This window comes from Streptomyces sp. NPDC054757, from assembly GCF_053612185.1.
Genome location: NZ_JBSHBW010000004.1, coordinates 164,183 through 373,886, shown reverse-complemented (window position 1 = coordinate 373,886; position 209,704 = coordinate 164,183). Strand labels below are relative to the sequence as shown.

197 protein-coding genes, 3 pseudogenes and 1 riboswitch (1 of these 201 only partly in view) are annotated in these 209,704 nt (G+C 71.4%); of the genes and pseudogenes, 103 read left to right on the top strand and 97 right to left on the bottom strand.

Annotation, left to right across the window (positions count from 1 at the left end):
• Positions 1-241: 241 nt before the first annotated feature.
• From ACWGKJ_RS08740 to pdxH, 3 genes are all read right to left on the bottom strand, one after another.
• Positions 242-658, bottom strand: a complete 417-nt coding sequence (locus tag ACWGKJ_RS08740; protein WP_385034126.1) for a hypothetical protein — start codon at positions 656-658, stop codon at positions 242-244.
• A 190-nt stretch (positions 659-848) separates the two neighbouring features.
• On the bottom strand, positions 849-2,384 hold the full coding sequence (locus ACWGKJ_RS08735; RefSeq protein WP_385034129.1) for a PAS domain-containing protein: 1,536 nt from the start codon (positions 2,382-2,384) through the stop codon (positions 849-851).
• Positions 2,385-2,885: 501 nt separating this feature from the next.
• Positions 2,886-3,524 carry a pyridoxamine 5'-phosphate oxidase gene (gene pdxH / locus ACWGKJ_RS08730; protein WP_385034216.1) on the bottom strand — a complete coding sequence of 213 codons (639 nt, stop codon included), beginning with the start codon at positions 3,522-3,524 and terminating at the stop codon, positions 2,886-2,888.
• Between the two features lie 492 nt (positions 3,525-4,016).
• On the opposite strand from pdxH, the gene ACWGKJ_RS08725 reads away from it, so the two are divergent.
• Complete coding sequence (locus ACWGKJ_RS08725; protein ID WP_385022359.1) at positions 4,017-5,141, top strand: citrate synthase 2; 1,125 nt, start codon at positions 4,017-4,019, stop codon at positions 5,139-5,141.
• A gap of 81 nt (positions 5,142-5,222) precedes the next feature.
• On the opposite strand, the gene ACWGKJ_RS08720 is transcribed toward ACWGKJ_RS08725, so the two are convergent.
• Both ACWGKJ_RS08720 and ACWGKJ_RS08715 read right to left on the bottom strand, forming a co-directional pair.
• Positions 5,223-5,624, bottom strand: coding sequence for a VOC family protein (locus ACWGKJ_RS08720; protein ID WP_385022362.1), 402 nt, complete (start codon positions 5,622-5,624; stop codon positions 5,223-5,225).
• A gap of 47 nt (positions 5,625-5,671) precedes the next feature.
• Positions 5,672-5,908 (bottom strand): hypothetical protein, encoded by a 237-nt coding sequence (locus tag ACWGKJ_RS08715; protein WP_385022365.1) that lies wholly within the window; start codon positions 5,906-5,908, stop codon positions 5,672-5,674.
• 899 nt (positions 5,909-6,807) lie between these two features.
• On the opposite strand from ACWGKJ_RS08715, the pseudogene ACWGKJ_RS08710 reads away from it, so the two are divergent.
• The 3 genes and pseudogenes from ACWGKJ_RS08710 to ACWGKJ_RS08700 form a co-directional block, all read left to right on the top strand.
• Positions 6,808-7,081, top strand: a pseudogene (locus tag ACWGKJ_RS08710) (IS5/IS1182 family transposase); the annotation flags it as partial.
• A 308-nt stretch (positions 7,082-7,389) separates the two neighbouring features.
• Positions 7,390-9,612, top strand: a complete 2,223-nt coding sequence (locus ACWGKJ_RS08705) for a hypothetical protein (RefSeq protein WP_385022368.1) — start codon at positions 7,390-7,392, stop codon at positions 9,610-9,612.
• Entirely contained in the window at positions 9,609-10,850 is a 1,242-nt protein-coding gene (locus ACWGKJ_RS08700; RefSeq protein WP_385022371.1) for a S53 family peptidase, read from the top strand. Before ACWGKJ_RS08705 ends, ACWGKJ_RS08700 begins: the two co-directional genes overlap by 4 nt.
• A 114-nt stretch (positions 10,851-10,964) precedes the next feature.
• Here ACWGKJ_RS08700 and ACWGKJ_RS08695 read toward each other — a convergent pair whose 3' ends face one another.
• Positions 10,965-11,168, bottom strand: coding sequence for a hypothetical protein (locus ACWGKJ_RS08695; RefSeq protein WP_385022373.1), 204 nt, complete (start codon positions 11,166-11,168; stop codon positions 10,965-10,967).
• A 254-nt stretch (positions 11,169-11,422) separates the two neighbouring features.
• On the opposite strand from ACWGKJ_RS08695, the gene ACWGKJ_RS08690 reads away from it, so the two are divergent.
• A complete protein-coding gene (locus tag ACWGKJ_RS08690; RefSeq protein ID WP_385022376.1) occupies positions 11,423-11,635 on the top strand; it encodes a DUF397 domain-containing protein in 213 nt (70 codons plus the stop codon).
• 271 nt (positions 11,636-11,906) lie between these two features.
• Here ACWGKJ_RS08690 and ACWGKJ_RS08685 read toward each other — a convergent pair whose 3' ends face one another.
• From ACWGKJ_RS08685 to ACWGKJ_RS08645, 9 genes are all read right to left on the bottom strand, one after another.
• The gene (locus ACWGKJ_RS08685; protein ID WP_385022379.1) at positions 11,907-12,662 is read right to left on the bottom strand and encodes a TetR/AcrR family transcriptional regulator; all 756 of its coding nucleotides are present in this window, start codon (positions 12,660-12,662) and stop codon (positions 11,907-11,909) included.
• Entirely contained in the window at positions 12,650-13,402 is a 753-nt protein-coding gene (locus ACWGKJ_RS08680) for an enoyl-CoA hydratase family protein (RefSeq protein ID WP_385022382.1), read from the bottom strand. Before ACWGKJ_RS08680 ends, ACWGKJ_RS08685 begins: the two co-directional genes overlap by 13 nt.
• A complete protein-coding gene (locus tag ACWGKJ_RS08675) occupies positions 13,399-14,997 on the bottom strand; it encodes a 4-coumarate--CoA ligase family protein (protein ID WP_385022545.1) in 1,599 nt (532 codons plus the stop codon). The genes ACWGKJ_RS08680 and ACWGKJ_RS08675 overlap by 4 nt, the downstream gene beginning before the upstream one ends.
• A 118-nt stretch (positions 14,998-15,115) precedes the next feature.
• On the bottom strand, positions 15,116-16,357 hold the full coding sequence (locus tag ACWGKJ_RS08670) for an acyl-CoA dehydrogenase family protein (protein WP_385022385.1): 1,242 nt from the start codon (positions 16,355-16,357) through the stop codon (positions 15,116-15,118).
• Positions 16,354-18,477: an acetyl/propionyl/methylcrotonyl-CoA carboxylase subunit alpha gene (locus tag ACWGKJ_RS08665; RefSeq protein WP_385022388.1), complete on the bottom strand. Its 2,124-nt coding sequence runs from the start codon at positions 18,475-18,477 to the stop codon at positions 16,354-16,356. The genes ACWGKJ_RS08670 and ACWGKJ_RS08665 overlap by 4 nt, the downstream gene beginning before the upstream one ends.
• 97 nt (positions 18,478-18,574) lie before the next feature.
• Positions 18,575-20,176 carry an acyl-CoA carboxylase subunit beta gene (locus ACWGKJ_RS08660; RefSeq protein ID WP_385022391.1) on the bottom strand — a complete coding sequence of 534 codons (1,602 nt, stop codon included), beginning with the start codon at positions 20,174-20,176 and terminating at the stop codon, positions 18,575-18,577.
• Positions 20,173-22,107: an acyclic terpene utilization AtuA family protein gene (locus tag ACWGKJ_RS08655; RefSeq protein ID WP_385022394.1), complete on the bottom strand. Its 1,935-nt coding sequence runs from the start codon at positions 22,105-22,107 to the stop codon at positions 20,173-20,175. Before ACWGKJ_RS08655 ends, ACWGKJ_RS08660 begins: the two co-directional genes overlap by 4 nt.
• An 83-nt stretch (positions 22,108-22,190) precedes the next feature.
• Entirely contained in the window at positions 22,191-22,982 is a 792-nt protein-coding gene (locus ACWGKJ_RS08650; RefSeq protein WP_385022397.1) for a TIGR03084 family metal-binding protein, read from the bottom strand.
• A gap of 115 nt (positions 22,983-23,097) precedes the next feature.
• On the bottom strand, positions 23,098-23,985 hold the full coding sequence (locus ACWGKJ_RS08645) for an alpha/beta fold hydrolase (RefSeq protein ID WP_385022400.1): 888 nt from the start codon (positions 23,983-23,985) through the stop codon (positions 23,098-23,100).
• Positions 23,986-24,119: 134 nt separating this feature from the next.
• Between ACWGKJ_RS08645 and ACWGKJ_RS08640 the strand changes: the two genes are divergently transcribed.
• Entirely contained in the window at positions 24,120-24,575 is a 456-nt protein-coding gene (locus ACWGKJ_RS08640; protein ID WP_385022548.1) for a winged helix-turn-helix transcriptional regulator, read from the top strand.
• A gap of 232 nt (positions 24,576-24,807) precedes the next feature.
• Here ACWGKJ_RS08640 and ACWGKJ_RS08635 read toward each other — a convergent pair whose 3' ends face one another.
• A complete protein-coding gene (locus ACWGKJ_RS08635; RefSeq protein WP_385022403.1) occupies positions 24,808-26,076 on the bottom strand; it encodes a transcriptional regulator in 1,269 nt (422 codons plus the stop codon).
• Positions 26,077-26,371: 295 nt separating this feature from the next.
• On the opposite strand from ACWGKJ_RS08635, the gene ACWGKJ_RS08630 reads away from it, so the two are divergent.
• From ACWGKJ_RS08630 to ACWGKJ_RS08615, 4 genes are read left to right on the top strand one after another with little or no spacing between them, the layout of a single operon-like run.
• Entirely contained in the window at positions 26,372-26,503 is a 132-nt protein-coding gene (locus ACWGKJ_RS08630) for an albusnodin family lasso peptide (RefSeq protein WP_385022406.1), read from the top strand.
• Between the two features lie 50 nt (positions 26,504-26,553).
• Positions 26,554-28,383, top strand: coding sequence for an albusnodin/ikarugamycin family macrolactam cyclase (locus ACWGKJ_RS08625; RefSeq protein WP_385022409.1), 1,830 nt, complete (start codon positions 26,554-26,556; stop codon positions 28,381-28,383).
• Positions 28,376-29,110, top strand: coding sequence for a lasso peptide biosynthesis B2 protein (locus ACWGKJ_RS08620; protein WP_453315693.1), 735 nt, complete (start codon positions 28,376-28,378; stop codon positions 29,108-29,110). Before ACWGKJ_RS08625 ends, ACWGKJ_RS08620 begins: the two co-directional genes overlap by 8 nt.
• Complete coding sequence (locus ACWGKJ_RS08615; RefSeq protein WP_385022412.1) at positions 29,082-29,672, top strand: GNAT family N-acetyltransferase; 591 nt, start codon at positions 29,082-29,084, stop codon at positions 29,670-29,672. Before ACWGKJ_RS08620 ends, ACWGKJ_RS08615 begins: the two co-directional genes overlap by 29 nt.
• Before the next feature lie 73 nt (positions 29,673-29,745).
• Here the strand turns inward: ACWGKJ_RS08615 and ACWGKJ_RS08610 are convergent, their stop codons facing one another.
• The 3 genes from ACWGKJ_RS08610 to ACWGKJ_RS08600 all read right to left on the bottom strand — a co-directional run bounded on the left by ACWGKJ_RS08610 (position 29,746) and on the right by ACWGKJ_RS08600 (position 31,711).
• Complete coding sequence (locus ACWGKJ_RS08610) at positions 29,746-30,213, bottom strand: SDR family NAD(P)-dependent oxidoreductase (protein WP_385022415.1); 468 nt, start codon at positions 30,211-30,213, stop codon at positions 29,746-29,748.
• A 130-nt stretch (positions 30,214-30,343) separates the two neighbouring features.
• On the bottom strand, positions 30,344-30,988 hold the full coding sequence (locus tag ACWGKJ_RS08605) for a TetR/AcrR family transcriptional regulator (protein ID WP_385022418.1): 645 nt from the start codon (positions 30,986-30,988) through the stop codon (positions 30,344-30,346).
• Between the two features lie 9 nt (positions 30,989-30,997).
• Complete coding sequence (locus tag ACWGKJ_RS08600; protein WP_385022421.1) at positions 30,998-31,711, bottom strand: class I SAM-dependent methyltransferase; 714 nt, start codon at positions 31,709-31,711, stop codon at positions 30,998-31,000.
• A gap of 167 nt (positions 31,712-31,878) precedes the next feature.
• On the opposite strand from ACWGKJ_RS08600, the gene ACWGKJ_RS08595 reads away from it, so the two are divergent.
• Complete coding sequence (locus ACWGKJ_RS08595; RefSeq protein ID WP_385022554.1) at positions 31,879-32,466, top strand: XRE family transcriptional regulator; 588 nt, start codon at positions 31,879-31,881, stop codon at positions 32,464-32,466.
• Positions 32,467-32,557: 91 nt separating this feature from the next.
• Here ACWGKJ_RS08595 and hutG read toward each other — a convergent pair whose 3' ends face one another.
• Complete coding sequence (gene hutG, locus ACWGKJ_RS08590; protein ID WP_385022424.1) at positions 32,558-33,676, bottom strand: formimidoylglutamase; 1,119 nt, start codon at positions 33,674-33,676, stop codon at positions 32,558-32,560.
• Positions 33,673-35,355, bottom strand: coding sequence for a urocanate hydratase (gene hutU, locus ACWGKJ_RS08585; RefSeq protein WP_385022427.1), 1,683 nt, complete (start codon positions 35,353-35,355; stop codon positions 33,673-33,675). Before hutU ends, hutG begins: the two co-directional genes overlap by 4 nt.
• 206 nt (positions 35,356-35,561) lie before the next feature.
• On the opposite strand from hutU, the gene hutC reads away from it, so the two are divergent.
• Positions 35,562-36,320: a histidine utilization repressor gene (hutC, locus tag ACWGKJ_RS08580; RefSeq protein ID WP_385022557.1), complete on the top strand. Its 759-nt coding sequence runs from the start codon at positions 35,562-35,564 to the stop codon at positions 36,318-36,320.
• Here hutC and ACWGKJ_RS08575 read toward each other — a convergent pair.
• Positions 36,278-37,372 (bottom strand): IclR family transcriptional regulator, encoded by a 1,095-nt coding sequence (locus ACWGKJ_RS08575; protein WP_385022430.1) that lies wholly within the window; start codon positions 37,370-37,372, stop codon positions 36,278-36,280. The genes hutC and ACWGKJ_RS08575 overlap by 43 nt on opposite strands.
• Before the next feature lie 249 nt (positions 37,373-37,621).
• Between ACWGKJ_RS08575 and ACWGKJ_RS08570 the strand changes: the two genes are divergently transcribed.
• Both ACWGKJ_RS08570 and hutH read left to right on the top strand, forming a co-directional pair.
• Positions 37,622-39,115 (top strand): amino acid permease, encoded by a 1,494-nt coding sequence (locus ACWGKJ_RS08570; RefSeq protein ID WP_385022433.1) that lies wholly within the window; start codon positions 37,622-37,624, stop codon positions 39,113-39,115.
• Positions 39,116-39,246: 131 nt separating this feature from the next.
• Positions 39,247-40,782 (top strand): histidine ammonia-lyase, encoded by a 1,536-nt coding sequence (hutH, locus tag ACWGKJ_RS08565; RefSeq protein ID WP_385022436.1) that lies wholly within the window; start codon positions 39,247-39,249, stop codon positions 40,780-40,782.
• Between the two features lie 197 nt (positions 40,783-40,979).
• Here hutH and ACWGKJ_RS08560 read toward each other — a convergent pair whose 3' ends face one another.
• The gene (locus ACWGKJ_RS08560) at positions 40,980-41,783 is read right to left on the bottom strand and encodes an IclR family transcriptional regulator (protein ID WP_385022440.1); all 804 of its coding nucleotides are present in this window, start codon (positions 41,781-41,783) and stop codon (positions 40,980-40,982) included.
• A gap of 164 nt (positions 41,784-41,947) precedes the next feature.
• Here ACWGKJ_RS08560 and hutI point away from each other — a divergent pair, with 164 nt between their 5' ends.
• From hutI to ACWGKJ_RS08545, 3 genes are all read left to right on the top strand, one after another.
• The gene (gene hutI / locus ACWGKJ_RS08555; RefSeq protein WP_385022443.1) at positions 41,948-43,135 is read left to right on the top strand and encodes an imidazolonepropionase; all 1,188 of its coding nucleotides are present in this window, start codon (positions 41,948-41,950) and stop codon (positions 43,133-43,135) included.
• Between the two features lie 161 nt (positions 43,136-43,296).
• Complete coding sequence (locus ACWGKJ_RS08550) at positions 43,297-44,016, top strand: HutD/Ves family protein (RefSeq protein ID WP_385022446.1); 720 nt, start codon at positions 43,297-43,299, stop codon at positions 44,014-44,016.
• Between the two features lie 75 nt (positions 44,017-44,091).
• Entirely contained in the window at positions 44,092-44,889 is a 798-nt protein-coding gene (locus tag ACWGKJ_RS08545; RefSeq protein WP_385022560.1) for a MurR/RpiR family transcriptional regulator, read from the top strand.
• A gap of 7 nt (positions 44,890-44,896) precedes the next feature.
• Here the strand turns inward: ACWGKJ_RS08545 and ACWGKJ_RS08540 are convergent, their stop codons facing one another.
• From ACWGKJ_RS08540 to ACWGKJ_RS08525, 4 genes are all read right to left on the bottom strand, one after another.
• Positions 44,897-46,096, bottom strand: coding sequence for a Glu/Leu/Phe/Val dehydrogenase dimerization domain-containing protein (locus ACWGKJ_RS08540; RefSeq protein ID WP_385022449.1), 1,200 nt, complete (start codon positions 46,094-46,096; stop codon positions 44,897-44,899).
• 150 nt (positions 46,097-46,246) lie between these two features.
• Positions 46,247-46,492, bottom strand: a complete 246-nt coding sequence (locus ACWGKJ_RS08535) for a hypothetical protein (RefSeq protein ID WP_385022452.1) — start codon at positions 46,490-46,492, stop codon at positions 46,247-46,249.
• Positions 46,476-46,754 (bottom strand): DUF6400 family protein, encoded by a 279-nt coding sequence (locus ACWGKJ_RS08530; RefSeq protein WP_385022563.1) that lies wholly within the window; start codon positions 46,752-46,754, stop codon positions 46,476-46,478. Before ACWGKJ_RS08530 ends, ACWGKJ_RS08535 begins: the two co-directional genes overlap by 17 nt.
• 281 nt (positions 46,755-47,035) lie before the next feature.
• A complete protein-coding gene (locus ACWGKJ_RS08525; RefSeq protein WP_385022455.1) occupies positions 47,036-47,989 on the bottom strand; it encodes an EamA family transporter in 954 nt (317 codons plus the stop codon).
• Between the two features lie 164 nt (positions 47,990-48,153).
• Between ACWGKJ_RS08525 and ACWGKJ_RS08520 the strand changes: the two genes are divergently transcribed.
• Both ACWGKJ_RS08520 and ACWGKJ_RS08515 read left to right on the top strand, forming a co-directional pair.
• Complete coding sequence (locus ACWGKJ_RS08520) at positions 48,154-48,708, top strand: DUF6932 family protein (RefSeq protein ID WP_385022458.1); 555 nt, start codon at positions 48,154-48,156, stop codon at positions 48,706-48,708.
• A 53-nt stretch (positions 48,709-48,761) separates the two neighbouring features.
• Positions 48,762-49,679, top strand: coding sequence for a hypothetical protein (locus ACWGKJ_RS08515; RefSeq protein WP_385022460.1), 918 nt, complete (start codon positions 48,762-48,764; stop codon positions 49,677-49,679).
• A 60-nt stretch (positions 49,680-49,739) separates the two neighbouring features.
• On the opposite strand, the gene ACWGKJ_RS08510 is transcribed toward ACWGKJ_RS08515, so the two are convergent.
• Positions 49,740-52,697, bottom strand: a complete 2,958-nt coding sequence (locus ACWGKJ_RS08510; protein ID WP_385022463.1) for an FAD-binding and (Fe-S)-binding domain-containing protein — start codon at positions 52,695-52,697, stop codon at positions 49,740-49,742.
• Between the two features lie 204 nt (positions 52,698-52,901).
• On the opposite strand from ACWGKJ_RS08510, the gene ACWGKJ_RS08505 reads away from it, so the two are divergent.
• The 7 genes from ACWGKJ_RS08505 to serC all read left to right on the top strand — a co-directional run bounded on the left by ACWGKJ_RS08505 (position 52,902) and on the right by serC (position 59,768).
• Positions 52,902-54,563, top strand: coding sequence for a sensor histidine kinase (locus ACWGKJ_RS08505; protein ID WP_385022466.1), 1,662 nt, complete (start codon positions 52,902-52,904; stop codon positions 54,561-54,563).
• Complete coding sequence (locus tag ACWGKJ_RS08500) at positions 54,560-54,961, top strand: roadblock/LC7 domain-containing protein (protein ID WP_385022469.1); 402 nt, start codon at positions 54,560-54,562, stop codon at positions 54,959-54,961. Before ACWGKJ_RS08505 ends, ACWGKJ_RS08500 begins: the two co-directional genes overlap by 4 nt.
• Positions 54,958-55,332, top strand: a complete 375-nt coding sequence (locus ACWGKJ_RS08495; RefSeq protein ID WP_385022472.1) for a DUF742 domain-containing protein — start codon at positions 54,958-54,960, stop codon at positions 55,330-55,332. The genes ACWGKJ_RS08500 and ACWGKJ_RS08495 overlap by 4 nt, the downstream gene beginning before the upstream one ends.
• A complete protein-coding gene (locus tag ACWGKJ_RS08490; protein ID WP_385022475.1) occupies positions 55,313-55,972 on the top strand; it encodes a GTP-binding protein in 660 nt (219 codons plus the stop codon). The genes ACWGKJ_RS08495 and ACWGKJ_RS08490 overlap by 20 nt, the downstream gene beginning before the upstream one ends.
• A complete protein-coding gene (locus ACWGKJ_RS08485; protein WP_385022478.1) occupies positions 55,969-57,183 on the top strand; it encodes a cytochrome P450 in 1,215 nt (404 codons plus the stop codon). Before ACWGKJ_RS08490 ends, ACWGKJ_RS08485 begins: the two co-directional genes overlap by 4 nt.
• Before the next feature lie 46 nt (positions 57,184-57,229).
• Positions 57,230-58,489: a cytochrome P450 family protein gene (locus ACWGKJ_RS08480; protein WP_385022481.1), complete on the top strand. Its 1,260-nt coding sequence runs from the start codon at positions 57,230-57,232 to the stop codon at positions 58,487-58,489.
• A gap of 160 nt (positions 58,490-58,649) precedes the next feature.
• A complete protein-coding gene (gene serC / locus ACWGKJ_RS08475; RefSeq protein WP_385022484.1) occupies positions 58,650-59,768 on the top strand; it encodes a phosphoserine transaminase in 1,119 nt (372 codons plus the stop codon).
• A gap of 97 nt (positions 59,769-59,865) precedes the next feature.
• Here serC and ACWGKJ_RS08470 read toward each other — a convergent pair whose 3' ends face one another.
• Positions 59,866-60,435 carry a TetR/AcrR family transcriptional regulator gene (locus tag ACWGKJ_RS08470; RefSeq protein ID WP_385022487.1) on the bottom strand — a complete coding sequence of 190 codons (570 nt, stop codon included), beginning with the start codon at positions 60,433-60,435 and terminating at the stop codon, positions 59,866-59,868.
• The gene (locus ACWGKJ_RS08465) at positions 60,432-62,015 is read right to left on the bottom strand and encodes an MFS transporter (RefSeq protein WP_385022490.1); all 1,584 of its coding nucleotides are present in this window, start codon (positions 62,013-62,015) and stop codon (positions 60,432-60,434) included. The genes ACWGKJ_RS08470 and ACWGKJ_RS08465 overlap by 4 nt, the downstream gene beginning before the upstream one ends.
• 286 nt (positions 62,016-62,301) lie before the next feature.
• Between ACWGKJ_RS08465 and ACWGKJ_RS08460 the strand changes: the two genes are divergently transcribed.
• Both ACWGKJ_RS08460 and ACWGKJ_RS08455 read left to right on the top strand, forming a co-directional pair.
• Positions 62,302-63,177 (top strand): pentapeptide repeat-containing protein, encoded by an 876-nt coding sequence (locus ACWGKJ_RS08460; RefSeq protein ID WP_385022493.1) that lies wholly within the window; start codon positions 62,302-62,304, stop codon positions 63,175-63,177.
• Between the two features lie 136 nt (positions 63,178-63,313).
• On the top strand, positions 63,314-63,934 hold the full coding sequence (locus tag ACWGKJ_RS08455; RefSeq protein WP_385022496.1) for a Uma2 family endonuclease: 621 nt from the start codon (positions 63,314-63,316) through the stop codon (positions 63,932-63,934).
• 21 nt (positions 63,935-63,955) lie between these two features.
• Here ACWGKJ_RS08455 and ACWGKJ_RS08450 read toward each other — a convergent pair whose 3' ends face one another.
• The gene (locus ACWGKJ_RS08450; RefSeq protein WP_385022500.1) at positions 63,956-64,945 is read right to left on the bottom strand and encodes a WD40 repeat domain-containing protein; all 990 of its coding nucleotides are present in this window, start codon (positions 64,943-64,945) and stop codon (positions 63,956-63,958) included.
• 44 nt (positions 64,946-64,989) lie between these two features.
• On the opposite strand from ACWGKJ_RS08450, the gene ACWGKJ_RS08445 reads away from it, so the two are divergent.
• On the top strand, positions 64,990-65,685 hold the full coding sequence (locus ACWGKJ_RS08445) for a GDSL-type esterase/lipase family protein (RefSeq protein WP_385022503.1): 696 nt from the start codon (positions 64,990-64,992) through the stop codon (positions 65,683-65,685).
• A 10-nt stretch (positions 65,686-65,695) separates the two neighbouring features.
• A complete protein-coding gene (locus ACWGKJ_RS08440; protein ID WP_385022506.1) occupies positions 65,696-66,181 on the top strand; it encodes a hypothetical protein in 486 nt (161 codons plus the stop codon).
• Positions 66,182-66,374: 193 nt separating this feature from the next.
• Here the strand turns inward: ACWGKJ_RS08440 and ACWGKJ_RS08435 are convergent, their stop codons facing one another.
• The gene (locus ACWGKJ_RS08435; protein ID WP_385022509.1) at positions 66,375-66,887 is read right to left on the bottom strand and encodes a DinB family protein; all 513 of its coding nucleotides are present in this window, start codon (positions 66,885-66,887) and stop codon (positions 66,375-66,377) included.
• A gap of 158 nt (positions 66,888-67,045) precedes the next feature.
• Positions 67,046-67,522, bottom strand: a complete 477-nt coding sequence (locus tag ACWGKJ_RS08430; RefSeq protein ID WP_385022512.1) for a nuclear transport factor 2 family protein — start codon at positions 67,520-67,522, stop codon at positions 67,046-67,048.
• A gap of 375 nt (positions 67,523-67,897) precedes the next feature.
• Between ACWGKJ_RS08430 and ACWGKJ_RS08425 the strand changes: the two genes are divergently transcribed.
• Positions 67,898-68,185 carry a hypothetical protein gene (locus tag ACWGKJ_RS08425; protein ID WP_385022515.1) on the top strand — a complete coding sequence of 96 codons (288 nt, stop codon included), beginning with the start codon at positions 67,898-67,900 and terminating at the stop codon, positions 68,183-68,185.
• A 16-nt stretch (positions 68,186-68,201) separates the two neighbouring features.
• On the opposite strand, the gene ACWGKJ_RS08420 is transcribed toward ACWGKJ_RS08425, so the two are convergent.
• Positions 68,202-68,777 (bottom strand): hypothetical protein, encoded by a 576-nt coding sequence (locus tag ACWGKJ_RS08420; RefSeq protein WP_385022518.1) that lies wholly within the window; start codon positions 68,775-68,777, stop codon positions 68,202-68,204.
• A 256-nt stretch (positions 68,778-69,033) separates the two neighbouring features.
• Between ACWGKJ_RS08420 and ACWGKJ_RS08415 the strand changes: the two genes are divergently transcribed.
• Positions 69,034-70,029: an aldo/keto reductase gene (locus ACWGKJ_RS08415; RefSeq protein ID WP_385022521.1), complete on the top strand. Its 996-nt coding sequence runs from the start codon at positions 69,034-69,036 to the stop codon at positions 70,027-70,029.
• A 188-nt stretch (positions 70,030-70,217) separates the two neighbouring features.
• Here ACWGKJ_RS08415 and thpR read toward each other — a convergent pair whose 3' ends face one another.
• Complete coding sequence (thpR, locus tag ACWGKJ_RS08410; protein ID WP_385022524.1) at positions 70,218-70,763, bottom strand: RNA 2',3'-cyclic phosphodiesterase; 546 nt, start codon at positions 70,761-70,763, stop codon at positions 70,218-70,220.
• A gap of 177 nt (positions 70,764-70,940) precedes the next feature.
• On the opposite strand from thpR, the gene ACWGKJ_RS08405 reads away from it, so the two are divergent.
• On the top strand, positions 70,941-71,522 hold the full coding sequence (locus ACWGKJ_RS08405; RefSeq protein WP_385022527.1) for a Uma2 family endonuclease: 582 nt from the start codon (positions 70,941-70,943) through the stop codon (positions 71,520-71,522).
• An 86-nt stretch (positions 71,523-71,608) separates the two neighbouring features.
• Here the strand turns inward: ACWGKJ_RS08405 and ACWGKJ_RS08400 are convergent, their stop codons facing one another.
• Positions 71,609-72,937 (bottom strand): MFS transporter, encoded by a 1,329-nt coding sequence (locus ACWGKJ_RS08400; RefSeq protein ID WP_385022530.1) that lies wholly within the window; start codon positions 72,935-72,937, stop codon positions 71,609-71,611.
• Positions 72,938-72,999: 62 nt separating this feature from the next.
• Positions 73,000-73,437, bottom strand: a complete 438-nt coding sequence (locus tag ACWGKJ_RS08395) for a MarR family winged helix-turn-helix transcriptional regulator (protein ID WP_385022533.1) — start codon at positions 73,435-73,437, stop codon at positions 73,000-73,002.
• Positions 73,438-73,570: 133 nt separating this feature from the next.
• Between ACWGKJ_RS08395 and ACWGKJ_RS08390 the strand changes: the two genes are divergently transcribed.
• Positions 73,571-73,753 carry a ribbon-helix-helix protein, CopG family gene (locus ACWGKJ_RS08390; protein ID WP_385022536.1) on the top strand — a complete coding sequence of 61 codons (183 nt, stop codon included), beginning with the start codon at positions 73,571-73,573 and terminating at the stop codon, positions 73,751-73,753.
• A 10-nt stretch (positions 73,754-73,763) separates the two neighbouring features.
• On the opposite strand, the gene ACWGKJ_RS08385 is transcribed toward ACWGKJ_RS08390, so the two are convergent.
• Positions 73,764-75,215: an NCS2 family permease gene (locus ACWGKJ_RS08385; RefSeq protein ID WP_385022566.1), complete on the bottom strand. Its 1,452-nt coding sequence runs from the start codon at positions 75,213-75,215 to the stop codon at positions 73,764-73,766.
• A 184-nt stretch (positions 75,216-75,399) separates the two neighbouring features.
• On the opposite strand from ACWGKJ_RS08385, the gene ACWGKJ_RS08380 reads away from it, so the two are divergent.
• Both ACWGKJ_RS08380 and ACWGKJ_RS08375 read left to right on the top strand, forming a co-directional pair.
• The gene (locus tag ACWGKJ_RS08380; protein ID WP_385022539.1) at positions 75,400-75,723 is read left to right on the top strand and encodes a DUF2530 domain-containing protein; all 324 of its coding nucleotides are present in this window, start codon (positions 75,400-75,402) and stop codon (positions 75,721-75,723) included.
• Between the two features lie 170 nt (positions 75,724-75,893).
• On the top strand, positions 75,894-78,461 hold the full coding sequence (locus ACWGKJ_RS08375) for a cation-translocating P-type ATPase (protein WP_385022542.1): 2,568 nt from the start codon (positions 75,894-75,896) through the stop codon (positions 78,459-78,461).
• 112 nt (positions 78,462-78,573) lie between these two features.
• On the opposite strand, the gene ACWGKJ_RS08370 is transcribed toward ACWGKJ_RS08375, so the two are convergent.
• Complete coding sequence (locus ACWGKJ_RS08370) at positions 78,574-79,476, bottom strand: DUF5707 domain-containing protein (RefSeq protein WP_385034210.1); 903 nt, start codon at positions 79,474-79,476, stop codon at positions 78,574-78,576.
• Between the two features lie 291 nt (positions 79,477-79,767).
• Positions 79,768-82,962, bottom strand: coding sequence for a sacsin N-terminal ATP-binding-like domain-containing protein (locus tag ACWGKJ_RS08365; RefSeq protein WP_385019272.1), 3,195 nt, complete (start codon positions 82,960-82,962; stop codon positions 79,768-79,770).
• Between the two features lie 292 nt (positions 82,963-83,254).
• Here ACWGKJ_RS08365 and ACWGKJ_RS08360 point away from each other — a divergent pair, with 292 nt between their 5' ends.
• Positions 83,255-83,665 (top strand): hypothetical protein, encoded by a 411-nt coding sequence (locus ACWGKJ_RS08360; RefSeq protein ID WP_385019274.1) that lies wholly within the window; start codon positions 83,255-83,257, stop codon positions 83,663-83,665.
• 199 nt (positions 83,666-83,864) lie between these two features.
• Here the strand turns inward: ACWGKJ_RS08360 and ACWGKJ_RS08355 are convergent, their stop codons facing one another.
• Positions 83,865-86,921 carry an AfsR/SARP family transcriptional regulator gene (locus tag ACWGKJ_RS08355; RefSeq protein ID WP_385019276.1) on the bottom strand — a complete coding sequence of 1,019 codons (3,057 nt, stop codon included), beginning with the start codon at positions 86,919-86,921 and terminating at the stop codon, positions 83,865-83,867.
• Between the two features lie 113 nt (positions 86,922-87,034).
• Complete coding sequence (locus ACWGKJ_RS08350; RefSeq protein ID WP_385019278.1) at positions 87,035-87,985, bottom strand: aldo/keto reductase; 951 nt, start codon at positions 87,983-87,985, stop codon at positions 87,035-87,037.
• 54 nt (positions 87,986-88,039) lie between these two features.
• Between ACWGKJ_RS08350 and ACWGKJ_RS08345 the strand changes: the two genes are divergently transcribed.
• The gene (locus ACWGKJ_RS08345) at positions 88,040-90,220 is read left to right on the top strand and encodes a hypothetical protein (RefSeq protein ID WP_385019280.1); all 2,181 of its coding nucleotides are present in this window, start codon (positions 88,040-88,042) and stop codon (positions 90,218-90,220) included.
• A 185-nt stretch (positions 90,221-90,405) separates the two neighbouring features.
• A complete protein-coding gene (locus tag ACWGKJ_RS08340; RefSeq protein ID WP_385019282.1) occupies positions 90,406-90,969 on the top strand; it encodes a GNAT family N-acetyltransferase in 564 nt (187 codons plus the stop codon).
• A gap of 84 nt (positions 90,970-91,053) precedes the next feature.
• Here the strand turns inward: ACWGKJ_RS08340 and ACWGKJ_RS08335 are convergent, their stop codons facing one another.
• A complete protein-coding gene (locus tag ACWGKJ_RS08335; RefSeq protein ID WP_385019284.1) occupies positions 91,054-91,971 on the bottom strand; it encodes an NmrA family NAD(P)-binding protein in 918 nt (305 codons plus the stop codon).
• 94 nt (positions 91,972-92,065) lie between these two features.
• On the opposite strand from ACWGKJ_RS08335, the gene ACWGKJ_RS08330 reads away from it, so the two are divergent.
• Positions 92,066-92,641 (top strand): TetR/AcrR family transcriptional regulator, encoded by a 576-nt coding sequence (locus ACWGKJ_RS08330; RefSeq protein WP_385019286.1) that lies wholly within the window; start codon positions 92,066-92,068, stop codon positions 92,639-92,641.
• Between the two features lie 78 nt (positions 92,642-92,719).
• On the opposite strand, the gene ACWGKJ_RS08325 is transcribed toward ACWGKJ_RS08330, so the two are convergent.
• Positions 92,720-93,355, bottom strand: a complete 636-nt coding sequence (locus ACWGKJ_RS08325) for an FMN-dependent NADH-azoreductase (RefSeq protein ID WP_385019288.1) — start codon at positions 93,353-93,355, stop codon at positions 92,720-92,722.
• Between the two features lie 222 nt (positions 93,356-93,577).
• Between ACWGKJ_RS08325 and ACWGKJ_RS08320 the strand changes: the two genes are divergently transcribed.
• Entirely contained in the window at positions 93,578-94,000 is a 423-nt protein-coding gene (locus tag ACWGKJ_RS08320) for a winged helix-turn-helix transcriptional regulator (protein ID WP_385019290.1), read from the top strand.
• 214 nt (positions 94,001-94,214) lie between these two features.
• Here the strand turns inward: ACWGKJ_RS08320 and ACWGKJ_RS08315 are convergent, their stop codons facing one another.
• From ACWGKJ_RS08315 to ACWGKJ_RS08290, 6 genes are all read right to left on the bottom strand, one after another.
• On the bottom strand, positions 94,215-94,721 hold the full coding sequence (locus ACWGKJ_RS08315; protein ID WP_453315692.1) for a hypothetical protein: 507 nt from the start codon (positions 94,719-94,721) through the stop codon (positions 94,215-94,217).
• 161 nt (positions 94,722-94,882) lie between these two features.
• Positions 94,883-95,581 (bottom strand): class I SAM-dependent methyltransferase, encoded by a 699-nt coding sequence (locus ACWGKJ_RS08310; RefSeq protein ID WP_385019294.1) that lies wholly within the window; start codon positions 95,579-95,581, stop codon positions 94,883-94,885.
• Positions 95,582-95,756: 175 nt separating this feature from the next.
• Positions 95,757-95,966, bottom strand: a complete 210-nt coding sequence (locus tag ACWGKJ_RS08305) for a DUF397 domain-containing protein (RefSeq protein ID WP_385019296.1) — start codon at positions 95,964-95,966, stop codon at positions 95,757-95,759.
• A 113-nt stretch (positions 95,967-96,079) separates the two neighbouring features.
• Positions 96,080-96,286: a DUF397 domain-containing protein gene (locus ACWGKJ_RS08300; protein WP_385019298.1), complete on the bottom strand. Its 207-nt coding sequence runs from the start codon at positions 96,284-96,286 to the stop codon at positions 96,080-96,082.
• 116 nt (positions 96,287-96,402) lie between these two features.
• Positions 96,403-96,612: a DUF397 domain-containing protein gene (locus ACWGKJ_RS08295; protein WP_385019300.1), complete on the bottom strand. Its 210-nt coding sequence runs from the start codon at positions 96,610-96,612 to the stop codon at positions 96,403-96,405.
• Complete coding sequence (locus tag ACWGKJ_RS08290; RefSeq protein WP_385019302.1) at positions 96,609-97,448, bottom strand: helix-turn-helix domain-containing protein; 840 nt, start codon at positions 97,446-97,448, stop codon at positions 96,609-96,611. Before ACWGKJ_RS08290 ends, ACWGKJ_RS08295 begins: the two co-directional genes overlap by 4 nt.
• Positions 97,449-97,616: 168 nt before the next feature.
• Between ACWGKJ_RS08290 and ACWGKJ_RS08285 the strand changes: the two genes are divergently transcribed.
• The 11 genes from ACWGKJ_RS08285 (at position 97,617) to ACWGKJ_RS08235 (ending at position 103,933) form a co-directional block, all read left to right on the top strand.
• Positions 97,617-97,817: a hypothetical protein gene (locus ACWGKJ_RS08285; protein ID WP_385019453.1), complete on the top strand. Its 201-nt coding sequence runs from the start codon at positions 97,617-97,619 to the stop codon at positions 97,815-97,817.
• Positions 97,811-98,014, top strand: coding sequence for a hypothetical protein (locus ACWGKJ_RS08280; protein WP_385019304.1), 204 nt, complete (start codon positions 97,811-97,813; stop codon positions 98,012-98,014). Before ACWGKJ_RS08285 ends, ACWGKJ_RS08280 begins: the two co-directional genes overlap by 7 nt.
• The gene (locus ACWGKJ_RS08275; RefSeq protein ID WP_385019306.1) at positions 98,011-98,418 is read left to right on the top strand and encodes a hypothetical protein; all 408 of its coding nucleotides are present in this window, start codon (positions 98,011-98,013) and stop codon (positions 98,416-98,418) included. The genes ACWGKJ_RS08280 and ACWGKJ_RS08275 overlap by 4 nt, the downstream gene beginning before the upstream one ends.
• On the top strand, positions 98,415-98,939 hold the full coding sequence (locus tag ACWGKJ_RS08270; protein ID WP_385019308.1) for a GNAT family N-acetyltransferase: 525 nt from the start codon (positions 98,415-98,417) through the stop codon (positions 98,937-98,939). Before ACWGKJ_RS08275 ends, ACWGKJ_RS08270 begins: the two co-directional genes overlap by 4 nt.
• Positions 98,940-99,196: 257 nt before the next feature.
• Positions 99,197-99,418, top strand: a complete 222-nt coding sequence (locus ACWGKJ_RS08265) for a hypothetical protein (RefSeq protein ID WP_385019310.1) — start codon at positions 99,197-99,199, stop codon at positions 99,416-99,418.
• Positions 99,402-99,914, top strand: a complete 513-nt coding sequence (locus ACWGKJ_RS08260; protein ID WP_385019312.1) for a DUF6879 family protein — start codon at positions 99,402-99,404, stop codon at positions 99,912-99,914. The genes ACWGKJ_RS08265 and ACWGKJ_RS08260 overlap by 17 nt, the downstream gene beginning before the upstream one ends.
• Positions 99,911-100,744 carry a helix-turn-helix domain-containing protein gene (locus tag ACWGKJ_RS08255; protein WP_385019315.1) on the top strand — a complete coding sequence of 278 codons (834 nt, stop codon included), beginning with the start codon at positions 99,911-99,913 and terminating at the stop codon, positions 100,742-100,744. Before ACWGKJ_RS08260 ends, ACWGKJ_RS08255 begins: the two co-directional genes overlap by 4 nt.
• Before the next feature lie 106 nt (positions 100,745-100,850).
• Positions 100,851-100,988: a hypothetical protein gene (locus tag ACWGKJ_RS08250; RefSeq protein WP_385019317.1), complete on the top strand. Its 138-nt coding sequence runs from the start codon at positions 100,851-100,853 to the stop codon at positions 100,986-100,988.
• Positions 100,989-101,002: 14 nt separating this feature from the next.
• Entirely contained in the window at positions 101,003-102,190 is a 1,188-nt protein-coding gene (locus ACWGKJ_RS08245; RefSeq protein WP_385019455.1) for a cupin domain-containing protein, read from the top strand.
• Positions 102,187-103,092, top strand: a complete 906-nt coding sequence (locus ACWGKJ_RS08240) for an aldo/keto reductase (protein WP_385019319.1) — start codon at positions 102,187-102,189, stop codon at positions 103,090-103,092. Before ACWGKJ_RS08245 ends, ACWGKJ_RS08240 begins: the two co-directional genes overlap by 4 nt.
• 238 nt (positions 103,093-103,330) lie before the next feature.
• The gene (locus ACWGKJ_RS08235) at positions 103,331-103,933 is read left to right on the top strand and encodes a phosphotransferase (RefSeq protein ID WP_385019321.1); all 603 of its coding nucleotides are present in this window, start codon (positions 103,331-103,333) and stop codon (positions 103,931-103,933) included.
• 99 nt (positions 103,934-104,032) lie between these two features.
• Here ACWGKJ_RS08235 and ACWGKJ_RS08230 read toward each other — a convergent pair whose 3' ends face one another.
• On the bottom strand, positions 104,033-104,944 hold the full coding sequence (locus ACWGKJ_RS08230) for a DUF3027 domain-containing protein (protein WP_385019324.1): 912 nt from the start codon (positions 104,942-104,944) through the stop codon (positions 104,033-104,035).
• 440 nt (positions 104,945-105,384) lie between these two features.
• Here ACWGKJ_RS08230 and ACWGKJ_RS08225 point away from each other — a divergent pair, with 440 nt between their 5' ends.
• Genes ACWGKJ_RS08225 through ACWGKJ_RS08210 form a run of 4 tightly spaced genes read left to right on the top strand, consistent with a single transcriptional unit; the run spans position 105,385 to position 108,831 of the window.
• Positions 105,385-106,734 (top strand): MFS transporter, encoded by a 1,350-nt coding sequence (locus ACWGKJ_RS08225; RefSeq protein ID WP_385019326.1) that lies wholly within the window; start codon positions 105,385-105,387, stop codon positions 106,732-106,734.
• A 27-nt stretch (positions 106,735-106,761) separates the two neighbouring features.
• Entirely contained in the window at positions 106,762-107,244 is a 483-nt protein-coding gene (locus ACWGKJ_RS08220) for a DUF2771 domain-containing protein (protein WP_385019328.1), read from the top strand.
• Between the two features lie 4 nt (positions 107,245-107,248).
• Complete coding sequence (locus tag ACWGKJ_RS08215) at positions 107,249-107,962, top strand: futalosine hydrolase (RefSeq protein ID WP_453315691.1); 714 nt, start codon at positions 107,249-107,251, stop codon at positions 107,960-107,962.
• Positions 107,959-108,831, top strand: a complete 873-nt coding sequence (locus ACWGKJ_RS08210; protein WP_385019332.1) for a 1,4-dihydroxy-6-naphthoate synthase — start codon at positions 107,959-107,961, stop codon at positions 108,829-108,831. Before ACWGKJ_RS08215 ends, ACWGKJ_RS08210 begins: the two co-directional genes overlap by 4 nt.
• 143 nt (positions 108,832-108,974) lie before the next feature.
• On the opposite strand, the gene ACWGKJ_RS08205 is transcribed toward ACWGKJ_RS08210, so the two are convergent.
• On the bottom strand, positions 108,975-109,358 hold the full coding sequence (locus tag ACWGKJ_RS08205) for a cold-shock protein (protein ID WP_328318150.1): 384 nt from the start codon (positions 109,356-109,358) through the stop codon (positions 108,975-108,977).
• Between the two features lie 279 nt (positions 109,359-109,637).
• Between ACWGKJ_RS08205 and ACWGKJ_RS08200 the strand changes: the two genes are divergently transcribed.
• A complete protein-coding gene (locus tag ACWGKJ_RS08200) occupies positions 109,638-109,946 on the top strand; it encodes a hypothetical protein (RefSeq protein WP_385019334.1) in 309 nt (102 codons plus the stop codon).
• Here ACWGKJ_RS08200 and ACWGKJ_RS08195 read toward each other — a convergent pair.
• Positions 109,916-110,557, bottom strand: a complete 642-nt coding sequence (locus ACWGKJ_RS08195; RefSeq protein ID WP_385019336.1) for an HAD family hydrolase — start codon at positions 110,555-110,557, stop codon at positions 109,916-109,918. The genes ACWGKJ_RS08200 and ACWGKJ_RS08195 overlap by 31 nt on opposite strands.
• An 87-nt stretch (positions 110,558-110,644) precedes the next feature.
• Between ACWGKJ_RS08195 and ACWGKJ_RS08190 the strand changes: the two genes are divergently transcribed.
• From ACWGKJ_RS08190 to ACWGKJ_RS08175, 4 genes are all read left to right on the top strand, one after another.
• A complete protein-coding gene (locus tag ACWGKJ_RS08190; RefSeq protein WP_385019338.1) occupies positions 110,645-111,649 on the top strand; it encodes a FecCD family ABC transporter permease in 1,005 nt (334 codons plus the stop codon).
• Entirely contained in the window at positions 111,646-112,746 is a 1,101-nt protein-coding gene (locus ACWGKJ_RS08185) for a FecCD family ABC transporter permease (RefSeq protein ID WP_385019340.1), read from the top strand. Before ACWGKJ_RS08190 ends, ACWGKJ_RS08185 begins: the two co-directional genes overlap by 4 nt.
• A complete protein-coding gene (locus ACWGKJ_RS08180) occupies positions 112,743-113,690 on the top strand; it encodes an ABC transporter ATP-binding protein (RefSeq protein WP_385019342.1) in 948 nt (315 codons plus the stop codon). The genes ACWGKJ_RS08185 and ACWGKJ_RS08180 overlap by 4 nt, the downstream gene beginning before the upstream one ends.
• 89 nt (positions 113,691-113,779) lie before the next feature.
• Positions 113,780-114,778, top strand: a complete 999-nt coding sequence (locus ACWGKJ_RS08175) for an ABC transporter substrate-binding protein (RefSeq protein ID WP_385019344.1) — start codon at positions 113,780-113,782, stop codon at positions 114,776-114,778.
• Positions 114,779-114,962: 184 nt separating this feature from the next.
• Here the strand turns inward: ACWGKJ_RS08175 and ACWGKJ_RS08170 are convergent, their stop codons facing one another.
• Positions 114,963-115,484 (bottom strand): DUF4232 domain-containing protein, encoded by a 522-nt coding sequence (locus ACWGKJ_RS08170; protein WP_385019346.1) that lies wholly within the window; start codon positions 115,482-115,484, stop codon positions 114,963-114,965.
• Positions 115,485-115,875: 391 nt separating this feature from the next.
• Positions 115,876-117,057 carry a hypothetical protein gene (locus ACWGKJ_RS08165; protein WP_385019348.1) on the bottom strand — a complete coding sequence of 394 codons (1,182 nt, stop codon included), beginning with the start codon at positions 117,055-117,057 and terminating at the stop codon, positions 115,876-115,878.
• Between the two features lie 225 nt (positions 117,058-117,282).
• On the opposite strand from ACWGKJ_RS08165, the gene ACWGKJ_RS08160 reads away from it, so the two are divergent.
• Positions 117,283-119,817, top strand: coding sequence for a helicase-associated domain-containing protein (locus tag ACWGKJ_RS08160; RefSeq protein WP_385019350.1), 2,535 nt, complete (start codon positions 117,283-117,285; stop codon positions 119,815-119,817).
• Here ACWGKJ_RS08160 and ACWGKJ_RS08155 read toward each other — a convergent pair.
• Complete coding sequence (locus tag ACWGKJ_RS08155) at positions 119,780-120,676, bottom strand: VanZ family protein (RefSeq protein ID WP_385019352.1); 897 nt, start codon at positions 120,674-120,676, stop codon at positions 119,780-119,782. The two genes, ACWGKJ_RS08160 and ACWGKJ_RS08155, sit on opposite strands and share 38 nt — an antisense overlap.
• A gap of 79 nt (positions 120,677-120,755) precedes the next feature.
• Positions 120,756-121,580, bottom strand: a complete 825-nt coding sequence (locus ACWGKJ_RS08150; protein ID WP_385019457.1) for an alpha/beta fold hydrolase — start codon at positions 121,578-121,580, stop codon at positions 120,756-120,758.
• A 416-nt stretch (positions 121,581-121,996) separates the two neighbouring features.
• On the opposite strand from ACWGKJ_RS08150, the gene ACWGKJ_RS08145 reads away from it, so the two are divergent.
• Positions 121,997-123,751, top strand: a complete 1,755-nt coding sequence (locus tag ACWGKJ_RS08145; RefSeq protein WP_385019354.1) for a DNA repair helicase XPB — start codon at positions 121,997-121,999, stop codon at positions 123,749-123,751.
• A 78-nt stretch (positions 123,752-123,829) separates the two neighbouring features.
• Here the strand turns inward: ACWGKJ_RS08145 and ACWGKJ_RS08140 are convergent, their stop codons facing one another.
• Positions 123,830-123,976: a hypothetical protein gene (locus ACWGKJ_RS08140; RefSeq protein ID WP_385019356.1), complete on the bottom strand. Its 147-nt coding sequence runs from the start codon at positions 123,974-123,976 to the stop codon at positions 123,830-123,832.
• Positions 123,977-124,144: 168 nt separating this feature from the next.
• Here ACWGKJ_RS08140 and ACWGKJ_RS08135 point away from each other — a divergent pair, with 168 nt between their 5' ends.
• Positions 124,145-124,582 carry a VOC family protein gene (locus ACWGKJ_RS08135; RefSeq protein ID WP_385019358.1) on the top strand — a complete coding sequence of 146 codons (438 nt, stop codon included), beginning with the start codon at positions 124,145-124,147 and terminating at the stop codon, positions 124,580-124,582.
• A 22-nt stretch (positions 124,583-124,604) separates the two neighbouring features.
• Here the strand turns inward: ACWGKJ_RS08135 and ACWGKJ_RS08130 are convergent, their stop codons facing one another.
• From ACWGKJ_RS08130 to ACWGKJ_RS08115, 4 genes are all read right to left on the bottom strand, one after another.
• Positions 124,605-124,766 (bottom strand): hypothetical protein, encoded by a 162-nt coding sequence (locus ACWGKJ_RS08130; protein ID WP_385019360.1) that lies wholly within the window; start codon positions 124,764-124,766, stop codon positions 124,605-124,607.
• A gap of 159 nt (positions 124,767-124,925) precedes the next feature.
• Positions 124,926-125,954, bottom strand: a complete 1,029-nt coding sequence (locus ACWGKJ_RS08125; RefSeq protein WP_385019362.1) for a S66 family peptidase — start codon at positions 125,952-125,954, stop codon at positions 124,926-124,928.
• An 85-nt stretch (positions 125,955-126,039) separates the two neighbouring features.
• On the bottom strand, positions 126,040-127,254 hold the full coding sequence (locus ACWGKJ_RS08120; protein ID WP_385019364.1) for a methyltransferase domain-containing protein: 1,215 nt from the start codon (positions 127,252-127,254) through the stop codon (positions 126,040-126,042).
• 83 nt (positions 127,255-127,337) lie between these two features.
• Positions 127,338-129,509 (bottom strand): SpoIIE family protein phosphatase, encoded by a 2,172-nt coding sequence (locus tag ACWGKJ_RS08115; protein WP_385019366.1) that lies wholly within the window; start codon positions 129,507-129,509, stop codon positions 127,338-127,340.
• A 508-nt stretch (positions 129,510-130,017) separates the two neighbouring features.
• On the opposite strand from ACWGKJ_RS08115, the gene ACWGKJ_RS08110 reads away from it, so the two are divergent.
• Entirely contained in the window at positions 130,018-130,611 is a 594-nt protein-coding gene (locus ACWGKJ_RS08110; RefSeq protein WP_385019368.1) for a transglycosylase SLT domain-containing protein, read from the top strand.
• A 354-nt stretch (positions 130,612-130,965) separates the two neighbouring features.
• Positions 130,966-133,053, top strand: a complete 2,088-nt coding sequence (locus tag ACWGKJ_RS08105; protein ID WP_385019370.1) for a HelD family protein — start codon at positions 130,966-130,968, stop codon at positions 133,051-133,053.
• A 70-nt stretch (positions 133,054-133,123) separates the two neighbouring features.
• Here ACWGKJ_RS08105 and ACWGKJ_RS08100 read toward each other — a convergent pair whose 3' ends face one another.
• Positions 133,124-133,816 (bottom strand): copper homeostasis protein CutC, encoded by a 693-nt coding sequence (locus tag ACWGKJ_RS08100; RefSeq protein WP_385019372.1) that lies wholly within the window; start codon positions 133,814-133,816, stop codon positions 133,124-133,126.
• A 139-nt stretch (positions 133,817-133,955) separates the two neighbouring features.
• Here ACWGKJ_RS08100 and ACWGKJ_RS08095 point away from each other — a divergent pair, with 139 nt between their 5' ends.
• A complete protein-coding gene (locus tag ACWGKJ_RS08095; RefSeq protein ID WP_385019459.1) occupies positions 133,956-134,624 on the top strand; it encodes an HD domain-containing protein in 669 nt (222 codons plus the stop codon).
• Between the two features lie 135 nt (positions 134,625-134,759).
• On the opposite strand, the gene ACWGKJ_RS08090 is transcribed toward ACWGKJ_RS08095, so the two are convergent.
• The gene (locus ACWGKJ_RS08090) at positions 134,760-135,011 is read right to left on the bottom strand and encodes a hypothetical protein (RefSeq protein WP_385019374.1); all 252 of its coding nucleotides are present in this window, start codon (positions 135,009-135,011) and stop codon (positions 134,760-134,762) included.
• A gap of 310 nt (positions 135,012-135,321) precedes the next feature.
• Here ACWGKJ_RS08090 and ACWGKJ_RS08085 point away from each other — a divergent pair, with 310 nt between their 5' ends.
• Both ACWGKJ_RS08085 and ACWGKJ_RS08080 read left to right on the top strand, forming a co-directional pair.
• Positions 135,322-136,530 (top strand): Cmx/CmrA family chloramphenicol efflux MFS transporter, encoded by a 1,209-nt coding sequence (locus tag ACWGKJ_RS08085; protein ID WP_385019461.1) that lies wholly within the window; start codon positions 135,322-135,324, stop codon positions 136,528-136,530.
• 123 nt (positions 136,531-136,653) lie between these two features.
• Positions 136,654-137,256 (top strand): Uma2 family endonuclease, encoded by a 603-nt coding sequence (locus ACWGKJ_RS08080; RefSeq protein ID WP_385019376.1) that lies wholly within the window; start codon positions 136,654-136,656, stop codon positions 137,254-137,256.
• Between the two features lie 9 nt (positions 137,257-137,265).
• Here the strand turns inward: ACWGKJ_RS08080 and ACWGKJ_RS08075 are convergent, their stop codons facing one another.
• Both ACWGKJ_RS08075 and ACWGKJ_RS08070 read right to left on the bottom strand, forming a co-directional pair.
• Positions 137,266-137,532: a DUF4031 domain-containing protein gene (locus tag ACWGKJ_RS08075; RefSeq protein WP_385019378.1), complete on the bottom strand. Its 267-nt coding sequence runs from the start codon at positions 137,530-137,532 to the stop codon at positions 137,266-137,268.
• Positions 137,529-137,879: a hypothetical protein gene (locus tag ACWGKJ_RS08070; RefSeq protein ID WP_385019380.1), complete on the bottom strand. Its 351-nt coding sequence runs from the start codon at positions 137,877-137,879 to the stop codon at positions 137,529-137,531. Before ACWGKJ_RS08070 ends, ACWGKJ_RS08075 begins: the two co-directional genes overlap by 4 nt.
• Before the next feature lie 91 nt (positions 137,880-137,970).
• On the opposite strand from ACWGKJ_RS08070, the gene ACWGKJ_RS08065 reads away from it, so the two are divergent.
• The 5 genes from ACWGKJ_RS08065 to ACWGKJ_RS08045 all read left to right on the top strand — a co-directional run bounded on the left by ACWGKJ_RS08065 (position 137,971) and on the right by ACWGKJ_RS08045 (position 142,499).
• Positions 137,971-138,897, top strand: a complete 927-nt coding sequence (locus ACWGKJ_RS08065; RefSeq protein ID WP_385019382.1) for a MurR/RpiR family transcriptional regulator — start codon at positions 137,971-137,973, stop codon at positions 138,895-138,897.
• A 102-nt stretch (positions 138,898-138,999) separates the two neighbouring features.
• Positions 139,000-139,953 (top strand): N-acetylmuramic acid 6-phosphate etherase, encoded by a 954-nt coding sequence (gene murQ / locus ACWGKJ_RS08060; protein WP_385019384.1) that lies wholly within the window; start codon positions 139,000-139,002, stop codon positions 139,951-139,953.
• Between the two features lie 6 nt (positions 139,954-139,959).
• The gene (locus tag ACWGKJ_RS08055) at positions 139,960-141,627 is read left to right on the top strand and encodes a PTS transporter subunit EIIC (protein ID WP_385019386.1); all 1,668 of its coding nucleotides are present in this window, start codon (positions 139,960-139,962) and stop codon (positions 141,625-141,627) included.
• Positions 141,628-141,780: 153 nt separating this feature from the next.
• Positions 141,781-142,167 carry a type II toxin-antitoxin system RelE/ParE family toxin gene (locus ACWGKJ_RS08050; RefSeq protein ID WP_385019388.1) on the top strand — a complete coding sequence of 129 codons (387 nt, stop codon included), beginning with the start codon at positions 141,781-141,783 and terminating at the stop codon, positions 142,165-142,167.
• Positions 142,164-142,499, top strand: coding sequence for a helix-turn-helix domain-containing protein (locus tag ACWGKJ_RS08045; RefSeq protein ID WP_385019391.1), 336 nt, complete (start codon positions 142,164-142,166; stop codon positions 142,497-142,499). Before ACWGKJ_RS08050 ends, ACWGKJ_RS08045 begins: the two co-directional genes overlap by 4 nt.
• Here the strand turns inward: ACWGKJ_RS08045 and arsB are convergent.
• The 3 genes from arsB to ACWGKJ_RS08030 all read right to left on the bottom strand — a co-directional run bounded on the left by arsB (position 142,484) and on the right by ACWGKJ_RS08030 (position 145,685).
• Positions 142,484-143,641, bottom strand: a complete 1,158-nt coding sequence (gene arsB, locus ACWGKJ_RS08040; RefSeq protein WP_385019393.1) for an ACR3 family arsenite efflux transporter — start codon at positions 143,639-143,641, stop codon at positions 142,484-142,486. The two genes, ACWGKJ_RS08045 and arsB, sit on opposite strands and share 16 nt — an antisense overlap.
• Complete coding sequence (locus ACWGKJ_RS08035) at positions 143,638-144,135, bottom strand: ArsR/SmtB family transcription factor (protein ID WP_385019395.1); 498 nt, start codon at positions 144,133-144,135, stop codon at positions 143,638-143,640. Before ACWGKJ_RS08035 ends, arsB begins: the two co-directional genes overlap by 4 nt.
• A 116-nt stretch (positions 144,136-144,251) precedes the next feature.
• Entirely contained in the window at positions 144,252-145,685 is a 1,434-nt protein-coding gene (locus tag ACWGKJ_RS08030) for an MFS transporter (protein ID WP_385019397.1), read from the bottom strand.
• A 240-nt stretch (positions 145,686-145,925) separates the two neighbouring features.
• Between ACWGKJ_RS08030 and ACWGKJ_RS08025 the strand changes: the two genes are divergently transcribed.
• The gene (locus tag ACWGKJ_RS08025) at positions 145,926-146,486 is read left to right on the top strand and encodes a TetR/AcrR family transcriptional regulator (protein ID WP_385019399.1); all 561 of its coding nucleotides are present in this window, start codon (positions 145,926-145,928) and stop codon (positions 146,484-146,486) included.
• Between the two features lie 199 nt (positions 146,487-146,685).
• Here the strand turns inward: ACWGKJ_RS08025 and ACWGKJ_RS08020 are convergent, their stop codons facing one another.
• On the bottom strand, positions 146,686-147,030 hold the full coding sequence (locus ACWGKJ_RS08020) for a hypothetical protein (protein ID WP_385019401.1): 345 nt from the start codon (positions 147,028-147,030) through the stop codon (positions 146,686-146,688).
• 372 nt (positions 147,031-147,402) lie between these two features.
• Between ACWGKJ_RS08020 and ACWGKJ_RS08015 the strand changes: the two genes are divergently transcribed.
• Both ACWGKJ_RS08015 and ACWGKJ_RS08010 read left to right on the top strand, forming a co-directional pair.
• Positions 147,403-148,224 (top strand): hypothetical protein, encoded by an 822-nt coding sequence (locus ACWGKJ_RS08015; RefSeq protein WP_385019403.1) that lies wholly within the window; start codon positions 147,403-147,405, stop codon positions 148,222-148,224.
• Positions 148,225-148,280: 56 nt separating this feature from the next.
• A complete protein-coding gene (locus tag ACWGKJ_RS08010) occupies positions 148,281-148,871 on the top strand; it encodes a Uma2 family endonuclease (RefSeq protein WP_385019405.1) in 591 nt (196 codons plus the stop codon).
• A gap of 237 nt (positions 148,872-149,108) precedes the next feature.
• Here the strand turns inward: ACWGKJ_RS08010 and ACWGKJ_RS08005 are convergent, their stop codons facing one another.
• The 6 genes from ACWGKJ_RS08005 to ACWGKJ_RS07980 all read right to left on the bottom strand — a co-directional run bounded on the left by ACWGKJ_RS08005 (position 149,109) and on the right by ACWGKJ_RS07980 (position 154,560).
• On the bottom strand, positions 149,109-150,323 hold the full coding sequence (locus tag ACWGKJ_RS08005; protein WP_385019407.1) for a cytochrome P450: 1,215 nt from the start codon (positions 150,321-150,323) through the stop codon (positions 149,109-149,111).
• Positions 150,320-151,606, bottom strand: coding sequence for an NAD(P)-binding domain-containing protein (locus ACWGKJ_RS08000; RefSeq protein WP_385019409.1), 1,287 nt, complete (start codon positions 151,604-151,606; stop codon positions 150,320-150,322). The genes ACWGKJ_RS08005 and ACWGKJ_RS08000 overlap by 4 nt, the downstream gene beginning before the upstream one ends.
• A complete protein-coding gene (locus ACWGKJ_RS07995) occupies positions 151,603-152,808 on the bottom strand; it encodes an NAD(P)/FAD-dependent oxidoreductase (RefSeq protein WP_385019411.1) in 1,206 nt (401 codons plus the stop codon). Before ACWGKJ_RS07995 ends, ACWGKJ_RS08000 begins: the two co-directional genes overlap by 4 nt.
• Entirely contained in the window at positions 152,805-152,999 is a 195-nt protein-coding gene (locus ACWGKJ_RS07990; RefSeq protein WP_385019413.1) for a ferredoxin, read from the bottom strand. Before ACWGKJ_RS07990 ends, ACWGKJ_RS07995 begins: the two co-directional genes overlap by 4 nt.
• 205 nt (positions 153,000-153,204) lie before the next feature.
• The gene (locus tag ACWGKJ_RS07985) at positions 153,205-153,939 is read right to left on the bottom strand and encodes a TetR/AcrR family transcriptional regulator (RefSeq protein WP_385019415.1); all 735 of its coding nucleotides are present in this window, start codon (positions 153,937-153,939) and stop codon (positions 153,205-153,207) included.
• Between the two features lie 90 nt (positions 153,940-154,029).
• The gene (locus tag ACWGKJ_RS07980) at positions 154,030-154,560 is read right to left on the bottom strand and encodes a PadR family transcriptional regulator (RefSeq protein WP_385019417.1); all 531 of its coding nucleotides are present in this window, start codon (positions 154,558-154,560) and stop codon (positions 154,030-154,032) included.
• 101 nt (positions 154,561-154,661) lie between these two features.
• On the opposite strand from ACWGKJ_RS07980, the gene ACWGKJ_RS07975 reads away from it, so the two are divergent.
• Positions 154,662-155,477 (top strand): alpha/beta fold hydrolase, encoded by an 816-nt coding sequence (locus tag ACWGKJ_RS07975; RefSeq protein ID WP_385019419.1) that lies wholly within the window; start codon positions 154,662-154,664, stop codon positions 155,475-155,477.
• Positions 155,478-155,522: 45 nt separating this feature from the next.
• Here ACWGKJ_RS07975 and ACWGKJ_RS07970 read toward each other — a convergent pair whose 3' ends face one another.
• From ACWGKJ_RS07970 to thrC, 6 genes are all read right to left on the bottom strand, one after another.
• Positions 155,523-160,355 carry a caspase, EACC1-associated type gene (locus tag ACWGKJ_RS07970; RefSeq protein ID WP_453315690.1) on the bottom strand — a complete coding sequence of 1,611 codons (4,833 nt, stop codon included), beginning with the start codon at positions 160,353-160,355 and terminating at the stop codon, positions 155,523-155,525.
• Entirely contained in the window at positions 160,352-160,768 is a 417-nt protein-coding gene (locus ACWGKJ_RS07965; protein ID WP_453315689.1) for an effector-associated constant component EACC1, read from the bottom strand. The genes ACWGKJ_RS07970 and ACWGKJ_RS07965 overlap by 4 nt, the downstream gene beginning before the upstream one ends.
• Before the next feature lie 250 nt (positions 160,769-161,018).
• Positions 161,019-162,644: a chaperonin GroEL gene (gene groL / locus ACWGKJ_RS07960; protein ID WP_385019425.1), complete on the bottom strand. Its 1,626-nt coding sequence runs from the start codon at positions 162,642-162,644 to the stop codon at positions 161,019-161,021.
• A 343-nt stretch (positions 162,645-162,987) separates the two neighbouring features.
• Positions 162,988-163,191, bottom strand: coding sequence for a cold-shock protein (locus ACWGKJ_RS07955; protein ID WP_005315736.1), 204 nt, complete (start codon positions 163,189-163,191; stop codon positions 162,988-162,990).
• A gap of 402 nt (positions 163,192-163,593) precedes the next feature.
• Complete coding sequence (locus ACWGKJ_RS07950; protein WP_164262622.1) at positions 163,594-163,869, bottom strand: MoaD/ThiS family protein; 276 nt, start codon at positions 163,867-163,869, stop codon at positions 163,594-163,596.
• 72 nt (positions 163,870-163,941) lie between these two features.
• Entirely contained in the window at positions 163,942-165,243 is a 1,302-nt protein-coding gene (gene thrC, locus ACWGKJ_RS07945; RefSeq protein ID WP_385019428.1) for a threonine synthase, read from the bottom strand.
• Positions 165,244-165,258: 15 nt separating this feature from the next.
• Positions 165,259-165,385: riboswitch (SAM riboswitch) on the bottom strand.
• 156 nt (positions 165,386-165,541) lie between these two features.
• Here thrC and ACWGKJ_RS07940 point away from each other — a divergent pair.
• From ACWGKJ_RS07940 to ACWGKJ_RS07930, 3 genes are all read left to right on the top strand, one after another.
• Positions 165,542-166,486 carry a glucosyl-3-phosphoglycerate synthase gene (locus ACWGKJ_RS07940; protein WP_385019430.1) on the top strand — a complete coding sequence of 315 codons (945 nt, stop codon included), beginning with the start codon at positions 165,542-165,544 and terminating at the stop codon, positions 166,484-166,486.
• A gap of 428 nt (positions 166,487-166,914) precedes the next feature.
• Positions 166,915-168,372: an APC family permease gene (locus ACWGKJ_RS07935; protein WP_385019432.1), complete on the top strand. Its 1,458-nt coding sequence runs from the start codon at positions 166,915-166,917 to the stop codon at positions 168,370-168,372.
• A 141-nt stretch (positions 168,373-168,513) separates the two neighbouring features.
• The gene (locus ACWGKJ_RS07930; protein WP_385019434.1) at positions 168,514-169,932 is read left to right on the top strand and encodes an alpha,alpha-trehalose-phosphate synthase (UDP-forming); all 1,419 of its coding nucleotides are present in this window, start codon (positions 168,514-168,516) and stop codon (positions 169,930-169,932) included.
• Positions 169,933-170,050: 118 nt separating this feature from the next.
• Here ACWGKJ_RS07930 and otsB read toward each other — a convergent pair whose 3' ends face one another.
• The 3 genes from otsB to ACWGKJ_RS07915 all read right to left on the bottom strand — a co-directional run bounded on the left by otsB (position 170,051) and on the right by ACWGKJ_RS07915 (position 172,596).
• On the bottom strand, positions 170,051-170,899 hold the full coding sequence (gene otsB / locus ACWGKJ_RS07925; protein ID WP_385019436.1) for a trehalose-phosphatase: 849 nt from the start codon (positions 170,897-170,899) through the stop codon (positions 170,051-170,053).
• 127 nt (positions 170,900-171,026) lie between these two features.
• Positions 171,027-171,275 carry a DUF3263 domain-containing protein gene (locus tag ACWGKJ_RS07920; protein WP_266855597.1) on the bottom strand — a complete coding sequence of 83 codons (249 nt, stop codon included), beginning with the start codon at positions 171,273-171,275 and terminating at the stop codon, positions 171,027-171,029.
• A 103-nt stretch (positions 171,276-171,378) separates the two neighbouring features.
• Positions 171,379-172,596 (bottom strand): ABC transporter substrate-binding protein, encoded by a 1,218-nt coding sequence (locus tag ACWGKJ_RS07915; protein ID WP_385019439.1) that lies wholly within the window; start codon positions 172,594-172,596, stop codon positions 171,379-171,381.
• A gap of 441 nt (positions 172,597-173,037) precedes the next feature.
• Between ACWGKJ_RS07915 and ACWGKJ_RS07910 the strand changes: the two genes are divergently transcribed.
• From ACWGKJ_RS07910 to ACWGKJ_RS07900, 3 genes are all read left to right on the top strand, one after another.
• Positions 173,038-173,946 carry an ROK family protein gene (locus ACWGKJ_RS07910; protein WP_385019463.1) on the top strand — a complete coding sequence of 303 codons (909 nt, stop codon included), beginning with the start codon at positions 173,038-173,040 and terminating at the stop codon, positions 173,944-173,946.
• Positions 173,946-175,100, top strand: a complete 1,155-nt coding sequence (gene nagA, locus ACWGKJ_RS07905) for an N-acetylglucosamine-6-phosphate deacetylase (protein WP_385019441.1) — start codon at positions 173,946-173,948, stop codon at positions 175,098-175,100. Before ACWGKJ_RS07910 ends, nagA begins: the two co-directional genes overlap by 1 nt.
• A 108-nt stretch (positions 175,101-175,208) precedes the next feature.
• The gene (locus ACWGKJ_RS07900; protein WP_453315694.1) at positions 175,209-176,135 is read left to right on the top strand and encodes a 1-phosphofructokinase family hexose kinase; all 927 of its coding nucleotides are present in this window, start codon (positions 175,209-175,211) and stop codon (positions 176,133-176,135) included.
• An 85-nt stretch (positions 176,136-176,220) separates the two neighbouring features.
• On the opposite strand, the gene ACWGKJ_RS07895 is transcribed toward ACWGKJ_RS07900, so the two are convergent.
• The gene (locus ACWGKJ_RS07895; RefSeq protein ID WP_385019442.1) at positions 176,221-177,240 is read right to left on the bottom strand and encodes a carbohydrate-binding protein; all 1,020 of its coding nucleotides are present in this window, start codon (positions 177,238-177,240) and stop codon (positions 176,221-176,223) included.
• Between the two features lie 97 nt (positions 177,241-177,337).
• Positions 177,338-179,026 (bottom strand): diguanylate cyclase CdgB, encoded by a 1,689-nt coding sequence (cdgB, locus tag ACWGKJ_RS07890; RefSeq protein ID WP_385019444.1) that lies wholly within the window; start codon positions 179,024-179,026, stop codon positions 177,338-177,340.
• Between the two features lie 427 nt (positions 179,027-179,453).
• On the opposite strand from cdgB, the gene ACWGKJ_RS07885 reads away from it, so the two are divergent.
• The gene (locus tag ACWGKJ_RS07885) at positions 179,454-180,008 is read left to right on the top strand and encodes a flavin reductase family protein (RefSeq protein WP_385019446.1); all 555 of its coding nucleotides are present in this window, start codon (positions 179,454-179,456) and stop codon (positions 180,006-180,008) included.
• A gap of 106 nt (positions 180,009-180,114) precedes the next feature.
• On the opposite strand, the gene arfB is transcribed toward ACWGKJ_RS07885, so the two are convergent.
• Entirely contained in the window at positions 180,115-180,543 is a 429-nt protein-coding gene (gene arfB, locus ACWGKJ_RS07880) for an alternative ribosome rescue aminoacyl-tRNA hydrolase ArfB (RefSeq protein WP_385019449.1), read from the bottom strand.
• A gap of 202 nt (positions 180,544-180,745) precedes the next feature.
• On the opposite strand from arfB, the gene ACWGKJ_RS07875 reads away from it, so the two are divergent.
• Positions 180,746-181,321 carry a TerD family protein gene (locus ACWGKJ_RS07875; protein ID WP_385019451.1) on the top strand — a complete coding sequence of 192 codons (576 nt, stop codon included), beginning with the start codon at positions 180,746-180,748 and terminating at the stop codon, positions 181,319-181,321.
• 256 nt (positions 181,322-181,577) lie between these two features.
• Here the strand turns inward: ACWGKJ_RS07875 and ACWGKJ_RS07870 are convergent, their stop codons facing one another.
• Positions 181,578-182,969, bottom strand: a complete 1,392-nt coding sequence (locus tag ACWGKJ_RS07870; protein ID WP_385024719.1) for a M1 family metallopeptidase — start codon at positions 182,967-182,969, stop codon at positions 181,578-181,580.
• A 186-nt stretch (positions 182,970-183,155) separates the two neighbouring features.
• Here ACWGKJ_RS07870 and ACWGKJ_RS07865 point away from each other — a divergent pair, with 186 nt between their 5' ends.
• Positions 183,156-183,653, top strand: coding sequence for a hypothetical protein (locus ACWGKJ_RS07865; RefSeq protein WP_385024721.1), 498 nt, complete (start codon positions 183,156-183,158; stop codon positions 183,651-183,653).
• A 328-nt stretch (positions 183,654-183,981) separates the two neighbouring features.
• Here the strand turns inward: ACWGKJ_RS07865 and ACWGKJ_RS07860 are convergent, their stop codons facing one another.
• Positions 183,982-184,665: a pentapeptide repeat-containing protein gene (locus tag ACWGKJ_RS07860; RefSeq protein WP_385024723.1), complete on the bottom strand. Its 684-nt coding sequence runs from the start codon at positions 184,663-184,665 to the stop codon at positions 183,982-183,984.
• Between the two features lie 173 nt (positions 184,666-184,838).
• Between ACWGKJ_RS07860 and ACWGKJ_RS07855 the strand changes: the two genes are divergently transcribed.
• On the top strand, positions 184,839-186,005 hold the full coding sequence (locus ACWGKJ_RS07855) for an NAD(P)-binding protein (RefSeq protein WP_453315688.1): 1,167 nt from the start codon (positions 184,839-184,841) through the stop codon (positions 186,003-186,005).
• Positions 186,006-186,069: 64 nt separating this feature from the next.
• Positions 186,070-187,590, top strand: coding sequence for an MFS transporter (locus ACWGKJ_RS07850; RefSeq protein WP_385024725.1), 1,521 nt, complete (start codon positions 186,070-186,072; stop codon positions 187,588-187,590).
• Between the two features lie 143 nt (positions 187,591-187,733).
• Here the strand turns inward: ACWGKJ_RS07850 and ACWGKJ_RS07845 are convergent, their stop codons facing one another.
• On the bottom strand, positions 187,734-188,324 hold the full coding sequence (locus ACWGKJ_RS07845; protein ID WP_385024727.1) for a TetR/AcrR family transcriptional regulator: 591 nt from the start codon (positions 188,322-188,324) through the stop codon (positions 187,734-187,736).
• A gap of 70 nt (positions 188,325-188,394) precedes the next feature.
• Between ACWGKJ_RS07845 and ACWGKJ_RS07840 the strand changes: the two genes are divergently transcribed.
• The 6 genes and pseudogenes from ACWGKJ_RS07840 (at position 188,395) to ACWGKJ_RS07815 (ending at position 193,348) form a co-directional block, all read left to right on the top strand.
• Positions 188,395-189,288, top strand: a complete 894-nt coding sequence (locus tag ACWGKJ_RS07840; protein ID WP_453315687.1) for an NADP-dependent oxidoreductase — start codon at positions 188,395-188,397, stop codon at positions 189,286-189,288.
• A gap of 511 nt (positions 189,289-189,799) precedes the next feature.
• Complete coding sequence (locus ACWGKJ_RS07835) at positions 189,800-191,218, top strand: threonine/serine exporter family protein (protein WP_385024731.1); 1,419 nt, start codon at positions 189,800-189,802, stop codon at positions 191,216-191,218.
• Positions 191,219-191,449: 231 nt separating this feature from the next.
• Complete coding sequence (locus tag ACWGKJ_RS07830) at positions 191,450-191,974, top strand: DUF6879 family protein (protein ID WP_385024733.1); 525 nt, start codon at positions 191,450-191,452, stop codon at positions 191,972-191,974.
• A gap of 9 nt (positions 191,975-191,983) precedes the next feature.
• Positions 191,984-192,151 (top strand): annotated as a pseudogene (locus ACWGKJ_RS07825) (ISL3 family transposase); the annotation flags it as partial.
• A gap of 49 nt (positions 192,152-192,200) precedes the next feature.
• Positions 192,201-192,788 (top strand): SMI1/KNR4 family protein, encoded by a 588-nt coding sequence (locus ACWGKJ_RS07820; protein WP_385024735.1) that lies wholly within the window; start codon positions 192,201-192,203, stop codon positions 192,786-192,788.
• An 83-nt stretch (positions 192,789-192,871) separates the two neighbouring features.
• Positions 192,872-193,348: a hypothetical protein gene (locus ACWGKJ_RS07815; protein ID WP_385024737.1), complete on the top strand. Its 477-nt coding sequence runs from the start codon at positions 192,872-192,874 to the stop codon at positions 193,346-193,348.
• A 113-nt stretch (positions 193,349-193,461) separates the two neighbouring features.
• Here the strand turns inward: ACWGKJ_RS07815 and ACWGKJ_RS07810 are convergent, their stop codons facing one another.
• Together ACWGKJ_RS07810 and ACWGKJ_RS07805 are read right to left on the bottom strand one after the other, a co-directional pair.
• The gene (locus ACWGKJ_RS07810; RefSeq protein ID WP_385024739.1) at positions 193,462-193,941 is read right to left on the bottom strand and encodes a GNAT family N-acetyltransferase; all 480 of its coding nucleotides are present in this window, start codon (positions 193,939-193,941) and stop codon (positions 193,462-193,464) included.
• Positions 193,942-193,950: 9 nt separating this feature from the next.
• Positions 193,951-194,898, bottom strand: a complete 948-nt coding sequence (locus ACWGKJ_RS07805) for an aminoglycoside phosphotransferase family protein (RefSeq protein WP_385024741.1) — start codon at positions 194,896-194,898, stop codon at positions 193,951-193,953.
• A gap of 138 nt (positions 194,899-195,036) precedes the next feature.
• On the opposite strand from ACWGKJ_RS07805, the gene ACWGKJ_RS07800 reads away from it, so the two are divergent.
• The 3 genes from ACWGKJ_RS07800 (at position 195,037) to ACWGKJ_RS07790 (ending at position 199,248) form a co-directional block, all read left to right on the top strand.
• Positions 195,037-195,726, top strand: a complete 690-nt coding sequence (locus ACWGKJ_RS07800) for a rhomboid-like protein (RefSeq protein ID WP_385024743.1) — start codon at positions 195,037-195,039, stop codon at positions 195,724-195,726.
• Positions 195,727-195,772: 46 nt separating this feature from the next.
• Positions 195,773-197,197, top strand: a complete 1,425-nt coding sequence (locus ACWGKJ_RS07795) for an NAD(P)/FAD-dependent oxidoreductase (RefSeq protein WP_385024745.1) — start codon at positions 195,773-195,775, stop codon at positions 197,195-197,197.
• Positions 197,198-197,466: 269 nt separating this feature from the next.
• Positions 197,467-199,248 (top strand): hypothetical protein, encoded by a 1,782-nt coding sequence (locus tag ACWGKJ_RS07790; RefSeq protein ID WP_385024747.1) that lies wholly within the window; start codon positions 197,467-197,469, stop codon positions 199,246-199,248.
• 51 nt (positions 199,249-199,299) lie between these two features.
• Here the strand turns inward: ACWGKJ_RS07790 and ACWGKJ_RS07785 are convergent, their stop codons facing one another.
• Positions 199,300-199,797 (bottom strand): MarR family winged helix-turn-helix transcriptional regulator, encoded by a 498-nt coding sequence (locus ACWGKJ_RS07785; protein WP_385024844.1) that lies wholly within the window; start codon positions 199,795-199,797, stop codon positions 199,300-199,302.
• Between the two features lie 750 nt (positions 199,798-200,547).
• On the opposite strand from ACWGKJ_RS07785, the gene ACWGKJ_RS07780 reads away from it, so the two are divergent.
• From ACWGKJ_RS07780 to ACWGKJ_RS07770, 3 genes are all read left to right on the top strand, one after another.
• A complete protein-coding gene (locus ACWGKJ_RS07780; RefSeq protein WP_385024749.1) occupies positions 200,548-202,416 on the top strand; it encodes a chloride channel protein in 1,869 nt (622 codons plus the stop codon).
• Between the two features lie 230 nt (positions 202,417-202,646).
• On the top strand, positions 202,647-204,614 hold the full coding sequence (locus ACWGKJ_RS07775) for an alpha-L-fucosidase (protein ID WP_385024751.1): 1,968 nt from the start codon (positions 202,647-202,649) through the stop codon (positions 204,612-204,614).
• Between the two features lie 72 nt (positions 204,615-204,686).
• The gene (locus ACWGKJ_RS07770) at positions 204,687-205,577 is read left to right on the top strand and encodes a siderophore-interacting protein (protein ID WP_385024753.1); all 891 of its coding nucleotides are present in this window, start codon (positions 204,687-204,689) and stop codon (positions 205,575-205,577) included.
• A gap of 54 nt (positions 205,578-205,631) precedes the next feature.
• Here ACWGKJ_RS07770 and ACWGKJ_RS07765 read toward each other — a convergent pair whose 3' ends face one another.
• The 3 genes and pseudogenes from ACWGKJ_RS07765 to ACWGKJ_RS07755 all read right to left on the bottom strand — a co-directional run.
• Positions 205,632-205,991: a winged helix-turn-helix domain-containing protein gene (locus ACWGKJ_RS07765; protein WP_385024755.1), complete on the bottom strand. Its 360-nt coding sequence runs from the start codon at positions 205,989-205,991 to the stop codon at positions 205,632-205,634.
• Positions 205,978-206,496, bottom strand: coding sequence for a hypothetical protein (locus ACWGKJ_RS07760; RefSeq protein WP_385024757.1), 519 nt, complete (start codon positions 206,494-206,496; stop codon positions 205,978-205,980). The genes ACWGKJ_RS07765 and ACWGKJ_RS07760 overlap by 14 nt, the downstream gene beginning before the upstream one ends.
• 335 nt (positions 206,497-206,831) lie before the next feature.
• Positions 206,832-207,244: pseudogene (locus ACWGKJ_RS07755) on the bottom strand (GNAT family N-acetyltransferase); the annotation flags it as partial.
• A gap of 722 nt (positions 207,245-207,966) precedes the next feature.
• Here ACWGKJ_RS07755 and ACWGKJ_RS07750 point away from each other — a divergent pair.
• On the top strand, positions 207,967-209,430 hold the full coding sequence (locus ACWGKJ_RS07750) for an amidase (protein WP_385024759.1): 1,464 nt from the start codon (positions 207,967-207,969) through the stop codon (positions 209,428-209,430).
• A 79-nt stretch (positions 209,431-209,509) separates the two neighbouring features.
• Positions 209,510-209,704, top strand: the start of a protein-coding gene (locus ACWGKJ_RS07745; protein ID WP_385024761.1) for a VOC family protein. 474 nt of this gene lie beyond the right edge of the window; the window shows 195 of its 669 coding nt (coding positions 1-195); the start codon lies at positions 209,510-209,512; the stop codon falls past the right edge of the window.

Here is a 209,704-nt window from a genome sequence, read left to right as displayed (position 1 = left end):
GTAGGCCCCCGCCGAACCCCGCGGGCGCTCCGGGGAGCCCACCCTCCGCGACGGCCGCTCGCCCGTGGTGGCCCCGGCGCCGCGGCGCGGCCCCGGCCGGTCCGAGGCGCCTCGGACCGGCCGGGCAGCGGCTCACGCATCGGACAGCGTCGGACGCCAGGCGTCTGGGGCCTGGCGTCCGAGGAGAGCGTGCGGCCGCGCGGGCGGCGCCGGAACGGTGCCACCGCCCGGCCGGGCTGGTTCAGCGCTCGATCAGGTCCACGCACGCGGTGTGGGACGAGCCCTTGAAGCGGGCGCAGAGCTTCCCGTCGTACATCTGCCTCTCGGGGTAGTACGAGGCCACGATCTGTCCGTTCTTCTGGCGGTGGGCCGTGAGCTTGTGGGTCCAGCCCTTGTGGCCCGCCGCGCCCGGCTCGGTGAGATAGACCGTGGCCGACTTCCTGGACTTCGACGGGTTCGTCCAGGAAGCGTATACGTGGCCCGGGTTCGTGGACCCCGACCTGCCCGTGGTCGAGATACAGATCTGCGGCCCGGACCAGTCGTGCGAGCACGAGGAGGCTGCGGCCGCCGCCCCCGGTGCCATTGCGACGGCACCGGCGAGCAGAGCGGCTCCGGTCACGGCCACGGCAGCGAGTCGGCGCGCTGCGATCTTCTTCATTGTTTCTCCCGTTGGCGGCCTGCGAACGCGGCCGCATCGTCGTACGGCCGGCCACACCCCCGTGACCGGCGACAGGAGCTTATCGATCTACGCACCTGACAGAGGCGGGTGTTTCAGCCTCTTCACTCCGTGGGCCACACCTCTCCACCGACTTCCCCGGGCCCGTCTCCGGAGCGAACGTTTCCGCGGTTCAGTACGGGCGGGGCGCCCCGCCCAGCGCCTGCGCCAGGTCGATCGCGGAAGCCACCCGTACGGCGACGCTCTCCGCGTACACCGCGTCGGGCCGTTCGAAGGCGAGGCGGCTCGCCCCGCGCAGGAAGGTGACGACGCCCAGCGTCCGCCCCCGGCTCCGCAGCACCGTGCACAGCGCGTGCACCGTGCCGGGCGGCCACTGCCGCTGCGCCGCCCACGCCTCCGCCGCGTCCCCGGCCGTCCCGTCCGCCGGAGCGGGCCGGGAGGAGGCAGCCGCGCTGGTCCTTACCGCTCCGCTCCTGGCCACCGCCTGGAGTGCGGGATGACCGGCCCGGTAGCGCACCGGCAGCGCGGCGCCCGCCACCGGCAGGCACGGCCCGGAGGCACCCGCGGACGGGGTCTCGGCCACCCGTACCAGCCGCGCGGCCTGCGGCTCGGCGGCAGCGCCCGGCGGCGGGGGCGGTGCCTGCACGGATATGTCGATCAGTGCGTGGTCCGCGAAACCGGCCAGCGCGAAGTCCAGATACGACGTCGCCGCCTCCATCGGGTCCTCGCACTCGGCGGCGGCCCGCGAGGCGCGGTGCAGCTGGTTGCCCCGGAAGCGGAGCTGGTTCGCCTCCTGTTCGGCCTCCCGGGCCGCTGTGATGTCCCGGAACAGCCAGCCGACGCCGAGCGGAACGGGCTCCTCCGCGAGTGGTGAGGCCAGCCGTACGAATCCGCTGCGCAAGCAGCGCCGGCGCTCGCCCTCCGCGGTCCGCAGCGTCACCCACATCTCGGCGGGCGCGGACAGCGCGCCTTCGGCCAGTACGTGCTGGAGCGCGCCCTCCAGCTCCTCGACGCCCTGCACGATCAGATCGCCCAGCGGGCGCCCGAGCAGGGTGGTGCGGCCCGTGGAGAGCGCCCGCGCGGCATGGGCGTTGACGACGGTCGGCCGCAGATCGACGTCGACCAGGACGACCCCCCAGGAGGCGTCGTCGAACAGGGCCTCGCTGAGCGCGATCGCCCGTTCCAGATCGATCTGCGCGTGGACCTCGCTGAACGCGCAGTACACCCCGGCGGGAGCGCCGTCCGGTCCGTGTACGCCGGAGGTCTGGGTCCGTACGAGCACCCGCCCGCCGTCCTTGCGCAGCAGCGCGAACTCGTGGACCCGGCGGCCCGGACCGTGCATCGCCGCCATCAGCCGGGCCTGCACCTCCTCGGCGTCCGCGGTCCGTACCGCCCAGTCCGCGAAGCCGGTACGGCCGACCGCCTCGTCAGCCGACCAGCCGAGGATCCGCTCGGCCTCGCGGTTCCAGTGCGTGATCACGCCGTCCGCGTCGAACGCGCAGAGCGCGGCGTCCATCCCGTCCAGCAGCGCGGCGAGCAGATCGGAGCCAGGGCCGCCCGGGTCATCGCCGGGCCCACCGGCCCCACCGGCGCCGCCGGGCTCGGGCGGCACACCGGGCGCTGGAGCCCCGCCCGCCCCCGACGCCCCACCGGGCTCGGGCTCATCGGGCCCCAGCGCACTGGTCGCCTCGATCCGGGACCCACTCATCCGGAACCCCCAACAGGACGTGTCCACTGCATGTACTGCGTGTACCGCACGTCCGGTCATTCAACGCGAAGGTGATGCAGCCCACACTCCATTCACCGAAAAACGTGCGCACGGAGGTCACCGAAGCCGGAGAGCTCCGGGGAAGTCACCGAACAAGAAGTCACCGAATAAATCGGTTGAGACTCGGCGGAGCCGTGCCTAACGTGGGATGCACGCTGGAAAGGAGGTGGTTCGGAAGTGATTTCTTCTCGGACTTGCGAGGTGGCTGCGGGCTGACGGCCCGTCGTCGCACTCTGTGCAGTGCCGGCTGACCGCCGGCCGAAATCCCAAGCAGTCACCGACCCGCGGGCTCGCCGGTAAGTCCGGCCGGCTCCTCCGCAAGGAGGAACCAGAGCCCGCGGGTTTCTGCGTTCCCGGCCCGGCGGGCCGCCGGGCGCGGAGCGGGCCCCCTGAGGAACTCTGCCCCTCAGGGACGGCCCCGGGCCCCAGGGGCAGAGTTCCTCAGGGGCAGAGCCGCTCCACCCGCCACCCCGAGCCCGTCTCCCCGCTCCCCGTGCTCACGTACCGCAGCCGGTCGTGCAGCCGGTTCTCGTGGCCCTGCCAGAACTCCGCCGCGCCGGGGGTCACCCGGTAGCCGCCCCAGTCCTCCGGGACCGGGACCTCGGTGCCCTCCGGGTAGCGGGCCGCCAATGCGTCGTAACGGCTGGTCAGTTCCGCCCGCGAGGCGATCACGGAGGACTGGGCGCTCGCCCACGCGCCGAGTTGCGAGCCGTGCGGGCGGATACGGAAGTACGCCTCGGTCTCGGCGCGCGGGATACGGGCCGCCGTACCCGTGACCGTGATCTGGCGGGCGATCCGGTGCCAGGGGAAGAGCAGCGAGATCTGCGGGTTCGCGGACAGTTCACGGCCCTTGCGGGAGCCGTAGTTGGTGAAGAAGACGAAGCCGTCCGCGTCGAAGTGCTTGAGCAGCACCATCCGGGTGGAGGGGGCGCCCTGCGGGGTCGCGGTCGAGACGACCATGGCGTTCGGTTCGTGCAGGCCGCCCGCCACGGCGTCGGCGAACCAGCGGGCGAACTGGTCCATCGGAGCGGCGGCGAGGTCCGCCTCCGCGAGGACGACGGAACGGTACTGCTCGCGCATCGCGGCAGGGTTCAGACCGGGTTTCGGATCAGGGTTCGGCACGGGACCATCCTGCCGCAAGGGCTAGGGGCTGTCGTCAGAGTGCCGTCGTTGCCCGAAGGGCGGCCGCGCGGTGTCTGGTGCGTACGATCGCAAGGCGCCGGAATGTCCTCGTAGCGGAGCTACTAGGGCATTTCGGCAACGCCGCGAGCAGTGGGGTCTCCCCTGTTCGAGCGCAGCCGAGAACTTGGGGATGTGCCAGACACCGCGCGGCAGGCGGCACTCTGACGACAGTCCCTAGGTGTGCCGGATGTCACGCTTCCCCCGCGGCGCCGGGAGCCGTCAGACTCGTCCCTCCGCACGCGGACAGGTCAGCCCCCATGGCAGCTGCCGATTCAGCCGTCGTGAAGCCGTCATGGAGCCGTCATCGAGCCGTCGTGTGCACCGAACCGGAAAGACGGGAACCACGCCCGTAGAACCAGCAGGCCCGAACCCACCACGAGGAGCCGCCCGATGTCCGACGCCGCAGCCGCAGCCGCAGCCGCCTTCGTACCCGGACTCGAAGGAGTCGTCGCATTCGAGACCGAGATCGCCGAACCGGACAAGGAGGGCGGTGCCCTGCGGTACCGCGGCGTCGACATCGAGGACCTGGTCGGCCATGTGTCCTTCGGGAACGTCTGGGGTCTGCTGGTCGACGGGGCGTTCAACCCCGGGCTGCCGCCCGCCGAGCCGTTCCCGATCCCGGTCCACTCCGGTGACATCCGGGTCGACGTGCAGTCCGCGCTGGCGATGCTCGCGCCCGTCTGGGGCCTGAAACCGCTGCTCGACATCGATGAGCGCACCGCGCGCGACGACCTGGCGCGTGCGGCGGTGATGGCCCTCTCGTACGTCGCCCAGTCGGCGCGCGGCCAGGGCAGCCCGATGGTCCCGCAGAGCGAGATCGACAAGGCGGACTCGGTGGTCGAGCGGTTCATGATCCGCTGGCGTGGTGAGCCGGATCCCCAGCACGTCAAGGCGGTTGACGCCTACTGGACGTCGGCGGCCGAACACGGAATGAACGCCTCCACGTTCACCGCCCGGGTCATCGCGTCGACCGGCGCGGATGTCGCCGCCGCGCTCTCGGGTGCGGTGGGCGCGATGTCCGGGCCGCTGCACGGCGGGGCGCCGTCGCGGGTCCTCGGCATGATCGAGGAGATCGAGCGGACGGGCGACGCGAGCGCGTATGTGAAGCGGGCGCTCGACCAGGGCGAGCGGCTGATGGGTTTCGGCCACCGCGTCTACCGCGCGGAGGACCCGCGGGCCCGGGTCCTGCGCCGCACCGCGAAGGAGCTGGCCGCACCGCGCTTCGAGGTCGCCGAGGCGCTGGAGAAGGCCGCTCTTGAGGAGCTGCACGCCCGGCGCCCGGACCGGGTGCTGGCCACGAACGTGGAGTTCTGGGCAGCGATCGTGCTGGACTTCGCGGAGGTCCCGGCGCACATGTTCACATCGATGTTCACCTGTGCCCGTACGGCCGGGTGGAGCGCGCACATCCTGGAACAGAAGCGGACGGGGCGGCTGGTGCGGCCGTCGGCGACGTACGTGGGGCCGGGGACGCGCGACCCGCGTGCGATCGAGGGGTACGACAGCATCACGGGGTGAGCGTGGGGGCGCCCGCACACCCTGTACGGCGCGCTCCAGGGCGTACAGGGTGCGGCGGGGCCGTCGCTTGTCTGCGGACGCTCATCCAGGCTGCTTGTCAGCCGGCCGGCCTCCTTCACGCTGCCACTGTGCCTCGCTCCACTCGACGTATTCGACGCGAACACCGCCACCCAGCTCGGCCGTCAGGTTCCGGCCCGTCGGGACCTCCTGAGGGCCGCGCAAGACCCGCGCACCTGTTTCGGTGAGGCGTGCCAGGCACTGGTCGAGGTCGTCGACGATCACCGTGGCCGCCGTCGCCCGGTACGGTGCCAGCGTGCTCTGATCGCCGGCCACCACCAGAACACGGCCGATGGTGGCCAGTTGCAGCCCGTTGGGCATCGTGAACCGGCTGCCGACCGACTCACCGGTCACCGCGGTGAACGATGCCAGTACCGAGTCGAGGTCGTCGGTGTAGACGCGGGCGTAGGTGCGCAGGGTAAGCATGCCCCTCCACAAGTCCTCAGCGGACGCGAATATTCCGCCGACCGCCCTCAGGCGCTCGGCCGCCGGGAGGGGCGCGCCTCCCTGAGGCCCTTCAGGGTGCTGCCGCTGAAGGCCCCGACGTCGAGGCTCGCGTACTGGATGCCGTTCGAGTCATTGGCGTACGGGTCGAAGGATCCCGCCGTGCTGGTGACATCGCTCGTGGCGGATGCCTGCCCGGCCGAGAGCGGAACGAGGACGAGGGCCGGCAGGGCGGCGAGGGCGGCCAGGACCGGACGTTTCCGCATGAGCCGTCTCCAACTGGCTTTTCGGCCACAGGAGTTCCGGCGTGCATAGTGATGCGCGAGCCTGTGTCACCTGGGTCACTGGTAAGCAGTGATCCGGGGTATGTCCTGAACCGGAGTCGTACCGAAGACGTACCGGATTCGTCCCGGAGTACGGAGGATCCATGCGCGCCGGAATGCGGACGCCCCAGGTGGGCGAGGGATGGTCCAGGGGGCGTCGGCTCACTGTCGTCGGGTGGACCTTACGGGTGGCCGGGGCGGCCCTTGGCGTCACCGGCTGGGTGATCTTCCGGGCGGGATGGACCAGCGATCAGGTTCCGGCGATGCTCCACCCCCTCTGGTGGCTGCGCGCACTGGTGGCCCTGGTCGCTGTCGCCATCGGCCTGCGGGCCTTCGGCGCCGGCCGCCGTCTCGTGGTGCAGGGCAAGCGGTACACAGCCGATGTGATCGACTCGTTCGGCCCGCTGGCGGGGGCCCGTTACGTGCTCTATCTGCGCCCCTTCGCGAACGACGCCGACATGGCCGCACTGGACTCCGACATCCAGGGCGGCGGGGGTGAGCCGGGGATGCTGTTCTTCCTCTCGGGGCTGACCCGCGAGGAGCAACTGGTGCATCACTTCGCGCACTTCGGCCGGGTCATCGCCATCGGCAGCCCCGGCGAACTCCTTCCGCCCATCGGCGCCGTACGCGGCCAGCTGCCCCTCGACGACTGGCAGCCCACCGTGAGCTCGCTGATCGACGGGGCCCAGGTGGTGCTGATGGCGGCGGGCCACGGCCCCGGGACGGTGTGGGAGTTCACGGAAGCGGTGCGACTGTTGCGACCGCCCACCCGGCTGGTCGTGCTGGTCTACTGCGATGCCGCCACCTATGGGCGCTTCCGCGAGGCGGTCGCCCTGGAGTACGAGCGGCGCGTGCTGGCCGCCATTCTGTTCGTGGCTACCTCCGGCTGTCGTGGTCAACGGTGTACCTGCGCTTCGCCGAGTGGAGTCAGGCGAGGGTCTGGGCCAAACTCCACCGCCTGGTGCCGGACGAACTCGGCGCGAACGGCAAGCTCGACTGGTCGCGGTGCGCGATCGACTCGGTGAACATGCGGGCAACGAAAGGGGGGATCTGACAGGCCAGGACCGTACCGCCCGCATGCTCCGTACCGCACGGCCATACCTCCCGCACGACCGGGCCCGTTTCGCGTGGCGCGGGCGGGTGGCGCTTCCGCGTGGCGGGGCCCGTCCGACCCGTCCGCCGTGCGGCGGGAAATGCCAACAGCCCTTCCACCGTTACGCATTGGTGATCACCCGGACCAAGGACGATCATATGAAACGACGACATTGAGCGCATTCGCCCTCGGCGCGGCCCGCATGGGCAGACAGCCGGTCGCGCCGGGGCATTCCGTATCCCGCGACGAACCATGACGACCCATGACGAGCCGTCATAGTCCGCCAGGGGCCGTCATGCACCGTCACGGGCCGTAGAAGTGGGGAGAACGCATGCTGCTCAAGCGACTGCTCACCCTGGCCTCAGCTGTAGCCGTGGTCGCCGTGGCCGGTACGGCATCGGCGGTCACGGCCGAGGCCGGCACCATCGGGTCCACCGGCACCACCGAGTCCCCTACCGCCAACACCGATACCACCAACACCGTTCCGACCGAGACCAGTACGACCGCGCCCGCCGCCCTCACCCTGGTCACCGGTGACCGGGTCATGGTGACGTCGGTCAAGGGCAGGATCACCTGCACGCCGGTCGGTGGGAGCCGCGACGCCGGCTTCCGCGAGATACGCCGGCCCGACGGCGACGTGGAGGTGATCCCCGCGACGGCCGTGCCCTTCCTCGGGCATGGCCTCGACATGTCGCTGTTCGACGTCTCGGCACTGCGCGCGTACAGCCACACCGGCCGGATTCCGGTTCGCCTCTCCTTTGCGGCGGGCCAGAAGCCCACCGCACCTGCGGGCGTCACCCTGACATCGGTCAGCGGCAACACCGCGACCGGCTACCTGACTTCGAAGTCGGCCACGGCGTTCGGCACGGCGCTGCGGCAGCGGAACGCGACGGACGCGACCGGCCCGCTGCCGCGTGGACTGACCAGCATGACGCTGGCCGGTGCGTCGGCACAGGTGCCGACATCGGCGCGGTACGCGTTGAGCCCCGTGCAGCTGAACATCACCGACCTGACCGGCGCCCCCGCCTCGAACGCGCTCGTCACCCTCGTCAACACCGACTCCTTCGACCGGCTACGGGCCGACCAGGTGCCCCTCTCCGACGGCGTCGCTCGCATCCAGGCACCCTCAGGCCACTACATGCTGATCGCCTCGTTCCAGGACGAGGACGCCGCCGGGAACACCACCGCGACCAGGCAGGTCGTGATGGACGACCTGACCGTGCCGTCCGGCACGGGCGGCGTGACCGCATTCAACGTCAGCGAGGCCACGGCGTCCGAGCGGATCACCGTGGGGACCCCGAGGCCGGCCACCCAGAACTCGCTGTCCGACGAGGTGCTGCGCACCGACGCGACCGGCGCCACCATGACGTTCTCCGCCGATGTCAGCGGAACGACTCCGCTCTACGTCAACGCGGTTGACGCGCCCGCCACCGGCACTCTGTCCAACATGGTGGTGTGGAGCGGCTCCGCCAGGGACTACGGGTACGACCTGGCGTTCGTGTCGAAGGACAAGGTGCCGGCGAACGAGTCCTACCGGGCGAAGCCCGCCCAACTGGCCACTGTGCGCAACCGGTTGTACAAGTCTCCCGGACACTCTTCGGCAAGCGGGAACATGACGGCCGTACTGACCGATCCGGGGTTCGGAACCTCCCTCACCTTCAGGCCGGCGACGTTCGGCACGGTGCTCACCGACTACGTCCTCTCCACCGGGGAAGGCACCTGGTCGGAGGAGATGACCACGCCCGACCACGTCACCTTCACGAGTCCGGCCGACCAGTACGTCGCAGGGCGCGCCTACACCGAGGACTGGGGCAAGGGGCCGGTCGCCCCGACCTCGACCGTCGTGTGGAACGGCCGGGCCTGTGCGATGTGCACCGCCGGTGGAACACTGAGCATCGGTCTGGGGTCTCTCGGTGACAGCGGCCCGGGGCACTCGGGTGTTTTCCTGTTCGGCATGCCGGCCTCGTACCACCTCACCGCGTACCGCGACGGCACCCACATAGGCGAGACCACCTCTACTCAGCCGCTGACGATCACCGGCCAGCCACTGGCCCCGGCCACCTACCGCGCGGTCGCGGACCTGGACGTGGGCGGTTCGAGCCTCGGCACCACGAGCCACACCGATCTCACGATGAAGTACACGCCCGACGCCCCGAGCGCCGGCGCGTCCGACTGCGACGGCGGGTCGGGGACCGTGCCCTGCCAGGTGCTTCCGATGCTGGGCGCGCACTACGACCTGGCCGGTCTTGACCTGTCGGACACCAGCACGACGCCCCAGCAGCAGCTGCACTTGACGGTCGATCACCTGGTCGTGAACGGTGCCGGCTCCGACAGCCCGGTCACCGCGGCGACCGTGGACGTCTCGTACGACGGGGGAAAGACCTGGCAGCAGGCGAGGCTCACAGGAGCGGCCGGCGACTATGTCGCGTCCTGGCCCAACTCCCCCGTACACAAAGGTGTTCTGCCGGCGATCCGGGTCACCGCTGCCGACGCCGCCGGTAACACGCTGAGCCAGACCGTCACCAACGCCTACCGCATCGGGAGCGCCCAGTGAGAAGATTTCTCCGCGTCGGCACTGGGCTGGGGGCCGTCCTGGCCGCGACGCTCGCCACCGCCGTACCCGCCTCCGCCACGCCTGCCTCCGCCCCGACGCGGATGGCAGGGGCCGCCCCCGGTCCGCAGGCATCAGCGGGTCTGTCAGCGGTGCATGACGTGTGTCCGACAGCCGCGCCCGGCCATGCCCGGTGCTACGCGCAGATACGCACCGACCCGGGCGGCGTCCGCGGTGTGCGAAGCGCCGACGCGCTGCCCGCGGGTTACGGCCCGGCCGATCTGCGCGCCGCCTACGACCTGCCGGACACGGGCGGCGCGGGACAGACGGTCGCCGTGGTCGATGCCGGTGACGACGCCACCGCTGAAGCCGATCTCGCCGTCTACCGCACGACCTACGGCCTCCCCGCCTGCACGACCGCGAACGGCTGCTTCAGCAAGGTGAACCAGGAAGGCGCAGCCGGCCCGCTGCCCGAAGACATGGGCTGGGAAGGCGAGACCGCGCTCGACCTGGCCATGGTCTCCGCCGCGTGCCCGCAGTGCCACATCCTCCTGGTGGAGAGCGACGACACCGAGTTCGCCGACTTCGCCGCCGCCGAGAACACCGCGGCCCGGCTCGGCGCGACCGAGATCTCCAACAGCTATGGCGACACGGAATCGGGCTCCTTGGTGAAGTACGCCTCGGCCTACTCCCACCCGGGCGTGGCGATCACCGTCGCCAGCGGTGACAGCGGCTACGGCCTGCCGAGCTTCCCCGCCGATCTGGACTCCGTGGTCTCCGTCGGCGGCACGACGCTGAAGCGGGCCGACAACGCGCGCGGCTGGAACGAGACGGTGTGGAACTCGCAGAAGGGAGGCGCGGGCAGCGGGTGTTCGGCGTGGGTCGACAAGCCGGCCTGGCAGCATGACGCGAACTGCCCCGGCCGTATGGTCGCGGACGTCGCCGCGGTCGCCGACCCGGACACCGGTGTCGCCATCTACGACAGCCTGGACGGTTGGAGCGTGGGAAGCGGCACCAGCGCCTCGGCCCCCCTTGTCGCCGGAATCATCGGGCTGGCCGGCCATCCCGAACACCTTCCCGACGCGTCTTACCTCTACGCGCACTCCGCCGGCCTGAACGATGTCGTCGGTGGGAGCAACGGGCTCGTGACCGACTGCGGCGGCGACTACCAGTGCACCGGCCAACCGGGCTACGACGGCCCCACGGGACTCGGCACACCTGCCGGTCTGTCGGCATTCTGACCGCGCTTCGCGTCGAGTGACGCACCGCGTGTGCGGCGGCCCACCGGCCCGCCGCACACGTACCGGCGCGGTGCACACGTATTGGCGCGGTGCAACTCCTGTGGCGCCGGCCGGTCAACGCCGGCAGAACGGCCAGACGACGAGCAACACCATCAGCGCCGCGAAGAACACCCACTTGGTCACCGAGTTCCGCGAGCCGCCCCCGCCGGAGCCGTCACCGCCCGGGGTGTACATGCCGGGGTTTCCTCCGGAGTGGTGGTGGGACCCGCCGCCACCGTGGTGGCCGCCACCTCCGCCCCCGCCGCCTCCGTGTGTCATGACTGGCTCCTTCCGTCGTCAAGAACGAACACGCCCCAGCGCCACCGGCCGGTTCCCGCGGGCCGGGGCCGTGCAGGGCCACCTACCGGCCGAAGCCCATACGACCCGGCTCTCTCACCGCTTCACCTCGGCCCAGACGGAATCGAGGAGCGCGACAAGGTGGCGGCTCACCGGGACGCCTGGCAACGGCTCACCTCCGCTGCCGAGTCGGTCGAGGCATCGGCGGATCTGATCACAGAGATAAGGAAGAACACATGAACCATGTTGACGACGCCTCCACCCTCCCCGTGACGTGGTGGAAGTCCTCGCGGTCGGACACAGGGGCGCAGTGCGTCGAATGCGGCATCGTCTCCGCCGAATCGGTCGCCGCACGGGACAGCAAGAACCCCAACGGCCCCGCCCTGCTGCTCTCCCACGGCGCTCTCGGCGGCCTGGTCGGCGCGCTGCGGTCCGGTGCGCTGAAGTAGCCCGCCGGGCTCCGGAGACGGCCGGGGCGCGGCAGCCGTCGAGCGCTACCAGACGCCGCACCGGCCACGCCCCGCACCGGCCAGCTCCACGAGGAACAGGACTGGTAGTTCAGCCCGGTGCCGTGGAGTAAGGTGCCGCACAAGCCCGGAGACGGGTGCAAGCGGTCCGTTCCCCGGCGTGACGGGAATGGGCCGCTTTGCGTATGAGCCTTGGGTTTGTGCTGGTTGGTGGGTCTGCCGGAGTTGACGTGGGTTGGCGTGGGCGGGGCCGTCACGCGTTCTGCTCGGCTCCGTCGCCCGGCGAGTACCCCGCCCCGCAGCTATGCCCCCGTAGCGCCCCCTCCACCAGCTCGCCCCACTGCGTCACCACGCGCTCGCGCCGTTCGGCGTCGTCCGTGAGCAGATTCGCCAGGCCCAGGCCCCGGGCCATGTCGAGGAGGCCCTGCACCGTCTCCCGTACGCCGGGTGCCGACTCGTCCGCTCGCAGGAGCCGTACGGCGATGCGGTGCGACTCGCGGCCGACCCTGGCCTCCAACTCCGTGACCCGGGCGTGCAGCTGGGGTTCGTTCGACGCGGCCACCCACAGGTGCAGGGCGGCCCGGAAGAGCGGGCCGGTGTAGAGGTCGACCAGGGCCGCCACCACCGTGCGGCGGTCCTGCGGGGGCAGGGTGCGCAGGGCCGTGGAGCGTTCCTCGGCCACGTACTCGACCGCCGCCGTGAAGAGGTCCTCGCGGGTCGGGAAGTGGTGCTGCGCCGCGCCCCGGGAGACGCCCGCGCGTTCCGCGACAGCGGAGACGGTGGAGCCCGCCCAGCCGTGTTCGGCCAGGCAGGAGACCGCCGCCTCAAGGAGGCGCTGCCGGGTGGCGCGGCTGCGGTCCTGCTTGGGGCCGCCCCGGCCCGTACGGGACTGGTCACCGCCCCCGACGGCGCCACCCGTACCGGACTGGTCACCGCCCCCGGCAGCACCACCCGTCCCGGACTGGTCAGCGCCCCCCGTACCGCCGTCCCGGTCCGTCAGCACACCCATGCGGGATCCCGTCGTTCGAGGAAGGCCCGTATGCCCTCCCGCGCCTCGGCGGACGCGAAGAGGGCCGCTGAGTGGGCGATGAGATCTTCCGTGTTGCGGTCGAAGTTCTCCAGCACCGTAGCGGTGACCAGGGACTTCGATGCGGCCAGGCCCTGCGGTGAGGCCCGGCGCAGGCCGTCGACGACGGGCGCGAGGGCCGCGTCCACATCGTCGGCGGCGCCGGTGATCAGTCCCGTACGGGCGGCTTCGGCTGCGTCGAACCGTTCGCCCGTGAGGTAGTAGCGGGCCGCGGCCCGTGCGTCCATGCGCGGCAGCAGCGGCATGGAGATGACGGCGGGCGCCAGGCCGAGCCGTGACTCGGTGAAGGCGAAGGAGGCGCCGGGTCCCGCCAGCGCGATGTCGCAGGAGCCGAGCAGGCCGAGCCCGCCGGCCCTGACATGGCCGGTGACCCGGGCGACGACGGGCCGGGGGTGGGCCACGATCGCCCGCATCAGGGCGACGAACGCGGCCGGATCCGGCGGCCCCTTCAGGTCCGCGCCCGCGCAGAAGGTGTTCCCGGTGTGGGTGAGGACCACCGCGCGTACGGAGCCGTCATCGGCGGCGGCCGTCAGGGCGTCCGACACCTCGGCCACCAGCTGCGCGGAGAGTGCGTTGCGGCTCTGCGGCGCGTCCAGGGTGAGGGTGGTGATGCCCCGGTCGTGGGCCGTCCGGATCGTGCTGGGCGGTGGCGGTGCCGTCATCGGGTCTGCTCCCGGCGGGCGCTGTTCCGGCGTTCCCGTTCGCGCAGTTCACGGCGGAGTATCTTCCCCGATGTGGCGCGCGGGACGGCGCCGACGAACTCCACGCGCCGGATCTTCTTGTACGGAGAGACACGCTCGGCGACGTACGCCATCAGCTCGTCCTCCGTGAGGCGCGCGGACGCCTGCCGGACGGCGAACGCCTTGGGCACCTCGTTGCCGTCCTCGTCGTACACGCCGATCACCGCCGCGTCGGCGACCGCAGGATGGGTCAGGAGCAGCGCCTCCAGTTCGGCGGGGGCCACCTGGAAGCCCTTGTACTTGATGAGTTCCTTGACCCGGTCGACGATGAAGAGCCAGCCGTCACCGTCCACCCGGCCGACGTCCCCGGTGTGCACCCAGCCGTCCTGGTCGATCATCGCGGCGGTGGCGTCCGGCCGGCCGAGGTAGCCCTTCATGACCTGCGGCCCCCGGACCGCGACCTCGCCGACCTCGTCCACGCCCAGGTCACGGGCGGGCCCCTCCAGGGACAGGATGCGCATCTCGGTGCTGGGGAAGAGCTTGCCGACCGCTCCCGGCGGGGGGTCCTCGGCGTCGAGCGGGACGACATGGGTGCCGGGTGACAGCTCCGTCATGCCGTACGCCTGGCGTACCGGGGGCAGTCCGAGCCGGGCCGAACAGGCGGCGGCCAGCGAGGCGTCCAGCGGGGCGGCAGCGCTGACGATGTAGTCGAGGGACGACAGGTCGTAGCGCTCGACGGACGGGTGTTTGGCCAGGGCGAGGACGATGGGCGGGGCCACATAGAGACCGTTGATGCGGTGCTCCTCGATGGCGGCCAGGAACTGGCCCAGCTCGAACCGGGGCAGCACCACCACCGTCGCGCCGTACCGCAGCGGGGCGTTGAGCAGCGCGGTGAGTCCGTAGATGTGGAAGAAGGGCAGTACGGCGAGGATGCGCTCGCCGGGCCCCATCCTGGCGAAGGGGTGGAGCTGCGCCAGGTTGGTGGCGAGGGACCGGTGGGTGAGCATGACGCCCTTGGGGGTGCCGGTGGTGCCCGAGGAGTACGGCAGTACGGCGATGTCGTCGGCGGGGTCGATGGCCACGGCGGGTACAGGGGCACCGGGGGCGGCCAGGTCCATCACCGAGCGGTGGCCTTCGGCCCGGTCACAGACGAAGATCTCCTCGATCCCGCCGACCAGTTCGGCCGCCCGGCGGGCCACGTCGAGCAGCCGCGCCACGGTGACGATCCAGCGGGCGGCGGAGTCCCGCAGCTGTTTGGCGAACTCCTCGGGGGTGGCGAGCGGATGCACGGTGGTGACCGTGGCACCCGCCCGGCTCGCGCCGTGGAGGACCGCCGGGTAGGCGATGCTGTTGGGGCTGTGCAGGGCGAGGACATCGCCCTTGACCACCCCGGCGGCGGCCAGTCCGGCGGCCACCGACCGGTGGAAAGTATCGAGTTGGCGGTAGCTGACCGTGGTGCCGTCCACCGCGTCGATCAGCGCGGGGGCGTCGCCGTACTCGGGGGCCCGGCCGAGGACCGCCTCGTGGAGGGGCTGGTCGAGGGCCGGGACGGCTTCGTACTCACTGTGGAACGACACCATGGCGGTTCCTTTCGGCGCGTGCGATGCGATCTCGTGACCACAGTCACGGCCCCGGTTGTGGCCCTGCCGTGGTCGTGGTCACGGACCTGGTCGTGGTCGGGCCAGAATCCTCCTGTCAGTAGGACTTGGGGAGACCCAGGGACTGGTGGGAGACGAAGTTCAGGATCATTTCCCGGCTGACCGGTGCGATCCGCGCCACCCGCGATGCGGTGATGAGCGCCGCGAGGCCGTACTCACGGGTGAGGCCGTTGCCGCCGAGGGTGTGCACGGACTGGTCGACCGCCTTCACACACGCCTCGCCCGCCGCGTACTTGGCCATGTTGGCCGCCTCGCCCGCGCCCAGGTCGTCGCCCGCGTCGTAGAGCGCGGCGGCCTTCTGCATCATCAGCCGGGCGAGTTCGAGTTCGATGTGGGACTGGGCGAGGGGGTGCGCGATGGCCTGGTGGGAGCCGATGGGTTCCTTCCAGACCTGCCGGGTCTTCGCGTAGTCGACGGCCTTCGCCAGCGCGTACCGCCCCATCCCGATGGCGAAGGCGGCCGTCATGATGCGTTCGGGGTTGAGCCCGGCGAAGAGCTGGAGCAGCCCGGCGTCCTCGTTCCCGATCAGGGCGTCGGCGGGCAGCCGTACGTCGTCGAGCACCAGCTCGAACTGCTGCTCCACCGCCTGGATCTCCATGTCGATCGGGGTGCGCCGGAAGCCGGGGGCATCCCGGGGCACCAGGAAGAGGCAGGGTTTGAGGCGCCCGGTGCGGGCGTCCTCGGTGCGGCCGACGATCAGGGTCGCGTCGGCCAGGTCGACCCCGGATATGAAGACCTTCCGGCCGGTGAGCAGCCAGTCCGTGCCGTCGCGGCGGGCGGTGGTGGTGATGCGGTGGGAGTTGGACCCGGCGTCCGGTTCGGTGATGCCGAAGGCGAGGGTCAGCGAACCGTCCGCGAGCCCGGGGAGCCAGCGCTGCTTCTGGGCGTCCGTGCCGAAGCGGGCGATGACCGTGCCGCAGATGGCGGGCGAGACGACCATCATCAGGAGCGGGCAGCCGGCCGCGCCCAACTCTTCCAGCACAATGGAGAGTTCGGCGATCCCGCCGCCTCCGCCGCCGTACTCCTCGGGGAGGCTGACCCCGAGATAGCCCAGCTCCGCCGCCGCGGCCCAGAGCGCCTGCCGGTCGTAGTCGCGGTGGCTGGTGCCCGCGTGGCGCCTGCCGAGTGCGGCCACGGCGGCGCGCAGGGCCGCGCGCTCCTCGGTCTCGATGGCGGTGTTCGGGGTGGGGGTGTTTGGGGTGGGGGTGTTTGGGGTGGGGGTGCTTGTGGTGCCGGGGCTCGGGGTGTCGGATTGCTCGGTTCCCACGCTGGTACTCATGACTCCAGGGCCTCCTGTGTGTCGGTGTCCGTGTCCGGCTGTGCGGGGCGTACGACGGCGAGCAGGGCGCCGACCTCGACCTGGTGGCCCGGGGCGGCGTGCAGCGCGGTGAGGGTGCCGGAGGCGGGAGCGGTGATGCGGTGCTCCATCTTCATGGCCTCCAGCCAGATGAGCGGCTGCCCGGCGGTGACGGTGTCCCCGGCCGCCAGACCGTCCGCGACCCGGACAACCGTGCCCGGCATCGGCGCGAGCAGCGAGCCGGGGGCGGTGCGGGCGGCCGGGTCGGGGAAGCGGGGCAGCCGGGTGAAGGTGTGCCGGCCGACATAGGTACGGTCGCCGTGCACCTCGACGTCGAAGTGGCGCAGCACCCCGTCCGCTTCGAGGGAGACGCGCCGGGGCGTGGCGGTGTGCAGCCGTACGCCGGGGAAGTCCTCGGCGCGCAGTCCGTCCCGGGTGAGGCGGTAGCGGACCTCGTGCACCTCGCCGTCGGGCTCGGAGCGGTAGCTCTTGGTCTGCGGCTGGGACGGTACGTTCCGCCAGCCGCCGGTCCGGGCGCCCGCCGCGTCCGCGAGGGCGGCCGCGAGCGCGGCGAGCGGATCCGGCGCCGGGGCGGTGAGCGCGGGCAGCTGCCGGTCGTAGAAGCCGGTGTCGAGCCGCGCGGCGGTGAAGTCCGGGTGGCGCAGGGACCGTACGAGCAGGTCGCGGTTGGTGACCGGGCCGTGGATACGGGCGTGTGCGACGGCGTACGCGAGGGTGCGCAGCGCCTCGGTGCGGGTGGGGGCGTGGGCGATGACCTTGGCGAGCATCGGGTCGTAGTGGATGCCGATGGTGTCACCCGCGGTGTAGCCGGTGTCCAGCCGGACGGTGGCCCCTGCGGCGGTACCGGCCGGGACGGCCCCGGCGGTACCGGCGGTGACGGCCCTGGCGGCGGTGACGGTGACGGCGGTGACGGTGACGGCGGTGACGGCCGGCGCGGCCCAGCCGTACTGGCCCGTCCCCGGCACGTCGAGCCGGTGCAGGGTGCCGGTCTGCGGTGCCCATCCGGCGGCCGGGTCCTCCGCGTACAGCCGGGCCTCCACGGCGTGGCCGCGGGGCGGTGGTGGGCCGCCGGGCGGGAGTGGTTCGCCCTCGGCGATCCGCAGCTGGAGTGCGACCAGGTCGAGCCCGAACACGGCCTCGGTGACGGGGTGTTCGACCTGGAGCCGGGTGTTCATCTCCAGGAAGTACGCCCGGCCCCCGGGCTCCCCGGCGCCCTCCGGATCCCCGGCGCCTTCCGGCTGCCCGGCGCCCTCTGGCTCCTCGGTACCCTCCGTGACCAGGAACTCCACGGTCCCCGCGCCCCGGTACTCCACCGCGCGGGCGGCAGCGGTAGCGGCGTCGTGCAGGGTGGCGCGCAGGGTGTCGGAGAGGCCGGGCGCCGGGGCCTCCTCGATGACCTTCTGGTGGCGGCGCTGGAGGGAGCAGTCGCGGGTGCCGAGCGCCCAGACCGTGCCGTACGCGTCGGCCATGATCTGCACCTCGACATGGCGTCCGCGCTCCACATACGGCTCCGCGAAGACCTCGCCGTCCCCGAACGCGGACCGCGCCTCGGCGACGGCGGCGGTCATCTCGCCTCCCAGCGCGCTGAGTTCACGTACGACCCGCATTCCGCGTCCGCCGCCGCCCGCCGCCGCCTTGAGCAGCAGCGGCAGATCGGCTGCGGTGGCGGCGGCCGGGTCGACCGGCGCCAGCAGCGGGACACCGGCCCCGGCCATGATCTTCTTGGCGCGGGTCTTGGAGGCCATCGCCTCGATGGCATCGGCGGACGGGCCGACCCAGGTGAGCCCGGCGGCGGTGACCTCGCGGGCGAACGCGGCGTTCTCGGAGAGGAAGCCGTACCCGGGGTGGACCGCGTCGGCCCCGGCGGCGAGCGCCGCCGCGACGACCAGATCGCCGCGCAGATAGGTGTCGCCGGGCGCCGCCCCCGGCAGCCGTACGGCGGTGTCGGCCTCCCGTACGTGCAGCGCGTCCGCGTCCGGGTCGGAGAAGACCGCCACGGTGGCGATGCCCAGGGCGCGGCAGGTGCGGAAGATACGGCAGGCGATCTCACCGCGGTTGGCGACAAGGAGCGAGCTGATCATCTTTGTCCTCATCTCTGTGCTGTCTCTGTCCCCGTGTCGGTCCGCACCCCGGTCTCCGTCCCGGTCCTCATCCCGGCCCCCATCCCGGTCTCCGTCCTCACATCCGGAAGATGCCGAAGCCGCCGCGGGCGCCCTCGACCGGTGCGTTGTGGATGGCGGAGAGACAGAGACCGAGCACGGTCCTGGTGTCGCGGGGATCGATGACCCCGTCGTCGTACAGCCGCCCGGACAGGAACATCGGCAGGGACTCGGACTCGATCTGCTGCTCCACCATGGCGCGCAGCGCGGCGTCCGCCTCCTCGTCGTACGGCTGCCCCTTGGCCTGTGCGGAGGCGCGGGCGACGATCGACAGCACGCCGGCCAGCTGCTGCGGTCCCATCACGGCGGACTTGGCGCTGGGCCAGGCGAAGAGGAACCGGGGGTCGTAGGCGCGCCCGCACATGCCGTAGTGGCCCGCGCCGTAGGAGGCGCCCAGCAGGACCGAGAGGTGCGGGACCTTCGAGTTCGATACGGCGTTGATCATCATCGCGCCGTGTTTGATGATGCCGCCCTGCTCGTACTCCTTGCCGACCATGTAGCCGGTGGTGTTGTGCAGGAAGAGCAGCGGGATGTCGCGCTGGTTGGCCAGCTGGATGAACTGGGCGGCCTTCTGGGACTCCTCGGAGAAGAGGACGCCCTGGGCGTTGGCGAGGATGCCGACCGGGTAGCCGTGCAGCTCGGCCCAGCCGGTGACCAGGCTCGGCCCGTAGAGCGGCTTGAACGCGTCGAAGTCCGAGCCGTCGGTGATGCGCGCGATGACCTCGTGCGGGTCGAACGGGGTCCTCAGATCGCCGGGCACGATCCCGAGCAGCTCTTCCTCGTCGTACCGGGGCGGCGCGGGCCTGCCCGGTGGATCCGGCTGTGCCTTGCGCCAGTTGAGGCGGGCGACGACACGGCGGGCCTGGCGGAGCGCGTCGGGTTCGTCCTGCGCGAGGTAGTCGGCGAGGCCCGAGACCCGGGCGTGCATCTCGGCGCCGCCGAGCGACTCGTCGTCGGACTCCTCGCCGGTCGCCATTCTGACCAGCGGCGGTCCGCCGAGGAAGACCTTCGACCGCTCCTTGATCATGATCACGTGGTCGGACATGCCGGGTACGTACGCGCCGCCCGCCGTCGAGTTGCCGAACACCACCGCGACGGTGGGGATTCCGGCGGCGGAGAGCCGGGTGAGGTCGCGGAAGAGCGCGCCGCCGGGGATGAAGATCTCCTTCTGGGAGGGGAGATCGGCGCCCCCGGACTCGACCAGGCTGATGCACGGGAGCCGGTTGGCGTACGCGATCTCATTGGCCCGGAACGCCTTCTTCAGCGTCCACGGGTTGCTGGCGCCGCCGCGCACCGTGGGGTCGTTGGCGGTGATCAGGCACTCGACGCCCTCGACGGTGCCGATGCCGGTGATCATCGAGGCACCGAGCGGGTGGTCGGTGCCCCAGGCGGCGAGCGGGGAGAGTTCCAGGAAGGGCGTGTCGGGGTCGAGCAGCAGCTCGATGCGCTCACGGGCGAGCAGCTTGCCGCGTGTGCGGTGCCGCTCGACGTACTTCTCACCGCCGCCCGCGAGCGCCCTGGTGTGCTCGGCCTCCAGCTCGGCGAGCTTGGCGAGCATGGCCTCGCGGTGCGCGGTGTACTCGGGGGACGCGGGGTCGACGGCGGTACGGAGAGTGGTCATCGGGGGCTCCCGGGGTGGCGGACGGATATGTCGTCGGGGCGCGGCTCGGGGACATCCACGGCGGACGGGGCCTCCCCGACCGGCCGCTGACGGGCGTCCGCTGCGGGTGTGGCCTCCTCGGCCTCCGCCGGTACGTCGACGAGCCGGCTCCGCAGCCACTCCCCCACCCCCTTGCCCTGCGCGTCGAACCGTGTCTGCGCCGCGACGCCCTCCCCGAGCAGCCCCTCCACCACGAAGTTCAACGCCCGCAGATTTGGCAGCACATGGCGCGACACCACCAGACCCCGCGTCTCGGGCAACAGCTCCTGGAACCGCTCGACGGTGAGCGCGTGCGCCAGCCACCGCCAGGCCGGATCCGTCCGCACCCACACCCCCACGTTCACGTCACCGCCCTTGTCACCACTGCGGGCCCCGGCGATCCGCCCGAGCGGGATACGCCGGGTGGGGCTGTTCCCGGGGAGCGGCGTGGGGAGCGCATCGGGCTGCGGGGCGGGGAGCGGCCCGGGAAGGGCGGGCGGTGGATCGGGAAAGGCGGAAGGCGGACCGGGGAGCGACGCCGGCGGGACGGGCGGAACGGCCGCCGTCCGGGTGGGCGGAACGGCCCCCTGCGACTCCGACGTACGGGGCGGGTCCGGTATCAACACCCTTTCCCCGTCCGGGAGTACGGCCACCTCCCGGACCGCCCCCCGGTCCATGTACACCGCGTCGAAGACCCCGTACGGCGCGCCACGGCCGGGCGGCGCCGTCACATGGAACCCGGGGTAACTGCCGAGCGCCAGCTCGATCGCGGCACCGCTCACCACCCGCCCGACCGCCTCCCGGTCGCTGTCCCGGACCACGAGCCGCAGCAGGGCGCTCGCGCACTCCTCGGTGTCGGCGTCGGCGCGGTCCGTACGCACCAGCTCCCATCGCACATCCGCCGGGCGGGACGCCCCCGGCCCGCCTGCCGCCGCCCCGAACGCGTCCTCGACCTGGGCGCGGACCAGCTCCGCCTTGGCCTCGATGTCGAGACCGGTGAGCACGAACACGACCTCGTTGCGCCAGCCGCCGATCCGGGTGACCCCGGCCTTGAACGTCGCGGGCGGCGGCTCTCCCTGTACGCCCGAGATCCGCACCCGGTCGGGCCCGTCCTGCGTCAGCCGTACGGTGTCGAGCCTGGCGGTGACATCGGGGCCCGCGTACCGTGCGCCGTCCGTCTCGTAGAGCAGCTGGGCGGTTACCGTCCCGATGTCGACGGCCCCGCCCGTACCGTCTTGCTTGGTGATCACGGCGGATCCGTCGGCGCTGATCTCCGCGACCGGGAAGCCGGGGTGGCGGATGTCGTGCCCGGTGAAGAACGAGTAGTTGCCGCCGGTCGCCTGGGTCCCGCACTCCAGCACATGCCCGGCGGCCACCGCGCCCGCCAGCCGGTCGAGTTCGCCGGGGCCCCAGCCGAAGTGCCAGGCGGCGGGGCCGGTGACCAGCGCCGCGTCCGTCACCCGGCCCGTGACCACCACGTCCGCGCCGCCGTTCAGACACGCGGCGATTCCGGCGCCGCCCAGATAGGCGTTGGCGGTCAGCGCGCCGTCCGGCAGCGGGAGGGCGTCCCCCTCCACATGCGCGACCCGGACCGGCACGCCGGTCCGCTCACCCAACTCCCGTATCGCGTCCGCCAGTCCGGCCGGATTGAGGCCCCCCGCGTTGGTGACGATTTTTACGCCCCGGTCGTGCGCCTCACCGAGGCAGTCCTCCAACTGGCGCAGGAACGTACGGGCGTAACCGGCGCGGGGGTCCTTGAGGCGGTCGCGGCCGAGGATGAGCATGGTCAGCTCGGCGAGATAGTCCCCGGTCAGCACATCCAGCGGGCCGCCGGTGAGCATCTCCCGCATCGCGCCGAACCGGTCGCCGTAGAAGCCGGACGCGTTCCCGATCCGCAACGGCCTGACGGGCATCTGCGCGGCGTGCGCGTCCCGGTCCCGCGACGGCCTGACGGAGGCGGCTCCTCCGCCCGGCGCGCCTCCGTCCCGCGAGGGCATCACACCGCGCCCCTGGGCGCGCGTCCGGCTCCGGGTGGCCCGGCGAACGCCTGCGCGATCCCCAGCCACCGGTCGGCGTCGGCGCCCGTCGCCCGCAGCGCCAGATCGTCGCGGTGGGCGCGCTGGGTGACGAGCAGACAGAAGTCGAGCGCGGGCCCGGTCACGCGCTGCTGGGCGCCGTCGGGCCCGTACACCCAGAGCTCCCCGCCCGGTGCCGTCAGCTCGACCCTGAACTCCGCACCCGGCGCGTCGAGTCCGTGTGCCCCGAAGGCGAAGTCCCGGGCCCGCACGCCGATCCGTGCCACATGCCGGAGCCGTGCGGTGGGTGCCCGGCGCACCCCGAGCGCGTCCGCCACGTCCTGGCCGTGCGCCCAGGTCTCCATCAGCCGGCCGGTGGCCATGGACGCGGTGCTCATCGGCGGGCCGTACCAGGGGAAGCGCGCACCGGCCGGGGAAGCCCGCAACGCCCGCTGAAGCCGTTCGCGGCCGTCGCGCCACCGGGCGAGCAGCACACCGGGGTCGAGCGCCGCGCCCTCCTCCGCACCGTCGTCCACAAAGGTCCCGGGGGCGGCGAGCGCCTTCTCGACCTCCAGGCCGAAGCTGTCGGGCTCGGTCACCGCGAGCAGCGCCGCCCGGTCGGTCCAGGCCAGATGCGCGATCTGGTGGGCGACGGTCCACCGGGGCGCGGGGGTGGCGAGCGCCCACCGCGTACGGTCCAACTCCCCTACCAGGAGATCCAGTTCGGCGCTCTCGTCGACCAGATCATCCAGCACGGCACCTGCATCGGACACGGAACGCTCCCTCCGGGCACGGCTTCGTGTCCGGGAGCATGGCAGCGGCCCGAAAAACAAGCAAGCGTGCTTGCATTATTTTTACGAAGCGTCGGCACGGGCAGGACGATCCTGATCACTCCGCACCCGCACCCTCACCGGCCAGGAACGGACGCAACAGCGCGAGCAGGGCCTGCGGCCGGTGCAGGGGAATGATGTGGCCGCAGTCCTCGATGACGTGTCCGGTGAGATCGTCGGCGACCGGGCGGAGTTGACGTTCCAGGGCAGGGCCGACGGGGTGGGCGCCCAGCGCCATCGTCGGCACGGTCAGTCGGGCGGAGGCGGTCGCCTGCTCGATCTGGAGGGCACTTTCGGGCAGGGCCCGGTAGTACGAGAACGCCCGCCCCAGCGCCTCCCTGCCCGTGTACGCGCGGACAAACGCGTCCCGGACGGCGGGGACCACCCCGTCACCGAGCGTCCCGGTGTTCAGGAACCAGTCGACGTATTCGGCCTCGTGGCCCTCCAGGACGGTCTCGGCGAGTCCGGGCGCGGCGGCGTGGAAACCGAACCACCAGGGCGGACCCCCGGCGAGGAAGTCCTCGGCGCCGGACAGCCGGCCCAGCAGCGACTCCATGACGACCAGCCGCCGCACGAGACCGGGGCGGCGCAGGGCGAGGAGGAAGGCCGGCGGGGTGCCAGCGTCGATGCCCACCACCGCAGCCGATGACACACCGAGCGCGGTGAGCAGCGCGGCGGCGTCCTCGACCAGGGTGCCCGCGTCGTATCCGGAGGCGGTCCCGCCACTCGCGCCGAAACCCCGCAGGTCGGGCGCGATGACGCGGTAGCGGTCGGACAGGTCGGCCATGATCTCCGTCCACAGCTCCCAGGTGTGCGGGAAGCCGTGGAGGAGCAGGACGGCCGGGCCTGATCCGGCGAGGGCGACGTTCAGCTCGACGCCGTTGACAGGGATGCGCCGCCGTTCGGGCAGTTCCGGCAGTTCCGGCAGTTCCGGCAGTTCGGGCATGAGGCAGTTCCAGGGGGTGAAGGAGGGGTGAAAAGGAGAGGGGTGGTGAGGAATGGTGACAGGGTCACGATAGGGAACTACCCTGGTCCGCCCAAGACGGCACTTTCTCCTCAGGTGGTGAGCTCCGGGTGACCATGCCCAGGACCGATGAGCCCGGTTCCGATGAGCCGGGTTCCGAAGAGCCCGGTCGGCGGCCCGGGGAGCGCGGTCGGCGGCCCGGGGAGCGCGGCGATCTGCTGGATCCGGACTGCCCGACCCGCCAGTTGCTCGACCGTATCGGCACCAAGTGGACCTCGATGGTGGTCAAGGTGCTGGCCGAGACCGACCCCGGGGAACTCCGTTTCGCAGAGCTGCGACGTCGCGTTCCGGGGATCTCCCAGAAGATGCTGTCCGTCACCTTGCAGGGCCTCGCACGGGACGGCCTGGTCGCACGCCGCGTGGAACCCACCGTGCCGCCCGCCGTCCACTACCGGCTGACCGGTCTCGGCCTCTCCCTCGAAGGTCCGCTCTCCGCACTGAGGGCCTGGGCCGAGACACACATGCCGGAGATCGACCGCAGCAACCGGCTCGCCGATGCCCGGCAGACGTGACGGGAACAGCTACGGTCCCGGCTGTTCCCTGGGGGCGGCCGCGTGGGATTCATGATCGGCAGTTGCAGAGACTACGCATAGTGCCGCGTCACGGATGTTGAGCCAGAACCGTTCGAAGTGAACGAAGCCACCCGGCCTCCACCGCGCTCATCCGTGCGCGGCACGGCCGCAGGTAGTCACCCGGTTCCGTCACAGCGGCCCTTCTCCGTCCGCTCCCCCGCACCACGCGCGTTCAACTGGCGAGTGCCTCCCCAAGTCTGCTGCGGGCCTGGCCCACGAGCGAATGATGCAGAGCATCAGCACGGGAGCGGACCAAGCCCTCTCGGTATGCCCGGGGCAGCCGTTGCCAGACATCGACAGCCGCATCTGCGGCCGCAGAGAAGTCCCCGTTCACCTGAAGGCAAGTAGCGGCGTCCAGAGCCAGCAGCGCGCGGGTCATGACCGAAGGGGAACCGGTCAGCGAAAATGCGGCTTCTTGTTCGGCGTTCGCTTCGCGGGTCCGTCCCATCAAGGTGAATGCCTGGGAGAGGTGGACGTGATGCTTCTGGAGGGGGTAGCCGAACCAGGTGTCGGCGCCTTGGGTCCTGTCCAACCGCTCGGCGACGGAGCGCGCGTCAGCGACCGCGCGCAGGGCCCCCTTGTGGTCTCCCATGGAGGCAAGGGCTCGTGCGGTGACCGCAGCGGCAAGCGCAGCAGGGGCTGTTGCCGTACGGCCGGCCTCGGCACGGGCCTGGGTGGCCAGTTCTGCGGCCGCGTTCGGAGCGCCGTAATTGAGCGGGACCATCGCGTGCCGTGCCAGGCTCCAGGCCAGCATCTGCCGGTCGCCCGACTCTCGGGCGGCCTGCTCGGCAGTGGAGAACCAGCCGTGCGCATCACGCTGGTCACCACGGTCGTGTTGGATGATCGCGACCAAGCCGGTGATCCCAGCCGCCGTACGGGCGAGATCCGCCCGAGCAGATGCCCGGTGCGGACGGCTGAGGGCGTCCCGCAGAAGGTTGAGGTCGTCCTTCATCTGAGCGAGGACGACGTCTGGCGGACGACCGCGATAGCCGCCTCGATGCCGCTCGAACGCTCCTTGCAGATAGCCGAGGTCGCCGGTATCGGAATCGAAGAGGCTGGCATTGATTCCCAGTCGCGCCTCAGCGATACCTGGCAAGGCGATCGCCCCGGTCGCGCCCGCTGCCACACCGAGAAACTGCCGCCGTTTCACGGTCGCAGCCTCCTCTCCTTCATCAACGGCTCGGCTCTGCAGCCTTCGGTAGCGCCTACTCACCGCCACCGCACGAACAATCTCCTCCACGGAGGGCCCGTAGACCTCTGCCAGCAGCTCGTGCCACACCGGTGTCGGCAGACGGCGCTCGGTCTCCCAGCGCTTCAGGTTCTCCGGATCGAACCACCGGCCGCCCTGGGCTTCCTGTATCGCCAGGGCCTGCTCATCACGTGTGAGCCCGAATGATTCGCGGATCCCTCTCAGCATGGCGCCGATGCCGTGCGGTTCCATGCCCACCCCCAAGCGTCCGACAGTCCCGAGCCCATTCCTGGCCCCCCAAAATGGCCCCCACGCGAAAACGCACCCCTCGATGGCACCGGACCGCCCTCACGTAGATGAGTTGACTGGGCTTCAGCCGAACCACGGACAGAAAAGGGATCCCCCGCCTCCCAGCTCGCTACGCCTCAACCCCGGTTCCGAAGTTCGCCGAAGGCCTCGCAGTGGGAGCAGTCCAGCCCGGGACCGGCAGCGGAGTCGGCAGAGAGCAACACACCTAGTGCGTTTCACCCAGAGAAAGAGAGTCACCATGCCCGACCGACAGAACACGACCCAGGACGAAGCGAACGACCTGATGCCCATCGAGATCGGTGACGTGGCCGAGCTGACCCAGGGACAGGGTGGCGGCAGCAGCGAGGACAAGCGTCGCGCCTACAACTGACCAACCAGCCTGGTGCGGCCTCACCACGGGGCCGCACCACGCCCCGGACCATGGAGGAACCGGTGATCTTCGGAGGCTTCAGCAGCCCGCACAAGCCCCACCCCCGGCTGAGCGGAGCAAACCCCGTCGCAGCTCGGTCCCGAACGTGGCAGCTGGGCGGTCCAGCCCGTTCGGCGACGGACGAGACCGGTCGCCGTCATGTACTCGTCCTCGGGCTCTGTGGTGCCACCAGCTCCGAAATTCAGTGTCTGGCCGGTCGCAGGCTGCCGGATGACGTGGGATGGCGATGGCCCGGCTCCTACACGGTCGTGGAAGAAACCGAGACCGGTGTGGCCGTACATGCGGACCCGGCCGCCAGTCGCCCCGTCTACGCCGCTGCCCACCAGGGTGGTTGGGCATGGTGCACGTCGGCCCGGGCACTGGCGTCACTCATCGATGCCCCCGTGGACGCCCAGCGGCTGGTGTGCTCGGTCTTGCTGCCATCGGTACCCGCTCTGGCCGGCAGAAGGACCTTCTTCGCGAAAGTCGAGCAGCTGCCGCCCGGCAGCCGAGTCGAGTTGCCGGCCAATGGCGGCAGCCCCAGGTGTACAACCTTGTGGCACCCCGGGGTCGACGCTGCCGGGCTGCCTACCCACCGTCTGCGTAGTGCACTGACCGAGTCCGTGGCGCTACGAGTGACAGCCGCCCCCGACCTGTCGTGCGACCTGTCCGGAGGGTTGGACTCGACCTCGATCGCCGTACTTGCAGCGTACGCATCGCCCCGCTCCGGGCGTCTCAATGCCGTCACTGTCCATCCCGAGGACGACACCTCCGGTGCGGATGTGCACTACGCGCGTATGACAGCCGATGCGCATGGAGACCGCATCGCCCATCACCTGTTGCCGATGACAGCGCGACACCTGCCGTACACCCGGATCACCGCGGTGACAGCCACCGATGAACCGGCCCCCTCCGTTCTCACTCAGGCCCGTCTGACCGGCCAGCTCCGCTGGGTGCGGACGAACCTCGGCAGTCATACACACCTCACGGGCGACGGCGGCGACAGCGTTCTGTTCCAGCCACCCATTCACCTCGCCGACCTCATACGCGACCGCCGCTGGAGGCAAGCAGTCGGCGAGGCCTTCGACTGGGCTCGCCTGCGACACGGCACGGTCCTGCCGCTTCTGCGCGATGCCTCTCGGGCCGCCAGGACCAGCCGCCGAGACGCCCTTGTTCATCTCGCCGACGTGGTCGGCACACGTGACCGATACGACCACGGGTGCGTCCGCTGGTTCCCCCTTCTTCCATTCCCCGCCTGGGCCGAACCGAAAGCTCAGCGCCTGCTGGGCCAAGCGGCACGCGAGGCGGTCAGTGCACCGGACACGCTGCCCGGTACAGACAGCTCCGTGCGAGTCCTGGTGGACGAGATCCGTGAAGTCGCCCGTACGGCAGCAGCAGACGCCGAGCTTGCCGCCTCCTGCGGAATCGATCTGCAAAACCCTTTCCTGGACTCCACGGTGATGGACACCGTGCTCCGAACACCACTCGCCCAACGGCCACCACTTCATGCCTACAAGCCGCTGCTGAGCGGGGCGATGGCAGGCCTTCTCCCACCAGCCGTAGCCGCCCGCACCACCAAGGGCAGCTTCGATGCTGACCACTACGCCGGCTTGCGCGCCAACCTGCCCGACCTCCTTGCCCTCGCCGACGGCTACTTGGCCAGTCTCGGCCTGATCGACCCGATCTCCCTGGGCCGCGCCCTGTACGGGGCTGCCACGGGCATCCCCATGCCGCTGGCGACCCTTGAACAAGCTCTGGCCGCCGAGGCATGGCTGGTCGCCCACCACCGCGACGCCCCACCTGCCTGGACGATTGGGCACGTCAGGAGCACACGTGATTGAGCTGCCCCGCTTTGCCACCGCCCCAGCCCAGGTCCGAGCCCTCGATTTCCGGCACGTGGTCGTCCTCGTCCACTACCGCAATGGCCAAGTCCTATGTCTCCCGCCCGCCGGAGCAGGACTATGGCGCGACGCTGCTGCCACTGGGCGCCTGGACCGCATACCCCCGGGACTCGCCACCCGCCTACTCACCGCCGGTCTTCTTACCCCGACCACTTCACCCACACCGTGGTCAGCGCCCCTGATCGCGAAGTCCGCCACCGCGAGCTGGGGAAGTGCGGAACACCCCGCCGGAGCGGCTCGACCCGCCGCCACCCGCACCTCCACTGCGGCCGCAGCTGCGGCCGCTCTGGCCGTGGTCCTCGCGACAACTCGACTCGGCAGCCGCAGCGCCGCCATGTACCGCATCACGACCATGATCCGGAGTGCGTTGTCAATCTGCCGCCGCCCCGCCACCCCCGAGCAGGCAGAGGCCGCCGTACTCGCCGTCCGCCGGGTCGGCTGGTACTCACCGGCAAGAACCGCTTGTCTGGAGGAGTCCGCCGCCTCCGTGCTCCTGCTCGCCTCTCGGCGTCTGTCCGCCACCTGGTGCCACGGTGTCGCACCGGACCCCATCAGGCTTCACGCCTGGGTGCAGACTGGCGATGGAGCCCCTGTCGCCGAGCCGCCGTCGACGCTCGCCTATACGCCCACACTCACCATTGGAGGCCGCCATCAGCACCTGCCCTGACCCGATCCTCTGGATCGGCACCGACACCTGCGCTCTCGGCCCCTACCGCGCCGACCTCGTCGAAACCTACTGGCGCTGGGAGCAGGACCCCGCTCTCCTCGTCGGCTATGGCCGCCAAGCACCCGAATCCCTCGAAGCACGCACGGAAGGCATGGCACACCAACTCCGGGGCGAGAACATCCGCTTCACCATCTACCAACTGGACAAGGGTGAACCCACCCCGGTGGGGGTCGCCAGCCTTCTGCCGGACCACGCTGTCCGCACCGCCGAGTACGTCGTCATGCTCGCCGCCGAAGCCCGTGGACGAGGGCTCGGAGCCCTGGCCACCCGACTGACCCTCGACTACGCCTTCCACATCACCAACTTGCGCATGGTCTGGCTCAAGGTCCTCGCCCCGAACAAGGCAGGCATCCGTGCCTACGAGAAGGCGGGATTCCGCACAGTCGGCGCTCTCCGTGAAGCCGGGTACTGGCTCGGGCAGACGTGCGACGAAGTCATCATGGATGCCACCGCGGGAGACTTCGAGGGCCCTTCAGTCGTGACGTGCATGGTGCGCAGCTAGAGGTTGCCCCGTCCGGGTTTGTACGCGTCACGGGCCAGGCCCACAAAGTACCCGTCCCACGGGCTGATGGCCCCTACTCGGGTGCGGCTCCGAACTTGGTCGAGCAGTAGATCCCGAACCCCGCCGAGCTGCTGAAGCCGCCCAGCGAGCTGAGGCTGAGCACCCGCCCGGACCGCTGGCCGCGCATCACCGGAAGCACCGCGCGGCTGACGTTGAGCAGACCGAAGACGTTGGTGTCGTACACCGCACGGACGGCGGCGTCCGTAGCCTCCTCCACCGCACCCAGCAGACCCCGTCCCGCGTTGTTGACCAGGACGTCGATCGTGCCGAAGGTGTCGACGGCGACGGACACCGCCGTACGGGCCTGGGCCTCGTCGGTGACGTCGAGGGCGAGCGGGAGCAGGCGGCCCTCGTACCCGGGCAGTGCCGAGGAGACGGTTTCGGGCTCACGGGCGGTGGCGACGACGTTGTACCCGCGGTCGAGGGCCTGGCGGGCGATCTCCCGGCCGAAACCGAGAGCGAAGCGCCGGTGAGGAAACATGTGGTCATGCGTACTCCTTGGCAGGAAGGACGAGGGATGGAGGCGGCGAACCGTGCGTCGTCCCTGGCGGGTGGGGGTCGTGCTTCCCATGCTCGGCGCGTCCGGGGCGGTCATCCAGGGAAGGATCTACCTAGGAACAGCTGTCCGATGCCGTCTTCGCGCCCACTCCGGTGATCGCCGCACGGTCGACCCCGAGTTCGCGTGCCAGGGCGTCGTCCGTCCACTCCAGCATCGTGGCGCGGGTGAGCGAGCCGGTGTACGAGGTCATCTGCACCGCGAGCCCGTCGAGCAGCGCGGTCAGCCGCCACGCCGCCGCTGCCGGGTCCGCGCAGGAGAACTCGCCCCGCTCGACGCCCTCCGCGACGACCTCGGCCAGCGCGGCCTTCCACTGCTGGTCGAGCCCGCGGGTCACCTCCCGCAGCGCCGGGTCCCGCAGCGCCGCCGACCAGCCCTCGATCCACAGCCGCCAGCCCTTGGCCTGTCCGGTCGGCGCGTACCAGCGGACCGCCGCGCGCAGCCGCTGTACGGCGGTGGTGCGGCGCCCGAGCACTCCACGGAGCTGGGCGAGGTCGGCCTCGGCGGCATGGTGGAACGCGGCCGCGACGAGCCTCTCCTTGGTCGAGAAGTGGTAGAGCACCAGCGCGTTGCTCACCCCGAGAGCCGCGGCCACATCGGCGATCCGCACTGCGGGCACCCCCCGCGCCTCGATCTGCTCGACGGCTGCGCGCAGCAGCTCCTCGCGCCGCTCCTCCACGCTCAACCGGACTCTCGCCATACCGTCACCCTAGGCCGGAGCGCCGGGCCCCCGGACCTCCCGTGCGCTGTCCGCCGTGCGCCGTACGGCGATGACGTTGTCGGTGACCGTCGCGGTCCGGCCGTCAGGCCCGGTGGCGGTCCGCCGGGGCGCGTGGCACCGCTCGGTGTGCCAGCCGTCATCGAGTCGCAGGGAGGCCAACACCTCGGCGGGCGAGGGGAATTGCACGTCCTCACCGGCCCGCCAGGACCATGGGGCCACCGAAGCGTGCTCCACCACGATCAGCAGACCGCCCGGCGCCACCGCACGGGCGGCACGGCGCAGCACCTCATCGCGGGGGATCTCGACCGGGGTGTGGAAGTAACTGGCACTGACCAGGTCGAAGGAGCCGTCGGGGAACGTCCTGGCCAGGTCGTGCCGGTCGGGGTGGACCCGGTCGGCCACACCGGCGGCCTCGGCCCCGGCGGCGACCCGGCCCAGGGCCGTGGCGGAGACGTCGACCGCGGTGACGTCCCACCCGCGTGCGGCGAGCCAGAGCGCGTCGCCGCCGTGCCCGCAGCCCAGGTCCAGGGCGGTCTTCGGAGCGGGGGCCAGGGCGGGGACGAGTTCGGCCAGGACCGCGTTGGGCCTGGTGCCCCATTGCGGCGGAAGACCGGCATAGTGGCGCTCCCAGAAGGATGTGGAGTCGGTGGTGGTGGGCGTGGTGGCGCTCTCCGGGGTGCTGCGGTCTGCGGCGCTGTTCATGGGCACGGCCTCTCTGCTGGGGGTGGGCTGCGCGGCCTGTGGTGAGGACAGTGCGCCGTCCACCGGCGGAGTTGCAAAGGTTCATGCCGTTTCGGCATCTTGGAGACATGGGCACCAAGGGCGCGGACGCAAAGGGCACAGGCGCCAAGGGCACGGACGCCAAAGGCATGAGCGCCAGGGGCGCGGGCACCGCGAAGAAGGACGTGCTGGACGCGGTCGGGCCGCGGCTGCGGGAGTTGCGGCGCAGGCGCGGCCTGACGCTGGCCGAGCTGGCCGAGCGGACCGGGATCAACGGGAGCACCCTCTCCCGTCTCGAATGCGGTGACCGCAGACCGACCCTGGAGCTGTTGCTGCCGCTCGCGGAGATCTACGCGGTCCCTCTCGACGAACTGGTCGGGGCGCCGCGCACCGGCGATCCGCGCATCCATGTCCAGCCGGTCACCCGGGACGGCATGACGTACGTACCGCTCAGCCGTCCCGGCGGTGTGCAGGCCCACAAGCTGCTCATCCCGCCCCGGCCCGGTGTCGAGCCCGAGCTGAAAACGCACGCGGGGTTCGAATGGGTCTATGTGCTCGCCGGACGGCTGCGGCTGATCCTGGGCGAGCAGCGTCTGGCCCTGAAGGCCGGTGAGGCGGCCGAGTTCGACACCCATGTACCGCACTGGCTCGGCTCGGACGACGACCGGACGGTGGAACTGCTCGTACTCTTCGGGCACCAGGGCGAGCGGGCCCACCTCAAGGCCCGCACCGGCTGACACCGCCGGACCTGCCGCGGCCTCACCGCCGAACCTGCCACGGCCTCACCGCCGGACCTGCCACGGCCTCACCGCCGGACCCGCCACGGCCTCACCGCCCCTGCCACAGCCTCCTGTCCTGCGTGCTGTCCGACGTACTGCCCGTCGTCCTGTCCGCCGTCAGGATGCGGTGGATCAGCCGGGCGCCCGCCCGTGCGGTGCGGCGGTCGGCGTCGAGGCCCGGGTTCAGTTCGGCGACATCGACCAGCAGGGGAGCCCCGCCGGCTGCCACGCGGGCGCAGACATGCTCGATGATCTCCATCTGTACGCCGTAGGCGGCCGGGGCGCTGACCCCGGGAGCCGCACCGGCCGGAAGCACATCGAGGTCGATGCTGAGATGGACGATGTCGCAACTCGCCAGGAACGCGTCGACGAACGCGTCCACGCGCGGCAGGTCGAACATCCGGCAGTGGGTGTCCGGCAGGTACCGCACGCCGAGCCGGTCGGCGGTGCGGAACAGCCGCTCGGTGTTGCTCGGCTGACTCACGCCGAGCACCCAGTAGTTCAGCTCCGCACCGCGCTGCTGCTCGGCGTGTGCCATCTGCAGGAACGGTGTGCCGGAGCTGGGCTGTACGTCGTCGCGCAGGTCGAAGTGGGCATCGAGGTTCAGTACGCCGAGACGGCCGCCCTCACGCACCGCGCGGGTACCGGCCAGCCCGATGTAACTGCCGTACGCCACCTCGTGGCCGCCGCCGAGCACCACCACCGGGTGGCCGCCGTCGACGAGCGGGGTGATCACCTGGCCCAGGCGGTGCTGCCCCTCTTCGAGGTGACCGTCGGCCACTTCGATGTCACCGATGTCCAGCGCGCGCAGCGGCCTCGGAAGCGCCATGGGCCCGAGGGCGGCGCGCAGTTCGGCCGGTCCTTCCGCCGCCCCCTGGCGGCCCTTGTTCCGGCGGACGCCCTCGTCGCTGCGGAAACCGACGAACGCCACGTCGCCCGGTTCCGCGTGGCCGGCACCGAGGCCGACCACATGGTGCCAGCGCAGGTTGTCGTCCCCGGGCCCGTCGTCACGGCCCGTCCAGGGTGCGGGGGCCACGTCCACGGCCGACGGCGGCATCAGGACCGACGTCGACTGCGGTGTCCGGGGCGACGCAGGTGTCCGGACCGACTGCGGTGTCGGGGCCGTCGGCGGTGTCTGGACCGACCGCGGTGTCCGGGTCGCCGTCACCGGCCGTCCTCCTCGGTCATCGGAATGCGTACGCCACGGTCGCGCGCCACGGACGCGGCGTGGTCGTAGCCGGCGTCCACATGACGGATGACACCCATGCCGGGGTCGTTGGTCAGCACCCGGGAGAGCTTCTGGGCGGCGAGTTCGGTGCCGTCGGCGATGCAGACCTGGCCGGCGTGGATGGAGCGGCCCATGCCGACGCCCCCACCGTGGTGGATGGAGACCCAGGACGCACCGGACGAGGTGTTCACCAGGGCGTTGAGCAGCGGCCAGTCGGCGATGGCGTCGGAGCCGTCGAGCATCGACTCGGTCTCGCGGTACGGCGAGGCGACGGAGCCGGAGTCGAGGTGGTCGCGGCCGATGGCGACCGGGGCGGACAGCTCGCCGGATGCGACCATCTCGTTGAACCGCAGTCCGGCGCGGTGGCGCTCGCCGTAGCCGAGCCAGCAGATACGGGCGGGCAGGCCCTCGAAGGAGACGCGCTCCCCGGCCATCTTGAGCCAGCGGTGCAGGTGCTCGTTCTCCGGGAACAGCTCCATGATGGCCTTGTCGGTGGCCGCGATGTCCTCGGGGTCGCCGGAGAGCGCGGCCCAGCGGAACGGGCCGAGGCCTTCCTCGAACAGCGGGCGGATGTGCGCCGGGACGAAGCCGGGGAAGTCGAAGGCGCGGGCGTAACCCGCCTTGCGGGCCTCGTCGCGGATGGAGTTGCCGTAGTCGAAGACCTCGGCGCCCGCGTCCAGGAAGCCGACCATGGCCTCGACGTGCCGGGCCATGGAGGCGCGGGAGCGCTCGGTGAAGTCGGCCGGGTCCTTGGCCGCCAGCTCGTGCCACTCCGCCAGGCTCACGCCGGCGGGCAGGTAGGCCAGCGGGTCGTGCGCGGAGGTCTGATCGGTGACGATGTCGAGGGGCGCGCCCCGCCTGAGCAGCTCGGGGAAGACGTCGGCGGCGTTGCCCGCCAGGCCGATGGAGAGCGGCTTGCGGGCGTCGCGGGCCTCGGTGGCGAGGCGGAGCGCGTGGTCGATGTCGTCGGCCGCGACGTCGAGGTAGCGGTGGGCGATACGGCGCTCGATACGGGTGGGGTCGACGTCGACGCAGATCGCGACGCCGTCGTTCATCGTCACGGCGAGCGGCTGAGCGCCGCCCATGCCGCCGAGCCCGGCGGTCAGGGTGATCGTCCCGGCCAGGGTGCCGCCGAACTTCTTGCGGGCGACGGCGCCGAACGTCTCGTACGTGCCCTGCAGAATGCCCTGGCTGCCGATGTAGATCCAGGAACCGGCCGTCATCTGCCCGTACATGGTCAGCCCGCGCGCCTCCAGGGAGCGGAACTCCTCCCAGTTGGCCCAGTCGCCGACCAGGTTGGAGTTGGCGATCAGCACGCGCGGCGCCCACTCGCTGGTGCGCATGACGCCGACCGGCTTGCCCGACTGCACCAGCAGCGTCTCGTCGTCCTTGAGCGTCTTCAGGGTGCGGACGATGGCGTCGTACGCGGGCCAGTTACGGGCGGCCTTGCCGGTGCCGCCGTAGACGACCAGGTTCTCCGGGTGCTCGGCGACCTCGGGGTCGAGGTTGTTCATGAGCATCCGCAGCGCGCCTTCCTGCTGCCAGCCGAGGCAGGTCAGTTCGGTGCCGCGGGGTGCCTGGACGGTCCGGGGGCGGGCCTCCGGGGAAACGCTGGTCATTGAGACTCCTGGGGGGAGGTCTGAGTGGGGAGCGCCGGTGGTGCGGTACCGGCGTGCTCTCCCATGACAGGCGGCGGGCGGGAGCCGGGCCAGTGCTTACGCCCCGGTTTCTCGGATCCGAGACCGTGAAGGGGGCTCGCCTATAGTTTTCGGGCGGGGGACAAGGGGCGGACGGGCTGGTGACAGGGATGGCGGACGGCTTGGCCGTGAGCACTGCGGGGCTGGCCCGGCTGTACGGGGAGCGCACGGCCGCCGGCACACCGGCGTACCAGCGGATCAAGGACCTGGTGGCGGAGCAGATCCGCAGCGGGCGCTGGCGGGAGGGCGACGCGCTGCCGTCGGAGAGCCAGTTCGTCGCCTCGCTCGGACTGTCCCGGATGACGGTCAACCGCGCACTGCGGGAGCTTGCGGCGCAGGGGCTGATCCGCCGGGTGATGGGCGTGGGCAGCTTCGTGGCCCTGGCCAAGGGGAGTTCGGGCCTGGTCGAGGTGCAGAACATCGCCGAGGAGGTCCGCCGCCGGGGCCACCGCTACGGCGCCCGGGTGCTGTCGGTCCGCGCCGAGCCCGCCGACCGCAGGGCAGGCGCCGAACTCGGGGTCGCCGCCGGGCGACCCGTCTTCCGCTCCCGGGTCCTGCACAGCGAGAACGGCGTGGTCATCCAGCTGGAGGACCGCTACGTCAACCCGGCCTTCGCGCCCGGGTATGCGGAGCAGGACTTCACCGAGCGGACTCCGTTCGCCTTCCTCTCCGCTGTCGCACCGCTCGACCGCGGGGAGCACATCGTGGAGGCGGTGCTGCCCGACGCCGAGGAGTGCGCCCTGCTCGGCGTCGCCGCGTCTGAGCCCTGCCTGCTCGTCCACCGTCGTACCTGGTCGCGGGGTGCCCTGGTGAGCATCGCGCGCCTGCTGCATCCCGGCTCGCGCTATCGGCTGGAAGGCGCCTTCGAGCCGGAGGGACCGGCCTGATCCGCCTGGCCTGTGCGAGCCACCTGACCCGTCTGGGCCGTCTGGGGTGTGCGCCCCCTCTGGGCCGTCTGGCCTGTGGGACCCGTCTGGGGCGTCTGGCCTGTGCGACCCACCTGCCCTGCCTGACCCGTCTGCCCCGCCTGGCCCGTCTGCCCCGCCTGCCCCGTCCGGGGCGTCTGGCCTGTGCGACCCACCTGACCCATCTGCCCCGCCTGGCCCGTCTGCCCCGCGGGCGCCCGGCCGGATACGGCGGACGTCAGCCGGGACGCGCCCTGCTGGAGGGCGTCGCGCACCTCGTCGGGGCCGTGCGGGCTGTGGTGGGTGTGCCAGGTGGTGCTGAGCGCCGCGACGGGGCGCCCGTGGTGGTCGAAGGCCGCCACCCCGAGCGAGCGGAAGCCCCGGGAGACCAGCTCGGTCTCCTCCGACCAGCCGCGTTCCCGGTCCCGGGCCAGCAGACCGAGCAGCTCCGTCAGTGACCGCGGCCCCTTCCCCGTACGGGTGATGAGGTCGCCGGGGCGTGAGAAGAGCGCCCGTACCTGCGCCTCGGTGGAGTGGGCGAGGATGGCGCGGCCGTTGGCCGTGAGATGGGCGGGCAGCCGTACGCCGATATCGGTGACGAGGCCGGCCTCCACATCGCCCGAACGCCCCGCGGACGGGCGTTCCTTGAGCAGATAGACCGTCTCGGCGCCGTGCAGGATCCCGAGGTGCACGGTCTGGCCGAGCCGGGCGGCGAGCGTGTGCAGCACGGGGCGGGCGAGCCGCTCCAGGGGCTCGTGGCGCAGATAGGCGGAGCCGATCTCGAAGGCGGCCATCCCGAGGCCGTACGCCTGTTCCTCCGGGAGGTAGGTGACGAATCCGCGCTCGGCGAGCACCGCGAGGATGTGGTACGCGGAGGAGCGCGGGATGCCCAGGTCGCGGGCGATGGCGGCGGTCTTCACCGGTCCCGAGCGCCCGGCCAGATGGACCAGGATGTCCAGCGCGCGGCCCACCGCGGGCGAAGTGCTCGACACCGGGCCGGTCGGTGCGGCGCCCTGCTCATTCACTCTGCTCACCCACCTTGCTCAGCCACCTTGCTCACCCACCCTGTTCACTCACTGGATCACCCCTTGACATCACCTGTATATACAGGAATATACAGGGTGCTCCCCGCGGTGCGCGGCGCTCAGGGATTCACTCAGGGGCTCCACTCACGGCTCCACTCACGGCTTCACTCACGGCTCCGGAGAGTCCCCACTCCGGCCTCCCCTCCCCCAAGCGTCCCGCACCCCCGTCACCGCTGGTCCCACCAAGGGAGGACACAGTTGTCCACCGAAAAGGCGACGCTGAGCCGAGGGCTCAACTCCCGGCACATCCGCTTCATCGCACTGGGTTCGGCCATCGGCACCGGACTCTTCTACGGGTCGTCCGAATCCATCAGAGCAGCCGGGCCTGCCGTGCTCCTGGCCTATCTGATCGGCGGCGCCGCCGTCTTCCTCGTCCTGCGGTCGCTCGGCGAGATGGCCGTACGCTCCCCGTGCGCCGGCTCCTTCGGCGAGTACGCCACGAAGCATCTCGGCCCGCTGGCCGGCTTCACCACGGGGTGGACCTACGCCTTCGAGATGGTCATCGTCTGTATCGCGGACATCACCGCGGTCGGCGTCTACATGGGCTTCTGGTTCCCCGGTGTGCCGCGCTGGATCTGGGTGCTGGCCGCCGTCCTCGTCATCGGCGCGCTCAATCTCGTCAGCGTCAAGGTCTTCGGTGAGCTGGAGTTCTGGCTCTCCCTGGTGAAGATCGTCGCCATCGCCGCGATGATCATCGGGGGCATCGCCGTGATCGTCTTCGGCCTCGGCAGCGGGAGCGAGCACGTGGGCGTGTCGAACCTCTGGGACAACGGCGGCTTCTTCGCCCATGGCGTCCACGGCTTCGTCATCTCCTTCGCCGTGGTCATGTTCGCCTTCGGCGGCACCGAGATCATCGGCGTCACGGCAGGTGAGGCGGACTCCCCGGAGAAGACCATCCCGAGCGCCGTGAACTCCATCCCGGTGCGCATCATCCTCTTCTACGTCCTGACCCTCGCCGTGATCATGTCCGTCAACCCCTGGCAGCACGTCGGCACCACGGGCAGCCCCTTCGTGCAGATCTTCACCGGCGTCGGCCTCAAGTCGGCCGCCGCCGTACTGAACGCCGTCGTCCTCACCGCGGCCCTCTCCGCGATCAACAGCGACATCTTCGCGGCGGGCCGCATGATGTTCGGCCTGGCGGAGCGCGGTCAGGGCCCCGCGGTGATGCGCAGGCTCAGCCGCAACGGCGTGCCCTGGGTGACCACCCTCAACATGATCGGAGCGCTGCTCCTCGGCGTCCTGATGAACTACCTGATGCCGGGCAAGGTCTTCCTGATCATCTCCTCGATCGCCACCTTCGCCACGGTCTGGGTGTGGCTGATGATCCTGCTGACCCAGGTGAAGGCCCGCCGGGACATGTCCCGCGATGAGCAGTCCGCGCTGCGGTTCCCCGTCCCCTGGTGGCCGTACGGGCAGATCGCCGCCATCGTCTTCATGGCCGGCGTCCTGGTGGTGCTCGGCTTCTACGGGAGCACCCGCGTCGCCCTGGTCGTCGGCGTCGTATGGCTGGCGCTGCTCGCGGGCATCCACACTCTCTGGGTGGGCCCGCGCCTCGCCGCCCGGCCGGATCCCGACTCCGCCCGGCCGGATCCCGACTCCACCGCGCAGCCGGATCCGGACTCCGCCGCCCGGCCGCGTACGGACGAGGTGGCGGCGCCCGGGACGGGGACCGCCACGGCGGGCCCGCGGTAACCGACGGGCGCCAGGACAGCCGCGTCCGGGATACCGGACCGCACGGTGCCACCCGGCCGTGTCTGGTATCCCGGACACATCTCTCCTGCCACCTGTCGCGTCTCCCCCCTGACATGCGGCTTCATGGAGACATGAACATTGTTGTAGGGATCGGCCCTCTCTCCGCCGAAGATGTCGTCTCCGTCGCACGCCACGGCGCCCGCGTCGAGCTCTCGCCGGAAGCGCTCAAGGAGATCGCACGCAGCCGCGAGGTGATCGAGGGCCTCGCCGACGACGTGGTCCCCCACTACGGCGTCTCCACCGGCTTCGGTGCCCTTGCCACCCGGCACATCCCCACCGAATCGCGCGCCCAGCTCCAGCGCAGCCTGGTGCGTTCGCACGCCGCCGGTTCGGGCCCCGAGGTGGAGCGCGAGGTGGTGCGCGCCCTCCTACTGCTGAGGCTGTCCACGCTGGCCACCGGCCGTACCGGCGTACGCACGGAGACCGCCGAGGCGTACGCGGCGCTGCTCAACGCCGGTCTCACCCCGATCGTCCACGAGTACGGCTCGCTGGGCTGCTCCGGTGACCTCGCGCCGCTGGCGCACTGCGCGCTCGCCGTCATGGGTGAGGGCGAGGTACGGGACGCGGAGGGCGTACGCAAACCGGCCGGCGAAGCACTGGCCGATGCGGGCCTCACCCCGGTCACCCTGCACGAGAAGGAGGGCCTCGCCCTCATCAACGGCACCGACGGCATGCTCGGCATGCTCGTGCTGGCCGCACACGACCTGCGGAAGCTGCTGCGCACCGCCGACATCGCCGCCGCGATGAGCGTCGAGGGCCAGCTGGGCACCGACGCCGTCTTCGCCGCCGACCTCCAGGCGCTGCGCCCGCACCCGGGCCAGGCCGACAGCGCGGCGAATCTGCGCGCGCTGATGGCCGGTTCCGGCATCGTCGCCAGCCACCGCGGCCCGGAGTGCACCCGGGTGCAGGACGCGTACTCGCTGCGCTGTTCCCCGCAGGTGCACGGCGCGGCCCGCGACACTCTCACCCACGCCGAGACCGTCGCATCCCGCGAGCTCGCCAGCGCCATCGACAACCCGGTGGTGACCCACGACGGCCGGGTGGAGTCCAACGGCAACTTCCACGGCGCACCCGTCGCCGCCGTCCTGGACTTCCTCGCCATCTCCGCCGCCGATGTGGCCTCGGTCTCCGAGCGGCGCACCGACCGCTTCCTCGATGTGGCCCGTAACAACGGTCTGAACCCGTTCCTCGCCGACGACCCGGGCGTCGACTCCGGCCACATGATCGCGCAGTACACACAGGCCGCGATCGTCTCCGAGCTCAAGCGGCTGGCCGCGCCCGCATCGGTCGACTCCATCCCCTCCAGCGCCATGCAGGAGGACCACGTCTCGATGGGCTGGTCCGCCGCCCGCAAGCTGCGCCGCGCGGTCGACGGGCTCACCCGTGTCCTCGCCGTCGAGATCTACACCGCGGCCCGCGCGCTCGACCTGCGGGCACCGCTGACCCCGGCGGCCGGCACCGGCGCGGTGCTCGGCGGACTGCGCGAAACGGTCGAGGGCCCCGGCCCGGACCGCTGGCTCGCCCCCGAGATCGAGGCGGCCGTGCGCTATGTCGCGGAGGGCGCCGCCGTGGCCGCAGCGGAGTCGGCGGTCGGCCGGCTCAGCTGACGCAGCGGCTCAGCTGACGCGGCGGCGCGGCTCACGCGGCGGCCCGGCTCACGCGGACGGCTCAGCTGAGGCGGGCGCCCGTACGGAGCGACGACGGCCGGGCGGCTCGGGCAGCCCGGCAGGCAGTAGCGGCGGCACGGGCAGCCCGGGCAGAGGCGGGCGCCCCACGCCGTACGGAGGGCCGGCACCCGGCGTGCTCACACGCTGCGGGCCGGCCCTTCCTCCATGCCCGCCGGCGCCTCCAGCACACCGCCCACCCGGCGGGTCAACTCCCTTGCGGTACGCAGGACATGGCCCGCGATCCGCTCCCGCTCCTCCAGCCCGACGGCGGCCCCCGGAAAGGTGACAGCGACGCCCGCGATCGGGTGGGCGCCGTGGTCGAGCACGGCGGCGGCGACGGAGGAGAAGCCCTCGGTGACCTCCCCCTCCTCCGTCGCGTAACCGCGCCGCCGCACCTCGACCAGCAGGTGATGGAGCGCCGACAGGGAGTTCGGCCCGGTCTCGTTACGCGAGACGAACGCCGACGCGTCGGGGAAGAGGGCGCGCACCTGCGCCCGCGAGAGCCGCGCCAGGACGGCCCGGCCACTGGCGGTGAGGTGGGCGGGAAGCCGTACCCCCACATCGCTGACCAGCGGCGCCCGGCCCGGTGCGCGCTCCTCGATCACGTACAGCACCTCGCGCCCGTGCAGCAGCGCGAGGTGCGCGTTGTGCCCGCTGCGGTCGACGAGCTGCGCGAGCGGCAGCCTGGCCAGCCGCTCGAAGGGGGCCTGCCTGCTGTAGCCCGAAGCGAGTTCGAAGGCGCTGACGCCCAGCCCGTAACGGCGCTCCTCCGTCAGATGGACGACGAAGTCCTCGCGGGCGAGCGTGTCGAGCAGGTGGTACGTCGTGGACCGGGGCAGCCCCACATCGCGGCTGATGGCGGCGGCGGGCACCGGACCGGCCTGACGTGCGAGATAGCGCAGGACAGCAAGTACCTGGGCGGCGGCGGGCACAGTGGACATGCCGCGAGCGTACGCGCGCCACGCACCGGGCCGCGCACGTCGCCGCCGTACACGCCGCCCCCGCCACGGCCGCCACCCCACCCGCCGCACCATGTCTGGGATGCCAGACAGTAGGTACGCTGCCACCGTGGCGGGACGGTCTCCGGCTGGGGCTTCATGGAGACATGGCACACGCGACCACCACCCTCGTCACGAACATCGGCAGCCTGGTCACGAACGACCCCTCGCTCGGTGCCGGCCCCCTGGGCCTGCTCCGCGACGCCGCCGTCCTGATCGAGGGCGCGGACATCGCCTGGGCCGGGCCCGCCGCCACGGCCCCGGCGGCGGACCACCGCGTCGACGCCCAGGGGCGCGCCGTCATCCCGGGCTTCGTCGACTCGCACAACCACCTGGTCTTCGCGGGTGACCGCACCGAGGAGTTCAACGCCCGTATGTCGGGCCGCTCCTACACCGCGGGCGGCATCCGCACCACCGTCGCCGCCACCCGCGCGGCGAGCGACCAGGAGCTGAGCGCTACCCTGGCCCGCCACCTCGCCGAGGCGCTCCGGCAGGGAACGACCACGGTCGAGACGAAGTCCGGTTACGGTCTCACCCCCGAGCACGAGGCCCGTGCGCTGCGGGTGGCGAGGGAGCACACGGACGAAGTGACGTTCCTGGGCGCGCACATCGTCCCGCCCGAGTACGCCGACGACCCCGCGGGGTACGTCGGTCTGGTCACCGGCCCGATGCTGGAGGCGTGCGCCCCGTACGCCCGCTGGATCGACGTCTTCTGCGAGCAGGGCGCCTTCGACGGCGACCAGGCCCGTGCGATCCTCACCGCCGGTACGGCCAGGGGCCTCATCCCCCGCGTGCACGCCAACCAGCTCGGCCACGGCCCCGGGGTCCAGCTCGCCGTCGAACTCGGCGCCGCATCAGCGGACCACTGCACCCACCTGACCGACGCCGACGTCGACGCCCTCGCCCAGGGCGGCACCGTCGCCACCCTGCTGCCCGGCTGCGAGTTCTCCACCCGCGCCGCCTACCCCGACGCCCGGCGGCTCCTCGACGCCGGCGCCACCCTCGCCCTGTCCACCGACTGCAACCCGGGCTCCTCCTTCACCAGCTCCATGCCCTTCTGTATCGCCATCGCCGTACGGGAGATGGGCATGACCCCCGACGAAGCCCTCTGGGCCGCCACCGCCGGAGGAGCCCGCGCCCTGCGCCGCGACGACATCGGCCGCCTCACCCCCGGCGCCCGCGCGGACCTCGCCCTCCTCGACGCCCCCTCCCCTGTCCATCTCGCCTACCGGCCCGGCGTACCCCTGATCTCCGCCGTGTGGCAGGCGGGCCGGCGCCACCCGGGCACCGCGTGAACGGCGGCCCGCCGCGCGCCGCACGACCGCATGACCACGTGACCGCCTGACCGAGGACCGCAGGACCGCACGACCGCACGACCGCACGACCGCACGACCGCACGACCGCACGACCGCACGACCGCACGACCGCACGACCGCACCCGAAGGGAACCACTCAGATGGTCGACCAGGCAGCCGCCACCGGCAGAGAGCTGCGCGTGCTCCGGGCGCACAACCGGGCGCAGGCGCCCTGGAAGAACGGCGGCGGCATCACCCGCGAGGTCGCCGCAGGACCTGCCGGGGCCGGTCTTGACGACTTCTCCTGGCGGGTGAGCCTGGCCGAGGTCGGGCAGGGGGGACCGTTCTCCTCCTTCGCCGGTGTGGACCGGGTCATCGCCCTCGTGGAAGGGGCCGGGATGGAGCTCACGGTCGACGGATTCCCGCACCCGGTCGCCGCCCCCTTCCGGCCCTTCGCCTTTCCGGGGGACGCGACCACCACCTGCCGCCTCATCGGCGGCCCCCTCGTCGACTTCAACGTCATGACACGGCGCACCGAGGCCACGGCCCAAGTCCACTTCGCCTGTGCGGACTTCGCCCCTGAAGACTTCGCCCTCTCCCCCCGTCAAGGGGAGCTGATCCTCGTGATCGCCCTGCTGGGCACGGTGACCTTCGACGAGCCGGGCGTGACCCTCGGCCGTTTCGACGCGGCCCTGCTCTCCGGCGGGGGCGCCGGGGCGGATGCCGGGGCGGGCGGCGGCTGGGACATCGGCCAGGACACCGACCCGGGCATCGGCCGTGAGCCGGCTCCGGCCACCGGCCGGGGAATCCGTCAGGTGCGGGTCGAAGGAGCTGCGGCGATCGTCACCCTGACCCCCGTCCCCGGCTCGTCCGGCCTGTGACCGGTGGGAACAGCCGTGCAGGCACCCGGGCGCGCCGACATCGCCGGCCCCGTCGCCGCCCGTCTGCGGCAGTTGATGGAGGGCCACCGGCCGACCCCCGCCCAGCAGCGCATCGCGGACAGTATGCTGCGCCGCCCGGCCGACGTACCGTTCCTCTCCAGCGTCGCGCTGGCCGGTCTTGCGGGTGTCAGCCAGCCGTCCGTCACCCGGTTCGCGGTGGCGCTGGGCTTCGACGGCCACCCGGCCCTGCGGCGCCATCTGTGGGAGGCCGTCACCGGCGGGCCGGGACCGGCTGCCACCACCGCGAACGCCTACCAGACGCTGGTCAGGGCCGAGATCGACAACCTCCGCGAGCTGACCAACGCCCTCGCCGACCCGGCGTCCGTCGTCCGCGCGGGCCGTCTGCTCGCCGCCTCCCGCCCGCTGCTGGTCCTGGGCCTGCGGGCCGCCGCCGCCCAGGCCGCCGACTTCGACCGTCTCGCCCGTACGGTGCACCCCGACGTACGGCTGCTCGACCGAGGCGGAACAGAGCTGACCGACCGCATCGACGACGCCGTGCGCACCGGCGCATCGGCACTGCTGTGTTTCGCCCTGCCCCGGCACCCGCGCGAGGTGGTCGACGCCCTCGCCTACGCGCAGGGGGCCGGTCTGACCGTCGTCACCGTCACCGACAGCGCCTTCGGGCCCGTCGCCCCCCACACCGACCTGCTGCTGCCCGCCGCGGGCACGGCCCGGCGGTTCGAGACCGGCTGCGCCACGGTGCTGCTCGGCCGCGTTCTGCTCCGGGCCGTCCACCAGGCACTCACCGGGGGCGCGTCACCCGCACCGAGTACGGAACCCACCACCAACCAGCCTTCCTGGCAGTCTTCCTGACAGGCCATCACCCATACCACCCGAAACGCTCGGCGATCACCGGCAGCCGGTCCGCGACGATGGCGTGGGCGGCAGCCCGCGGCGTCGTTCCGTCGGCAGCGGACCGGGCGAGCACCTGGTCGACCAGCGCCCGCATCGACCGCCGGATGTGGGCGAACGCCTCATCCGCGTCGGCTCCGATGTCACCGAAGAGCGTCCACCACCACCACGCGTTCGTGGCCGAGTTGACGACCACATCGGGCAGGACAGCGACACCGCGCTCCGCGAGCAGGGCCTCCGCATCGGGCCGTACGGGCATATTGGCCGCCTCGACGATCCAACGCGCCCCGATCCGTGTCTGGTTGGCCGCATCGATGGCGTACGAGACAGCCGCCGGCACAAGCACATCGGCATCGACAGCCAGCCAGGCATCCCGCCCCGGCAGCTCCACATCGCCGGGACCGAGCGCGGTACGGTCCACCGTCCCGTAGGCGTCGCGCGCGGACAGCAGCGCCTCCACATCGAGCCCGGCGGGGTTGGCGACCGTGCCCCTGACATCGGCCACAGCCACGATCCGCAGACCGGCAGCGGCGAGAAAACGGGCGGTCGCCCCGCCCATCGTGCCGAGCCCCTGCACCGAGACCCGCGTCCCCTCGTACGGGTCGCCCGCGCGGTCCAGGACCGCCAGCACCGATTCGGCGACCCCGCAGCCGCCCGCCAGTTCACCGAGCCCGATCCCGTCCACCTCGACCGCGAAGGCGTCCGCCAGCCGCTGCCGGGCCGCAGGCTCGTCGTCGAGGAGGGGGTAGACGGCCTGGACGGAGGAGACGAGTCCCGCATCGGCGGCGGCTCTGTCCACGTCGTCCTGGCTCAGCCCCAGATCCTCACCGGTGGTCCAGAACCTCTCGATGTACGGCCGCATGGCCCGCAGATACCGCACCAGGATGCCGTAAGCGTCGGGGCTGCGCGGGTCGCAGTCGATACCGCCCTTGGCGCCGCCGAGCGGGAGGTAACGGGCCGTGGGGTCGTCGCCGTTGAAGTGCAGGGCCTCCTTCATGGTCATGCCCCGTGCCAGCCCGGCGACCTCGTCGAGCGTGCAGCCCTCCCGCATCCGCAGACCGCCGCTGGACACACCGCGCACCAGCCGGTCGACCACCAGGTGGCCCCGGCGGCCGGTGACATGGTCGGTCCAGGTCAGCGAGATCAGCGGGGCGGGCGGCTCGGACACGGTGCCTCCTGGGACGACGTACGACGGCGGAGTCAATCTACTGAACCGCCAGTCAGCATGCCGGACCGGTCCCGGACAGGCCGGACCCGTCAGGAGAGGGCCCGGACCCGTCAGGAGAGGACCGGACCCGTCAGGAGAGGACCGGACCCGTCAGGAGAACGGAATGCCGTCGCCGCGGCCGGTCACGCCGGGCCGGGTGTTCAGCGACCACATGTGCGTACACCGAGGGCACTGGAGGTGGACGACCGGCCCCCTGTTGGAGATCAGATAGCGCCAGTGCTCGAAGCAGTTGCGGCGCGAGGCGCAGGTCGCGCAGTGGCGGGCGTCGTCGCAGACCGGACAGGCCACCCAGGCACGCCGCCCGGAGTCCGCCTGCGGATCAATGGGCAGCCGCACGGCCCGGCCCCTCCCCCGGCAGAACACCGGCCGCCACCAGCATGTCGTAGGTACGCTGCTGCTCCGCGTCCAGGCCCGAGTACAGCAGGGCGTACGCCTCGTCCTCACCCCGGAGCGCGGCCACCGGGTCCCAGTCGGAACCGAGCGCGGCCATGACCTCGGTCCGCCGCCTGACCTCGTCGAGGGTCAGGTCGACAGCGAAGGGGGTGAGGTCGGCGGCGCCGTCGGTGTTGTCCTGGTTCTCGGTGTTGTCCGGGTTCATGGCGAGACTTCCGATGAGCTGGCAGTTCACCACCATCTGTACCAGGCACCGAGGGCCCGAGGGAAGGGTGACCTAAGTCGCCCCGGACACCCCGGACGGCGCCCGGCCGGGGCGACCGGCGGACCGCACTCGGGCCCACGTCCGGATCCGCAGCCGGAGGAAGGCGGTTGCCCCCGTCGAGGAGCGCCGCACGGACCGGCCCGACCGGGACAGGCACCCATGGCACCCGTGGCACCTGTGACGTACTTCATGGCCCACCGGCCACAGGCTGAGCCGCCGCCTCACTTCCCCGTGACCTGTGTCCGTACCGCCCCCATGCTCGCCACGATCACCAGCGCGATGGCCAGCGCGTCCACGGCGGAGAGCGCCTGGTGCAGGACGAGGAAACCGGCCGTCGCCGCGATGGCCGGTTCCAGGCTCATCAGGACCGCGAAGGTCGACGCGGGGAGCCGGCGGAGGGCGAGCAGTTCCAGGGTGTACGGGAGTACGGACGAGAGCAGGGCCACCGCGGCGCCCAGCCCGAGTGTGCTCGGGACGAGCAGCTTCGAGCCCGCGTCCGCGATGCCCAGCGGCAGCATCAGCAGGGCCCCCACCGTCATCGCCAGCGCAAGACCGTCCGCGCGCGGGAACCGGGCGCCGGTGCGGGCGCTGAAGATGATGTACGCGGCCCACATCCCGCCCGCCGCGAGCGCGAACGCCACACCCACCAGGTTCAGACCGCCGAAGCCACCACCGCTCAGCAGCACCACCCCGCAGAGGGCGAGACCGGCCCACAACAGGTTCACCAGCCTGCGTGAGGCGATCACCGAGAGGGCGAGCGGGCCCAGCACCTCCAGGGTCACGGCCGCGCCCAGCGGGATACGGTCGGCCGCCTGGTAGAAGAAGCCGTTCATTCCGGCCATGGCGACCCCGAAGACCAGGACGGTGCCCCAGTCCGTCCGTGAAAGCCCGCGCACCCGGGGCCGGCACACGACGAGCAGCACGACCGCGGCGACGGCGAGCCGCAGCGAGACCACACCGAGCGCCCCGGCCCTCGGCATCAGCCAGACCGCCACGGCCGCCCCGAACTGCACCGAGATCCCCCCGGCCAGCACAAGCCCGAGCGGCCCGAGCCGACCGCGCAGCCCGGCGGGCCCGGATCCGGCGTCGGCGACCGGGACGGCGTCGGCCACGGCGGAGGGTTCGGTCAGCGCGGCGTCGAGGGCCTTGGCGTCGGCGGGGGCGATCGGATCCATGCCGTCCACAGTAAGGGCCCGCCACAAGGCCCCGGCCTTACCGCCCGTCGGCAACCCCGCCCCCGCTCACCACATCGAGGGAACCGGGCACACTTTCCTACCGTGCCCCTGTACCGGGCAGTACTCTGCGGCGGGTCCGGACAGGGAGCAGGAGAGGGCGCGGAGTGCAGGGTCTGCCAGGGCTGGATCAGGTAACCGGGCTGCTGCCCCCGGGCCGCTACGCGGCCGGTATCGACCAGTTGCACGCGCGATTCGTCGCCTCACCGGACTTCGCCGAATCGGCGACGCGGAAACAGCTGTGGGCCGAATGGGAACAGCACCGTCTCATTGTCGACGCGGTGACGGGCGGGGTATCCAGGCTGTGGCTGGGCGGGAGCTTCGTCAGCGGCAAACTCGATCCGGGCGACATCGACGTCACCTATCTGCTGCGCGCCCAGACATTCGACCGCCTGGACCGTGAGTCCCTCGCCTCGCTCGACGAGCTCACCGACAGAGCGTGGTGCGTGAAGCACAACATGCGCATGGACGCCTATCTCGTCCGGCTTCCGGAGGACGTGTCTTTCTGGCAGCTGATGCCGAGCCTTTTCACGCCACTCACCAACGATTCGTTCCGCGACATCGGGCTTTACGATGAGGACTGGCAATACGCCCGGAATTCGTCCCCGTCCGATAGTGAAGCCGACCGGCTGCGCCGAGGATATGTGGAGGTGCTGCTGTGACGGCTCAGGCTCCATTCCCGGACCCGCAGGACCGGGCAGCCGTACTGCGGTGGATGCGTGAGAACAGGCAGCGCGAGGGCGACCGGCCTGTTCCCGGGACTCCGGAGGAGTTCGCCGCTGTACAGCGCGAACGGTTGTTGCGCCGCGAGGACCTGCCCGGCACGCCGGCGACACGACGCCGTATGGACGTGGCGCTGACCGGTCCTTCCACCTCCGCCCACGAGGTGCGAGCGTCCGTGCTGGGCCCTTTCCTCGCCAACCTCCAGGAGTCGGTCTCGGCTGTCGCTCAGGCGCTGACCGGGCGGCCGACGAACGCCGCATCGATTCCCCGGCCCATTCGTGACATGACCGCGCTGAGCGCGGCTGCGCTGTTCCCGTCGTCGTTCGGAGTGGTCCTCTACGGACCGGAACGGGAGATCACACAGGACAGCCTCTTCCCCGGGCTTCTCGGAGACCTGCCCACCGTCCTTGACGATGCTGTCGGCACCGTTCTGGACGTGGTGGACCTGTCCGAGAACACCGGCCGGTCCGACGAACGCCTGGACGAACGGCTGGTACCGCTGGGTCAGCGCGCGATGAAGCACATCGGCGCGCTGACCGCCGGGCTCACCGACGCGGAGCTGGGGCTGCGTCTGACCTGGTACGCGGAAGGGGGCCGGTCCCGGCACAGCCAGTGGACGCCCGAGGGTGCCCGGCGGGTGCGCTACCTCTGTGAGCAGAGCGAGTTTCAGGCTCCGGAGATTCTGTCCGTCACCGGGTGGCTGGGCAGCGCCAGCGCGCTCCGGGGCACGGTCGAGATCCGCACCGACGGTGGGGAGATCATCCGGGCGCGCACGGACGAAGAGATCACACCACGGCTCGGCACCTACTTCGGCAATCGTGTGGAAGCCGATGTGGAGGTGACGGCCGTCCGCTCGGCCGGAGGCCGTGAGCGCAGAAACTACGCAGTCGTGGCCCTGCGGAACACGTAGCCCCACCCGTCGGTGGGCGGGGGGCGAAACCTTCGTGCCTGGCCCGTCCCGCCCCACCATTCACGCCTCGTCCAGCCCCTCCGCCAGCACCTCCGCCAGATGCCGGGCGGGCCGGCCGCCCCGCCCGGAGAGCTGTTCCAGCTGGGTGCGGCAGGAGAAACCGTCCGCGAGGATCTCCGTTCCGGGGGACGCTGCCCGTACCGAGGGCAGCAGCTGTTCCTCGGCGCAGGCGACCGACACCTCGTAGTGGCCGTTGCCGCGTTCGAAGCCGAAGTTGCCCGCGAGGCCGCAGCAGCCACCGCTCAGTTCGCCCGTCAGGCCCGCCTTGGTGCGCAGTCGGCGTTCGGCCGCGTCGCCCAGGACCGCGTGCTGGTGGCAGTGGGTCTGGCCGGCCACCTCGCGGGCGAGCACCGGGGGCCGCCACTGCGGGGCCTGTTCCTCCAGGGCCTGGGCGAAGGTCCGTACCGCAGCCGCCAGGCGGTGGGCGCGCGGGTCGTCCGCCAGCAGTTCCGGCAGGTCGGTCCTGAGGGCGGCGGCGCAGCTCGGTTCCAGTACGACGACGGGCAGCTCCGCTTCGAGCAGCGGCTCCACCCGGTCGAGCGTGCGGCGCAGCACCGTGCGGGCCCGGTCCAGCTGGCCGGTGGTCACATAGGTCAGCCCGCAGCACACCCCGTCCGGCGGAAGGGCGATGCCGAGCCCCGCCGACTCCAGGACCCGCACTGCGGCCCGGCCCACCTGCGGCGCGAGATGGTCGGTGAAGGTGTCGGGCCACAGCACGACCCGCGCGGGCGGCTGTACCCGGGTGCCGAACCACCGGCGGAACGTCTGCGGCGCGAGCACCGGGATGGTCCGCTCGGGGGCGATCCCACCGAGCCGTCCGGCGAGCGAGGCCAGCGGGGCCACCCGGGCCAGGGCGTTCACCGTGCGGGCGTACGGCGCGGCCATCCGCAGCCACTGGGGCAGCCGGCCCATCGTGTAGTGCGCGGCGGGCCGGATGCGGCCCGCGTAGTGGTGGTGCAGGAACTCCGCCTTGTACGTGGCCATGTCGACGCCGACCGGGCAGTCGCTGCGGCAGCCCTTGCAGGAGAGGCAGAGGTCGAGGGCGTCGCGCACCTCGGTCGAGCGCCAGCCGTCCGTCACGACCTCGCCCGCCAGCATCTCGTGCAGCAGCCGGGCGCGCCCGCGCGTGGAGTGCTGCTCGTCGCCGGTGGCGCGGAACGACGGGCACATGACGTCGGCCCCCGGCGCCTTCTCCGTACGGCACTTGGCGACGCCGACACAGCGGCGTACGGCGGCGGAGAAGTCGCCCCGGTCGGCGGGGTAGCCGAACTCCACGTCCACCGGTCCGGACGGCAGGACGGCGAAGCGGAGGTTCTCGTCGAGCCGGTGGGGGCGGGCCAGCATGCCGGGGTTCATGCCGCCCGCCGGGTCCCAGATGTCCTTGAAGCGGCCGAAGAGCGCGACCAGTTCGTCCCCGTACATCTTCGGCAGCAGTTCGGCGCGTGCCTGTCCGTCGCCGTGTTCGCCGGAGAGGGAGCCGCCGTGCGCGACGACCAGCCCGGCCAGTTCGCCGGAGAAGGTACGGAAGCGGGCGACGCCGCCGGGGGTGAGGAGGTCGAAGTCGATCCGTACATGGATGCAGCCGTCGCCGAAGTGGCCGTACGGCGTGCCGCGCAGCCCGTGCGCGGCGAGGAGCGCGCGGAAATCGCGCAGATACGCGCCGAGCCGGGCGGGCGGCACCGCGCAGTCCTCCCAGCCGGGCCACGCCTCCGCGCCGTCCGTGGTGCGGGTCGCGGTGCCGCTGGCGTCCTCACGGATCCGCCACAGGGTGCGCTGGGCCGCCGGGTCGTCGATGACCAGCGCGTCCAGCGCGTCGGCCGCGCGCACGATCTCATGGGCCCGGGTGCGGGCCGCGGCCGGGTCGTCGCCGCCTGTCTCGACGAAGAGCCAGGCGCCGCCGCGCGGCAGCCCGGCGGGCTCGCGCACCAGGTCGGCGGCCATGCCCTCGACGGTCAGCGGGTGGTACGGGAGCAGCCCGGCCGCCGCGTCGGCGGCGTCGCTCTCGTGGGCGTAGCCGAGGACGGCGAGCGCCCGTGCGCGGGGCGCGTCGACCAGCCGTACGGTCGCCTCGGTCAGCACCCCGAGCGTGCCCTCGCTGCCGCAGAAGGCGCGGGCCAGGCCGGTGCCGTTCTCGGGGAGCAGGGCGTCGATCGCGTACCCGGAGATCCTGCGCGGCAGACCGGCCGGGTAGCCGGTGCGCAGCAACGCCAGGTTCGCTTCGACGAGTTCGCGCAGTCCGGGCGGTGCGCCGTCCCAGCCCCGGCCGATGCGGTGGGTGCCGCCCCGGTAGGCGGCGGTGGTCAGCCCGACGACGTTGTCGGCCGTGGTGCCCCAGGCGACCGAGTGCGAACCGCAGGCGTTGTTGCCGATCATCCCGCCGAGTGTGCAGCGGTTGTGGGTGGAGGGGTCGGGGCCGAAGGTCAGGCCGTACGCACCGGCCGCCGCGCGCAGTTCGTCGAGGATCACCCCGGGCTGGACGACGGCGGTCCCGGCCTCCGGGTCCAGCGAGACGATCGCGCGCATGTGCCGGGTGAAGTCGAGGACGACCCCGGTGCCGGTGGCCTGGCCCGCGATGGACGTACCGCCGCCGCGCGGCACCACGGGTACGCCGTGGGCGCGGCACACGTCGAGCGCGGCCGCCACGTCGTCGGCGTCCCGTGGGGCGACGACGCCGAGGGGGACGCGGCGGTAGTTGGAGGCGTCCATCGTCATCAGGGCGCGGGCGGTGGAACCGAATTCGACGTCTCCGCGCACACAGCGGCGCAGCGCCCGCTCCAGTTCGCCGGCGGGCGGGCCGGTGCCGGGGCGCTTGCCCGGACGGCTGCCGGGGCGACTGCTGGAATGGGCAGCCGGACCATCGCCCGGACGGCCACCCGGGCCGCCACCCGGACGGGCGCTCCGACCGCCGTCCCGGCCGTTCCGCTCTCCGTTTACCTGCCCGTCACGGTGCTCGCCCATGGTCTACGCATGCCCCTGTGCACAATGTGTACCTGAGTCAACAATTTCCACACCTGCAACTTCCCAAACCGATCACCAACCCTCATATAGTTGACAGGCGTTACGCATGACTCACTGCATTCCTTTGGCTTACTTACTCCACTCCTGACCGCTTTACCCCACTCTCACCCCTTCTGACCCATCCGTCCATGAGGACTCCGCCAGATGACAGAGCGCCCCCCGCTCCGCCCGACCGCGCTGGCTCTGCTGATCTCCGTGATCGCTTCGGGCCTGCTGTGCGTCTGGGCGGTGGCCGCAGCCCCCGACTCCATACGCACCCCGCTCGCCTGGTGCTCGGCCGGGGCAGCCCTGCTGTTCAGCGCCGCCGTCGCCACCGCCGTCCACGCGGTCGCGTACGCCAGCAGAACATCGCGGACCCTCCGCGCCCAGATCGACCAACTGAGCGTGGAGAACTCGCAGTTCGGCGCGCGGGCCGCCCGTCTCACCGCCGAGTACGAGAGCCGGACCGCGCAGCTCACCGCCGCCCACGAGGCGAAGACAGCCGAGCTGACCGCGCAGCGTGAGGCCATCGCCGCCGGACTCACCGCCGAGTGCAACACCAGGACCGCCGAGCTGAACGCCCGGATCAGCCGCGCCGAGTCCGTACGCTCGGCCGCCCTGTCAGCGGCGGCCAACGCCGCCGGACGGATGCAGGCCCTGGCCACCGGCATGCTCGCCGACCTGCGTGAGATGGAGCACCGGCACACCGACGAGGACGTTCTCGGCGATCTGCTGCACCTCGACCACCGCACCGCGCAGGCGGGCCGGCTGGCCGACTCCATCGCCGTCCTGGCAGGGGCCCGCTCCGGGCGCCGCTGGGCGAAGCCCATCGTCATGGAGTCGATCCTGCGCGGCGCGATGGGACGGATCGCGGGATACCAGCGGGTACGGCTCCACTCGACCAGTGAGATCGCCATCGCGGGCCACGCGGCCGAGGGCATCATGCACGCACTCGCCGAACTCCTGGACAACGCGGCCAACTTCTCGCCGCCCACCGCCGAAGTGCATGTGTACGTCGAAGAGGTACCGGCCGGGGTGATCCTCACCATCGAGGACAGCGGTCTGGTCATGAGCGACGTCCAGCTGCGTCGCGCCGAACGGGCCGTCACGGCGGAGACCACCCAGCAGACCGACCTCGCCGGACTCTCCGGGACCAGGCTCGGCCTCGCGGTCGTCGGGCGGCTGGCCCGCAAGCACGGGCTGACCGTGTCGTTCCGCCCGTCGGCGCGCGGCGGCACCGGTGTCCTGGTGCTCCTCCCGCACGAGCTGATCACCCGCACCCCCCGGCCTGCCGTGCCCGCACCGCTGGCCGCACCGCCCCGGGCCGTACCGCCCCAGCACACCAGGGCTGCGGACCCGCCGACCGCCGATGCTCCCCCGGCCGCGCCGGAAGCCCCGGCCCCGCTGCCCACACGCTCACCCGCGCCGGCGCCCGTACCAGCGCCCGCGCCGGAACCCGGGCACGGGACCTCGTACGGCCCCTCGGCCCCGACCGGCCCCGCGTCCACCGCGACGTCACCAGCGACGCCCCCGGAGGCCGCCGCCCCCACGGCGCAGCCCACCCCCGCGACCGCCCCGGCCCCCGGCTCCGAGCCCGAACCCGCCCACTCGGCAAGTGAGTTCGGCGAGAGCGGCCTCCCCAAGCGGCGGCGCGGCCAGACCCTGGCGGCTGCGCATCCGGGAGGCACCCATATCCCGGGCTCCGCCAAGCCCGTCGACTCGACCTCGTCCACGACATCCGCCGCCAGGTTCAGCGCGTTCCGCCAGGCCGTACGTGGCGATTCCCCGAACGGCGACTCCCAGAACCCGGAAGGCAGCAGCTCATGAGCACGACCACCACCGACGAGAAGCTCAACTGGCTCCTGGAGAGCCTCCTCGAGCGCACCCCGGGCGCCCGGCACGCCCTGGTCCTCTCCCGGGACGGCCTCAAGCTCTGCCGTACGTCGGCGCTCTCCGTCGACCAGGCCGACCAGCTGGCCGCCATCTCCGCCGGTATCCAGTCGCTCTCGCACGGCGCGTCGATGGAGTTCGGCGACGGCACCGGCGGCGTACGGACCGCGATGGCCGAGTTCTACGGCGGGGTGCTCTTCATCGTCGAGGCGGGCGACGGCGCCCATCTCTCCGTCGTCGCCGACGAGTCCGCCGACGTGGGCCTCATCGGGCACAACATGAGCGAACTGGTCGAGCAGCTGGGTGAACACCTCAGCGCGGAGCCGCGCGCGTGACCGCCCCGGTGCCCAGGCCCAGGCCGGGCCGTGACGACGACCCGGACCGCCTCTACACCGTCACCGGCGGGCGCAGCCGGTCCGACGCCACCGCCTTCGACCTGGTGACCCTGGTCGTCGGCGAGTGCGACCCGACGCCCGGCATGCAGTCGGAGCACGCCACGATCCTGCGGATGTGCGGCCGCCCCACAGCCGTCGTCGAGATCGCGGCCGGGCTGAAGCTGCCCGTGTCCATCACCCGGATCCTGCTCTGCGACCTGCTCGACACGGGCCGGATCAGCGCCCGCCACCCGCGCACCGCACGCGGCGCCGACAGCCTTCCCGACCCTCACATCCTGGAGCAGGTGCTCGTTGGACTCCGCAGCCTCTAACCAGAACGCCCTGGCCGGCACCGCCGACAACGGTCTCAAGATCGTCATCGTCGGCGGGTTCGGCGCCGGGAAGACCACCATGGTCAGGTCCGTCAGCGAGATCCGCCCGCTGAACACCGAGGAGACCATGACGCAGGCGGGGGCGGCCGTCGACAACACCGACGGGGTGCAGGCCAAGACCGCCACCACCGTCGCGTTCGACTTCGGCCGCATCAGCATCGACGAGCGGACGATCCTCTACCTCTTCGGCGCGCCCGGCCAGGAGCGCTTCTGGTTCCTCTGGGACCGGCTGTTCTCCGGCACGCTCGGCGCCGTCGTCCTGGTCGACACCCGCAGACTCGCCGACTCCTGGTACGCCATCGACCGCCTCGAACACCACGGCACACCGTTCATCGTGGCCTGCAACGACTTCGGCGGCCCGGTCCACTCCCTGGAGCAGCTCCGTGAGGCGCTGGACCTCTCCCCCGAGATCCCGCTGATCGACTGCGACGCCCGGGACCGTACGTCGAGCAAGTACGTACTGATCACCCTCCTCCAGCACCTGCACGCCCTGTCCTCAGCGTCCTCAGCAACGTCAGCGTCCTCGACATCCGCAGCGACCTCCGCAGCGACGTCCGCACGGGAGCCAAGCACCACATGACCACCGACACCCCGCCCACCCCGCTGAGCGGCCCGCGATTCCAGACGGACCCGGCCCAGCTCTACCGGGAGATGCGACGCGCGCACGGACCGGTGGCCCCGGTGCTGCTCGACGGCGACGTACCGGCCTGGCTGGTCCTCGACTACCGCGAGCTGCACCAGGTCACCGCCGACCCGGTGCTCTTCAGCCGGGACTCCGAGCTGTGGAACCAGTGGGACAGCATCCCCGCCGACTGGCCGATGCTGCCGATGATCGGCCGTAAGCAGCCGTCGATCCTCTACACCGTGGGCGAACGGCACCGCGAGCGCGCCGCGATGATCGGCGACGCGCTGGAGTCCGTCGACCCCTTCGAACTGCGGCGCGTGGCCGAGCAGTTCGCGGACGAGCTGATCAACGCCTTCTGCGGCAGGGGCGATACGGACATCATCGGCCAGTACGCGATGCTGCTGCCGGTCCGGGTGCTCGCCCGGCTGTACGGATTCCCCGACGACGAGGGCCCGGCCCTGGTCAAGGCGATGAACGACATGATCGACGGCCGTGAACTGGCCCTGGCGGGGCAGCAGCACCTCGGGCGGTCGATGATGAACCTGCTCATCGCCCGGCAGGAGTCGCCGGCCGAGGACGTCGCCTCGCACATGCTGGCCAACGAGGCGGGCTTCACCGTCGAGGAGATCGCCCAGGACCTGATGGTCATGATGGCGGCAGGCCACCAGCCCACCGCCGACTGGATCGGCAACTCACTGCGGCTGATGCTGACCGACGACCGGTTCGCCGCCTCGCTCTCGGGCGGCCGGCACAGCGTCGCCGAGGCGATGAACGAGGTCCTCTGGGAGGACACCCCCACCCAGAACGTCGCGGGCCGCTGGGCCTCGCGCGACACCCACCTCGGCGGCCGGCACATCCAGAGCGGCGACATGCTGCTCCTCGGTCTCGCCGCCGCCAACGCCGACCCCCAGGTACGCACCGACGGTTCGGCCCTGACCGGCGGCAACAACGCCTTCTTCTCCTTCGGCCACGGCGAGCACCGCTGCCCGTTCCCGGCCCAGGAGATCGCGGAGGTCGTCGCGCGTACGGGGATCGAGGTCATCCTCGACCGCCTCCCCGACGTCGACCTCGCGGCCCCCGGCGAGAGCCTCACCCAGCGCCCCTCGCCCTGGCTGCGCGGCCTGTCCACCCTGCCCGTCATCTTCACGCCGGTTCCCGCGCTGTGAGCCGAAGACCCGCGCAGCGCGGCCGTACCCACCCCAGGAGGCACAGATGAGTTGCCCGGTCGACCACGGAAGCCACTCCCGGAGCACCGGCCACGCCGACAGCGTCGCCCTGGACCCGTTCGTCCGGGACCTGGACGGGGAGGGCGCCGCCCTGCGTGCGGCGGGCCCGCTGGCCCGGGTCGTCCTGCCGGGCGGGGTGCCCTGCTACGCGGTGACCCGGCACGCGGAGGCCAGGCAGCTGCTCACCGATGCCCGGCTGGTGAAGGACATCAACGTCTGGGGCGCCTGGCAGCGCGGTGAGATCCCGCTGGACTGGCCGCTGATCGGGCTGGCCAACCCGGGCCGCTCGATGCTGACGGCCGACGGCGCCGAGCACCGCAGGCTCCGTACGCTCGTCGCGCAGGCGCTGACCGTGCGCCGGGTGGAGCGGCTGCGCGCCGGGATCGAGAAGCTCACCGCCGGGATGCTGGACCGGCTGGCGGAGGTGCCGGCCGGCGAAACGGTCGACCTGAAGGCGGAGTTCGCGTACCCGCTGCCGATGAACGTGGTCAGCGAGCTGATGGGGGTCGACCCGGTCGACCACCCCCGGCTGAAGACCCTCTTCGAGAAGTTCTTCTCGACGCAGACACCTCCGGACGAGGTCCCGCAGATGATGGCGGACCTCGGCGCGCTCTTCTCGAAGATCGTCGAGTCGAAGCGGGCCCGTCCGGGCGACGACCTGACGAGTGCGCTGATCGCCGCGTCCGAGGACGGCGACCACCTCACGACGGAGGAGATCACCAACACCCTCCAGCTGATGATCGCCGCAGGCCACGAGACGACGATCAGCCTCATCGTGAACGCGGTCGTCGCCCTCCAGGCCCACCCCGAGCAGCGCCGGATGGTGCTCGCGGGCGAGGTCCCCTGGGAGAACGTCATCGAGGAGACGCTGCGCTGGTCGACGCCGACCTCGCACGTCCTGATCCGCTTCGCGTCGGAGGACATCGAGGTGGGCGGTGCGGTGCTGCCGAAGGGCGAGGGCCTGATCGTCTCGTTCGGCGCGATCGGCCGCGACGAACAGGCGCACGGTCCGACGGCCGGGGACTTCGACATCACCCGCACCCCGAACCGCCACATCTCCTTCGGCCACGGCCCGCACGTCTGCCCCGGGGCCGCGCTCTCGCGTCTCGAAGCGGGCGTCGCACTGCCCGCGCTCTTCAACCGCTTCCCCGAACTCCACCTGGCGGTCCCGGCCACGGAACTGCGCAACAAGCCGGTGGTCACCCAGAACGACCTCTTCGACCTGCCGGTGAAACTCGGCGCCTGAACGACGCGTTCCGCCCCCGGGGCAGCCGATCCCGGGGGCCGGGCCGGCCGGCCAGGAGATCTCCCTCCCGGCCCGGAGACCTCCGTCACACACCGTGCCGTCCGTCTCACCGGCCGGACCCGCTGTCCGTGAACGCCCGGAACCGGCTACGCTCCGGCTCGTGGCTGAGATCCGGATTCCCGCTGACATCAAGCCCGCCGACGGCCGTTTCGGCGCGGGCCCCTCCAAGGTGCGTACCGAGGCGCTGGACGCCCTCGCCGCCACCGGCACTTCCCTGATGGGCACCTCCCACCGCCAGGCCCCGGTGAAGAACCTGGTCGGTGCGGTACGCACAGGCGTACGCGACCTCTTCCAGCTCCCCGACGGCTATGAGGTGATCCTGGGCAACGGAGGCTCCACCGCCTTCTGGGACATCGCGACCCACGGACTCATCGAGTCCAAGTCGCAGCACCTCAACTTCGGCGAGTTCTCGTCCAAGTTCGCCAAGGCGTCGAAGCTCGCCCCGTGGCTGGCCGAGCCGACCGTCATCGCCTCCGACCCGGGCACCCACCCGGAGCCGAAGGCCGAAGCGGGCGTGGACGTGTACGCGCTGACGCACAACGAGACGTCGACCGGTGTCGCCGCGCCGGTCAAGCGCGTCACCGGCGCCGATGAGGGCTCCCTCGTGCTGGTGGACGCCACGTCGGGCGCGGGCGGCCTGCCGGTCGACATCACCGAGACCGACGTCTACTACTTCGCCCCGCAGAAGTCCTTCGCCTCCGACGGCGGCCTGTGGATCGGCGTGTTCTCCCCGGCGGCGCTGGAGCGCGCGGCGCGTATCCACGCCTCGGGCCGGCACATCCCGGAGTTCTTCAGCCTGCCGACGGCGATCGACAACTCGCTGAAGAACCAGACGTACAACACCCCGGCCCTCGCCACGCTGTTCCTGCTCAACGAGCAGCTGACCTGGATGAACACCCAGGGTGGCCTGGACTGGACGGTCGGCCGCACGGCGGCGTCCGCTCGCGCCCTGTACGGCTGGGCCGAGCAGTCCAAGTACGCGACCCCGTTCGTCACCGACCCGGCGAAGCGCTCGCAGGTCATCGGGACCATCGACTTCGCGGACGAGATCGACGCGACGGCCGTCGCGAAGGCGCTCCGCGCCAACGGCATCGTGGACACCGAGCCGTACCGCAAGCTGGGCCGCAACCAGCTGCGGGTGGCGATGTTCCCGGCGGTCGACCCGAAGGACATCGAGGCGCTGACGGCCTGCATCGACTACGTGATCGAGCAGCTCTAGATCTCCGCCCCGCACGGCCCGTACGAGAGGGCCCCGGCAGCCGCCACCCGGTTGTCAGGGCCCTCCGCCGCACCGGCGGTGCCCCGGCGCCCGGGGTTCACGCTCCGTCGATCAGCCGCTGGAGCGCAGGGCCGCAGAGGTCGGCGAGCCGTTCGGGGGTGGCCAGTTCGCCCGCGCCCGGCCGGTGCAGGCTGAGCGCCGCACCGATCCCGAGCAGCTGGCCGGCGATCAGCTCGGCGCGCAGTTCGCGCTCGTCGCCGGTGAGGCGCGCGGCCAGCCGGGAGGTGACCTGCTCACGGAACCGCTCCTTGAGCAGGGAGCGTTCGTCCCGGTTGCCGAGCGAGAAGACCACTCGCAGCAACGGATCGGCCCCCCGTTCGCGGCGGCTGCGTACGAGAGCGAGCACCAGGTGCCGGCCGAGCGAACCGAGGGGAGCGTCGAACAGCTCATCGGCGGCCGACCCGAAGTCGGCGACCGTGTTGAACAGCTCCTCCTTCGTACCGAACCGCTTCACGATCAGCGAGGCGCTCACGCCTGCGTCGGCCGCGATGCCGCGCATGGTCACCTCGGCGTACGGACGCTGGGTGAACGCACGCCGGGCGGCCAGCAGAATCGCGTCACGCCCGGTCCCGCCGGAGCCGGTGGTCTCCGTACCGCCGACGGTCATGCATCCTCCTGGACCAGCACGTTCGGACCTCGCTCCCCGACCGTACCGGCCGCGTCGACCCGGTTGTCCGAACCGGCCGCGTCGACCGGGCCGGCCGCATCAGCCGCACCGACCGGGCCGGCCGGGTCCGCCGCTCCGGCCGGGCGCCCCGGAATACAGAGCGTGACGACCAGCGCGGCGAGCGCGGCGCCCGCGGCGATCAGGAAGACCAGCAGATACGCGTGGAGCGTGGGGACGGTGTGGCCGCCGACCCGGAAGGTGACGTTGGCCAGCACGGCGGCCACCACGGCGCTGCAGAAGGCCTGACCGACCGAGCGCATCAGGGTGTTGAGCCCGTTGGCGGCTCCGGTCTCGCTCACCGGGACCGCGCGCATCACGAGCGAGGGCAGCGCGGAGTAGGCGAGGGCGGTGCCGGACGCGACGACCGTGGCCCCCACGATGATCAGCCACAGGCTGTGGCTGGTGAAGAAGCGCACCAGATACCCGGCGGCCAGCACACCCGATGCGATCGCGAGCGTGACCCTGGGCCCGTAACGGGCGGAGATGCGCGCGGAGACCGGGGAGAGCGCCACCATCGAGAGCCCGCCCGGCAGCAGACAGAGCCCGCCGACGACGATGGAGGCGCCGAGACCGTACCCGGTGCTCTTCGGTTCCTGCACCATCTGGGCGGTGGACAGGGAGTTGGCGTAGAAGGCGAAGCCGATGAGCAGCGCGGCGATGTTGGCGAAGAGCACCGCGGGGCGGGCGGAGACCCGCAGGTCGACCATGGGCGACGCGACCCGCAGCTCGTACCACCCCCACACCAGACCGATCACGACGGCCGCGGCGAACAGCCCGACGACCCGGGCCGACCCCCAGCCCCACTCGCCGCCCTGCGTAGTGGCGAGCAGCAGACAGACCAGCGCACCGCTCAGCCCGACCGTCCCCAGTGCGTCGAACCGTCCGCGCGCACGCAGCGGCGACTCCGGTACGACGGCGAGCACCAGCACGATGTCCAGTACCCCGAGCCCGGCCGAAGCCCAGAACATGGTGTGCCAGTCGGAGTGTTCGATGACGAGGGCGGCGACCGGAAGCCCCACGGCGGCGCCGATCCCCAGCGTGGAACTCATCAGCGCGACGGACGAGAGCACCCGGGCGGGCGGCAGCTCGTCCCGCATGATGCTGATGCCCAGCGGTACGACGGCGAGCGCGGCCCCCTGGAGCGCGCGCCCGGCGATGAGCACCCCGATCTGCGAACTGACCGCGCAGAGCACGGATCCGACCACCAGCACCCCCAGCGCGGCGACCAGCACCCGCCGCTTCCCGTACATGTCCCCGACCCGCCCCAGGACGGGCGTACAGACGGCCCCGGTCAGCAGCGTCACGGTGACGAGCCAGCTGGCGGCGGACGGGGTGGCCCCGGTGAGCGCCGGAATGTGCGGCAGCAGTGGCACGACGAGCGTCTGCATGACGGCGACGACGACCCCGCAGAAGGCGAGGACACCCACGAACATCCGGGGGTGGGGCGCTTCTCCGGCCTCGCCGGGTGCGCTGGATCCGGTGGCCGCGGGGGCTTCGGGTCTGGGTATGGCTGGGGACATGACCGGCTCTCCGTGGGAGGCAAGGGGGTGCACAAGTGTTCACCCCAGGGTAAACGCTTGTGCACCCCTACCGAAACGCCGGCTTGTAGCGTGCGGCGCGGGTCGGCCCGATACGTACGATCTGCCTGCCCGGTGACTGCTTCCCGGCGGCTTCGGGCCCTCGGGGTCCCCACCGCATAAACTGAGGGGCTGGAGGGCCGGCCCCGAAGCGCCGCACAGCGCCCACCACCGCACCGCCCCCACCCACCGCAGAGCGCACCCGTCCCACACCCCGGAGACCCGCCCCGTGCCCGACGACATACGGTCCCGCCCGCAGTCGCGGCTGAGCGGCGACTGTGCGAACTGCTTCGGGCTGTGCTGTGTCGCCCTCCCCTTCACCGCGTCCGCCGACTTCGCGGTCAGCAAGGACGCGGGCCGGCCCTGCACCAACCTCCGGTCCGACTTCCGGTGCGGGATCCACAACCGGCTGCGGGGCAGCGGGTTCCAGGGCTGCACGGTGTACGACTGCTTCGGCGCCGGCCAGCAGGTCTCGCAGGTCACCTTCGGCGGCCGGGACTGGCGGCAGGAGCCGGATTCGGCGCAGCGGATGTTCGCCGCGTTCCCGGTCGTACGGCAGCTCCACGAACTGCTCTGGTACCTGACCGAGGCCCTCACCCTCGCGCCCGCCGCCCCGGTCCACCCCGAGCTGCGCGGTCTCCTCGAAGCCACCGGGGCGCTGGCCCGGCTCGGGCCGGACGGACTGGCCGCCCTGGACGTCGGTGCGCACCGGGGGAAGGTCAACGAACTGCTGCTCCGCACCAGCGAGCTGGTCCGCGCGACGGCGCACCAGGAGGACGGGCCGCAGAAGAACAAGCGGCGCAAGCGCCCGGCCCGGAAGGACCACCGGGGCGCGGACCTCATGGGCGCCCGTCTCCGGGGCGCGGATCTGCGCGGGGCGACGCTGCGTGGGGCCTATCTGATAGCCGCCGACCTGACGGGCGCCGACCTCCGCCTGGCCGACCTCATCGGCGCCGACCTCCGCGACGCGAACCTCTCCGGCGCCGACCTCACCGGCTCCTTCTTCCTCACCCAGCCCCAGCTGAACGCGGCCCGGGGCGACACGACGACCCGGCTGCCCCCGTCACTGACCAGACCGGAGCACTGGGGCGCGAAGCCGGAGTGACGAGGGCGCGCAGGGAGCGGGCCACCGGCAACCCGTACCCCGCCCTCACTCGTACGGGCGACTGTTTCGCAAGCCCGCCCGGTCGGCCGACCCGGCCTACGATGATGTTCTCGACACCAGCCACCAGGAGGCCCTCATGTCTGCCGCAGCAGTCGAGCACCCCTGTGACGGCGAGCCGCCGACCCTGCTCGAAGAGGCCGACCTCCTCATGGAGCAGCTGCCCGGCTACCGCGTTGAGATCATCGGAGGCATCCTCACCGTGACCCCGCCCCCGGACGCCCCCCATGCGCGCGCACTGACCAAGATCATGCGTCCATTCATCGCAGCCAACCTGGACGACGGGGAGACCGAAGTGCTCCAGGGCGTAGGGGTATGGCTACCGACCGGCGCGGAAGACTTCGTCATTCCGGACCTCGCCGTGGTGGACGCAGATATCGACGCCCACGTCATCGCCCACAACTGCTACGACCCCGTCATCTTCCGTCTCGTCCTGGAAGTCACATCGACCAACTACAACCAGGACCTGCGCGCGAAGGTGTCCGTCTACGCGGAGGCCGACATCCCCGTGTACGTGATCGTGAACCGCAAGCACCAGCGTGTCCACGTCCTCACCGAGCCGGTCGGCAGTGACTACGCGAGCCACCAGATCTTCGCCGCCGGACAGCACGCCCCGCTCCCGGCCTCGATCGGCGGCGATGTCACGCTGGATGTCGCCGCGATCCTCCGGGCCGGAACGACCGTACGGGCCAAGGACTGAGACCCGGCGGGGCCACCGGCGTCACTTCCGTCCCCCGCCGAACAGCCGCCGCACCCCCATGAACAGCAGGAAGAGCACGGCGAAGACTCCGATGCCCCACGCCGTCGGAGAGCCGCCCGACCAGTCGGACCCCGTGTCCGACGAACTCCCGCCCCCGGCCGCCGACTTACCGCCGCCGGACCCCTTCGGTTTCTCCACCGGGAAGCGCAACACCCGGCTCTGCGCCCCCTCGGAGCCCATCATCAGCGCCGAGCCGTCCGGTGTGTACGTGACCGACTCGGCCTGCCCCTGGAAGGGCACGCCCAACTCGTGCTCGGTGCCGAGTCCGCCGCCCGGCTTCCAGTCGTACGACTCCGCTCCCAGATAGCCCCGCAGGGTCAGCTGCTTCCCGTCCGGCGAGAACGCGCCGTCCGTCACCCAGGGCACGTCGTCGATCCGCCGGAAGACGTTGGTCTTCGATGCGGACAGCTTCGCGGGCCCCACGTACAGCCCGCCCTTGGTCTGGTTCTTCGACGCGATGTAGACGCGGCCGGTCTTCGGGTGGACCATCAGCGCCTCCGCGTTGCGCGGCCCGTCGGCGTACTTGACGGTGAACTGCGTGGCCCGGACCGTCTCTTCCTTCTTCAGCTGCTTCGGCTCGGGGAAGCGGTAGATCCAGACGTGGTCCCAGGTTCCGTCCAGGTTGTCCCCGATGTCCCCGACGTAGATGTCGCCGTCCGGCCCGATCGATATCGCCTCGACGTCACGCGGCGCTCCGACCCCGCGCATCGTGACCCGGGACACGGTCTGCCCGGTCTTCGAGTCCACCGCGTAGACGTACGGGCCGTCGCTGCTGTCGTTGTGGGTCCAGTAGACACCGGGGTGGAGCCGGCTGGCGGCCAGGCCGCTGGACTCCGTGATCCGGGGATCCTTGATCGTGAACCCGCCGTCGTCCGCGGCTGCCGGCACGGCGGGGACAAGGGTGAGCAGGACGGTGGCCGCAGCCCCGGCGACGTACTGAAGCGAACGCATGCCCCCAAGACTGCCACCCCTGCACCGTCCGCGATGATGACGGGATGCGTCTGAGGATGATGTTCGTCGGTGACTCCATGACGATCGGCCGGGCCGGCGACTACACCTGGCGCTACCGCATGTGGCAGCACCTGGGTGAGGACTGCGAGATCGTCGGACCGCGCACCGCGCTGTACGAGTCGAGCACGGCTTACGCGGACCCCGCCTTCCCCGCCGAGGCCCGTCGTCATCTGTCGGGGTGGGGCGAGGGCTGGCAGCACATGGCTCCGCTGATCCGCGAGACGGTGACCGCGCACCGACCGGACCTGCTGCTCGTCTCCCTCGGCCTGATAGACCTCGGTTTCTACACGGACGCGGAACAGACCGCGCTCAACGCCCGCCACTTCCTGGCGGAGGCGCGTGAGGCGAATCCGCACATCCGCGTGGTGATGCTCCCGGTGATCCCGAACATCCGCGCCGAGACGGACGCACCGTTCGCCGCGGAGGTCGCCCACTTCAACGTCCTGCTGGCGAAGGCGATCGCGGACCTGGACGCCCCGCGCTCACCGCTTCTGCTGGCCTCGCGCCCCGAGACGTACGACATCCACACCGACACGTACGACGGCACCCACCCCAACCCGAGCGGCGAGCAAAAACTGGCGAACGCCTTCGCGGACGCACTGCACCAGGGGTGGGAGCTCGGCGGGCCGTTCGCCGCGTCACCCTTGGGAGCGATGGCGGAGACCCGACTTTCAAGCTAGTTTCAAAGTCATGGGCATCGATGGCGCCGCCGCAGCCGTGAACTTCTCCGAGCTGGTGAACAAGAACAAACAGACCCTTGCCCGCCTCAAGGAGTCGCCCCGCCTGCTGCTGCACCGCCGGGACGGCGAGGATCTGGTCCTGACCACGGCCGCCCGGGCCGAACAGGACCAGACCGTGGTGTCCGCAGCCACCCGGATGCTGGCAGCGATGGCGCAGCGCGAGCCGGGCAGTATGGAGCTGCTGCTCGACATACTGCCGGACGCGTTTCCCTGGGTTCACTTCCTGCCCGAGCCGGACGTCCACGCCTTCGCGGTCGAACTGGTCGACACGATGCGCGCAGCGGATTCGGTCGCCAACAACACATCGGTCGCTCAACTGCTCATCACCTGGCAGCACACGGCGGAAGTCCACTCCGACCCCGAGTTGCTCGCCGCACTCACCGCTGACCACGACGCGGACTACGGCGCGGCGCCCGACCCGCGAAAGACGGCATGACAGCGGGGCGCGGTGACCGTGCCGCACCCCCTGCTCCGGAGGGACACTGGGAAGTCCGGTTCGCCGACGCGGCCTCGGCCAAAGGCTGGGAGAGCCTCACTCAACAAGCCCGTGAGAACACCTACCGCGCCTGGATCATCATGCGCGCGGTCAGCGGTCAGCCGTCAGCGCTCGTGATTCACACCGTCAAGTCTCAGACCCCCGTGCTGCCGTCGATCCGCTCGCGGATGAGGTCGGCATGTCCGTCGTGCCGGGCGTACTCGCCGATCATATGGGTGTAGATCCATCGCAGGCTCACCTCGCCTCCCATGAACGGAGCGGTCTCGTCCAGGGACCGTGAGGCGCAGTTGGCGCGGCCCCGTTCGATCTCGTCCTCCCAGGTCTTCCGGGCCGTCTCGAACGATCCGTCCGCGGTGAGCGCGAACCCCCCGTCGTGCCCTCCCTGTTCGGCCTCGTCGGGGTGGATGGCCGGCACGTCCTCGCCGGTCAGTACCCGCCGGAACCAGTTCCGCTCGACCTCGGCCAGGTGCTGGACGAGCCCCAGCAGCGATACGGGAGAAGGCGGCACGGAGGCCGTACGCACCTGCTCCTCCGTGAGGCCTTCGCACTTCATGGCCAGCGTGGCCCGGTAGAAGTCGAGCCAGCTCTCCAAGTTCACACGCTCGTCCGCGTTCAGGGGCGGCATCGGCCGTTCGGTGTTCGTCATGGGCCCCAGCCTGCCATCCGGGTCTGACAGGCCGGTCCCACAGCCAGGTCCGGCAGCCCGGAAGCCGGGTCCGGCAGCCGGTCCGGCCGTGGGGCTGCCGACGGCCGGAACCCCACGGCCCGGCACCTACGGACGTGGGGTGGCCGCGCGGCAACTCCTCACTCCCCCGGCATCCGCGGGGCCTGCGGCAGGTCGGGTGGCGTCCCGGTGGTCCAGACCGGCGTGATGTCCAAGTGCGCGATGCGCCAGCCGTCCGGTGTGCGGCGCAGTCCGGCCCGGTAGACGCCACCGACCGTGAAGACGGGCTGGGCGTCCACCCCTCGGGCCTGCAGTGTGGAGTCGAGGTGGACATGCTTCATCAGCGCGTTCCACCTCGCCGTGGTCTCTCCCGAAACGGCGTCGGCCCGGACCAGGACGTCCGAGGACATGTGCTGCGTGCGGGCGTACCGCTCGATCGCCACCTGTGTCTGTCGCGCTACTTCGCCGCCCCGGGACGGGCCGAGCGGAGTCGCTGTCCGTACGTCGTCGGTGAAGAAGGCACGGGCCCAGCCCTCCGGGAACTCACGGTCGTCCAAGGTGGCGAAGTAGTGGCTGATGAGCGTACTGATTTCGAAGTGGTCCGCCTGACTCGTCATGGACCGATCCTGTCGCCTCAACTGCGCTTGAGGTCAAAGCCATGGGGCGCGCCCGTGTACGAAGTGGCCCGGGTACAAAGCGGCCCGGGTACAGAGCGGCCCGCGTACGAGATGGCCCGCGCCCGTGAGCCGTGCGCGGAATAATCATCCCGGGTTCAGCGCGAACTCACCGCGCACTCATACGCCGCCACACCATGGTGAGCAGAGCCCCGGGCGACCCGTCCCCGAACCGGCGCGCATGAGGTGGCCGGGGCGCATCCCGCGAGCTTTTCCGGTGTCGCTTCGGAGACAGAAGGCGGCCCGGCCTTCGCACCGAACCCATGTGCGGATAGTGTGAACAGAATGCGAGTTCACTGATTCAACTGTGAGGAAAGCATGGGGAAGGCCGAAGAGCGCAGCACTCTCTACCACGAGTTCCTCAGACTCGCGGGGCAGATCGAGCGGCTCCTGAACACCGACCCGGCGCAGACCAGCATGGACCCGGGGGAGCTGGTGCGCTGGAAGAACCTGCACAGCGACCCGGAGGCGAAGACCATCCTCCACCGCCGGGACTCCCTGCTGATGCCAGGCTCCATACCCCTCTCCGACACCCTCCGGGAGTGGAACGCCCACGCGAAGGAAGTCCTGCGGACCGCGCCCTCGCAGCCCCAGCAGCAGCGCTGATCACCTGCCGGGCGCGTCAGACCAGTCCTCCGGCGCCCGGATCGAGCCGGGCCGCGACCCGTTCCAGCCTCCGCTCCGTCCGGCGGGGGCCCCAGTACTGCGAAGTCGTGACCAGCAATCCGATCACCAGCCACCGCAGCACCGACCACACCGACCCGTGCGTGACGATCTGGATGACCATGTTGCCTCCGTAGACCATGATCAGCAGGGGGCCGAGCCAGCGGCGCAGCTTCCGCTGTCTGTCGAGCTGTCGGCGCTGCTCGCCCACCAGGCGGCGCATGGCTTCCCGGTCGGTCTCGTCGGCGGGGATCCGCTCCTTCCGTATCTCTCTCATGAGCGCTCGTAGCCGCTTCGGCTCGATGCCGACCCGGTCGGCCAAGCGGCGCTGCGCTTTCCGCACCCAGAGCGACACCGACGCCACCACCAGAGCCAGCAAGGCGACCCAGACAGCCACTTTCGCCCCTATCGGCCACCCCAGGGCCGCCACGGCGCCCGCGGCCACCCCGGCGAGCACCATCAGGCCCACCCCGCCGAGACCCCACCCCACCTGGTGCCGTCCGGATCCGGCCGGCGTTTCGGCTCGTACGGTCATGCCCCACCCCCTGTTGTCCGGGCGCCGTCACCCGTACGCCCGCCGGACCTCGCGTCTACCCCGCTTTCCACGGATGAGCGCAGGCCGACGGCCGACACGGAGCGGCGCCGGGCTCAACAGGCCCCCGAAAGCGCCGGGTTCGCGACGGACGGCTGCCCGCCTGGCGGTCGGGCGGGCAGGTCAGCCCGGCGCGTCGTCCCCGGACCGCCCCGCGCATCCTTGATTCGAGCGCACTCCAACGGGTTGGCTGAGCCTCATGAAGTACACGCAGCTTGGACGCACCGGACTCAAGGTCAGCCGACTGGTCCTCGGCACGATGAACTTCGGGCCGCAGACCACCGAGGCCGACAGCCACACGATCATGGATTCCGCGCTCGCCGCGGGCGTCAACTTCTTCGACACCGCCAATGTCTACGGCTGGGGCGAGAACAAGGGCCGCACCGAGGAGATCCTCGGCACCTGGTTCGCCCAGGGCGGCGGGCGGCGCGACAAGGTCGTACTCGCCACCAAGATGTACGGGAACATGGGCAGCGGCCCGGAGGCCTGGCCCAACCACGACAAGCTCTCGGCGGTCAACATCCGCCGCTCCGTCGAGGCTTCACTGAAGCGGCTCCAGACGGACCACATCGACCTGTACCAGTTCCACCACGTCGACCGGAACACCCCGTTCGAGGAGATCTGGCAGGCGATCGACGTCCTGGTCCAGCAGGGCAAGGTGCTCTACGCGGGCTCGTCGAACTTCCCTGGTTACAAGATCGCCCAGGCCAACGAACTGGCCGCCCGCCGCGGCTCGGTGGGGCTCGTCAGCGAGCAGTGCATCTACAACCTGATGGAGCGCCGCGCCGAGATGGAGGTCATCCCGGCCGCGCAGGAGTACGGCCTCGGGGTCATCCCGTGGTCGCCGCTGCACGGCGGACTGCTCGGCGGCGCGATCCGCAAGGAGCGGGACGGCGGCAGCGGGCGCAGCTCGACGGGCCGGTCGGCGGACGCGCTCGCCGATCAGACCGTACGGGCGAAGATCCAGGCGTACGAGGACCTGCTCGGCAAGCACGGTCTGGAGCCCGGCGAGGCCGGTCTGGCCTGGCTGCTGACCCGGCCGGGCGTCACGGGGCCGATCGTCGGCCCGCGCACATCGGAACAGCTGGATTCGGCGCTGCGCGCGATCGAACTCGAACTGCCGGAGTCCGTGGTGTCCGGGGTCGACGAGATCTTCCCAGGTCCTGGCCCGTCACCCGAGGCGTTCGCCTGGTAGGCACGGACGCGCATCCGTCCGGGCGGGCAGGTACGCACAGCCCGCACGCCCCCTGATGGGCACCGCGCACGCTCCCGGGCGGCCGCCGTCACTGTCCGACGGCGGCCGCCACGGCGACGACGACGAACAGCAGCACAAGCGCACCGGCCATGATCCGGTTCCTGGTTTTCGGGTCCACGCCAACGAGGTTACTTGCCGGGCCCCAGCGGCCAGGCGGCGACCACCTCGTACCGTGGCTGCCGCCCGCTGCGTACGAGGGCCGTCTCCCGCACGGTCCACGGGCTGCTCACGAAGCCGGCCAGGGTCTGCGCGTACGGATCGAGCGCGGTCCGGCCGTCGCCGCGGGCCAGGGTGAGATGCGGCACGTACGGGTGCTCACGCTCCACCGGTACGCCCGCCCCCACCGCCGCCTCCTCCACCGACGCGGCCAGCCGCCCCACCGCGTCCACATCGCCGGCGGCGCCCGCCCACAGCGACCTGTCCCCGAACCTGCCGCCACCTGCGACGCGCAACGTGAAGGGCGCGTGGCCCTGGGCGGCCCGCGCCAGCCGGGGTGCCAGGGCGGGGACCAGACCGTCGTCCACCTCGCCCAGGAAGGCGAGCGTGAAGTGCCAGCCGGGCCGTTCGGTCCAACGCAGGCGACCGGCGCCGGGCAGCGCCTGTGCCCGGTCGACCAGCGCCCCGAGCTGACGGGCCGCGTCGGGCGGGGGCAGCAGTGCCACGAAAAGCCTCATGGGGGCAGTCTCCCGGGCGACGGGCCCGGCCCCGTTCGTTCGTGGCGTGTCCCGGGCAGCCCCTCCCGGTTTCGTCGCCGCCCCCGCCTGGCCGGTTCCCGGCGTGCCCCGGTTGCCGTGCGTATCGTTGTACCGCGCGACTGCCCGCACCCTGCGGCAGTGGGGAGGAGCGCCACGATGACCGTCGTCGACGACAGGATCGAGATGGCCGACACCAGCGACGAGCGCACTCTGGACTCCATGTTCGAGTGGCTTGAGCCGACCCCCGAGGGATTCAAGGTCGAGATCGTCGGGGGGAACATTTTCATGTCACCGCAGCGGGACACGCACTGGGACATCATCCTGGACATCGTCGAGCAGCTGCGCACCGTGTATCCGCGCCAGCGGGTGAAGTCCGATGTGCGCATCGACTTCCCCGGGCTGCTGAACGGCTTCGCCTCGGACGTCGTCGCTCTCGTGGAGGGGGCCGTCAAGGACGAGAAAGGGCACTGGCGTTACCAGGACATCGAGTTCGTCGCCGAGGTGATCTCCAAGAACACCGCCGCCAACGACTACGGCCCGAAGAAGACCACGTACGCCACCGCCGGCGTTCCCGTGTACGTCATCGCCGATCCGTACACCGGCAGGTGGCAACTGCACACGCTGCCGAAGGAGGACGAGTACCACGGCACCGTGACACTCGACTTCGGCTACCCCATCGACCTGACCGGCACAGCCGTCGGCCTCACCCTGGAGACCGCGGACTTCCCCCGGGACTGACGCGCCCGACGCGCCGGGAAGCCCGGCAACCGGTCCCGCCGGGCCGGGGGTGTGTGCCCCGGCCCGTGTGCGGGGCCGTCCGTGTTTCAGGCCGCCGTGGCGAGCTGTTCGCGCGGTACGAAGCCCACATGGCGGCGGCCGCGCCTGAGGTCGACCTCCAGGCGGAGGTTGGCCGCGCGGGCCAGCATCAGGCCGACGCCCAGCGCCGCCAGTGCGCAGACCAGGCCGCCCAGCATGAAGCTGACGCGGACGCCGTACGAGTCGGTGAGCCAGCCGAAGAGCGGGCCGCCCAGCGGGGTTCCGCCGGTGAAGACCATCATGAACAGGCTCATCACCCGGCCCCGCATCTCCGGTTCGGTGCCCATCTGCACCGAGGAGTTGGCGGTGACGTTGACCGTCAGGCCCAGGATGCCGATCACGGTGATCAGCGGGACGAACATCCAGATCGACGGGGACCAGGCGGTGATCATCTGGAGCGCGCCGAAGACGACCGCGGCTCCGACCAGGATGCGCAGCCGGGAGGTGCCGCGGCGGGCCGCGAGCAGGGCGCCGGCCAGGGAGCCGATGGCCATCAGGGTGTTGAAGAGGCCGTACATCCCGACGCCGCCGTGGAACGTGTTGTTGGCGAACGCGCTGAGCCAGATCGGGAAGTTGAAGCCGAACGTGCCCACGAAGCCGACCAGGACGATCGGCCAGATCAGATCAGGGTGCTTGGAGACGTAATTGAGGCCCTCGCGGAGCTGCCCCTTGCCGCGCGGGGTGCGCAGCGTCTGGTGGAGTTCGCTGCTGCGCATCAGCAGGAGCCCGGTGAGCGGGGCGAGGAAGGAGAGGCCGTTGGCGAGGAAGGCCCAGCCGGGGCCGACGGCCGCGGTGAGACCACTCGCGACGGCGGGGCCGATGAGCCGGGCGGACTGGAAGTTGGCCGAGTTGAGGCTGACGGCGTTGCGGACCTGGTCCGGGCCGACCATCTCGGAGACGAAGGACTGCCGGGTCGGGTTGTCGACGACGGTGACAAGACCGGTGAAGAAGGCGGTCAGATAGACGTGCCAGACCTGCACATGGCCGGTGAGGGTCATCGCGGCGAGGAAGAGACCGCCGACGCTCATCGCGCCCTGGGTGCAGAAGAGCAGCTTCCGCTTGGGGAAGCGGTCGGCTATGACTCCGCCGTACAGGCCGAAGAGCAGCATCGGCAGGAACTGCATGGCCGTGGTGATACCGACGGCGGCGGACGATCCCGTGATGCTCAGGACCAGCCAGTCCTGGGTGATACGCGCCATCCAGGTGCCGGTGTTGGACACGACGGCACCGCTGGCGAACAAGCGGTAATTACGGATCTTCAACGAGCTGAACATCGAAGTCCGGGTAGAAGTTTCTTGCGGTGCGGGGGCGGAGTCTGCTCCGGGTCCCGTACTCAACAGTGGTCGCCTCCTGGGCGTAGACAAGGTCACCGGGGTGACCGCTTACAGGGGTTACGGGGTCAGAGCTGGGCGAGTTTCTCCAGGACGGGGGCGGCAGCGCGCAGCTTCACCCAGTCGTCCTCGTTCAGCCCTTCGGCCAGCTCGGCCAGCCAGACATTGCGGCGGCGCCGGCTCTCCGCGAGCATCGCCTGCGCCTCCTCGGTCTGGCTGACGACCTTCTGTCTGCGGTCGTCCGGGTGCGGTTCCAGCCTGACCAGGCCCTTGGCCTCCAGGAGCGCCACGATGCGGGTCATCGAAGGCGGCTGCACATGCTCCTTGCGGGCCAGCTCACCGGGGGTGGCGGAGCCGCAGCGGGCGAGGGTCCCCAGCACCGACATCTCGGTCGGGCTCAGCGACTCGTCGACGCGCTGGTGCTTGAGCCGGCGGCTCAGTCGCATCACGGTGGAACGCAGTGAGTCGACGGCGGCAGCCTTGTCGGCGGGCGAAAGGTCAGGCATGTTCGTTAGCGTAACTCATTACCTATGCTAAAGACCAACCGAGTATGCCATCCGGTGAGCGAGATCACCCGTACGAGTGAGATGAGGCGCGAAAGTGACGCGCGGCGGCGCCCGGCCGCACGACGCTGTCGGTATGGGATCGACCGTGCTCAGCCTGCGCATAGACGGGGAGCTGCTCGCCCGGCTCCGGAACCACGCGGCCAAACGCGGAATGAGCGTCCAGGACTATGTGGTCCGGACGCTCATTCGCGACGACTTCGACGAACGGTTCCAGTCGGCCGTCGACGAGACGGAGAGGTTCTACGGGCGTACGTAGCCCGGACCTCCTACGTGAGGCCGAGCGCCGGCATCGCGTAGTAGAAGACGAAGACCGCCGACACGATGTACATCGCGGCCGGCACCTGGCGCCAGCGGCCGACGGCGATCCGCAGCACGGTGAAGGAGATGAAGCCGATCCCGATGCCGTTGGTGATCGAGTAGGTGAACGGCATCATCACCATCGCCAGGAACGCCGGGATCGCGATGGTGAAGTCCGACCAGTCGATGTCCCTGACCGAGCCCGCCAGGATCAGGAAGCCCACCGCGACCAGCGCCGGGGTGGCCGCCTGCGAGGGCACCATGGTCGCCACCGGGGTCAGGAACAGCGCCACCGTGAAGAGCAGGCCCGTCACGATGCTGGCGAGCCCGGTACGGGCGCCCTCGCCGACCCCCGCCGTGGACTCCACGAAGCAGGTGTTGGCGGACGACGAGGTCGCACCGCCCGCGGCGACCGCGACGCCGTCCACGAACAGCACCCGGTTGATGCCGGGGAAGGTGCCGTCCGGCTTCGTCAGCTTCGCCTCGTCGCCGACTCCGAGGATGGTGCCCATGGCGTCGAAGAACGACGAGAGCAGCACGGTGAAGACGAAGAGGATGCCGGTCAGCACACCGACCTTGTGGAATCCGCCGAACAGGCTGAACTGACCGACAAGCCCGAAGTCCGGCGACGCCACCGGGTTGCCCGGCCACTTCGGGGTGGTCAGGCCCCAGCTGGGGACCGTGGCCACGGCGTCGACGATCACCGCGGCGATCGTCATCGTGACGATGGAGATCAGGATCGCGCCGGAGACCTTGCGGACGATCAACGCCAGCGTCAGCAGCACACCGACCACGAAGATCAGCACCGGCCAGCCGTGCAGATGACCGTCGGAGCCGAGCTGGAGCGGGACGGTGGTGTGCGCGGTGTCCGGGACGCGGGAGACGAAGCCCGAGTCGACCAGGCCGATCAGCAGGATGAAGAAGCCGATCCCGATCGCGATGCCCTTGCGCAGACTGAGCGGTACGGCGTTCATCACGCGTTCCCGCAGCCCCGTGGCGACGAGGAGCATCACGACGATGCCCGCCAGGACGACCATCCCCATCGCGTCGGGCCAGGTCATCCGGGGCGCGAGCTGGAGCGCGACGACGGTGTTCACGCCGAGTCCGGCCGCCAGCGCGATCGGCACATTGCCGATGACGCCCATCAGCAGCGTGGAGAAGGCGGCGGTCAGCACGGTGGCGGTGACCAGCTGGCCGCCGTTGAGCTGGTGGCCGTTCATGTCGTGCGCGCTGCCCAGGATGATCGGGTTCAGCACGATGATGTAGGCCATCGCGAAGAAGGTCGCGAAGCCGCCGCGGATCTCCCGGGCGATGCTCGAACCGCGCTCGGTGATCTTGAAATAGCGGTCAAAGGCATTCTGCGGCCCGCCGGATGGCGATGGTGGAACAGCGTCGACCGGAGCGGTGGCCGAGGGAGACATGCGCGCGACCTCAAGTGTCATGTGTTGAGAAACGGCCATATTTGGACGTTTAAACGAAAGGAACGAGCCAATCGAAAGCCGTTTCAGTATGAATACATAAGGCGAAGATCGCTATCTCCGCGCGTAGAGCCTTGGGCCACCTGGCCCGGCACCGGCTCCGGTTCCCCCGCATAGACTGTCGGTCATGGCGAAGTGGACACCAGTACATGAGGCACCCGAGCCCCTGGAGGGGCCCGTTGTCGCCACCATCACCGGCGGCACGGTCATCTGGTTCGTCCTCTTCCTGGTGCAGCTGCCGTTCTACGGCTGGTTCGACGACCACGGACATCTGTGGTGGCTCTGGACCTGCGCGGCCGGCGGCGCGCTCGGGCTCGTCGGGGTCTGGTACGTACGGGGGCGCGACGCCGCCATCAAGCGCGCGGCGGGCCGGACGGCGGACAGCGCGGACCATGCGGACCATGCGGACACTGGCGGGGCCGGCGAGGGCCAGGGCCGGGACGGCGCGTAGCCGGCCCGCTACAGCCCCGCCCGCCACAGTCCCGCCCGCCGCCCCCTACAGCTCCGGTCGGGGTCCGTACGGCCACAGGACGAGCCGCGTCCTGTCCGCCCTCCTCCCGAAGGCTGATCTTCCGGTATCTCACCGGGTAAACGTGTGGTTCTGGCCTTAACGTCGGATCCATGACGCAAGGGCCGTATATCGACGCGGGGGCCGAACTCGACCCCGTCCACCCCGTCGAGCTGCCGCATCCGGCCCGCGCGACCGGGCTGACCACCGCCGAAGTGGCCGAACGCGTGGCCAGGGGCGAGGTCAACGATGTGCCCGTACGGTCCAGCCGCTCCACCGCCGACATCGTGCGGGCCAACGTCTTCACCCGGTTCAACGCGATCATCGGTGTGCTCTGGGTGATCATGCTGTTCGTCGCACCGATCCAGGACAGCCTCTTCGGCTTCGTGATCATCGCCAACACCGGTATCGGCATCATCCAGGAGCGCCGCGCCAAGAAGACACTCGACAGCCTCGCGGTGGTCGGCGAGGCCAAACCGACCGTGCGGCGGGACGGGACCGCCGGGGAGATCTCCACTTCCGATCTGGTCCTCGGCGACCTCATCGAACTGGGCCCCGGCGACAAGGTCGTCGTGGACGGCGAGACCGTCGAGGCCGAGGGACTGGAGATCGACGAGTCACTGCTGACCGGCGAGGCCGACCCCGTGCACAAGAAGCCCGGCGACGCGATGATGTCGGGCAGTTTCGTCGTCGCGGGCGGCGGGGCGTTCACAGCCACCCGGGTCGGCCGGGAGGCGTACGCTGCACAGCTCGCCGACGAGGCGTCCCGCTTCACGCTCGTCCACTCCGAGCTGCGCAGCGGTATCTCCACCATCCTCAAGTACGTGACCTGGATGATGGTCCCGACCGCCGCCGGGCTCATCGTCAGCCAGCTGGTGCACGAGCGGCACGACCTCAAGGACTCCATCGCCCGGACCGTCGGCGGTATCACCCCGATGATCCCCGAGGGGCTCGTCCTGCTCACCTCCATCGCCTTCGCCATCGGCGTCATCCGGCTCGGCCGCAAGCAGTGCCTCGTCCAGGAACTCCCGGCCATCGAGGGGCTGGCCCGGGTCGACGTGGTCTGCCTGGACAAGACCGGGACGCTCACCGAGGGCGGGATGAACGTCACGGAGCTGCGGACGCTGGACAGGCCGGGTGGGTCGGACGGGTCGGACGGGTCGGACGGTTCCGATGGGCCGGGCGGTGCGGACGAGACGTATGTACGGCGGGTGCTCGGGGCCTTCGGCGCGTCCGACCCGCGCCCCAACGCCAGCCTCCAGGCGATCGTCGACGCCTACCCGGACACCTCGGGCTGGCGCTGCACCCGGGCGCTCCCCTTCTCGTCGGCCCGCAAGTACAGCGGCGCCGCCTTCAGCGAGGGGGACGGCGAGTCGTCGGCCTGGCTGCTCGGGGCGCCCGACGTACTGCTGCCCGAGGGGGACCCGGCGCTCCAGGAGGTCGGCCGGCTCAACGAGGAGGGGCTGCGGGTGCTGCTCCTGGCACGGGCCGAGGGCAGCCTGGACGGCGCGGACAGCGGTCCGGGGGACGGCGACAGCGGCACCCACACCGGAACCGGAACCGGCAGCGACGGCGACGGCGACGGCCCGGACCAGGACCCTGACCCCGAGACGGTGGTGGCCGGGGCGCATCCCACCGCGCTGGTGGTGCTCGAACAGCGGCTGCGCCCCGAAGCGGCCGACACACTGGCCTACTTCGCCGACCAGAACGTCGCCGCCAAGGTGATCTCCGGTGACAACGCGGTCTCGGTGGGAGCGGTGGCAGCGAAGCTGGGTCTGGACGGGGCCACGGACACCGTGGACGCCCGGCAGCTCCCCACCGAGCAGGAGGCGATGGCGGATTCGCTCGACTCCCACTCGGTCTTCGGCCGGGTATCGCCCCAGCAGAAGCGCGACATGGTGGCGGCGCTCCAGTCGCGCGGCCACACGGTCGCGATGACCGGCGACGGCGTCAACGACGTACTGGCCCTGAAGGACGCCGACATCGGTGTGAGCATGGGCTCGGGCTCGGAGGCGACCCGGGCGGTCGCGCAGATCGTGCTGCTCAACAACAGCTTCGCGACGCTGCCATCGGTGGTGGCGGAGGGCCGCCGTGTCATCGGGAACGTGACGCGGGTGGCGACGCTCTTCCTGGTCAAGACGGTCTACTCGGTGCTGCTCGCCATCCTGGTGTCCTGTTTCCAGATCGAGTACCCGTTCCTGCCACGGCACTTGACCATGCTCTCCACGCTGACGATCGGCATCCCGGCGTTCTTCCTGGCCCTGGCCCCGAACAAGGAACGCGCGAAGCCGCACTTCGTACGGCGGGTGCTTCGGTACTCGATCCCGTGCGGCACCATCGCCGCCGTCGCGACCTTCGTGGCGTATCTGATCGCCCGGCACTACTACGTGGGGGCCGGCTCCCTGGACGCCGAGACGAGCGTGGCGACCCTGACGCTCTTCCTGGTCTCGATGTGGGTCCTGGCCATCATCGCCCGCCCGTACACCTGGTGGCGGGTCTGCCTGGTACTGGCGATGGCGGGCGCGTTCCTGCTGGTCATGGTGGTCCCGGCGCTCCAGCACTTCTTCGCGCTGAAGCTGGTGGGGGCGGCGATGCCCTGGATGGGCGTGGGCATCGCGGCGGTCGCGTCGCTGGGGGTCGAGCTGGTCTGGCGGTGGGTGGACCGCCACCACCCGGGCTGAGCCACCCGGGACTGAGCCACCCGGGCTGGGCCGGGGGTGTCGGCGGAAGTCCGGGCCGCCCGCAGAGCGGCAGCTGCTGCGGGCGGCCCGGGTTCACCGGAGTGCGGCCTGGTTACTTCACGTCGACGAAGTCACCGGCGGCGATGGCCGCCGGAGTCGTGGTCGTGCCCGCGAAGTTGTAGCGCCAGTAGCCGTCCTCGACCGCCTTGACGGTCGTCTTCAGCTCACCGGTGCCGTTCGTCTTCAGCGTCTTGACGGTGGTGTAGGTGTTGCTGTTCTTCTTGCGGAACTGCAGCTTGACCGGCTGGCCGGTGTAGCCCTGGTACTTGTAGTTCTCCCAGTTGGCGCGGGCCAGCTTGCCGGTGACCGTGATGGTCTTGCCCTTCTTCACCGGCTCGGGGGCGGCGTTGACCGTCTGCGTCGAGGCGCGCTGGACGTGCTGCGACTTGTACGCGTTGCTCTCGACCCACTGGCCGTCCTTGGCCAGTGCGGAGACGTAGACCTTCCAGGTGCCGGCGAGGCTGTTCTTGTACAGGTCGTTCTGCGAGCGCGGGTCCACCTTGAAGGAGACCTTGCAGGTGGACGTGGTGGCGTTCACCTTGGTGCACTTGGAGACCTGCGTGGTGTTGTCGTCCACCTTCGGACCCAGGTAGCCGTCGACCGCGGAGTCGATGTCGGTGCCGTGCCAGAGGAAGACGACGGCGTCCTGGATACCGGAGTTGTCGGTGGCGGTGACGCTCGCCGTGATGGTCTTGGCGACCGTGGTGCCGAGGACGATGTCCTTGCCACCGTTCACGGTCACGCTGCTGATCCTGGTGTCGACGGCGGCACGGGTGACGACGCGGGCCTTCGCGCCGAGCGGCGCGGTCTTGACCGGCGCGTTTTTGAACACGGAGCGGGCAGCCTCCACGGTACCCACGCCGTGGGCCCCGTCCGCCTGGGCGGCGGCCGGAACGACGAGAGCGGAGAGAGCCAGGGCGCCGGTGACGGCGGCCACAGTGGCACGTATACGCATGTTTGTTCCCCATGTGGAGAAGGGGACCGGCGGAGGTTTCGTCCATCCGCGTGGCCCATGTGGTCTGTGAAGTCTGGTGACTTCACAGACCAGACAAGCGACGTGGGTGAAAGGTTGTGCCCGATGTGAAGATTTCGAAACCGTGCGGAAACCGAAGGGTGACGGCGCCCCTTCGGGACCGGCCCCGCCGAACCACCCGCCCCCGCCGGACCAGCAGCCTCAGGCGGATCAGCAGCCTCAACCGAACCAGCAATCCCAGCCGAACCAGCAGCCCCCGCCGGCCCACCCGCCTCAGTCGAACCAGCGGTCCCGCTCCAGCTCCTCCGTCCGGGACGGGTCCTCGATCAGTGCCGCCACCTCGAACCGGCGCGGCCACTGCCCCGCCGCCCAGGCGAGCCCCGCCGCCACCCCCTCAAGCGTGGCCGCGTGCACCACACCGTCGCGCGTCCGGTGCCAGTCCAGTTCGACGCCGTTCGCCAGCAGTTCGCCGTGCTCGACGTACGTACGCGGTGTGCCGGCCCCGAGCAGCGCCCGTACCGCGTCCGGGACCTGGTGCTCCTCCCCCGCCGTGGTCACCTCGGCCTCCACGCTCTCGCTCAGCCTGGCGACCTGGAGCAGCTCGGCCAGCTCGGCGGCCCGGTCCGGGGCCACCGGGAGCAGCGCGGCGCCCGAGGTCAGCGGGAGCAGGTCGGGGGCGTCCGCGACCAGGGCGTCGGCGGCGTCCACCACCCGCACCTCGCCGTCCACCACGGCCCGCAACTCGTCCGGCAGCGTGACCTGTTCCGGGTCGAGCAGCGCCAACCGGCCGTACAGCGCGTGCAGCTGACGGGCCGACACCGTACGGTCCGGATCGGCGAGCCGGGTCAGCAGCTCGGCCGCGCCGCCGGGCTCGTCGAGGAGGGCGGCCACGGAGGTCCGTACCCCCAGGGCGCGCAGCACCTGCTCGTCGTCGAAGCCGGTGGCGTCCGCCTCGTCGTAGAGACCGGCCAGCAGCGGATCACCGCCCGCAGCCCGCAGCCCGGCCGGGCGGCGGCCGTCGAGCACCGGGTGACCCCGCAGCCACCAGGCGGTGTACGGGCGTACGGACTCGGTCGTACCGTCCGGGAGCAGCACCCGGACCGGCTGGGTCAGGGCGTCCCGCAGCGGCGGCCGGGAGAGCAGGGCGAGCGCCTGCGGCCAGCGGTCGTCGTCGACCAGCTCCAGGTCCCGTACGGCGACGATCTCCGTGGCCACCGGCGGCAACGGGGTCTGCGCCAGCTGGTCGAGCACGTCCTCGCACCAGACGTCCACCGCGTCGAGCAGCCCGGCGTCGTCCGGCTCGGCGAAGTCGCCCTCGCGCGGTTCGAGTTCATCGGGGTCCAGGACCACATCGGTGGTGCGGACCAGGGCGAAGGTGGCGAGCACCCCGCAGGCGGTCAGCGGCTGCTCGCCCCAGCGCTCGGCCAGCTCGGCGTCGCACAGGGCGAGTTCGCCCTCGCGCATGACCGAGGCGAACGGGGATCCTGGCAGCACCAGTTCACCGGCCGGCACGGTCTCGCCGTCCTCGTCGGGGAGCGCGAGCGCCCCGAGCCAGGGCTCGTCGCCGGGCTCCAGCTCCGCCTCACGGACGAGCCCGAGCACCACATCGGCGAGTTCATCGGCGTCCAGGGCGCCTTCGTCGTCCTCGTCGTACCAGCTCTCCCCGGCCTCCATGGAGGCGGCGACGGCGGCCCGCACCTGCGGGGTCGTCAGGACGGTGCGCGGGGTGGCGGGCAGCGCGCCCAGCTTCTCCAGGAGCGGATGCGCGGCCTCCGGGTGGGCGACCTTCAGACCGAGGCGGGCCAGGTCGGCGGGGGTGTCGGCCAGCGGCAGCAGCACCTGCCGGGGCCCGACGGCGGTACGGCCTGAGGCGAGCGGCACCGGCAGCCCGGAGAGCCGGTCCGGGTCGACGCCGGCCAGGGTCTCGTACAGCCGCCGCCACCAGGACGGCGGGCGTTCGGCGCCGCCGATCCGGTCGATGGCGTCACCGAGCGGCAGCCGGCCGACGCTCAGTGTGCGCAGCTCGGTACGGCGTTCGAGCCCGGCGGGCAGCAGCGTCGGCAGCACTTCGGCCAGCACGCGTACGGTGTCCTCGCCCGCGCCCTCGACGACCTCGGCCTCGAAGGGGCGCAGGGCCCGGCGGCGCGCGCCGCCCGCCTCGTCGTCCGCGCCTTCCGTGTCCTCCGGTGCCACGTCCTCCAGCGGCGCGGCGGGGGCGAGGAACGCCACCCGGTTCAGCCGCTCCAGGATCGCGGCCCGCAGCGCGCCGTCCAGCTCGCCCTTGCCGAGCGGGCCCGGCACCAGGTCGAGGGTGGCGACCGACACCGGCTCCCAGCCGCCGAGCAGCTCCGCGTAGCCGTCGGCGGCCCGCTGCACCAGGAAGTCCGTGAGCGGCCCGGGGGCGGGGTGACGGCGGGTGGTGTCCAGCGGCAGCGAGGCGATGAGCAGCGCGGGCACACCGAGCGGTTCGTCGGTCGGGGTCGGCGCGTGGACGACGGGGGCGGTGCCGGGGCGTACGGGGGCGCCCTCGCCGTCCACCGGGACGGCCCAGGTGACCGACCAGTGCGGGCGCAGCCGTTCCTCGACGGGCCGGTCCGCGAGCAGCGCGCGCTCCAGCGGCCCGTGGTGGGCGACGGTGCGCCAGCGGTGGATCCCGCCGCCCGCCGCGCTGTCGTCGATGTGGACGTACGCCCCGTGCTCCGAGCGGGCCAGGGTGCGGATACCGTCCGGGGTCTCGACCACGATCTCGGCGAGGCCGGGCAGGGTCAGCAGCAGCGCGTCGTCGATCGCGGCGACCAGGCGCCGGGCCAGGTCCTCCGCGCCGGCGTCGCGCAGCGGCAGGATGACGACGGTGTCGTACCCGTCGGGCGCGGTGCCCTCGGCGGGCAGCGGGAGCCGCAGCAGCGGTACGTGCCCCTCGCGCCGCCGCAGTTCGTCGGCGAGGCCGCCGTCCGATGTCTGCTCCGCCGCGGTACGGGCCGCTTCGGCCGCCAGTGCGCGGGCCTCGGCGAGGGACCACCGGACGCCGCCGTGCCGGCCGACGACCGCGGGCTCGTCGCTGACCGCGAGGACGGCGGCGAACCCGACACCGAAACGGCCGACCGCGGCGTGGGTGTCGGCTGTTCCTGAGCCGGGCCGCTTGGCCGAGGCACGGAGCGTACTCAGCGACTCGACGCCGGCGGCGTCCAGCGGCGCCCCGGTGTTGGCGGCGACGAGTACGGCCGGCCCTCCGCCATCGCCCGGCCGCAGGGTGAGCCGGAACCGGCCCGGCACCCCCGCACGGGCCGCCGCGTCGGCGGCGTTCTGGGCCAGCTCGACGACGAGGCGGTCCCGGTAGCCGCCCAGCGCGAGGTCCTCCTCGGCGTTGGCGTCCTCGCGGAAACGGGCGGGGGCGGCGGCCCAGGCATCGAGCACGCCACGCCTCAGGCGGGCCGTCCCGAAGGGGTCGGCTGCGTCTGTCGCTTCCACGGTCACGGCTTGTGCTCCTCTGTGGGGCGGGGGTACGGATCTGCGGGGCGGGGGTACGGAGGACCGTCCCGGTCCCGGGTGAAGGTATCGCGTACCAGGGTGCGGGGAGGGGCGCGGGTGGCGCGCCCGGGGTGGGCTTGGCTTGATCCTCTCCCCGCGGCTCCCCCGACTTGTTGGCGCTCTGTTGGCGGAGGCCGGGACGCTTCTCCACGTGGCCCACTGACGGGCCGCGCGCCCCGTGTCGGGTGTTCCGGCCACCCGTGCGGGGGCGCTGATCAGCAAAGGAACAGGTATGAAGCGTACGTTGCGCACCTCTGCGGTCTCCCTGCTGGGAGCCGCCGTAGCGGTCATCGGTATGGCCACCGCCGCATTGCCGGCGCAAGCAGCCACCGCCAAGTCATCGGACTGCACGGGGGGATACCTGGCCCGTGGGAACGGTGAACAGGACCTGGTCGGTCACCTGGGCTTCTGCCCGTACGGCGACATCGTCATGGTGATGGACATCACGGCTGACGGCTACAGCGTGGGCGCTCGGGTCGACGACGGGAGCGGAAAGTACCGTTACTGCAAGGCCAGCGGCCTCGGCAAGAAGAAGACCTGCAACTTCGACCTCCGTGAGAACAGGACCATAAAGATCCACGGGTACCTGTCGAAGAAGGGGCACAAAACCATCTGGCTCCAGAACTACACCTTCGACAACTGAGCCTGCCGCCCGCGCGGAAGGGCTGAACTTCCTCCGCCCCTCATCACAGGGGAGTGAGGGGACCGCACCGGCGGCAGCTGTGCAGGTGCCGGGCGTCGGAAGTTTCCCGGGCGTCCAGGATGGCGCAGGCGTCAAGGGTTACGTGAACGGGGACGGCCCGTCAGCGGCGGCTGACGGGCCGTCTCTCTCCGTGCTCCGCTCAGCCGGCCTGCTCCGGCACCTCGGGCAGCCCCAGCAGCTTCCGCAGCCCGGGCAGTTCGGAGCTGTCGGTGCCGGCCAGATCGTCGAGCGCGGCCCGCCACTGGGCCCGCGCCTCGTCCCCGCGCCCTGCCGCCGCGAGCACCCGGCCGTACTCGTGCCGTGCCAGGCCACTCGCGTGGTGGTCGCGCCGCTCCACGGCCCGGTCGACAAGTGCCGCCGATTCCGCCACCGCCCCCTCCGTACGCCTGAGTTCGCGCAGCGTCCGGATCAGACCGAGGCGGGTGTGGGTCTCGGCGTGCCAGTCGGAGAATTCCCGCAGGCCGGTCAATCCGCGCTCGAAATGACGCCGGGCCGCGGCGGGGTTCCCGGCGCGCAGCAGGGCGTAACCGATGTTGCAGTACGCCGTGTTCCTGATCCTCGGATCATCGGTACGCTCCGCGAGGGCGAGGCTGCGCTCATGGCAGTGGACGGCCTCGGCCGGGTCGCGTTGTTCGACCAGGTTGCCCAGATTGCCGAGTACGACCGACTCCCCCACCGGGTCGTCCAGTTGACGGGCCAGCCGCAGTGCCTCCCGCAGGGCCTCCTCCGCCTCCTGGGGCCGGCCGAGCAGGTTGAGGAGTGTGCCCCGGTGGCTGAGTGACCGCCGCACCCCGACCAGGTCGCCCGACGCCCGGAGCATGCCGAGGCCGCGGTCGATCAGCGAGAGCGCCTGCTGGAGGCGGCCGGAGAGGAAGTGGAATCCCGCGAGGTCGCTGAGGGCGAGCGCCTCCGCGCGGACGTCCCCGCTCGCGCCGGCGGCGAGCACCGCATGGGTGGCGAGCACTTCCATCTCGCCGAGCCTGCCCTGCCGTTGCAGGAAGGGGAAGAGCTGCCTGACCACACCGGCCGACGCGGCGCGGTGGTCGGTCGGCGGGTCATCGGCCGCGACGGTCTGCCCCACCAGCGCGACGATATTGGCCACCTCCGCCTCGGCCCAGGCGGTGATGTCGGCGGGGAAGGCGTCGTCCTCGCCCTCGTCGGTGCGCCCCTCCGGCGGGGCGTACATCCGGTCCTCCCGGTCCTGGCTGGGCGGCAGGACCGCGCAGAGCAGGCGCCGGGTGCCCGCCGCGTACCATCGCAGGGCCGTACCCCGCAGAACGGCGGGCGAGGGCGTCCGCGTGGCCGCTTCCTCGCGGGCGAACTCCCGCACCAGGTCGTGCGGGAGGAACCGCTCCGGTACGGGCTCCTCCAGGAGGGCCGTCTGTACGAGCCGGTCGAGCGCGTCCGCCGCTCGCGTGGGGGAGAGCCCGCTGAGCCGGGCCAGCAGCGGCGAGGTGTAGTCCGGCAGGTTCACCGCGCCGATGCGGCACAGGGCGCGTGCCGCGTCCCGGTCGGCGGACCGGTCGGATGCGCGCAGGGCCTGGACGGCGACCGTCAGCGGGCGCCGCACGCTCAGGTCGTCGTACTCCAGGTGCTCCAGCAGACCGTCCCCGGCCAGCCGGTCCGCCAGCCGGTCGGGGGCCAGCGTGCCGCGCGCCGCGAGCCGGGCGGCGACCACCCGGAGCGCCAGCGGCAGCCCGCCGGTGAGGCGGACGAGCTGGTGGTCGGGGCCCACGCACTCGCGGCGGCCGGACGCGGCCCGCAACAGCGCGGCGCTCTCCGGCGGTGTCATCGGCCGCAGGGTCATATGCCGTGCGCCGTCCAGCGCGGTCAGCGGATATCTGCTGGTGACCAGCACCCCGCATCCGGCGCCCGCGGGCAGCAGCGGCCGGACCTGGGCGGCGCCCGCCGCGTCGTCCAGCACCATCAGGGTGCGCGTGGGCGCCAGGAGGGAGCGCAGGAGCGCGGTGCCCGCGTCCGGGTCCTCCGGGATGGACTGCGGCGCCCGCCCCAGGGCCCGCAGCAGCGCGGCGAGTGCGCCGCGTGGCGAGAGCCGGGAGCCGTCGGGCGCCGCCCCGTGCAGATGGACGTAGAGCTGCCCGTCCGGGTAGGTGTCGCGCAGGTCGTGCGCGACCTGCGCGACGAGCGCGCTCTTGCCGACGCCGGGCATACCGCTGACGACCGCGAGGCGCGGCCCGTCACCCGCCGATCCGTCGCCGACCGGCCCCTCACCCACCGGGCCCTCACCCACCGGCCCGTCACCCACCGGCCCATCACCCACCGGTCCGTCGCCCGCCGATCCGCCCAACGCCGCACGGAGCGCGGCCCGTTCGGTGTGCCGCCCGGTGAAACAGCCCGGCGCCGGCGGGACCTGCGCGGGGACGACCCGGGCGGCTCGCGGATCGCCGGCGTGGGGCGCGGGGGCGGCCGTGCGGGCGGGCCCGAGTACCTCCCGGTGCGCGGCGGCCACCGCGGCTCCCGGCTCGGTGCCGAGTTGTTCCGCGAGGGTGCGGCGCAGCACCCGGTGCACCTCCAGCGCCTCCGCCTGGCGGTCCGACCGGTGCAGGGCGAGCATCAGCTGCCGGTGGAACGCCTCGCGCAGCGGGTACTGATCGGCCAGCTCCGTCAGTCCGGGAACCAGCCCGGCGGCGGAGTGGCCGAGCGCGAGCCGGGCCTCGGCCCGCCACTCCAGCAGCGACAGCCGCTCCTCCTCCAGCCGCCGCACATACGAGTCGTCGGCCAGTGGCGCCCGTACGCCGTCCAGCGGGGCGCCGCGCCACAGCGCCAGCGCCGCCCGGGACTCATGGAGCACCTCGGGCCACCGCCGTGCGGAGCCCGCCGTCCTGGCCGCGACGACGTGCCGCTGGAAGACCCGTACGTCCAGCTCGTCCTCGCTCACCGAGAGCCGGTATCCGGTGTCGAGCGCCCGCAGCCGGTGCGGGTCGTCCAGCATCCGGCGCAGCCGGGCGGCGAAGTTCTGCAACGAAGCTCGGGCGGTGGGCGGCGGGCTGTCGCCCCACAGCATCTCCCGCAACGCCCCGGTGGACACGGCCCGGCCGGGCTCCCGCAGAAGAGCGGCGAGCAGTACGCGGATCTTGGTACCGCCCACCCGGTGGGGCTCCCCGCTGGCGGGATCGAACAGGCAGACCTGCCCCAGCAGCCCGAACCGCAGTGCGGTGCCGCTTCCCTCCAGCATCGTTCCTCCCGCGCCCACGGATCTGCGCTGTGGCCGAATCGTAGCTCCGGTGCCCGTGCCGGGCCCGAGGCCGCCCCCATGATGGTGGCAACCTGGGCCGAGCACGGTTGCCGTCAGGCGGACGCGGCGTCCAGCGACCGCAGTTCGTCCTCGGAGAGGTGCAGGTCCGCCAGGGCGACGAGGGCCGGCACCTGGTCCACCACCCGGGCGGAGGCGATCGGTGCGACCACGGTCGGCTGCTGGGCCACCCAGGCGATGGCGACGGTGGCCAGCTGTACGCCGTGTGCCGACGCGATCTCCTCCATGGCGGCGAGAACCCTGGTGCCGCGCTCACTGTCCGCGTAACCACCGGCCAGGCCGGGCATGTCGCGCACGTTGTCCAGCGGGCGGCCCGGCCGGTACTTGCCGGTCAGGAACCCGGAGGCGAGGGCGAAGTAGGGGACGCAGGCCAGTCCCTCCCGCTGGACGATGTCCCGGCGTTCGCCCTCGTAGGTGTCACGGGAGACGAGGTTGTACTGGGGCTGGAGCACCTGAAAGCCCGTCAGGCCCTCCTGGCGGGCGAACCGCAGCATGGCGTCCAGGCGTTCCGGGCCGATGTTGGACGCCCCGAGGGCCCGCACCTTACCGGCGCGCACCAGGCCGTCGAACGTCGTGACGACGTCCTCGACCGACACGGACTCGTCGTCGAAGTGGGCGTAGTACAGGTCGATGCGGTCGGTTCCCAGACGCCGGAGCGAATCGTCCACGGCCGACTCGACATTGGCGGGCGCGAGCCCCTTGCGCTCCGGGTGGTCACCGACCTTCGAGGCGATGACGATGTCGTCCCGGTTGCCGCGCGCGGAGAGCCAGTTGGCGATGATGGTCTCCGACTGCCCGGGCTGGTTACCGGGGAACTGGTAGATGTACGAGTCCGCGGTATCGATGAAATTCCCGCCTGCGGCGGCGTAGGCATCGAGCACGGCAAATGATTGCTCCTGGTCGGCCGTCCAGCCGAACACGTTGCCGCCCAAGCACAACGGGGCGACGGAAATACCGGACCGGCCGAGGTTCTTGTGATCAAACATGACCTCATTAGACACCTGGCGCGACAACGGCAGACGGCGGCAGTGGGGGGATACGTGACGGAGAACAGTGCGCGGGAGAACGAGGGGAAAGGAAAAAAAGAGGACAGGGAGAAGGAGAACGACGGGGCGCGGCTGTCGTCGACGGTCGGCACCCTGGGCGCTTGTACGGCGGCGATGGCGCTTGCTCTCAGTCTGGCGGCGACCACGGAGGCCGTGACCGGGGATTCGGTCGTCTGGTGGCAGCTCGCCCTGGTTCCGTTCGTGTTCTTCATAGCGGTCAGAGCGGAGACAGTCTCCCGGCGGGCGCTCCAGCACAACAGGCGCGTCCTGGCCTCACGCCCCCTGAAGGGCGCGGCGCTGCACGAGCACCTTGAGGACCACACCTACGTGCTGTATCTGCGGGCCTTCGGCCGCGACCGGGAACTGGCCACCACCCAGCCGGTGCGTGGCATGTGGGCCTGGGCGCTGGCGCTGACCGGCCTGTCGTCGGTGGACTCCCGGCGTACGTGGGAGGAGCGCATCGTCCTGCCCTTCCTGCGCCTGGGCCGCGTGATCAGCGTCGGCGAGCCCGGCGAGGCCCTGCCTCCGCTCGGCGCTGCCCGCTTCTATCTCCCGCAGGACAACTGGCGGGCCGCTGTCTCCGAAGCGATCCGCCGGTCCCGGCTCGTCGTCATGGTGGCGTCGGTCAGCCCGGACGAGTCGGCCGATGGCACCCTCTGGGAGTACACGGAGGCGGCACGTCTGCTGCCGGCCGAACAGATCGTGCTCATCGTCCTCGACGACCCCGACGGCTATGACCGCTTCCGGGGACTCACGGCAGCGTACGCGGACCGGCGGTCCCGCGAACCCGGCCCGCCAGGAGCCCAGTCGGGGCGGGCCCTGGTTCCACTGCCGACGCTTCCCGACCACGGCGGGATGGTCCGGGTCGCCCGGCGCTCCCGGCGTTCGCGTTCTCCGCTCCTCGGGGCGATCGTGTTCGGTTCCGGCCGCGAGCCCGAGTTCGTCCCGCTGACCGGGGCCGCGCGGCCGGTGGCCCGGCTCTCCCGGCAACTGGCCGTGCGAAGAGTGGTCCGCGACTTCGTGGCCCGGCTCGAACTGCGGCTCCCGGGGCGGGCGGTCGTGCCCTGGGGCGTCCCCCGGGAGCTGCGCTGGATGCTCCTGGCCCTCCCGCTCTGGCTCCCCTACGCGAACTTCGTGGGCAAGAGCCATCGCGAGGGCCCCGGTGTCAAGGCCGTCTTCATCGTCCTGCCTCTGCTGTTCGTCTACGGATACTTCAGAACACGTATCGAAACCGGTGCACAGGAACTCGACCGGGGGGTGCGGATCCTGCCCCCGGAGGTCGCCACAGCCGCGCCCCCGGAGACGCGGGGCGGGCGGACCGTGCCACGGATCGAGCCGACACGGTCCTTCGTGCAGCGGCAGTGGACCACCTGGTTCTACGGAACGACGGGTCTGGCGGCCCTCATCCCCCTGGGCGCGGCACGGTACGGCAGCGACGTGTGGCTGTGGGGCTGCCCCGTGCTCGTGGGCGTGAGTGTGTACGGGTTCCGCGTGGCCCGGCGCCGCGCCACCGCCTACCGGCGCCGCCTGCGTACCCCCGAGGACATCCACGCCGAGGAGAGCGTGCTGCTGCTCCATCCGGAGACCGGCCTCCCCGGCTGGGACGAGCGGGCGTGGCGGGCTGTCGAGCAGTGGTTCCCGCGGTGCGGGGAATTCGTCGCCGTGGGCCCGGCGGACGACCCCCCGCCAGGCAGCGGGTGGGCGCGCCTGGACCTGCCCGCGGACGACGTCCGCCCCGTCCTGTCCGCCGCCCTGGTGCACGCCTGGCTGGTGGTCGCGGTGGCTGTGCCGGACGCAGAGAACATATGGCGGTTCTGCGAAGCCGTACGCCTACGGAACCCGCCGCACGTGGTGCTCCTCGTGACCGGTGGTGGCGAGCAGTACCGGCGGTTCGCGGCCGGTGCCGCAGCCGAGTTCCGGCGCGGGGCCGGGCGCTTCCCGCCACGCGGGCCCGGCGCCCGCAGGTTTCCCCGGCTGCCGGACCTCCCGCCTCTCGCGCCGGAGGCCGACGGAGCCCAGCTGACCGCCGTGATCCGCTTCACCCAGGGCTGGGATACCCACCCGCACACCTTCGAACCGCCGCTCCCGTTCACCGATGCGCGGTCCGTTCCGTCACGTCTGCGCTTCCGGGACGAACTCGGCCCGCATCTGGCCCCGTTGCGCGTGCGGACGTGACGAGACGGTCGCCGCTCCCGACCCGCCGTGCGAATCAGGCCGCCCGGCGGGCCGTTCCGTACCGTACGGAAGCGGCGACCTGCTACTGCCTCCCCCTCAAGTCGCAGCAGTATCAAGGGATTCCTGTCGGCACCGCCCGAATAAATCCGTTGAACCGCCCGGCCCGCCCGGGCAGGATCCGCTCCGTGGACACCTATCTGGAGACCGACCGCCTGGCCCTGCGCCGCTTCACAGCCGACGACGCGGACCTGCTGATCGAGCTGGACAGCGACCCGGCGGTGATGCGCTACCTGAGCGGGGGCGAGCCGACCGCCCCGGAGACCGTCCGCGAGCGCCAACTGCCAAGCGTTATCGCCGGATACGAGAAATGGCACGGCGATCTCGGACTGTTCGCCGCGCACGAGAAGGACGGCGGCGCGTTCATCGGCTGGTTCTGCCTGCGCCCCGAACCGCAGGGCCCGCTGGACGAGGCCGAACTCGGCTACCGGCTGCGGCAGGCGGCCTGGGGCAAGGGGTATGCGACCGAAGTATCACGAGGTCTGCTGGAGAAGGCCTTCACGGGACTCGGCGTACGCATGGTGTGGGCCGAGACGATGACCGTGAACCAGGGCTCACGCAACATCATGGAGAAGCTCGCCATGACGCTCGTCGAGACCACCCCCACTCCCCCCGACATGGCGATGGTCGAGGGCGCCGAGCACGGGGGCGTGCGGTACGAGATCACCAGGGAGCAGTGGCAGCGGCAGTAGCCGCACCGCACGCCGACGCGCCCCCTGCTCCGTACCGGCGCGAACCGTGTGCCACGCCCCGCTGTCGGGAACCGGGCGGTCCCGTCAGGCCGTCAGATGCTCGCGCGCCCAAGTGGCGAACGTGGTCAGGGGGATCCCCAGCCGCCGGGCGAATTCGGGTCGCGCCGGATGGCCGAAGGCGTTGGTCCACTCATGTCCGGCGCCCCAGCTGGGCATGCCCGCCGCGAGTGCTTCCTCCAGGCTCATCGACGGCGCGACGACGGGCACGCCCCACACCGCGGACAGGGTCTCCGCGATCTGCCTCATCGTGAGCCGGTCACCGGCCAGCTCCAGCTCCACCTGGTGAAAACGGTCGGGGTCGCCCAGTGCGCGAGCGGCTGCCGCGCCGATGTCCTCATTCGACACCACCGCCACTTCCGTGTCCGGCTTCAGCACCGTGGCAAGGCCCCCGCTGGGCCCGTGGGGCACGAGCGCGGGGAAGTTGTCCATGAAGAACGCGGGCTTGATCACGGTCCAGCGCTCGAAGCCCGCGCCGCGCACCGCCTCCAGGATCGCCTGCTTGGTGTCGAAGTACTCCTCGACCGCCGCCCAGCGGCCTTCGGCCCAGCCGGGTGCCCGGGTGTGCTCACCGACCCCGCTGGTCGAGGACTGCACGAACTGCCGTACCCCCGCCGCTTTCGCCGCGTGGATCAGGTTCGTAGCCTGCGCCAGCTCTCCCGCGAAGTCGACACTCGTCTCGGTCATGGGCGGCATCTGCACCGAGAACACCGCGCGGGTCCCTTCGAGCGCGGGGCCCAGGGAGGCCCGGTCGGAGAGATCCGCCTGCACCAGTTCGGCGCCCAGCGCCTCGATGGCCAGGGCGGGCTCCGTACGCGGGTTGCGTACGAGCGCACGTACCGGCGTTCCGGCGGCCAGGAGAGCGCGGGCGGTGGCCCCGCCCTGACGACCGGTGGCTCCGGTGACGAGGACGGGTGCGGATGCGAGTGCGGCGTCGGTGGTCATGGTTTCTCTCCCCACGGAAGAAGAAACGGCGGGGCCCGCCGTTTAGACTCGCCTAAGATATGGCGGGCCCCACCGTTTAGCAAATGAGGAGACCATGACCGGCCAGCGAGCGGACGCCCGCCGTAACTACCAGCGCATCCTCGCCGTCGCCGAGGCCGAGGTCGCCGCGCACGGCGCCGACGCCTCGCTCGAACAGATCGCCCGCACCGCCGGCGTCGGATCAGCCACCGTGCGCCGCCACTTCCCCACCCGCCGGGCCCTCCTCGACGCCGTCTTCCAGGAGCGCATCGAGAAACTCTGCGCGCACGCCCGCCAGTTGATCGGATCCGACGACAGCCGCGCCGCCCTCCTGGACTGGCTGCAGGGCCTCGTCGCGTACGCCGTCTCCGCCCGCGGACTCGCCGACACCCTCACCTACGAGCCCCCTACGGACGAACCCGCCACGCACTCCTGCGGCAACGCACTCGAAGAAGCCGGCACGCCTCTGCTCCAGCACGCCATCCGCGACGGAGCGGTCGAGCCCGGCGTCACCTTCCACGACCTGCTCACCCTGAGCGTCGGCATCGCCCTGGCCACCGAACACCACAGCAGACCCGCGGCACAGGCGGACCGTCTCTTCCGCCTCGCCGTCGAAGGCGTCAGCCCTGCGCGGAGGACCCCCACGTCCTGAAGGCGGAAGCCGGCTCTTGTCACGACGGGAGGGCTGCCCGGCGGCGTCGCGGGCAGTGGTCCGTGACCGTGGGGAATGTCAGGCGGCGTTCGCGGTGGCGACCGCCGCGGCGATCTCACGGACACGGTCGTGTGCGTCGGCCATGGAAGCCTCGTACATCGGGAGGAACTGTGCCAGGGACGGTGCGTGGGGGGCCATGGTCATCTCGGGCGCCACAGTGGTGACATCGAGCCCCAGTTGCCCCTCGTGTCCGAGCACCGCCTCAGTGGTGGGCACGACGTAGTCCAGGCCGTGATTGGGCGCGCCAGGACCGTAGCTGCCACCTCGGGCGGAGATCAGCACCGCGGGACGGCCGGCAGCCGGGGACGGCCTGAAGGTGCGGCCGTAGACCATGATGTGGTCGAGCCAGGCCTTGAACACCGACGGCATCGAAAGGTTGTACATCGGCACCGTGAACAGGTAGGCGCTGGCGCCGAGGAACTCCTCGATGAGCTCGTCCTGCAGTGCGGCCGCGGCAGCCTCCTCGTCGGTGTGATGGGCGGGATCGGTGACGCGGGCGGTGATGCCGGCGGCACTGAGATGGGGCACGGGGGCCGCGGCGAGGTCGCGGTGGACAACGTTGCCGCCCCAGCCTTCGAGGAAGGACCGGGCGACCTGACGCGAGACCGAGCCCTCGCCGAGTGCCGAGGAGTCAATGTGAAGCAGGTACGACATGGAGGGGGTTCCCTTTCGGTAGCGCCGTGTTCAGTAGTGGCGCGTTCAGTAGTGGCGGAGTGCTCAGAAGTGGCGTGCTCAGTAGCGGCGCGAGAGCGCGCTCCAGTGACCGACCGGAGCGAGTCGTCACCGTGAAGTGGTACGCCGTGAAGTGGTACGGGGTCGCCGACCGGGTGTTACATACTGGTCGTGCGGTTGCACACCAGATGAGAGGCGAGTGGGATGGCGTCAGCGCGACAGGTCAGTGGCCCGTGCCAGACATGGCCGGAGAACAGCGCGTTCATCCGTGAGGTGCTCGATCGCATCGGCGACAAGTGGACCGTGCTGGTCGTCAGTACCCTGAGCGCCGGCCCGCTGCGCTACTCCGACTTGCAGGCGAGCGTCCCGGGTATCTCCCAGCGGATGCTGACCCAGACCCTCAAGCACCTTGAGCGGGACGGACTGATCACGCGGACCGCGTACGCCGAGGTCCCGCCGCGAGTGGAGTACGAGCTGACGGATCTGGGGTGGTCCCTGCTGGAAGCGGTGACGGCGCTGGCCGGCTGGGCGGCCGCCCACCACAACGAGATCGCCGGCAACCGGGCCGCCAGCGAACTGACCGGAGTCGGCCGAGGCAGGACAGCGGTCAGCGGATCGGCGGGCTGAGCCCTCGGCGGGGCTTCACGTTCTCCTCCGGCTCGTGGGCGGCGCACCCGGGTCCCACTCGAACGACCGTATGACGATCTGCGATCCCCCGGGCCGGGTTGGCTGCTCAACCATTCTGCTCACCTCACCATGAGTGCGTAACACCATCATGGGTGAGTAAGAGAGACCTTACAAAAGGCACGTTGAAGTACGTCAGCATCGCCTGTCCGGCACCTCAGGCCGGGATCAGTTCGGTGCGAACGATGGTCCGCGCACGCTCGTTCAGCGCCTGCGCGTCGCGGTTCCTGAGGTGCGGGGCGATGAGGTTGAACATGTCGGCCATGCGCTTGTCGATGCGACCGGAGTTCACCTGCGGATAATCGTCCAGCGCAAGCTGCCACGAACTGCACGCCGCCTCAAGGTGGCCGATGGCCAGCTGCCGTTCCGCGAGAATCGCACGCTCCTTGACACGGGTCCGGCGATAGACGCCGTACCGCAGCTTGTCCGATTCCTGCATGGCGGCTACCGCTCCAGTCAAATCCCCCATCTCGTAACGGACTTGGCTCGTGTGATAATGGAACGAAGCGGGATCGTACGAGCCGAGCGGCTTACCGCGCGACTCCGCGCGGTCCATGGCCAGTTCGGCCTCGGCCAGGCACTGACGTGCTGAGCGGTGCTCCCCGATCTGTGCGGCAGCATGGGCTTGTTCCGTCATCGCGGCGACCGTGGCCACATCGGACATCCCTATACGAGTCCTGGCTCCCCGCTGAGCGCTTCCCATGCGCCCCACCACGTCGGGCCAGTCCGGCACGGCAAGGGCGAGCGAAAAGAGAGCAGCATTGAGGACAGTCCGGCGGGAAGGGTCCATGTCTGTCCCTCCTAGATCAATAATCGCGCAGCGACTCACTTGCGGGATGCCGTCACGAGCAGTGTCTCGGCGGTGCGCTGCTCAGTGCCGGGTGCGGGCAGCATGTCGACGGTGACATCGGTCAGCCCGGCCGCGACGAGCAGCGTCGTCCACAGGTGTTCCCGGAGTACCCAGCGACGCATCGTGGTCGGGGTTCCGTCCGGTGTCCTCGCCGGAATGTCGGCGTGCACGACAGCTGTCTCAGCGGGTTCGCCGTTCGTGTAGTGGGCAAGAGTCGAGAAGACCAGCCGCCCGCCCGGCCGCAGCGCGGCGCACGCCGCCGGCAACAGATCGCGCGGGTCGGTGAAGTCGACGGCCCCGAAGACGCTGTACAGCACGTCGTAGGAACCGTGCATGGTGCGCAGGTGCTCCACCGCCTCGGCGTGCACCAGGTGCAGACGCGGGGCGAGGCCCGAGTAGAGGCTGGTGGCCATGGCGTGCTGGGCGGCGGAGGCGTCGACCGCGATAACCCGTACGGGCTGGTGACGTGCCACCAGGTACGAGGCTTGTCGGGCGGATCCGGCGCCGAGGTCACCGACGCGCAGGCCGGTCAGGTCACCGAGGACCTCCGCGCCGGGCCCGCCGTCCTGGCTCCAGGCCCAGGAGAAGGTATCGGGGACGGAACGATCGGTGGCGGCACGGTTGCGGCCGTAGTGGTGCCAGAGGTCAGCGGCGGTCGTCGTCACCCGCCTCATCCTGGCCGGTGCACGCCTGGGGCGGGGCGGTTCGGCAGAACCTCACCCCTACAGGGCTCGGCGCTCCGGGCCTGGGGCCAGGAGCGCCGAGGAGACGTGGGGGCGGTGCAGTGTGAGTTGCTGCGGCACACCGAGGACGGGCGGCCCTGCACCCGTATGTCTCAGCCCAGAGTGGTCAGGCGTCGCCGAACTCTCCATCCCTGACGCCTGCCACGAAGGAGGCGAACGCGCTGGCGGGAATGGACAGGACCAGGCCGCCCGGGTTCTTGGAGTCGCGGACGGGGACGATGCCGTGTGGGGCGATGAGGTTGGCGGCCACCTCGATGCACTGACCGCCGTTCTCACTGTACGAGGACTTGAACCAGCGGGGGGTTTCAGTCGTCATGGGCGCCCTTTCGTAACTGGTCGATCATGGCCACGGATGCCGCTTGGGAGGCAGCTTCGGCCTGTATCGGCACCGGGATCAGCGCTGAACTGGTACGCCCCGGACCAGAAGGGTCAGACGCCGAACTCTCCACCCTTGACACCTGCCACGAAGGAGGCGAACGCACGGGCCGGGACGGACAGGACCGGGCCGCCCGGGTTCTTGGAGTCGCGGACGGGGACGACGCCGTGCGAGGCGATGAGGTTGGCGGCGACCTCGACGCAGGCGCCGCCGTTGTTGCTGTACGAGGACTTGAACCAGCGAGGGGATGAGGTCGTCACGGAGTGCCCTTTCGTAACTGGTCGATCATGTCCACGGATGCCGCTTGGGAGGCAGCTTCGGCCTACATCGGCAACCGGGGCCAACCCTGAACCCGTACGCCCCGGAGCCGGACCTGTCAGACGCCGCCGAACTCTCCACCCCTGACGCCCGCCACGAACGAGGCGAACGCGCTGGCGGGAATATCCAGGACCGGGCCGCCCGGGTTCTTGGAGTCGCGGACGGGGACGACGCCGTGCGAGGCGGCGAGGTTGGCGGCGACCTCGACGCAGTTGCCGCCGTTGTTGCTGTACGAGGACTTGAACCAGCGAGGGGATGGGGTCGTCACGGAGTGCCCTTTCGTAGCTGGCTGATCATGGCGACGGTCGCCGCCTGCGACAGCGCTTCGGCCTGCAATTGATGGTAGGCCGTCAGCATGGGCATCACGGAGGTGGCCTCGCGGTCCACGTGCCCCTGCGCTTGAGACTCGGCGTAGCAGAGCACGGACCGATCAGGCAGGGTCAGAAGATTCACGGGCAGGTCGAAGGTACGACGTTCGCCTATCTCGAACGGCGCCAACTGAAGCACTGTGTTGGGTAGCTCGGCGTATTCGACGAGCCGCGCCAACTGAGCATTCATGACGGACGCCCCGCCAACTGGCCGGCGGATGCAGCTTTCATCCATGGTCACGAACACCATGGGCGGGCGGTTCCGTACGAGTGCCGCCTGCCGCTCCGCCAGGAACGACACCCGCTCGGCTGCCTGCTTGGCCGTGATCGCCCCCCGCCGCACCGCGCTGTCAGCCAACACCTGTGCGTATTCCGGCGTTTGCAGCAGACCGGGAATGATGCCGATTTCGTATAGCCGGATCTCGGTCGCCCGGCCCTCATGCCCCACGTACTCCCGGAACCCCTCCAGCAGGGAGCCCCGTCGCATTTCGTGCCACTCGCGCTCGAACGAGTCGGCCGATCCGGTGAGACCGAGCGCAAGGTCGACCTTGCGCGAGAAAGGAAGGGTCGGCGGCTTACGACAAGTTTCCACAGCCGAAACATGCTGGCTCGAACACCCCAGGCTTCTGGCCAGGTCTTCCTGGCTCCAGCCACGCTCCTCCCGCAACCTGCGCATACGGGCACCGTAGGCCGCAGCAGGGCTGCTCTCGGGGTTCAACTCCTTGCGATTGACCATCCGGTCACCCCAACTCATCCTTCGTTACTGATTACTTGAAGGGATCCCGACTCTAGGCCACGCTGAGCCGCCCTGGTAGTGGAATGACTACAGAGAGGAGCGGTGGTGTCCGCACATAACACCCCGAATGAGCAGGAACCTTCGTACGTACCGGATCTCGGCACGCTCATGGTGGACACGGGGCACGGAAATCGGACCGGGGAGTTCCGGGGGCTTGCCGGTCCGTACTGGTCGCTGCGGCCTGTCAGCGGTGGGCCGGAGTGGGAGGCGGCCCCCGAGGACGTACGGCCGCCGACCAGGGCGGAGCTGCTGACCGCCGAGAACGCCCGGATCAACGCCCGCAGCCGCCGCAGGGGGCTCGCATGGTGACCCCGGCAGAGGAAGAACCGTGCCGCACGTGCGAGGAGTTCGACCTCGCCGAAGCGGTCGCCAGGGCCGAGCACGACCCGAGCAGGGAGACCGACTGCCGGGTCCTGCGCAGGCGCCACCAGCAGGCCGACCACGGAGGGCAGGAGCACGGAGGACCGCAGTACGAGGCGCAGGAGTACGGCGGGCGGCAGTCGTGACGTACTCACTGGTCCGGCTGGCTCTCGTCGCGGGGGCGCTCCAGGTCCTCCTGCGACGGCGCCTCCCCCGCATCCTGCTCGTACTCACCCGTCAACGCCCCGAGCGGCCCGCCCTGTTCGCGGAACTTCAGCGCATTGAGACGGACCTCGCGTACCGCGCACGGTTCTTCGCAGGGCTGAACGCAGCACTCGCCGAGCGGAACGCGGAACGCATCGCTGAGCTGGAAGCGCTCCGGACCGCGCTCGATCAGCTCCGTATCCCGGTCTCCCCGACAACGGCGGGCAAGGGGACGTTCGGATGCTTCACCAGCGCTTCGGGTGGTTCACCAGCGCCGTCAGCCCCCTCCTCCCCCAGGCTGGAACGATGGGCTGAACACGCGCACGAAGGGGCCGGCATTCCATGAAGGACACGCCAGAGGGCGGCATCGCGGGCGAGGCGACCTTGCTCGTTCCCGCCACGGATGAGCATCTGTCGCTGCTCGCCCAGTGGTTCGCCGACCCCGAGTTCGTCCGCGACTGGGGCGGGCGGCCTCTCGCCCGCGAGGAAGTGGCCGCCAAGTACACCGGGAGGCGGCATCCCGCAGTGGTCTCGTTGCTGGTCCTCAGGGGCGTCGACGCCGTGGGGTACGCCCAGTACGTCCCCGCCGGCCCTCACGAAGGCGGCATCGACATGGTGCTCGTGCCGCACGCACAGGGCCAGGGTTACGGCCCCGACGCCGCCCGCGCCCTCGTCCGGTACCTCCATACCGTCGTGGGATGGGACCGGGTAACCGTCGATCCCGAAGCCTCCAACCACCGGGCTATCAGGGCATGGAGCAAGGCAGGCTTCCGCCCGGTCGGCCCACGGGGCAGCCAGCTGCTGATGGAGTGCAGGTCCGCACAGAACGGGCCGTCACGACCGGCCCCGGAAGATGCCTCCTGCTGAGGACGGGCCGAGCTCCTTTCCCATTGCCAACTGGATTTACTGGTTGTCCAGTTGGGCTGGTCAGACGCCGCCGCCACGCGGCAGTCCACCGGCTCAAGCGTCTACATCATTGCGTACCGGGGGCCCGGCCGAGGTGGCCGAGGACCTGTTTATGCAAGGACGCGCATAGTCGCACTCACACATGGACGCGCGGGGCCGCCCCCCTCTACTGTCGTTCGGCAGATGACCTGAACGGGTCCGGGGCGAGGGGGTTTGGCATGTCCGAACGTTCGGCACTCACACGGCTCACGGGTAATGGCAACGGCAATGGCAAGGGCGAATGCGGAGAGAAGGACTGTCCGAACGTGTACCGCACGGCGACGGGATCGTTCGTCGTCCAGGGTGACGTGTCCGACGCCTTCGCCCCGCCCACCGGGGAGGGGCTCGTGGAAATCCCGGAGGCGGTTCTCAGGGAGGCAATCCGTGTACTTGGATGGTGACGCGTGGAACGACTGCTTCGATTCCATGGAGCATGAAGCATGGCGGCTGGAGACGCTTTCCGCCTACACCATGCCCCAGGAAGCGGAGAAACTGAAGCGTTTCCTTGCCGGCGAGAAGTCTCCGGACGATTACACGTCCGACTGGATGGACGAAGTCCGACAGTGGACTTCGGAAGGCAAGAGCGTGGGCAGGGTGCACGTCGTCACTCGCCCGCTCTCGGACTACCTTCGGTTCGAGTTCGAGTACTACTACCGACATCACGTGAAGGCGGGCGAGGAAATCCGAATTCTCGACCTCACCGGCCGGGATAACCCAGGGCTGCCGGATCAGGATTTCTGGATGTTCGATCAGTCCAAGGTGGTTCTTATGAACTACCTGCCGGACGGAACCCAGATGAGCCGTGAACTGAACGAGGGTGATCCGGAACCGTATCGGCAGTGGAAAAGAATCGCTGTTGCCGAGTCCGTACCATTCCTGGAGTATGTGAGCGGGTGACGTTCGCCCCCGAGCAGCTGGGGCAGCCGAAGCACGAACTGGCGGCCCTGCTGAAAGAACTGCGCAAGCGAGCCGGTCTCACTGGGGACCGGCTCGCTCGGCGTTGCAACATGTCCCAATCGAAGATCAGTCGAATAGAAAACGGGAAAGCTCAACCGACCCTCCTTGACCTGGAGTGGATTCTCCGGGCCGTGGCGGCCTCTCCCGAGTTGGCCGATGAGGTTTTCTCCCTCGCAAGGCTGGCGAACACAGAGTGGCAAGACCTGCGTTCGCTTCGACGCAGAGGGCTGGAGAGGAAACAGACCGAACTTGCCGCCCTCGAATCAACGTCAACCGAGTTCAGGTACTTCCTTCTTTCGATGATCACAGGACTGCTGTCGACTCCGGAGTACATCCGCGCCAGCCTCGCCCATTCACCCGCCGATACCTCCAGGACAGTCACCCGGAAGCTGGAACGGCAAGAGATTCTGCATGACACGACGAAGCAGTTCACCTTCATTCTCACTGAACAGGCAGTGAGATGGCCTCTGTTACCCCCGACCGCCATGGCCATGCAGATCGACTGGCTGGCCTCCCTCAGCCGGCTCCCACATGTGAAGCTGGGAGTTATCCCGATCTCGGGGCACAAACCCATGGCACCGATGGACACCTTCACCGTCTATGACCATACTCTGGCCACCGTGGAGAACACGACCGGTGTCGTGGTTCTGAGAGATCCGCGGGATATCGCGATGCACTTGGACTTGTTCTCCACTCTGGAAGGGTATGCACTGTTCGATGACAAGGCGCGGGAATTATTGGCGAAGTGGTCCGACATCTGCCGCTCATGATCTTTAGTCCATAACAGGAAAGAATCACACAGGCACCCTCTTCCGGGTCAATGATTACCTTCCCGTTCGATCCCGGACTGGAGTTCCCGGAAGAGAGGTAGGTCTGATGATGGAGCACGAGACCACGGCGGCGGCCCCCGAAGGGGGTGGCCTGATCATCGCGAAGCGGAGAATCGCAGCCGCGCGCACGCGCGCCGAGCAGGAGTCGGACAACTCCAGCGGCCGTTCCGACGGCAACGACTGATGGGCGCGCCCACGTTGCTCGACTCAGCCTCGTGGGCGGAGCGTCTGGGCGGGGACACCTTCCTCGCCCAGACGTACCACCGCTCTTACGCACACATTCCCGGCGCCGCCGACGCAGCGGGGCTCCTCGCTTGGGACGACCTGAACCGGATCGTCGCCGCACACCGGCTGGAGCCACCCCGGCTCCGCCTGTCGGTTGACGGCGAAATGGTTCCGCTGCACCGCTACGCAACCCTGACGACGAACCGCCGTGGGGTCACCTGGTCTCGCATCCAGCCGTCCGAGTTCCATGCGCAGCTCAGAGAGGGGGCCTCCCTGGTGCTCGATGCTGTCGAGAAGATCCACCCTGCCGTGCGGGCGGCTGCCGAGGGGCTGGAGCGGTTTCTCGGGACCTCGGTGCAGGTCAACGCCTACGCTTCGTGGACCGAGCGGGAGGGCTTCGGCCGGCACTGGGACGATCATGATGTCGTTGTCGTGCAACTGCACGGCTCGAAGCGATGGCGCCTGTGGGGTACGACCCGTGAGGCGCCCGCCTTCCGGGACGTGGAATCGCCGGACGAACCGGAAGGCGGCCCGCTGGCAGACCTTGTCCTGTCGGCGGGGGACATGCTCTACCTGCCACGGGGCTGGTGGCACTCGGTCGCTGCCGACCAGGGGACGGAATCACTGCATCTGACCTTCGGTCTGGTACCGCACACAGGTGCGGATCTGATGCTCTGGATCGTCGACCAGCTCCGGGCATCCCTCGCACTGCGCCGAGACGTTCCCCGCTTCGGGGCCCCGGCGGAACAGTCGGACTTCATGGACGCCCTGCGTCGTGCGGTGACCGACACGATGGCGGACCCCCGACTTGTGGAGCGGTGGGCCGAGTCGATCGACACGACCGACCTGGGCCACGCCGTTCCCTCGCTGCCCTACATCGAAGGGCTCCCCGCGCGACGGGAGATCGCGGTCAGGCTCACCGCTCCGAGGGCACGCCTGACGCAGAACCTGGAACAGGGCACGGTTACCTTCGCGGCAGCCGGTACGGCATGGGACTTCGCGGAGGCCGTCGCTCCCGCGCTGGGCACGTTGCTGACCAACCAGCCGACCACACTGGGCGAGATGGCTGACTCCGCCGGGCTGAGAGTCAAGGACGTGGCCGAGATGGTCTCCGCCCTCATCGACGGCCACGCCGTCGCGGTCGTAGCGACAGCGCTGTGACCGCCGCACTCTCCCTGGGGACATACCGTGTGCGTGCCGTCGGCCAGGCGGCACGGATCGCCCTGGCTGCCGGTAGTCCGTGGCTGGATACGGCGCCCAACTACGGCAGGGGGACGGCACATGAGGAACTGCGCCCGGTTCTCGGGGAGTACCCGACCGTGCGGGTCGCCACGAAGACAGGTTTTCTTACGGCGGCACAGGCGCGCCGTGCTCTGGCCGCTGAGGTGTTCACTCGGGAGGAAGCGGACAGTGAGCACAGCCTTGAGCGGGGCTTTGTCCGTTGGCAGACGGAGCGTTCACTGGCCGCGCTCGGCCGCGTGGACCTGGTGTTCGTGCACAACCCGGAGCATCACGGACACGACCTTGACCGTGCCGCTCTGCACAGGCGCGTGCGGGAAGCCTTCACAGCGTTGGAGGAGTTCACCCAGGCGGGCAGGATCGGCGGGTACGGCGTCGCCACGTGGTCGGGCCTGACCTCGGGAGCGTTCAGCGTTCCCGAGTTGCTCGGGCTCGCCCGGCAGGCGGCTGGTTCCCCTGTGCATCACTTCGCGGGTTTGCAGTTGCCCGTCAGCCTGGTCATGGATGATCCGATCAAGCAGGCACTGAACGGTGGCGGACCGCTCACGCAGGCGAAGGACGCGGGGCTGATCACGTTCGGCTCCGCTCCCCTGCATGGCGGTGAACTCCTCGATGCCATGGCCCCCGAGCTGGTGAGTCTCATCCGTCCCGGCCTGTCGGCCGCAGCCGCAGCCCTGCTTGCCGCCGGCTCGTGCCCCGGCCTCGATATCGTCCTCACCTCCGCGAGCACGCGCGAGCACTGGGACGACGTGGCCAAGGCCCTGGCTGCTCCGCTGACGTCTCACGAACTCAGGAAGGTGATGGATGAACTCGCCTCTGCATGAAGAGGTGAGGGCTCTGATGGAGGCCGCTCACCACAGGGCGGCCGAGGCTCTGGGGCTCATCTGCACGGATCCGTCGGCGTGGGGGTTCCTCGGAGTCACCCTCGGGAGACGGGCGGGAGACAGGTGGCTGCGAGTCGGCCGGACGGCGCGGAGGAATGCGGGCAGAAAGGAGGGGGAGGGCATCACCGGGGCTGCGCTGCTCGTCCCAGGGGGCGTTCCGCGTCCTCGGCTGCACGGAGTGCACGACTGGGTCGACGGGGACTGGGCCTTCGAGGCCGAAGTCCTGGATTACATCGCGCAGCCCGTGGTGTCCGCGGACCGGGCCGACATCGATCACGCCCCGGGGCTGAGTGACGCGTGGTGGGAAGAGCTTGGCCAGGCGCTCCGCCTGCTCGCCAAAGCGGAGGGGGTGAGGACGACCGTGCGGGACGAGTGGATGGAACGGGCCTTCCCACAGTTCCTCGGCGTTCCCCCTCCCGCCAGGGTGCAGCGGGTGACCGGCCACGGTGACCTGCACTGGGGCAACCTCACCACCGCACCCCTCTGCCTGCTGGACTGGGAGAGGTGGGGATCGGTGCCGTACGGGTACGACGTGGGGCTCCTGCACGCCAACAGCCTGCTCGTGCCGGAGGCTGCCGCCCGTATCCGTGGGGAGTTCGCCCACATCCTGGATTCTCCGGGCGGCCGGATCGGGGAGCTCGCCGCCTTGGCGGAGATGCTGCAAGCGGTCGCTCGTGGCTGGTATCCCGAACTCGCGCCCCGTCTCATGGCCCGCGCGCATGCCATCACCGGAGTGCGCCCGCCCGCCCCGGCACACGCCGAAGTGCCCGAAGCGAAGTGAAAGCGTGATCGGACCGCCGCTGTGGCCCCGTCAGCTCCGGGAGGGAGCGGCAGGGCCGGAGAGGCGTTGAGGGGGAAACCCCGCTGCCCACCCCACCCCTCAGGAATGCCCCAGATCGTCCGCGCCCGCCTCCGCCGAGGCCGAGACCGAGCCGCCCTCCGGGTCCGGGCGCAGGGCGAACGCGTCCGCCGCCGTCGAGTCGAGTACCAGTGGCGCAGGCCGCAGTGGCTTCGGCATGACCGCTGCCTCCGAGTGGCCGCCGCAGCCGTACGACAGGGAGACCACATGCCCGTCCGCGGGGCCGAATTCGTTTCCGCAGACCCCGAAGGCCTGGCGCAGTGAGCCGGCGAGCGGGATCAGGAAGGCACAGGTCACACAGGAAGCGGGAGCCGCTTGGGCCATCGGGGTCTTCGGGCCGTACTCCTCGTCCCAGCGGTCCGCCGCCTGGTGCAGGCCGTACCGGGAGAGCACCCGCGCCCGCCGCATCCCCAGCTCGTCCGCGACCGCCGCGACCGTGCCGCGGGCCGGGGCCGCCGTGCGGTCGATGACCTCGGCGTCCTCCGCTTCGACCCGCTCGGCCAGCTCCTCCGAGAGGACGGAGTTGGGCGGCGGCGCGTCCTCGCCCGAGAAGCCGGGCTCCAGGCGAAGATCCTCCGCCTCGGTGGGCAGCAGGTCGCCGGGGCCCATGTCGCCGGGGCGCAGCCGCTCGCTCCACGGCACCCACTCCGGGGCGAGGAGCGAGTCGGAGCCGGGCAGCAGAACCGTCTCGTCAAGCGTGACGACCTTCGCCCGGGAGGCTCGGGCGACCGTCACCGCCCAGCGCCAGCCCCGGTACCCCGGCTCCTTGCACTCGAAGTAATGGGTGACCACCCGGTCGCCCTCGGCCACCGCAGAGACATGCTCGCCCACCACCCCGGGGAAGGCGGCTTCCTCCGCCGCCTCGCGGGCGAGGCCGACCGCCTCGGCGCACAGGCGGTCGGGGGTACGGCTTCTCGTCGTCGCAGCACTCACAGGTCTCGCTTCTCTCCTACGCCGTCTCACGGGTGCGCCGGACGAACTTCGCGTACGAGCGACGGGCGGAGCGGACCGGAGGACCGCGTCGACGTCCGCGCCCGACATGCCCGGGGGCGCACCTTCTCCCACCCATTCTGCGGGATAACGGAGAGGCGCACAGCCGAGGGCGACCGCCGGTGGCGCGCTGGAGGCTGCAGACCGCACCCGGGCGGATGAGCCCGCGGCGTCTGGCGCCGTACGTCGCAAGGCGGACATCGCCCCGGTGACCGAGGTCACTGGGCGGTTCCGACAACGCAGCGAGGTGCGGTGACAGGCGTCGCGGGCCCGCCCGGGAGTGGTCGGCAGCCTCCGTGCACGCTACCTCTTCTCCGGCTCTCGTCCCACCTGCGCGTCCGAATCCCGGTTCGGGTCGTACGGGGTTGGGGCACTATGACGGGGTGACCACCGCAAGGTCGTCCGACGGATACAGCCCGGCACGCAGGGTGGGGCGGGCCGTCGGTCATGCCCTCCATCGGCCGTTCACTGGTACCGCGAAAGGGATCAGACGGGCGACGAACGCCCATGGGGCGGGCGAGTCGGGCCTGGGCAAACTGATCGAGCTGCACGCCGTGAACAGCGCGGGCGACGTGATGATCACGGTCGCGCTGGCCTCGACCGTCTTCTTCTCCGTACCGACCGACCAGGCCCGCGGCCGGGTCGCGCTCTACCTCCTGGTCACCATGGCGCCGTTCGCGCTGCTCGCCCCGGTGATCGGCCCGCTGCTCGACCGGCTGCCGCACGGCCGCCGGGCCGCGATGGCCGCCGCGATGCTGGCCAGGGCGGTGCTGGCGCTCGTCATGTCGGGGGCGGTGGCCACCGGCGGGCTTGAGCTCTACCCGGCCGCGCTGGGCGTGCTGGTGGCGTCGAAGGCGTACGGCGTGGTGCGCAGCGCGGTCGTCCCGCGGCTGCTGCCGCCGCGGTTCTCGCTGGTCAAGGCCAATTCCCGGGTCACGCTCGGGGGGCTGCTCGCGACCGGTGTGGGGGCGATGATCGGGGCAGGGCTGCACCGGATCGGCTCCGCCTGGCCGCTCTACGGGGCGTCCGCTGTCTTCCTGTTCGGGGCGTTCCTGGCGTTCACGCTGCCCCGCAAGGTGGACTCCGCCAAGGGTGAGGGAAAGGCCCGGCTGGTGGAGCAGGCCGACGGGCGCAAGCCGTCGCTGCGCACGGTCGGCCCCTCCGTGCTGAACGGGCTGGTGGCCAACTCGGCGCTGCGCTCGCTCTCCGGCTTCCTGATCTTCTTCCTGGCCTTCCTGCTGCGCGAGCATCCGATGGCCGGGCAGAACGCCGCGGTCTCGCTGGCCATCGTCGGGGTGGCGGCCGGCGGGGGCAACGCGCTCGGTACGGCCGTCGGCGCGCTGCTGCGCTCACGCGGGCCCGAGGTCATGATCGCCACGCTGCTCGGGGTGGCGCTCGGCACCGCGGTCCTCACGGCCGTCTTCTTCGTCTCGGTCATGGTGACGGTGCTGGCGGCGATCGCCGGGTTCGCGCAGGCGCTGGCGAAGCTGTCGCTGGACGCGATGATCCAGCGCGATGTCCCCGAGACCGTACGGACGTCGGCGTTCGCCCGGTCCGAGACCGTGCTCCAGCTGGCGTGGGTGGTGGGCGGCGCCATCGCGATGGTCCTGCCGCTCAACGGCATCCTGGGCGCTTCGGTGGGAGCCGCGCTGGTCGCGGTGGGTGCGGTCACGACCGTACGGGGGCTCCTCACGGCCGCCCGACGCGGCTCGCCGCACCCCCGCGTGGCGTGACCTGCGCCGGGCGATAGCCTTCGCCCCATGACCGTTGCGCTTCTTACTGGTAAGGGCCGCCGCACCGCCGCCGCTCTCGGTGCCGTGTCCGCCGGACTCCTCGTCCTGTCCGCCTGCGACAAGCCGACGCCGCTGGCGACCGTGACGGTCGGCACGAACTCGGTGCACTCCGAGGCCGCCTGCTACAACGACGGCAAGAGCCTGGACATGGCCGCGTCCAAGGCGTGTGCCGCGAAGAAGAAGGGCACCAAGTCCGTCAAGGTGGACCCGGACAAGACCGTGCGGATCGGGGTGGACCCGAAGATCGCCGACAAGGGCTGGGTGCTGCTGCTCAACGGCCAGCAGCTGACCGGCGTCAGCAAGAAGACCTACACGACGGTCCCGGGCAACGTCTTCTTCAACTCGCAGTACGGCGCCAAGGGCAACTCGTCGACGATCGCCATCGCCGAGGGCGACGGCACCACCAAGGTCTTCGGGCTCTGGTCGTTCGTCTTCAAGAAGGACGCCTGACGCCTTGCGTGTACTCATCGTGACCGCGGTCCCCGCTGAGCGGGACGCGGTCACGCGCGCGTTCGGGACCGGCACCACGGACCCCGGCGCGCGGCCGGGCGCGGGCGACGGCACGGACCCGGGCACGGGCACGGACCGGCTCGCGCGCGCCGGGAGTTACGACGTGATCGCGGCCGGGGTCGGCCCCGCCGCCGCCGCTGCCGGGACGGCGACCGCGCTCGCGCTCGGCTCGTACGGTCTGGTGGTCTCGGCGGGCATCGGCGGCGGCTTCCACGCTGCGCCGGGCTCGCTGCTCGTGGCCGACGCGATCGTCGCCGCTGACCTGGGCGCCGAGACGCCCGAGGGCTTCGTACCGGTCACGGGGCTCGGCTTCGGCACGGTCGAGCACCGGCCGCCCGCCGACCTGGTACGGGCCGTGGCCGAGGCCACCGGGGCGACGCCCGGCACCGTACTCACCGCTTCCACCGTCACCGGCACCGCGGAGCGGGCCGCCGGGCTGCTGGCCGCCCACCCCGGGGCCGTGGCCGAGGCGATGGAGGGATTCGGGGTGGCCGAGGCCGCGGCGCAGGCGGGGGTGCCGGTGCTGGAGATCCGGGCGGTCTCCAACGCCGTCGGCCCGCGCGACCGCGACGCCTGGCGCATCGGCGACGCGCTGGCCGCGCTCACCACGGCCTTCGGGAAGCTCGCGCCCGTACTGGAAGGTTGGACCCGCACATGACCGAAGCAACCGAAGCGCCGCTCCTCACCGATGCGCTGAAGATCGCCTTCTCGCCCTGCCCCAACGACACGTTCGTCTTCGACGCCTGGGCGCACGGCCGGGTGCCGGGGGCGCCCCGGATCGATGTGACCTTCGCGGACATCGACATCACCAACGGGATGGCCGAGCGAGGCGAGTTCGACATCCTGAAGGTGTCGTACGCGGTGCTGCCGTGGGTGCTCGGCGAGTACGCGCTGCTGCCGTGCGGCGGGGCGCTCGGGCGCGGCTGCGGGCCGCTGGTGCTGACCCGGGGCCCCGGTGTGGACCTCACGGGGAAGACGGTCGCCGTGCCGAGCGAGCGCTCGACGGCGTATCTGCTGTTCCGGCTGTGGGCGGCCGAGGTGGTGCCCGGCGGCGTCGGCGAGATCGTCGTGATGCCGTTCAACGAGATCATGCCCGCCGTGCGCGACGGCAAGGTGGACGCGGGTCTGGTCATCCACGAGGCGCGGTTCACGTACCAGGAGTACGGGCTGCACTCGCTGGCCGACATGGGGCAGCACTGGGAGTCCACGACGGGTCTGCCGATCCCGCTGGGCGCGATCATCGCCAAGCGGTCGCTGGGCGAGGAGCGGCTGCGGGAGCTGGCCCGCACGGTGCGCGCCTCGGTACGCCAGGCCTGGGACGACCCCGAGGTGTCCCGGCCCTATGTGCTGGGCCACGCGCAGGAGATGGACCCGGCGGTCGCGGACCAGCACATCGGGCTCTACGTGAACGAGTTCACCGCCGACCTCGGCGAGGACGGCTACGCGGCGGTCCGCGGGCTGCTCACCCGGGCGGCGGCGGAAGGACTCGTACCGGCGCTGGCGCCCGATGCGCTGAACTTCGCCTGACCCGGCAGGTGGGCCGGGGCGGTAACTCCCCGCCCCGGCCCACCGGGTGACCGCGTCCGTACGGTCAGGTTCGTACGGCCGGATCCGCACAGTCAGGCCCGCACAGTCAGGTCCGTACGGCCACATCCGTACGGTCAGGTCAGTCAGACGTCCAGCTGGTCGGCGACCGCGCGCAGCAGGCCGGCGATCTTCGCCCCGGCCGCCTTGTCGGGGTAGCGCCCGCGCTCCAGGCTCGGTGTGATGTTCTCCAGGAGCGTCGTCAGGTCCTGCACGATGGAGGCCAGTTCGTCGGGTTTGCGGCGCTGGGCCGCGGCGACCGACGGGGTGGGATCGATAATGGTCACGGTCAGCGCCTGGTCGCCGCGCTGGCCCGCGACGACACCGAACTCCACGCGCTGCCCCGGCTTCAGGGCTTCGACTCCGGACGGGAGAACCGACGAGTGGACGAAGACATCGCCCCCGTCGTCGCGGGAAAGAAAGCCGAAGCCTTTTTCCGAATTGAACCATTTCACCTTGCCGGTGGGCACCGTCTGTCCTCGTCCTCGTAGTCGTAGAAAACGGCTCTGGATAGCACTGCAGCGGGTCGCTCGACCCGCCGGGAGTCAGGCTAGTACCTCAGCGGGCGGTGTTTGCCGGGCAAACGGTGCCTGCCGACGCGCTCATGGTTCGGGGACCAGTAACGGGACGTCACTGCTCGGTTGCTTCGCGGCTCACTTCCTCCGCGGCTCGGTCCGCCCGCGGCCCAGTCCGTCCCCGGCCCGGTCGGCCGCGGTCCAGTTCCTCCGCGCAGGAACTACCCTGGCCGGGTGAGCAACGAAACCCAATCGGCCGATGCCCCTGACGAGACCCGAGCCGGTGACCGGCTAGTGCAGGCCGGCGCGATCATCTTCTTCGTGGGAGCTGTGGCGACCCTGGTCACGGTGGCCCCGCTCTTTCTCGGGACGCACCCGTTCCCGTCCGTCGCGTACGCCGTGTGCATGCTGATGGGCGTCGGCTTCATCGTCGCCGCCGCCGGTCTGCTGCGCTCCATCGGGGGCCAGCGCCGCCGGGCGCGCGCGGCGATGGCCGCTCAGGCGACGGCCACTCAGGCGCCCGCCGCGACCCCGGCCGCGTAGCCCTCCAGCCACGCGGGGAACTCGGTGAGGTCCGTCAGGACCACATCGGCTCCGGCCGCGCGCAGGTCGTCCGCGGCGATCGGGCCGGTCGGTACGGCGACGGAGAGCGCGCCCGCCGTGCGCGCCCCGCGTACGTCGCCGATGTGGTCGCCGACGTACACCGAAGCGCCGTGCTCGCGCAGCGCCTCCGCCTTGGCCTCCGCCCAGAGCCAGCCGACGACGGCGTCCGGCTCGATGCCGAGGTGGACCAGGTGGCGCACCGCGTCGGGCTGGTTCTTGGCGGTGACGACGACCGCCCGGCCGCCGAGCCGCCGTACCGCGGCCACCGCTTCGGCGGCGCCCGCCATCGCCGTGGTCGGCTCGATCGCGTATGTGGGGTAGATCTCACGGTAGCGGTCGCGCATCGCCGGAATCTCCGCTTCCGTAAACCACTCGGCCAGCTCCGTCTCCAGCGGCGGGCCGAGCCGGGTGACCACGAGGTCGGCGTCGATATACCTTCCGGTCTCCGCGGAAAGTGCCTGGTAGGCGGCGTGGATCCCGCGCCGGGAGTCGATCAGGGTCATATCCAGGTCGAAGCCGACCGTCAGAGGGTGTGCAGACATGCCCTCCATCCTCTCTCCGCTCCCGACCTGACCGGCCCGCCCGAAGGCGCTGAGCTTAGACTTAGCCAAGCCTTACCAACCTTCGGAATGGGTCAGATGTCAACTCCCGTGGCCCGCCGCCGCATCGCCTGGACGGCCGCCGCCGTCGTGGCCCTGCTGCTGGCGGTCCTGCTCAGCCTCGCGGTCGGGGCACGGGCCATCGCGCCGTCGGCGGTGATCGACGCGCTGCTGCACGGCGGGCACAGCAACACCGCCGAAGTCGTACGCCAACTGCGGGTGCCGCGCACCCTCATCGGCCTCATGGTGGGCGCCGCGCTCGCCCTGGCCGGGACCGTGCTCCAGGGCATCACCCGTAACCCCATCGCCGACCCCGGCATCCTCGGCATCAGCCAGGGCGCGTCCGTCGGGGTGGTGCTGGCCATCGCCTTCGCCGGGATCCACACCCTCACCGGATACGTCTGGTTCGCCTTCGCCGGGGCCGCTGCCGCGTCCGTCGCCGTGTACGCCATCGCCTCCCGGGGCCGCGGCGGCGCCACCCCGGTGAAACTCGCGCTGGGCGGCGCCGCGATCAACGCGCTGCTCGTCTCCGTGGTGCAGGCGGTCCTGACCACCAAGGCGTCGGCGCTGGACGAGTTCCGCTTCTGGCAGGTCGGCTCGATCGGCGGCCGGGACACCGATGTGGTGGGCCAGATCTGGCCGTTCCTGCTGGTGGGCGTGGTGCTGGTGGCCTCGGTCGCACGGGGGCTCGACGCGCTGGCGCTGGGCGACGACATGGCGCGGGGGCTCGGCCAGAAGGTCGCGACCGTACGCGTCGTCGGCGGGATCGGCGCCACCGTACTGACCGGCGTGGGCGTCGCCGCCGCCGGACCCATCGCCTTCATCGGCCTCGCGGTGCCGCACATCGCCCGTGCGATCGTCGGCAGCGACCACCGCTGGGTGCTGCCGATGGCGGCCCTCGTCGGCCCGGTGATGCTGCTGGTCTCCGACACCGTCGGCCGGGTCGTCTTCCCGCCGAGCGAGGTGCCTGCCGGGGTGATGACGGCCCTGATCGGGGTGCCCTTCCTGGTCACCCTCGTACGCCGGAAGGCGGTCCCGGCGTGACGTCCGCTGCGACGACGACCACCACCGCGCCCTCCACGGCCGCCGTGCGCCCTGCGGGGTACGCGCGGGTGCGGGCCGGGGGCGGCACCTTCCTGCTGCACCGGCGGGCGGCGGCCGTCGCCCTGGTGCTCGCCGTGCTGCTGGCCGCCACCTGTGTCGCGTACCTCTGCGTCGGCGAGGAGTTCATCGCACCCGGCGAGGTCGTCAGGGTCGTACTCGGCCGGCCCTCGCCCGACGAACTCGTCGTCGGGACCCTGCGGCTGCCCCGCATGGTCGTGGGGCTGCTGGTCGGCGCCGCGTTCGGGGTGGCCGGCGCCCTCATCCAGACCGTCGCCCGCAATCCGCTGGCCAGCCCCGACATCATCGGCATCAGCAAGGGCGCGGGCGCGCTCACCGTCGCCGCGATGTCCCTCGGGGTGACCTCGACCGCCGTCCTGCCGTACCTCTCGGTCATCGGCGGGATCACCGCCGCGGCCCTGGTGTACGTCTTCGCCTGGCGCGGCGGGCTGCACGCCACCCGGTTCGTGCTGATCGGCATCGGCTTCGCCATCGCGCTGGGCTCGGTCACCCAGCTCTTCCTGACCAAGGGCGACTACCTGGTCGCCCAGCAGGCCCAGATCTGGCTCACCGGCTCGCTGAACGGCCGCGGCTGGAGCCAGGCCGGGCTGCTCGGCTGGGTGCTGCTCGCGCTCGTACCCGCGGTGCTGTGGGCCGCGTACGCCCAGCGCACCGTCTCCATGGACGACGACACCGCGACCGCCCTCGGCGTACGGCTCGGGCGGGTACGGCTCGGACTCGTCCTGCTCGGCGTGGTGCTGGCATCGGTGGCCACCGGCGCCGCGGGGCCGGTGGACTTCGTGGCGCTGCTCGCGCCGCAGATCGCCCGCCGGATGACCAGGACCGCGCAGATCCCGCTGCTCTGCTCGGCGCTGACGGGCGCGTTCATCGTGGTCCTCGCCGATCTGCTGGGCCGCAAGCTCCTCGCGCCCACCGAACTGCCGGTGGGCGTCCTCACGGCGGCGGTCGGCGCCCCGTATCTGATCTGGCTGATCGCGAAGGCGCACGGTGCCCGCGGCCGCAGTGGAGGCAACGCATGACCGGGACGGCGACGAGCACGACCACGGGTACGACGACGGGCGGGGCGGCGGCCGGCACGGCGGCGAGCAGCAGGCTGACGGCGCGTGAGCTGACCCTCGCGTACGACGACCGCACCGTGGTCGACGGGCTCGACCTGGCGGTGCCGGACGGGCGGGTCACCGTGATCGTCGGGCCCAACGCCTGCGGGAAGTCCACCACCCTGCGGGCCCTGGGGCGGCTGCTCAAGCCGCGCAGCGGGGCGGTGCTCCTGGACGGCGCCGAGCTGGCCCGTACCCCCACCCGAAAGATCGCCCAGTCGATCGGGCTGCTGCCGCAGTCCCCCTCGGCGCCCGAGGCGATCACCGTCGCCGACCTGGTGGCGCGCGGCCGCCAGCCGCACCAGCACTGGTGGCAGCAGTGGTCGGACGAGGACGAACGGGCCGTCACGGGTGCCATGGAGCGCACCGACATCACCTCACTCGCCGAGCGCGCCGTGGACGAGCTCTCGGGCGGGCAGCGCCAGCGCGTCTGGATCGCGATGGCGCTCGCCCAGGAGACCGATCTGCTGCTCCTGGACGAGCCGACCACCTATCTCGACATCGCCCACCAGGTGGAGGTGCTGGACCTGGTGCGGCGGCTGAACAAGGAACGCGGCAGGACCGTCGTCGCGGTGCTGCACGACCTCAACCAGGCGGCCAGGTACGCCGATCACCTGGTCGCCATGAAGGACGGCCGGATCGTCGCCGAGGGGCCCCCGGGGGAGGTCGTCACCGCCCAGCTCGTACGGGAGGTGTTCGGCCTGGAGTCGGTCGTGGTCCCGGACCCGGTGACGGGGTCGCCACTGGTGGTGCCGGGGGCGCCTTGGGGCGGGGACGCGGGCGGGGGCCCGGTTTCCGGCTCGGGTGCCGGGGGCGGTGCCGGTGCAGGTGGGGCCGACGCGGGCGGTCGGGGCAAGCAGACGTGAGCCGCCGTAGGCAGACGTAAGCAGACGTGAGCAAAGGCCGTCCAACGGAACGAACGCCGTCGAAACGAACGCCGTCGAAAGGGCTCCTCATGAAGCACTTACTCCACCGTCGCCGTACCGTCGCATGCGCTCTCGTCCTCACCGGCGCGCTGGCTCTCACCGCCTGCGGCTCCGGTTCCGGCTCCGGCTCCGGCTCCGGCTCCACCAGCGGCAAGCCGTCCGGCGGGGCAGCCGCCACCCACACCATGAAGACCGCCATGGGCGAGGTGCGGGTCCCCGACCACCCCAAGCGGGTCGTCGTCCTGGACACCGCCGAGCTGGACTCCGCCATCACGCTCGGCGTGAAGCCGGTCGGCTCCACGCACGCCGATGTGAAGTCCGGCTTCCTGGACTATCTGCCCAGGGCGGATGTCGCGGGGATCAAGGACGTCGGCGAGATGCTCCAGCCCAACATGGAGGCCATCGCCGCGCTCAAGCCCGATCTGATCCTCACCAGCAAGGTCCGGCACGGCGACAAGTACGACCAGCTCAGCGCGATCGCGCCGACCGTCATGACGGAGAGCACCGGCTACCCCTGGAAGGCCAACTTCCGGATGCACGCCGAGGCGCTCGGCAGGCAGGCCGAGGCCGGAAAGGCCGTCGCCGCGTACAAGGCGCACGTCCGGCGCGTCGTGGCCGCGCTCGGCGGGCCGGCGAAGACGGCCGCCACGAAGGTCGGTGTGGTGCGGTTCGTGGAGGGCGCCGACATTCGGATCTACGGGAAGAAGAACTACATCGGCACGATCCTCGCGGACCTCGGCGTCGGCCGCCCGGCCATCACGGACAAGGCCAAGGACGGTTTCACGTACGACGTGAGCCCCGAGCGGATCGACCTGGCCAACGCGGATGTGCTCTTCCACTCCACGTACGGCGACCCGGCGAAGGCCAAGGAGACCCAGACCACCCGGAGCGGCCTGTGGAAGAACCTGACCGCGGTCAGGAACGGGAAGTCGTTCGGCGTCGACGACCAGCTGTGGATCCAGGGCATCGGCTACACGGCGGCGGACAAGGTCCTCGACCAGCTGCAGACGGACCTCACCGGCCGGTGAGCCCTGCCGGTACCGGCCGGTGATCCGTGCCGGTACCGGCCGGTGATCCGTGCCGGTACCGGCCGGCCGGAGGCTGTACCGGCAGGCCCGGACTGCGCGGGCCCGCTCAGCACGGTGCCGCCGCTCCCGTCGAGGGGAACGGCGGCACAGGGGCACGGTGAAGTGCCGTGGCTACGCGGTCGGCTCAGGCACCGGCCTGCAGGGCGCCGATCTGCGTACCGGCGTCCACCGAGAGCTTGCCGTCGGCGAAGGACTCGCCCGGGATCGTGCCGCCGCCGGGGGTCCGGAGCGTGAACGCGACCTCGTCGGCCGACGCGCCCTTGGTGCTGCTGGGCACCTGGATGTCGAAGTGGACCGGGTGGCCGGGGCTGAGGGTCACCGCGTGGCTCTGCGTGCCGTACGCCTTCGCGGAAACCCCCTTCAGGGAACCGTGGTTGTAGAAGTGCACACCGCTGGGCGATCCGGCCAGCTTGCAGGACTCCGTACCGGGTGCCGCGGTCAGCGTGACGCGGTAGTGGCGGTGCCCGGCGCTGGAGGCATCCGGAGTGATCTTCGCGGTGTGGTTCGCGGGGCGGCAGGAAGAGACCTTGACGCCGGTCGCGGCAGACGCGTGCGAGGTGGTGGACGCCTGGGCGACTCCCACACCCGCGGCTCCTGCCAGGGCGGTGGCGGCGACCGTCACGACGAACTTGCGAGTCATACCCATGGCCAGCTCTCCTTCTCTCAGCTCCCGGTCCGGCCGGTCGGCCGGCCGAACCCCTGTCTGAGAACAGCTTGCCCGCCGCACCGGCCAAGATCGTCACGAGAGAGCAACACGCCTGCTACAGACGTAAACGGGGACACAGGGGACGCGGCGGGGCAGCGGCGGACGTGACGGGCAGCGGCTGGAGCGACGGGCAGCGGCTGGAGCGACGGCGGGCCGGTGAGGGCGCGGGCCAGTGAGGGGGCGTTGGGGGCGACGGCGGGCCGGTGAGGGGGCAGGCCGGCGTGACAGCGGGCCGGTGAGGGGGCGGGCCGGTGAGGGGGCGTTGGGGGCGACGGCGGGCCGGTGAGGGGCAGGCCGGCCAGGGGGCGGCGGGGCGACGGCGGGCGCCGCCCTACGGCAGCCGTCTCCGCGCCCGCCACACCAGATACAGCGCAGACGCACCGGCGGCCACCCGCAGGACCACAGGCCACACCCCGGAGACCGCGTCGCCCATCCCGTGCGAGGGGATCGGCGTACCCCACCGTCCGCTCGACCGCCCCCACAGCCAGACGATCCCGCCCGTCAGAGCCAGCCCCGGCAGCCCGAACACCGCCCATTTCGCCTCGGCCCTGCTGAGCCTGCGCGAGACGTACGCGAGGAGCCAGCCCGCACCGAGCGCGATCAGCGAGCCCAGTACGGCGCCGACCACCAGCAGGACCGCCGCGAGCAGCAGGAACGGCGAGGAGAACCCCCCGGCGACGGCCCGCACGGCGCCGCCGCCCCCGGCGGCCCGGACTCCACCCCCTACGCCCCCGGACGGCCTGCGGCCGAGCAGGGCCCGGCCACGACGGGGTTCCGCCTCGACGGCCGCTCCCCCGGCGCCGCCCCCGTCGGTCTTCCCGGGAGCGGCATCCGTACCGTCCGCCCCGTCAGCGCCCTCGTCGGACTCGCCGGAATCATCGGACTCTTCGGACTCCGCGCCGGGCGGCGGTTTGAGTATCTCGGGGATCTCGACACCCCCGGTGAAGCCCGGCACCGCGTCACCGCCGCCGAAGGACCCCGGCTGGATGCGCCACCAGTCCGGATCGCCGCCGGACGGGCCCAGTTCGTCCTCGCCCGCGAGGTGCGGCGGTGCGGCGGCCGTCGAGCGCGGGGGCGGCGGCGCGGGCTTCTCTCCCCGGCCGAGCCCCCATCTGCCGCCCCCGGCACCGGTCTTGCCCAGACCGACCCGGCCGAGACCGGCCCGCGCCTGCCCGGCCGCCCCGTCCTGCCCGGCGCCCGCCGGATCGTTCCGCCGCGGGCGGGGCATCCGCCGCGCCCGGTCCCGTACCGGCTCGGGGTCCGGCTCCGCCACGCCCGCCGGCGGGCCCGCGCCCGTCGCCGCCGCCACCTGCTCGGCCGGTGTGCCGAGCCGGCCGAGGATCCGGCGCACCCCGGCCTCGCCGCCCGCGTCCGCCCCGGCGCGCTGCCGGTCGATCTCGCTGCGCAGCGAGGCGACGAGCCGCATCCGGTCGGCCGCGGTCAGTTGCCGCTGGGCCAGGTCGCCCACCCGGCTCAGATAGTCGTAGACGAGCTGATCGCTCTCGATCCCCACGGACTCGCACCCCTTCACGCCGCTCTGCACCGACCGTAGCTCCCCCACCGCACACCGTCCGTACTCCCGGCTCCCTCACGCGCTCTTTTCCCGCTGTCCTCCGCCGTCCTGCCCGCATCCCCGTGGACGAAGTCATCGGGTCCAACGTGGGGCGATGCGCCATCTCCCGGTAAATCTCAGTAACGTGGGCCGGATGGGACCCGTCCGCACGACCGGGAGGCGCACGTGCCGGAACGAACACGCAGCACGCCACCGCGCACCCTCGCGGAGGCTCTGCGCACCCGCGACGACGCATCCCTGACCGGACTGCTGCGGGCGCGGCCCGACCTGCTGACCCCGGTGCCCAGCGATCTCAGCCAGCTGGCGACCCGGGCGGGCACCCGTGCGTCGGTCGTCAGGGCGCTGGAACACCTGGACCGGTTCACGCTCCAGACCGCGGAGGCGCTCGCGGTCGCCCCCGACCCCGCCCCGTACGAGACGCTCCTCGCCCTGATGGCCGGTGACGAGCACGACCCGGCGGTCGTGGACGCGCTGCCCGGTGCGGTGGAGCGGCTCCGTGAACAGGCCCTGATCTGGGGCCCGGACGACCGGCTCCGGCTCGTCCGCACCGCCCGCGAACTCCTCGCGCCCTCCCCCACCCACCCCTCGCCGACCGGCCTCGGGCCGACCGTGGCGGAGGCGACGGTCGGGATGTCGCCGGGCCGCGTCCAGGAGATCGTCACCGCGGCCGGTCTCGCGGGCACGCATGACTCGGTCTCCGCGGTCACCGCGCTGACCTCGCTCTTCACCGACCGGACCCGGATGTCGGCACTGCTCGACGAGGCGCCGACCGAGTCGCTGAACGTACTGAGCAGGCTCGTCTGGGGCCCGCCGTACGGGGAAGTGGCCGCCGCACCGACCCGGCCCGTGCAGTGGCTGCGCGATCACGGGCTGCTGCTGCCCGCCAGCGCGCGCACGGTGGTACTCCCCCGGGAGGCCGCGCTCCATCTGCGCGCCGGGCGCGCGCACCAGCAGGCGGAACCGGTGCCGCCGCCGGTGGTGCCCGCCCGCGAGTACGGTCCACAGGCTGTGGACGCGGCGGCGGCAGGCCAGGCGTTCACCGCGCTCTCCACCATCGAGGACCTGTTCAAGGACTGGGACGAGGGCGGCCCCGCAGTCCTGCGCTCCGGCGGGCTCAGCGTCCGCGACCTCAAGCGGACCGCCACCGCCCTGGACGTGAGCGAGCCGCTCGCCGCCTTCTGGGTCGAACTCGCCTACGCGGCAGGGCTGCTGGCCCCGGACGGCGAGGCGGACGAACGGTTCGCCGCCACCCCCGCGTACGACCTCTGGCTCGACTCGCCGGCTCAGGAGCGCTGGGCCGACCTGGTCACGGCCTGGCTCACCGCCACCCGCACCCCCGGGCTCATCGGTGGCCTGGACCCCAAGGGCCGCGCCCTGTCCGCGCTCGGCCCCGACCTGGACCGCGCCGCCGCGCCCGAGGTGCGCCGCCGGATCCTGGCCCTGATGGCGACCCTTCCGGAGGGCGCGGCGCCCGACCCGGACTCGCTGCTGACCCGGCTGCGCTGGGAGCGCCCGGTGCGCGGCACCGCGTCAGGCCGCAGCGCGGGCCCCGGCCCGGCCGCGGACATCCCCACGGCCCGCCACACCCACGGCGCGAGCCCGGTCGGCGATCTGCGCTCGCGCATCGCCCAGTGGACGCTGAACGAGACGGAGCTGCTGGGCATCACCGGACGCGGCGCCCTCTCCACCCACGGCAGGGCGCTCCTGGGCGACGCCACGCCCGGCACCGGCCCGCACCCCGCCCCGACCCCCGCCGAACTGGCCGCCGCCCGGACCCGCGCTGCCGAAGCGATCACCCCGCTGATCCCGGAGCCGCTCGACCACGTACTGCTCCAGGCCGACCTCACGGCCGTCGCCCCCGGCCCGCTGGAACGTCCGCTCGCCGCGCTGCTCGGGGTCGCGGCCGACATCGAGTCCAAGGGCGGCGCCACCGTCTACCGCTTCACGGCGGGCTCGGTGCGCAGAGCACTCGACGCCGGACAGACCGCGGCCGACCTGCATGCCTTCCTCGCGGCCCACAGCCGTACGCCGGTGCCGCAGCCGCTCTCGTATCTGATCGACGACGTCGCACGCAAGCACGGCCACCTCCGGGTCGGGGCGGCCTCGTCCTACGTGCGGTGCGACGACGACGCGGTCCTCAGCGAGATCCTGGCCGACACCCGGGCCCAGTCACTGCGGCTGCGCCGCCTGGCGCCCACGGTGCTGGCCTCCATGGCCGACCCGGCCGGGCTGCTCGAAGGGCTGCGCTCGATGGGCTTCGCCCCGGCCGCCGAGTCCGCCGAAGGCGACGTCCTGATCACCCGCGCCCACGCCTACCGCACCGCACCGCGCACCGCGCCCGCCCCGGTCCCGGAGGGCCCGCCGGTCCCGGACGACGTCCTGCTCGGCGCGGCGCTGCGGGCGATCAGGGCGGGCGACACGGCGGCCACGGTGGTCCACGCCCCGGTGCCGGAACACGGGGACCTGCCCCGGACCCCTTCGGCCGAGACGCTGGCCACGGTCCAGGCGGCGGCGATGACGGGCGCGGCGCTCTGGATCGGCTACGTCAACGCGGAGGGGGCCGCCAGCAGGCGCGTGATCGCCCCGGTCAGGGTGGAGGGCGGTTTCGTCACGGCGTACGACCACACCGCGGACGACGTCCGTACGTATCCGCTGCACCGCATCACGGGCGTTGCGGAGCTGACCGACGACCCGGCCTGACGGCCGCCCACCAACGGGCCGCCGTGGCCGCGGACTTCCCTGCCGGGGACTTCGCCGGGGACTTCTGGGTCTTCTTGGCGGTGGCGGCGGTCTTCTTGGGCTGGGTCTTCTTGGCCTGGGTCTTCCTGGACTGAGTGCCCTTGGACTGAGTCCCCTTGGACTGGGTCCCCTTGGTCTGAGTCTTCTTGGCAGCGTTCCTGGCGGCGGTCCTGAAACCGTTCCCGGCGGCAGATGTCTTCTTCGCGGGGGCCTTCCGCGCGACGGGGGCCTTCTCGGTGGCGGGGGCCTTCGCGGTGGCGGGGGCCTTCTCGGTGGCGGGGACGTTCCCGCCCAAGGCCTCCTCGCGGCGGGCCCTCGTGGCCGCCCGCTGCCACCAGTGGACGCGCCGGGGGTGCAGCGCCCGCCCCAGCCGCCGCCCGAGCAGCAGATAGCCGAGCAGCGCGCCCGTCGTGTTGAGGATGACGTCGTCGATGTCGAACGCGCGCCCGGTGATGACCAGCCCCTGCGCCGTCTCGACGAGCAGCATCACGAAGGCGGTCACCAGCACCACCCGCAGCAGCCCGCGCGCCTTGGGGATGAGCACCGGCAGCAGCACCCCGAAGGGCATCCCCAGCAGCACATTGCCGCCGACCTGCTTCACCGTGTCGCGGAAGGCCGGCTGGTCGACGTACGTACGGATCGAACTGCCGGGGGTGAGATTGGTGTGCGTGAGGTCCACCGAGGCCACGGAGGGCACCAGCGTCACCTTGGCCAGCGCGACCGCGAAGCCCACCATGCAGACGAAACCGACCAATAACACCAGGGCGCGCATGAGAGTGGAGGCCCACGTACGGCGCTGAAGTCGCGGTTCGGAGTCCATGACGCGGCGTGTACCCCGGCGGGGATGCGCGACACCGCAGGTTCGGCCCTGCCGGGAAGCCGCGCGTGCCGGCCCCGGCTCAGGCCCGGGGGAAACCGGCTGTCAGGAGGTCCAGCAGCCGGGCCGGTGCGTCCTCCTGGAGGAGGTGGCCGGCGCCCTCGATCCAGTGCAGCTCGGCCTGCGGCACGCGTGCGTGCAGCCACTCCGCGTACTCCGGAGGAAGAATGCGGTCCTCGCGGCCCCAGACGAGCCGCACCGGAAGCGACATACCGCCGAGCAAGTGCTCGTACGCGACGGTGTCCGCCTGCCTGATCTGGCTGTACTGGCGGTAGAACGCGGCCTGCCCGGACTCCCCCCGCCACGGTGCGAGGAAGGAGTCGAGAACCCCGGGCCGGAACCCTGCCTGCGTCGCGTGCCGCAGATGGGCGGCCACCAGGGCCTCGTGCGCGTAGCCCGGAAGTTTCTCGAAGACCTCCCGGTGCTCCAGGAAGAGCTGGAAGAGTCCTCGCTCCCACTCGCCGCCGCTCACCGCGTCCAAGAGGGTCAGATCCCGATAGTCCCTCTCCTCCAGCAGCAAGGTCCGGAGCGCCACCGCCCCGCCGATGTCATGGGCGACGACGCTGGGGCGGGACAGCTCCCAGTGGTCGAGGAGCCGGGCGAAGTTCCTGGCGTGGGCCGCCAGGCCGAGGTCCTGGCCCTCGCGCTGGTCCGACTGGCCGAAGCCCAGGTGATCGAAGAAGAAGACCTTGCGGGTGCGGGCCAGCGCCGGAGCGATGTCCCGCCAGAGAAAGGAGGAGTACGGCGTGCCGTGCACCAGCACGACCGGGTCCCCGCTGCCGAGGGCCCCCCACCGCACCACCCCTTCAGGCGTCTCGAATTCCCCGTCGAGTGTCCAGTCGGTCATGGTCCAGTCCGTCATGGACCAGTCGGTCATAGTCCTGTCCGTCACGGTTCTCCTCTCCTGCCTCTCCTGTGCCTCTCCTGCCTCTGCTGTTTCAGGAACAACACCTTCCACTGGGAAGATGCCCCGATAGCTCCTCAGCAAGGGGCGGGTGTGCCCTGCTCACGACGGGTGTCCACCGTGGTGTCGCGTTCCCCGGCGGGCACCGGCGCCGACGGCACCGGCTCCCCAGAGCCCGGGCGAGGTAGAATTCTTCGTTTCGCGTGAAAGTCGTACGCAGAGGACAGCGCCTCATCCCGGCGCACCGGCCGGACAACCCCGAAAGCGGTCGGCCCGGGGCAGCGCCCCAGTCATGACAGGTGTGGCGGGGGTGACGGGTGTGCTGTCAGTCACAGGACGGTCTACTTCCGGAGGTATGTGTGTCCTGCTTGATCGTCCAGAGTGACAAAACACTGCTCCTGGAGGTGGACCACGAGCAGGCGGACGCCTGCCGTCGCGCCATCGCGCCCTTCGCGGAGCTGGAGCGCGCGCCCGAGCACATCCACACCTACCGGCTGACCCCGCTCGGCCTGTGGAACGCGCGGGCCGCCGGGCACGACGCCGAGCAGGTCGTCGACGCGCTGGTCGAGTACTCCCGGTACCCCGTACCGCACGCGCTCCTGGTGGACGTCGCCGAGACCATGGCGCGGTACGGCAGGCTCACGCTCTCCAAGCACCCCGTACACGGCCTGGTCCTCACCTCGACCGACCGGCCGGTGCTGGAGGAGATCCTCCGCTCGAAGAAGGTCGCCCCGCTGGTCGGCGCCCGGCTCGACCCCGACACAGTCGCCGTGCACCCGTCCGAGCGCGGGCAGATCAAGCAGACGCTGCTGAAGCTGGGCTGGCCGGCCGAGGACCTCGCGGGGTACGTCGACGGCGAGGCGCACCGGATCGATCTGGACCAGGAGGGCTGGTCGCTCCGTCCGTACCAGCAGCAGGCCGTGGAGAACTTCTGGCACGGCGGCTCCGGTGTCGTCGTACTGCCCTGCGGGGCCGGGAAGACCCTGGTCGGGGCCGGTGCGATGGCCGAGGCCAAGGCGACGACGCTGATCCTGGTCACCAACACCGTCTCGGCCCGGCAGTGGAAGCACGAGCTGGTGAAACGTACCTCCCTCACCGAGGAGGAGATCGGCGAGTACAGCGGTACGAAGAAGGAGATCCGCCCGGTCACCATCGCCACGTACCAGGTCCTGACGACCCGCAGGAAGGGCATCTACCCGCACCTGGAGCTGTTCGACTCGCGCGACTGGGGCCTGGTCATCTACGACGAGGTGCACCTGCTGCCCGCGCCGGTCTTCAAGTTCACCGCCGATCTGCAGGCGCGGCGGCGGCTCGGTCTCACCGCGACGCTCGTACGGGAGGACGGCCGCGAGTCGGACGTCTTCTCGCTGATCGGGCCCAAGCGGTTCGACGCGCCGTGGAAGGAGATCGAGGCGCAGGGGTACATCGCACCCGCCGACTGTGTGGAGGTCCGGGTCAATCTGACGGACACCGAGCGGCTCGCCTACGCCACGGCCGAGGCGGAGGAGAAGTACCGCTACTGCGCGACGACCGCGACCAAGCGGAAGGTCACGGAGGCGCTGGTCCGCAAGCACCAGGGCGAGCAGACCCTGGTCATCGGACAGTACATCGACCAGCTGGACGAGCTGGGCGAGCATCTGGACGCACCGGTCATCAAGGGCGAGACGACGAACGCGCAGCGCGAGAAGCTCTTCGGGGCGTTCCGCGAGGGCGAGATCAGTGTGCTGGTCGTCTCGAAGGTCGCGAACTTCTCGATCGACCTTCCGGAGGCGACGGTCGCCATCCAGGTCTCGGGGACCTTCGGCTCACGCCAGGAGGAGGCACAGCGCCTGGGCCGGGTACTGCGCCCGAAGGCGGACGGGCACGAGGCGCGGTTCTACTCGGTGGTGGCCCGGGACACGATCGACCAGGACTTCGCCGCGCACCGGCAGCGGTTCCTGGCCGAGCAGGGGTACGCGTACCGGATCGTGGACGCGGACGACCTGCTGTCGGGGGCGGCGGACGCGGGGGCGACGGAGCTGACGGATCCCATGGGTTCGACGGATCAGACGGGTTCGACGGGTCAGACGGGTCCGGCCGACGCGCCGGACTCGGACGACGGGCCGACTCCGTAGCGTTCCCGGGCGGCCAGGCGGGCCGGGCAGATCGGGAGGTCGGTCAGGCCGACCAGCCACATCCGGATCCGGCCCGGTTCAGCGCCGGCCGTGCTCGCCGAGGATCATGACGCTGAAGGCGGCGGAGGCGAAGGCCCCCACCGCACGGACGGCGCTGCGGACGGGGTGGGCCGCGGGGGTACGCGGCGCGGAGGAGCGGGGCGCGGTGGCGGTTGCTGTGGTCATGTATCCATGATGGTTTTCCGGCGGTCGTGAGGCGTCAGGCTGTGGTCGGAACGTGCGCCGCGGTCGCGTACGACTCAGGAACCGCCGCCTACGACTCAAGAACCACGGGATCCCCTACGGGATGAGGAGACCGCGTCCCGGACGCGCGGGAGAGCGAGGCGGACCGACATGACGACCCGGTGGAGTCTGACCGTCGACTGCGCGGACCCGGCGGCGCTGGCCCGGTTCTGGGCGGTGGCGCTGGGCTACGTCGAGCGGCCGGCGCCCGAGGGGTTCGCCAACTGGCCGGAGTGGCTGCTGCACCACGGCGTCCCGGAGGAGGAGTGGAACGACGGCGCGTACCTCTCCGACCCGGAGGGTATCTCCCCCGGCCTCTCCTTCCTGAAGGTGCCGGAGAGCAAGGCGGTGAAGAACCGCCTGCACCTGGACGTGCAGGCGGGCGGGGGGCGCGAAACCCCGTGGGAAGTGCGGTGGCCGCGCGTACTGGCGGCCGTGGAACGGCTGACCGCCGCCGGGGCGACGGTGCTGCGCGAGGAGAGTCTTCAGGGCAGACCGGACCATCTCGTACTGGCCGACCCGGAGGGGAACGAGTTCTGCGTGGTGTGACGGCGGCCTGCCCGCGCAGGCGCTACGCCGGGACCGGGCCTTCGGCGAGCCCGTCCAGCCGCCGGTTGATCTCCTGCGCGAACTGGGCCGCCTCCGCTACGGAGATGGAGCCCAGGGAGATCCGGTGGCGGGGGTGTTTGCAGGCCGCGCACGCAGTCCTTCTTGTCGCACGTCCTTGTCGCACGTCGTCGCCAACACGGTCGGCTGGGGGCCGATCCGCTACGCCGGGACACGGGCTCGGCGGCTCCGGGCCCAGGAGAACTTACCCGTGGCGACAGCGTTCGGGCCGGGCCGTGCACTCCTGTGGGGAGGAGCCCGGTCCCGCTGCCTCCGGCCCGGGGCGTCAATCCAGTATCTGGGTCAGTTCGCTGTGGGTCGAGGTGTGTACGAGTCGGCCTTGTGCTCCGTTGACAAGGGGCAGGTACGGCGGAACGTGACCACACTCGACATCGGCGATGACCGGGACGTTCAAGGGGCCAAGTGCGTCCAGGACAGCCTGGTGCTGGGTGAGTGAGGGGGCGTCAGGTGCTGAGGTCCGGCCGACGAGGATCGCGTTCGCCCTGTCGAAGAAGCTCGCCAGCCGCATACCGTGCAGGTTCCTGCAGATGGTGAAAGCGTCGTCGCCGGCCGCTTCGACGTAGACGAGGAGGCCTTCCGGGGCCTCGGCTCGCGCGAAGGCGGAAACGTCGAGATAGGCCGTGCCCGTGAGGTTGCAGAGCGTTTCAATACAGCCGCCGATCAGGCGTCCTTCGACCTCCACGTCTCCCTCGGCGTCCAGCCTGGCCCACCTGCCGGGCGTGTCAAGTGTGTAGGTGCGAACGTCAGGTTGGGCGCTGTAGTCGTCCCAGCCCGTGGCCCGGTGGCGGTCGGGCGGAGTCTGCATCAAGCGGTTCCCTTGCGGAGCGGCGACGATGTCGAGCCACGTCAGGAGCCCATCGGGCGCCCGGTAGGGGGTGTCCATCAGGTTGTTGCCGTGCACCGTCGCTGTTCCGGTGAGGAGGGTGAGCGGCGTGATGAGGGTCGACATGTCGGAGTACCCGACGAGCCAGGTCGGCTCGGCTGCTCGCAACCGGTCCCAGTCGAGCAGGGGCAGCAGGTCGATCGCCGTCTCCCCGCCCCAGGGTGGCACCACCGCTCTGATGCCGGGTTCGGTCAGCATCGCCATCAGTTCCTCGGCGCGGTCTGCCGCGGGGGCGCTGACGTGACCGGAACCGTCCATGCACTGGCCGACCACCACGTCGTAGCCCCGGGCCTCCACATCGCGCACGGCCACGTCGAGGCGCGCACGCAGCCCGTTGGCGACTCCGCTCGAAGGAGAAGTGATGCCGACGCAGTCGCCGGGGCGCAAGGGGCGTGGATATCGAACCGTCATGCGCCGGATTCTGGCACGGCGGCACGGGGGCACCCGAGCGCTTTTCCCGAGGGCCGCCGGGTACCAAAAATCAGCCTCGGAAGCCTCAGATGGGAAAAGCCATCCGCGCCCCCGCCCCCTCCGGCGACACCAGGGCACTGCCCTCCGGGGTGAGTTCGGCTCGCAGGGAGTGGAGGGGGAAGCTGCCGTGCTCCTCCCAGGTGCGGCGGACGCGTTCCAGGGCGTCCCAGAGGTGGCGGGGGCCGCTCTGGTGGACGGTGCGGGGTGGGGGGCCGTCCTCCGCCCGTGCCCAGGAGCCGTCCGCCGCCAGCAGCCACACCATCCGGCGGCCGGAGTCGGGGTGGATGGCCGAGCGGATCTCGACCCCGGGGGTGTCCAGCTCGTAGAGCCAGCGCAGTTGCTGCTCCTGCCACAGGTCGGGGACGGGCCCGTCCGGAGGGCGTACGTCATCGCCTTCGCGCACGCGGGCGGCGGCGAAGACGTCGTTCAGTCCCGGCGGGTACTCCGCCTCCCGCCGGGCCGCCATGAACATCGCCGGGTCGGGGTGGACCCTGCCCCGTGCGGTGCCGTCGCTCCCCATGTCCGCCGTGATCAGCAGGGAGGTACGGGCGATGGTCGTGACGAGCCGCCCGCCGGGGCGAAGGGCGCGGAGCCATGACGCGGGGACCGGGCGTACGGAGACGGTTGCCATGATCCGGTCGTACGCCGGGTCCGGGAGTTCCCCGGTCGCGTCGAGCGCCGCCAGGTGCGGCGTGCGCCCGAAAGCGGCCAGGCGCATACGGGCGGCCTCGACCAGGTACGGGTCCACGTCCACGCTGGTCACGTTCGCGTCCCCGAAGCGGCGGGCGAACAGGGCGGCGGAGTGGCCGGGGCCCGTGCCCACGTCCAACACCTGATCCCCCGGCCGGACATCGAGCCGGTGCGCCATGGACACGATGAGCCCCGGCAGGGTGGACGACGAGGTGGGATCGCCCCTGCCGTGCTCGCCGGGGGCGGCGTGGTCGGCGTGGAGGGGGCCGACGCGGGTCACCAGCGTTTCGTTCGCGTACGCGGTGTGCAGCAGCTCGGGGGAGTCCCCGGGGAGATCGGCCAACTCCCACTCCGGGGCGGGGCTGTGCGGGATGCGCTGCCACCAGCGCGGAACGAGCAGGTGGCGGGGGGTGTTGCGTACGGCGTCATGCCAGGCGGGGGACTTGGCGGTCACCTGGTCGGCGAGTGCTCCGGCGGCTTCGGTCCAGGAAGGTTCAGTCCAGGAAGGTTCGATCCAGGAGGGTACGGTCCAGGAAGGTTCTTCGGGCATGCGGTCTCTTCTCGTCGGGCGCCGGCCCTGGCCGCGCCCAGGCAGGATCCGGCCCGTCCGGCCGCCGCCGTCGACCGGCGCGGTCAGGCAACGTGCGCCGGGCGGTACGGCGTGGCCTCGGCGATGAGGAGGGCCACGTCGTCGTGGTCGTCGGGGTGCCGCAGGGCGTGCAGGAGCCACTGGCAGGTGTCCTGGAGGGCCCGGCGTGGTTGGTCGAGGGCGCGGAGCAGGACGTCCAGGCGTTCGTCGATGGCGTGCTGGCGGGTCTCGACGAGGCCGTCGGTATAGAGGTGGAGCCGGTCGCCGGGGCCCAGGTCGAACGCGATGGTGTCGAAAGGGACGCCGCCGACGCCGAGGGGCGCGCCGGTGGGCAGGTCGAGCAGTTCGGGACGCCGCCCGGGACGTACGAGAGCGGGCGGGAGGTGGCCGGCGTTCGCGATGTGGCACCGGCGGGTGTGCGGGTCGTAGACGGCGTAGAGACAGGTGACGATGTAGTGCTCAAGGCCGCGGGTGATCTTGTCGAGGTGCTGGAGAACTTCGTCGGGCGCCAGGTCGAGATCGGCGAAGGCGCAGGTGGCGGTGCGCAGGCGGCCCATGGCTGCGGCGGCGTCGATGCCGTTGCCCATCACGTCTCCGACCACCAGGGCGGTCTTGTCGCCGGTGAGCGGGATGACGTCGTACCAGTCCCCTCCGACCTCGCAGGATGCCTCGGCCGGCTGGTAGAGCGAGGCGACCTCCAGACCCGCGAGTTCGGGCGGGCAGCCCGGCAGGAGACTGCGCTGGAGGGTGACGGCGGTGTTGCGGATGCTCTGGTGCCAGCGGGCGTTGTCGATGGCCACGGCGGCGCGGGCGGCGAGTTCCCCGGCGAGGATCACATCGTCCTCGTCGAAGGGCAGCGGGTTGCGGGCCCGCAGCAGGTCGAAGGCGCCGAGGACCTCGTTGTGCGCGATCAGCGGCACCGCCAGATAGGAGTGCACCCCCGCCCGTACGAACCGTGCCGCGGCCTCGGAGTCGCGGGCGATGCGCAGGAGATCCTCCCGGCCGGTACGGGCGACGATGACGGGCTGCCCGGTGTGGACGCACTGGGTGATCAGACGGTCAGGCCCGTACGCCGCCAGGTCCCCGACCTTGTCCGCGGCCGTGGTGGCTTCGGTGGGATAGGCGGACGCCACGGCGAGGGCGCGGAACAGCTCCGTGCCCTCGTCGGAGACGGCGTTGCGGCGGAAGGCCAGCACCGCATCGAGGACGTCGACGGCGGCCACATCGGCGAGTCCGGGAACGGCGACATCCGCCAGTTCCTGGGCGGTTCTCTCGACCTCCAGGGTGGTGCCGACGCGGGCGGAGGCGTCGGCGATCAGTGCCAGGCGGCGCCGGGCCCGGTCCGCCTCGGCGGTGGCCCGGTGGCGTTCGCTGACGTCGACGATCGAGGTCGCCACCCCGATCACCCGGCCGCCGGAGCTCTCCAGCCGGTAGTACGAGACCGACCAGGCGTGATCGTGGTCCGGGTCCGCCGGGGTGCGGCCGACTGCGTACTGGTCGATCAGGGGGGTGCCGGTGGTCAGGACCTGCCGGAGCGCGGATTCGATGGTGTCGACGTCGAGGAAGGGCAGGATGTCGTGGGGCCGGCGGCCGGTGTGGTCGGCCGCGCTCACGCCGTTGATCCGTTCCAGGGCGTCGTTGACCAGGATGTAGCGCAGTTCGGTGTCCAGGAGTGCGATGCCGATGGGGGCCTGCGATACGAGGCGCTGGGACAGCGCCAGATCGGTCTCGACGCGCTGCAGTCTGCTCTGGTCGGCGGCGATGCCCAGGGCGTAGACGTCGCCGCGGTCGTCCAGCAGCCGCATGTTGCGGAACTCCACCAGGCGCGTGCTGCCGTCCTTGTGCCGGATCGGGAAGGCGCCGGCCCAGCCCGCGCCGGTCGTCATCACCTCGGCGAACAGCTTGGTCACCGTGGTGCGGTGCTCCTCGCGGACGAGCAGCCGGGACGCGTACTGTCCCAGGGCCTCCTTCGCGGTGTAGCCGAACACCTCGTTCGCCTGCGGGCTCCAGAAGACGATCCGCCCCTGGAGGTCCAGGACGATCGCGGCCACACTCAGCAGATCGAGCAGTCCGCCCGGCGGCGACGGCCCGTCGACCCGGTCCTCATTCTCTCCAGTCGGCTGCTCTTCAGTTAGCTGCTCTTCAGTCGGCTGCTCTCCAGTCGGCTGCTCTCCAGTCAGTGGCTCTCCAGTCGGCGGCGGCTTGTCAGCTCCCATACCGGACAGCTCCCTCCTGCCGCAGCCCCGCCGGCCTTGCCCGCGAGACCTTTCCTTCCATGCTGCGCCCGAGCGGGCCGGAGCACGATCAGGGAGGGGCTTCCGCCTCCGGCGACCCGGGATTCTGCTGTGTACGGGGTGCTACGGAGAGTGGGAATTCGGGGCTCTGGGGCCGGTGATGTGTGAGCCCGCGCATAGGGCCCGCGTCACATAGGACGCCGCCTAGTAGACCCGCGGCGGACCTCCCCCTCCTGTACGGGCTCCCATCCCACCCCTGTCCGTTTTATCACTACATAAGGTCGTAGATCACATCATTGCCAGCGGCAGGGGGCCTCCCGCACGGTGTTGGACGTACCGGGGAGCCGAGCGCCGGACCGGGCGGAACACACCGCCCGCCATCCCGGCACCGGCCCCACGACACGGACCACGGCCCCAGCGCCCCACCCGTGCCGCCGACCCCCAGTCGGCCTCCCCAAGCGAACGTCCCACCACCTGGAGAGGTACCCCCATGACTGCCACCACCCGCCGCACCCTGAACCTCCGCCGCACCGCCATCACCGGCATCGCCGCCGCCGGCGCCACCGCCTGCGCCCTCTCACTGGCCCCGCACGCCCACGCCGCCGAACCCACCCCCGTAACGGCCTCCGCCGCCGTCACCGCCCAGGTCGCCAAGCAGGCCCACCACGCCGAGAAGGCCGCCCACGCCACCCCGGCGGTGAAGCACAGCCCCAAGGCCAAGCACGTCGACACCGTCGCCGCGATCGTCAAGGACAAGAAGTACAGCAACAACCTCGACGGCTGGATCAAGGAATCGCTGGCCATCATGAAGGCCAAGCACATACCCGGCAGCTACGACGGCCTGCACCGCAACATCATGCGCGAGTCCAGCGGCAACCCCCACGCCCAGAACAACTGGGACGTCAACGCCCAGAACGGCATCCCCTCCAAGGGACTCCTCCAGGTCATCCAGCCCACCTTCGACACCTACCACGTCAAGGGCACCAAGGACAGCCTCACCGACCCCGTCGCCAACATCGTCGCCGCAGCCAACTACGCCGCCGACAAGTACGGCTCGATGGACAACGTCAACTCCGCCTACTGACCCGGCAGAACAAGACGGACCAAGACGGAACGACCGCACCCCCACGACCACCTGAGTCCGTGGGACGGTCGGCTCCCCCGGGAGACGGCAGGACTCAGGTCCTGGTGAGGGCTGGAACAGGTTCATGGGTGAACCTGCTCCAGCCCTCACCCCTTTCCCCCGACACCCCGGTCAGCTCTTCCGTCCCCCCGGCCAACTCCCCCGGCACCCCGTACGGAAAAACCCGTTGGCCCCCACCCCCGCCCCCCGACTACAATCGCCGTTTCCCCCGCCTCCCCCAGGGAGCGCCGCCGCCCGGACGGAAACCGGCGGCCGCCACGTCGTGATCAGCCGTACCCGCCCGGAGGCCCCACCGTGTCCACGCACGTCACGCAGGACATTCCCGACGACACACTCGGCGACGAGCCCGCCGGTCCCCTCGCCCGCGAGCGCGCCCATCTCACCGGATCCCGCGCGGCCCTGCGCGCGATGCGGGAGGACGTCGAGGGGCTGGACATCCGCGACGTCGCCGCGAACTGGGTCAACGCCGCAGTCCTGCAAGCGCAGATCGACGACCGCATCAAGGCGCTCGCCGACCTGTCGCACACCCCGCTCTTCTTCGGCAGGCTCGACTACCTGCACGCCCCCGGCGCGGAGGTCGCCGAGGGCGGCGAGGGCGAGCGGTTCTACATCGGGCGCCGCCATGTGCACGACGCCGAGGGCAACCCGATGGTCATCGACTGGCGCGCCCCCGTCTCGCAGCCCTTCTACCGGGCCTCCACCAAGGACCCGATGGACATCGGGCTGCGCCGCCGTTTCGGCTACACGGGCGGTGAGCTGACCGCGTACGAGGACGAGCACCTGACCGCCCCCGCAGCGGCCGACCAGCACACCACCAGCAAGCTGCTCCAGGCCGAGATCGAGCGGCCCCGTGTCGGGCCGATGCGCGACATCGTCGCGACCATCCAGCCCGAGCAGGACGAGATCGTACGGTCCGAGCTCGGCGGCACCGTCTGTGTCCAGGGCGGCCCCGGCACCGGTAAGACCGCCGTCGGGCTGCACCGGGTCGCGTATCTGCTGTACGCGCACCGCGAGCGGCTGGCGCGCACCGGCACCCTGGTCATCGGGCCGAACCGGTCCTTCCTCCAGTACATCGAGCAAGTCCTTCCCGCCCTGGGTGAGTTGGAGGTCAAGCAGGCCACCGTCGACGATCTGGTCGCGGGCGTCGAGATCCGGGGCACGGATACCGCCGAAGCCGCCGTCATCAAGGGCGACGCCCGGATGGCGGAGGTGCTGCGCCGGGCGCTGCGTTCGCATGTGACGCTGCCGACCGAGCCCGCGATGGTCGTACGGGGTTCGCGCCGCTGGCGGATCCCGGCGTACGAACTCGAAGAGATCGTGGGCGAGTTGCTGGCCCGCGACATCCGCTACGGCGCCGCGCGCGACGCGCTCCCGCAGCGCATCGCGCACGCCGTGCTGGTACGGATGGAGCAGGCCGGCGAGGCGCCCGACGACCGGGTGCAGGACGCGGTGGCCCGTAACCCCGCGGTGAAGGCCGTGGTCAAGGCGGCCTGGCCGCAGGTCGATCCGGACAAGCTGGTGCTGCGGCTGCTCGGCGACGCCGAGTTCCTCGCCGTCCACGCCGAAGGCATCCTGACCGACGACGAGCAGCGGACCATCCTGTGGCAGAAGCCCGCACGGTCGGTGAAGTCCGCCAAGTGGTCCCTGGCGGACGCGGTGCTGATCGACGAGGCGGGCGACCTGGTGGCCCGTACGCACTCGCTCGGCCATGTCGTACTCGACGAGGCCCAGGACCTCTCCCCCATGCAGTACCGCGCGGTGGGCCGCCGCTGCACGACCGGTTCGGCGACGATCCTCGGCGACCTGGCGCAGGGCACCACGCCCTGGGCGACGTCCGGCTGGGCCGAGGCGCTGCACCATCTGGGCAAGGGCGACGCGCATGTGGAGGAGCTGACGGCCGGTTTCCGCGTGCCGCGCGAGGTCATCGCGTACGCCTCCCGGCTGCTGCCGCACATGTCGCCGGGGCTCGCGCCCGTCTCGTCGGTACGGGAGAACCCGGGCTCCCTGGAGGTGCGGGCGGCCGACGAACTGGACGCGGCGGCCGTCGCCGCCTGCCGTGACTCGCTGCGCCACGAGGGCTCGACGGGGCTGATCGCGGCCGACGCCCGTATCCCCGCCCTGTCGGCGGCGCTGACGGCCGCGGGCCTTCCCCATCTGGACCCCGGTGAGGAGACCAGCGCGGACTCCCGGCTGACGCTGGTGCCGGCCTCGCTCGCCAAGGGCCTGGAGTACGACTACGTGGTCCTGGACGAACCGGCGGCGGTGGTGGCGGGCGAGCCCGACCTGCGCACCGGGCTGCGCCGCCTGTATGTGGCGCTCACCCGGGCGGTGTCGGGCCTGATCGTGACGCACTCACTGCCACTGCCCGAGCAACTGGGCTGAGGCCCCCGGGGGTTGGCCTGGGCCCCGGCCGGGACTGGACTTGCGGCCCCGGGGCGGAACCCCGCACACCTCAGCCGCGGTCCAGCGCGCGCCGCCACTCCCGTACCGCGTCCGCGTCGACCGGCAGCTCCCAGCCGCCCGGCCGGGCAGCGCCACCGATGTGTACGGCGTCGACCCCGCCCGCGAGCAGCCGGGGAAGGTGTTCGAGCCACAGCCCGCCGCCGACCAGGATCTGCGCCTCGTACCCCGGCTGGCCGCTGCGCGCCGCCTCCGCGAGCAGGGTCGGCATGCCGTCCGGGACCCCGGTGGGCGAACCCGCTGTGAGGTAGGTGTCGAGGCCCGGCAGGTCGGCCAGCTCCTTGCGGAGCGCGTCGCGGTCGGCCGCGCGGTCGATTGCCCGGTGGAACGTCCACGGGCAGCCCTCGATCTCGGCGACGATCCGCTCGACCGCGACCAGATCGGGGTTGCCGTCGGCGTCCAGGAAACCGAGCACGAACTGGTCGGCGCCCTCGGCCCGCAGCCCCCGTGCCGCCGCCACGAGCGCGTCGACGTCACCGGCCGCGAACCCGTCGGCGAGCCGCAGCATCACGCGCAGCGGGATGTCGACGGCGGCGCGGATCGCCGCGAACGTCTCACGGGACGGTGTCAGACCGTCGGCCGCCATGTCGGTGACCAGTTCAAGGCGGTCGGCACCACCGGCCTGGGCGGCGACCGCGTCCTGTGCCGAGAGCGCGATCACCTCCAGGACTGCACGGTTGCTCATCAATTCCCCATCTTCGATCGAGCCGCTTCGATGGCTGCGGTCTACGGTCTACAGGTCTAGTCCAGTGGACACCTTACGGCCCGGCCTCGCGCCCTCGCAGCCCGCATCCGGCTCCCCGAAGTGGTCCGGCACCGGCACAATGGGCCTCATGTCGCAGGCCGCGCCCCACGATCTCGCCACCCGCTGGCACCAGGCCCTCACCGCAGCCCGCGGGGGCGCCACCGAGCCGGACGTGCCCGATGCGCGCCCGTACGCCGAGAACCTGCTCGCCCGCTGGGCCGAGCCCCACCGCCGCTACCACACGACCGCCCACCTCACCGCCGTACTGGATCACATCGACACCCTGGCCGGGCACGCCTCCGACCCGGCGGCGGTACGGCTCGCCGCCTGGTTCCACGACGCGGTCTACCGGCCGGACCGCTCGGAGAACGAGGAGCGCAGCGCCCAGCTGGCCGAGCGGGCGCTCACCGAGGCGGGGGTCCCGGAGGCCCGTACGGCGGAGGTGGCCCGGCTGGTCCGGCTGACCACCGGCCACGACCCGCGGCCCGGCGACTCCAACGGCGAGGTGCTGTGCGACGCGGACCTGGCGATCCTGGCCTCGGCCCCGGACGCGTACGCGCGGTACGCGGCGGCCGTACGGGAGGAGTACGCGTTCGTACCGGACCGGGCGTTCCGCGAGGGGCGCTCGGCGGTCCTGCGGGAGCTGCTCGGGCTTCCGGGGTTGTTCCACACGGACCACGGGCGGACGCGGTGGGAGCCGAGGGCGCGCCAGAACCTGGCGACGGAGCTGGAACTGCTGACGCTCTGACGGGTGGCCCAGGGACACCCGGGAGCCGTCCGATGGGCAGCCGACGGGCGTTCGAAATCCGTCCGGCGGGACGCGGCCGGGCCCGGCGGCGCGCAGCAGCGAGCGCGCCCCCGCCGTCCACAACAAGCCACCCGCTCAGCGGCAGACGTCGCCCCGGCTGCGCGCGTTGGCCAGCGCGTTGCGGGCGATCAGCTGCTCACGCGCGGTGACTGCCCGGAACGCGTCATCGGGGCACTGCCACTCGGCGCCACCCGCCGGTGGCCGCAACCGTACGAACCCGTCCTCGCGCCCGATGACCTCACCGACCTGGCCACATCGGGTGTCCATGACGTACGCGCCGTTCACCGGCCCGCCGTCCGCCTCCTGGGCATCTGTGCTCACCGTCATGTCTGTCCTCCTCCCCCAACTCCCCCGTGACATGCACAGCGTGACCATGCACCACCCGCCCGCACCACCGGGACACACCGGACCTGCACCACCTGGCCACATCATCCGGCCACTCCGGAGCCGGCCGGGCGTGTCCCGGAGAGCAGCCGGGCGTCTCCCGGAAAGCGGCCGGGCGTCTCTCGGAGAGCGGCCCCGGGCGGGCTTGCCGTCCGTCCGCTGCCCGCTTCCGCGAAGGGAAGCCCGAGCGGGAATGTCATCTGCCACCCCGTGGTTGGCACCTGGCATGCCCGCTTCCACCGAACGTGCCCGTATGCCGCTCGCCGTCCACATCCTGGGGCTCGCGGTCTTCGCTCTGGGTACCAGTGAGTTCATGCTGTCCGGGCTGCTGCCCGACATAGCCGACGACATGAGTGTGTCCATCCCGCAAGCAGGTCTGCTGATCTCGGCCTTCGCGATCGGCATGGTGGTCGGCGCCCCGCTGCTCGCCGTGGCCACCCTGCGGCTGCCCCGCCGCACCACCCTGATCTCCCTCATCACCGTCTTCGGCCTCGGGCAGGTGGCGGGCGCCCTCGCCCCGAACTACGCGCTGCTCTTCGCCTCGCGTGTCATCAGCGCCTTCGCCTGCGCGGGCTTCTGGGCCGTCGGCGCCGCTGTGGCCATCGCGATGGTCCCGGTGAACGCCCGTGCGCGTGCCATGGCCGTGATGATCGGCGGCCTGTCCATCGCCAACGTCCTCGGGGTCCCCGCGGGCGCGTTCCTGGGCGAGAACCTCGGCTGGCGCTCGGCGTTCTGGGCGGTCGGCGCCGCCTCCGCCGTCGCCCTCGTCGGGGTGGCCACGCTGATCCCCCGGATCCCGCTGCCCGCCGAGCGGCCCCGGCTCCGTACCGAGCTGACCATCTACCGCGACCGCCAGGTCTGGCTGTCCATCGTCATCACAGCGCTCGCCGCGGGCGGGGTCTTCTGCGCGTTCAGCTACCTGGCATCGCTGCTCACGGATGTGGCGGGTCTCGCCGACAGCTGGGTTCCGACGGTGCTCGCGCTCTTCGGCGTGGGCGCGCTGGTCGGTACGACGGTGGGCGGCCGGGTCGCGGACGCGCACCTCTTCGGTGTCCTGCTGACCGGCATCGCGGCCTCGACGGCCTTCCTGGTCGCGCTGGCCCTGCTGGCCCACCACCAGGTCGCGGTGGTGGCCCTCGCGTTCCTGCTGGGGACGTCGGCGTTCTACACGGCCCCGGCGCTGAACGCCCGGATGTTCAACGTGGCGGGCGCGGCCCCCACCCTGGCGGGCGCCACCACCACGGCCTCCTTCAACCTGGGCAACACGGCCGGTCCCTGGCTGGGCGGCCTGGTGATCAGCGGCGGCTTCGGCTTCGCGGCGACGGCGTGGGCGGGGGCGGCCATGACCGTGGTGGCGATCATCGCAGTCACACTCTCCCTGCGGCTCCAGAAGTCGCAGTCACGGGTGGTGGCCCGCTCGTCGGACCTGGTCCCGGAGGCGGTTGCGACGGAGAGTGTCTGACCCGGCCGGGTCAGGGTTGCTGCGTCGTTCACTCGTCCGTGGGACGCTGAGCGAAGCGGTGCGATGCCCTGCCGCTGTCGATCTACGCTCGCCCCCGTCGGGCCACCGAAGAAGGGAGTCGCGATGACCGCCGCGATGGCCGAGAACGACCGGATGCCGCACCGTCGTCCGTGGGACGACCTGCTGCGGGCCTGGCGGGAGCTGGACGTGCCCGAGGGGTGGCGCGCCGAGATCGACGGAGGGCAGATCCTCGTGGTACCGCCGCCACACGCGCATCACAACGGCATCGCGGAATCGGTGCAACGCGTCCTCTACCGGACGCTCGCCGCCGAGCTGGGCATCTATCAGACCCTCGGCATCCACATCGCCCCGCTGGGGAAGCTGTACGTACCCGATCTCGTCGTCATGCCGAGGGTGCTCATCTCCGCAGCCGACCCCGACACCAGCGATCCCGTGGACGCAGCAGAAGCGCTGCTCGTTGTCGAGATCACGTCGAGGGGCAACGCCAAGGACGACCGGACCAAGAAGCTCTGGGCCTACGCCCACGCTCCCGTGCCTGCTTATCTCCTGATCGACCGGTTCGATGAGCACGGCCCGACGAGCACGCTCTTCAGCGCGCCGCTGAACGGTGCGTACAAGCACAGCGAGCGCGTCCCGTTCGGCGAGCAGCTGAAGCTGCCGGACCCCTTCGGCGGCGTCCTGGACACCGGGACCTTCCCGGTCTGACAGACCCTCCTACGCCGGCCGCCCCTTCGGCCGGCGCAGGCCCGCGTCCGTGAGTCTGCGGACCAGTTCCTTCGAGCCGATCTCGACCGCTCCCGCCGCCACCGCGTCCGCGTACCGGTAGGACGGCAGGTCGTAGTGGTCCCGTTCGAAGGCGCGGGCCGGGCAGCCGAGCGCCGCTGCGAACGTGTGCAGTTCCTCGTACGAGACATCGCTGACCAGGTGGGACCACATCCTTCCGTGGCCGGGCCAGGTCGGCGGGTCGATGTACAGGGTCACGAGAGCGAGCCCACCGGGGCGACGATCACGGCCTCCTTGGCGCAGACCCAGTGCGGGTCGGGGCCCAGTTCCGGTTCGACCTCCAGGGCGTGCGGGTCCTGGCAGACCGGGCAGAGCGGCCAGCGGCCGTACCGTTCGAGCAGCGCGTCCTGGACGTCCTGGGCCACCAGACCGGCGACGAACTCGGCACCCTCCGGCCACTGCTCCACCCACCAGCGGCGATGCGTCACCGCGTCCTCCACCAGCGAGACCACATCGGCCTCGGCCACATCGCGGGAGGCGAGATCGGCGAGCACCAGCGCACGCGCCACGTGCAGGGACTGTTCGAGAGGGGTCACGGGGTCCATGCGCCCATTGTCCCCGGTCGCCCGTGAAAGCGGTTGCCGAACGGTACCGGGAGGGGTTGACGCCCCCAGGGTGTGAAAATACCTTTCATCTGTGACCAACAACGTGAAGGAAATTTTCACCGGCACCTCCGCCCCTCCCGCCCCCGCCGCCCTGGCCGCCAAGGTGCGCACCCTGGCCCCCTCCATGACCCGCTCGATGCAGCTCGTCGCCGAGGCAGTCGCGGGCGATCCGGCAGGCTGCGCGGCCCTCACGGTCACCGGTCTCGCCGAACTCACCGGCACCAGTGAGGCCACCGTGGTCCGTACGGCCCGCATACTCGGCTACCCCGGTTACCGGGATCTCCGGCTCGCCCTCGCCGGGCTCGCGGCCCAGCAGCAGTCCGGCCGGGCGCCCGCCGTCACCGCGGACATCGCCGTCGACGACCCGATCGCCGAAGTCGTCGCCAAGCTCGCCTACGACGAGCAGCAGACCCTCGCCGACACGGCCGCCGCCCTGGACACCGTCCAGCTCGGCGCCGCGGTCTCCGCGCTCTCGGCCGCCCGCCGCATCGATATCTACGGCGTCGGCGCCTCCTCGCTGGTCGGCCAGGACCTCGCCCAGAAGCTCCTGCGCATCGGCCTGATAGCGCACGCGCACAGCGATCCGCACCTCGCCGTCACCAACGCCGTGCAGCTCCGCTCCGGTGACGTGGCCATAGCGATCACCCACTCCGGCGCGACGGGTGACGTCATAGAGCCGCTGCACACCGCCTTCGAACACGGGGCGACCACGATCGCGATCACCGGCCGCCCGGACGGCCGGGTCTCGCAGTACGCCGACCACATCCTCACCACGTCCACCGCCCGCGAGAGCGAACTGCGGCCCGCCGCGATGTCCTCCCGTACCAGTCAGCTCCTGGTCGTGGACTGCCTCTTCATCGGGGTCATGCAGCGGACGTACGACCGGGCGGCGCCGGCGCTCTCCGCTTCGTACGAGGCGCTCGCGCACCGCCACACCCCGCGCACCAGCAGCCGCTGAGCCGCCGCCCAGCCCCGCAGCGCCCCTTCACCCGACCGCCCCACCACCTCACCACCGCACCGCGCACAACCGCAGAAGCGCTGAACCGGAAAGAGCCGCACCATGACCTCCACCGCCTCCAACAACTACGGGGCGCTGCGCGCCCAGCTGGCCACCCTCACCACCGAGGCGTTCCGGCCGGAGCTCGCCGAGATCGACCAGCTGCCCACCGAGGAGATCGCCCGGCTGATGAACGGTGAGGACGCCACCGTCCCGGCCGCCGTCGCCGCACAGCTCCCGCAGATCGCCGCCGCCATCGACGCCATCGCCGAGCGGATGGCCCGCGGCGGCCGGCTGGTCTACGCGGGCGCCGGGACCGCGGGCCGGATGGGCGTGCTGGACGCCAGCGAGTGCCCGCCGACCTTCAACACCGACCCCTCCGAGGTGCTGGGCCTGATCGCGGGCGGCCCGTCCGCGATGGTCAAGGCGGTCGAGGGCGCCGAGGACTCCAAGGAACTCGCGGCGGCCGATCTGGACGCGCTGCGCCTCACCGCCGACGACACCGTGGTCGGCATCTCGGCGTCCGGCCGTACCCCGTACGCGATCGGCGCGGTCGAGCACGCGCGGGCACTCGGCGCGCTCACCCTCGGCATCTCCTGCAACGCGCAGAGCGCGCTGGGGGACGCCGCCGAGCACGGCATCGAGGTCGTCGTCGGGCCCGAACTGCTCACCGGGTCGACGCGGCTCAAGGCGGGCACCGCGCAGAAGCTCGTCCTCAACATGGTCTCGACGATCACCATGATCCGGCTCGGCAAGACGTACGGGAACCTCATGGTCGACGTACGGGCGTCGAACGAGAAGCTGCGTGCCCGCTCACGCCGGATCGTCGCGCTGGCCACGGGCGCCGACGACGCCGAGATCGAGGAGGCGCTGACCGCGGCCGGGGGTGAGGTGAAGACCGCGATCCTCATCGTCCTGGGCACGGTGGACGCCCCCACCGCCACGCACCTTCTCGAAGCGGCCGGGGGACATCTGCGTGCCGCGCTCCGGTCGACGGGGCCCGCAGCAGTTGACTGACGCACCATGAGCACTCCCCGTACTCCAGAAGACAAGAACGCCGACGGCAGGAACCGCGCCGTCGCAGCCGCGATCCTGCCGCTCGTGGGCGGCGCGCGGAACGTCACCTCCGTCGTCCACTGCATGACCCGGCTGCGGCTCGGCCTCGCCGACCGGTCGCTCGTACGGGAGGAGGCGCTGAGGGCGCTGCCCGCCGTCATGGGTGTGGTCGACGACGACACGTACCAGATCGTGCTGGGGCCCGGCACGGTCGCCCGGGTCACGCCGGAGTTCGAGGCACTGGTGGCGGAGGGCCGGGCGGCGGGGGCGGAGCCGGACGGCGTGCCCCCGACCGCACCGGGATCGAACGGCGCACCCCCAACCGCACCGGGATCGAACGGCGCACCCCCAACCGGGCACCCCACCGGAGCGCCCACGACGGGAGCCGCCACCCCCGCGAACGCGGCCACGGCCACCGCCGGGGAGCTGGCCGCCCAGGGCGCGGCCATCAGGGAGGCGCGGAAGGCGAAGAACGCGACACCGTTCAAGCTCTTCCTGCGGAAGATCGCGAACATCTTCATTCCGCTGATCCCCGCCCTCATCGGCTGCGGCATCATCGCCGGCATCAACGGCCTGCTGATCAACGCCGGCTGGCTGCCCGGCGTCACCCCGGCGCTCGCCGCCATCGCGTCCGGCTTCATGGCGCTGATCGCGGTCTTCGTCGGCTACAACACGGCGAAGGAGTTCGGCGGGACGCCCATCCTGGGCGGTGCGGTCGCGGCGATCACCGTCTACGCGGGCGTGACCGGCGTGACCGCGTTCGGCGAGAAACTCTCCCCCGGCCAGGGCGGTGTCCTGGGCGCTCTGGGCGCGGCCGTGCTGGCGGTGTACGTCGAGAAGTGGTGCAGACGCTGGATGCCCCAGTCCCTGGACGTCCTCCTCACCCCCACCCTCACGGTGCTGGTCTCCGGCCTGGTCACGCTTTTCGGCCTGATGTACGTGGCAGGGCAGGTGTCATCAGCCATCGGCACCTTCGCCACCTGGCTGCTGGCGCACGGCGGCGCGGGCGCGGGCTTCGTCCTCGGCGGTCTCTTCCTCCCACTGGTGATGCTCGGGCTGCACCAGGCGCTGATCCCGATCCACACCACGCTGATCCAGCAGCAGGGGTACACCGTGCTGCTCCCCATCCTGGCCATGGCGGGCGCGGGCCAGGTCGGTGCGGCCCTCGCGGTCTATCTGCGCCTCCCGAAGAACCCGTCGATCCGCAGAACCATCAAGTCGGCGCTCCCGGCGGGCTTCCTGGGCGTCGGCGAACCGCTGATCTACGGCGTCTCGCTCCCGCTGGGCCGCCCGTTCATCACCGCGTGCGTGGGCGGCGCGTTCGGCGGCGGCTTCGTCGGCCTCTTCAACCAGCTGGGCACCACGGTCGGTTCCACGGCGATCGGCCCCTCGGGCTGGGCCCTGTTCCCCCTGCTCAAGGGCGACCACCCCCTGACCACGTCGATCGCTGTCTACGCGGGCGGACTGCTGGCCGGTTACGTGGTGGGCTTCACGGCGACGTACTTCTTCGGCTTCAGCAGGGCGCTGCTCGCGGAGTTCAACGTCGAGGCGGAAGAGGCGGTGGCGACGGCGGCGGCTCCGGCGGCCCCCGGAACAACAACGGCGGCCCCGGAGGAGGCACCGAGCACGGCCTGAACCGGCGGGGACGGTGATGGATGGCGGGGAGACGGTTCCAAGGTCGCCCCCGCCATCCATGGCCGTCAACGACGGCTATTAATACTCGCTGGAACGAGTCAAGACCACATCACATACGTATTATGTCGTTGGCGACATAATACGGTCGACCGCATGATGGATCTGCATGTGATCGAAATGGAGCCGGAGGTACGCAGATGGCTGGAGCTCGTTCCCATCAAGCACCACCGAAAGGTGGAGGAGTACGCGGAGCTGCTCGCCACCATGGGCGTCCGGACTCCCATGCCCTTCGCCCGACCGCTATGCAACGGCGTTTACGAACTGCGCCCCACGCTCGACGGGCAGGCCACGAGAATCACCTACTGGTTCGCGCCCGGGCGCCGGATCGTGCTCCTCACAGTCTTCCGCAAGACACGGATACACGAAAAGGAACAAGTCCTCCGCGCCGTGGCCGCTCGTAACACCTGCGAGGGTGAACACAGCCCGGCCCACCGGGCGTACACGCGCGGCGAGAAAAATGAGAAGGGAGACACCTCATGAATCACGCTCGATGGAAACTCGCCCAGGAACGGGAACTCACCGAGGGATACGTCGAGTCACCGGAGGCCGCAGCCGACCGGGCCGAGATCCGGCTCGCGATGGCCTTCGCCAAGGCCACGTACGACCGGCGCCGGGAACTCGGCCTGTCCCAGGCGGAAGTCGCCGATCGCTCCGGCCTCACCCAGGCCAAGATCTCCCGCGTCGAAGGCGCCGACGCCGTACCGACACTGCCCCTGCTCCAACGGCTCGCCCGCGCGCTCGACGCCTCGCTGAACATCGCGCTGGACGAGGACCACGAGGAGGTCGTGTTCGTCGCTCACCCGGCGGCGTGAGACTCGCACTCCGCCGGTCCGGGTGCGGAATCCTCCGGTGAGGCGGCCGTCCCGGCCTGCGACAGCGCGGAACCCGGGAAGAAACGCCGGGCGGCCAGGGCGACGTAGACCAGGCCGATCAGGGCCGGTACTTCGATCAGCGGGCCCACGACCCCGGCCAGCGCCTGGCCCGATGTCGCGCCGAATGTCGCGATGGCGACCGCGATGGCCAGTTCGAAGTTGTTGCCCGCCGCGGTGAAGGCCAGGGTCGTGGCCTTCGGGTGGCTCAGGCCGACCGCGCGCCCCAGCAGCATGGATCCGGCCCACATCACGGCGAAGTACACCAGCAGGGGCAGGGCGATCCGTACGACGTCGAGCGGCCGGGAGGTGATGGTGGCGCCCTGGAGCGCGAAAAGTACGACGATCGTGAACAGCAGCCCGTACAGCGCGAAGGGACCGAGGCGCGGGATCAGCCTGGACTCGTACCAGGCCCGCCCCTTGGCCCTCTCGCCGATGCGGCGGGTGAGGAATCCGGCCAGCAGCGGGATACCGAGGAAGATCAGGACCGAGCGGGCGATGTCCCAGACCGAGACGTTCAGCCCGGTCTGTTCCAGACCGAGCCGACCCGGCAGTACGGAGAGATAGAACCAGCCCAGGAGGCTGAAGGCGACCACCTGGAACACCGAGTTCAGCGCGACCAGGACCGCTGCGGCCTCCCGGTCGCCGCAGGCCAGGTCGTTCCAGATGATGACCATGGCGATACAGCGGGCCAGCCCGACGACGATCAGACCGGTCCGGTACTCGGGCAGGTCGGGCAGGAAGATCCAGGCCAGCGCGAACATCAGGGCCGGTCCGACGATCCAGTTCAGGACCAGGGACGGGATCAGCAGCCGGCGGTCGCGGGTGACCGTGTCGAGGCGGTCGTAGCGGACCTTCGCCAGCACCGGGTACATCATCACGAGCAGGCCCAGGGCGATGGGCAGCGAAACGCCGGTGACCGTGATCCCGGCCAGGGCCGAGCCGAGTCCCGGAACCGCGCGGCCGAGACCGAGTCCGGCGGCCATCGCGAGCAGGATCCACACCGCGAGGAAGCGGTCGAGGAACGAGAGCCGCGCGGCCACCGGCCCCGCGGACCCGGCCGTACTGGTCGCCTCCGCGCTCACGAGGCGGCCCCGGTGGATGCGGTGCCGGTGGGTGCGGTCCCGGCGGGCGTGGCCCCGGTGGGAGCGGTCCCGGTGGATGCGGTGCCTGCGGGCACGGTTCCGGCGGGCACGGTCCCGGTGAGCGGCTGTCGCCCGGTGGGGCGGGCAAGGATCGCGGCCAGACGGTCGGTCATGTCCGGCAGCGGCCGGTAGTACACCCACGTCCCCCGGCGCTCGGAGTCGATGAGCCCGGCCTCGCGCAGCAGTTTCAGGTGGTGGGAGATGGTCGGCTGGGACAGCTCGAAGGCCGGGGTGAGATCACAGACGCAGACCTCACCGCCCGCACGCGAGGCGATCATCGACAGCAGCCGCAGCCGTACCGGATCCCCCAGCGCCTTGAACACCTTCGCCAGATCGGCGGCCTGGTGCTCGTCCAGCGAGGCGGTCAGCAGTGTGGGGCAGCATCCGTCGGCAGCGCCGTCCTGCCCGGCGTTCGCGGCCTCTTGTTTCGACATCCTTCTATATTGATGGGCCTCGATACAACTCCGCAACCTTGCAAGACGCGGCCTTGGAGAGTTCAACCTCGGATCACGCCCCGGGCCGCACCCCGGGCCACGCCCCACACCGTGACCTACTCGCCGACCGCCTCCCCGGCAGTCGCGCCCGCCCGCCCGGCCGCGGCCCTCCGGGTGCGCAGGACCGCCCAGCCGACGAGTGCCGCGGCCACAGCGGTGAGCACCAGGCCGGCGGTGGTGACCGCCTCGTGGAATTCGGTGGTCTGTTGTGTGCTCCAGTGCCTCGCGGTGATGTTGCCGCTGAACACCGCGGCGAGCAGGGTGCCGCTGACAGCGATGCCGATACCCGATGTGACCTCGGTCGCGGTGTCGGTGAGGGCCGCGCCGACCGTGGTCCGGTTCTTGGGCAGGCCGCGGAGCACAGTGACCCCCGCGACGACGCCGACCACCCGCAGCCCGGCCGCCACCAGGACGAGGGCGACCGCCACCGCCACGTAACCGAAACTGCCCAGCAGGCTGTAGACGGCGAGCCCGGACACGACCGCCGAAGCGCTGAGCCAGGCGGCCCGGTCGAGGCCGACCCGTTGCACGAACGGGTTGACGAACGCGCCGCCCGCGACCAGGACCACGACCTGCGGCAGCATCCCGACTGCGGCGAGGCCGGGCGACCACCCCCAGTCGAGCTGGAGTTGCAGCGTCACCAGGTAACCGAGCCCGGCGGTCGCGAGACCGGCTGCGGCCTTGTGGGCGAGGCCGCTCGAAACGAGGGGGTGGGCCACGAGCCTCAGGTCGAGGAGCGGATGGCGTGCCGTGCGCTCGCGGAGGAAGAAGAGCACCGCCGCCGCCACGGCCGCGGCGGTGGCCGCCCATGGCTCCCACGAGCCGGCGCCCTCGTTCACGAACAGGGTGGGCGCGAGGAGCGCCGCCACGATCGTGGCCGTGCCCAGCACCGCGCCGGGGATGTCCAGCGGGGCGCGATTGAGGTCAGCGGCTTCGTCCGCTGCGATACCCGCCCGTACGCCGATGAGGGCGAGTACCGCGATCGGTACGTTGACCAGCAGCAGCACCTGCCACGGGGCGATCGTCAGCACGAAGCCGCCGACGGTCGGGCCGATCGCGAGACCGACCAGGCCCACGGTCGAGATCAGGGTCGTCGCCCGGATGCGCAGGCTGTCCTCGTCGAACAGCCGGAAGGCCAGCGCCATCGACCCCGGCGTCGTCATCGCCGCCGCTACGCCCATCCCCGCGCGGACGGCGATCAGTTGCTCAGCGGTGGTGACGAAGGCGGTGGCGAGGCTCGCGACGCCGAGCAGTACCAGGCCGATGAGCATGATCCGGCGCCGGCCGAACCGGTCGGCCATCGCGCCGAAGGCCAGCATCAGCCCGCCGAACACGACCCCGTACGCACCTGTCACCCACTGGAGCCCGACCGTCGACGCGTGCAGCTCGTGGCCGATCGTGGGCAGTGCGACGTTCAGGATCGAGTTGTCCAGCATCTCGAACAGGAACACGGCCGACAGCCCGGCCAGCGCCACCCACGCCTCGCGCAACGAGCCCGGCGACCGGGTCGGACGGGGCGGCCCGGACGACCGGGGCGGGCGCGACGGGCCGGAGGTGCCGTGGGCCGCGGGCGCGGGTCCGGGTCCGGGTCCGGGTCCATGGGAAGTTCTCACGAACAGCCACCTAAGATATAGAGTCGTATCTTACGGCCGTCAGAGTAGGGCGCCAGAATAAGATAGGCAAGTCTATCTAGAAGAGATCCGGGAAGGATCCGTTCAAGGGAGGTGCGGATGCCCGAGCGGCGCCGCGGACCGGCACTGGAGAAGGCACTCCTCGACGCGGCCTGGGAGGAGCTCACCGAGAACGGCTACGCCAGATTCACCATGGACGCCGTCGTCCAGCGCGCGGGCACCAGCCCCCCGGTGCTCTACCGCCGCTGGTCCGACCGCGACGAACTCGTCTCGGCAACCATCGTCCACACCCTCAAGCAGGCCCGCCTCGACATCCCGGACACGGGAAGCCTGCGGGAGGACGTCCTCACCCTCATGCGGAACATCAACGCCACCCGGGTCCAGCTCATCACCGTCATGAGCGTGCATCTGGCCGGCTACTACCAGGGAACCGGCGCCAGCCCCGGCGACCTCATCGCCGCGGGGCGCGAGGGCCGGGGCGACCTGCTCTTCGAACGCGCCGTCGCACGCGGCGAGGTCAGGCCGGAACTCCTCACCGAACGCATCAAGTCACTCCCCTTCGACCTGCTGCGCCACGAAGTCCTCACGACATTCGCCCCGGTGCCCGACCACGTACTGGAGGAGATCGTCGACACGGTCTTCCTGCCCCTGGTGACATGACCGCCCCGGGGGCCCTCTCTTAGGCTGCGGGGCCCCCTTGGCCTCGGCCTCAACCCCCACCCCACAGCCGCGGGGCGATGCGGCAGAAGATCGCTGCGGCATACCGAGCGGCATACGGCGAGGGCGATGACTGAGGCGCTGGGGGCCGGGGCACGTGAACTCGCGGGGACACGCAACTCGGCCTCCCCCGGACAGTCGCTCAGGGACACCGGCGCCCCATCTTCGCCGACTTCCGGTTGTACCCCTTGGTGTCCCACCACTCCTCCAGCAATGTACGCACTATGTGCACGAGTTGCTGAAGCCGTTCGGGGTCCGGGGCGGGCGAGGTAAGCACATCCAGAAATGACTTGTCGTCCCAGGGAAGAGTGAATTCCCAATGCTCGTCCGAGAGCCCTTTCCTTCCGACAGTGAGCCAGTACGTCAACGTCACACTTCTGTCCGGTCGGTGGTCAACCGAAAGACCAGTGACGTTGAACCTGACTTTCCCCTCACCGGTCGTGTAAGAGCGGGCCAGAGCCTGCTCGGCCGGCGTTTGGGCCGTCATGGACACCGCCACCCTTCCACCGCAGCCACGGCACTCGAAGCCGGCACGGCTCACTGATCTCAGCCTGCCCCGGCCCCGCCCCGGGGCTCAAGCCCCGTGCTCCGAGCCCTCTTCACAGTGATGGGGAGGAGGGGTTGATACCCACCCAACCACCCTCCCCGCGCGCCTGGTTGACTTTTCGTGACCGACTTGCGACGGACGGTCGTCAGGCTCTAGCGTGCTGCTCACAGAACGTGAACGGCCCCGGTCGGTGCGCCAACACCGGCTCCGGGGCCTGACCAACCAGATCGAATCGAGCGATCCATGGCTGACAGCCACCTTAATCCTGCCCTCCGCACGCCGCACACCCCGCCGCACACCCCGCCTCACCCGATGGCCAATCCGGGATACGGAAAGCGCTCCGCGCCCGGGCAACGCCCGCACAGTGCAACGGATTTCGCACATCTGCCGCCCCGCGAAGCGTCCATCGCCGCGTATGTCGACCGGCTGCCGGACGGGTCGGACATCTCGGTCAAGACGCTCGCGAAGGTCCTCCCGTACGGTCAGTGCGCCCTGCGCACCGCGCTCAACGCCCTCCAGCGCGCCGGGCATCTGCGCCGGGGCAGCGAGCACCTGATCGGGGCGGACAGTGCCCGGTGGGTGACGCGTACGTGGTTCTCCCGCACCGCCCGCGACGACGCCTGGTGGGCCGCCTTCACCGCGGGTGACGTGCCGGAGGATTCACCGCCACGACAACGGCCCTCCCGGTCAAGGGCGTTCATCCTGCTGGCCGCACTCGGCCGCACCGCGCCCTCGCTGACCCTTTCGGCGGCGGACTGCGCGGCGCTTGAGCCGCTGGCCGCCACGTGGTTCGACCGTGGCGCCACCGAGCCGGAGATGCTGCACGCCCTGACCTCCGGGCTGCCCACCCCCGTACACCGCGCCTCCGCTCTCGTACACAGGCGGCTCACCGACAAGCTGCCGCCCGAGCGCGCCCCGCAGCCCCCGCCCGTCCCGCGCCCGGCTCTGCGCGTCCTGGAGTGCGGAAAGTGCGGGGCGCCGGGGCGGCCGGATGCGCTGCCGGGCGGTGAGTGCGCGGAGTGCCGGGGTGTGGCCGTACGCCGTCCGGCCGCGCTGCCCCCTGATCACGTCCGTTCCCGCGCCGCCGAGGCGCGGGCGGCGCTGACCCGTCCACCCGAGAGGACCCGCAGATGACCATTCAGCTCACTCGGCCCCGGAACAGGGCACGATGGAGGGGAGGAGGCGACGCCATGACCCCCAGCACCGCTGATCACGCCCAGGACCACGCCCAGATGTCCGTCGAGGACTTCGAGGAGCTGGCCCGCCACGCTCCCGAGACCGTGGCACTGGAATTCATCAACGGAAAGCTTGAGGTCAAGCCCGTGCCCGACGGCGACCACGGAGAAATCATCATGTGGCTGCTGCGCCAGTGCATGCAGCAGCGGCCTGAACTGGGCCTGTATCCCGAGCAGGGACTCAAGGTCGAGTCCTACCGGCGGGGGCGGGCGCGGCTGGACGGTGCGCTGGCACCCACCGGACACTTCGCCGGCCAAGGGGAGTGGGCGCTGCCCAACGGCATCCTCATGGCCGTGGAAGTCACCTCGCACGACGCCGACACAGATCTCCGTGACCTCGTGGAGAAGCGCGACGGTTACGCGGCCGCCGGCATTCCCGTCTACCTTCTCGTCGACCGGGACGCGCAGGATCTGGTCGTCTACAGCGAACCGGACCGGGGCGAGTACCGGACCCGTACCTCTCACGCCTACGGCACCACGGTCACGCTGCCCGCCCCCGTCTCGATCACTCTGGAGACCGGGAAACTCAAGGAGTACGTGGCCTGACCGGTCCCGCGGCGGGCACCATCTGACCGGCGACGGCCAGGACCCGCCCCCGGCCGTCGCCGTCACAGGCGGGTGACCGCCCGCCGACCTTCGACCGTGATCTCTGCAAGGCCCGCATCGCAGTCGGACGCTGTTTCGCTGGCTCAAGCAGTTCCGCAGGATCGCGACGCGCTCGACGAGCGGGCGCACGCCTCGTGGCGGAGTACGCCTCCCTCAAGGACTGTCCCGTAGGCTGCTTCAGCGGGTGACCATGAGCCTGCGGACGCCGTAGTTGGTGCCGGTGAAGTCCATGGGGACCTCTGCGATCGGGGCGGCCAGGCGCAGGTTGGGGAAGCGCCGGAAGAGTTTGGGCAGTACCGTCTTGAGTTCGGCGCGGGCGACGTTCTGGCCCAGGCACTGGTGGACGCCGTAGCCGAAGGCGATGTGGCGGGTCATTCTGCGGTCGATGTCGAGGGCATCGGGGTTCTGGAAGGCGCGGGGGTCGCGGTTGGCGGCGTTCATGGCGGCTACGACCAGGTCGCCCTTCTTGATCTTGGCGCCGGCGATTTCCAGGTCTTCCTTGGCGACGCGGCCGAGTCCGAACTGGACGATGGTCAGGTAGCGCATCAGCTCCTCGACCGCGGTACCGATCTTCTCCGGGTGCTGGATGAGGTCGTCGCGCTGCTCGTCGTGGGTGAGGAGGGTGAGGGTGGACAGACCCATCATGGCTGCGGTGGTGTCGTGTCCGGCGAACAGCAGCAGGACACCGATGCCGATGAGCTGCTTCTCGGTCAGGACGGCGTCGTCGCCCTCGGCCTTGCCGATCAGTTCGGCGAGGATGCCGTCGGTGGCGCCGGTGCGGCGCTTCTCGGCGACCAGTTTGGTGATGTAGTCGATCAGCCAGTGACCACCCGCGTCGCGCTCTTCCCGGGTCCTGGCCACGTCCATCATGGCCATGGTGGCGTGGTGGAAGCCGTCGCGGTCCTCGTAGGGGACGCCGAGGAGTTCGCAGATGACCAGGCACGGGACGGGCAGGGCCATGGCCTCGACGAAGTCGAAGGTCTCGGGGCCCGCGGCGATGGCGTCCAGGTGCTCGTCGACCACTCGGTCGATGTAGGGCTGGAGCTTGTTCTGCACGGCCTTGGGGGTGAAGCGGGCGGTGAGCAGTCGCCGGTAGACGCTGTGGTCGGGCTCGTCCATCATCACGAAGACCGGGTCGAAGGGCGCGCTCTCGCCGGCTTCGTCGACCTCGCCCTCGGGGGTGTCGTGGCGCGGTCGGCGGGCGCTGAGTCGGGGGTCGCTGAAGACCTGGCTGGCTTCCTCGAAGCGGGTGGCCAGCCAACCTGTGGTGCCGTTGGGGAAGCGGACGTTGAGGATGGGCTGGTCCTCGCGCAGCTGGGTGTACTCCGCCGGCGGGTCCAGGGGGCGGTGGGGTGCGCGGGTGACGGGCTGGCGGACGAGGTTGTCGGTCACGTGGTCTCCTGCTGGGTGTGGTCGTTGATGGCTGCGGTGATGCCCGCGTGGGCGGCGGTGGCTTTGCACCAGCCGGTGTAGGCGGCCAGGTGGAGCGCCGCTTCCCGCAGCTGCTCGGGGGTCAACTCGTCGTTGATCAGTCCGCCGCGGGCGATGATCTGGATGAGTTCGGGGCGGCCGACCGTGGCGGCGACGCCGAGGGTGAGCAGTCGGCGGTCGCGTACGGACAGCCCGGGGCGGGACCAGACCTGGGCGAAGAGGTAGCTGGTGGTCTGGTCGGTGAACGGGTCTCCGCTGGGCTCGGCCGGGATCCGGGCGCTGAAGCCGGGGCCGTAGACGGCGTCCATCATCTCCAGGCCGGACCGGTGCAGACTCTCCTGGCTGTCCTCGGCTGCTTCCTCGGGGGCTGCCGCCCCCGGCTCGTCCGGTGAGTCGCCGGCACGGGGCTCCTCTTCCAGTTGCAGGGTCTGGCGCATGCCCGCCCGGGTGGCCTCGATGAGGGGAACGTCGAGCCCCAGGGCGGCGGCGAGGTCGCGGGCGGCGGCGAGGTCCTTGGCCATCAGTGGCTCGACCTGCCGGCCGACGGCCTCGGGGAGCAGTCCTTCGGGGTCCTGGAAACGCAGGAGTTGGAGGAGGGTATGGCCTTCGGGGTCGGAGGTGTCGATGACCTCGGCGAGCCGGTCGGGGTTCACGCCGGCGGCTCGGGCCAGGGCGGACGCCTCGTGGACGGTGCGCCAACTGCCGTACGTGACGACGTTGCGGGCGATCTTGGTGGCCATGCCGGCGCCCAGCGGTCCACAGTGCACGACCTTCTTCGCCCAGCCCTCAAGCACCGGCCGCGCCGCGTCCACGGTCGCTTCGTCGCCGCCGACGATGGCGACCATGCCGTTCTCGGCGGCCCTGTCGCCGGGGGTGACTCCGCAGTCCAGGAAGCCCACGTTCCGCTCGTCGCAGAGGGCGGCCAACTCGTGGACGACCGGCAGCGCCACCGTGGCCTGCAGGACGATCACCAATCCCGGACGGGCAGCCGACAGCAGGCCGTCCTTGCCGCCGATGACCTCGCGGGCCTGGTCGGCGTTGACGACGGCGACCATCACCACGTCGCTGCTCCGCGCCACCTCGGCAGGCGAGCCGAGCGGTGCCGGGACGCCCGCCAGGTGCGACGAGGCGTCCGGGCGGATGTCGTGGACCGCTGGGGTGCGTCCTCGCCGGGCCAGGCTGACGGCGACCCCGCCGCCGATCATTCCCAGGCCGACCACACCGGCCCGAAGCTCGTCCGTCATGCCGCGCTCCCCACTTCGAAAACGGCCGCATCGGCGACCTGCGTCCGGTAACCGCGCAGGGCGCGCACCATGTTGACGCCGACCGCCGCGCAGACCCGGCCCCTCTTCGCGTAGAGAGCGATCAGCCTGCGGTCGGTGAGACCGCCTTCGACGATCCGTACCTCGTCGGCCCCTCGGGTGCGGCCGTAGATCTGGATCTTCAGGTCGTACTGGTCGGACCAGACATAGGGCACCGAGTCGAAGGGCCGCGCATGTTCCGGGCCGGCCAGGATGTTGCGGGCGACGGTCAGGCCCTGCTCGGCGGCGTTCGTGCGGTGCTCGATACGAATCGGCTCATGGGTGCGCGGGTGCAGCCAGGAAGCGACGTCGCCCGCGGCCCACACACCGGAACCGGCGTACAGCGTGGCGTCGCACTCCACACCGTTGCCGACAGGGACGCCGCTGCCGGAAAGCCACTCCACATTGGGCTGAGCGCCGATGCCGACCAGGACGGCGTCGGCGGCGATGGTGCGACCGTCGGCCAACCGCACCCCGCCGGCCCGTCCCCCGTCGGTGAGGACCTGACCGACCAGGGCGCCGGTCTCGATGTGTACGCCGTGCTCGGTGTGGACCGCACGGAGCATGGAACCCAGCTCGTCTCCGAGCACGTCGCCCAAGGGCTGTGCGGTGTCGGTGACGAGGGTGACCTCGCAGCCCAGGCCGCGGGCCACGGCCGCGGCCTCGGCTCCGACGAAGCCACCGCCGACCACCACCAGATGCGGCGTGCCCGCCAGGGCCGCGCGCAGGGCGAGAGCGTCCTCCACAGTGCGCAGGGTGTGCACACCGGCCACGCCCTCTGATCCTGGCAGACGCCGGGCCCGCGTGCCGGTGGCCACCACCAGTGCCTCGTAGTCGGCCTGGCCGCCGTCGGCCGTGGCGATCCGGCGTTCCCTGGTGTCCAGCGCGACGGCCGGCGACCCCAGACGCAGGTCCACCCCGAGTGCTTCGACGGCGTCCGGGCCGCGCAGCCGCAGACGGCCGGTCTCCCACCCGCCGGACAGCAACTGCTTGGACAGCGGCGGCCGGTCGTAGGGGAGATGCACCTCCTCACCGATCCACGTGATCGGTCCGGCGTAGCCCTCGCGGCGCAGTCCCTCCACCACGCTCAGGCCGGCCGCCGAGGCGCCGACGACAGCGACCCGGGAGGGGCCCGGGGTGGTCACTGCTCCACCTTGATCACGGCAGCCGGGCAGAGTGCGGCGGCCTGATGGACGTTCTCCTCCTGCCCGGCCGGCGGGTGGGGGTCGAGCAGGACCACGACGCCGTCGTCGTCCCGCTGGTCGAAGACGTCCGGCGCGGCCAGGACGCACTGGCCGGCGCCGCAACACTTGTCGAAGTCGATGGAGATGTTCATGGGAAGCCACCTCGGTCAAGCCCCTCACCAGGGGCGACACGGTCGAGTAGCCAGGACAGGGTTTCGTTGCCCTAGTCACCTAACTTAGTTCAGTGAGCACTGTACTCGCGCCGCCGGGGAACGCAACCCGCCCCAAGTCGTATGGCTGAAAAGGGAAGTCGCGCGCTCGTGACAGGTACGTTCTCGACTCGGCGCGGGCGAGCGACTACGCGTCGCCCCGCTGCACGCCGGACAGGATGGCCTTGATGTGGCGGGACGCGGCCGTCTCCCCGGGGGCGGCAGGAAAGGCGGGTGACGGGCCCGGCGCCGGGGCGACCAGCGAACCCAGCAGACCGTCGGCCAACTGGAGCGTGAGAGCTTCGGTCGAATCGTCATGGAACATGCTGTGGTGCAGCGAAACGATGCCGTGCAGACCCGCCCACAGCGTCTGTGCCGCCTGCTCGCAGGGCAGGGACAGCACATACCCCGCCTCGCGGCACCCCGAGAACCCGGACCTGAGGCCGGCCGAGACACGGCGGGCCGGGTGTCCGCTGACCCTGGAGACCGCGACCGTCGGCTGCCGCACCTCGAACATCAGCCGGTAGTGCCCGGGGTTGTGCAGCGCGAACCGGCAGTACGCGTGCGCCTGAGCCCGCAACGGCTCTCGGGGGTCTGCGCTGTCGCAGTCATCGGCGGCGCCTGCCATCCTGGCCGCGAGGTCGTCGTACTTGTCCGTCAGCGCCGCCCACACCAGCTCCGCCTTGTCGGCGAAGTGCAGATAGATACTCGGCGCCGCGATCCCCACCTCCGTGGCGACCGCCCGCATCGTGAGCTTCTCCGCGCTGCCCCACTCCGCCAGCAGGTGGTTGACCGCGGCCAGAATCTCCCGGCGGAGCTGCTCACCCTGCCCCCGCCGGCTGCGATCCCTGCTGCCGCGCCTGACCGGCTCTGTCCTCGCCATCGGTGACTACCTCCGAGTCCGAGCCTATGCCGTCGGCCGCGGGCACGTGACAGGCACAGAGCAGCCGCGTAACCCTGCGGGTCAATACACCTAGGTGTCGCATGTCAGTTCCGCGACGGTGCGCTCCAGCCAGGCGCGGTCGGCCTTGCTGGTGGCGTGGGCGAGTTGGAGCATGCCGTGGCGGAAGCGGTCGATCATGTCGCGGGCGCGCAGTGGGCGGCCGTCCTCGTAGAAGTAGCTGCCGGGCTTGTCCATGAAGGCGAGGCGGCGGCGCAGTACGTGGGCCTGGTCGGCGGGGCTGGGCAGTTGGCCGAGGAAGGCGAGCAGGACGAAGAAGGAGTCGCGGTCGGTGATCTCGATTTCGGCGGGATCGCGCAGGCGGCGCAGGAGTTCGGTCCGGCCGGACGCGGTGAGGGTGAGGACCTGACGAGGGGTGGCGCGTTCACCGGGCTCGGTGTGGCGGGTGAGCTGCCCGGCGGCTTCGAGACGCTTGATGGCCGGGTAGAGAGCGCCGTCGCTCACGGGGCGCACGTGGCCGCTGAGCCCGGAGATACGGGCGCGCAGGTCGTACGCGTGCAGGGGTTCCTCGTTGAGGAATCCGAGGATGCAGAGGGTGAGCACCGGGCCTCCGAGGTGCGTACTTCGTGGTCGTCGTAGCTGCCCAGGGTAGCCGCACGACATGTTTTACCTCTAATAGAGATACCTCTGTTAGAGTCAAACCCATGACCACGGCAACCACACAGCACTTCCGCACCCCGGACGGCATACGGCTCGCCTACATCGACCTGGGAGGCCCAGGCCGCCCCGTCCTCGCCCTGCACGGCGCCTACGGGCGTGGCCGTTCCCTGCTCGGGCTCGCCGACCACCTCGGGTCCGGATACCGGCTCATCGCACTCGACCAGCGCGGACACGGCCTCTCCGACCACCCGGACGACTACGGGCGCGAGGGCTACGTCGCGGACGCGGCGGCGCTCGTCGAACACCTCGGACTCGGCCCTGTCGCGATCGTCGGGCACTCACTGGGCGGCATCACCGCCTACCAACTGGCCGCCAGACGGCCGGAACTGGTATCGGCCGTGGTCGTGCTGGACTTTCCTGCGGAGTACCGGGCGCCGATGGGCGACGATCAACTGCGAGCGCTGCCGACGCACTTCCCGAGCATGGGCGCGATGCTGGACGCGCTCGCGTGCGTGGACGAGCCCCGGCACTTCACCGAGAGCGCCGTCGAGGAACCGGAGGGCTGGCGGTTCCTCTGGCAGGCGGATGCCGTCCAGGCCGCCAAAGCCGGTGTCCGGGGCGACTGGTGGGACGACTTCACCGCAGCCGAGCAGCCGCTGATGGTCGTACGAGGCGAACGCAGCGCGGTCGTCCCCCGCGCCCACGCGGAGGAGATGGTCCGCCGTCGGCCCGGCACGGAGGTCGTGACGATCGACGGCCACCATGACTTCTACCTCACGCACCAGACGGAACTGGGCGTCACCGTACGGGAGTTCCTGGACCGCGCCGCACCACACCGCGCCGCACCGGGGGCGGTGTGACGCGGTCCCCCGGGTTCCGAGGATCCGGGTGCCCGCGTCACGGCCCTACGAGCACGGCGGATCATACGGCGTGTCCGGCACATAACGGGCCCACTCCTCGCGGGTGATGACGTCCCCGGTGCTGAGGCACATCACCCTGATCAGGTAGTCGGGATCGGTGTTCCAGACGGTCGCCGAGTCGCCCATCGAGCCCAGCAGCGGGGGGCCTTGACCCGCACCGCTGTAAGAGAGCGGCGAGCTTTCCAGATCATCGCCGTACGAGAAGGCGCCCAGGAGATGCACGGAGGACGGGTTCCCGGCGTCCCAGAGTGCGATGTGGCTCTTGGCCGAACCGGTCGGGGTGTCGAGTTGTGCGCCGATCGCCAGGGCGAGCGTGCTGCCGTCCGGGCTGAACGCGATACCGGTTCCGGAGCTGCCGGTCCTGGCCACCGTCGGTGGTCCGGACAGCCGGTCGTGGCCGACCTTCCAGAAGCGGGTGACACCGGCCGAGTCGGCGACGGCGAGTACCCGCCCGTCGGGGCTGAAAGCCGACTGGGAGAGGGCGGCCCCCGAGGTGAGGCGCTGGGTGGGCAGCGCGACGGGATGGCCGCGGTCCGAGACGTCCCACTGGAGCAGGGTGTCGGCCGTGTTGGCGGTCAGCAGCCGGCCGTCCGGCGAGTACCGGACGTAGAACACGTCGCCGGGCAGGCTCACGAGCTTGCGGGGGTGCGCGGGGTCGCTGACGTCGAAGAGCCTGACGGCCGGGCCATGGGACGCGGCCGGGCGGTAGTCGTTGTTGTCGGCGATGGCGAGGGTCTTGCCGTCCGGGCTGAACTGCGCGTCCTCCAGGCCGTTGGTCAGGTCCTCCCTGATCGTGCCGACCGGTTTCGACTTGGGGCGCCGGGTGTCGATGAGCCCGATCACCTGCTCGTCCCCCGACTTCTCACTGAGGGCGAGGATCCGGCCATCGGGGCTGAACGCCGCGCCTTCCGATCCGATGTCGCCGCTGCCGGGCAGGTTGGCCAGCAGACGGTGGTGCGCGACGCCTCCGGTGAGATCCCGGAGGATGCCGTAATTGGCTCCCTGGACGAGGAAGAGACGCCGCTTGCCGCCGCTGAAGAGGGTGCTGTACTGGAAGCCGCTCGGCTTGACGCCGAAGGTGGCCGCGGCCCCGATCCTCGGCGCGTCCTCCACGTACCAGACCTGGATGCCCTGGGTGCCCGCCTGGAACAGCTGGTGGCCACGGGCGCCGAAGAGCGCCGGGCCCTCCGCCCCGTGCACGTCCGCCGTACCCGCCCGCTCACTGCCGAAGGTCAGATGGGACTGGTCCTTGGCCATCACCCACAGCTGCAGACTGCCCTTGCAGGTGAGCGCCAGAGTTCCACCGTCCGGGCTGAACGCCGTGGTCACCTGGGTGTTGCTCTGGCACGCGGCCGAGTGGATCGAGTCGAAGCGGCTGGCCGATGCCAGGGATACGGGGTGCGCCGGATCCGTTACGTTCCACAGCCGCAGGTCGGTCTTCCGCCCGTCGCCGGGGCCCACCAGCCGTCGCCCGTCCGGAGTGAACGCCAGGCGGTGCAGCGGCATCCTGGCGAGATCGGAGTCCGCCTTCGCACCGGTCAGCGTGGCGAGTGCGGACGAGCGTGCCCGGCCGTCCGGGTGCCAGAGCCGTATCTTTCCGTCGGCGCCCGATGTGGCCAGCAGATGTCCCTGCCCGGACGGCGCGAAGACGACGGAGTCGACCGCACCCGTCTGACCGGTCAGGGTCCGGGAGAGGCGGACCGCGCGGGGATCGGAGACGTCCCAGATCCGCACGGCGCCCGAGGACGAACCGACCGCGAGGAGCCTTCCGTCCGGGCTGAACGCCACCGGGTCGACGCTGCCCGCCGGACGCACCCCGGGCAGTTCGACCGGGCGTAGCCGGGAACGGTCCTGGACGGCCCAGAGCCGTACGGCCCCCTTCGACGAAGTCGCCGCCAGCAGACGGGAGTCGGGCGACAGGGCGAGCGCGCCCGCCCCCGGCAGACCGGCGCCGCCCAGCCGGTGGCCCTGCATGTCGGAGAGCACCACGGAGTTGCCGGTCGACCGGGCCAGGGTGCGTCCGTCGTGGCCGACCGCGAGGTCCGTCACCGGCTGATCGGCGCCGAAGGTCCCCTGGGTCTCCAGTCCGGCGAACAGCGTCGCGGTTCCGGCGCCGGGGTCCAAGTGGTAGGCGGTCATGCTGAGTTGCTTGGCGAGCCCCGACTGTGTTCCGCGCAACTCGTCGGCCTCGGCGGCGACCAGCCGGGCCACCGCGTGGTTGCGCTGGGCGACGGCCTGCCGCTGGAACACCCCGGCCGCCACCCCGCCGGTCGCGGCGAGTACGGCCAGGGCGGTGAGGGCACCGACAGCGGTCCGCCGCAGCCGCCTGGCGCGCCGCTCGCGCCGCGCCGATGCGTCGAGGAACACCAGCAGCGCAGAGTCGGCACCGGGAGCGGAGTCCCCGGCCGGACCGGAGCCCCGGGCCGCACCCGTGCCCGCACCCGCAGCGGGCCCCCCGGCCGGACCCGTGCGCGGACCGGAGCCCGCGCCTGAAACGGAGCCCGCATCCGAGCCCGAGCCCGAGCCCACGCCCGAACCGGAGCCCGCATCCGAGCCCGAGCGCACGCCCGAGCCCGAGCCCGAGCCCACGCCCGAACCGGAGCCCGCACCCGGACCGGAGCCCCCGCCCGACCCCGCGCCCGACCCGAAGCTTGCGCCCGGCCCGACACCCCCGCCCGACCCCGCGCCCGCACCCGCGCCGCCGCCCGGCCCCACCCCCATCGCGCGCCCGGCGGCCTCCCGGGCGCTCGCCAGGCGGGCACCGCGGTAGAGGAGCGAGGGGTCGTTTCCCGCCCGGTGCCAGGCGGCCGCGTCGGCCGCAATCTGCTGGCGGACGCGGAGCCACTCGCGGTCCTCCGCGACCCACTGCCGCAGCAGCGGCCAGCCGCGCAGCAGGGCGTCGTGGCTGATCCGTACGGTGTTCTCGTCCAGCACCAGGAGCCGGGCGTCCGCCAGTTCGCCCAGCGCGCGCTCCGCCGCCGCCGGGTCGGCGAGGCCGTCCAGTACGGCGCCGCGGTCGGCCGGACGTACGGTGTCGACGGAGTCGTCGTCGACCCGGACCAGGCGCGGCAGCATCCGGCGCACCGCCTGCTGCCCCGCCTCGTCCAGTCGCCCGTACACCCGGTCGGCGCTGGTCGCGATCGCCTCGGTGACACCGCCGCTGCGCTGGTACCCGGCGAACGTCAGGCGGGCCCCGCGGCGCCGGCGCCAGGTGGCCCACAGCGTGTGGGACAGCAACGGCAGGATGCCCGCCGGCCCTTCGGGCAGATGGGCGCCGCCGAGTTCGTGCAGCAGGAGGTCGACCAGCCCCTCCTCGAAGGAGAGCCCGGCGGCCGCCGCCGGTGCCTCGACCGCGGCCCGCAGTTCGTCGGAGCGCAGGGGACCGGCGAGCACCTGGTGGTGCTGGAGCGTGTCGGCCAGTTCGGGCAGGGTCTGCGCCTGACCGTAGAAGTCCGCGCGCAGCGCCAGCACGACGAGCGCGCCGCCCGCTGCCGCCCCGCCGAGCGCGCTCAGGAACAGCTCACGGTCCCGCTGCGAGCGGCAGAACGTGAACATCTCCTCCAACTGGTCGACCACCAGGGCCGTTCCGCGCCCGGCCGCCCCCTGCCGTACGGCGTCGGCCGCTGCCACCGATGCCGAAGCGGGGTCCGTACGGAGCGACGCGGCCTCCGTGTGCAGGATCCCGGCGAGCGCGCGCACCGGATCGTCGCCGGGTGACATCACCTCGTACCGCCAGCCCTCGGAGCCGGGCAGCTGCGGGCTGCCGCCCTCCCGGGCCCGGGGCAGCAGACCGGCGTGCAGCAGGGAGGTCTTGCCCGCCCCCGACGGGCCCACGAGCACCAGCGGCCTGGCGTCCGCCAGGGCCCGGGCGGCGGCCCGCAGCACCTCGTCGACCAGGCGCTCCCGCCCGTGGAAGTAGGCGGCGTCGGCCTCGGTGAAGGATTCCAGACCGAGGTACGGGCTGCGGCCCGGGGACTGAGGCGGCTCCTGCCGGGCCGGATCCCGGCCATCCGCTGCTCCGTCCGCTGCTCCCTCCGCCGCTCCGTCCGGCGCTCCGTTCTGCGGGCCGGGCTCGTCGGCGGCCGGGGCGGGGGCGGCCCGGTTGGGGGCGATGACCAGGGCGCCTGAGCGGTCCCCCGCCTGCCGCCGGGGGCGCGGGCCGCCACGGGAGTTGAGGGCGCGGAACAGATACTCGTACACCGCGTCGAGCGTCAGCAGCGGCGGGCCGAGCGGGTCGCCCTCGTCGAGCAGCCGGATCAGCTCACCGGTGAACGCCGGGTACTCGGCGTCCTGCGGGGCGAGCGCGAGCTGTTCGGCCGAGCTGAGGACGTACATACCGTGCGCGGGCGGCAGCGCCACGGACGACTGAGTACGGCTGCCGAGGTCGGCCCGGCCGGAGAAGCAGCAGTCGAGCACGACAACGACGGACGAGGCGCGGCACGAGGTGAGCGCCTCGCGGACCGCGGACACCGGGAGGGCCTGGTGGGCGGCGAGCCCCGGGGTGAGGGCGTCGGTGGACCGGGCAGCGAGGTACAGCTCGTCGCCCGGACCGATGAGCCCGTGCCCGACGTAGTGGATGAGCAGGGTCGTCTCGGCCAGTTGGGCCTCGTGGGTGATGGCCTGGGCCATGCTCTGCGCGTCCGGCAGGTCGATGGCCGTACGGAGCCGGTCGGGCGGCACCCCGCAGACGTCGAGCAGCCGGGTACGCAGCGCCTCGACGGCTCTCGGTACGGAGGGGACCGAGGTGAGCGTCGGCCCGTCGTGGGTGCCCGTACCGATGAGCAGCACCCGGACTCCGGCGCCGGACAGCCCGGTCACGGCCGGACACCGGCGCCGTCGGGATCTTCCGGGGTGTCGCCGGGAGGGGCCGGCGGGGCGTCCAGCGCGCGCGCCGCGTCCTGTACGAGGGACCTGAGCTCCTGGTCGCCGAGCAGCCGCACCCGCTGGGCGGACAGCTCGACGGACGCGCCGTCGGGGCGGGTGACCTTGACGGTGACGTCGCTGCGGTGGCCGCGCAGCCATGACACGAGCGCGGTGACCACTCCGGTCGCCGCACCGCCCTGGCCCAGCGCCACCGCGAGCGCGTCGAGAACGGGCCCGAGCGTCCCCGGGACCGGTGGCCGCTCCTGCGGGGTCACCCGCCCGCGCAGCTCGTCGACGCCGAGCAGCCACTCCAGGATCGCCCTCAGGTCGCCGCGCCCTTCCCCGTCAGCCGTCACCCGCAGATCCATGCCAGCCCCCTCGCGATGGTCGACCACGCGTGTCAACCCTAGCGAGGCAACTCACCATGCACACAGCAGTTTTGAGGGGTATTCGAGCCAAGAACGCCCGAGGGCGGTACCCCTCCGGGAAGGGGTACCGCCCTCGGTCCGTACTGCTTGCCGTACGTGCCGTACTACCGGCCGTACTGCTTGCCGTGCCGGCGCCCTGATGGTTGCCGTACGGCGTCTGGAGCAGCCGATCCTCGCTGGAAGCGGAGGATCAGAAGTCCATGTCACCGCCCGGCATGCCGCCCGGGGCGCCCGCGGGGGCGGCCTTCTCCGGCTTGTCGGCGATGACGGCCTCGGTGGTGAGGAACAGCGCGGCGATCGACGCGGCGTTCTGCAGCGCGGAGCGCGTGACCTTCGCCGGGTCGATGATGCCCTCGGCGATCATGTCCACGTACTCGCCGCTCGCGGCGTTCAGGCCGTGGCCGACCGTCAGGTTGCGGACCTTCTCGACGACGACTCCGCCTTCGAGACCACCGTTGACGGCGATCTGCTTCAGCGGGGCCTCCAGGGCGAGCTTCACGGCGTTGGCGCCGGTCGACTCGTCGCCTTCGAGCTCCAGCTTCTCGAACACCGCGGAGGCCTGGAGCAGGGCCACGCCACCACCGGCGACGATGCCCTCCTCGACGGCCGCCTTCGCGTTGCGAACGGCGTCCTCGATGCGGTGCTTGCGCTCCTTGAGCTCGACCTCGGTCGCGGCACCGGCCTTGATGACGGCCACGCCGCCGGCCAGCTTCGCGAGGCGCTCCTGGAGCTTCTCGCGGTCGTAGTCCGAGTCGGAGTTCTCGATCTCGGCGCGGATCTGGTTGACGCGGCCCTGGACCTGGTCGCTGTCACCGGCACCGTCGACGATCGTGGTCTCGTCCTTGGTGATGACGACCTTGCGGGCGCGGCCGAGCAGGTCGAGACCGGCGCTCTCCAGCTTGAGGCCGACCTCCTCGGAGATGACCGTGCCGCCGGTGAGGATGGCGATGTCACCGAGCATGGCCTTGCGGCGGTCGCCGAAGCCCGGGGCCTTGACGGCGACGGACTTGAAGGTGCCGCGGATCTTGTTGACGACCAGGGTCGACAGCGCCTCGCCCTCGACGTCCTCCGCGATGATCAGCAGCGCCTTGCCGGACTGCATGACCTTCTCCAGCAGCGGAAGGAGGTCCTTCACGTTGCCGATCTTGGAGTTGACGATCAGGATGTACGGGTCGTCGAGCGACGCCTCCATACGCTCCATGTCGGTGGCGAAGTACGCCGAGATGTAGCCCTTGTCGAAGCGCATGCCCTCGGTGAGCTCAAGCTCAAGACCGAAGGTCTGCGACTCCTCGACGGTGATGACGCCTTCCTTGCCGACCTTGTCCATCGCCTCGGCGATGAGCTCGCCGATCTGGGTGTCAGCGGCGGAGATGGAGGCCGTCGAAGCGATCTGCTCCTTGGTCTCCACGTCCTTGGCCTGCTCCAGGAGGGCGGCGGAGACGGCCTCGACGGCCTTCTCGATGCCACGCTTCAGCGCCATCGGGTTGGCACCCGCGGCGACGTTGCGGAGGCCCTCGCGGACCAGCGCCTGCGCCAGGACGGTCGCGGTGGTCGTACCGTCACCGGCGACGTCGTCCGTCTTCTTGGCGACCTCCTTGACCAGCTCGGCACCGATCTTCTCGTACGGGTCCTCGAGCTCGATCTCCTTGGCGATGGACACACCATCGTTGGTGATCGTGGGGGCGCCCCACTTCTTCTCAAGGACGACGTTGCGGCCCTTGGGGCCGAGGGTGACCTTGACGGCGTCGGCGAGCTGGTTCATCCCGCGCTCGAGACCGCGCCGTGCCTCCTCGTCGAACGCGATGATCTTGGCCATGTGAAGTGGTCCTCCCGGACAGGGGGTGGAAAGCGTCAGACCTGGCGGTGCCCGCGACGGACGGCCTGCTTGCCCGGTGGTTCCTTGCCCCACCCGGCCCGCGGGCCTCACCAACCCGGTCCTTCTGTCACTCTCACTGGGAGAGTGCTAACGCCAATGATTAGCACTCGACCCCCTTGAGTGCAAGCGCCTTCGGAGAAGGCCCCGGTGGGGGTGGGGGTTGGGTGACGGGAGGGAGCAAGCGCAAGGGAAGGATGCGGTCCGGACGCACGAGAGGCCCGTGCCCCTCTGTGGGGTACGGGCCTCTCATGCGTGAGTGCTTCGGTGGCCGATCGCGCCGAGATCAGACGGCGAGTTTGACCATGTCCGCCTGCGGACCCTTCTGGCCCTGCGAGATCTCGAACTCGACTCGCTGACCTTCTTCAAGGGTGCGGTAGCCGTCCATCTGAATCGCGCTGTAGTGGACGAAAACATCCGCACCACCGTCGACCGCGATGAAGCCGTACCCCTTCTCCGCGTTGAACCACTTGACGGTGCCCTGAGCCATGACTAACTCCCCTATTACTGGCCCTTGCACAGAGCCCGCACTTCGCGGGATCCGGGTCAGACCTTGCGCCGGAACGCGTCGACCGCGGCTGAATGTATCTGCCCAACTGCCCTCTGCAACAGGTCAATCGGACGAGAATTCTGAGCGCGGCCGAGGGCGCCATTCGGCGGATTTCCGGGGATCCCCGGGCAAGTCGGGCCGGGCAAAGGGCACTTACGCCGCAAAGAGAGGGAGCACATTGCCCGCACATTGACGCGTGCTCGGCTGCCCGCGATGCGGGCGATCAAGGGGGCTGCCCCAACTCTACCGTGTTCAATCATGCTGAATTGCCCCCTCCGCTTCGTACGCGGAGAGGGCAACGGGTCCAGCGGAGATGCCGGGCGGGGGCGGCAGCGGGCTCGCTCAGCCGCCGGCGACGGCCGGGATGATGGAGATGCCCGCGCCGTCCGGCGTCGCCGTCTCCAGGCCCTGCTCGAAGCGGACGTCGTCGTCGTTCACGTACACGTTCACGAAGCGGCGCAGCTTGCCCTGGTCGTCCAGGACTCGGGCCGCGATGCCCGTGTGGTTCTTCTCCAGGTCGGCGATGACCTCGGAGAGGGTGCCGCCGTCGGCCGCGACCTCGGCCTGGCCGCCGGTGTAGGTGCGGAGGATGGTGGGGATACGGACCTTGACGCTCATGCGGATTGCCTTCCGGGGATGGGCAGCGGTGTCGGACGGTGGACGGCGGTGTCAGGCGGTCGACAGCGGGTGTCAGGCGCCCGTGGCCAGTCCGGCCTCGCGGAACGCGTCCAGGGTCGGACGGATCGTCGCGGTCGGGCCGGACGTCGGGGCGACCGCGTCCAGGGTCTTCAGGCCGTCACCCGTGTTCAGGACGACGGTGGTGAGGGACGGGTCGAGCAGACCGGCCTCGATGAGCTTCTTCGTCACGCCGACGGTCACCCCGCCCGCGGTCTCCGCGAAGATGCCCTCGGTCCGGGCCAGCAGCTTGATCGCGTCGACGATCTGCTCGTCGTTGACGTCCTCGACCGCGCCACCGGTGCGCCGCGCGATGTCCAGGACGTACGGGCCGTCCGCCGGGTTGCCGATCGCCAGCGACTTGGCGATCGTGTCCGGCTTCTGCGGCCGTACGACGTCGTGCCCGGCCTTGAACGCGGTGGAGACCGGCGAGCAGCCCTCGGCCTGCGCACCGAAGATCTTGTACGGCTTGTCCTCGACCAGGCCGAGCTTGATCAGCTCCTGGAGGCCCTTGTCGATCTTCGTGAGCTGGGAGCCCGAGGCGATCGGGATGACGATCTGGTCGGGCAGCCGCCAGCCGAGCTGCTCGCAGATCTCGTACGCCAGGGTCTTGGAACCCTCGCCGTAGTACGGGCGGAGGTTGACGTTGACGAAGCCCCAGCCCTCCCCGATCGGGTCGCCGATCAGTTCGGAGCAGAAGCGGTTGACGTCGTCGTAGTTGCCTTCGATGCCGACCAGTTCACCGCCGTAGACCGCGGCCATCACGACCTTGCCCTGCTCCAGGTCGTGCGGGATGAAGACACAGGAGCGGAAGCCGGCGCGGGCGGCGGCGGCGCCGACGGCGCCTGCCAGGTTGCCCGTGGACGAGCAGGAGAGCGTGGTGAAGCCGAAGGCGCGGGCGGCCTCGACGGCGATGGCGACGACACGGTCCTTGAAGGAGTGCGTCGGGTTGCCGGAGTCGTCCTTGATGTGCAGACCGCCGGTGACGCCCAGCTCACGGGCGAGGTTGTCGGCCTTGACGAGCTTGGTGAAGCCCGGGTTCAGATTGGGCTGGTCGGCCACGCCCGCGGGGACGGGCAGCAGCGGGGCGTAGCGCCAGATGCTGTTCGGGCCGGCCTCGATGCGCTTCCTCAGCTCGTCGGGGGAGCCGCTCGGCAGGTCGTACGCCACTTCGAGCGGCCCGAAACAGGACGCACAGGCGAAGAGGGGGCCGAGGGGGAAACGCTCACCGCACTCGCGGCACGAGAGCGCCGCGGCGGGGCCGAGATCGACGGTCCCGGTGGAGTCTTCGGTGCTGGTAACGGTCTGCACAGCCATGGTGGCGAGGTCCTCTCCTCATCTTCCTCACGACGTACTTCGCCGCGAGACGGAATTGGCACCTTCCCCACCATGACCTCGCGGTCGGCGGAAGGTTGCCGGGACTTCTACGGGCCGTTCCCTCAGTCCCTCTGGATGAGCGCTTATGACGCGGGCGTCGGGGCCCGGCGTGTTTGTCCGCGGGTGCTGACCCCGGCATGCCGTGGCCATTCGCGTTGTTCAAGACTGTAACCGAAGGCAGGGACGGTTGAGACAGCCGTCCGAACCGCGAGATGGCTCACAGTCAAGGAGACGCGCCGTGCTGGAAGAGGTGGACCGCTGGCTGACCAGGCGTTCCTGGTCGGTGGCCGACCGTCCGCTGGACCGGCTGACCGCCGCGAAGCGCTCCACGAAGGTGAGTGTCGTCCTGCCCGCGCTCAACGAGGAGGCGACGGTCGGGGCGATCGTCGCGACCATCCGCCGGGAGCTGATGGACACCCGGCCGGTGCCGCTCGTGGACGAGCTGGTGGTCATCGACTCCGGCTCCACCGACCGTACGGCCGAGACCGCAGCCGCGGCCGGGGCGCGCGTGGTGCACCGGGACGAGATCCTGCCGCGGCTCCCTGCCGTGCCCGGCAAGGGCGAAGTGCTGTGGCGCTCGCTCCTGGTGACCGGCGGCGACATCGTCTGCTTCGTCGACGCGGATCTGCGGGAGTTCTCCGCGGACTTCGTCTCGGGGATCGTCGGGCCGCTGCTGACCGAACCCGATGTGCAGTTCGTCAAGGCCATGTACGACCGGCCGCTCGGCGAGGCCGCGGGACAGGGCGGCCGGGTGACCGAGCTGGTGGCGCGCCCGCTGCTCAATCTGCACTGGCCGCAGCTGGCCGGTTTCGTCCAGCCGCTGGGCGGCGAGTACGCGGTGCGGCGCTCGCTGCTCGAACAGCTGCCGTTCCCGGTCGGTTACGGGGTGGAGCTGGGCCTCCTGGTCGACGCGCTCCACACGGTGGGGCTCGACGCACTGGCCCAGGTCGACGTGGGCTCGCGCAAACACCGCCACCAGGACGGGCTCGCGCTGGGGCGGATGGCGGCGGCGATCTACCGCACGGCGCAGCTGCGGCTGTCACGGGGCCAGCTGGTGCGTCCGGCGCTGACGCAGTTCGAACGGAGCGCGGAGGGCTTCGTACCGCGGACCTACCCGGTGGACACCGAGGAGCGGCCCCCGATGCGGGACGTCGGGGAGTACGCGGCGCGCCGGGCGGCCTGACCGGGCGATGCGGTCGGGCGGCCCGGACCGGGTGATCCGGTCTGGGCGGCCTGCCCGGATCACCCGCTCCGGGCAGCCCTCTCCTCCTCCGGCAGCTGTCCATGGAAAGGATTTGGCCAAAGCCGGCACGAGAATCCGCACCCCTTTTCAAGCCGCGATATCCGTGCAATCACCGCATTCGAAGCGGTGATGAGCGCCGCGTATCCCTGACCGCACAACGGATTCCGTTGCAATGACGCGTTAACGAACCCTTGACGGGAATCGGCGTCGCGAGTTGTATTTCGGTCACCGGAGCGGCGTGAACGCCCCTCTTGGTCCGCTCATGGTCCGCCGTGCATGTGCGGTACTCATCGGTGGCTCGCGCCGGGGAGTGCCTCCCCCTCATGCCACCGGCCCTCCCCCTGCCGCCAGTACCGATGGGACGACGGATGACCTCTACGCCCGACACGACCGTTGCCGCAGCCCCCGGGAAACCGGCGGCGGACACCCGTGCCGTGACGGCGGGGGAGGCTCCCACGCTCACCCGGTCCATCGGTGTGGTGGGCGGCACGCTGCTGACGCTCTCCTGTCTGACCCCGGCATCGTCGCTCTTCGTGATCGTGCCGGACTCGTTCGCCACCCTGGGCACCGGGACGGCCCTCACCATCGCCATCGCGGGCCTGCTCTGTATCGGGGTCGCGTTCACCTACTCGGAGCTGGGCACGCTCATACCGAGCTCGGGTGGCGAGTACGCCATGGTGGGCACCCTGATGGGCCGCCTCGCCGGCTGGCTGGTCTTCGTGCTCTCACTGATCGTCGTCATGATCGTGCCGCCGATCATCGCGCTGGGCACCGCCGACTATCTGGCGCCGCTCGCGCATCTGGACCCGCAGTACACGGCGGCCGGTGTGATGCTGCTCGCCACCGCGATGGGCCTGCTGGACCTCCGTGCCAACGCCTGGATCACCGGGATCTTCCTGGTACTCGAAGTGGTGGCCTGCGCGGTCGTCGCCTTCCTCGGCTTCAGCCACACCAGCCGCTCCGCATCGGTGCTCGTCCACCCGGTGATGGACGCAGGACACGGCCACAGCTCGCCCGTCACCGCCGGGCTGATCGTCACCGGGCTCGCCACCGCGCTCTTCATCCTCCAGGGCTTCTCGACCGCCGTGTATCTGGCCGAGGAGATGGACAACCCGCGCCGCAACGTCTCCCGCACCGTGCTCTGGACGCTCGCCATCGGCGCCGCCGTCGTACTGATCCCGGTCGTCGCGATCACGCTCGGTGCCCCGGACCTCGGGACCCTCGCCACCGGTGATGTGGCGGGCATGGTGCAGAGGTGGAGCAACTCCGGCGTCGGCACGTTCGTCAGCCTCTGCATCGCCCTGGCGATCATCAACGCGGCGATCGTGATGGTGATCCAGAACTCCCGCGTCGTCTACTCGTCGGCACGCGACGCCGCCTGGCCGGCCGCCGCCAACCGCGTCCTGTCGCACATCGGGAAGCGGTACGGCTCCCCCTGGGCGGCGACGCTGGCCGTGGGCGTGCCGGGGGCGGTGCTGTGCTTCGTCAATCTGGACACGCTGAGCGATGTCACGGGTGTCGCGGTGGCCGCGATGTACGTCTTCGTCGCCCTGGGCGCCCTGGTGTCGCGGCGCGGTGACCACAAGCACCGGCTGGCCTGGCGCATGCCGCTGTGGCCCGCCGTCCCGGCCCTGCTGGTCGTCGTCCTGGCCTGGGTGCTCTGCCAGCAGAGCGCCCAGAGCCTGGTGATCACCGGGGCCGTCGTGGTGGCCGCCGCCGCGTACTGGGCGCTCTACCTCCGGCCCCGGCAGGCCACCCACTGGGTGATCTCCGTCCCGGAGGACGAGCGCGCCCCCGCCGCCGACGGAGCCGCGGCGCCGCACTGACGGACCGCCCCGCGCGGCCGCCCGGCCCGCGCCGCCCCGGGGCCCCCGGGTTCTCACGCCGAGCACGCCGAGCGCCCCACCCCAGCGCCCACGCCGAGCGCCCCACGTTTGAGCGTTCGCGGCACGGGCTAGGTTCGCGTCATGGCCTCTCCCCGCGCCCGCGTCCTCGTCGCCTCCAACCGGGGCCCCGTCTCGTACACCCTCCGCGACGACGGTGAACTCACGTCCAAGCGCGGCGGGGGCGGTCTCGTCTCCGGGCTCTCCGCCGTCGAGGGGGACGCCGACTCGCTCTGGGTCTGCGCGGCCCTCGGCGAGGGCGACCGGGCCGCCGTGCGGCGCGGGATCGCCGAGGACGGGGTGCGGATGCTGGACATCGACCCCGAGGTGCACGCCGACGCGTACAACGGCATCGCCAACTCCGTGCTCTGGTTCGTCCACCACATGCTCTACCAGACCCCGCTGGAGCCGGTCTTCGACGCGGAGTTCCGGCGCCGGTGGGACGCGTTCCGTACGTACAACCGGGCCTTCGCCGACGCGCTGGCCGCCGAGGCCGCCGAAGGCGCCGCCGTGCTGGTGCAGGACTACCACCTCTGCCTGGTGCCGGGGATGCTCCGCGAGCTCCGCCCCGACCTGCGGATCGCGCACTTCTCGCACACCCCGTGGGCGCCCCCCGAGTACTTCCGGCTGCTCCCCGACGACATCGGCGCGGAGGTGCTGCGCGGCATCCTCGGCGCCGACCGGGCCGGATTCCTGACCCGGCGCTGGGCCGACGCCTTCACCGCCTGCTGTACGGAGGTGGTCGGCGGCACCGGGGACTCCACCGTGATCTCGGTGCACGGTCTCGGCGCCGACGCGGACTTCCTGCGGAAGCGGTCGCACCAGCCCGATGTGGACGAGCGGATGGCCGAGCTGCGCGAACGGATCGGCGGCTCCACGGGCGAGGGCCCGGAGACCCGCCGGAAGACGATCGTCCGGGTGGACCGCACCGAGCTGTCCAAGAACATCGTGCGCGGGCTGCTCGCCTACCGGGAGCTGCTCGACACCCGCCCCGAATGGCGCGGCCGGGTGGTGCACATGGCGTTCGCCTACCCCTCACGGCAGGACCTCGCGGTCTACCGCGCCTACATGGACGAGGTACGGCGGGTCGCCGACGAGATCAACTCCCGTTACGGGACGGCGGACTGGACGCCGGTCGCGCTCTACCTCAAGGACGACTTCGCCCGCTCGCTCGGCGCCTACCGGCTCGCGGACGTCGCCCTGGTCAACCCGATCCGCGACGGTATGAACCTGGTCGCCAAGGAGGTCCCGGTGGTCTCCGACCAGGGGTGCGCGCTGGTGCTCTCGCGGGAGGCCGGGGCGTACGAGGAGCTGGGGCGCGACGCGATCACCGTGAACCCGTACGACGTGAGCGCCACCGCGGCCGCCCTGCACGAGGCGCTCACCCTGCCGGACGCCGAGCGCGCCGAGCGCAGCGAGCGGCTGGCCGCCGCGGCGACCGCGCTGCCCCCGCAGCGGTGGTTCCTGGACCAGCTGAACGCACTGGGCCCGGCCGCCGGATAGCACTCACGGCGTGACGGCGCCGGCGAGCGCCGTCACCCGGTGACCGGCTCCGCTCTCGCCGTGACCCCGTGGCGGGTCGGCGAGCGTCGTTACGGCGTGACCGGGTCTGCGAGCGCCGTTACGGCGTGACCGCGTCGGCGAGCGCCGCGAGCAGGGCGACCACCGCGCCCGGCCCCGGCACCACCAGGTCGGCCCGCGCGGCCAGTTCGGGCACCTCGTCGCCGCCGCTGCACACCAGCAGCCCCGGCACACCCTGTCCGCGGAGCACGTCGACGGCGTCGTAGGCGGGCAGGTCCCCGAGGTCGTCCCCGGCGTAGAGGACGGCACCGGCGCCCGACTCCCGTACGTACGCCGTCAGCGCCGCGCCCTTGTCGACGCCGGGCGGGCGCAGCTCCAGGACCATCCGGCCCGGCTCCACGATGAGGCCGTGCCGTGCGGCGAGCGCGGCCAGCGGGGCGCGCAGGGCCTCGAAGGCGGCTTCGGGTTCGGCGGCGCGGCGGGTGTGCACGGCCACCGACCGCCCCTTGTCCTCCACCCAGCTGCCGCGCCCGGCGCTCTCCGCCTCCAGCAGCGCGGGGAGTTCGGCGCGGACGGCGGCGACGCCGGGGTGCGGGGCCGGGGCGTCGACCGTGCCGGTGGCCGCGTCCCAGCGCTCCGCGCCGTAGTGGCCGAGTACGACCAGGTGCTCAAGGCCCGCGACGCCGGCGAGCCCCCCGTACTCCACGGCCACCTCGGCCGGGCGCCCGGTGACGACCGCGACGGACGCGATCCGCGGCGCGAGCGCGACGAGCGCGGGGACGGCGCCCGGGTGGGCGCGGGCCTGCTCCGGGTCGGGGACGATATCGGCGAGCGTGCCGTCGAAGTCGAGTGCCACCACGGCTTTCCGGGGCACGGCCAGGAAGGCGGCGAGGCCGTCACGGCCTGCGGCGGTGGCGGGGGTCGGCAGGGTGTTCGGTGAGCTGCCCATGGGGCGACCCTAGCGGGGTGACGGGCCGGGGGCTTCGTACGGGCCGGGCCGACCGGGACAACACAGGCCGGGCGGGTCAGACCGGGTGGCACAGACCGGGGCGGGTCAGGCCCGGGCGCCCCAGGGCTCAGCGCCGCTCGCGGCGGGCCGCCCGGACCCGCCGCAGCCGGTTGACCGTCACCGGGTCGTGGGCCAGGGCCGCCTGGTCGTCCAGCAGGGCGTTGAGGAGCTGGTAGTAGCGGACCGGTGAGATGCCGAGCTGCTCCCTGATGGCCCGCTCCTTGGCGCCGGCGCCCGGCCAGGAGCGGCGCTCCAGCGCGAGTACGGCGCGGTCGCGCTCGGGGAGCGCGGGGCCGTGCGCGTCGTCGCCAGTCATACGAACCAACGTACTGGGGAGCCCGGCGGCCGGGCCACCCGTACCCGGCGGCACCGCGACCGGACCGCGCTCCCGGGCCGCCGCCGCTGCTCCGCCCCGGCTGCTACTCCGCGTTCTGCGCTGCCGCCGCCTCGCTCTGGATCTGGTTGAGGACACTCGCCGGGTTGCCGCCCGGCTGGAGGGCCTTGCCGATCTCCTTCTTCATGTCGTCACTCACCACCGACCAGGACGTCTTGCCGACCGGCGGCAGCTGCGAGTTGGGCAGCTCGTCCAGGAAGGTCTTGAGGGACTTGTGGCGCGGGTCCTCCGCCAGCGTGCCGGAGGCCGATGTGGTGGTGGGCAGCAGGTTGTACTGGCGGGTGAGGTCGAGGACGTTCTTGTCGCTGAAGACGTCGTCCAGGAAAGCACCGATCTGGGTGCGGTGGCCGTTCTGCTTGAAGCCCATGATCCAGTCGGCCACGCCCATGGTCGCCTTGGTGGGTCCGCTGACCCCCGGCATCGGGACCATACCGACCTTGATGCCCTTCTTGACGGCCTGCTGCACCAGCTGCGGATGGCCGTTGAGCATGCCCACCTGGCCCTTGGTGAAGGCCGCGTACGCCTGCCTGCGGTCGAAGTCGGCGGGCGGTACGGGCCCGGTGAGGCCGGCGCCGACCAGCTCGTTCTTCAGCCAGTTGAAGGTCTTGACGTTCTGCACCGAGTCGATCGTGTACGTACCGACGCCGTCGGTGAGCCCGCCGTCGCCGCTCAACAGCCACTGGGTGGCCTCGACCTGCGCCTCCTCGGTGCCCAGCGGAAGGGCGTACGGGTACTTCACGCCCCGCGCCTTGAGCGCCTGCGCGTCGGACTTGAGGTCGTCCCAGGTCTTCGGCGCCTTGAGGCCCGCGTCCGAGAACATCTTCTCGTTGTAGAAGAGCAGCCGGGTGGAGGCGACGAACGGCATCCCGTACTGCACCCGGTCCTGCTCGCCCGCGTCCGAGAGCGAGGTCAGGAAGTTGGACTGGACGCCTATGGAGAGCAGGTCGTCCGCGCTGTACAGCTTTCCCTGGTCCGCGTAGTCGGCGTACGAGCCCATCTGCGCGATGTCGGGCGCGTGGCCCGACTTGACCATCGCGGCGACCTTCGCGTCGATGACCTTCCAAGAGTAGACGGAGACGTCGACCTTGATGTGCGGGTTCTTCGCCTCGAAGGCGGCGGCGAGTCTGTCCCAGTACTGCTGGTTGCTGGGGCCGTCGTCCGGGTCGTAGTTGGCGGCGACGACCTTCAGGGTGACGTCACCCGATCCGCCGTCCGATCCGCAGCCGGAGAGCACCGCTGTCATTCCGAGCGCGGCAACCGCCGCTGTAAGCCCCAAGAAGCGCCGCTGCACGACCCTTTTCCCACCCTCTGTCTGGTCAGGCTCCAGCCGGTCCCCCGTGCCGTACCGCCGCACGTGGCTGTGATTTTCCCCGAGGGCCATGTGCGGGTCCACAGCCCTCCGGTCTCGCTTCGGCAACACGGATCACAGGGGCATCACGTGTATGGGACGGTGGCCCGCCCGTTCCACAGGGGTGCCGCACCCCGTTCTCCGCCCGGGTCTCCGTCCGGGTGTCCGTCCCGATCTCCGCCCGGATCTTTGCCCGGACTTTGTATGGATGCGCAACAATCCCAGAGAGTGGACTAGACCTTTTTCGGTTATCCGAGCCACACTGTCCGGGTGACTGCATTCTCCCGGGGAACCACCCCCGGTCTCCCGGCCGAAGACCATGTCATCGCCCTCGACGTGGGCGGCACCGGTATGAAGGCCGCCCTGGTCGGGGCGGACGGCACCCTGCTCCACGAGGCGCGCCGCGCCACCGGCCGGGAGCGCGGCCCCGAGGCCGTCGTCGAGACGATCCTCGACTTCGCCGCCGAGCTGCGCGCGTACGGCGAGGAGCACTTCGGCCGGACCGCGTCGGCCGCCGGTGTGGCGGTCCCCGGCATCATCGACGCGGAGAACGGCGTCGCCGTCTACGCCTCCAACCTCGGCTGGCGCGACGTCCCGATGCGGAAGCTGCTCAGCGCCCGGCTGCACGGCATCCCGGTGGCGCTCGGCCACGACGTCCGCACCGGCGGGCTCGCCGAGGGCCGGATCGGGGCGGGCAAGGGCGCCGACCGCTTCCTCTTCATGCCGCTCGGCACCGGCATCGCGGGCGCCATCGGCATCGCGGGCTCCATCGAGGCGGGCGCCCACGGGTACGCGGGGGAGATCGGCCACATCGTCGTACGGCCCGGCGGCGTCGACTGCGGCTGCGGGCAGCGCGGCTGCCTGGAGCGGTACGCCTCCGCCTCTGCGGTGTCGCTGGCCTGGGCCGAGGCGTCCGGCGATCCGGAGGCCGACGCGGCCGACTGTGCCAAGGCCGTCGAGTCGGGCGACCCGAGAGCCGTCGCCGTCTGGCGGACCGCGGTGGACGCGCTCGCGGACGGCCTGGTCACCGCGCTCACCCTGCTCGACCCCCGCACGCTGATCATCGGTGGCGGGCTCGCCGAGGCCGGGGAAACCTTGTTCGTACCACTCAGGGCGGCGGTGGAGGAACGCGTGACGTTCCAGAAGCTGCCCCACATCGTCCCGGCGGCCCTCGGGGACACCGCTGGATGCCTGGGCGCAGGGCTGCTCGCCTGGGATCTTCTCTCCACGGAGGTATCCGCCTGATGGCCGGAAGCGAAGCAAGCACAGTCCTCTCCGGAGCCCGGGTGGTGCTGCCGACCGGGACCGTCGATGGCGGCCGGGTCATCGTGGAGGGCTCGCGCATCGCCGGGAGCGCTCCCGAGGACGCGGCGGTCGTCGATCTTGCCGGGCACTGGGTGGTCCCCGGCTTCGTCGACATGCACGTACACGGCGGCGGCGGGGCCTCCTTCACCTCCGGCACCCCCGAGGAGGTGCTCAAGGGCATCGACACCCACCGGCTCCACGGCACGACGACGATGGTCGCCTCGACCGTCACCGGCGAGATGGACTTCCTCGCCGAGCGGGCCGCGGTCCTCTCCGAACTGGTCGAGCAGGGCGATCTGGCCGGAATCCACTTCGAGGGCCCGTTCATCTCCCCCTGCCGCAAGGGTGCGCACAGCCCCTCGCTGCTGCGCGACCCCGACCCGGCCGACGTCCGCAAGCTGATGGACGCGGCGCGCGGCACGGCCAAGATGTTCACGCTGGCCACCGAGATGAAGGGCGGCATCGACTCCGTACGCCTCCTCGTGGAGAACGGCGTCATCGCGGCCGTCGGCCACACCGATGCCACGTACGAGCAGACCGTCGAGGCCATCGAGGCGGGTGCGAGCGTCGCCACCCACCTCTTCAACGCGATGCCGCCGTTCGGCCACCGCGACCCCGGACCCATCGCCGCTCTCCTGGAGGACGAGCGGGTCACCGTCGAGCTGATCAACGACGGTACGCATCTGCACCCGGCCGCCCTGGAGCTGGCGTACCGCTCGGCGGGCCCCGGGCGGGTCGCCTTCATCACGGACGCGATGGACGCCGCCGGTTTCGGCGACGGCGTCTATCTGCTCGGCCCGCTGGAGGTCGAGGTCAGGGACGGCGTCGCCCGGCTGGCCGAAGGCGGCTCGATCGCGGGCTCCACGCTCACCCTGGACACGGCCTTCCGGCGCGCGGTGACCATCGACAAGCTGCCGGTCGACGACGTCGTACGGTCCCTGTCGGCCAACCCGGCGCGGCTGCTCGGCCTGTACGACAGGATCGGCTCGCTGGAGCCCGGCAAGGACGCGGACCTGGTCGTCCTGGACGCGGACTTCGCCCTGGCCGGCGTGATGCGCAAGGGCGCCTGGGTGATCGAACCGAAGCAGCCATGATCGGAATTGATTAAAACCTACTGTGATTGATCACAATCAAGCAGAAATGACAGAAAGTGGCAGGCTCAGGGCTGGGCCTGCCGCTCTCTGTTTGGCATGATCAATCAAGTGCTGCTGACCGTCACCCTGAACACCGCCCTGGACATCACCTACCACGTCCCTGCGCTGATCCCGCACGCCAGTCACCGAGTCGAATCGGTCACCGAGCGCGCGGGCGGCAAGGGGCTCAACGTGGCCCGGGTGCTCGCGGCACTCGGCCATGAGACCGTCGTCACCGGCTTCGCCGGCGGGACGACCGGCGGGGTGCTCCGCGAACTGCTCGCCGGGCTGCCGCCCACCGACGCGCTCGTCCCGTGCGCCGGGACCACCCGGCGCACGATCGCCGTGGTCGACGCGGAGTCGGGCGACACCACCCAGCTGAACGAGCCGGGGCCGACCATATCGGCCGACGAGTGGGACGCCTTCCTCACCTCGTACGGAAAGCTGCTGGCCGACGCCGAAGCGGTGGCCCTCTGCGGCAGCCTGCCGCCGGGCGTCCCGGTCGGCGCCTACGCCCAGCTGGTGAAGCAGGCCCGCGGCGCCGGGGTCCCGGTCCTCCTGGACACCAGCGGTGAGCCGCTGCGCCGGGGCATCGCCGCCCGCCCCGACCTGGTCAAGCCGAACGCCGACGAACTGGCCCAGCTGACCGGCTCCCGCGAACCGCAGCGCGCCACCCGCGATGCCCGCCGCCGCGGCGCCCACACCGTGGTCGCCTCACTCGGCGCCGAAGGGATGCTGGCCGCATCGCCCGAGGGCAGCTGGCAGGCGCTGCCCCCGGCCCGTTTCCAGGGCAACCCGACCGGCGCGGGCGACTCGGCGGTCGCCGGACTGCTCTCGGGTCTGGTGGAAGAACTCCCATGGCCGGAACGGCTGGCCAGGGCGGTGGCGCTCTCGGCGGCCACCGTGCTGGCGCCCGCGGCGGGCGAGTTCGACCGGAAAGCGTACGAGGACCTGCTTCCGCAGGTCCTCGTCACCGCTCACACACCGTCGGCCTAGTCCGGGCCCGTCCCGGCGGGACTCACGGACGCTCGGCCTTGCCGTCTCAGTGCGTCATGTCAGGGCGTCATGTCAGTGCGTCATGTCAGGGCGTCATGGTGGACTTGCCGTCCTGGGTCTGCAGGAAGACCTGGTCCAGGTTGACGCCGCACTGGTCGCCGTCCTCGCAGGAGATCTTTATGGTGTTGGAGCCCTTCTTGAGGTTGACCAGGTTCCAGGTGTTGGTCCACCCCTTCGAGGCGTCACCGTCCGGGGCTCCGGCGTAGTTCTTCATGTTGACCGACCCGGGCTTCGCGTCGCCGTTCACGGTGAGCGAGGTCTTGGCGTCCTTGCCCGGCACGCCGTAGTCGATGGAGAGCCGGTAGGGGCCGGCCGAGGGGGCGTCCACCGTCCAGGTAGCCGAGTCGCCGGGCTGGTTGATCACCACATAGGTGCCCCCGGAGCCCTTGGCGCCCGGCACGTCCTTGCTGGTCGTCGCCGCACCGCTGAGCTGGAGCGTCGCGGCGTCCTGCTTCGGCAGCTCGGTCTTCGGGGGCTTCGCCGACGCGCTCTTGCTGGGCTGGGCCGTCTCGGCGGTGGTCTGGCCGCCGCCCGAGTTGTCCGGCGCGGCGTCCTGGTCCTTCGAGTCGCCGCTGGTCGCCAGCGCCACCCCGATCCCGATGAGAACGACCGCGACCACCGCGACCGCGCCGATCAGCAGCCCCTTGTGGTTCGGGCCGCCCCGGCCGCCGTTGCCCGGCTGCCGCGGGGGCTGCTGGACGGGGGGACCGCCGGGATAGGTCTCCGGTGCCGCGTACTGCGCGGTCGGCCGGCCGTACGCCTGCTGCTGGCCGTACGCCTGCTGACCGTGCTGCTGGGGCGGATACCCGTACCCCTGCTGAGGAGCCTGCGGTGCCTGCTGCCCGTACTGGCGCTCGCCGACCGTCCGCACATGGTTGTACGACGTCCGGGGCACCCCGGGCTGCCCGCCGGACGTCGGACCCGGGTAGCCGTATCCGCCGCCGCCGGGCGGGGGAACGGCTCCTGCTGCCCGGCCGTCCTCGTACAGATAGCCGAACGGATCGTCGTCCTCGGGTGTGCTCGCGCCGTTGTTGCCGGCCGTCATCCCTTGCACTCCTCACACATCGCTGACCCGGGGAGCCTACCCCGTACGGATGAACGGTCCGGCCAGTCCGGACGGTCCCGGCCACCGGCGAAAGGCCCTACCCGGCCCGCCGGTGCAGCTTGGACCTGGACCGCTTCTCCACGTACATCCGCTGGTCGGCGGAGCGCAGCACCTCTTCGACCGTCATGCCGCAGCTCGCCCAGCCGATGCCGAAGCTGGCCCCGACGCGGACCGCCCTGCCGTCCACCCGGATGGGCGGAATGATCGCGTTCCGCAGCCGTACGGCCAGGTCGGCGGCGTCCGCCGAGCCGAGACCGTCCGCCAGGACGACGAACTCGTCACCGCCGAGCCTGGCGACCGTGTCACCGTCGCGCACCCCGGAGGTGAGCCTGCGCGCCACCTCGATGAGGACCGCGTCCCCGGTGTGGTGGCCGAAGCGGTCGTTGATCGACTTGAAGCCGTCGAGGTCGCAGAAGAGCACCGCGAGGCCCTTCGTCCCGTCGTCGCCGTCCGGCCCCGCTCCCCCGGTCCCGTCCCCGGTCTCGGACGAGGGGGCGACGGTGTGCACATGCTCGTAGAGACCGGCGCCCGACCCGCCACCGAAGGCGAACGGACTCGTCCCGTACGCCCGGTCCGCCCCCGCGGGACCCTGTTCGTACGCCGCGTCCAGCGCCTCGACGGCCGTCTCGCGCACCGCGTCCGGCCACTCGCAGAGCCGGGAGCTGAGCCGGGCGCGCAGCTCCGCGCTGTTGGGCAGCCCGGTCAGCGAGTCGTGCGATGCGCGGTGCGCGAGGGCCAGCTCATGGCGCTTGCGCTCCTCGACGTCCTCGACGTGGGTCAGCAGGAAACGGGGGCCGTCGGTGGTGTCCGCCACCACGGAGTTGCGGAGCGAGACCCAGACGTACGAGGTGTCGCGGCGCCGCAGCCGCAGCTCGGCGCGGCCGCCCTCGGCGGAGGTGCGCAGCAGGGTGCCGACGTCCTCGGGGTGGACCAGATCGGCGAAGGAGTACCGGCGCATCGCGGAAGCGGGCCTTCCGAGCAGCCGGCAGAGCGCGTCGTTGGTCCGCAGCAGCCTGCCGTGCTGGTCGCCGCCCATCTCCGCGATGGCCATCCCGCTCGGCGCGTACTCGAAGGCCTGCCGGAAAGACTCCTCGCTGGCGCGCAGGGCCTGCTGCTCACGCTCCAGGCGGACCAGGGCGCGCTGCATGTTGGAGCGCAGCCGGGCGTTGCTGATCGCGATGGCGGCCTGGAACGCGTACATCTGGAGCGCTTCCTGGCCCCACGCCCCGGGGTGCCTGCCGTTGCGCGGGCGGTCGACGGATATGACGCCGATCAGCTCACCGCCGGAGGCGTCGGTCGCGTACATCGGGGCGAAGAGCCGGTCGGACGGGTGCCACTCGTCCTCGAAACGCGGCTCCGGGCCGTCGTTGTGCACCTGCGGCACGTCGTCGTTGTCGAGGACCCAGCCCTCGGTGTACGGGATGAACCTCAGGTCGCCCCAGGCCACGCCCATGGAGAGCCTGCGCTCCCAGGAGGTGCGGGAGCCGACGCGGCCGGTCATCAGGGCGGCGGCGGAGTCGTCCCCGGCGAGGGCCGCGACCATGAGGTCGCCGTCCGGACGCACCACATTGACGCAGGCCAGCTCATAGCCGAGCCCGGCCACGACGCCGTCGGCCACGGTCTGCAGGGTGTCCGCCAGGCTGCGGGCCTGGTTGAGTTGGGCGACCGCCTGGTGCAACTGCCGCAGGGTCGCAAGACGGACGTACGGCTCCGACTCGCTCTCCATCGTTCGCTCTCCCCGAGACCTCGACAGCAACTCCAGGGTTCTTGATCGGCGCTCTTGGTGCAGTGTCTCCGCCACTGAATCACAGCGAGCTGTGCACCAGGTACGCAGGGTCAACAATTTATGCCGGTCGTGACTCAAGTCACAAGGGGGTACGGGGGGTTGAATGGGCGGGATGAGCCGATTGAGGCGATTGAGACGAATGAGAAGCCCGATGCGCGGAGGGCGGGAAGCCGGGCGGACAGACGGACGAGAAGCCGGATGAGAAGCAGCCGGCCGGCCGTGGGTCCTGGCGGGTCCGGGGCCGGGGGTCCGGGCGGGTCCCGGCCGGGGTGGGTCCGGGCGGGTCGGGTCCGGGGCCGGGTCTTAGGACCTGTCTGGTCCTGTGGACCGATGTGGCGGGTCCGCGGCCGGAGCTAGCGTTCCTGATGTGTCCCAGACGATCCCCGCCCCGCGTTCCGAGCCCATCCCCCATCCTGAGGGGGTGAGCAACGACGACTTCCGCGCCGCCATGTCCCGGCTGGCCGCCGGTGTGGTGCTGGTGACCGCCCATGACGTGGACGGCGGCCCGCGCGGCGCCGACGTCGGGATGACGGCGACCTCGTTCATGTCGGTGTCGCTGGACCCGCCACTGGCGATGGTGAGCGTACGGAACGACTCCCGGATGGACGACCTGCTGGCGGAGCAGCCGTACTGGGCGGCCTCGCTCCTGGCGGAGAGTCAGCGGCAGATCGCGGGCCGGTTCTCGATGAAGGGCCGCATCAGCGACGAGCTGCTCTTCGCCGATCTCGCGTTCACCCGCGGCGAGGTGTCGGGGGCCCCGCTCATCGGGGGCGCGCTGGCGACGCTGGAGTGTGTGACGGAGCAGCGGGTGGTGGCGGGGGACCACACCCTGGTGATCGGCCGCGTCCTGACGACGGATCTGCCCGGCCGGGAGACCGGCCCGCTGGCGTACTTCCAGGGGCGGTACCGGCAGCTGGGGTGAGGGCGGGGAGCGGGCTCCCGCCCGAGTGGGGCCGGAGGCGGGGCTCCCTCCGTAAGGCGCCTTACGGTCCGGGGAACGTTCCCGCCCGTGCGGGGCCGGACGCGGGTCAGTCCCAGCCGCGGCCGGCCCGGCCCCGTTTGGTGTCGCTGCGCTGCTTCTTGTTCCGCAGCCGCCGCTCGTTGATCCCGCGAGGGATCTTCGTGGCCCGCCGCGGCTTCGGCGGCGGCGCCGTGGCCTCCGCGAGCAGCGAGGCGAGCCGCACCGCCGCCATCTCGCGGTTGCGCCACTGCGACCGGTGCTCCGACGCCCGTACGGTGACCACCCCGCCGACGAGCCGGGAGGCCAGCCGCTCCAGGGCGCGCTCCTTCCAGACCGGTGGCAGCGCCTCCGTGTTCGCGAGGTCGAAGCGGAGCTCCACCTGCGTGTCACTGGTGTTGACGTGCTGGCCGCCGGGTCCTGACGAGCGCGAGAAACGCCACATGAGTTCGGCCTCCGGCAGGGAGACCGCACCACGGACGACATAGGGACCGGACATATGTCCATGGTCGCCGGTCCGAGCCGGTGCGTCACCCTTTTTTCGCGGCCGGGGCCGTTCGGTGGTCCGCCGCGCGCCGGGTAAAGAAAGCAAAGAGGGCGGGGAGAGTTGGAACCTCCCGGTCCCCTGCCGACGTTATGGCGGGTGACGGTAGCTTCGTGACCACACGAAGCCCGCGCACCGAACGGAAAGGGACATCCCCATGGCTGTAAGCCTGTCCAAGGGCGGCAACGTCTCGCTCACCAAGGAGGCCCCGGGCCTGACCGCCGTCACGGTGGGCCTCGGCTGGGACGTCCGCACGACCACCGGCACCGACTTCGACCTCGACGCCTCCGCCATCGCGGTGAACGGCGAGGGCAAGGTCTACTCCGACGGCCACTTCGTCTTCTTCAACAACAAGGCGACGCCGGACCAGACCATCGTGCACACCGGTGACAACGTCACGGGCCAGGGCGAGGGCGACGACGAGCAGATCAAGGTCAACCTGGCCGGCCTGCCCGCCGACGTCGAGAAGATCGTCTTCCCGGTCTCGATCTACGACGCGGAGAACCGCTCGCAGAACTTCGGCCAGGTGCGGAACGCCTTCATCCGGATCGTCAACCAGGCCGGCGAGGCCGAGATCGCCCGCTACGACCTGAGCGAGGACGCCGCCACGGAGACCGCGATGGTCTTCGGCGAGCTCTACCGCAACGGCGCGGAGTGGAAGTTCCGCGCGGTCGGCCAGGGTTACGCGTCGGGCCTGGTCGGCATCGCCCAGGACTTCGGCGTCTCGGTCTGACGCCAGGGACGACACCACGGGCCGCGCCCTCGGCAGCAGCCGGGGGCGCGGCCCGTCGGGCCGGCCGGCCGGGACGGCCCGGCGGGGCGGCCGGCCGGGACGGCACGTCGGGGCGGCCGGCCGGGACGGCACGTCGGGGCGGCCCGTCGGGACGGCACGTCGGGACGGCACGTCGGGGCGGCCCGTCGGGGACGCGACCCGTCCGGTCGGCGGCCCGTCGGGTGGCCTCTCGCCACGGCCCGGCGGCAGCCCGCGGCTACGGCTTGGCGGGCTTCCCCTTGCCGTACAGCCAGGTCTTCCAGACCGCGCTCAGGTCCCTGCCGGTCTTCTTCTCCGCGTACCGCGTGAAGTCCGCCGTGTCGGCGTTCCCGTACCGGTGGTCCCTGGCCCAGCCCCGCAGCAGCGCGAAGAACGCCTTGTCGCCGACCGTCCGGCGGACCATCTGCAGCACCATCGCCCCCCGCCCGTACACCGGCGAGGTCGAGATCTCCTTGGGGCCCGGGGGGTCGGCAGGGGGGAAGTCCCAGTTGCCCTCGGAGTCGTAGGCGTCGTCGAAGTGGTCCTGGATGCTCTCGCCGCCGTGGTCCGCGTCCCACAGCCAGGTCGCGTACGTCGCGAACCCCTCGTTCAGCCACATGTCGCGCCAGGACTCGGGGGTCACCGAGTCGCCGAACCACTGGTGGGACAGCTCGTGCACCAGCGTCGAGAGGCTCGCCTGGTCGGCGGGGAGCACCGGTCTGGTCTGGGTCTCCAGCGAGTAGCCCGCGGCGCCGGTGGGAGCGATGACCGCGCCCGCCGAGTCGAAGGGGTACGGGCCGAACTCCTTGCTCTCCCAGGCGATGATCTCGGGGATCCGGGCCACCACGGCGGCGCTGCTCTTGACCTCCGACTGGGCGACCGCCGTGAAGACCGGCAGTCCGGACGGCGCCTTGAAGGAGTGCGTCCGGTACCGGCCGATCGCCAGCATCGCGAGATAGCTCGCCATCGGCCGGCCGGTGTGCCAGTGGAAGGTGGTACGGCCCCCGCTGGTCCGCTGCGAGGTCAGCCGGCCGTTGGAGACGGCCTGGAGCCCGGCGGGCACGGTGACCGTGATGTCGTAGGTGGCCTTGTCCGACGGGTGGTTGTTCCCCGGGAACCACGCCATGGAGCCGGTCGGCTCCCCGAGGGCGAGCGCACCGTCGTCGTCCGGCAGCCAGCCCTCTTCGGATGCGTCCGGGTCGGTGATCGTCTTCGGGGTACCGGCGTAGCGGACGACGGTACGGAAGGTGTCGCCCCGCGCGAGGTCGTGGTGCGGGCGGAGGGTCAGTTCGCTGCCTGCGCGATGGGCGGGGGCCCAACGGCCGTCGACGGTGGCGCCCCGCACGGTCATCCCGGTGAAGTCCAGGGTGAAGGCGGAGAGGTCCTGGGTGGCGCGGGCGGTGATGTCGGCGGTGCCGGTGAGCCGGCCGGAATCCGGGTCGTAGGCGAGGGTCAGGCCGTAGTGGCTGACGTCGTAGCCGCCGTTGCCCAGCCGGGGGAAGTACGGGTCGGGGTGGTGCAGTCGGCTGCCGCCCGGCTTCCCGTGCACACCCCCGCCGCACGCCGCGAGAAGGAGGAGGGCGGCCCCCACCGCTGTGGGTACGGCTGTACGACGTCGGCGCTGGTCCACGTCTCGATCCTATGAGCGAGCGGGCAGCGGACGCGCACCGCCGTCCCGCGGGCGGGGCGCGTCGCGAGAACGTACGGACCGGCGGTGGTGGCTTGTGGTGAGTGGTGGTGGACGGGCGGGCCCGGGAGCCCAGCGGTGTACGGCCGCGCGGTGAACCGGTGTGCGTGCCCGTGACACCATCGATCCGTGCTCGACATCGGCTACTCACTCTCCCGCCGCTTTCCGGACCCCCCGCAGACCGACTACCGCCGCGCGGACGTCCGGGCGCTGCGGCACGACCTCTTCTGCGGTGACGTCTACCTCGCCGACACCAAGGCGGACCGCGAGGTGTCCACAGCCTGGGGATGGGTTCCGGTGCTCGACTTCGCGTGGGCGCTCTGCGACATCGTCGAACAGCTCGACCGGGATCCGCGCGGCAACCGCGCCTCCCGGCCGCTCCACGCGGAGCTGGACTTCACCGAGTCGACGGACCGGATGCTCTTCGAGCGGCGGTTCGGCTGGGTGGATGTCGCGGCCGACTGGATGCCGGTGGAGGAGGACCCGCTGACGTTCGGGCACAGGGTGCTGCGGCGGGAGGCACGGGACTTCCTGCACGACCTGATCGCCGATCTGGGGGACATGCATGAGGGCCTCGCGGACAACCCGGTGATCTGGAACCTGCAGGGGCGGTTCCCCCGGGTGTAGCCGGGACGGCAGCGCGCAGCCGCCAACGGCGTGCCCTGCGCGGCACGCTCCGGGCGAGCGGGCGAGCGAGCGGGCGAGCAGGCAGGCGAGCGGGCGAGCAGGCAGGCGAGCGGGCGAGCGAGCAGGCGGGCGAGCGGGCGAGCGAGCAGGCAGGCAGGCGAGCGGGCAGGCAGGCGAGCGGGCAGGCAGGCGAGCAGGCGAGCGGGCAGGCAGGCGAGCAGGCGAGCGGGCAGGCAGGCGAGCAGGCGAGCGGGCAGGCAGGCGAGCAGGCAGGCCAGCGGGCCGGCGCGCGGGCGGGCAGGCAGGCGGACCGGCGGGCCCCGCGGCCCTACTCGCCCGGTGCCGCCACCCGTACACCGATCTGTGCCGCGAACGCCGGTGCCAGCGCCAGCAGTTGCACCGGGCTGATGACCGCGCCCGCCAGCCGCTCCACCCCGCGCGCGATGTCCAGCTCGGCCACCGTCCGCAGGTCCACGTCCTTCATCCGTACGCCGCTGAAGTCCGCCCCGCGCAGCCTGCACCCGGTGAACTCCACCCGCTCCAGCCGCGCCGACCCGAAGTCCGGCTCGGCCAGGACGCAGTTCTCGAAGACGACGTCCTTGAGACGCGCCTCCCGCAGGTTGAGATAGTCGATCTTCCCGCCACGCACCACCACCCGTTCCAGGACGGCTCCGTGCAGCTGGACGCCGCCGAGCCGGGCGTCCACCACTTCGACATCGCGCAGGGACGCCTCCGCCAGGTCCGTCCCCACGCCTCGCGCACCGGTCAATACGGAGTCGATGAAGCGCGCCCGCGTCAGCTCCGTCGTCTCCAGCACGCACTCGCGCAGCGAGCAGTCCATGAAACGGGCCCCGCGGCCCGACTGTCCGGTGAAGTCCTCGCCGGTGAACTCCAGTCCGTCGTAATCACCATCGGGCTCAAGGCCCCGCCCGGCGTAGGGGCTGAGGGGCGGAAGCCGCACTTCCGGCCGTCGTACCTGTGGGGTTCTCTTCGTGCCGTTCCGTACTGCCATGTCTTCATGGTGACCCACACCACTGACATCGAACCTTCCCGGATGTCACATCTGCGTCCGCTCCATCCGTCCTGATGACAGAGAGCGTCCGAAAAAGAGCGGTCGCCCTCCGGAACAGACACAGAAACAGACACAGGACAGGACAGCACGACACGGAGAAGGGACGGACCACCATGCGCCACATCACCGTGGTCGGCGGGGGTTTCGCCGGGCTCACCGCCGCCATCACCGCCGCCGAAGCGGGCGCCCGGGTCACCCTGCTGGAGGCCCACCACACCCTGGGCGGCCGGGCACGTACGGCCGAAGGCCCGTACCGCGTCAACGAAGGACCGCACGCGATCTACCGGGGCGGCCCGCACTGGGCCTGGCTCAGCCGGCAGGGGCTGCTCGGCCCGGTCGTGGCCGTACCGGCCCTGGAGGCCACCCGGCTGCGGCTCCATCACGGCGGGAGGCTACGCAGGACACCGCCGCTCGCGCTGCTCAGGCTGGCGCGGCGGCCCGCCGGACAGGCCCCCGTGGAGCAGGACTTCCTCTCCTGGGCCACCTCCCGGGTCGGTGCGGCGGGCGCACGCGCCGCCGCCCATTACGTGGGGGTCGCCCTCTTCCACCACGACCCCGGCTCGCTCTCCGCGGCCTTCGTCCACAGCAGGCTGCGCCGGGCCGCGTCACTGCCGCCCGAGGCGCACTTCGTACGGGGCGGCTGGGGCACCCTCGTCGGCCGGATGGCCGACCGCGCACGGGAGCTGGGCGTACGGATCGAGACCGGCGCCCGCGTCACCGAACTCCCCACGGCGCAGGGCCCGGTGATCGTCGCGACCTCCCTGGACGCGGCACGCACCCTGCTCGGTGAGTCCCATCTGCGCTGGCCCAGCGGCCGTACGGCGCTGGTCGACATCGCGCTCAGGACCCGGCGCGGTGACGCCTGGGTGATCTCCGACCTGGACGCGCCGGGCTGGATCGAACGGTTCACCGCGCAGGATCCGACTCTGGCCCCGGCCGGTGAGCAGCTGATCCAGGGGCAGCTGCCACTCGCGCCCGACGCGTCGAAGGCGGACGGCGTCGCCCACGCCGAGCGCCTGCTCGACCTGGGCTTCCCGGGCTGGCGCACACGTGTCACCTGGCGCGGCGCGTCCGTCGCGGCGGGGCGCACGGGCGCGGTCGACCCGCCCGGCACCACCTGGCGCGACCGGCCCGCGATCCGGCGCGGCGACGGGGTGTTCCTCGCGGGCGACCAGACCGCAGCGCCGGGGATGCTCGCGGAGGTCTCCTTCAACAGCGCGATGGAGGCGACCAGCCTGGCCCTGACCTCAAGCGGCCTTGAGGTCAGCCTGCACCCGTAGCGGCAGGCCAGGTGCCCCATGCGGAGAAGGAGCGAACTGCCCCATTCTGTGATCTTCTGGACAGATGAGCGAGCCGGCGACGCCCACCCCGGAGCCCACCAGTCCCGACCAGCCCGACCCCCACCGCTGGTGGGGGCTCGGCATCATCGCGCTGGCGCAGCTGATGGTGGTGCTCGACGCCACCATCGTGAACATCGCCCTGCCGTCCGCGCAGCACGACCTCCACCTGAGCAACGGCAACCGCCAGTGGGTCATCACGGCGTACACCCTGGCGTTCGGCGGACTGCTGCTGCTCGGTGGCCGGGTCGCCGACCTCGTCGGCCGTAAACGCACGTTCATCATCGGTCTGATCGGCTTCGCCGCCGCCTCGGCGCTCGGCGGCGGGGCGGTCAACGGCTCGATGCTCTTCGCGGCCCGCGCGCTCCAGGGTGCGTTCGCGGCGCTGCTCGCGCCGTCCGCGCTGTCCCTGCTCACCACCACCTTCTCGCTGGGCAGGGAGCGCGCCAAGGCGTTCGGGATCTACGGCGCGATCGCGGGCGCGGGTGCCGCGATCGGGCTGCTGCTCGGCGGCGTCCTCACCGAGTACCTCGACTGGCGCTGGTGTCTGTACGTCAATGTGCCCATCGCGGCCATCACCGTGTTCGGCGCCTTCGCCCTGCTCAGCGACCGCCAGGGAGCGCGCGAGAGCCATCTCGACATCCCGGGCGCGATTCTCGGCTGCGGCGGCCTCGTCGCGATCGTCTACGCGGTGAGCGAGGCCGAATCGCACGGCTGGTCCTCGTCCCTCGTCGTCTCCCTGCTCATCGTGGGTGTCGTGCTGCTCGCCGTCTTCGCCTGGTGGCAGACGCGCGCCGCCCACCCCATGCTGCCGCTGCACATCATCAGCAACCGCAGCCGGGCCGGCTCGATGATCACCATGGGGATGGCGACGCTGGCCATGTTCGGCCTCTTCCTCTTCCTGACGTACTACCTCCAGGGCATCCTCGGCTACAGCCCCATGCGCGCGGGGATCGCGTACCTCCCGATGTCCGCGATGATCATCATCGTCTCGACGCAGGTCTCGGCCCGGCTGCTGCACCACGTACCGCCGCGGCTGCTGATGGCGCCCGGGATGCTGATCGGCGCGGGCGGGCTCTTCGCCCTGACCTTCATCGGGACGCACTCCAACTACGTCGAGCACATCCTGCCGGGCACGATGATGCTCGGTCTCGGCATGGGCCTCGTCTTCATGCCGGTGATGGCGACGGCCACCGCGGGCGTCGCCCCACAGGACTCGGGCGTCACGTCGGCGACTGTCAACACGGCCCAGCAGGTGGGCGGATCGATCGGCACGTCCCTGCTCAACACCATCGCCACGACGACCACGGCGAGTTACCTCACCAGCCATATGCGGCCCGGAATCAGCAAGACGGCGCAGGCACAGCTCTCGAAGACCGCGGTGGTGCACGGCTTCAACATCGCGACGGCGTGGGCGGCCGGTTTCATGGTGGTGGGCGCGGTGCTCGCCTTCGTCATGGTGACCGCGGGCTCGCCCAGCCGACGCGAGGCGGCGGAGGCGGAGGCCGCCGGGGCGGCGGGGGGCTGACGGCTCGGCGACCGCCCGCGCAGAGGGGGGCGGCTCAGCGACCGCCCGCCCGCCCGCACACAGGGAGGCAGGCTCAGCGCCCGCCCGCACAGGGGGAGGCAGGCTGAGCGACCGCCCGCACGGACGCACCGACGGAGGCAGCCTCAGCGCCCGCCCGCCGGAGGCGAACCGGCCTCCCAGGCCGCTTCGATCATCCGGAAGATCTCGTCCACCGCGGCCTCCGGGTCGGCCTCCTCGCGGGCCAGCGAATAGGCGTCGATCACGAACCTGGCGATCGTCCGCGCGGCCGTCGCCGACCGCGCCAGGCCGGGTTCGGCGGCGATGGCGGCCGCCAGCGACTCCGCGTGGCGCAGCCTCATCGACTCCTCGTACTTCCGCAGGGCGGGCGACGCGTCGACCATGCGCCAGACCGGGGCGGCGCTGTCCGCCGTGCAGTGGCGCACCAGGGCCTGGATCTCCCTGCGCAGCGCCGGGATGAGCGGCTCGTGCGGTGCCCGGCCGGTGACCGCCCGGGCAAGACGCTGCTCGAACCCTTCGTCCTGCTCGAAGACCAGGGCCTCTTTCGACGCGAAGTGCGAGAAGAGCGTGGTGACGGCCACATCGGCCTCGGCGGCCACATCGCGGATGCCCACCGCGTCGTATCCGCGCTCCAGGAAGAGCCGCAGCGCGGTGTCGGCGATCCTCCGGCGGGTCTCGGCCTTCTTTCGCTCACGGCGTCCGGTCGGCACGGTCATGGCCTGACGCTACCAAATACAAATCCGTAACCGTTACGAAAAGCTAACTGTTAGTGCTACGGTCACCGGCATGAAGAAAGTGAGCTTCGCCGAGTTCGGCGGCCCGGACGTCCTGCACCTCATAGACGCCGATGAGCCCCACGCGGGCCCCGGCCGGATACGTATCGCCGTACGGGTGGCGGGGGTGAACCCCGTCGACTGGAGGATCCGCGAGGGCCAGATCCTCGGGGCCCATCCGACCGAGCTGCCCTCCGGCGTCGGAATCGACGCCTCCGGGGTGGTGGACGAGATCGGTGAGGGCGTCGAAGGGGTCGAGATCGGCGACCGGGTGTTCGGTGAGGGTTCGAGCACCTATGCCGAGTTCGCCGTACTGGGGGCCTGGGCCCGGATGCCCGGGGAGCTGTCGTTCGAAGAGGCGGCCGGGTACCCCTCCGTGGTGGAGACAGCGCTGCGCATCATCCGCGAGACCGGGGTGCGGCCCGGACAGACGCTGCTGGTCAGCGGTGCGTCAGGCGGTGTCGGATCGGCGGTGCTGCAGATCGCCCGGGACCGCGGCATCAAGGTGATCGGCACGGCCGGGGCAGCCAACCAGGACTATCTGCGCAGCCTGGGCGCCCTCGCGACGACGTACGGGGAGGGCTGGGCCGAGCGGGTGCGGCAGCTCGGCCCGGTCGACGCGGCGCTCGATCTGTCCGGCTCGGGCGTGATCCGCGAACTCGTCGGACTGACCGGGGATCCGCGGAAGGTGATCTCCATCGCCGATCTCGGCGCACCGGACCTCGGCGTCCGCTTCTCCGGCGTGGCCGGGAGCGTGCCGGACGCGCTCGCCGAGGCCGCTGCCCTCATCTCACGGGGAAAGCTCCACATCCCGGTCGAGAAGGCGTACCCGCTCGCCGAAGCCGCGGCGGCCCACATCGACAGCAAGGCCGGCCACACCCGCGGCCGCCGCATCGTGGTCGTCTGACCGGGCTGGGCCGCGTCAGACGACCACGGCGTTGTCCGACCACGGCGGTGTCCGACCGGGCCGGACCGGGCCGGACCGGGCCGGCTTCCGGTCGGGCCGGCTTCTGGTCGGCTCGGTGTCCGACCGGCCCGGTCGGCAGTGCGGGCCGGCCCGGTCGGCAGTGCGGGCCGGTCGGCAGTGCGGTCGCGCGGCGCGCCGCAACAGACTTCCAGCACGGTCGCGCGGTCCGCACCAACAGGCTCCCGGCACGGTCACACAGCCAGACGCAACGGACTTCCGGGTGGATCCGTCCGGTCGGTAACGGCCATCGCCACCACCCCGGGCCCCCACCCCACCCCGGACCCCCACGCCGAACCCCCGCGCCCGCCGCCCGGCCGCCCAGCCGCTTCGCCCACTGATCGGCGCCGCCCGGCGGCGCCGATTCCGTAGCGGCCCCATCCTTGGACGGAGATCACTCCGGACCGGCGGGAGCGGGATGATGCGGCGGTCGCTGCACTGGTGGAGGGCGCGCATGCGGGCGCGGCAGGCCCGCCTCGCCCGGCTGCGGCAGGACGACGCGACCGTGCTCGACCGCCTGTACGGCACCGCCTACGAGGATGTCCGCTTTCCGGCTCCCCGGGAGTTCGGCGACGTGGAGGCCGCGGACGTGCTGCGGTTCACGCTCGGCCTGGCGCGGGCGCTGTTCGACGCCGGGGCCCGGACCCGGGACATCCAGACGGCCGTCATCGCTGTCACGGCGACCTGGGGCATGCAGTACCTGGAGGTGGGAATCGGCGGGCGGTCGGTCCAGCTCCAGTACGCCCCACCCGGCCGGCGCCCCACCGTCGCGTTCCTCGCCCTGGGCTCGGAGGACACCCGGGATCTCGACCGGCTCGCGGCGCTGCAGCGCCTGACCACGCGGATCGCGGCGACGCGGATGGGGTGCGACGAGGCCGCCCCTGCGCTGCGCCGCCTCACCTCGGGCGGCTCCCGCTGGCCCTGGTGGTTCGGCCTGGCGGGAGGCGCCCTGCTGGCCGCGATGCTGTGCCTGCTCGCTTCCGGCACCGTCCGGGCGGCCTGTGTGTCACCGCTGGTCTTCCTGGTCGCCGAACGGGCCAGCTGGACACTGGGCCGCAGCGGCCTGCCGTCCTTCTACGTGACCACCCTGCGCACCGCCTGCGTCATGGCGGCCGTCATCACACTGATCGACGCCGGTGCGCTCAGCGGCCCGGAGGGGGCGAGTGTGGTCGCGGCCAACGTCATCCTGATGCTTCCGATCCTGTCCGTCGTCTCCCTCACCGAGGACGCCATCGACGGCTTCCCCTCGATGGCCGCCGTCCGCGCCGTCGGCCTGGCCGCCTTCGTCGCGGCCCTGGTAAGCGGGATCCTGATCACCGGCTTCCTGCTCAGGGGGGCGGACACCGACGCGCGCCACACCTCGCTCACCGCGCTTCCGGTGGTTCTCACCCTGGTGACCAGCTGTATCGGTTCACTCGGCAACACCGTGTTCATGGGTGGCGGTCCGCGCCTCGTCCCGTGGGGGATGGCGACCGGGCTGCTGGGCGCAACGGTCAAGGTCGCCGGAACGAGCACGCTGCACTGGTCCACCCCCCTGGCGACGGGCCTGGCCACCGCGGCCATGGGCACGGTCGCCGCCGCCGCGGCGCCCCGCACCGGCATCCCCGCCCGCGCGGTGGTCATCCCTGGCATCGCCGGTGGCGTCCTGCCGGGCCCGGACCTGTACCGGGGCATGCTGCAACTGCTGCTCGGGGTCCCCGGGGCGGGCGGCTATCTGCTGACGACAGTGACGGCGGTCGCCGCGATCGGCGTGGGGACCGTACTGGGGACCATCGTGGGGGCCGGGGCCGAGCGCCAGTGGTGGCGGTACCGCCACACGGCGTCCGGCGGAGCAGGAGTACGGGGAGTGCCGGACGGTTCGGGCCGGGGCTGACCACCTGTCGCACCCCCGGGCCCCTCAAGTTCGTAGCCAAAAACCCGGACACCGACGGGGCGAACTGCCCCACGGTCCGGGTGGACGAGGGTAAGCAGGAGCTTGTGTTGCAGGGCTGGAAAGCGGATGACTCGACGCGGGCCGACTGCCTGGCGGTCGGTCCGGTCCCTGACAGCGAAGAGGTAGTGCGGCTGCCCATGCGCATGGTGGCCGCCATTCGGGAGGCTTGTGATGTGGCGGAACGCTCCTCCGTTCAGTGAACTCCTGGCCGGATGCCGGGAGTCAGCGGTACACCTGGAGATGCGAGACCACTACGACGACCCGGACGAGGCCCCACGCGTCGCGGCCTGGAAGGCGGGCCGGAGGCCGGACCCGGACAACCGTGCATCGTGGTGGCGGCCATGGCTCGACATGGTTGCGGAGACAGTGGAACGCGGCGTGGAGATCCGACGCTCCCGCATCGTGTCGGAACCGGTCAGCGAATACACCCGCTACCTGTATGACGGGACCTTCACGAATATCGCGGCCGGTGAACAAATCAGGTGGTTGCCCCGACAGCGGGCATCAGACATCGCTCTGCCGGGCAACGATTTTTGGTTGTTCGACGGCCGTCTCGTCAGGTTCGGACATTTCTCAGGCGAGGGCACTTACCTGGGGGACGAGGTAACCGACGAGCCAGCCGTGGCAAAGCTCTGCGGTGAGGCTTTCGAGAACGTGTGGGCAAGAGCGACGCCGCACGAGGATTACCGGATCTGACCAGCATTCGCCAACGGCCTCGAACGCGATCTGGCCGCAGTGGTCGCAGGGCTCTCCACTCCTTGGAACTCGGGCGTCGTCGAGGGCCACGTCAACCGGATCAAGATGCTCAAGCGCCAGATGTATAGCCGGGCCGGCTTCCAGCTCTTGCGGAAGCGAGTCCTACTCGCGGGATGAACCCTTGCGCGCCGCGATAGATTACGGGCGACACGAGAGAAGAACTCGCATGGACTCCCGCATCCCGCGGCTGCGACGCAAACTGGCACGCATCCCCTACACACCCAACCGAAGCCACTCATTCGGCGAAGAACAGCACGAATTTCACCTCGGCCCCCGCCTGCCCAAGGCTCAGGCAGATGCCTTCGAAGCCGAGCATGACGTGGAACTCCCACAGCCTTATCGAGACTTCCTCACGAACATGGGCGGCAGCGGTGCGTCCCCGTACTACGGACTGATCCCGCTGGGAAGCTGCACCCTCTTCACGATGAACCCCAGAACTGCCAGCACCGGTTCAAGAGGATTCAGCCGGGCCTACCGCCCCACACGCGACGGTCACCTCTTCCTGCACGTCATAGAACGTGGCTGCAGCGATCTCGTCCTCATAGGCGTAACCGGCCCTCTCGCCGGGCGCATATTCATCGGCAACGCCGACGGCTTCTGGGGCCCGAACGCCTCCTCAGCCCCGGACTTTCTCGCCTGGTACGAACGATGGCTCGACCACATGGCCGCCGGACTGGACAACCGAGCACTGGAACTCGCCTCGCCTCGGCTCCACGCCCACCCAAATCGGTACCGTCTCGCTTCGAAGATCTGACTTTCCGTGACCACTCCACAGAAGTTGAGCCAGAACCAAGCGGCGCTGTGGCCCGCCTCACGGTCCAGAAGGACGGGACAGCCTTGGGCCCGTTCGTGGGGTCGTCCGCCTTCATGCGCATTCGGCAGCAACGCATGGTGCGTAAACACACGCGGGACTATCTGGGTGGCAAGCCCTGGCCCGCAGACGGCCGACAGAGCGCCACCCGCGTGTCCCCGGAAGCCGTGGGCGGATGGCTGGAGATGTTCGCTATCGGCCTCCAGACCATCGGCATGTTCCCGTGGGCGGAGGAGTACCACGACGGTTCGTACACTCTCTGGCTTCGGGATACGGCGGTCTCCTCCTGGGCCACAGTCGATTACGTGCCACAACAGAGCACGTTCGCGGTCTATCAGTCCGGCCCCCGGCGGTTGTGGGATGAGGTGGAGGCCGCGTTCCTGTGGTGGAACCAGCAGGGGCGGCCAGGCTTCGGGAGGCTGGGCCTGACCGTGGATGCCAAGTCCGGCAAGCACACACCGTGGCTCCTGTCCCCGGACCATCCGCTTCCCGTCATGGGGTGACCGCCCACTGACCGGCCCCGGTTACCCGCTCCCCCGTGACGGACGGCCGGGGCCCTCGCCTCGCGCGCACCTCGCCCGGTCCCGCCTACTCCACCCTGCCTATTCCACCCCGCCTATTCCACCCGCCCGCCCAGCGCCGCCAGTGCCCCGTCAGTCAGCCGGTAGACCGTCCACTCGTCCTGCGGCCGGGCGCCCAGGGACTCGTAGAAGTTGATCGACGGCTCGTTCCAGTTCAGGACCGACCACTCCAGCCGCTCGTACCCGCGCTCCACGCAGGTCCGCGCCAGTTCGGTCAGCAGGGCCTTGCCGTAGCCGCCGCCGCGTAGTTCCGGGCGTACGTAGAGGTCCTCCAGGTAGATCCCGTGGACCCCGCGCCAAGTGGAGAAGTTGAGGAACCACAGGGCGAACCCGGCGGTCTCGCCCTCCGGGGTCTGCGCGAGGAACGCGAAAGCCGCCGGGCGCTCGCCGAACAGCGCCTCGTGCAACTGCGCCTCGGTGGCGCGGGCTTCGTCCAGGGCCTTCTCGTACTCCGCGAGCTCACGGATCATCGTGTGGATGACGGGGACGTCGGCGGGTGTGGCGTTGCGAATCATGCGCGCAGACTAACCAAGGGCCCCCGGCGCCAGCAGGGTCCGGGCGATCTCCGTCATCTCGGGGCTCAGCCGGCGGGCGCCCTCCGCCACCGTCCAGAGGCTGTTCTGCAGGACGCGTCCCAGGGTCCAGGCGCGCGCCCGCTCCCGGTCCCGCGCCATCCCCAGCGCATCGGTCATCAGGTCGAACCGGCGCAGCAGCCGGCCCTCCCCGAAGCGGTTCCACAGGGCGGGCAGCAGCTCGAAGCCCGGGTCGCCCGCGAGCGGCTTCGGGTCGATCGCCAGCCAGGGTTCGCGGTCCGCCGCCAGGACGTTGTCGAAATGCAGGTCCCAGTGGAGCAGCCGGTCCCCCGGTTCGTCCGCCACCTCCCGTACGGCTGCCGCGCAGCTCTCCAGCAACCGCCGTTCCGCTCCGTCGGCCAGGGAGCCGGCGGCCTCCGGTACGTGGTCGAGCATCCGGGCCGTGATGTCGGCGAGCCGCCGCGTCCCGTCCGGTGCGGGTACGGAGGTCAGCCGGGCGAGCAGCCCCGCGATGACCTCGGTCGCCGCCAGGACGTCCGGTACCGAAGCCAGCGGCCTGCCCTCGTCCAGCCGTTCCAGGAGCATGGTCCCGGTCGCCGGGTCGTGGTCGAGGAGCCGGACGGCGCCCCGGCCGCCCCAGGCCCGCAGCGCGACCGGCTCCCCCTCGGTCTCCGCGTCCACCTCCTGCAGCTTCAGTGCGGCCCGCGCTCCGTCGGCCGTACGCACCACGGGCAGCACGACCGCGACCCGTCCCCGCATCGGCGGGCCCTCCTGCCGCAGCCCCCACCTGTCCAGGAACTCCCGGGCCAGGTCCGCTGCGGGGTGCGCATCAGGTACGGGGTGCGTGTCCGCCGCTCCGCCACTCGTCGCGCCGCCGCCGTCCGCCACGGAGCGCGGCCCGCCGTCCGCCGCCACGCCGTCGCCCGTCTGTTCGCTCACGTCCCGTTCCCTCTCCCTCGGCCCGGCGCATCGGCAGGCCCGGCCCCGCACACTGGCTCCGCGTACCGGCCCCGCCCACCGCCCCCGCCCGGCGCGGTGACCCCCGCGCCACCGGGGACGAAGCAGCAGAATCGGCGCATGAACCGCGTCCGCCACGCCGTCGCCTCGTACATCCGCAGCGCCCCGGGCACCTACGTCTGGCTGGTCATCCTCTTCCTCACCACTATCGCGCTGCACCAGATGTCACCCGGGTTCGAGCGGCACTACCTCGGCAGGCGCTCCACCAATATCCATGAACTGTCCACCCACCCCGTCCGGGTGCTGATCCAGAGCGCGATGTACATCGACGGCGGTGGCTGGATCTCGTACGCCGTGCTCTACACCGTCTTCCACGCGCCGGCCGAACGCTGGCTCGGCACGCTCCGCTGGCTCTGTGTCGCCGCCCTCGCGCATGTCCTCGCCTCCTTCATCAGCGAGGGCGCCCTGCTCTGGGCGATCCACCACCACCGGGCCCCCGAATCGGCCGTCAACACCCTGGACGTGGGCGTGAGTTACGCGCTCGCCGGGGTGATCGCCGTACTGACCTACCGGATCGCACGTCCCTGGCGCTGGGTGTATCTGGCCGGGGTACTCGTGGGGTCCGGCCTGCCGCTGTTCACCGACCGCACCTTCACCGACCTGGGCCACTTCGCCTCGGTCCTCATCGGGCTGGCCTGCTACCCGCTGACCCGGCACATCGGCGCCGCCCCGTGGAACCCGCTGAACCTGCTGCCCCTCCTGCGGCGCTACGCTCCCGGCAACCGCCGGCGGAACACCGAACGGCCCTGATCAAGCGGTCCGACCCGGCGGACCGGTCCAGAAGGCAGAGGTCCCCATGCGCTCCACAGTCAGTGGCACAGTCAACGGCACCGTCAACGGCGGCATATCGTTCTGGTACGCGGACCGGGGCACCCCTCTCGCCCGCGAGCCGCTGCCGGGCGACGCGAGCACCGACGTGGTGATCGTCGGCGGCGGGTACACCGGGCTGTGGACGGCGTACTACCTCAAGAAGGCCGTCCCGTTCCTCAACATCACCGTGCTCGAAGCCCGGTTCTGCGGGTACGGCGCGTCCGGCCGCAACGGCGGCTGGCTCTACAACGGCATCGCGGGCCGCGACCGGTACGCGAAGCTGCACGGCCACGAAGCGGCCGTCCGTCTCCAGCAGGCCATGAACGACACGGTGGCGGAGGTCGTCAGGACAGCGGCCGACGAGTCGATCGACGCCGACATCCAGCAGGGCGGCGTACTCGAAGTCGCCCACACACCGGCCCAGTTGCGGCGGCTCAAGGACTTCCACGCGGCGGAGACCGCCTTCGGCGAGACCGACCGCACCCTGCACGGCGCCCGCGAGACCGCCGAGCGGATCCGGGTCACCGGGGCCATCGGCTCGACCTGGACCCCGCACGGCGCGCGGCTGCACCCGGCGAAACTGGTCCAGGGCCTGGCCGAGACCGTCGAGGCACTCGGCGTCACCCTCCACGAGTCGACCCCGGTCACCGAGATCAGGCCCAAGCACGCGGTCACCCCGTACGGAACGGTCCGCGCGCCCTACATCCTGCGCTGCACCGAGGGATACACGGCCGGTATCAAGGGCGCCCGGCGCAGCTGGCTCCCGATGAACTCCTCGATGATCGCCACCGAGCCGCTGCCGCAGTCCGTCTGGGACACCATCGGCTGGGAGGGCGGCGAGACGCTGGGCGACATGGCGCACGCGTACATGTACGCGCAGCGCACCGCCGACGGCCGGATCGCGCTCGGCGGACGCGGTGTCCCGTACCGCTACGGCTCGCGCGCCGCCCGCTCCGACCGCGCCGGGCGCACCGAGCCCGCCACCATCGAAGCGCTGCGCGAGATCCTGGTCCGCTTCTTTCCGGCCACGGCGGGCGTACGGATCGACCACGCCTGGTCGGGGGTGCTCGGCGTCCCGCGCGACTGGTGCGCGACCGTCACCCTGGACCGGTCGACGGGCCTCGGCTGGGCGGGCGGGTACGTCGGTTCAGGTGTGGCCACCGCCAATCTGGCCGCCCGTACGCTGCGTGACCTGATCCAGCAGGACTCCGGCCAGTCCGGGCCTACCGACCTGACCACGCTGCCCTGGGTGAACCACAAGGTCCGCAACTGGGAGCCAGAGCCGCTGCGCTGGCTGGGCGTGCACGGGATGTACCGGGCGTACCGGGCGGCGGACGCCCGCGAACTGACCGCCCGCAGCACGGCGACCGACCGGATCGCCATGCTGGCGGACCGGATCGCGGGGCGCTGAGGGCCTGCTTGCCGCGTCTTCCGCAAGCCCCGCCCCGCCCCGCCCAGCCCAGCCCCGTCCCCCCGCAAGTCCCCCGGTACGGAAGGTAATCGGGAGTTCACGGTCGGCTCACGCGTGGTAGACACAGAGCAGGCACAGAGCAGGCACAGCAGTGCAGTGACGGTCCCGGGCGTCTCGGTGCCCGGGACCGCTTACCGGGGGGATGCGGTATGTCCGGGGACCGGCGGGGCGGGGACCGGCAGGGTGAGGCGGCGAGAGGGAGCGCGCCAATGGGCCCTGACGGCATGAGAGTCGGTGGTGTCGGGGACGTGGAGGGGGGCGCTGCCGGTCCGGACTCATCGGCCGGGTTCGGGCCGCCCGAGGTGCTGGGGGCGTCCGGCGGGCCGAGCGGTTACGGCGGCCTGGAAGGTCACAGCGTTCACAGCGGTTACGGCAGTGACAGCGGCCCCAGCAACCCCACCGAACCCGGTGGATTCGGCCCGCCGCCGCCCGCCGCTCCCCCGATGCCGGCCGTCCCGCCCACGCCTCCCACCCCGCCCGCCCCGGCGGACCCGATGCGGGCCGCGGCCGTGGCGCTGCTCAACCTCAGCGGGCTGGGCCTCGGTTATCTGCTGCTCAGGCGGTGGCCCGCCCTCGCTGTGTGCTGGGCGGCGACCGGTGCGCTGCTGGTGCTCGCCCTGCCCGCGGACCCGGACGGTGTGCCCGCCGGCGTACTCGTCGCGTACCTCGGCGTGCTGGTCCTGGCCGCGGCCCACGGCGCGTACCGCGCTCTGCGGCACCACATCATCCGGCCGCCGCGGTCGCCCGTCGCACTCGCGCTCGGCCTGGTGCTGCTGGCCGCACCGGTCGGCGGTGCCGTGCTGTACGAAGGGGCGCGCGACGAGGCCGCCCAGCAGCTGCTCCTCGACCGGCTCGCCGACGCGGACCGGCTGGTCACCCAAGCGAAGAGCGAGGACTTCCCGGTGGCCCGGGTGTCCTACGGCAAGGCCCTGGCCGCGTACCACGACCTCGGCGTCCACCACCCGGGCTCCCGCGCCGCCCGCCGCGTCCCGGCGTCGCTGCACACGTACTACGAGACGGTAGCCACCCCGTTCCGCGAGAAGAAGTACTGCGCCGCCGTCGAACCGCTCGCCTATCTGCGGACGGTGCCCGGGACCTACGGCAGGAAGCAGCTGGGCGCACTGGCCGGATGGCCCGACGACAAGCTCGCCACCTCGCTGTACGAGTGCGGGGTGACCGGCCTCGGCACCGGGAAGGACGTCGTGTCACCGACCGGGAGCCTCGGGCAGCTGCTCACGGCCTTCCCCGCGTCCCGGCAGGCCGCGAAGGTCGAACCGGCCGTCAGCTCCGCGATCGACAAGGCCGCGGGCGAGCTGAAGGGGTCCGCGCCGTGCGCGGCCAACGACCGTCTGAAGAACCTCCAGGGACAGGCCGTCGGCCTGCCGGGCAAGGAGGCGGGCGTGGACGCGGCGCTGACGGACGCGCTGCGCGAGGACGCGGCGACCGCGGGCCGGAAGGTCCAGGCGGGTACGTACATCTGCGGTCTCGACCAGTACCGGAAGGGCGACTTCGGCGGAGCGCTGAAGACGCTGACCGACTTCGCGAGCGCCTACCGCGGCGACCGGAACCGCGCCCGCGCCCAGAAGACCGCCATCGCCGCGGAGATCGCGCAGAGCGAGCCGGGGGCGGGCAAGCGGCTGCCGTCGATGGCGTCCGGCGGCAGCATCCCGGTGACGATCAGCAACGACAGCCCGGACGAGGTCGAGATCCTCTACACCGGCCCGGTCACCGGCAGCTTCACCCTCAAGGCGTGCAAGGGCTGTTCGGCGTACTCCAGCAGCGCATCGGCGCAGACGAACGCCTGCAAGGGCGGCAGGAGCTACCCGGAGCGGACCATCTCCCTGCCGCCCGGCACCTCGTACTTCCTGCACAAGTCCCTGAACAGCTCGACCACCACATCGGGCAGCAACACGGCCAGGATCCAGCCGGGTTACACGTACACGGAGTGCGCGTACGTGGTCCAGGGCACCGGTTCGGGCTATACGTCCTGAACCGGCCCGGTCCCGTACGTATGTGATCCACCGGCCAGGGGCGGCGCCGGCTCAGAACCCGGTGCCGCCCGTGAGAACGTCCCGGGCGTCCGGCATGGCAGGCCGCCCGCCGGACTCAGGGTCCGGGTTCTGGCCCGGGTCCTGGTCCGGGTCCGGGTTCTCGGCGGCGAGGGTGAGCGCCCTGAGCCCCACGACCAGCCCGGAGCGTACGTCCACCGGCAGCCGGCCCACCAGCGCGGCGACTTCGCGGTGGCGGTGCTCAAGGACCGTGGCGACCAGCGCCGCGCCCTCGTCGGTGGTCCGCAGCACGACCTCCCGCCGGTTGGCCGGGTTGGCCTTGCGGTCGACCAGCCCGCCCGCCTCCAGCCGGTCCACCATCCGCATCGCCGTCGACGCGTTGACCTCCAGGACGGCCGCGAGCGCCGCCAGCTTCACCGGCCCGCTGGAGTCGAGCACCACCAGGGTCCGCAGCTGCGGAAGGGTCAGCGCGCTGCCGACCTCGGCGAGGGCACGCGCCGAGAGCCCGACGAGCAGCCGCGCGGCGGCCATCACGGCTGCGGTGACCTCGTCGGTCTCGTCCCCGGCCGCGCCCCTGGCTCCGTTCCCCGCCACACCCGCGGACACGTCTCCGGCCGCACCCCCGGACACGTCACCGGCCACGCCCCCCGACATGCCTCCGGCCGCGTCCTCGGCCATGCCCCCGGTCGCGTCCCCGGCGCGGCTGCCCGCAGCCGTCTGCTCGCCCGTCATGCGGTCCGTCCACCGTTTCCGGCCGCCGGGCTGTCCACCCGGGCGGTCCTGTCGGCCGGGGTCCACCCCGGCTGCTCATCAGGCCGTACATCAGGCTGTTCGGCAGGCCGTTCGTCAGGCCCTTCGGCAGACCCTTCGTCAGGCCGTTCGTCAGACTGACCAGCGGGCGCGTTCATCGGACCGCGCCCATCATTGCAGTCTGCAATGATAGTCTCGGTCCCGCGCACCACGCACCGCTCGGACGTGCCGCTCAGGCACCCCGCTCGACACACCGCTGATCCGTACCTCACCAGTATCCGGGCATCCGTACCCGACACCTCGCGCGCCACGGACCGCCCCACCCGTACTGCCGCCCTCCGCACAGGGCACCGGCAGCTCCCTGGGCAATGACGCCCTCAGGGTCTTCCGCCCGGAAGGCCCCACGCCCGCGCGTGAACCCACTCGGTACGCAGGACACCGGCACCCGCCCCGTCGCGGTGGACCGGTGGCCTTCTTCCGTGTGCCCGCGACGGCTCTGCCCCTGCCTGCACCACCGACGGAGGAGAACCCGTGATTCCGCACCCCCCTGCCCCGGACCCCGCACACACCCCCGGCCGGCTCGCCCCTCCCCCACAGAAGGTGAAGAGCCTGGCGGACTTCCGTGTCCCGCCCCGGGTCGCGCTGATCGCCGTACTCGCCCTGCCGGTCGGCGCCGCCGCGGCGCTCGTGGCCGTGGGGCTGCTGAAGCTGATCGAGCTCTTCACCAACCTCTGCTTCCACGGCCGGTTCGCCTTCGGCGCCACCACCCCTGGCTCCACCTCGCACTGGTGGCTGATCCTCTTCATGCCCGTCGTGGGCGGGCTGGTCATCGGCCTGATGGCCCGGTACGGATCGGAGAAGATCCGCGGCCACGGAATGCCGGAGGCCATCGAGTCGATCCTGTTCGGCGCCAGCAAGGTGCAGCCCAGGCTGGCGGTGCTCAAGCCCGTCTCGTCGGCCATCGGTATCGGCACCGGCGGGCCGTTCGGCGCCGAGGGACCGATCATCATGACCGGCGGGGCGGTCGGTTCGATACTCGCCCAGTTCCTCCATGTCACCACCGACGAACGCAAGACCCTGCTGGTCGCGGGCTCCGCCGCCGGTATGGCGGCCACCTTCAACTCCCCGCTGGCCGCGATCCTGCTCGCCGTCGAGCTGCTGCTCTTCGAGTGGCGCCCCCGCTCGTACATCCCCGTGGCGGTCGCCGCGGTCACCGCGACGCTGGTCCGCGGTCCGATCCTGGGCACCGCCCCGCTCTTCGCCGGCGCCCATGTCCCGGACCGGCTGCCGCTCTCCGCATACGGGCTGTGTCTGGTCTCCGGGATCGGCGCCGGGCTGCTCGCACTCGGCGCGACAGCGCTGGTGTACTTCTCGGAGGACATGTTCGCCAAGCTGCCGCTGCACTGGATGTGGTGGCCGGCCATCGGCGGCCTGATCATCGGCGTCGGCGGGCTCTTCGAGCCCCGCGCGCTGGGCGTCGGGTACGACGTCATCGACCAGCTCCTCACCGGCCGGGCCACCGTGGGGCTGATCATCGGCATCCTGGTGGTCAAGACCCTGATCTGGGGCCTCTCGCTGGGCTCGGGGACCTCGGGCGGCGTACTCGCCCCGATGTTCATGATCGGCGGGGCGCTCGGCGCGGCCGAGGGGCTGGTCTTCCCGGCCGTGAGCCCCGGCTTCTGGGCCCTGGTCTCGCTGGCCGGGGTACTCGGCGGAGTCATGCGCTCCCCGCTGACCGGCATCGTCTTCTGCCTCGAACTGACCCATGAGATGAACGCCCTGCTCCCCATGGTGATCACCGCGTCCTCCGCCTACCTCCTCTCGGTGATCATCCTCAAGCGCTCGGTCCTCACCGAGAAGCTCGCCCGCCGGGGTCTGCACCTCACCCGGGAGTACTCGGTGGACCCGCTGGAGGTCCATCTCGTACGGCAGCTCGAATCCCCCATCACCGCGACGTTCCGCACCGACGAGACGGTGGCCGACATCAAGCGGGAGCTGGCCGCTCCGCACGGCAGCCATGACGTCGACGGCTTCCTCGCCCAGCGGCTCTACCCCGTGATGGACCCGGCGGGACATCTGGCCGGTGTCGTCACCCGCTCCGACTTCCTGTTCAGCGCCCCTGACGACCCCACCCCGCTCGGCGAACTCGCCAGGCCCGCGGTGACCGCGTACCCCGACGAGACCCTGCGCACCCTCGCCAACCGTATGGCGGCGCACCACGTCACCCGGGTGGTGATCGTCGGCCGGGACGATCCGGACCGGCTCGAAGGGCTGCTCAGCCTGCGGCAGTTGCTCGAAGCCCGCCGGATAGACCTGCATGAGGAGCAGCACGCCGAGCGCTTCCTCAGCCTCGTACCGCGCAGGTTCCAGCAGGGCGTGCTCCAGCGGCAGGACGGATAGCGGCGGCCGGGCCGGGCCAGGACCGGCCCGGCCCGGATCGCACGGCGGGGCGGCCGATGCGCGTACCGGCCACCGCACGGCGCTGTTCGCGTACGGCCTCTTGTCAGCGCCCCGGACGCACAGCAGACTGCTGCCCGAGGGACAGACATTGGATGTCTAGACCATTCTGGGTCATTCATTCCCCTCCCTGTCCCCTGCATCCGCTGCGCCCAAGGACCGAAGGAGCACTCATGGGAACGGGAACGCCTTTCGGGCGACGATCCGTACTGGCCATAGGGGCAGGCGTGGCATCCCTGCCGCTCCTGCCCGCCGCACCCGCGGCCGCCTCCCCCGCGCAGGGCGGCACCAGCACTGACGCACTCGGGAAAGGTCGGATTAATCCCGCGCGTATCCCTCCCGCCTCGCAGATCGCGGTCAGCGCGTCCGACACCCCGGACACCATCGTGCGCAAGGCGGCCCATGTCGTCCCCCGGCCCTCCCAAGTCGCCTGGCAGCAGCGGGAGGTGACCGCCTTCACGCACTTTGGCATGAACACCTTCACCGACCGCGAGTGGGGCTCGGGCGCCGAGGACGAGGCGACCTTCGACCCGTCGGGGATGGACGCCGACCAGTGGATGCGCGCCTACCGGGCGGCCGGCGCCCGCCAGGTGATGTTCACGGCCAAACACCACGACGGCTTCGTCCTCTACCCGACCCGCTACACCAACCACTCGGTGATCGCGAGCCCTTGGTGGATCCGCACCCGGGGCTGCTCCGCCGCCGAACGCGACGCCACCGCCAAGGCCCGGGCCCAGGCCGAGAAGCGCCGCTCCGACGATCCGGCCGCCTACTGGCGGGCCCGGAACGCCGGCTGCCGCAACCCCCTGGGCGACGTCCTCGGCACCTATCTCAAGGCCGCCCGCCGGGCCGGTCTCAGGGTGGGCGTCTATCTCTCCCCCGCCGACGGCTCCGAGCAGCCGCACGCCTGGCACGCCCGGTACGTCGAGGAGATCCGCGCGAAGCAGGCGTCGGGCCAGTCGCTCAGCATCGAGGAGCAGGCCACCGTCGACGACGGCGACCGCGCCCCCGGCGGCCAGGGCCGTTACGGCAGCGGAAGCCCGGTCGTCCGCCGTACGATCCCGACCCTGGTCCCCGGCGACGACCGGGCGGACGCGCTCGCCGCGCACCGCATCCCGTCCTTCACGGTGCGGGCCGACGACTACAACGCGTACTACCTGAACCAGCTCTACGAACTCTTCACGCAGTACGGCCCCATCGACGAGTTGTGGCTCGACGGCGCCAACCCCTGGACCGACGCGGGGATCACCGAGAAGTACGACTTCACCGCCTGGTTCAGGCTCATCCACGCACTCTCCCCCGACACCGTCACCTTCGCGGGACCGCAGGGCACCCGCTGGATCGGCAACGAGAACGGGGTGGGCCGCACCACCGAGTGGAGCGTCACGCCCGCCACCGCCGACCCCGCGACCGCACACGGCGAAGGGCTGCTCCCGGACGGCGCGAGTGCCGCCGACATCGGCTCCCGCGACAAGATCACCGCGCCCGGGGTCGAGTACCTCCAGTGGTTCCCCGCCGAGGCGGATGTCTCGCTGCGGCCCGGCTGGTTCTTCCACGCCGACGAGAAGCCCAAGACCCCGCAGCAACTCCTCACGATCTACGAGGAGTCGGTGGGCCGCAACGCCGTACTGCTGCTGAACGTCCCGCCGGGCCGGGACGGCCGCATCGCCGCACCCGACGTGGCCTCGCTCACCGCGTTCGGCGACTCTGTCACCGCGACGTACGGCCGCAACCTGCTCACGTCGGGACCCGGCCGCACCCCTCTGCTCACGGCGGGCCGGGGCCGCCGCGATCCGGTCCTGCGCACTCTCACCGACGGCCGGCTCACCACCGCCTGGTCGCCCTCGCACGGGGCCACCACGGGCGCCGTCACCGTACGGCTCTCCACGGCCAGGACCTTCGACCGCGTCCGGCTCGGCGAGGACATCACCAGGGGCCAGCAGGTGGAACGGTTCGCGGTCGACATCTGGACCGGCACCGCCTGGCAGCAGACCACGGCCGGCACGACGATCGGTTACGCCCGGATCCTGTCCCTGCCCGAGCCGGTGACCTCGGACGGCATCCGCGTCAGAATCCTCCAGTCCCGCGCCACCCCGCGCCTCGCGTCGGCGTCACTCCATCTGAACGTGCCACCGGAGTGAGGCAGAGGGGAGGACGGGAGGGGGACGGCCCGGAGGGGGACGCCAAGGTAAGGCTACCCTTAGCATAACTGCATGCCGATATCAGAGAAGAACTCTCCGACAGGGACGAGCCAGGCCGGGAGCCCGCACCCGGTGGCCGGTGGACGACACGGCCACGGCCCGGGTGTGCTCTCGGTGGTGCGCTCATCCGATGTGACCCCGATGATGCGGCGCGTGACCCTGGGCGGGCCCGACCTGGCCCGCTACCACGAGGGACCGAACATCAAGCTCCTGGTGCCACCGGGCAACTCCCCGCACTGGGAGTGGCCCGACTCCGCCCCCGCCTCAGGACCCGGGCAGCCGGGACCGGTGAAGCGCACCTTCAGCGTCCGGCGCTTCGACGCGGCGGCCGGCGAACTGGACATCGACTTCCTGCTGCACGGCGAGGGCCCGGCCGCCCGCTGGGCGGAGCGCGCGGTCGCCGGGGACGTGCTCGGGGTGCTGGGCGTGGGCGGAGTCAGCCCGCAGCCGGCCGACTGGTACCTGATCGTGGGGGACCACTGCGCGCTCCCGGCCGTGGCCAAGCTGCTGCCCGAACTCCCCGCCGACGCCCGGGGAGAGGTCTTCGTCTCGGTCCCCGGCGACACCGAACGGCAGGAGCTGCTCGCTCCCGCCGGGGTACGGGTGCACTGGCTGCCCCCGGAGGAGGCGGACGGACGGAACGGAATGGCGGACGCGGTACGGGGCGCGGACTGGCCGGACCACGACCGGGTGTTCGCCTGGGTCGCGGGCGAGTCCGCCCAGGTCCGCGAGGTCCGCTCCTGGCTCCGCCGCGAGCACGGCCTGAGTCACCGTCAGCACCTGGCCATCGGCTACTGGAAGCGCGGCCTGGCCGAGGACATCTACCACGACCGCAGCGACAACGACCGGGACGAGGACTACTACCGCATCTCCGCGGAGTCCCGGGGGCGCGCGGCGCGGTGAATCAAGCACGGTGACGGGAAAAGCCATCGGCCGACGGGCCGGCCCCGGTGAGCTTCACCGGGCCGGCTGCCCGCCACGCTCATCCGGCCCGGTCTCCCGGCCACCCGCTCCGGAACCGTCCGCCCGGGAGTCGTCGACGATCCGCTGCAGCGCCGCGACCTGACGCTCCAGGGCTTCGCGGCCCGCGGCGCTGAGGTTCACCCAGGTACGGGGGCGCTTGCCCACGTAGCCCTTGCGCACCTCCACGTAACCGTGCGAGGACAACGTGCCCACCTGCTTGGACAGCGCCGACGCCGACAGCCCCGCCGTCTCCCGCACCCAGCCGAACTCCGCCCACTCCGTACCGGCGAGCAGCGAGACGATCGACAGACGGGTGGGTTCGAGCAGCACCGGGTCGAAGTCAGGACGATCCATCGGGCGCCCCGGCTCGTCCGCGCTCCCCGCCCGCGGCGAGGGAGGACAGCCCCTGCTGGAGACGGCCCCCGAAGAGGATCAGGACCGCGCCGAGCACGGCGCCGACGACCGTCCGCGCATACGGGAAGGAGAGCCCGGAGTGCGGTACGAAGGCGGCGACGGCCCCGATGACCACCACCGCCAGGATGATCACCCGGCTCCACAGCGCGAACCGGGGCGAGATCGCGTCCCGCCGCACCCTGGTCCGCCGCCCCAGCAGGGCGGAGCCCCACCTGCTCCGCAGCAGCGCCGCATAGGCGACGGCGAGGGCGGCGAAGGCGATGTTCACCACGGACTCCACGCCCGAACCGAAGAAGTCGGGCGCCGCGAGCAGCGCGAAGACGGCGAGCCCGAAGAGAACGGCCACCCAGCGCGACTCCTGCACCGAGCCCACCGCCTCCTCCCGTCGCCGCTGGACGTCCTGAAGGGCACGGGATGCCTCTTCCGGTGTGGGGTGTCGGGTCATGACGTCCTCCTTGGGTTTCCTGACCAGAACTCGTTTCCTGTAAGGAAAGTAGTTTCCTGAGAGAGTCGGCGTCAAGTGGGAGAAGCCCAGGACATGGAGGACGCCAAGCGCGACTTCATGGGCTGAGGGCAGCGACTTCCTGCCGGTGAACCTGTTCCGCGATCCGTTCGGGGCGCCGATGACGCCGACGACGGCGGGCGAGCTGTTCGGCCATTTGCAGAAGCGGGCGAAGCCGACGTGGAAGGCCGGGCCCCGGACCCGGCAGATCGTGGATGCCCTGGACCGCGAGGGAGGAGCAGGCGTGCCCCTCCCTCGCGGAGCGAGGGTGTGTCAGATCCCGAAGGGCTGGCGTAGCGGATGGTGCCGCTGGGCAGCGGGTGTGCCGGGTCGAGGGTCATGACCATCATGGCCTCGTCCGGGACGTCGATCGTCAGGTCGATGCCGTGGGTGGAGGCGCGGGTGAAGCCGAAGCGGGGGTAGTACGCCGGGTGTGCCCCATGACGGTGACGTAGTGCTCGCCCTGGTCCTTGGCGGCCTTGAGGGCGGCGCGGATGGCGGCCGAGCCGGCGCCGCTGTTCTGGTACTCGGGGAGTACGGCGCACGGGGCCAGGCACAGGGCCGGGGTGTCGCCGATGTGGCAGCGGGTCAGCAGCGCGTGGCCGACGATCTTGCCGTGCTCGTCGGTGGAGACCAGGGACAGGCCCTCGATCCAGGAGGAGTCGGCACGCAGGGTGTCGACGAGGTCGGACAAGGCATCCCCTGGCTCGCGGACCGTTTCGCCGTTAGGACCGCCCCCAGCACCTGCTGATCCATCCCGGCGCTGCCCCCGACCTCACGCATGGAGGCGATGACCAGCCACACCACCACGAGCATGCAGACGGCCGTGTCCGCCCGTACCGCACCAGTGGAGCGTGGGTATCGGCGACAGAGGACAGGCCCGGGTAGTACAACCGGCGCCGAACTGGCGGGGGCCACCACGATGGTCGCCGAATACGTGCCCACCTGGCGCCGTGGTTTCTACACCTCGATCCCCGATGCGGCCCCGGGAGGTGACGCCGGCCTTCTTCACCATCACGGGCCACCACGCCCATGCCTATGTCCCCAGCACCTTCGCGCTCAGCCACCTCACCAAGACCTTGAGGAAGCGGGACTCGCCCTGCCGCCCCGTACAGGTAGCTGCACCCTATGATCGGCAGCAGGCTGGATGTACCGCCCGCAGCGGCTTCCCTAGCGTTGCCTCAGTCGGTGCTCCGGCCGTGGACGAGCAGCGCCGGCAAGGGAGTTCAGGTGAGTTCATGGGGACGCTCACGGGAACGCCACCCGCACCGCTTCGCGGTTGACCGGCATCGCCCCGAGGGACAGGTGGAGTTCGCCCCGGGCACCGGCCGTACTCCCCCACCGACCACCACGTCCTGCCCGGCATGGCGCCGGTGCACCCAGCACAACAACCACTTCCCGAAAGGGTGGGAAATGTCGGCAAGTTCGATACCCGAGGAAGAACTCGCATGGCTGGACGCGACGGCGCAGGCCGACCTGGTCCGCCGGAAGGTGCTGTCGCCGACCGAGCTCGTGGAGGCGGCGATCCGGCGGATCGAGCGGCTCGACCCCAGGATCAACGCCGTGGTCACACCGCTGTTCGAGAAGGCTCTCGCCGCGGCGGCTGCGCCCGGACTGCCGGACGGCCCCTTCCGCGGGGTGCCCATGCTGCTCAAGGACTTCCTCTGCCTCACCGAGGGCGATCCCGCCTACGGGGGGATGCGCGCGCTGCGGGACCGGGACTGGCGCGCCCCTGAGGACTCCGCCCTCGCGGCCCGTTTCCGCGCGGCCGGGTTCGTGTTCTGCGGAAAGACGAACCTCCCCGAGCTGGCCACCAGCACCACCACGGAACCGCTCGCGCACGGGGCGACGAGGAACCCCTGGGACCTCACCCGCTCCCCCGGGGGCTCCAGCGGTGGGTCGGCGGCCGCGGTGGCCGCGGGCATGGTCCCGGTGGCACACGGCAACGACATGGCGGGCTCGATCCGGATGCCGGCCAGCGCCTGCGGAATCGTCGGGCTCAAGCCCTCGCGGGCCCGCACCACCCTGGGCCCCGCATACGGCGAGTACTGGGGCCCGGTGACGCACGAACACGTGCTGACCAGGTCGGTCCGCGACACCGCGGCCGTGCTGGACGCGACGGCGGGGCCCGCGACCGGCGACCCGTACACCGCCCCGCCCGCCCTGCGGCCCTACCGCGAAGAGGTCGGCGTCGATCCCGGCGTCCTGCGGATCGGGTTCCGTACGACCCCGCCGGGTGCGGCGGAACCGGCCCACAAGGACTGTGTGGCGGCGGTCGAGCACACGGCCCGCCTGCTCGACTCGCTCGGCCACCGCGTCGAGCCGACGAGCGCCTCCTGCCTGGACAACCCGGCCCTTTTCGAGGCGCTGGTGCCACTGTTCGCGGCGGCCGTGGCCTGGGAGCTCGACCAGTGGTCCGAGCTCGTCGGTGAGCGCCTGGAACCGGCGGACCTCGAACCGATGAACGCCATGCTGGCCGAGACGGGCCGCTCGGTCACGGCCGCACAGTGGCTCTCCGGTACCCAGGCGTGGCAGCGGTGGGCGCGCGGCGTGGCAGGGCTCTGGGACGAGGAGGTGGATGTGCTGCTCACACCGACGCTGCCCGCGCCGCCCGCGGTACTGGGCGAACTCGCGCCCACGGGGAAGAGCCCCGAGGAACTGGTGGCCGCCGTGAGCGGGGGCATCGCCTTCACGGTGCCGTTCAACATCACCGGCCAGCCCGCCATCTCCCTCCCGCTGTACCGCAGCGACGACGGACTGCCGATCGGCGTGCAGCTCGTCGCCGCCTACGGACGGGAGGACGTACTGATCCGGCTGGCCTCACAACTCGAACAGGCCGCCCCCTGGTCGGGGGAGCACCCTCCGTCCTTCGACTGAACGAAAACGAATCGGTCCGGAAGGGGCGAACGCTGTCCGCCGTGCCCCCCGTGACGTGGTGAACCCGGAAAGGATCGACATGTTTCATCTTGATCATCTCTGCCTGGGCGTCCCCGAGTTGGACGACGGCGTCCGCCGGGTGCGGGAGGAGACGGGACTCGCCCACTACGACGGGGGCGTCTTCCCCAACGGACTCGCCAATACGGTCTTCCCGCTCGGCGGGGACGTCTACCTGGAGGTCGAGTCGGTGACGGGCCACGCAGCCGGGCCTGAC

Excerpts from the sequence above, each read along its gene's own strand:
- ACWGKJ_RS08740 (WP_385034126.1), bottom strand. The coding sequence starts at position 658 with ATGAAGAAGATCGCAGCGCGCCGACTCGCTGCCGTGGCCGTGACCGGA.
- ACWGKJ_RS08735 (WP_385034129.1), bottom strand. The coding sequence starts at position 2,384 with ATGAGTGGGTCCCGGATCGAGGCGACCAGTGCGCTGGGGCCCGATGAG.
- pdxH (WP_385034216.1), bottom strand. The coding sequence starts at position 3,524 with ATGCGCGAGCAGTACCGTTCCGTCGTCCTCGCGGAGGCGGACCTCGCC.
- ACWGKJ_RS08725 (WP_385022359.1), top strand. The coding sequence starts at position 4,017 with ATGTCCGACGCCGCAGCCGCAGCCGCAGCCGCCTTCGTACCCGGACTC.
- ACWGKJ_RS08720 (WP_385022362.1), bottom strand. The coding sequence starts at position 5,624 with ATGCTTACCCTGCGCACCTACGCCCGCGTCTACACCGACGACCTCGAC.
- ACWGKJ_RS08715 (WP_385022365.1), bottom strand. The coding sequence starts at position 5,908 with ATGCGGAAACGTCCGGTCCTGGCCGCCCTCGCCGCCCTGCCGGCCCTC.
- ACWGKJ_RS08705 (WP_385022368.1), top strand. The coding sequence starts at position 7,390 with ATGCTGCTCAAGCGACTGCTCACCCTGGCCTCAGCTGTAGCCGTGGTC.
- ACWGKJ_RS08695 (WP_385022373.1), bottom strand. The coding sequence starts at position 11,168 with ATGACACACGGAGGCGGCGGGGGCGGAGGTGGCGGCCACCACGGTGGC.
- ACWGKJ_RS08690 (WP_385022376.1), top strand. The coding sequence starts at position 11,423 with ATGAACCATGTTGACGACGCCTCCACCCTCCCCGTGACGTGGTGGAAG.
- ACWGKJ_RS08685 (WP_385022379.1), bottom strand. The coding sequence starts at position 12,662 with ATGGGTGTGCTGACGGACCGGGACGGCGGTACGGGGGGCGCTGACCAG.
- ACWGKJ_RS08680 (WP_385022382.1), bottom strand. The coding sequence starts at position 13,402 with ATGACGGCACCGCCACCGCCCAGCACGATCCGGACGGCCCACGACCGG.
- ACWGKJ_RS08670 (WP_385022385.1), bottom strand. The coding sequence starts at position 16,357 with ATGAGTACCAGCGTGGGAACCGAGCAATCCGACACCCCGAGCCCCGGC.
- ACWGKJ_RS08665 (WP_385022388.1), bottom strand. The coding sequence starts at position 18,477 with ATGATCAGCTCGCTCCTTGTCGCCAACCGCGGTGAGATCGCCTGCCGT.
- ACWGKJ_RS08660 (WP_385022391.1), bottom strand. The coding sequence starts at position 20,176 with ATGACCACTCTCCGTACCGCCGTCGACCCCGCGTCCCCCGAGTACACC.
- ACWGKJ_RS08655 (WP_385022394.1), bottom strand. The coding sequence starts at position 22,107 with ATGCCCGTCAGGCCGTTGCGGATCGGGAACGCGTCCGGCTTCTACGGC.
- ACWGKJ_RS08645 (WP_385022400.1), bottom strand. The coding sequence starts at position 23,985 with ATGCCCGAACTGCCGGAACTGCCGGAACTGCCGGAACTGCCCGAACGG.
- ACWGKJ_RS08640 (WP_385022548.1), top strand. The coding sequence starts at position 24,120 with ATGCCCAGGACCGATGAGCCCGGTTCCGATGAGCCGGGTTCCGAAGAG.
- ACWGKJ_RS08635 (WP_385022403.1), bottom strand. The coding sequence starts at position 26,076 with ATGGAACCGCACGGCATCGGCGCCATGCTGAGAGGGATCCGCGAATCA.
- ACWGKJ_RS08630 (WP_385022406.1), top strand. The coding sequence starts at position 26,372 with ATGCCCGACCGACAGAACACGACCCAGGACGAAGCGAACGACCTGATG.
- ACWGKJ_RS08625 (WP_385022409.1), top strand. The coding sequence starts at position 26,554 with ATGGAGGAACCGGTGATCTTCGGAGGCTTCAGCAGCCCGCACAAGCCC.
- ACWGKJ_RS08610 (WP_385022415.1), bottom strand. The coding sequence starts at position 30,213 with ATGTTTCCTCACCGGCGCTTCGCTCTCGGTTTCGGCCGGGAGATCGCC.
- ACWGKJ_RS08605 (WP_385022418.1), bottom strand. The coding sequence starts at position 30,988 with ATGGCGAGAGTCCGGTTGAGCGTGGAGGAGCGGCGCGAGGAGCTGCTG.
- ACWGKJ_RS08600 (WP_385022421.1), bottom strand. The coding sequence starts at position 31,711 with ATGAACAGCGCCGCAGACCGCAGCACCCCGGAGAGCGCCACCACGCCC.
- ACWGKJ_RS08595 (WP_385022554.1), top strand. The coding sequence starts at position 31,879 with ATGAGCGCCAGGGGCGCGGGCACCGCGAAGAAGGACGTGCTGGACGCG.
- hutU (WP_385022427.1), bottom strand. The coding sequence starts at position 35,355 with ATGACCAGCGTTTCCCCGGAGGCCCGCCCCCGGACCGTCCAGGCACCC.
- hutH (WP_385022436.1), top strand. The coding sequence starts at position 39,247 with ATGAACATTGTTGTAGGGATCGGCCCTCTCTCCGCCGAAGATGTCGTC.
- ACWGKJ_RS08560 (WP_385022440.1), bottom strand. The coding sequence starts at position 41,783 with ATGTCCACTGTGCCCGCCGCCGCCCAGGTACTTGCTGTCCTGCGCTAT.
- hutI (WP_385022443.1), top strand. The coding sequence starts at position 41,948 with ATGGCACACGCGACCACCACCCTCGTCACGAACATCGGCAGCCTGGTC.
- ACWGKJ_RS08550 (WP_385022446.1), top strand. The coding sequence starts at position 43,297 with ATGGTCGACCAGGCAGCCGCCACCGGCAGAGAGCTGCGCGTGCTCCGG.
- ACWGKJ_RS08545 (WP_385022560.1), top strand. The coding sequence starts at position 44,092 with ATGGAGGGCCACCGGCCGACCCCCGCCCAGCAGCGCATCGCGGACAGT.
- ACWGKJ_RS08530 (WP_385022563.1), bottom strand. The coding sequence starts at position 46,754 with ATGAACCCGGACAACACCGAGAACCAGGACAACACCGACGGCGCCGCC.
- ACWGKJ_RS08525 (WP_385022455.1), bottom strand. The coding sequence starts at position 47,989 with ATGGATCCGATCGCCCCCGCCGACGCCAAGGCCCTCGACGCCGCGCTG.
- ACWGKJ_RS08515 (WP_385022460.1), top strand. The coding sequence starts at position 48,762 with ATGCGTGAGAACAGGCAGCGCGAGGGCGACCGGCCTGTTCCCGGGACT.
- ACWGKJ_RS08510 (WP_385022463.1), bottom strand. The coding sequence starts at position 52,697 with ATGGGCGAGCACCGTGACGGGCAGGTAAACGGAGAGCGGAACGGCCGG.
- ACWGKJ_RS08505 (WP_385022466.1), top strand. The coding sequence starts at position 52,902 with ATGACAGAGCGCCCCCCGCTCCGCCCGACCGCGCTGGCTCTGCTGATC.
- ACWGKJ_RS08500 (WP_385022469.1), top strand. The coding sequence starts at position 54,560 with ATGAGCACGACCACCACCGACGAGAAGCTCAACTGGCTCCTGGAGAGC.
- ACWGKJ_RS08485 (WP_385022478.1), top strand. The coding sequence starts at position 55,969 with ATGACCACCGACACCCCGCCCACCCCGCTGAGCGGCCCGCGATTCCAG.
- ACWGKJ_RS08480 (WP_385022481.1), top strand. The coding sequence starts at position 57,230 with ATGAGTTGCCCGGTCGACCACGGAAGCCACTCCCGGAGCACCGGCCAC.
- ACWGKJ_RS08470 (WP_385022487.1), bottom strand. The coding sequence starts at position 60,435 with ATGACCGTCGGCGGTACGGAGACCACCGGCTCCGGCGGGACCGGGCGT.
- ACWGKJ_RS08465 (WP_385022490.1), bottom strand. The coding sequence starts at position 62,015 with ATGTCCCCAGCCATACCCAGACCCGAAGCCCCCGCGGCCACCGGATCC.
- ACWGKJ_RS08455 (WP_385022496.1), top strand. The coding sequence starts at position 63,314 with ATGTCTGCCGCAGCAGTCGAGCACCCCTGTGACGGCGAGCCGCCGACC.
- ACWGKJ_RS08450 (WP_385022500.1), bottom strand. The coding sequence starts at position 64,945 with ATGCGTTCGCTTCAGTACGTCGCCGGGGCTGCGGCCACCGTCCTGCTC.
- ACWGKJ_RS08445 (WP_385022503.1), top strand. The coding sequence starts at position 64,990 with ATGCGTCTGAGGATGATGTTCGTCGGTGACTCCATGACGATCGGCCGG.
- ACWGKJ_RS08440 (WP_385022506.1), top strand. The coding sequence starts at position 65,696 with ATGGGCATCGATGGCGCCGCCGCAGCCGTGAACTTCTCCGAGCTGGTG.
- ACWGKJ_RS08435 (WP_385022509.1), bottom strand. The coding sequence starts at position 66,887 with ATGACGAACACCGAACGGCCGATGCCGCCCCTGAACGCGGACGAGCGT.
- ACWGKJ_RS08430 (WP_385022512.1), bottom strand. The coding sequence starts at position 67,522 with ATGACGAGTCAGGCGGACCACTTCGAAATCAGTACGCTCATCAGCCAC.
- ACWGKJ_RS08425 (WP_385022515.1), top strand. The coding sequence starts at position 67,898 with ATGGGGAAGGCCGAAGAGCGCAGCACTCTCTACCACGAGTTCCTCAGA.
- ACWGKJ_RS08420 (WP_385022518.1), bottom strand. The coding sequence starts at position 68,777 with ATGACCGTACGAGCCGAAACGCCGGCCGGATCCGGACGGCACCAGGTG.
- ACWGKJ_RS08415 (WP_385022521.1), top strand. The coding sequence starts at position 69,034 with ATGAAGTACACGCAGCTTGGACGCACCGGACTCAAGGTCAGCCGACTG.
- thpR (WP_385022524.1), bottom strand. The coding sequence starts at position 70,763 with ATGAGGCTTTTCGTGGCACTGCTGCCCCCGCCCGACGCGGCCCGTCAG.
- ACWGKJ_RS08405 (WP_385022527.1), top strand. The coding sequence starts at position 70,941 with ATGACCGTCGTCGACGACAGGATCGAGATGGCCGACACCAGCGACGAG.
- ACWGKJ_RS08395 (WP_385022533.1), bottom strand. The coding sequence starts at position 73,437 with ATGCCTGACCTTTCGCCCGCCGACAAGGCTGCCGCCGTCGACTCACTG.
- ACWGKJ_RS08390 (WP_385022536.1), top strand. The coding sequence starts at position 73,571 with ATGGGATCGACCGTGCTCAGCCTGCGCATAGACGGGGAGCTGCTCGCC.
- ACWGKJ_RS08385 (WP_385022566.1), bottom strand. The coding sequence starts at position 75,215 with ATGTCTCCCTCGGCCACCGCTCCGGTCGACGCTGTTCCACCATCGCCA.
- ACWGKJ_RS08380 (WP_385022539.1), top strand. The coding sequence starts at position 75,400 with ATGGCGAAGTGGACACCAGTACATGAGGCACCCGAGCCCCTGGAGGGG.
- ACWGKJ_RS08375 (WP_385022542.1), top strand. The coding sequence starts at position 75,894 with ATGACGCAAGGGCCGTATATCGACGCGGGGGCCGAACTCGACCCCGTC.
- ACWGKJ_RS08370 (WP_385034210.1), bottom strand. The coding sequence starts at position 79,476 with ATGCGTATACGTGCCACTGTGGCCGCCGTCACCGGCGCCCTGGCTCTC.
- ACWGKJ_RS08360 (WP_385019274.1), top strand. The coding sequence starts at position 83,255 with ATGAAGCGTACGTTGCGCACCTCTGCGGTCTCCCTGCTGGGAGCCGCC.
- ACWGKJ_RS08355 (WP_385019276.1), bottom strand. The coding sequence starts at position 86,921 with ATGCTGGAGGGAAGCGGCACCGCACTGCGGTTCGGGCTGCTGGGGCAG.
- ACWGKJ_RS08350 (WP_385019278.1), bottom strand. The coding sequence starts at position 87,985 with ATGTTTGATCACAAGAACCTCGGCCGGTCCGGTATTTCCGTCGCCCCG.
- ACWGKJ_RS08335 (WP_385019284.1), bottom strand. The coding sequence starts at position 91,971 with ATGACCACCGACGCCGCACTCGCATCCGCACCCGTCCTCGTCACCGGA.
- ACWGKJ_RS08330 (WP_385019286.1), top strand. The coding sequence starts at position 92,066 with ATGACCGGCCAGCGAGCGGACGCCCGCCGTAACTACCAGCGCATCCTC.
- ACWGKJ_RS08325 (WP_385019288.1), bottom strand. The coding sequence starts at position 93,355 with ATGTCGTACCTGCTTCACATTGACTCCTCGGCACTCGGCGAGGGCTCG.
- ACWGKJ_RS08320 (WP_385019290.1), top strand. The coding sequence starts at position 93,578 with ATGGCGTCAGCGCGACAGGTCAGTGGCCCGTGCCAGACATGGCCGGAG.
- ACWGKJ_RS08315 (WP_453315692.1), bottom strand. The coding sequence starts at position 94,721 with ATGTCCGATGTGGCCACGGTCGCCGCGATGACGGAACAAGCCCATGCT.
- ACWGKJ_RS08310 (WP_385019294.1), bottom strand. The coding sequence starts at position 95,581 with ATGAGGCGGGTGACGACGACCGCCGCTGACCTCTGGCACCACTACGGC.
- ACWGKJ_RS08305 (WP_385019296.1), bottom strand. The coding sequence starts at position 95,966 with ATGACGACTGAAACCCCCCGCTGGTTCAAGTCCTCGTACAGTGAGAAC.
- ACWGKJ_RS08290 (WP_385019302.1), bottom strand. The coding sequence starts at position 97,448 with ATGGTCAATCGCAAGGAGTTGAACCCCGAGAGCAGCCCTGCTGCGGCC.
- ACWGKJ_RS08285 (WP_385019453.1), top strand. The coding sequence starts at position 97,617 with ATGGTGGACACGGGGCACGGAAATCGGACCGGGGAGTTCCGGGGGCTT.
- ACWGKJ_RS08280 (WP_385019304.1), top strand. The coding sequence starts at position 97,811 with ATGGTGACCCCGGCAGAGGAAGAACCGTGCCGCACGTGCGAGGAGTTC.
- ACWGKJ_RS08270 (WP_385019308.1), top strand. The coding sequence starts at position 98,415 with ATGAAGGACACGCCAGAGGGCGGCATCGCGGGCGAGGCGACCTTGCTC.
- ACWGKJ_RS08265 (WP_385019310.1), top strand. The coding sequence starts at position 99,197 with ATGTCCGAACGTTCGGCACTCACACGGCTCACGGGTAATGGCAACGGC.
- ACWGKJ_RS08250 (WP_385019317.1), top strand. The coding sequence starts at position 100,851 with ATGATGGAGCACGAGACCACGGCGGCGGCCCCCGAAGGGGGTGGCCTG.
- ACWGKJ_RS08220 (WP_385019328.1), top strand. The coding sequence starts at position 106,762 with ATGACCGTTGCGCTTCTTACTGGTAAGGGCCGCCGCACCGCCGCCGCT.
- ACWGKJ_RS08210 (WP_385019332.1), top strand. The coding sequence starts at position 107,959 with ATGACCGAAGCAACCGAAGCGCCGCTCCTCACCGATGCGCTGAAGATC.
- ACWGKJ_RS08195 (WP_385019336.1), bottom strand. The coding sequence starts at position 110,557 with ATGGAGGGCATGTCTGCACACCCTCTGACGGTCGGCTTCGACCTGGAT.
- ACWGKJ_RS08190 (WP_385019338.1), top strand. The coding sequence starts at position 110,645 with ATGTCAACTCCCGTGGCCCGCCGCCGCATCGCCTGGACGGCCGCCGCC.
- ACWGKJ_RS08180 (WP_385019342.1), top strand. The coding sequence starts at position 112,743 with ATGACCGGGACGGCGACGAGCACGACCACGGGTACGACGACGGGCGGG.
- ACWGKJ_RS08175 (WP_385019344.1), top strand. The coding sequence starts at position 113,780 with ATGAAGCACTTACTCCACCGTCGCCGTACCGTCGCATGCGCTCTCGTC.
- ACWGKJ_RS08170 (WP_385019346.1), bottom strand. The coding sequence starts at position 115,484 with ATGGGTATGACTCGCAAGTTCGTCGTGACGGTCGCCGCCACCGCCCTG.
- ACWGKJ_RS08155 (WP_385019352.1), bottom strand. The coding sequence starts at position 120,676 with ATGGACTCCGAACCGCGACTTCAGCGCCGTACGTGGGCCTCCACTCTC.
- ACWGKJ_RS08150 (WP_385019457.1), bottom strand. The coding sequence starts at position 121,580 with ATGACCGACTGGACACTCGACGGGGAATTCGAGACGCCTGAAGGGGTG.
- ACWGKJ_RS08140 (WP_385019356.1), bottom strand. The coding sequence starts at position 123,976 with ATGACCACAGCAACCGCCACCGCGCCCCGCTCCTCCGCGCCGCGTACC.
- ACWGKJ_RS08135 (WP_385019358.1), top strand. The coding sequence starts at position 124,145 with ATGACGACCCGGTGGAGTCTGACCGTCGACTGCGCGGACCCGGCGGCG.
- ACWGKJ_RS08125 (WP_385019362.1), bottom strand. The coding sequence starts at position 125,954 with ATGACGGTTCGATATCCACGCCCCTTGCGCCCCGGCGACTGCGTCGGC.
- ACWGKJ_RS08120 (WP_385019364.1), bottom strand. The coding sequence starts at position 127,254 with ATGCCCGAAGAACCTTCCTGGACCGTACCCTCCTGGATCGAACCTTCC.
- ACWGKJ_RS08115 (WP_385019366.1), bottom strand. The coding sequence starts at position 129,509 with ATGGGAGCTGACAAGCCGCCGCCGACTGGAGAGCCACTGACTGGAGAG.
- ACWGKJ_RS08110 (WP_385019368.1), top strand. The coding sequence starts at position 130,018 with ATGACTGCCACCACCCGCCGCACCCTGAACCTCCGCCGCACCGCCATC.
- ACWGKJ_RS08100 (WP_385019372.1), bottom strand. The coding sequence starts at position 133,816 with ATGAGCAACCGTGCAGTCCTGGAGGTGATCGCGCTCTCGGCACAGGAC.
- ACWGKJ_RS08095 (WP_385019459.1), top strand. The coding sequence starts at position 133,956 with ATGGGCCTCATGTCGCAGGCCGCGCCCCACGATCTCGCCACCCGCTGG.
- ACWGKJ_RS08090 (WP_385019374.1), bottom strand. The coding sequence starts at position 135,011 with ATGACGGTGAGCACAGATGCCCAGGAGGCGGACGGCGGGCCGGTGAAC.
- ACWGKJ_RS08085 (WP_385019461.1), top strand. The coding sequence starts at position 135,322 with ATGCCGCTCGCCGTCCACATCCTGGGGCTCGCGGTCTTCGCTCTGGGT.
- ACWGKJ_RS08080 (WP_385019376.1), top strand. The coding sequence starts at position 136,654 with ATGACCGCCGCGATGGCCGAGAACGACCGGATGCCGCACCGTCGTCCG.
- ACWGKJ_RS08070 (WP_385019380.1), bottom strand. The coding sequence starts at position 137,879 with ATGGACCCCGTGACCCCTCTCGAACAGTCCCTGCACGTGGCGCGTGCG.
- murQ (WP_385019384.1), top strand. The coding sequence starts at position 139,000 with ATGACCTCCACCGCCTCCAACAACTACGGGGCGCTGCGCGCCCAGCTG.
- ACWGKJ_RS08055 (WP_385019386.1), top strand. The coding sequence starts at position 139,960 with ATGAGCACTCCCCGTACTCCAGAAGACAAGAACGCCGACGGCAGGAAC.
- ACWGKJ_RS08050 (WP_385019388.1), top strand. The coding sequence starts at position 141,781 with ATGATGGATCTGCATGTGATCGAAATGGAGCCGGAGGTACGCAGATGG.
- ACWGKJ_RS08045 (WP_385019391.1), top strand. The coding sequence starts at position 142,164 with ATGAATCACGCTCGATGGAAACTCGCCCAGGAACGGGAACTCACCGAG.
- ACWGKJ_RS08035 (WP_385019395.1), bottom strand. The coding sequence starts at position 144,135 with ATGTCGAAACAAGAGGCCGCGAACGCCGGGCAGGACGGCGCTGCCGAC.
- ACWGKJ_RS08025 (WP_385019399.1), top strand. The coding sequence starts at position 145,926 with ATGCCCGAGCGGCGCCGCGGACCGGCACTGGAGAAGGCACTCCTCGAC.
- ACWGKJ_RS08020 (WP_385019401.1), bottom strand. The coding sequence starts at position 147,030 with ATGACGGCCCAAACGCCGGCCGAGCAGGCTCTGGCCCGCTCTTACACG.
- ACWGKJ_RS08015 (WP_385019403.1), top strand. The coding sequence starts at position 147,403 with ATGGCCAATCCGGGATACGGAAAGCGCTCCGCGCCCGGGCAACGCCCG.
- ACWGKJ_RS08010 (WP_385019405.1), top strand. The coding sequence starts at position 148,281 with ATGACCCCCAGCACCGCTGATCACGCCCAGGACCACGCCCAGATGTCC.
- ACWGKJ_RS08000 (WP_385019409.1), bottom strand. The coding sequence starts at position 151,606 with ATGACGGACGAGCTTCGGGCCGGTGTGGTCGGCCTGGGAATGATCGGC.
- ACWGKJ_RS07990 (WP_385019413.1), bottom strand. The coding sequence starts at position 152,999 with ATGAACATCTCCATCGACTTCGACAAGTGTTGCGGCGCCGGCCAGTGC.
- ACWGKJ_RS07985 (WP_385019415.1), bottom strand. The coding sequence starts at position 153,939 with ATGGCGAGGACAGAGCCGGTCAGGCGCGGCAGCAGGGATCGCAGCCGG.
- ACWGKJ_RS07975 (WP_385019419.1), top strand. The coding sequence starts at position 154,662 with ATGACCACGGCAACCACACAGCACTTCCGCACCCCGGACGGCATACGG.
- ACWGKJ_RS07965 (WP_453315689.1), bottom strand. The coding sequence starts at position 160,768 with ATGGATCTGCGGGTGACGGCTGACGGGGAAGGGCGCGGCGACCTGAGG.
- groL (WP_385019425.1), bottom strand. The coding sequence starts at position 162,644 with ATGGCCAAGATCATCGCGTTCGACGAGGAGGCACGGCGCGGTCTCGAG.
- ACWGKJ_RS07955 (WP_005315736.1), bottom strand. The coding sequence starts at position 163,191 with ATGGCTCAGGGCACCGTCAAGTGGTTCAACGCGGAGAAGGGGTACGGC.
- ACWGKJ_RS07950 (WP_164262622.1), bottom strand. The coding sequence starts at position 163,869 with ATGAGCGTCAAGGTCCGTATCCCCACCATCCTCCGCACCTACACCGGC.
- thrC (WP_385019428.1), bottom strand. The coding sequence starts at position 165,243 with ATGGCTGTGCAGACCGTTACCAGCACCGAAGACTCCACCGGGACCGTC.
- ACWGKJ_RS07935 (WP_385019432.1), top strand. The coding sequence starts at position 166,915 with ATGACCTCTACGCCCGACACGACCGTTGCCGCAGCCCCCGGGAAACCG.
- ACWGKJ_RS07930 (WP_385019434.1), top strand. The coding sequence starts at position 168,514 with ATGGCCTCTCCCCGCGCCCGCGTCCTCGTCGCCTCCAACCGGGGCCCC.
- otsB (WP_385019436.1), bottom strand. The coding sequence starts at position 170,899 with ATGGGCAGCTCACCGAACACCCTGCCGACCCCCGCCACCGCCGCAGGC.
- ACWGKJ_RS07920 (WP_266855597.1), bottom strand. The coding sequence starts at position 171,275 with ATGACTGGCGACGACGCGCACGGCCCCGCGCTCCCCGAGCGCGACCGC.
- ACWGKJ_RS07915 (WP_385019439.1), bottom strand. The coding sequence starts at position 172,596 with ATGACAGCGGTGCTCTCCGGCTGCGGATCGGACGGCGGATCGGGTGAC.
- nagA (WP_385019441.1), top strand. The coding sequence starts at position 173,946 with ATGGCCGGAAGCGAAGCAAGCACAGTCCTCTCCGGAGCCCGGGTGGTG.
- ACWGKJ_RS07895 (WP_385019442.1), bottom strand. The coding sequence starts at position 177,240 with ATGACGGCCGGCAACAACGGCGCGAGCACACCCGAGGACGACGATCCG.
- cdgB (WP_385019444.1), bottom strand. The coding sequence starts at position 179,026 with ATGGAGAGCGAGTCGGAGCCGTACGTCCGTCTTGCGACCCTGCGGCAG.
- arfB (WP_385019449.1), bottom strand. The coding sequence starts at position 180,543 with ATGTCCGGTCCCTATGTCGTCCGTGGTGCGGTCTCCCTGCCGGAGGCC.
- ACWGKJ_RS07875 (WP_385019451.1), top strand. The coding sequence starts at position 180,746 with ATGGCTGTAAGCCTGTCCAAGGGCGGCAACGTCTCGCTCACCAAGGAG.
- ACWGKJ_RS07860 (WP_385024723.1), bottom strand. The coding sequence starts at position 184,665 with ATGGCAGTACGGAACGGCACGAAGAGAACCCCACAGGTACGACGGCCG.
- ACWGKJ_RS07855 (WP_453315688.1), top strand. The coding sequence starts at position 184,839 with ATGCGCCACATCACCGTGGTCGGCGGGGGTTTCGCCGGGCTCACCGCC.
- ACWGKJ_RS07850 (WP_385024725.1), top strand. The coding sequence starts at position 186,070 with ATGAGCGAGCCGGCGACGCCCACCCCGGAGCCCACCAGTCCCGACCAG.
- ACWGKJ_RS07845 (WP_385024727.1), bottom strand. The coding sequence starts at position 188,324 with ATGACCGTGCCGACCGGACGCCGTGAGCGAAAGAAGGCCGAGACCCGC.
- ACWGKJ_RS07840 (WP_453315687.1), top strand. The coding sequence starts at position 188,395 with ATGAAGAAAGTGAGCTTCGCCGAGTTCGGCGGCCCGGACGTCCTGCAC.
- ACWGKJ_RS07835 (WP_385024731.1), top strand. The coding sequence starts at position 189,800 with ATGCGGGCGCGGCAGGCCCGCCTCGCCCGGCTGCGGCAGGACGACGCG.
- ACWGKJ_RS07830 (WP_385024733.1), top strand. The coding sequence starts at position 191,450 with ATGTGGCGGAACGCTCCTCCGTTCAGTGAACTCCTGGCCGGATGCCGG.
- ACWGKJ_RS07820 (WP_385024735.1), top strand. The coding sequence starts at position 192,201 with ATGGACTCCCGCATCCCGCGGCTGCGACGCAAACTGGCACGCATCCCC.
- ACWGKJ_RS07810 (WP_385024739.1), bottom strand. The coding sequence starts at position 193,941 with ATGATTCGCAACGCCACACCCGCCGACGTCCCCGTCATCCACACGATG.
- ACWGKJ_RS07800 (WP_385024743.1), top strand. The coding sequence starts at position 195,037 with ATGAACCGCGTCCGCCACGCCGTCGCCTCGTACATCCGCAGCGCCCCG.
- ACWGKJ_RS07795 (WP_385024745.1), top strand. The coding sequence starts at position 195,773 with ATGCGCTCCACAGTCAGTGGCACAGTCAACGGCACCGTCAACGGCGGC.
- ACWGKJ_RS07790 (WP_385024747.1), top strand. The coding sequence starts at position 197,467 with ATGGGCCCTGACGGCATGAGAGTCGGTGGTGTCGGGGACGTGGAGGGG.
- ACWGKJ_RS07785 (WP_385024844.1), bottom strand. The coding sequence starts at position 199,797 with ATGGCCGCCGCGCGGCTGCTCGTCGGGCTCTCGGCGCGTGCCCTCGCC.
- ACWGKJ_RS07775 (WP_385024751.1), top strand. The coding sequence starts at position 202,647 with ATGGGAACGGGAACGCCTTTCGGGCGACGATCCGTACTGGCCATAGGG.
- ACWGKJ_RS07770 (WP_385024753.1), top strand. The coding sequence starts at position 204,687 with ATGCCGATATCAGAGAAGAACTCTCCGACAGGGACGAGCCAGGCCGGG.
- ACWGKJ_RS07765 (WP_385024755.1), bottom strand. The coding sequence starts at position 205,991 with ATGGATCGTCCTGACTTCGACCCGGTGCTGCTCGAACCCACCCGTCTG.
- ACWGKJ_RS07760 (WP_385024757.1), bottom strand. The coding sequence starts at position 206,496 with ATGACCCGACACCCCACACCGGAAGAGGCATCCCGTGCCCTTCAGGAC.
- ACWGKJ_RS07750 (WP_385024759.1), top strand. The coding sequence starts at position 207,967 with ATGTCGGCAAGTTCGATACCCGAGGAAGAACTCGCATGGCTGGACGCG.